Annotated in this window: 209 protein-coding genes, 3 tRNA genes and 1 pseudogene (1 of these 213 only partly in view); 94 read left to right on the top strand and 119 right to left on the bottom strand. The window is 72.1% G+C overall.

The window, feature by feature from the left end; all coding sequences use genetic code 11:
• The 4 genes in view from HGB54_RS01060 to HGB54_RS01045 are tightly spaced (at most 39 nt apart) and all read left to right on the top strand, a layout consistent with a single transcriptional unit that may run on beyond the window.
• Nucleotides 1-951, top strand: partial view of a carbohydrate ABC transporter permease gene (locus HGB54_RS01060; protein ID WP_168914804.1) — the 3' portion only. Its footprint begins 135 nt before the window's first position; 951 of the gene's 1,086 nt are visible here — the last part of the coding sequence; its start codon lies off the left edge, out of view; the stop codon is at nt 949-951.
• Nucleotides 948-1,886 (top strand): carbohydrate ABC transporter permease, encoded by a 939-nt coding sequence (locus tag HGB54_RS01055; RefSeq protein WP_168914803.1) that lies wholly within the window; start codon nt 948-950, stop codon nt 1,884-1,886. The genes HGB54_RS01060 and HGB54_RS01055 overlap by 4 nt, the downstream gene beginning before the upstream one ends.
• A complete protein-coding gene (locus HGB54_RS01050) occupies nt 1,883-3,433 on the top strand; it encodes a GH1 family beta-glucosidase (RefSeq protein WP_168914802.1) in 1,551 nt (516 codons plus the stop codon). Before HGB54_RS01055 ends, HGB54_RS01050 begins: the two co-directional genes overlap by 4 nt.
• A gap of 39 nt (nt 3,434-3,472) precedes the next feature.
• The gene (locus HGB54_RS01045; RefSeq protein WP_168914801.1) at nt 3,473-4,501 is read left to right on the top strand and encodes a LacI family DNA-binding transcriptional regulator; all 1,029 of its coding nucleotides are present in this window, start codon (nt 3,473-3,475) and stop codon (nt 4,499-4,501) included.
• Nucleotides 4,502-4,634: 133 nt separating this feature from the next.
• Here the strand turns inward: HGB54_RS01045 and HGB54_RS01040 are convergent, their stop codons facing one another.
• Genes HGB54_RS01040 through HGB54_RS01030 form a run of 3 tightly spaced genes read right to left on the bottom strand, consistent with a single transcriptional unit; the run spans nt 4,635 to nt 6,010 of the window.
• Nucleotides 4,635-5,540 carry a HipA domain-containing protein gene (locus tag HGB54_RS01040; protein ID WP_168914800.1) on the bottom strand — a complete coding sequence of 302 codons (906 nt, stop codon included), beginning with the start codon at nt 5,538-5,540 and terminating at the stop codon, nt 4,635-4,637.
• 4 nt (nt 5,541-5,544) lie between these two features.
• Nucleotides 5,545-5,790 carry a hypothetical protein gene (locus HGB54_RS01035; RefSeq protein WP_168914799.1) on the bottom strand — a complete coding sequence of 82 codons (246 nt, stop codon included), beginning with the start codon at nt 5,788-5,790 and terminating at the stop codon, nt 5,545-5,547.
• Complete coding sequence (locus HGB54_RS01030) at nt 5,774-6,010, bottom strand: helix-turn-helix domain-containing protein (protein ID WP_168914798.1); 237 nt, start codon at nt 6,008-6,010, stop codon at nt 5,774-5,776. Before HGB54_RS01030 ends, HGB54_RS01035 begins: the two co-directional genes overlap by 17 nt.
• A gap of 139 nt (nt 6,011-6,149) precedes the next feature.
• On the opposite strand from HGB54_RS01030, the gene HGB54_RS01025 reads away from it, so the two are divergent.
• Nucleotides 6,150-6,482: a DUF3024 domain-containing protein gene (locus tag HGB54_RS01025; protein WP_168914797.1), complete on the top strand. Its 333-nt coding sequence runs from the start codon at nt 6,150-6,152 to the stop codon at nt 6,480-6,482.
• A gap of 7 nt (nt 6,483-6,489) precedes the next feature.
• Here the strand turns inward: HGB54_RS01025 and HGB54_RS01020 are convergent, their stop codons facing one another.
• The gene (locus tag HGB54_RS01020) at nt 6,490-8,385 is read right to left on the bottom strand and encodes a hypothetical protein (RefSeq protein WP_168914796.1); all 1,896 of its coding nucleotides are present in this window, start codon (nt 8,383-8,385) and stop codon (nt 6,490-6,492) included.
• A 35-nt stretch (nt 8,386-8,420) separates the two neighbouring features.
• Here HGB54_RS01020 and HGB54_RS01015 point away from each other — a divergent pair, with 35 nt between their 5' ends.
• Nucleotides 8,421-8,921 carry an ROK family protein gene (locus HGB54_RS01015; protein WP_323740672.1) on the top strand — a complete coding sequence of 167 codons (501 nt, stop codon included), beginning with the start codon at nt 8,421-8,423 and terminating at the stop codon, nt 8,919-8,921.
• Between the two features lie 78 nt (nt 8,922-8,999).
• On the opposite strand, the gene HGB54_RS01010 is transcribed toward HGB54_RS01015, so the two are convergent.
• Both HGB54_RS01010 and HGB54_RS01005 read right to left on the bottom strand, forming a co-directional pair.
• Nucleotides 9,000-9,920 (bottom strand): DUF4190 domain-containing protein, encoded by a 921-nt coding sequence (locus HGB54_RS01010; RefSeq protein ID WP_168914795.1) that lies wholly within the window; start codon nt 9,918-9,920, stop codon nt 9,000-9,002.
• 106 nt (nt 9,921-10,026) lie between these two features.
• A complete protein-coding gene (locus HGB54_RS01005) occupies nt 10,027-10,371 on the bottom strand; it encodes an HNH endonuclease family protein (RefSeq protein ID WP_228545881.1) in 345 nt (114 codons plus the stop codon).
• Nucleotides 10,372-10,494: 123 nt separating this feature from the next.
• Between HGB54_RS01005 and HGB54_RS01000 the strand changes: the two are divergent.
• Together HGB54_RS01000 and HGB54_RS00995 are read left to right on the top strand one after the other, a co-directional pair.
• Nucleotides 10,495-10,803, top strand: a pseudogene (locus HGB54_RS01000) (ROK family protein); the annotation flags it as partial.
• A 58-nt stretch (nt 10,804-10,861) separates the two neighbouring features.
• Nucleotides 10,862-11,146 carry a GNAT family N-acetyltransferase gene (locus HGB54_RS00995; protein ID WP_168914794.1) on the top strand — a complete coding sequence of 95 codons (285 nt, stop codon included), beginning with the start codon at nt 10,862-10,864 and terminating at the stop codon, nt 11,144-11,146.
• Here the strand turns inward: HGB54_RS00995 and HGB54_RS00990 are convergent.
• A complete protein-coding gene (locus tag HGB54_RS00990; protein ID WP_323740671.1) occupies nt 11,097-11,642 on the bottom strand; it encodes a very short patch repair endonuclease in 546 nt (181 codons plus the stop codon). The genes HGB54_RS00995 and HGB54_RS00990 overlap by 50 nt on opposite strands.
• Before the next feature lie 116 nt (nt 11,643-11,758).
• On the opposite strand from HGB54_RS00990, the gene HGB54_RS00985 reads away from it, so the two are divergent.
• The 3 genes from HGB54_RS00985 to drmB are packed head-to-tail and all read left to right on the top strand — an operon-like array spanning nt 11,759 to nt 21,455.
• A complete protein-coding gene (locus tag HGB54_RS00985) occupies nt 11,759-16,444 on the top strand; it encodes a sacsin N-terminal ATP-binding-like domain-containing protein (RefSeq protein WP_168914793.1) in 4,686 nt (1,561 codons plus the stop codon).
• Complete coding sequence (locus HGB54_RS00980; protein WP_168914792.1) at nt 16,441-19,674, top strand: helicase-related protein; 3,234 nt, start codon at nt 16,441-16,443, stop codon at nt 19,672-19,674. Before HGB54_RS00985 ends, HGB54_RS00980 begins: the two co-directional genes overlap by 4 nt.
• Entirely contained in the window at nt 19,671-21,455 is a 1,785-nt protein-coding gene (gene drmB / locus HGB54_RS00975) for a DUF1998 domain-containing protein (protein WP_168914791.1), read from the top strand. The genes HGB54_RS00980 and drmB overlap by 4 nt, the downstream gene beginning before the upstream one ends.
• A 9-nt stretch (nt 21,456-21,464) precedes the next feature.
• On the opposite strand, the gene HGB54_RS00970 is transcribed toward drmB, so the two are convergent.
• Both HGB54_RS00970 and HGB54_RS00965 read right to left on the bottom strand, forming a co-directional pair.
• On the bottom strand, nt 21,465-22,538 hold the full coding sequence (locus tag HGB54_RS00970; RefSeq protein ID WP_168914790.1) for a DNA cytosine methyltransferase: 1,074 nt from the start codon (nt 22,536-22,538) through the stop codon (nt 21,465-21,467).
• Between the two features lie 250 nt (nt 22,539-22,788).
• Nucleotides 22,789-24,036, bottom strand: a complete 1,248-nt coding sequence (locus HGB54_RS00965; protein WP_168914789.1) for an IS256 family transposase — start codon at nt 24,034-24,036, stop codon at nt 22,789-22,791.
• 595 nt (nt 24,037-24,631) lie between these two features.
• On the opposite strand from HGB54_RS00965, the gene HGB54_RS00960 reads away from it, so the two are divergent.
• From HGB54_RS00960 to HGB54_RS00950, 3 genes are all read left to right on the top strand, one after another.
• The gene (locus tag HGB54_RS00960) at nt 24,632-26,485 is read left to right on the top strand and encodes a nuclease-related domain-containing DEAD/DEAH box helicase (protein ID WP_168914788.1); all 1,854 of its coding nucleotides are present in this window, start codon (nt 24,632-24,634) and stop codon (nt 26,483-26,485) included.
• 100 nt (nt 26,486-26,585) lie between these two features.
• Complete coding sequence (locus HGB54_RS00955) at nt 26,586-27,728, top strand: hypothetical protein (RefSeq protein WP_228545880.1); 1,143 nt, start codon at nt 26,586-26,588, stop codon at nt 27,726-27,728.
• A gap of 61 nt (nt 27,729-27,789) precedes the next feature.
• The gene (locus HGB54_RS00950) at nt 27,790-28,515 is read left to right on the top strand and encodes a DUF6994 family protein (protein ID WP_168914787.1); all 726 of its coding nucleotides are present in this window, start codon (nt 27,790-27,792) and stop codon (nt 28,513-28,515) included.
• Between the two features lie 9 nt (nt 28,516-28,524).
• Here the strand turns inward: HGB54_RS00950 and HGB54_RS00945 are convergent, their stop codons facing one another.
• Nucleotides 28,525-30,087, bottom strand: coding sequence for an SIR2 family NAD-dependent protein deacylase (locus HGB54_RS00945; protein ID WP_168914786.1), 1,563 nt, complete (start codon nt 30,085-30,087; stop codon nt 28,525-28,527).
• 221 nt (nt 30,088-30,308) lie between these two features.
• Between HGB54_RS00945 and HGB54_RS00940 the strand changes: the two genes are divergently transcribed.
• On the top strand, nt 30,309-31,199 hold the full coding sequence (locus HGB54_RS00940) for an ARPP-1 family domain-containing protein (RefSeq protein WP_168914785.1): 891 nt from the start codon (nt 30,309-30,311) through the stop codon (nt 31,197-31,199).
• Nucleotides 31,200-31,232: 33 nt separating this feature from the next.
• On the top strand, nt 31,233-32,693 hold the full coding sequence (locus HGB54_RS00935) for an ADP-ribosylglycohydrolase family protein (RefSeq protein WP_168914784.1): 1,461 nt from the start codon (nt 31,233-31,235) through the stop codon (nt 32,691-32,693).
• 6 nt (nt 32,694-32,699) lie between these two features.
• On the opposite strand, the gene HGB54_RS00930 is transcribed toward HGB54_RS00935, so the two are convergent.
• From HGB54_RS00930 to HGB54_RS00920, 3 genes are all read right to left on the bottom strand, one after another.
• Entirely contained in the window at nt 32,700-33,461 is a 762-nt protein-coding gene (locus HGB54_RS00930) for an NUDIX hydrolase (RefSeq protein WP_228545879.1), read from the bottom strand.
• Between the two features lie 73 nt (nt 33,462-33,534).
• Nucleotides 33,535-34,395, bottom strand: coding sequence for a GIY-YIG nuclease family protein (locus HGB54_RS00925; protein WP_228545878.1), 861 nt, complete (start codon nt 34,393-34,395; stop codon nt 33,535-33,537).
• A gap of 217 nt (nt 34,396-34,612) precedes the next feature.
• Nucleotides 34,613-34,912, bottom strand: a complete 300-nt coding sequence (locus tag HGB54_RS00920; RefSeq protein ID WP_168914783.1) for a hypothetical protein — start codon at nt 34,910-34,912, stop codon at nt 34,613-34,615.
• Between the two features lie 166 nt (nt 34,913-35,078).
• On the opposite strand from HGB54_RS00920, the gene HGB54_RS00915 reads away from it, so the two are divergent.
• The 4 genes from HGB54_RS00915 to HGB54_RS00900 all read left to right on the top strand — a co-directional run bounded on the left by HGB54_RS00915 (nt 35,079) and on the right by HGB54_RS00900 (nt 38,245).
• Nucleotides 35,079-35,942 carry a PhzF family phenazine biosynthesis protein gene (locus HGB54_RS00915; protein WP_168914782.1) on the top strand — a complete coding sequence of 288 codons (864 nt, stop codon included), beginning with the start codon at nt 35,079-35,081 and terminating at the stop codon, nt 35,940-35,942.
• Between the two features lie 83 nt (nt 35,943-36,025).
• Nucleotides 36,026-37,168, top strand: a complete 1,143-nt coding sequence (locus HGB54_RS00910) for a TRAFAC clade GTPase domain-containing protein (protein ID WP_168914781.1) — start codon at nt 36,026-36,028, stop codon at nt 37,166-37,168.
• Between the two features lie 71 nt (nt 37,169-37,239).
• Entirely contained in the window at nt 37,240-37,515 is a 276-nt protein-coding gene (locus HGB54_RS00905) for a hypothetical protein (RefSeq protein WP_228545877.1), read from the top strand.
• 265 nt (nt 37,516-37,780) lie between these two features.
• Nucleotides 37,781-38,245 (top strand): PPOX class F420-dependent oxidoreductase, encoded by a 465-nt coding sequence (locus tag HGB54_RS00900; RefSeq protein ID WP_168914779.1) that lies wholly within the window; start codon nt 37,781-37,783, stop codon nt 38,243-38,245.
• Here the strand turns inward: HGB54_RS00900 and HGB54_RS00895 are convergent.
• Entirely contained in the window at nt 38,242-39,480 is a 1,239-nt protein-coding gene (locus HGB54_RS00895; protein ID WP_168914778.1) for a bifunctional alpha/beta hydrolase/OsmC family protein, read from the bottom strand. The two genes, HGB54_RS00900 and HGB54_RS00895, sit on opposite strands and share 4 nt — an antisense overlap.
• On the bottom strand, nt 39,477-40,160 hold the full coding sequence (locus HGB54_RS00890) for a TetR/AcrR family transcriptional regulator (RefSeq protein ID WP_228545876.1): 684 nt from the start codon (nt 40,158-40,160) through the stop codon (nt 39,477-39,479). The genes HGB54_RS00895 and HGB54_RS00890 overlap by 4 nt, the downstream gene beginning before the upstream one ends.
• Nucleotides 40,161-40,262: 102 nt before the next feature.
• Between HGB54_RS00890 and HGB54_RS00885 the strand changes: the two genes are divergently transcribed.
• Nucleotides 40,263-40,910 (top strand): hypothetical protein, encoded by a 648-nt coding sequence (locus HGB54_RS00885; protein ID WP_168914777.1) that lies wholly within the window; start codon nt 40,263-40,265, stop codon nt 40,908-40,910.
• A 256-nt stretch (nt 40,911-41,166) separates the two neighbouring features.
• Here HGB54_RS00885 and HGB54_RS00880 read toward each other — a convergent pair whose 3' ends face one another.
• Entirely contained in the window at nt 41,167-42,216 is a 1,050-nt protein-coding gene (locus HGB54_RS00880) for a lipoate--protein ligase family protein (protein ID WP_168914776.1), read from the bottom strand.
• Nucleotides 42,217-42,274: 58 nt separating this feature from the next.
• Nucleotides 42,275-43,186 (bottom strand): sulfurtransferase, encoded by a 912-nt coding sequence (locus HGB54_RS00875; RefSeq protein WP_168914775.1) that lies wholly within the window; start codon nt 43,184-43,186, stop codon nt 42,275-42,277.
• A gap of 234 nt (nt 43,187-43,420) precedes the next feature.
• On the opposite strand from HGB54_RS00875, the gene HGB54_RS00870 reads away from it, so the two are divergent.
• Complete coding sequence (locus HGB54_RS00870; protein ID WP_168914774.1) at nt 43,421-43,807, top strand: cupin domain-containing protein; 387 nt, start codon at nt 43,421-43,423, stop codon at nt 43,805-43,807.
• Between the two features lie 423 nt (nt 43,808-44,230).
• Here the strand turns inward: HGB54_RS00870 and HGB54_RS00865 are convergent, their stop codons facing one another.
• On the bottom strand, nt 44,231-45,106 hold the full coding sequence (locus HGB54_RS00865; protein ID WP_228545875.1) for an alpha/beta hydrolase: 876 nt from the start codon (nt 45,104-45,106) through the stop codon (nt 44,231-44,233).
• Between the two features lie 109 nt (nt 45,107-45,215).
• Here HGB54_RS00865 and HGB54_RS00860 point away from each other — a divergent pair, with 109 nt between their 5' ends.
• Genes HGB54_RS00860 through HGB54_RS00850 form a run of 3 tightly spaced genes read left to right on the top strand, consistent with a single transcriptional unit; the run spans nt 45,216 to nt 47,241 of the window.
• A complete protein-coding gene (locus HGB54_RS00860) occupies nt 45,216-45,638 on the top strand; it encodes a MarR family winged helix-turn-helix transcriptional regulator (protein ID WP_168914773.1) in 423 nt (140 codons plus the stop codon).
• A 5-nt stretch (nt 45,639-45,643) separates the two neighbouring features.
• Complete coding sequence (locus tag HGB54_RS00855; protein WP_228545874.1) at nt 45,644-46,963, top strand: MFS transporter; 1,320 nt, start codon at nt 45,644-45,646, stop codon at nt 46,961-46,963.
• Nucleotides 46,964-46,992: 29 nt separating this feature from the next.
• Nucleotides 46,993-47,241, top strand: a complete 249-nt coding sequence (locus HGB54_RS00850) for a hypothetical protein (protein ID WP_168914771.1) — start codon at nt 46,993-46,995, stop codon at nt 47,239-47,241.
• A gap of 22 nt (nt 47,242-47,263) precedes the next feature.
• On the opposite strand, the gene HGB54_RS00845 is transcribed toward HGB54_RS00850, so the two are convergent.
• From HGB54_RS00845 to HGB54_RS00835, 3 genes are all read right to left on the bottom strand, one after another.
• A complete protein-coding gene (locus tag HGB54_RS00845; protein WP_168914770.1) occupies nt 47,264-47,521 on the bottom strand; it encodes a type II toxin-antitoxin system RelE family toxin in 258 nt (85 codons plus the stop codon).
• Nucleotides 47,518-47,766 (bottom strand): type II toxin-antitoxin system Phd/YefM family antitoxin, encoded by a 249-nt coding sequence (locus HGB54_RS00840; RefSeq protein ID WP_168914769.1) that lies wholly within the window; start codon nt 47,764-47,766, stop codon nt 47,518-47,520. Before HGB54_RS00840 ends, HGB54_RS00845 begins: the two co-directional genes overlap by 4 nt.
• 63 nt (nt 47,767-47,829) lie before the next feature.
• On the bottom strand, nt 47,830-49,041 hold the full coding sequence (locus HGB54_RS00835; RefSeq protein ID WP_168914768.1) for a N(5)-(carboxyethyl)ornithine synthase: 1,212 nt from the start codon (nt 49,039-49,041) through the stop codon (nt 47,830-47,832).
• Between the two features lie 405 nt (nt 49,042-49,446).
• Between HGB54_RS00835 and HGB54_RS00830 the strand changes: the two genes are divergently transcribed.
• A complete protein-coding gene (locus HGB54_RS00830) occupies nt 49,447-50,364 on the top strand; it encodes an ABC transporter ATP-binding protein (RefSeq protein WP_168914767.1) in 918 nt (305 codons plus the stop codon).
• Complete coding sequence (locus tag HGB54_RS00825) at nt 50,361-51,251, top strand: ABC transporter permease subunit (protein ID WP_168914766.1); 891 nt, start codon at nt 50,361-50,363, stop codon at nt 51,249-51,251. Before HGB54_RS00830 ends, HGB54_RS00825 begins: the two co-directional genes overlap by 4 nt.
• 310 nt (nt 51,252-51,561) lie before the next feature.
• Here the strand turns inward: HGB54_RS00825 and HGB54_RS00820 are convergent, their stop codons facing one another.
• The 3 genes from HGB54_RS00820 to HGB54_RS00810 are packed head-to-tail and all read right to left on the bottom strand — an operon-like array spanning nt 51,562 to nt 54,967.
• Nucleotides 51,562-52,407, bottom strand: a complete 846-nt coding sequence (locus tag HGB54_RS00820; RefSeq protein ID WP_168914765.1) for a transglutaminase family protein — start codon at nt 52,405-52,407, stop codon at nt 51,562-51,564.
• Nucleotides 52,404-53,339, bottom strand: coding sequence for an alpha-E domain-containing protein (locus tag HGB54_RS00815; RefSeq protein WP_168914764.1), 936 nt, complete (start codon nt 53,337-53,339; stop codon nt 52,404-52,406). The genes HGB54_RS00820 and HGB54_RS00815 overlap by 4 nt, the downstream gene beginning before the upstream one ends.
• Complete coding sequence (locus HGB54_RS00810) at nt 53,333-54,967, bottom strand: circularly permuted type 2 ATP-grasp protein (protein WP_168914763.1); 1,635 nt, start codon at nt 54,965-54,967, stop codon at nt 53,333-53,335. The genes HGB54_RS00815 and HGB54_RS00810 overlap by 7 nt, the downstream gene beginning before the upstream one ends.
• A 212-nt stretch (nt 54,968-55,179) precedes the next feature.
• Between HGB54_RS00810 and HGB54_RS00805 the strand changes: the two genes are divergently transcribed.
• The 7 genes from HGB54_RS00805 (at nt 55,180) to HGB54_RS00775 (ending at nt 58,159) form a co-directional block, all read left to right on the top strand.
• Nucleotides 55,180-55,602: an Asp23/Gls24 family envelope stress response protein gene (locus HGB54_RS00805; protein WP_168914762.1), complete on the top strand. Its 423-nt coding sequence runs from the start codon at nt 55,180-55,182 to the stop codon at nt 55,600-55,602.
• Nucleotides 55,599-55,799 (top strand): DUF2273 domain-containing protein, encoded by a 201-nt coding sequence (locus HGB54_RS00800; RefSeq protein ID WP_407663494.1) that lies wholly within the window; start codon nt 55,599-55,601, stop codon nt 55,797-55,799. Before HGB54_RS00805 ends, HGB54_RS00800 begins: the two co-directional genes overlap by 4 nt.
• On the top strand, nt 55,796-56,167 hold the full coding sequence (locus HGB54_RS00795) for a hypothetical protein (RefSeq protein WP_168914761.1): 372 nt from the start codon (nt 55,796-55,798) through the stop codon (nt 56,165-56,167). The genes HGB54_RS00800 and HGB54_RS00795 overlap by 4 nt, the downstream gene beginning before the upstream one ends.
• Complete coding sequence (locus HGB54_RS00790) at nt 56,164-56,742, top strand: Asp23/Gls24 family envelope stress response protein (RefSeq protein WP_168914760.1); 579 nt, start codon at nt 56,164-56,166, stop codon at nt 56,740-56,742. The genes HGB54_RS00795 and HGB54_RS00790 overlap by 4 nt, the downstream gene beginning before the upstream one ends.
• Entirely contained in the window at nt 56,739-57,344 is a 606-nt protein-coding gene (locus HGB54_RS00785) for a hypothetical protein (protein WP_168914759.1), read from the top strand. Before HGB54_RS00790 ends, HGB54_RS00785 begins: the two co-directional genes overlap by 4 nt.
• Nucleotides 57,345-57,620: 276 nt before the next feature.
• Nucleotides 57,621-57,929, top strand: coding sequence for a DUF7882 family protein (locus HGB54_RS00780; protein ID WP_168914758.1), 309 nt, complete (start codon nt 57,621-57,623; stop codon nt 57,927-57,929).
• On the top strand, nt 57,926-58,159 hold the full coding sequence (locus HGB54_RS00775; protein ID WP_168914757.1) for a hypothetical protein: 234 nt from the start codon (nt 57,926-57,928) through the stop codon (nt 58,157-58,159). Before HGB54_RS00780 ends, HGB54_RS00775 begins: the two co-directional genes overlap by 4 nt.
• A gap of 10 nt (nt 58,160-58,169) precedes the next feature.
• Here HGB54_RS00775 and HGB54_RS00770 read toward each other — a convergent pair whose 3' ends face one another.
• From HGB54_RS00770 to xylA, 8 genes are all read right to left on the bottom strand, one after another.
• The gene (locus tag HGB54_RS00770) at nt 58,170-58,514 is read right to left on the bottom strand and encodes a hypothetical protein (RefSeq protein ID WP_168914756.1); all 345 of its coding nucleotides are present in this window, start codon (nt 58,512-58,514) and stop codon (nt 58,170-58,172) included.
• A gap of 58 nt (nt 58,515-58,572) precedes the next feature.
• Nucleotides 58,573-58,935 (bottom strand): DUF7882 family protein, encoded by a 363-nt coding sequence (locus HGB54_RS00765; RefSeq protein WP_228545873.1) that lies wholly within the window; start codon nt 58,933-58,935, stop codon nt 58,573-58,575.
• A gap of 162 nt (nt 58,936-59,097) precedes the next feature.
• The gene (locus HGB54_RS00760; protein ID WP_168914755.1) at nt 59,098-59,859 is read right to left on the bottom strand and encodes an SDR family NAD(P)-dependent oxidoreductase; all 762 of its coding nucleotides are present in this window, start codon (nt 59,857-59,859) and stop codon (nt 59,098-59,100) included.
• 87 nt (nt 59,860-59,946) lie between these two features.
• Nucleotides 59,947-60,948, bottom strand: coding sequence for an acetamidase/formamidase family protein (locus HGB54_RS00755; protein WP_168914754.1), 1,002 nt, complete (start codon nt 60,946-60,948; stop codon nt 59,947-59,949).
• A gap of 130 nt (nt 60,949-61,078) precedes the next feature.
• On the bottom strand, nt 61,079-61,657 hold the full coding sequence (locus tag HGB54_RS00750) for a DedA family protein (RefSeq protein WP_168914753.1): 579 nt from the start codon (nt 61,655-61,657) through the stop codon (nt 61,079-61,081).
• 208 nt (nt 61,658-61,865) lie between these two features.
• The gene (locus HGB54_RS00745; protein WP_166194845.1) at nt 61,866-63,089 is read right to left on the bottom strand and encodes an IS256 family transposase; all 1,224 of its coding nucleotides are present in this window, start codon (nt 63,087-63,089) and stop codon (nt 61,866-61,868) included.
• Between the two features lie 160 nt (nt 63,090-63,249).
• Nucleotides 63,250-64,692 (bottom strand): xylulokinase, encoded by a 1,443-nt coding sequence (xylB, locus tag HGB54_RS00740; protein WP_168914752.1) that lies wholly within the window; start codon nt 64,690-64,692, stop codon nt 63,250-63,252.
• Nucleotides 64,692-65,885, bottom strand: coding sequence for a xylose isomerase (gene xylA, locus HGB54_RS00735; RefSeq protein ID WP_168914751.1), 1,194 nt, complete (start codon nt 65,883-65,885; stop codon nt 64,692-64,694). Before xylA ends, xylB begins: the two co-directional genes overlap by 1 nt.
• Nucleotides 65,886-66,006: 121 nt before the next feature.
• On the opposite strand from xylA, the gene HGB54_RS00730 reads away from it, so the two are divergent.
• Both HGB54_RS00730 and HGB54_RS00725 read left to right on the top strand, forming a co-directional pair.
• Nucleotides 66,007-67,185, top strand: coding sequence for an ROK family transcriptional regulator (locus HGB54_RS00730; protein WP_168914750.1), 1,179 nt, complete (start codon nt 66,007-66,009; stop codon nt 67,183-67,185).
• A gap of 74 nt (nt 67,186-67,259) precedes the next feature.
• Nucleotides 67,260-68,300: a LacI family DNA-binding transcriptional regulator gene (locus HGB54_RS00725; RefSeq protein ID WP_168914749.1), complete on the top strand. Its 1,041-nt coding sequence runs from the start codon at nt 67,260-67,262 to the stop codon at nt 68,298-68,300.
• A 42-nt stretch (nt 68,301-68,342) separates the two neighbouring features.
• Here the strand turns inward: HGB54_RS00725 and HGB54_RS00720 are convergent, their stop codons facing one another.
• On the bottom strand, nt 68,343-68,804 hold the full coding sequence (locus HGB54_RS00720; RefSeq protein WP_168914748.1) for a VOC family protein: 462 nt from the start codon (nt 68,802-68,804) through the stop codon (nt 68,343-68,345).
• A gap of 102 nt (nt 68,805-68,906) precedes the next feature.
• Between HGB54_RS00720 and HGB54_RS00715 the strand changes: the two genes are divergently transcribed.
• On the top strand, nt 68,907-69,881 hold the full coding sequence (locus HGB54_RS00715; protein ID WP_168914747.1) for a helix-turn-helix transcriptional regulator: 975 nt from the start codon (nt 68,907-68,909) through the stop codon (nt 69,879-69,881).
• A gap of 304 nt (nt 69,882-70,185) precedes the next feature.
• Here the strand turns inward: HGB54_RS00715 and HGB54_RS00710 are convergent, their stop codons facing one another.
• The 11 genes from HGB54_RS00710 to HGB54_RS00665 all read right to left on the bottom strand — a co-directional run bounded on the left by HGB54_RS00710 (nt 70,186) and on the right by HGB54_RS00665 (nt 83,144).
• Nucleotides 70,186-71,445, bottom strand: coding sequence for an endo-1,4-beta-xylanase (locus HGB54_RS00710; RefSeq protein ID WP_228545872.1), 1,260 nt, complete (start codon nt 71,443-71,445; stop codon nt 70,186-70,188).
• A complete protein-coding gene (locus HGB54_RS00705; RefSeq protein ID WP_168914746.1) occupies nt 71,442-73,829 on the bottom strand; it encodes a beta-xylosidase/alpha-l-arabinosidase in 2,388 nt (795 codons plus the stop codon). The genes HGB54_RS00710 and HGB54_RS00705 overlap by 4 nt, the downstream gene beginning before the upstream one ends.
• A complete protein-coding gene (locus HGB54_RS00700; protein ID WP_168914745.1) occupies nt 73,826-74,725 on the bottom strand; it encodes a carbohydrate ABC transporter permease in 900 nt (299 codons plus the stop codon). The genes HGB54_RS00705 and HGB54_RS00700 overlap by 4 nt, the downstream gene beginning before the upstream one ends.
• A 3-nt stretch (nt 74,726-74,728) precedes the next feature.
• Nucleotides 74,729-75,709 (bottom strand): carbohydrate ABC transporter permease, encoded by a 981-nt coding sequence (locus HGB54_RS00695; protein WP_168914744.1) that lies wholly within the window; start codon nt 75,707-75,709, stop codon nt 74,729-74,731.
• Between the two features lie 3 nt (nt 75,710-75,712).
• Complete coding sequence (locus tag HGB54_RS00690) at nt 75,713-77,023, bottom strand: ABC transporter substrate-binding protein (protein WP_228545871.1); 1,311 nt, start codon at nt 77,021-77,023, stop codon at nt 75,713-75,715.
• Between the two features lie 227 nt (nt 77,024-77,250).
• On the bottom strand, nt 77,251-78,699 hold the full coding sequence (locus HGB54_RS00685) for an aldehyde dehydrogenase (NADP(+)) (RefSeq protein WP_168914743.1): 1,449 nt from the start codon (nt 78,697-78,699) through the stop codon (nt 77,251-77,253).
• Nucleotides 78,696-79,805 (bottom strand): mandelate racemase/muconate lactonizing enzyme family protein, encoded by a 1,110-nt coding sequence (locus HGB54_RS00680; RefSeq protein WP_168914742.1) that lies wholly within the window; start codon nt 79,803-79,805, stop codon nt 78,696-78,698. The genes HGB54_RS00685 and HGB54_RS00680 overlap by 4 nt, the downstream gene beginning before the upstream one ends.
• Nucleotides 79,802-80,752, bottom strand: a complete 951-nt coding sequence (locus tag HGB54_RS00675) for a 5-dehydro-4-deoxyglucarate dehydratase (RefSeq protein WP_168914741.1) — start codon at nt 80,750-80,752, stop codon at nt 79,802-79,804. Before HGB54_RS00675 ends, HGB54_RS00680 begins: the two co-directional genes overlap by 4 nt.
• Nucleotides 80,749-81,144 carry an NAD-dependent epimerase/dehydratase family protein gene (locus tag HGB54_RS12555; protein ID WP_228545870.1) on the bottom strand — a complete coding sequence of 132 codons (396 nt, stop codon included), beginning with the start codon at nt 81,142-81,144 and terminating at the stop codon, nt 80,749-80,751. The genes HGB54_RS00675 and HGB54_RS12555 overlap by 4 nt, the downstream gene beginning before the upstream one ends.
• A gap of 51 nt (nt 81,145-81,195) precedes the next feature.
• Nucleotides 81,196-81,714: an NAD-dependent epimerase/dehydratase family protein gene (locus tag HGB54_RS12550; RefSeq protein WP_228545869.1), complete on the bottom strand. Its 519-nt coding sequence runs from the start codon at nt 81,712-81,714 to the stop codon at nt 81,196-81,198.
• A complete protein-coding gene (locus HGB54_RS00665; protein WP_228545868.1) occupies nt 81,711-83,144 on the bottom strand; it encodes a Gfo/Idh/MocA family protein in 1,434 nt (477 codons plus the stop codon). The genes HGB54_RS12550 and HGB54_RS00665 overlap by 4 nt, the downstream gene beginning before the upstream one ends.
• Nucleotides 83,145-83,272: 128 nt before the next feature.
• Here HGB54_RS00665 and HGB54_RS00660 point away from each other — a divergent pair, with 128 nt between their 5' ends.
• The gene (locus tag HGB54_RS00660; protein WP_168914740.1) at nt 83,273-83,734 is read left to right on the top strand and encodes a GNAT family N-acetyltransferase; all 462 of its coding nucleotides are present in this window, start codon (nt 83,273-83,275) and stop codon (nt 83,732-83,734) included.
• Between the two features lie 22 nt (nt 83,735-83,756).
• Here HGB54_RS00660 and HGB54_RS00655 read toward each other — a convergent pair whose 3' ends face one another.
• Genes HGB54_RS00655 through rhaI form a run of 5 tightly spaced genes read right to left on the bottom strand, consistent with a single transcriptional unit; the run spans nt 83,757 to nt 89,776 of the window.
• The gene (locus HGB54_RS00655; RefSeq protein WP_168914739.1) at nt 83,757-84,638 is read right to left on the bottom strand and encodes an aldo/keto reductase; all 882 of its coding nucleotides are present in this window, start codon (nt 84,636-84,638) and stop codon (nt 83,757-83,759) included.
• Nucleotides 84,639-84,692: 54 nt separating this feature from the next.
• On the bottom strand, nt 84,693-86,135 hold the full coding sequence (locus tag HGB54_RS00650; protein WP_228545867.1) for a rhamnulokinase: 1,443 nt from the start codon (nt 86,133-86,135) through the stop codon (nt 84,693-84,695).
• 2 nt (nt 86,136-86,137) lie between these two features.
• Complete coding sequence (locus tag HGB54_RS00645) at nt 86,138-88,246, bottom strand: bifunctional aldolase/short-chain dehydrogenase (protein ID WP_168914738.1); 2,109 nt, start codon at nt 88,244-88,246, stop codon at nt 86,138-86,140.
• A gap of 4 nt (nt 88,247-88,250) precedes the next feature.
• On the bottom strand, nt 88,251-88,613 hold the full coding sequence (locus tag HGB54_RS00640; protein ID WP_168914737.1) for an L-rhamnose mutarotase: 363 nt from the start codon (nt 88,611-88,613) through the stop codon (nt 88,251-88,253).
• Entirely contained in the window at nt 88,610-89,776 is a 1,167-nt protein-coding gene (gene rhaI, locus HGB54_RS00635) for an L-rhamnose isomerase (RefSeq protein WP_168914736.1), read from the bottom strand. The genes HGB54_RS00640 and rhaI overlap by 4 nt, the downstream gene beginning before the upstream one ends.
• A gap of 137 nt (nt 89,777-89,913) precedes the next feature.
• On the opposite strand from rhaI, the gene HGB54_RS00630 reads away from it, so the two are divergent.
• Entirely contained in the window at nt 89,914-90,921 is a 1,008-nt protein-coding gene (locus tag HGB54_RS00630; RefSeq protein WP_228545866.1) for a LacI family DNA-binding transcriptional regulator, read from the top strand.
• A gap of 6 nt (nt 90,922-90,927) precedes the next feature.
• Here HGB54_RS00630 and HGB54_RS00625 read toward each other — a convergent pair whose 3' ends face one another.
• On the bottom strand, nt 90,928-91,311 hold the full coding sequence (locus HGB54_RS00625; RefSeq protein ID WP_168914735.1) for a cupin domain-containing protein: 384 nt from the start codon (nt 91,309-91,311) through the stop codon (nt 90,928-90,930).
• A gap of 16 nt (nt 91,312-91,327) precedes the next feature.
• Complete coding sequence (locus HGB54_RS00620; protein ID WP_168914734.1) at nt 91,328-92,170, bottom strand: aldo/keto reductase; 843 nt, start codon at nt 92,168-92,170, stop codon at nt 91,328-91,330.
• A gap of 171 nt (nt 92,171-92,341) precedes the next feature.
• Here HGB54_RS00620 and HGB54_RS00615 point away from each other — a divergent pair, with 171 nt between their 5' ends.
• The 3 genes from HGB54_RS00615 to HGB54_RS00605 all read left to right on the top strand — a co-directional run bounded on the left by HGB54_RS00615 (nt 92,342) and on the right by HGB54_RS00605 (nt 95,704).
• Nucleotides 92,342-93,010 (top strand): GntR family transcriptional regulator, encoded by a 669-nt coding sequence (locus HGB54_RS00615; RefSeq protein WP_168914733.1) that lies wholly within the window; start codon nt 92,342-92,344, stop codon nt 93,008-93,010.
• A gap of 184 nt (nt 93,011-93,194) precedes the next feature.
• Nucleotides 93,195-94,427, top strand: a complete 1,233-nt coding sequence (locus HGB54_RS00610; protein WP_228545865.1) for an alpha-hydroxy acid oxidase — start codon at nt 93,195-93,197, stop codon at nt 94,425-94,427.
• A 161-nt stretch (nt 94,428-94,588) separates the two neighbouring features.
• Complete coding sequence (locus HGB54_RS00605) at nt 94,589-95,704, top strand: Fic family protein (RefSeq protein ID WP_168914732.1); 1,116 nt, start codon at nt 94,589-94,591, stop codon at nt 95,702-95,704.
• Nucleotides 95,705-95,709: 5 nt separating this feature from the next.
• Here the strand turns inward: HGB54_RS00605 and HGB54_RS00600 are convergent, their stop codons facing one another.
• From HGB54_RS00600 to HGB54_RS00590, 3 genes are read right to left on the bottom strand one after another with little or no spacing between them, the layout of a single operon-like run.
• Entirely contained in the window at nt 95,710-96,399 is a 690-nt protein-coding gene (locus HGB54_RS00600; protein ID WP_168914731.1) for a glycosyltransferase, read from the bottom strand.
• Nucleotides 96,396-97,694, bottom strand: a complete 1,299-nt coding sequence (locus HGB54_RS00595; protein ID WP_168914730.1) for a PIG-L family deacetylase — start codon at nt 97,692-97,694, stop codon at nt 96,396-96,398. The genes HGB54_RS00600 and HGB54_RS00595 overlap by 4 nt, the downstream gene beginning before the upstream one ends.
• Nucleotides 97,688-98,815, bottom strand: a complete 1,128-nt coding sequence (locus tag HGB54_RS00590; protein WP_228545864.1) for an acyl-CoA dehydrogenase — start codon at nt 98,813-98,815, stop codon at nt 97,688-97,690. Before HGB54_RS00590 ends, HGB54_RS00595 begins: the two co-directional genes overlap by 7 nt.
• A 272-nt stretch (nt 98,816-99,087) precedes the next feature.
• Between HGB54_RS00590 and HGB54_RS00585 the strand changes: the two genes are divergently transcribed.
• Nucleotides 99,088-100,116 (top strand): TerC family protein, encoded by a 1,029-nt coding sequence (locus HGB54_RS00585; protein WP_168914729.1) that lies wholly within the window; start codon nt 99,088-99,090, stop codon nt 100,114-100,116.
• Between the two features lie 48 nt (nt 100,117-100,164).
• Here the strand turns inward: HGB54_RS00585 and HGB54_RS00580 are convergent, their stop codons facing one another.
• Nucleotides 100,165-100,443 (bottom strand): helix-turn-helix transcriptional regulator, encoded by a 279-nt coding sequence (locus HGB54_RS00580; protein WP_228545863.1) that lies wholly within the window; start codon nt 100,441-100,443, stop codon nt 100,165-100,167.
• A 130-nt stretch (nt 100,444-100,573) separates the two neighbouring features.
• On the opposite strand from HGB54_RS00580, the gene HGB54_RS00575 reads away from it, so the two are divergent.
• From HGB54_RS00575 to HGB54_RS00555, 5 genes are read left to right on the top strand one after another with little or no spacing between them, the layout of a single operon-like run.
• Nucleotides 100,574-101,659, top strand: a complete 1,086-nt coding sequence (locus HGB54_RS00575; RefSeq protein WP_168914727.1) for a sodium-dependent bicarbonate transport family permease — start codon at nt 100,574-100,576, stop codon at nt 101,657-101,659.
• Nucleotides 101,660-101,702: 43 nt separating this feature from the next.
• Complete coding sequence (locus tag HGB54_RS00570) at nt 101,703-102,626, top strand: LLM class F420-dependent oxidoreductase (RefSeq protein WP_168914726.1); 924 nt, start codon at nt 101,703-101,705, stop codon at nt 102,624-102,626.
• A 13-nt stretch (nt 102,627-102,639) separates the two neighbouring features.
• Complete coding sequence (locus HGB54_RS00565; RefSeq protein WP_168914725.1) at nt 102,640-103,623, top strand: serine hydrolase domain-containing protein; 984 nt, start codon at nt 102,640-102,642, stop codon at nt 103,621-103,623.
• A complete protein-coding gene (locus HGB54_RS00560) occupies nt 103,620-104,339 on the top strand; it encodes an alpha/beta hydrolase (RefSeq protein ID WP_228545862.1) in 720 nt (239 codons plus the stop codon). Before HGB54_RS00565 ends, HGB54_RS00560 begins: the two co-directional genes overlap by 4 nt.
• A 1-nt stretch (nt 104,340) precedes the next feature.
• Nucleotides 104,341-104,748: a VOC family protein gene (locus HGB54_RS00555; RefSeq protein WP_168914724.1), complete on the top strand. Its 408-nt coding sequence runs from the start codon at nt 104,341-104,343 to the stop codon at nt 104,746-104,748.
• A 474-nt stretch (nt 104,749-105,222) separates the two neighbouring features.
• Here the strand turns inward: HGB54_RS00555 and HGB54_RS00550 are convergent, their stop codons facing one another.
• Nucleotides 105,223-106,095, bottom strand: coding sequence for a hypothetical protein (locus HGB54_RS00550; protein ID WP_168914723.1), 873 nt, complete (start codon nt 106,093-106,095; stop codon nt 105,223-105,225).
• Between the two features lie 150 nt (nt 106,096-106,245).
• The gene (locus HGB54_RS00545) at nt 106,246-107,469 is read right to left on the bottom strand and encodes an acyl-CoA dehydrogenase family protein (RefSeq protein ID WP_228545861.1); all 1,224 of its coding nucleotides are present in this window, start codon (nt 107,467-107,469) and stop codon (nt 106,246-106,248) included.
• An 86-nt stretch (nt 107,470-107,555) separates the two neighbouring features.
• Here HGB54_RS00545 and HGB54_RS00540 point away from each other — a divergent pair, with 86 nt between their 5' ends.
• From HGB54_RS00540 to HGB54_RS00525, 4 genes are all read left to right on the top strand, one after another.
• A complete protein-coding gene (locus HGB54_RS00540; protein ID WP_168914722.1) occupies nt 107,556-108,551 on the top strand; it encodes an ATP-binding cassette domain-containing protein in 996 nt (331 codons plus the stop codon).
• Entirely contained in the window at nt 108,548-109,441 is an 894-nt protein-coding gene (locus HGB54_RS00535; RefSeq protein WP_168914721.1) for an ABC transporter permease, read from the top strand. The genes HGB54_RS00540 and HGB54_RS00535 overlap by 4 nt, the downstream gene beginning before the upstream one ends.
• Before the next feature lie 165 nt (nt 109,442-109,606).
• Nucleotides 109,607-109,888 (top strand): hypothetical protein, encoded by a 282-nt coding sequence (locus HGB54_RS00530; RefSeq protein ID WP_228545860.1) that lies wholly within the window; start codon nt 109,607-109,609, stop codon nt 109,886-109,888.
• 62 nt (nt 109,889-109,950) lie between these two features.
• Entirely contained in the window at nt 109,951-110,217 is a 267-nt protein-coding gene (locus HGB54_RS00525) for a hypothetical protein (protein ID WP_168914720.1), read from the top strand.
• A 93-nt stretch (nt 110,218-110,310) separates the two neighbouring features.
• Here the strand turns inward: HGB54_RS00525 and HGB54_RS00520 are convergent, their stop codons facing one another.
• The 6 genes from HGB54_RS00520 to ddaH all read right to left on the bottom strand — a co-directional run bounded on the left by HGB54_RS00520 (nt 110,311) and on the right by ddaH (nt 117,769).
• On the bottom strand, nt 110,311-111,540 hold the full coding sequence (locus tag HGB54_RS00520; protein ID WP_228545859.1) for a kynureninase: 1,230 nt from the start codon (nt 111,538-111,540) through the stop codon (nt 110,311-110,313).
• A 61-nt stretch (nt 111,541-111,601) separates the two neighbouring features.
• Nucleotides 111,602-112,654 carry an ABC transporter ATP-binding protein gene (locus HGB54_RS00515; protein WP_168914719.1) on the bottom strand — a complete coding sequence of 351 codons (1,053 nt, stop codon included), beginning with the start codon at nt 112,652-112,654 and terminating at the stop codon, nt 111,602-111,604.
• Nucleotides 112,651-114,183, bottom strand: coding sequence for an ABC transporter permease (locus HGB54_RS00510; protein ID WP_228545858.1), 1,533 nt, complete (start codon nt 114,181-114,183; stop codon nt 112,651-112,653). The genes HGB54_RS00515 and HGB54_RS00510 overlap by 4 nt, the downstream gene beginning before the upstream one ends.
• Nucleotides 114,184-114,405: 222 nt before the next feature.
• A complete protein-coding gene (locus HGB54_RS00505) occupies nt 114,406-115,455 on the bottom strand; it encodes an extracellular solute-binding protein (protein ID WP_168914717.1) in 1,050 nt (349 codons plus the stop codon).
• Nucleotides 115,456-115,613: 158 nt separating this feature from the next.
• Nucleotides 115,614-116,864, bottom strand: coding sequence for an ornithine--oxo-acid transaminase (gene rocD / locus HGB54_RS00500; protein ID WP_407663507.1), 1,251 nt, complete (start codon nt 116,862-116,864; stop codon nt 115,614-115,616).
• 29 nt (nt 116,865-116,893) lie between these two features.
• The gene (gene ddaH, locus HGB54_RS00495; protein ID WP_407663493.1) at nt 116,894-117,769 is read right to left on the bottom strand and encodes a dimethylargininase; all 876 of its coding nucleotides are present in this window, start codon (nt 117,767-117,769) and stop codon (nt 116,894-116,896) included.
• A 104-nt stretch (nt 117,770-117,873) separates the two neighbouring features.
• On the opposite strand from ddaH, the gene HGB54_RS00490 reads away from it, so the two are divergent.
• Nucleotides 117,874-118,311 (top strand): Lrp/AsnC family transcriptional regulator, encoded by a 438-nt coding sequence (locus tag HGB54_RS00490; protein WP_168914714.1) that lies wholly within the window; start codon nt 117,874-117,876, stop codon nt 118,309-118,311.
• A gap of 168 nt (nt 118,312-118,479) precedes the next feature.
• On the opposite strand, the gene HGB54_RS00485 is transcribed toward HGB54_RS00490, so the two are convergent.
• The 3 genes from HGB54_RS00485 to aceA form a co-directional block, all read right to left on the bottom strand.
• Nucleotides 118,480-118,854, bottom strand: coding sequence for a hypothetical protein (locus HGB54_RS00485; protein ID WP_168914713.1), 375 nt, complete (start codon nt 118,852-118,854; stop codon nt 118,480-118,482).
• A 202-nt stretch (nt 118,855-119,056) separates the two neighbouring features.
• A complete protein-coding gene (aceB, locus tag HGB54_RS00480) occupies nt 119,057-120,700 on the bottom strand; it encodes a malate synthase A (RefSeq protein WP_168914712.1) in 1,644 nt (547 codons plus the stop codon).
• Nucleotides 120,701-120,798: 98 nt separating this feature from the next.
• Nucleotides 120,799-122,118: an isocitrate lyase gene (aceA, locus tag HGB54_RS00475; protein WP_168914711.1), complete on the bottom strand. Its 1,320-nt coding sequence runs from the start codon at nt 122,116-122,118 to the stop codon at nt 120,799-120,801.
• 136 nt (nt 122,119-122,254) lie between these two features.
• Between aceA and HGB54_RS00470 the strand changes: the two genes are divergently transcribed.
• The 3 genes from HGB54_RS00470 to HGB54_RS00460 all read left to right on the top strand — a co-directional run bounded on the left by HGB54_RS00470 (nt 122,255) and on the right by HGB54_RS00460 (nt 124,804).
• Nucleotides 122,255-123,727, top strand: a complete 1,473-nt coding sequence (locus tag HGB54_RS00470) for a helix-turn-helix domain-containing protein (RefSeq protein WP_168914710.1) — start codon at nt 122,255-122,257, stop codon at nt 123,725-123,727.
• A 241-nt stretch (nt 123,728-123,968) separates the two neighbouring features.
• Nucleotides 123,969-124,412, top strand: a complete 444-nt coding sequence (locus tag HGB54_RS00465) for a hypothetical protein (protein WP_168914709.1) — start codon at nt 123,969-123,971, stop codon at nt 124,410-124,412.
• Nucleotides 124,413-124,450: 38 nt separating this feature from the next.
• Entirely contained in the window at nt 124,451-124,804 is a 354-nt protein-coding gene (locus tag HGB54_RS00460) for a GntR family transcriptional regulator (RefSeq protein ID WP_168916722.1), read from the top strand.
• 340 nt (nt 124,805-125,144) lie between these two features.
• On the opposite strand, the gene HGB54_RS00455 is transcribed toward HGB54_RS00460, so the two are convergent.
• Complete coding sequence (locus HGB54_RS00455) at nt 125,145-128,840, bottom strand: proline dehydrogenase family protein (RefSeq protein ID WP_168914708.1); 3,696 nt, start codon at nt 128,838-128,840, stop codon at nt 125,145-125,147.
• Between the two features lie 160 nt (nt 128,841-129,000).
• Here HGB54_RS00455 and HGB54_RS00450 point away from each other — a divergent pair, with 160 nt between their 5' ends.
• Nucleotides 129,001-130,038 carry a LysR substrate-binding domain-containing protein gene (locus HGB54_RS00450; protein ID WP_168916721.1) on the top strand — a complete coding sequence of 346 codons (1,038 nt, stop codon included), beginning with the start codon at nt 129,001-129,003 and terminating at the stop codon, nt 130,036-130,038.
• A 25-nt stretch (nt 130,039-130,063) separates the two neighbouring features.
• Here the strand turns inward: HGB54_RS00450 and HGB54_RS00445 are convergent, their stop codons facing one another.
• A complete protein-coding gene (locus HGB54_RS00445; RefSeq protein ID WP_168914707.1) occupies nt 130,064-130,621 on the bottom strand; it encodes an RES family NAD+ phosphorylase in 558 nt (185 codons plus the stop codon).
• A 715-nt stretch (nt 130,622-131,336) separates the two neighbouring features.
• Here HGB54_RS00445 and HGB54_RS00440 point away from each other — a divergent pair.
• Entirely contained in the window at nt 131,337-132,974 is a 1,638-nt protein-coding gene (locus HGB54_RS00440; protein ID WP_168914706.1) for a phytoene desaturase family protein, read from the top strand.
• Between the two features lie 153 nt (nt 132,975-133,127).
• On the opposite strand, the gene HGB54_RS00435 is transcribed toward HGB54_RS00440, so the two are convergent.
• The 6 genes from HGB54_RS00435 to HGB54_RS00410 all read right to left on the bottom strand — a co-directional run bounded on the left by HGB54_RS00435 (nt 133,128) and on the right by HGB54_RS00410 (nt 136,796).
• Entirely contained in the window at nt 133,128-133,454 is a 327-nt protein-coding gene (locus HGB54_RS00435) for a hypothetical protein (RefSeq protein WP_168914705.1), read from the bottom strand.
• Nucleotides 133,451-133,858 carry a YidH family protein gene (locus HGB54_RS00430; RefSeq protein WP_168914704.1) on the bottom strand — a complete coding sequence of 136 codons (408 nt, stop codon included), beginning with the start codon at nt 133,856-133,858 and terminating at the stop codon, nt 133,451-133,453. Before HGB54_RS00430 ends, HGB54_RS00435 begins: the two co-directional genes overlap by 4 nt.
• 27 nt (nt 133,859-133,885) lie before the next feature.
• The gene (locus HGB54_RS00425) at nt 133,886-134,428 is read right to left on the bottom strand and encodes a thioesterase family protein (RefSeq protein ID WP_228546040.1); all 543 of its coding nucleotides are present in this window, start codon (nt 134,426-134,428) and stop codon (nt 133,886-133,888) included.
• 162 nt (nt 134,429-134,590) lie between these two features.
• Entirely contained in the window at nt 134,591-135,616 is a 1,026-nt protein-coding gene (locus HGB54_RS00420; RefSeq protein ID WP_228545857.1) for a DNA-3-methyladenine glycosylase family protein, read from the bottom strand.
• Nucleotides 135,613-136,017 carry a PPOX class F420-dependent oxidoreductase gene (locus tag HGB54_RS00415; protein WP_168914702.1) on the bottom strand — a complete coding sequence of 135 codons (405 nt, stop codon included), beginning with the start codon at nt 136,015-136,017 and terminating at the stop codon, nt 135,613-135,615. Before HGB54_RS00415 ends, HGB54_RS00420 begins: the two co-directional genes overlap by 4 nt.
• 386 nt (nt 136,018-136,403) lie before the next feature.
• A complete protein-coding gene (locus tag HGB54_RS00410; RefSeq protein ID WP_168914701.1) occupies nt 136,404-136,796 on the bottom strand; it encodes a DUF4190 domain-containing protein in 393 nt (130 codons plus the stop codon).
• Between the two features lie 194 nt (nt 136,797-136,990).
• Here HGB54_RS00410 and HGB54_RS00405 point away from each other — a divergent pair, with 194 nt between their 5' ends.
• Nucleotides 136,991-138,016 (top strand): 6-phosphofructokinase, encoded by a 1,026-nt coding sequence (locus tag HGB54_RS00405; protein WP_168914700.1) that lies wholly within the window; start codon nt 136,991-136,993, stop codon nt 138,014-138,016.
• 95 nt (nt 138,017-138,111) lie between these two features.
• Here the strand turns inward: HGB54_RS00405 and HGB54_RS00400 are convergent, their stop codons facing one another.
• From HGB54_RS00400 to HGB54_RS12545, 4 genes are all read right to left on the bottom strand, one after another.
• A complete protein-coding gene (locus HGB54_RS00400) occupies nt 138,112-138,942 on the bottom strand; it encodes a uroporphyrinogen-III synthase (protein WP_168914699.1) in 831 nt (276 codons plus the stop codon).
• Between the two features lie 121 nt (nt 138,943-139,063).
• Nucleotides 139,064-139,372, bottom strand: coding sequence for a DUF3618 domain-containing protein (locus HGB54_RS00395; protein ID WP_168914698.1), 309 nt, complete (start codon nt 139,370-139,372; stop codon nt 139,064-139,066).
• Nucleotides 139,373-139,381: 9 nt separating this feature from the next.
• Nucleotides 139,382-139,786, bottom strand: a complete 405-nt coding sequence (locus tag HGB54_RS00390; RefSeq protein ID WP_168914697.1) for a phage holin family protein — start codon at nt 139,784-139,786, stop codon at nt 139,382-139,384.
• A gap of 13 nt (nt 139,787-139,799) precedes the next feature.
• Nucleotides 139,800-140,159 (bottom strand): YtxH domain-containing protein, encoded by a 360-nt coding sequence (locus tag HGB54_RS12545; RefSeq protein WP_228545856.1) that lies wholly within the window; start codon nt 140,157-140,159, stop codon nt 139,800-139,802.
• Nucleotides 140,160-140,317: 158 nt separating this feature from the next.
• On the opposite strand from HGB54_RS12545, the gene HGB54_RS00380 reads away from it, so the two are divergent.
• The 5 genes from HGB54_RS00380 to HGB54_RS00360 all read left to right on the top strand — a co-directional run bounded on the left by HGB54_RS00380 (nt 140,318) and on the right by HGB54_RS00360 (nt 145,755).
• Nucleotides 140,318-141,373 (top strand): siderophore-interacting protein, encoded by a 1,056-nt coding sequence (locus HGB54_RS00380; RefSeq protein ID WP_168914696.1) that lies wholly within the window; start codon nt 140,318-140,320, stop codon nt 141,371-141,373.
• On the top strand, nt 141,370-142,434 hold the full coding sequence (locus HGB54_RS00375) for a FecCD family ABC transporter permease (protein ID WP_168914695.1): 1,065 nt from the start codon (nt 141,370-141,372) through the stop codon (nt 142,432-142,434). The genes HGB54_RS00380 and HGB54_RS00375 overlap by 4 nt, the downstream gene beginning before the upstream one ends.
• 40 nt (nt 142,435-142,474) lie before the next feature.
• Nucleotides 142,475-143,677, top strand: coding sequence for a FecCD family ABC transporter permease (locus tag HGB54_RS00370; protein ID WP_168914694.1), 1,203 nt, complete (start codon nt 142,475-142,477; stop codon nt 143,675-143,677).
• Complete coding sequence (locus HGB54_RS00365; RefSeq protein WP_168914693.1) at nt 143,674-144,594, top strand: ABC transporter ATP-binding protein; 921 nt, start codon at nt 143,674-143,676, stop codon at nt 144,592-144,594. Before HGB54_RS00370 ends, HGB54_RS00365 begins: the two co-directional genes overlap by 4 nt.
• Before the next feature lie 138 nt (nt 144,595-144,732).
• Nucleotides 144,733-145,755 (top strand): iron-siderophore ABC transporter substrate-binding protein, encoded by a 1,023-nt coding sequence (locus HGB54_RS00360; protein ID WP_168914692.1) that lies wholly within the window; start codon nt 144,733-144,735, stop codon nt 145,753-145,755.
• A 582-nt stretch (nt 145,756-146,337) separates the two neighbouring features.
• Here the strand turns inward: HGB54_RS00360 and HGB54_RS00355 are convergent.
• Genes HGB54_RS00355 through hemE form a run of 7 tightly spaced genes read right to left on the bottom strand, consistent with a single transcriptional unit; the run spans nt 146,338 to nt 153,960 of the window.
• On the bottom strand, nt 146,338-147,705 hold the full coding sequence (locus HGB54_RS00355; RefSeq protein WP_168914691.1) for a glutamate-1-semialdehyde 2,1-aminomutase: 1,368 nt from the start codon (nt 147,703-147,705) through the stop codon (nt 146,338-146,340).
• Nucleotides 147,702-148,688, bottom strand: a complete 987-nt coding sequence (gene hemB / locus HGB54_RS00350; protein WP_168914690.1) for a porphobilinogen synthase — start codon at nt 148,686-148,688, stop codon at nt 147,702-147,704. Before hemB ends, HGB54_RS00355 begins: the two co-directional genes overlap by 4 nt.
• Nucleotides 148,685-149,626 (bottom strand): hydroxymethylbilane synthase, encoded by a 942-nt coding sequence (gene hemC, locus HGB54_RS00345; protein WP_228545855.1) that lies wholly within the window; start codon nt 149,624-149,626, stop codon nt 148,685-148,687. Before hemC ends, hemB begins: the two co-directional genes overlap by 4 nt.
• Nucleotides 149,623-150,894 (bottom strand): ferrochelatase, encoded by a 1,272-nt coding sequence (locus tag HGB54_RS00340; RefSeq protein ID WP_168914689.1) that lies wholly within the window; start codon nt 150,892-150,894, stop codon nt 149,623-149,625. The genes hemC and HGB54_RS00340 overlap by 4 nt, the downstream gene beginning before the upstream one ends.
• Nucleotides 150,891-151,544 carry a hydrogen peroxide-dependent heme synthase gene (gene hemQ / locus HGB54_RS00335; RefSeq protein ID WP_323740670.1) on the bottom strand — a complete coding sequence of 218 codons (654 nt, stop codon included), beginning with the start codon at nt 151,542-151,544 and terminating at the stop codon, nt 150,891-150,893. The genes HGB54_RS00340 and hemQ overlap by 4 nt, the downstream gene beginning before the upstream one ends.
• Nucleotides 151,541-152,875 (bottom strand): protoporphyrinogen/coproporphyrinogen oxidase, encoded by a 1,335-nt coding sequence (locus HGB54_RS00330; RefSeq protein WP_168914688.1) that lies wholly within the window; start codon nt 152,873-152,875, stop codon nt 151,541-151,543. The genes hemQ and HGB54_RS00330 overlap by 4 nt, the downstream gene beginning before the upstream one ends.
• Nucleotides 152,872-153,960, bottom strand: a complete 1,089-nt coding sequence (gene hemE, locus HGB54_RS00325; protein WP_168914687.1) for a uroporphyrinogen decarboxylase — start codon at nt 153,958-153,960, stop codon at nt 152,872-152,874. Before hemE ends, HGB54_RS00330 begins: the two co-directional genes overlap by 4 nt.
• A 170-nt stretch (nt 153,961-154,130) precedes the next feature.
• On the opposite strand from hemE, the gene HGB54_RS00320 reads away from it, so the two are divergent.
• The gene (locus tag HGB54_RS00320; protein WP_168914686.1) at nt 154,131-155,438 is read left to right on the top strand and encodes a glutamyl-tRNA reductase; all 1,308 of its coding nucleotides are present in this window, start codon (nt 154,131-154,133) and stop codon (nt 155,436-155,438) included.
• Here the strand turns inward: HGB54_RS00320 and HGB54_RS00315 are convergent.
• The 7 genes from HGB54_RS00315 to HGB54_RS00285 form a co-directional block, all read right to left on the bottom strand.
• Complete coding sequence (locus tag HGB54_RS00315; RefSeq protein ID WP_168914685.1) at nt 155,435-155,872, bottom strand: pilus assembly protein CpaE; 438 nt, start codon at nt 155,870-155,872, stop codon at nt 155,435-155,437. The genes HGB54_RS00320 and HGB54_RS00315 overlap by 4 nt on opposite strands.
• Nucleotides 155,873-155,963: 91 nt before the next feature.
• The gene (locus HGB54_RS00310) at nt 155,964-156,764 is read right to left on the bottom strand and encodes a hypothetical protein (protein WP_168914684.1); all 801 of its coding nucleotides are present in this window, start codon (nt 156,762-156,764) and stop codon (nt 155,964-155,966) included.
• A 120-nt stretch (nt 156,765-156,884) separates the two neighbouring features.
• On the bottom strand, nt 156,885-158,840 hold the full coding sequence (locus tag HGB54_RS00305) for a hypothetical protein (protein WP_168914683.1): 1,956 nt from the start codon (nt 158,838-158,840) through the stop codon (nt 156,885-156,887).
• Nucleotides 158,841-159,278: 438 nt separating this feature from the next.
• Nucleotides 159,279-160,187, bottom strand: a complete 909-nt coding sequence (locus HGB54_RS00300) for a serine hydrolase (RefSeq protein WP_228545854.1) — start codon at nt 160,185-160,187, stop codon at nt 159,279-159,281.
• Complete coding sequence (locus tag HGB54_RS00295) at nt 160,184-162,145, bottom strand: M13 family metallopeptidase (protein WP_168914682.1); 1,962 nt, start codon at nt 162,143-162,145, stop codon at nt 160,184-160,186. Before HGB54_RS00295 ends, HGB54_RS00300 begins: the two co-directional genes overlap by 4 nt.
• Before the next feature lie 9 nt (nt 162,146-162,154).
• Nucleotides 162,155-163,444 carry an MFS transporter gene (locus tag HGB54_RS00290; RefSeq protein ID WP_168914681.1) on the bottom strand — a complete coding sequence of 430 codons (1,290 nt, stop codon included), beginning with the start codon at nt 163,442-163,444 and terminating at the stop codon, nt 162,155-162,157.
• Complete coding sequence (locus tag HGB54_RS00285) at nt 163,445-163,795, bottom strand: ArsR/SmtB family transcription factor (protein WP_168914680.1); 351 nt, start codon at nt 163,793-163,795, stop codon at nt 163,445-163,447.
• Nucleotides 163,796-163,851: 56 nt separating this feature from the next.
• Between HGB54_RS00285 and HGB54_RS00280 the strand changes: the two genes are divergently transcribed.
• A complete protein-coding gene (locus tag HGB54_RS00280) occupies nt 163,852-165,165 on the top strand; it encodes an MATE family efflux transporter (protein WP_228545853.1) in 1,314 nt (437 codons plus the stop codon).
• A 21-nt stretch (nt 165,166-165,186) separates the two neighbouring features.
• On the opposite strand, the gene HGB54_RS00275 is transcribed toward HGB54_RS00280, so the two are convergent.
• The 3 genes from HGB54_RS00275 to HGB54_RS00265 form a co-directional block, all read right to left on the bottom strand.
• On the bottom strand, nt 165,187-165,351 hold the full coding sequence (locus HGB54_RS00275; protein WP_168916715.1) for a CsbD family protein: 165 nt from the start codon (nt 165,349-165,351) through the stop codon (nt 165,187-165,189).
• Between the two features lie 101 nt (nt 165,352-165,452).
• Nucleotides 165,453-166,454, bottom strand: a complete 1,002-nt coding sequence (locus tag HGB54_RS00270; protein ID WP_168914679.1) for a magnesium and cobalt transport protein CorA — start codon at nt 166,452-166,454, stop codon at nt 165,453-165,455.
• A gap of 77 nt (nt 166,455-166,531) precedes the next feature.
• Nucleotides 166,532-167,608, bottom strand: a complete 1,077-nt coding sequence (locus HGB54_RS00265; RefSeq protein ID WP_168914678.1) for a LacI family DNA-binding transcriptional regulator — start codon at nt 167,606-167,608, stop codon at nt 166,532-166,534.
• Between the two features lie 133 nt (nt 167,609-167,741).
• Here HGB54_RS00265 and HGB54_RS00260 point away from each other — a divergent pair, with 133 nt between their 5' ends.
• From HGB54_RS00260 to HGB54_RS00245, 4 genes are all read left to right on the top strand, one after another.
• Nucleotides 167,742-169,019, top strand: a complete 1,278-nt coding sequence (locus HGB54_RS00260) for an MFS transporter (protein ID WP_228545852.1) — start codon at nt 167,742-167,744, stop codon at nt 169,017-169,019.
• Nucleotides 169,020-169,028: 9 nt separating this feature from the next.
• Nucleotides 169,029-169,847, top strand: coding sequence for an SDR family NAD(P)-dependent oxidoreductase (locus tag HGB54_RS00255; protein ID WP_168914677.1), 819 nt, complete (start codon nt 169,029-169,031; stop codon nt 169,845-169,847).
• Nucleotides 169,848-169,884: 37 nt separating this feature from the next.
• Nucleotides 169,885-170,580 (top strand): endonuclease NucS, encoded by a 696-nt coding sequence (gene nucS, locus HGB54_RS00250; RefSeq protein ID WP_168914676.1) that lies wholly within the window; start codon nt 169,885-169,887, stop codon nt 170,578-170,580.
• Between the two features lie 76 nt (nt 170,581-170,656).
• The gene (locus HGB54_RS00245) at nt 170,657-171,361 is read left to right on the top strand and encodes an HAD hydrolase-like protein (protein ID WP_168914675.1); all 705 of its coding nucleotides are present in this window, start codon (nt 170,657-170,659) and stop codon (nt 171,359-171,361) included.
• Between the two features lie 507 nt (nt 171,362-171,868).
• Here HGB54_RS00245 and HGB54_RS00240 read toward each other — a convergent pair.
• The 3 genes from HGB54_RS00240 to HGB54_RS00230 are packed head-to-tail and all read right to left on the bottom strand — an operon-like array spanning nt 171,869 to nt 174,533.
• A complete protein-coding gene (locus HGB54_RS00240) occupies nt 171,869-172,921 on the bottom strand; it encodes an NAD(P)/FAD-dependent oxidoreductase (RefSeq protein WP_168914674.1) in 1,053 nt (350 codons plus the stop codon).
• Nucleotides 172,918-173,463 (bottom strand): isoprenylcysteine carboxyl methyltransferase family protein, encoded by a 546-nt coding sequence (locus HGB54_RS00235; protein WP_228545851.1) that lies wholly within the window; start codon nt 173,461-173,463, stop codon nt 172,918-172,920. Before HGB54_RS00235 ends, HGB54_RS00240 begins: the two co-directional genes overlap by 4 nt.
• Complete coding sequence (locus tag HGB54_RS00230; RefSeq protein WP_168914673.1) at nt 173,460-174,533, bottom strand: type III polyketide synthase; 1,074 nt, start codon at nt 174,531-174,533, stop codon at nt 173,460-173,462. Before HGB54_RS00230 ends, HGB54_RS00235 begins: the two co-directional genes overlap by 4 nt.
• A 108-nt stretch (nt 174,534-174,641) precedes the next feature.
• Here HGB54_RS00230 and HGB54_RS00225 point away from each other — a divergent pair, with 108 nt between their 5' ends.
• The 5 genes from HGB54_RS00225 to HGB54_RS00205 all read left to right on the top strand — a co-directional run bounded on the left by HGB54_RS00225 (nt 174,642) and on the right by HGB54_RS00205 (nt 180,353).
• Nucleotides 174,642-176,363, top strand: a complete 1,722-nt coding sequence (locus tag HGB54_RS00225; RefSeq protein WP_228545850.1) for an aldehyde dehydrogenase family protein — start codon at nt 174,642-174,644, stop codon at nt 176,361-176,363.
• A 2-nt stretch (nt 176,364-176,365) separates the two neighbouring features.
• Nucleotides 176,366-178,165 carry an FAD-dependent oxidoreductase gene (locus HGB54_RS00220; protein ID WP_168914672.1) on the top strand — a complete coding sequence of 600 codons (1,800 nt, stop codon included), beginning with the start codon at nt 176,366-176,368 and terminating at the stop codon, nt 178,163-178,165.
• Between the two features lie 434 nt (nt 178,166-178,599).
• Nucleotides 178,600-179,481, top strand: coding sequence for a glycosyl hydrolase (locus HGB54_RS00215; protein ID WP_168914671.1), 882 nt, complete (start codon nt 178,600-178,602; stop codon nt 179,479-179,481).
• A 51-nt stretch (nt 179,482-179,532) separates the two neighbouring features.
• On the top strand, nt 179,533-179,799 hold the full coding sequence (locus HGB54_RS00210) for a hypothetical protein (protein WP_168914670.1): 267 nt from the start codon (nt 179,533-179,535) through the stop codon (nt 179,797-179,799).
• An 83-nt stretch (nt 179,800-179,882) separates the two neighbouring features.
• The gene (locus HGB54_RS00205; RefSeq protein ID WP_168914669.1) at nt 179,883-180,353 is read left to right on the top strand and encodes a hypothetical protein; all 471 of its coding nucleotides are present in this window, start codon (nt 179,883-179,885) and stop codon (nt 180,351-180,353) included.
• Between the two features lie 40 nt (nt 180,354-180,393).
• Here the strand turns inward: HGB54_RS00205 and HGB54_RS00200 are convergent, their stop codons facing one another.
• Together HGB54_RS00200 and HGB54_RS12540 are read right to left on the bottom strand one after the other, a co-directional pair.
• Nucleotides 180,394-182,715, bottom strand: coding sequence for a heavy metal translocating P-type ATPase (locus HGB54_RS00200; protein ID WP_168914668.1), 2,322 nt, complete (start codon nt 182,713-182,715; stop codon nt 180,394-180,396).
• Between the two features lie 5 nt (nt 182,716-182,720).
• Nucleotides 182,721-183,212 (bottom strand): heavy-metal-associated domain-containing protein, encoded by a 492-nt coding sequence (locus HGB54_RS12540; RefSeq protein ID WP_228545849.1) that lies wholly within the window; start codon nt 183,210-183,212, stop codon nt 182,721-182,723.
• A 179-nt stretch (nt 183,213-183,391) separates the two neighbouring features.
• Between HGB54_RS12540 and HGB54_RS00190 the strand changes: the two genes are divergently transcribed.
• Genes HGB54_RS00190 through HGB54_RS00170 form a run of 5 tightly spaced genes read left to right on the top strand, consistent with a single transcriptional unit; the run spans nt 183,392 to nt 187,964 of the window.
• Complete coding sequence (locus HGB54_RS00190) at nt 183,392-184,768, top strand: lycopene cyclase family protein (protein WP_168914667.1); 1,377 nt, start codon at nt 183,392-183,394, stop codon at nt 184,766-184,768.
• The gene (locus tag HGB54_RS00185) at nt 184,765-185,721 is read left to right on the top strand and encodes a Brp/Blh family beta-carotene 15,15'-dioxygenase (protein ID WP_168914666.1); all 957 of its coding nucleotides are present in this window, start codon (nt 184,765-184,767) and stop codon (nt 185,719-185,721) included. Before HGB54_RS00190 ends, HGB54_RS00185 begins: the two co-directional genes overlap by 4 nt.
• A 5-nt stretch (nt 185,722-185,726) precedes the next feature.
• Nucleotides 185,727-186,365, top strand: a complete 639-nt coding sequence (locus HGB54_RS00180; RefSeq protein WP_168914665.1) for a ribonuclease H family protein — start codon at nt 185,727-185,729, stop codon at nt 186,363-186,365.
• Nucleotides 186,366-186,423: 58 nt separating this feature from the next.
• Entirely contained in the window at nt 186,424-187,038 is a 615-nt protein-coding gene (locus HGB54_RS00175) for a helix-turn-helix domain-containing protein (RefSeq protein ID WP_168914664.1), read from the top strand.
• Between the two features lie 35 nt (nt 187,039-187,073).
• Nucleotides 187,074-187,964, top strand: coding sequence for an EamA family transporter (locus HGB54_RS00170; protein ID WP_407663506.1), 891 nt, complete (start codon nt 187,074-187,076; stop codon nt 187,962-187,964).
• Here HGB54_RS00170 and HGB54_RS00165 read toward each other — a convergent pair.
• From HGB54_RS00165 to HGB54_RS00150, 4 genes are all read right to left on the bottom strand, one after another.
• Nucleotides 187,915-188,454 (bottom strand): YaeQ family protein, encoded by a 540-nt coding sequence (locus tag HGB54_RS00165; RefSeq protein ID WP_168914663.1) that lies wholly within the window; start codon nt 188,452-188,454, stop codon nt 187,915-187,917. The genes HGB54_RS00170 and HGB54_RS00165 overlap by 50 nt on opposite strands.
• A gap of 11 nt (nt 188,455-188,465) precedes the next feature.
• Complete coding sequence (locus HGB54_RS00160) at nt 188,466-189,527, bottom strand: NAD(P)-dependent alcohol dehydrogenase (protein ID WP_168914662.1); 1,062 nt, start codon at nt 189,525-189,527, stop codon at nt 188,466-188,468.
• A gap of 126 nt (nt 189,528-189,653) precedes the next feature.
• Nucleotides 189,654-190,088, bottom strand: a complete 435-nt coding sequence (locus HGB54_RS00155; protein ID WP_168914661.1) for a hypothetical protein — start codon at nt 190,086-190,088, stop codon at nt 189,654-189,656.
• Between the two features lie 83 nt (nt 190,089-190,171).
• The gene (locus tag HGB54_RS00150) at nt 190,172-191,179 is read right to left on the bottom strand and encodes a TM2 domain-containing protein (protein WP_168914660.1); all 1,008 of its coding nucleotides are present in this window, start codon (nt 191,177-191,179) and stop codon (nt 190,172-190,174) included.
• A 196-nt stretch (nt 191,180-191,375) separates the two neighbouring features.
• Here HGB54_RS00150 and HGB54_RS00145 point away from each other — a divergent pair, with 196 nt between their 5' ends.
• The 5 genes from HGB54_RS00145 to HGB54_RS00125 all read left to right on the top strand — a co-directional run bounded on the left by HGB54_RS00145 (nt 191,376) and on the right by HGB54_RS00125 (nt 201,194).
• Nucleotides 191,376-193,406: a hypothetical protein gene (locus tag HGB54_RS00145; protein WP_168914659.1), complete on the top strand. Its 2,031-nt coding sequence runs from the start codon at nt 191,376-191,378 to the stop codon at nt 193,404-193,406.
• A complete protein-coding gene (locus HGB54_RS00140) occupies nt 193,406-195,025 on the top strand; it encodes a class I SAM-dependent DNA methyltransferase (RefSeq protein WP_168914658.1) in 1,620 nt (539 codons plus the stop codon). The genes HGB54_RS00145 and HGB54_RS00140 overlap by 1 nt, the downstream gene beginning before the upstream one ends.
• Nucleotides 195,022-196,248, top strand: coding sequence for a restriction endonuclease subunit S (locus tag HGB54_RS00135; RefSeq protein ID WP_168914657.1), 1,227 nt, complete (start codon nt 195,022-195,024; stop codon nt 196,246-196,248). Before HGB54_RS00140 ends, HGB54_RS00135 begins: the two co-directional genes overlap by 4 nt.
• On the top strand, nt 196,248-199,421 hold the full coding sequence (locus HGB54_RS00130; RefSeq protein WP_168914656.1) for a type I restriction endonuclease subunit R: 3,174 nt from the start codon (nt 196,248-196,250) through the stop codon (nt 199,419-199,421). The genes HGB54_RS00135 and HGB54_RS00130 overlap by 1 nt, the downstream gene beginning before the upstream one ends.
• Nucleotides 199,422-199,529: 108 nt before the next feature.
• Nucleotides 199,530-201,194 (top strand): RNA-binding domain-containing protein, encoded by a 1,665-nt coding sequence (locus HGB54_RS00125; protein ID WP_168914655.1) that lies wholly within the window; start codon nt 199,530-199,532, stop codon nt 201,192-201,194.
• Nucleotides 201,195-201,304: 110 nt separating this feature from the next.
• Here the strand turns inward: HGB54_RS00125 and HGB54_RS00120 are convergent.
• Nucleotides 201,305-201,391: transfer RNA gene (locus HGB54_RS00120), tRNA-Leu, on the bottom strand.
• A gap of 269 nt (nt 201,392-201,660) precedes the next feature.
• Here HGB54_RS00120 and HGB54_RS00115 point away from each other — a divergent pair.
• The 7 genes from HGB54_RS00115 to pknB all read left to right on the top strand — a co-directional run bounded on the left by HGB54_RS00115 (nt 201,661) and on the right by pknB (nt 210,620).
• Complete coding sequence (locus HGB54_RS00115) at nt 201,661-202,380, top strand: FhaA domain-containing protein (RefSeq protein ID WP_168914654.1); 720 nt, start codon at nt 201,661-201,663, stop codon at nt 202,378-202,380.
• Nucleotides 202,377-202,940, top strand: coding sequence for an FHA domain-containing protein FhaB/FipA (locus tag HGB54_RS00110; protein ID WP_168914653.1), 564 nt, complete (start codon nt 202,377-202,379; stop codon nt 202,938-202,940). Before HGB54_RS00115 ends, HGB54_RS00110 begins: the two co-directional genes overlap by 4 nt.
• A gap of 4 nt (nt 202,941-202,944) precedes the next feature.
• Nucleotides 202,945-204,183 carry a Stp1/IreP family PP2C-type Ser/Thr phosphatase gene (locus HGB54_RS00105; protein WP_168914652.1) on the top strand — a complete coding sequence of 413 codons (1,239 nt, stop codon included), beginning with the start codon at nt 202,945-202,947 and terminating at the stop codon, nt 204,181-204,183.
• 13 nt (nt 204,184-204,196) lie between these two features.
• Nucleotides 204,197-205,627 (top strand): FtsW/RodA/SpoVE family cell cycle protein, encoded by a 1,431-nt coding sequence (locus tag HGB54_RS00100; RefSeq protein WP_168916709.1) that lies wholly within the window; start codon nt 204,197-204,199, stop codon nt 205,625-205,627.
• Nucleotides 205,627-207,087, top strand: coding sequence for a peptidoglycan D,D-transpeptidase FtsI family protein (locus HGB54_RS00095; protein ID WP_168914651.1), 1,461 nt, complete (start codon nt 205,627-205,629; stop codon nt 207,085-207,087). The genes HGB54_RS00100 and HGB54_RS00095 overlap by 1 nt, the downstream gene beginning before the upstream one ends.
• On the top strand, nt 207,084-208,832 hold the full coding sequence (locus HGB54_RS00090) for a protein kinase domain-containing protein (protein WP_168914650.1): 1,749 nt from the start codon (nt 207,084-207,086) through the stop codon (nt 208,830-208,832). Before HGB54_RS00095 ends, HGB54_RS00090 begins: the two co-directional genes overlap by 4 nt.
• Nucleotides 208,833-208,910: 78 nt before the next feature.
• Entirely contained in the window at nt 208,911-210,620 is a 1,710-nt protein-coding gene (gene pknB, locus HGB54_RS00085) for a Stk1 family PASTA domain-containing Ser/Thr kinase (RefSeq protein WP_228545848.1), read from the top strand.
• A gap of 88 nt (nt 210,621-210,708) precedes the next feature.
• Here pknB and HGB54_RS00080 read toward each other — a convergent pair whose 3' ends face one another.
• From HGB54_RS00080 to HGB54_RS00070, 3 genes are read right to left on the bottom strand one after another with little or no spacing between them, the layout of a single operon-like run.
• Nucleotides 210,709-211,368: an anthranilate synthase component II gene (locus HGB54_RS00080; protein WP_168914649.1), complete on the bottom strand. Its 660-nt coding sequence runs from the start codon at nt 211,366-211,368 to the stop codon at nt 210,709-210,711.
• Nucleotides 211,358-211,519 carry a hypothetical protein gene (locus HGB54_RS00075; protein ID WP_168914648.1) on the bottom strand — a complete coding sequence of 54 codons (162 nt, stop codon included), beginning with the start codon at nt 211,517-211,519 and terminating at the stop codon, nt 211,358-211,360. Before HGB54_RS00075 ends, HGB54_RS00080 begins: the two co-directional genes overlap by 11 nt.
• Nucleotides 211,519-212,325, bottom strand: coding sequence for a class E sortase (locus HGB54_RS00070; protein ID WP_168914647.1), 807 nt, complete (start codon nt 212,323-212,325; stop codon nt 211,519-211,521). Before HGB54_RS00070 ends, HGB54_RS00075 begins: the two co-directional genes overlap by 1 nt.
• A 66-nt stretch (nt 212,326-212,391) precedes the next feature.
• Between HGB54_RS00070 and HGB54_RS00065 the strand changes: the two genes are divergently transcribed.
• Nucleotides 212,392-212,628 (top strand): cell division protein CrgA, encoded by a 237-nt coding sequence (locus HGB54_RS00065; RefSeq protein WP_168914646.1) that lies wholly within the window; start codon nt 212,392-212,394, stop codon nt 212,626-212,628.
• Between the two features lie 138 nt (nt 212,629-212,766).
• On the opposite strand, the gene HGB54_RS00060 is transcribed toward HGB54_RS00065, so the two are convergent.
• Both HGB54_RS00060 and HGB54_RS00055 read right to left on the bottom strand, forming a co-directional pair.
• On the bottom strand, nt 212,767-213,615 hold the full coding sequence (locus tag HGB54_RS00060; RefSeq protein WP_168914645.1) for a rhomboid family intramembrane serine protease: 849 nt from the start codon (nt 213,613-213,615) through the stop codon (nt 212,767-212,769).
• On the bottom strand, nt 213,615-214,154 hold the full coding sequence (locus HGB54_RS00055; RefSeq protein WP_168914644.1) for a peptidylprolyl isomerase: 540 nt from the start codon (nt 214,152-214,154) through the stop codon (nt 213,615-213,617). Before HGB54_RS00055 ends, HGB54_RS00060 begins: the two co-directional genes overlap by 1 nt.
• 124 nt (nt 214,155-214,278) lie before the next feature.
• Here HGB54_RS00055 and HGB54_RS00050 point away from each other — a divergent pair, with 124 nt between their 5' ends.
• Nucleotides 214,279-214,869, top strand: coding sequence for a hypothetical protein (locus tag HGB54_RS00050; protein ID WP_168914643.1), 591 nt, complete (start codon nt 214,279-214,281; stop codon nt 214,867-214,869).
• Nucleotides 214,870-215,099: 230 nt separating this feature from the next.
• On the opposite strand, the gene HGB54_RS00045 is transcribed toward HGB54_RS00050, so the two are convergent.
• The 9 genes from HGB54_RS00045 to dnaA form a co-directional block, all read right to left on the bottom strand.
• Nucleotides 215,100-215,172: transfer RNA gene (locus HGB54_RS00045), tRNA-Ala, on the bottom strand.
• 137 nt (nt 215,173-215,309) lie between these two features.
• Nucleotides 215,310-215,383 (bottom strand) — tRNA-Ile (locus tag HGB54_RS00040).
• Between the two features lie 61 nt (nt 215,384-215,444).
• Nucleotides 215,445-215,852, bottom strand: coding sequence for a DUF3566 domain-containing protein (locus HGB54_RS00035; protein ID WP_168914642.1), 408 nt, complete (start codon nt 215,850-215,852; stop codon nt 215,445-215,447).
• Complete coding sequence (gene gyrA, locus HGB54_RS00030; RefSeq protein ID WP_168914641.1) at nt 215,853-218,426, bottom strand: DNA gyrase subunit A; 2,574 nt, start codon at nt 218,424-218,426, stop codon at nt 215,853-215,855.
• A gap of 56 nt (nt 218,427-218,482) precedes the next feature.
• Nucleotides 218,483-220,504: a DNA topoisomerase (ATP-hydrolyzing) subunit B gene (gene gyrB / locus HGB54_RS00025; RefSeq protein ID WP_168914640.1), complete on the bottom strand. Its 2,022-nt coding sequence runs from the start codon at nt 220,502-220,504 to the stop codon at nt 218,483-218,485.
• A 218-nt stretch (nt 220,505-220,722) separates the two neighbouring features.
• Nucleotides 220,723-221,232, bottom strand: a complete 510-nt coding sequence (locus HGB54_RS00020; RefSeq protein ID WP_168914639.1) for a DUF721 domain-containing protein — start codon at nt 221,230-221,232, stop codon at nt 220,723-220,725.
• On the bottom strand, nt 221,232-222,566 hold the full coding sequence (recF, locus tag HGB54_RS00015; protein ID WP_168914638.1) for a DNA replication/repair protein RecF: 1,335 nt from the start codon (nt 222,564-222,566) through the stop codon (nt 221,232-221,234). Before recF ends, HGB54_RS00020 begins: the two co-directional genes overlap by 1 nt.
• A gap of 9 nt (nt 222,567-222,575) precedes the next feature.
• Entirely contained in the window at nt 222,576-223,718 is a 1,143-nt protein-coding gene (gene dnaN, locus HGB54_RS00010) for a DNA polymerase III subunit beta (RefSeq protein WP_168914637.1), read from the bottom strand.
• Between the two features lie 474 nt (nt 223,719-224,192).
• Nucleotides 224,193-225,608, bottom strand: a complete 1,416-nt coding sequence (dnaA, locus tag HGB54_RS00005) for a chromosomal replication initiator protein DnaA (RefSeq protein WP_168914636.1) — start codon at nt 225,606-225,608, stop codon at nt 224,193-224,195.
• Nucleotides 225,609-225,708 lie beyond the last annotated feature (100 nt).

The following is a 225,708-nucleotide window of genomic DNA, read 5'->3' as shown; positions in this document are numbered from 1 at the left end:
CGCTGGGACGTCAAGTACTCGCCGTACCTCTACATCTCGCCGTTCTTCATCCTGTTCGCGATCGTCGGGCTGTTCCCGCTGCTCTACACGGCGTGGGTCAGCGTGCACGAGTGGAACCTCATCGGCGGCCAGGGCGACTTCGTCGGCGCCGACAACTTCGCCTTCGTGCTGCAGCAGGAGCAGTTCTGGATCGCCCTGCGCAACACCTTCTCGATCTTCCTCATCTCGTCGGTGCCGCAGGTCGCCACGGCGCTGCTCATCGCCGCCGTGCTCGACCGCAACCTGCGCGGCAAGACCTTCTGGCGCATGGGCGTGCTGCTGCCGTACATCGTCGCCCCCGTCGCGGTCGCCCTGATCTTCAGCAACATGTTCGGCGACCAGTACGGGCTCATCAACAACCTGCTCGGCAACATCGGCATCGACCCGATCGGCTGGCACAGCGACGTGTTCGCCAGCCACATCGCGATCGCGACGATGGTGAACTTCCGCTGGACGGGCTACACCGCCCTCATCCTCCTCGCCGCGATGCAGGCCATCCCGCGCGACTACTACGAGGCCTCGATGATCGACGGCGCCGGCATCGTGCGCCAGTTCTTCTCCATCACCATCCCGCAACTGCGCCCGACCCTGATCTTCGTGATCGTCACCTCGACGATCGGCGGGCTGCAGATCTTCGACGAGCCGCGCCTGTACGACAGCGCGGGCCAGGGCGGAGCATCCGGTCAGTGGATGACCATCACGATCTACCTCTACAACCTCGGCTGGGGCCAGCTGAACTTCGGCCGCGCCGCCGCGGTGGCCTGGCTGCTGTTCATCATCATCGTGCTCGTCGGCCTGCTGAACCTCGCCATCACCCGCCGCATCGCCAGCGGCGACAACCCGCAGAAGGTGCTGAACCGGGCCGCTCGCCGCGCCGCCCGCACGCGCCGCGACCAGGAGGTCGACGCATGAGCGCCCCCGTCCTTCCCCCCGTGGCCGTCGTCGAGGCGGATGCTCCGCACGGGTCCTCCCCCGCCGAGCGCGCCGCGGCCCGCCGCCCGAAGCGCCGTCGTCGCCTGCAGAACGGGCAGCGACCCGGGTTCCTCGCCTACGGGTTCCTCACCGCGGTCATCCTCGGCTCGGTGTTCCCCCTCTACTGGTCGTTCCTGATCGGATCGGGCGACGCCTCGACGATCACGCGGCAGGACATCGTGTGGTGGCCGGGCGGCAACTTCATCGACAACGCCGCCGCCGTGCTCACCGACGGCAGCGTCAACTTCTGGCGCGCGATCGGCAACTCGATCATCGTCTCGACCGTCGTCGCCGCCGCCGTCGTGCTGTTCTCCACCCTCGCGGGCTTCGCCTTCGCGAAGCTGCGGTTCCGGGGGCGGAACGGGCTGCTGATCTTCGTCATCGCGACGATGGCGGTTCCGACCCAGCTCGGCGTCGTGCCCCTCTTCATCGCGATGAGCCAGCTGCAGCTCGCGGGCACCCTCAGCGCGGTCATCCTGCCGGCGGTCGTCAGCGCGTTCGGCGTGTTCTGGATGACGCAGTACCTCAGCCAGGCGCTGCCCTACGAGCTCATCGAGGCGGCCCGCGTCGACGGCGCCAGCATGATCCGCACCTTCTGGTCGATCGCGCTGCCCGCCGCGCGCCCCGCCGCCGCGATGCTCGCCCTGTTCGTCTTCATCGCCACCTGGACGAACTTCTTCTGGCCGTTCATCGTGCTCGACCGGCAGGATCCGACGCTGCCCGTCGCGCTCTCGCTGCTGCAGAGCAACTACTTCGTCGACTACTCGGTGGTGATGGCGGGCGTGCTGCTCTCGACCATCCCGCTGCTCATCCTGTTCGCCGTCGCCGGCCGCCAACTGGTCAGCGGCATCATGCAAGGAGCTGTGAAGGGATGACCCTCCTCACCCCCGCCCCGATCGTGGCCCCCCGGGCCGCCGCCCGCGCGTTCCCCGCCGACTTCCGGTTCGGGGTCGCGACCGCCGCCTTCCAGATCGAGGGCTCGACCCACGAGGAGGGCCGCACCGACTCCATCTGGGACGCCTTCGCCCGCGTGCCCGGCGCCGTCGTCAACGGCGATGACGGCGAGCCGGCCTGCGACCACTACCGCCGCTCCTCGAGCGACGTCGGCCTCATGCGCGAGCTCGGCGTGCAGACGTACCGCTTCTCGACGTCGTGGTCGCGCGTGCAGCCCGACGGCGGCGCGGTCAACGCGCAGGGCCTCGCGTTCTACTCGCGCCTGGTCGACGAGCTGCTCGAGGCGGGCATCCAACCCTGGCTGACCCTGTACCACTGGGACCTGCCGCAGGCGCTCGAGGAGGGCGGCGGATGGCGCAACCGCGACACCGCGCACCGCTTCGTCGAGTACGCGGGCCACGTGCACGACGTGCTCGGCGACCGCATCCAGGCCTGGACGACGCTCAACGAGCCCTGGTGCTCGGCGTTCCTCGGCTACCTCAGCGGCGAGCACGCGCCCGGAATCCAAGACCCGCAGGCCTCGCTCGACGCAGCGCACCACCTGCTGCTGGGTCACGGGCTCGCGACGCAGGAGCTGCGCCGACGGGATGCTTCGCTGCAGCTCGGCATCACGCTCAACCTGACCGTGCCCGACCCCGTCGACCCGCACGACCCGCTCGACCTCGACGCCGCGCGGCGCATCGACGGGCAGCACAACCGGCTGTTCCTCGACCCGATCTTCCGGGGCTCCTACCCCGCCGACGTGGTCGAGGATCTCGCCGCCCTCGGGCTCGCGCTGCCGGTGCAGCAGGGTGACCTCGAGGCCATCTCGGCGCCCATCGACGCGTTGGGCGTGAACTACTACCACGGGGACGCGGTGAGCGGGCATCCCTTCACCGGGGCCGCCCTCGCGCCCGCCGCGCCCTCGGAGCGCCCGAAGCGCTCGCCGTTCCCCGCCGATGAGGGCGTGCACTGGCACCCGCGCGGGCTGCCGGTCACCGCCATGGACTGGGAGGTGCAGCCCGAGGGGCTGACCCGCCTGCTGCAGCGCGTGCACGCCGAGTACGCCGAGCCCGCGGGCGTCGCGCTCGCGGTGACGGAGAACGGCGCCGCCTACGACGACGTCGTCGAGGCCGACGGCTCGGTCGACGACGTCGAGCGCGCGGACTTCCTCGAGGCGCACCTCGCGGCCGTGCTCGACGCGATCGACTCGGGCGTGCCCGTGCTCGGCTACTTCTACTGGTCGCTCATGGACAACTACGAGTGGGCCTGGGGCTACGACAAGCGCTTCGGGCTCGTGCGGGTCGACTACGCGACGCAGCAGCGCACGGTGAAGACGAGCGGGCTGCGGTACCGGCGCATCATCGGCGAGCGGTCGCTGCCGGCGACGGGTGCGGGCGCGGGTGCGAGCTCGGCGTCGGGCGCGGACGCGGGCTCGGCGGGCGATGGCGCGGCGGGGCCGGATGCCGCTGCCGACGCCGTCGTCTGAGCACGGCTCGCCCGGAACGCCCGGTTTAGACTGCGCAGCATGAGCATCGACACCGCCCCGGCGCGCATCACGCCCACGCTGGAGATGGTGGCGGCCGAGGCCGGCGTCTCGCGCTCGACGGTGTCGCGCGTGGTGAACGGCTCGCCGAAGGTGAGCGCCGACGTCATCGCGACGGTGCAGGAGGCGATCGACCGCCTCGGCTACCGCCCGAACCGCGCCGCGCGCTCGCTGGCGAACCGCCGCTCGATGGCGATCGCGCTCGTCGCGCCGGAGGACACGACCCGCTTCTTCGGCGACCCGTACTTCGCCGCCGTCGTGCAGGGCATCAGCCGCGTGCTCGACGACAGCGACTACGTGCTCAACCTGCACCTGGCGGGGCCCTCGGGCTCGCGCAAGTCGGTCGACTACCTGCTGGGCGGCAACGTCGACGGCGCGATCGTCGTCTCGCACCACTCGGGCGACCACGACCTGGCGACCCTCGGCGCGAGCCTGCCCGTGGTCTTCGGCGGTCGTCCGATCGACCCCGACCAGACGCCCGGCACGTACTACGTCGACGTCGACAACCGCCTCGCCGCCGCCGAGGGCACGCGGTACCTGCTCGAGCACGGTCGCACCCGGGTGGCGACGGTGCACGGCCCCGTCGACATGCCCGCCGGTCTCGACCGCCTGGCCGGCTGGCGGGATGCCCTCGCCGCGGCCTCGCTGCCCGAGGGCCCGCGCGCCGACGGCGACTTCACGATGGTCGGCGGCGCCCGCGCGGCCCGCGAGCTGCTCGCCTCGGGTGAGAACTTCGATGCGATCTTCGTCGCGAGCGACCTCATGGCGCTCGGCGCGGTGAACGTGCTGCGCGAACGGGGCTTCCGGGTTCCGGAGGACGTCGCGGTCATGGGCTTCGACGACAGCCCGGCCGCCCTCACCGGCGAGGTGCCGCTGACGACGGTGCGGCAGCCCTCCGAGCTCATGGGCGAGGCGATGGCGCGCATGATGCTCGACCTGCTCGCCGGGCGCGGGCCGAGCTCGTCGCGCGTGCTCATGCCGACCGACGTGGTGGTGCGGGCGAGCGCGTAGCGCCGGCGCGCGCTCCGGCGGGCCGGCCAGCCAGCCAGCTTGCTCGATCGGCGGCTCAGAGGCGGGATGTTCTGCCCATCGAATGTGCGCTCAAGCGCCCGAACGCCGGGCCCGCGGGGCCGAACGGACCGCCTCAGCGCTTCGGCTCGCTGATCTCGCTGCCGCTCTGCAGCCGCCGCGTGTTCCACCGCAGCGCGTCGACGAGACCGTCGGAGAGTCCGCGGGGTGCGCTCACCTCATCCACTGCTCGGGCGACCGCACCGATGATCGTCTCGACCACGGCCTCGGCGCGTGAGGGTGAGATGACGCCCCAGGACACCGCCTCTCTCACGAGTCGCTCGACCGAGATGCGACGGTGGTCGAACTGCCCGTCGATGGCGAGTGCCAGATCGTGCGAGATCAGGCCTTCCTGGAACAGTTTCGGTACCGCGTCGTAGAGCGGCGCGAGTCGCGTACCGGTCGGCAGATGGAGCAGCGCGACGTTCTTCGCGTGCGCGTCGTTGTCGCCGATGGCGACCTGGAACGTCAGTCTCGCGAGCCACGCCTCGACCGGGGTGTCGGCGGCGGGGATGGTGCCGAGCACTTCGCCGATGCGTCGAGCGGTTGCGCGCTTCGGGTCGCGGGGACGCCGCGGGTCCTGGAACTTGACGTCGCTCCTGCGCCAGTCGAGCGACAGCGCTTGAGCGAGATCCTCCTGGTGATGCAGTCGGACTTCTCCGTCGACGACCTCGCGATCGAACCGTTCGATGGCGAGATAGCGAGTGCGGCCGGCCGTTCGCAGCTCGCTCGCGTAGTCCAGCATGCCGAGGTGCCGCCCGAGCAGATGGGCGTAGTGCTCGTCGATGATGCGGGTCGGCCGCGCGGGCACCTGCGGCTTGAGGATCCAGGTCGAGTGAGCTCTGCCGTGCGGCAACGCCCACCCGTCGCCGGCTCTCGAGACGAGCAGCTTCGGCTGGTATCCGGGAAGCGTCGAACGGCTGTCGTCAGGAATGCCCTGGTCGCTGTCGTCGATCGCCTGGCGCAGACGCTGGTCCAGCATCCGGTCATCGAGGGGTTCGATGGTGGGCGGCGCGATGGTTGCCTTCGGGCACGTAGCCCCCGAGGAAGTTCGACACCGCCTCGGTCGGTGCGCGGCGTCCGGCGAGCACGGCGAACGCTTCGCTGAGCAGGATGCCCTCGCCTTCGTAGCCCGGATCGACGGCGAGCACCACCCGGGTCCGGTCGCGCGGCGCCGGCTCGACCGTGCCGACGAATCGGTCGTGCAGGAAGAGCTCAAGAGCCGGCATCATCGGCCTCGTACTCGAGGGTGACCGTGACCCCGAGCTCGTGCAGAACCCGGAACAGCCGAGTCAACTGAAGGCCCGCTCTGCCCGCCTCGAGATCGACCATGTAATCGCGCGAGAAGGCAAGGCGCTCAGCGAGTTCGGCCTGACTCAGACCGGCGTCCTCGCGGGCAGCCCGGATCACGGCGGCAAGATCGCTCGGCTTGCGGGCACGCAGTTCCGGCATGTCGCTCCTCGATAGTGGGCCCTTCCCCCCCATCAGGCGATGCGGGGATTACCCCACACTACGCTTTGTGGGAAAATACCCGCAAGCCCCCTCGAGCATCCCCCTTGCACGCGAAGTGCCGCCCGCGGGACCATCGAGTATGGCGATTCCCCCGAGCGACCTCGACCGGATCCGACAGTGGTGCCGCGAGCAGTGGCCCGAGGAGATGCGGAAGGAGGTGCGGCTCGAGGCGGATGCGACGCCGCGCCACGTCGACATCGTCGAGGTGCGCCCGCCGTGGAACGGCATCGGGGCGGAGACGCGCTCGCCGATCGCCCGCCTGCGCTACACCGGGACGACGGCGCAGTGGTCGATCTACTGGTGCGACCGCAACGGCCGGTTCCACCTCTACGAGTACACCCGCCCGACGACGCGCGTGCAGCATCTGCTCGAGTACCTCGCCGACTCGGGTGATCCGATCTTCTTCGGGTGAGCCTGCGTCAGGGCTCGACGTCGTCGTGCGGCACGACGCGTTCGAGCTCGATGCCCCCGCCCGGGATCGACCAGTAGTGCAGCCGCCGCGCCTGCGGCGTGCTCTGCTCGATGTACGCGCGCAGGCACCGCGCCCCGTCAGCCGATCGCACGACGGGCGCGTCATCCCCGCCGTCACCCGAGCGCAACGGGTGCACCTCGCGCGCGGGCAGGCGCCCGATGAAGTGCGTCACCGCCTCCATCGCGCAGCGCAGCGCCTTGGCGAGCTGACCGTCGTCGAGCGGTTCCAGCGATTCGCAGAAGCGGTCGCCGATCGCGATCTCGTCGGGCAGGGGATGCTCGGCGCGCGTCGTCGCATCGAGGCGCTCGATCCACAGCAGGTAGAGCTCGTGGCGCACCCAGTCCTCCGCCGTGGTGAAGCGATCACGGCGATCGCGCGGTCGCACGACCGCCGACTCCCCGCCCGTGCGTCGGGCCTGGCGGAGCGCGCTCTGGGCACTGCCGAGCCGCTCTCTCAGCACGGCGGCCTCATCGGAGGCGCGTCGGGCGTCGCGAGCGAGCTCCCCGATCAGGTCCTTGAGCTGCGCGACCTCCCGGCCCAGCTCGCTCGCCTCGGCGTCCGCGCGATGCGCCCTCTCAGCCCGCAGCTGAGCCTTGAGCGCGTCGACCGTGGCGAGGGCGCTCTGCAACGCACCGCGAGCAGGGAGTTCAGGGTGCGGGGCGGTCGAGGTCGCCTCGCCCGACTGGAGCGGCACGACGCGTCGAGGGCCGGCCCCGGGAACGGGTCGGGCCTGCGCGGGAGCCGGTGGCGGTGCCGGTGCCGGTGCCGGTGGCGGTGCCGCCTCGATGCGCGTCGTCGGCGCCTCAGGCACCGGGACGGGGCCGGCCGCGGCAGCAGCGCCGCGGGCTCGGGATCCGAGCATGGTGTCGATGTCGGCCGCCCTCACGTCGGCCTCGGTGGCGGGCAGGGGGCGGCCCGGCTCGAGCCAGGGCATCCCGCCCGGGGTCAGCGCCACGGCCGGCAACACGGTCTCGTCGTCGTCGAGGTCGATGGTGCGCAGCGCCGGTTCGCCGCGCGCGCCGCGCACGACCCGCACCTCGATCACGTCGCCCTCGGCGAGCAGCAGGTCGACGCGGTCGCGCGGGTTCGCCGACAGCTCGGCGCGGGTGACGGTCACGGGGTGCGCGGGATGCACGAGGAGGGTGGCTCGCTGCCGATCCACCTCGTGCACGAGGGCGAGGGTGACGCCGCCCTCGGGGAACTGCGACCACAGGTCGCCCGCGCCGGCGATGGCCGGGTCGAGTGCGAGGCGGCGTGACTCGGGATCGAGCATCCCGTGCACGGTCATGCCGGGTCGGATGACCCAGTCGAGCGGCGCCGGCGGGAAGGCGAGCTCGGCGGTGATCGTGGCGAGGCCGCCGTCGTCGAGCTGCACGATGGCGCGGGAACCGTCGGCCACGAGCCCTTGAACGGTGCCGGTCACAGCTCGGGCGCCGCTCGTCGAGGCGCGGGTGAGGCCGGCCCGGTGCGCCATGCCGAGGACGTCGTCGACGACCGAGTCGTGCATCCGGTCGCGATCGTGGTCGAAGAAGGAGAAGCGTCGGCGCGCCCGCTCGGGGCGGCGCATCCAGTCGGCGCCGCCGGGGAAGGAGCGCACGGCGCCGTTGTAGGTCTCGCAGCCCGGCGGGAGCGCCGCGGCGAAGCGGTAGGTGAGCTGGCCGGAGGAGATGAGCGCGAGATCGGCGACGTCGCCGACGTCGGATGCGAGGCGGTCGAGGTCGAGGAACGGCTCACCGGTCGCGAACGTCGTGGTGGCGACCACCAGGGGCCGTTCGCGGTTCGGGTCGGTGAGGCGGGCGACGAGGGCGTCGAGCTCAGCGTCGGTTCTCGCGATCGTCACCATGCGGCGACCCTATCGGGGCTCGATCGACGGGCGGGGTGCTGCAGCGCGGAGCCCAGGGCATCGCCGGCGACATCGGCCACGTGCGGCTCGCGCGCGGCGCGGGCGTTCCGTGCCACTGCGGCAACGAGGGCTGCCTCGAGGCTCTGGCCTCGGGCCCCGCCATCGCCGGCACCCTGCACGACGGCGACCGCCCGCTCGAGTCGGGCGCCCAGGTCGTCGAGCGGGTGAAGCGCGGCGACCGCGACGCGATCCAGGCGGTGCGCCAGGCCGGCCGCGACATCGGCGAGGTGCTCGCCGCGTGCGTCAGCCTCATGAACCCCTCGGTGATCGTCATCGGCGGCGCGATGGCGCAGGCCGGCGAGCACCTGCTCGCGGGCGTGCGCGAGGTCGTATACACGCGCTCGACCCCGCTCGCCGCGACGCACCTGGCGATCGTCGAGTCGAGCACCGGAGCCGACGCGGCCGTCATCGGCGCGAGCATGCTCGCGATCCACTACGCGCTGTCGCCCGAGAACGTGGATGCGCTGACCGCCTGACCGCTTGATCGTGAGGTCTGCGGACATGCGTCGGCCCGGATGACGCGTGCATCATCCGGGCCGACGGTCAGTGGTCGCCTATTCGGCGGCGAAGAAGAACGGGTCGCCGAAGAGGGCGCTCACCGTCCACGCGCCGCCGGCAGCACCCTCGGTGGGGATCATGATGACGATGTTGCCGGTCGCGGTGGAGCCGTTGTACATCTCGTTGATGCTCATCATCGTCGGCTCCGGGGCAACTGACGGCGAGTCGGCCTGCGTGTGGGTCGAACCCGCCGCGGACACGTACTCGACCGCGAGGTCGATCCAGGGCGTTCCGGTCTCCGAGCCCACGTAGGTGACGTTCACCGGCACGAGCGCGTACTGGAAGCCCGCCTCTGCCGGCTCGTTGAACTGGTTGGCGCCCGCGACGGCGTCGTTGGCGTTGAGGACAGGCTGACCGAGCGTGACCTCGTAGATGACCTCATCGAACGAGCTCACCTCGATCGTCGTGCCGATGGGCGCGGGGTTCTCGCGAGTGCCGACGTCGGACGCCGCGGGCTCCTCAGCCTCCTCATCCGCCGGCGCGGCCGGCTCGGCCTCGCTCTCGGCGACCGGCGTCTCGACCACGGCCGGGTCGTCGCTGGAGACCTCATCGATGGCGGCGCTGAGGCCGACGGCGTAGATCACGATGAAGATGACCGAGAGCAGAAGCGCGAGGCCGGAGACGATCGTGCCGCTGAGCGAGAGCCCGCGCGACCCGGCCTTGCGGATGAACGCGATCACGCCGAGCACGAGGCCGACCACGGCGAGCAGTGCCGAGAAGACGTTGAGAACGGGGACGGCGAATCCCAGGATGGCAACGATGCCCAAGATGAGCGACGTGATGGCGAGGCCGTTGCCGCCGGGACGCTTGGCGGGTGCACCGAAGTTGGGGTCGGTGGGAGCGGGCGCGTAGGTCGCGCCCGCCGACGGAGCGGCGGGTGAGCCGCTCGGGGGCATAGGGGTGGATGAGTCAGTCATATGTGAAATTTATTAGCAGCCGGTGTCGCCGAGGTAGCCCTCCTTCGGGGGCGGCTGCTTCATTAGCGCGACTCCTGGATCGGCATCCCCTCGCCGGATAGCGGCGTCAGCCTCGCAGCGCGGACTGACCAGGACAGGAATCGAGGATGCGTGCGATCGCGTCTCGTTCGGGCGGCGTCACCCAGAGACCGTACTTGGCCTTCACGCTGACCTGCCGTGCGACGAGGGGGCACCAGTACTCGCGGTTCGGCGGAAGCCAGGTCGCCGCGTCGGCGTCGCTCTTCTGCATGTTCGACGGCCCGTCTACGGCGAGGAGGTTGAGCGGGTCGTTCGCGAGTCGGATCCGAGACTGCTGATCGAGCTGCTGGGCCCCGGTCTGCCACGCGTTGGATAACGACACGACGTGGTCGATCTGCACGTCCTCCGACGTCTCCGACCCTCGCAGGAACATGATGCGAGGGTCGGTTCATCAAGCCACAACTGGCCGGCGAGCATTGGTCAGCGCTCGAGGGTCCCGGCACGAAAGCCACGGTGACGCAGTGTGGAGCCCAGGGCATCGCGGGTGACATAGGCCAAGCGCGGCGACCGCGACGCGATCCAGGCGGTGCGCCAGGCCGGCCGCGACATCGGCGAGGTGCTCGCCGCGTGCGTCAGCCTCATGAACCCCTCGGTGATCGTCATCGGCGGCGCGATGGCGCAGGCCGGCGAGCACCTGCTCGCGGGCGTGCGCGAGGTCGTATACACGCGCTCGACCCCGCTCGCCGCGACGCACCTGGCGATCGTCGAGTCGAGCACCGGAGCCGACGCGGCCGTCATCGGCGCGAGCATGCTCGCGATCCACTACGCGCTGTCGCCCGAGAACGTGGATGCACTGACCGCCTGAACCCGGTTCTGCTTGCGAGCTGGATGCCCGCTCGGGGTCGCTCGGTAGGGTCACGGTCATGACGCTGACGGTGACCCACGAGCCCGATTCCGAGCGCTACACGGTGCACGACGGCGAGGAGCTGCGCGGCTTCATCGCCTACGACCGCCGCGACGGCGTGGTGCAGCTCATCCACGTGGAGGTGCCGCCGTTCCTGCGCAACAAGGGCGTCGGCGGGGAGGTCGTGCAGGCTGTGCTCGATCACCTGAGGTCAGAGAGCACCGACCGCGTGCAGCCGCGCTGCCCCTTCGCCGTCATGTGGATGCGGCGGCACCCGGAGTATGCGGATCTGACCGAGCGGTGATCCGAATCGCCGCGATCGAGAGGGCGTCGACACCAGCACTGTGCTCCGGCACCTGATCCCGGAGGGCCGCGATCACGGTGGCGACGACCAGTTCGGGAGGCTCGTGCTCCCAGAATCTGAACACCGACCAGCCCGCGGCCGCGAGCGCGGCGGTCGTCTCCCGGTCCCTCTCCACGTTGCGCCGAAGTTTCGGCTCCCAATAGTCGGAGTTCGCTCTCGGACTGGTCCGGTGCAGTGGACATGAATGCCAGAAGCAGCCGTCGATGTAGATCGCGAGACGCCGCCGTGTGAAGACGATATCGGCGCGTCGGCGCTTGTTCGCAGTCGGCGCGAAGTCGACGCGGTACCTCAAGCCACTCGCGTGGAGCATGCGGCGCACAGCCAACTCGGGGGCGGTGTCCCTCCGACGATTGGACAGCATGGAGCGGCGGACGCCGGGATTCACGGCCCATGACGTGTCCGACGATCGCGGCTCGGGGGACATGGCCCCGATCATGCACGATCCTCAACGCGCGCCGTCCGCGTACCCCGAACGCGTGACATCGGGATGTCGGTGCCGCTCGGTAGGGTCGGAGAGTCCCTCACGGATGAGGGCGGACAAGGAGTCACCCCGTGTCGGTCTGGCCGGAACCCGACGCAGCTCTCGTCGCCTTCGTAGGCGAGCGCCAGCGAATCGCCATCTCCAACTACGTGAATGATCCGCTCCTGCTTCAGGAGCACCTAGGTCATGAGGAGGATCTCGCCTCGGGCGGATACGGGAAGCGGCAGATTCCCGAGCTGCTTCAGAACGCCGCCGATGCCCTTCTGACCGGAGGATCAGCCGGGCGGGTCGAGTTCCGCATAGCGGGCGGCAATCTCTACTGCGCCAACGAGGGTGCGGCGTTCGACGAACGGGGCGTGACCGCGCTCTGCTACGCCTTCATCGCCTCGAAGCGCGGCGATGAGATCGGTCGATTCGGGCTCGGCTTCAAGTCCGTGCTGGCGCTGACGGACAATCCGCAAGTCTTCAGCCGGACGGTCGCATTCCAGTTCAATGCGCCCGGGTCTCAGTCGATCTTCATCGACGCGGGCATCGAGGGCGATCGCTTCCCCGTCATGCGGGTACCCGCAGTGATCGATGCGCGCGCGGAGGCGGCGTCGGACCCGGACCTCGCCGACCTGATGACATGGGCATCCACGATCGTGAAGCTGCCTCTCGCCCGGGGTGGCGCTCGAGTGCGCGAAGAGCTGGTGAATCTGCCTCCGAACTACCTGTTGTTCTTGGATTGGGTGAACGAGCTCGGCGTCGTCCTCGCGGGCGCGGAGGGCCAGCGCGAGCCGCGGACGTACCTCCGGCAGCGGGATGCCGACGACGTCACGATCACCAATGGGGACGAGGTGCGGCGCTACGCTTACGCGTCACGCATGGTGCGACCTTCGACTCAAGCCCTCGCCGAACTCCCCTCTACGATCGCGCGTGACGAGATGCTCGTCTCCTACGCGGCGCCACTGGACGGCAAAACGGCCGAGCTGGGCCGCCTGTGGGCGTGGTTCCCCCTCGGCGACTTCACGACCGCCCGCGGTGCTTTCAATGCTCCATGGCACCTCATCGAGGACCGGACCGCGCTGGTCCCGGGCATGAGCGCCCTCAATCGGGAGCTGCTGGAAGCATCCGCGGAGCTGTTCCTCGAGGTAGCAGGGCGCGCATCCACACCTGAGGATCCGGCCGCTCACTTCGACCTCTTCCCCGCCCGCGGACGAGAGACCCGGAGCGAAGCGGACTCGTTCCTCTCCCGTCGCATCCCCGAACTCGCATCCAGACGTGCCTTCATCCCCGATGCGAACGGCGCTCTCCGGGTCGCGGAGCACTTCCACGGCGCGCTCGACACCGACGATGATCAGGTGCAACCGGAAGGAGTGCGCGACTGGCAGGCGTCAGTTCCTCGCTCCGACGTCCCGCACTGGCGCTGCTACCAGACGCCGACCCGCAGGACGAGACTGCGGGCACTGCTCCGCGCGACGGACGACGCCGGCCGCGGCCGCTCGGAGACGACGGCTACGGCGTGGCTGCGCGAGCTCGCAATGGTCCGCGATCAGAAGGCGATTCTCGCAGCACTCGACATCCTCGCCGGCGTCCCTCGTCGGGCGGGCTCCCTCCCGGAGATCTTCTCCTCCCCGGTGATTCCCCTCGAGGGCGGCGGCTGGGCACGAGCGGCCGAGAGCTCGCGCGTGCTCCTCGCAGAGCCCGGAAGTGTCGTACCGGAAGGACTTCCCATCGTGGATCGGGCCCTCAGCAGCGTGCCCGAGATCAGAGCCGTCCTCCGAGGGCTCGGCTTCCAGGGAGTCTCGATCGACCAGACCGCCACCGCGCTCACCGCAGGCATCAGATCGTCCTGGGGCGAGGCCGAGTGGGAGCGCTACTGGAGTGCCATCACCTCGGCTTCACCCGCGTCGGGCATCCGGGCGATGCGAGAGGCGGTCGACGCAGGCAGGACCATCAAGGTGCGCGACAGAACCGGGACCTGGCGGACCGCGTCATCGATTTTCGCGGATCAGCGGATCGCGGCCGAGAATGACGCCCTGCACGCGGATCCAGCAATTCACCGCGGTCGCGGAGATCTCCTCGCAGCCGCGGGATGCCTCACCGGTGCGGATTCGCGTGCCGACCTGAGCGACGACCTCGTGTACGCCCGGTGGCGGTCGCATGTGACCAGCCACCTGGAAGCTCGTCTCGCAGCCCAGAATGCGCGTCTGCTCGAGATCCATTGGCCGACTGCCGTCGGAACGGGCCCGTTGAGCCTCCTCCACGACCTGAAGGATGATCACCAGGCGCTCACGGCGTGGTCCGCCGAGATCATCCGCAACCTGGACACCCAGAAGCTCAGCATCGGGTTCACCGTGTCGACGGGCGCGAAGGGCGCCACGGACGTGGTGTCCCCGGCGCTGTGGGCGCTGACCGAGTACGGCCGGGCTCAGACCACGCTGGGCTCGTTGCCCTTCGCGGTCGCCCTCGGCCCGAGCTTGTCCGCCTACGGCGCGTTCCTCCCGGTGATGGCTGATCGCGACCTCGCTCTCGCCCTCTCTCTTCCGAAAGACCTGGCGTCAGCCCCGGATTCGGCGATCGAGTTCGCGTTCCGGCGGAGCGACTACATGCTCGAGGCCGACGGCATGGAGCGGTTGACCGAGACGCTCCTCCAGGCTGCAGATAGAAGGAAGTTCACGCGGAGTGCGAAGCTGCCCGCGGTATCGCCCGACGGGCAGATCCGTATCGTGGAGCGATCCTCCGTCGTGCTCGCGCTCAGCGCGGATGACGCGCTCGAGCTGCGCGCCGATGGCACGTCCTACCTCCCGTGCAGCAAATCCGCCGCTGCCCGGCTCGCCGACCAGTGGGGGCTCAGGACGAGCGAAGAGGTCCTCCGACGAGCACTGGAGATCATCGAGGGAGCCGAGGAGGTACCGCTGCTCGATGTCTTCCCCGCCCTCCCTCGCCTCGCGGGCGATGCGGACCTTTCCCGGTACAAGGTGCGATCCAGCCCGCGTATCGTCAGGAAGATCCAGGGCCCCAACGGCATGCGCGAGAAGGAGCTGCTGGGCATCGAGCAGGGAGATCTCCTGACGATCGACGAATCGCTCGACGAGATCGGCGTGCTGTCGCAGGTCTCCCAGCTTCTCCAGCTCCGACTGTCGGACGAGGAGATCCATCGGGTGATCGACCTCGGCCAGCAGCTCCGCGTGAACGAACTTGTCGGAAGAGTGCGCGCCGCAGGGTCCGACGTGGAGAAGATCCTCCTGCTCGCCGATGCAGAGCAGCTCGGTGGCCTGCTTCCCGATGGGCTTCTCGCATCAGTGCGGCAGCGGAAGGGCGCTCAGAACGATCGCGAGGTCGCGGAGCTCTACCTGACTGTGAGGGGTTACGACGCGCTCCTCATGCTCAAGGAGACGATGGCAGGGAAGGGGATCCAGGTCCCGCAGCAATGGGCGGGCTCGCCCGAGGCTCAACGCCTGGTCGCCTCCCTCGGCTTCGCGACGGCGTTCGCCGGGGCGAAGGCCCGCAACCCCCTCCCGGTGGAGCACGTTCTGGGAAAGGTGGAGCTCGCGCCGCTGCACGACTTCCAGGAGGAGATCGCGAAGGGCGTGCGCGAGATCGCCCTGGAGCGGAGCACCGACGGCCAGGCGGCGCGCGCTCTTCTCAACCTCCCGACCGGGGCCGGCAAGACACGCGTCGCCGTGGAGTCGATCGTGCGGCTCCTGGTGAGCGACGAGCTCAGGGGCCCGATCCTCTGGATCGCCCAGTCCGAGGAGCTCTGCGAGCAGGCGATCGCGTCCTGGATGGAGGTCTGGCGCGCAGTCGGGGATCGGCGCGTCATGGAAATATCGCGGTTCTTCGGCGGTCGGGAGCTGGACGAATCGGTCCAGGACGTCCACATCGTCGTCGCCACGGACGATCAGCTGTTGACCCGCATCAACAGCCCGCAGGCGGACATGTACAGATGGCTGTCGGAGCCGGGGATCGTCGTGATCGACGAGGCCCACACCGCAGGTTCCCGCAGCTACACCGAGATCCTCCGATGGCTCGGGCTGACCGCGTCCCGGACGGACCGCCCCCTCATCGGGCTGACCGCGACCGCGTACCGCGGCCGGAACGACGAGACGAACCGGCTCTTCGCCAATCGCTTCGGAGCCCGGCGCATCGACGCCCCCAGTCTCGGCGATGAGCCGATCGCGGAGCTGCGTCGTCGTGAGGTGCTGGCGGAGGTCGACCATCGAGTGCTCACCGGCATGAACGTCCCGCTCGACGCCACAGCTGACAAGGAGTTCTTCCGCCTGAAGGAGGTCACGAAGTCGATGCTCGACCGTATCGGGCAGGATCTCGACAGGACTCAGATGCTCGTGGACGACATCCTCAAGCAGGACCCCGAGTGGCCGATCCTCGTCTTCGCCCCGTCAGTGGTCTCCGCCCACACCGTGGCCGCGCTGCTCCGACTCGAGGGACGGGAGGACGCAGCAGCGGTCGACGGCAGCATGCGGATGCCTGAGCGCCGCCGGGTGATCGAGAAGTTCAAGGCGGGTGAGACACGGATCCTCGTCAATTGCGAATTGCTGACGCAGGGCTTCGACGCCCCGAAGACCCGCGCGCTCTACATCGCGCGTCCGACCTTCAGCCCGAACCGCTACCACCAGATGATCGGCCGCGGACTACGCGGGCCGAGGAACGGCGGCAAGGAGAGGTGTCTGATCGTGAACGTCGAGGACACGTTCGAGCAGTTCGGTGATCGTCTCGCGTTCACCGAGTTCGATCATCTCTGGAGCGCGGGATGAGCATCGACGAGAAGGACGATCGCCACCGGCTGGTCGAGCGCCTGCGTGCGGAGTGGATCGGGCCCCTCGGCGAGCCGGATGAGGTGATCGAGCAGAACCCGGTCTTCACGTACCTCGTGGGTGTCCTCTTCCCGATCGAGAGCGAGGCAGCGGATGGCTCCCCCCTGATCGGGGGACTCCTCGACGAGCCGCTGTCGGCTGACGAGGCGGACTTCGAAGGAGACGATGCGGACATCTTCGAGGATTCCGAGATGCCCGTCGAGGACGACACCGAGGAGGACCCCGGGAAGAACCTCGTCGGCTCGTTCGGCTGGGCGCCCTCCTCGATGGGCATGTCGTTCCTCCACGACTCCGACCACCTCGAGATCCGAGCGTTCGCCGGCGTCTACGAGCAGCGGGGTGGCGCGCCGGCGCCTGCAGCGGTCGAGTTCGGTTCCGACACCGTCGGCCGGGCGACGACGAGCGAGTCGGAGATGTCGGACGATCCCACGGCGTCTACTCCCCGCAGTTGGGCACGGCGCCCGATCGACGAGGCGGTCGTCATCGACGCGCGAAGGAGCGGGACCGCGGCCATCTTCGGTGGGCGTGCGCGCGTGACCTGGCGGACACGTCGCTTCGACCGCGGCTCCCTGACCACCGTCGCGCTTTCCTCTGCAGCGACCGTCGGCCGCGGCGAGGCGAAGGCCCGACCGGAGCTCTGCCTGTTCCAGGCCGGATTCGAGGTAGAGCTGAACGACGGAACCCTCCTCCCATACCCGTCGAGCAGGCCCTTCACCACTTCGGATGAGGAGCTCGAGCTCGAGCTGCGGTATCGGGACAAGCACTCCTTCGGCGTCGGGCACGGTGTCTCCGTCGACTGGGGCGCAGCAGACCATCCGACCGCGATACGCACCGCCGTGATGCCGGCGGCGGAGATCCCTGCAATCCGGGCGCGTCGAGGGGACGGGGACTTCCTGCGGCTCGACGTCCTCGGCGACGCGGAGATTGACATCGAAGCGCTCCAGAGCGGGCTGCGCTCCTTCATCCAGGACTATCGTGCGTGGTCGGAGGAGGTCGACCGGAAGGCCGAGAGCGTCGCTGAGCGGCACCGCATCGCTGCGGACGCGATCGGCTCGGAGATCGAGCGCGCGATCGTCAGAATGGAGGAGGGCGTCGAGCTCCTGGGACGAGACGCTGCGACCTTGACGTCGTTCCGGCTCGCTAACAGGGCAATGCGCGCTCAGATGCTGCGTTCGCGGTCGGACAGTGCGGAGGAGCCGCGGTGGCGGCCGTTCCAGCTCGGGTTCATCCTTCTGAGCCTCGCGTCGACGGTGGATGGTTCGCACCGCGATCGCGAGCTGGTGGACCTGATCTGGTTCCCCACGGGTGGCGGCAAGACCGAGGCCTATCTGGGACTGGCCGCCATCGAGATGATCCGACGCCGGCTGGTCCACGGCCATGCAGGCGGCGGCACAGCGGTCATTACCCGTTACACGATGCGGCTGCTGACGGCGCAGCAGTTCCAGCGCGCAGCGATCCTGATCTGCGCTCTGGAGCTGCTCCGGCGCGCCGAACCCGCGCTCCGCGGCGCACCTCCGTTCTCCATCGGGCTGTGGCTCGGCAACTCGACGACACCGGGAACGTTCGCGGAAGCGAAGGTGCAGCGCCGCAGCACGCTGAAGGAGGCGCGTCCACGGAATCGCTTCCAGGTGCGCGCCTGCCCCTGGTGCGACGAGAGCATCCTGCCGGTGCGCCGCACCGCGGACGAGGGCAGGTACGGCATCAGAGCCGACAGTGCTCGCTTCGAGTTCTTCTGCCCCCGCGCCGAATGCGAGTTCCACGCATCCCTCCCCGTGCAGGTCGTCGACGAGGCGATCTACGAGGAGCCGCCGACGATGCTCGTCGCCACCGTGGATAAGCTCGCCCGACTGGCATGGATTCCGAAGGGCGCCGAGCTGTTCGGCCTCGGCAGCTCCGCTTGCCGCCCGCCCTCACTCATCATCCAGGACGAGCTGCACCTCATCTCGGGCCCGCTCGGCACCATCGTCGGCGTCTACGAGGCCGCAGTGCGGGCGCTGCTCTCCTGGACGGGCAGCCCGGCCAAGGTCGTGGCCTCCACCGCGACGACGAGAGCGGCGTCGAGCCAGATCTCGGAGCTCATGGCATCCGATGTGGCTCTCTTCCCGCCGAGCGGGATCGACGCGGATGACAACTACTTCGCCGAACCGGATCCCGACACCCCTGGGCGGCTCTACGTCGGAGTGATGCCGCAGGCTCACACCCCGGCATGGGCCCTGGGGCAGATGGCCGCCGATCTCCTGCAGGCACCCGTCGGTCTGGACATGCAGGGCGCGACCCTGGACGCTTACTGGACACTGGTCGTATACCACAACAGCCTCAGGGAGCTGGGCCGAACAGTGACGATCCTTCGGGACGACGTCCGCACCAATCTCGACAGGATGCGCGACTCGACCGGCGCGCCGACCCGAGTCCCCGCGCGGGACGGCGTCGAAGAGCTGAACGGCAACGTCGATGCAGACGAGCTTCTCCGTGTATTAGACCAGCTCGGCGTCGGCCCTGACGACGACGGGGAGGCACTCGACGCGCTCGCGACCACGAACATCCTGTCCGTTGGCATCGACGTCGCGCGGCTCGGGCTCATGCTGGTGAACGGCCAGCCCAAGTCGACCTCCGAGTACATTCAGGCGACGAGTCGCGTGGGACGCGGGGCCGTGCCGGGACTGGTGGTGACCATGCTCCGCTCGAGCAAACCGAGGGACCGTTCGATCTTCGAGTCCTTCATCCCGCATCACACGTCCATCTACCGCTTCGTCGAACCCTCGTCGGTCTCGCCGTGGGCTCTGCAAGCGCGCCGTCGCGCGCTCCGCGCGATCCTGGTGATCCTGATGCGTCATGCGGCCGGCTTGAGCGGGAACGACGACGCACGGATGTTCCGGAAGGACTCCGTATCGACGCAGCGCGTCGTCGACGCGATCCTCGCGCATGTCGCCGAAGCCGATCCTCCGGAGAGCGCTCGGGTCGCCGAGGAGCTCCGCGCTGCGGTGGACGAGTGGGATCGGCGCGCCTCCGAGGCGCGCGAGACTGGAGCGGGCCTGAAGTACCGATCCGCGGAGGCGTCCGAGAGGCTCCTCCGGCAGTTCACGGAATCGGGGGCGGGGTGGCCCGTCATGAACTCGATGCGCTCCGTCGATCAGGTGGTTCGGATCCGAGCGGATGGGGAGAGACGATGAACGACGTCAAGCAGCGGTCGATCAGGCTCTCGGAGACGGTCTCGCCGTTCGGCCCGGGGGCCATCGTTGACATCGTCGGCGAATCGTTCATGGCGGTCACCGGGGACCACTGGCCCCCCGTCGCGCAGCGGCAGGAGATCCCCTGCGACCGTCTCGCGTCGAAACTCCGGGTGGACCGGCTCTGGGGCGCTCCTCCTCACAAGGAGGACGGTCGCGGACGGAGCGGCGGCCTGGAGTTCGTCCGCTTCCCGTCCTGGCTGGTCTGCCAGGAGTGCCAGGCGATGACGCGGTGGCGGAGAAGCCGCGAGAAGGGGACGCGCCCGCTCTGCGAGGAGTGCGAGGGCCGTCTCGTCCCGATCAGGTTCGTCGTCGTCTGCACCGAGCGCAGTCATGTCGGAGACGTGCCCTGGGTCAAGTGGGTGCACGCGAGCGCCCCTGGCGAGTGCTCGTCCACGGATCGACTCCGGTTCCGCTCCTCCAGGGGTCGCGCGGAGGGCCTGAGTGCGCTCGAGGTCGTGTGCGAGGCGTGCGGCACTTCGCGCAGTCTCGGCGAGCTCCGTCGCGACATCCTCCTCCGGGAGGGTCAGACCTGCTGGGGCGCGCAGCCGTGGGAGTCCGGCTCCCCCGGCTGCGGCAAGCCGATCGATGTCCAGCAGCGGGGCGCGACCAGCCTCCACTTCGGGGAGACGGTCAGCGCCATCGACATACCCGAGGTGGAGGGGAGGGCGCTCGAGATCGAGGACGCAGTGCGACGTCATCCGTTCTTCGGCGCTCTGCTCGCCCGACCCGATACAGACCTCGAGGTGCAGCTCGTTTCGCAGATGTCCGCAGCACTGAAGTGCCCTGCAGCGACGGTGCGCGAGGTCGTCGCGGAGGCGCGCGGGGACGCGCCGCCGCTTCGGGCGACCCGCGGATCGCTGCTCGCAGAGGAGTTCGAGGCCTTCCTCGCGGCGTCGAGGGATGCCGCCCCGACGGTCGACTTCGAGACCCGCCGGGCACCCCTCCCCGACGACGGAGGGCCGGTCGCGTCGGGACTGCGCTCTCTCGTCGACTCGGTCGTGCTCGTCGACCGGGTGCGCGAAGTTCGCGCGTCCTACGGCTTCTCGCGATACCGGCCCGATGCCGAGCTGGTGCCGTCCGTGCCCGCGAGCGACCTCGAATCCAAGTGGTTACCCGCTGTCGAGGGTTGGGGCGAGGGGATCTTCCTGAAGCTCGGCGGGGCCGCAGTGGATGCGTGGGCGTCATCTCCCGCCGTCACGGCGAGGTTCGCCCCGGTCGTCGAAGCTCAGGCTGCATCCGTGCTCGGCGGCCGACTGCATGAGGCGTCGCCGGAGTACGTCCTGCTTCACACCCTCGCGCACGTTCTGATGGCCGAGCTGGCGTTCCGCAGCGGATACTCAGCCCCGTCGCTCCGCGAGCGCATCTACTGCGAGGGCGAGGGCGACTACGGGGTGTTCATCTACACCACGTCCTCCGACGTGGAGGGGACGCTCGGCGGCCTGGTCCGGCAGGGGGAGACCGCGCATCTGGCGAACGCGGTCGTGCGCGCGGTGGAGCAGGCCGCGTGGTGCGCAAACGACCCGGTCTGCAGCGAGAGCGAGCCGCAGAGCATCGACGGGCTCAACCTGGCAGCGTGCCACGCGTGCGTGCTGTCGCCCGAGACCTCGTGCGAGTCGAGCAATCTCCTGCTCGACCGCCTCACCCTGGTGGGCGGAGAAGGCGCGCCCGGCTACTTCCAGACTCTCCTCTCGACCATGCTCGAGCAGTCGACCGGGGGGTGAGCGCCGAGGTCAGAGCAGCGGTTCGAGATGCCGGGCGATCGCAGCCGCGAGCTGCACCGGCACGGCGTTGCCGATCTGCCGGGCGATCGCCGTCCGGGAGCCCACGAAGCGGTGATCCTCACTGAAGCCCTGCAGGCGAGCCGCCTCGTAGTGGGTGATCGCCCTGTTCGCCTCGGGGTGCAGGTAGCGCCCCTTCTCCGGCTTGAAGAACTCCGTGCGGATGGTCACCGATGGTCGGTCCCAGTGCATGCGGCCCATCACGTCCGCCGAGCCGGAACGGTGCCCGCGCCAGCACGGCGCGAGCAGGTCATCCGGAAGGTCGAAGCGGTTGCCGCCCTTCGGAATCTTCTGAAAGCGATCCATCGAGACCTTGGCGTAGTCACGAGCGATGTGCAACTCGCTCGGGATGAAAGAACCGGCGAACTCCTTGCCCGCATACGTGGTGGTTCGACCGGACAACGCGCTGACCGGTCGCGGGTCCGTCGGAACGCCGGCGAACGCGTCCGCCACCGTCGCGTGGCGTCCGATGTGGGTCGCGGGCGGGGCGCCCACCAGAGGCAGCGAGCTCCGGCGGCCGATCATCACGGCCCGCTTGCGCGCCTGAGGGGCCCCGTAATCCGCCGCGTTGAGGATCCAGTGCTCGAACTGGTACCCCTCGAGCCTCCCGCCGGGCTCGGTGGACGCGAGGAACTGCTCGAATTGCGGCGACTTCGAGAAGGCCGCGACGTTCTCGACGACGAAGTACTTAGGGTCGGTGCGGAGGATCGTCTCCTCGTACTGCTCCCACAACGAGTTGCGCTCATCCTCGACGACCCGCTTGCCGAGCGTGGAGAAGCCCTGGCACGGCGGCCCTCCGACGATCACATCCACAGAGTCGGGCACGTCGCCGTTCTTCAACCATTCCTGGATCGGGACGTTGTGCATGATCCCCTCACCGAAGGTCGCCTCGTACGAGGCGGCCGCCGCGGCGTCCCATTCGACGGCTGCGATCGACCGGTACCGCGTCGACGCGGAGTGGAATCCGGCCGTGAGGCCGCCGGCGCCGGCGAAGAGATCCAGGACCGAGATCTCACCATTGCGCATCCATCGATCGTACCGAGCTGCCGGCTTGGTCCGAGGCCGACACGGCCCGGCGCGCCAGTGGAACGAACATCCGGATGCCCTCGGGCGGATGGGGCGCCTGCGGATAGGTCGCCTCACGAAAGGAGCCCTCTTTTGCGGGACTCTTCGGCGGCGGCCCCCACCTCCCTCTGGGGACAGCGATATGTGCCGAAAGCAAGCCACACGGTCAAGTCCCAGGTAGTGGTGTAGCGCGGTCCTTCGAAGTGATGGGTTAAGCGCTGAGTTCGAGGACGGTGTCGGTAGTCACCTCGTTTCCGGTGTCGGGCACGAGGCTCAGACGGGACTTGGCGAGGATGTCGAGGCCGAGGTAGCGGCGTCCTTCGGCCCATTCGTCGGTCTGCTCGGCCAGGACCGCGCCGACGAGGCGGACGATCGCGTCGCGATTGGGGAAGATGCCGACACTGTCGGTGCGGCGGCGGATCTCTCGGTTCAGGCGCTCGTTGGGGTTGTTGGACCAGATCTGCTGCCAGAGCCCCTCGGGGAACTGCGTGAACGCGAGGATGTCCGCTCTCGCGGCGTCGAGGTGCTCGTGCGCGTCGGGCAGCTTGCCGTCGACGTAGTCCAGGAGTCGGTCGAACTGGGCGTGGACGGAGGCTGCGTCGGGCTGGTCGTAGACGGAGTGCAGCATCGCCTTCACCGCCGGCCACATGCTCTTCGGGCACACGGACATCAGGTTCGCGGCGTAGTGCGTCCTGCATCGTTGCCAGCTCGCGCCGGGCAGGTTCGCGGCGATCGCCTCCACGAGGCCTTGGTGGGCGTCGGAGGTGACCAGACGAACCCCGCCCAGGCCGCGTGCGACGAGATCGGCGAAGAACGAGTTCCAGGCCGCCCCTGTTTCGGAGGTGGCGACCCGCAGGCCGAGGACTTCGCGGCGTCCGTCGGCGTTGACGCCGGTCGCGATCAGCACCACGGCGTTGATCACCCTGCCGCCTTCACGCACTTTCATGGTCAGCGCGTCAGCGGCAACGAAGGTGAACGGTCCGGCATCACCAAGAGGGCGGTGGCGGAACTGCTCGACGTGCTCGTCGAGATCGGCGGCCATGCGCGAGACCTGCGACTTGGACAGCGAGTGGATGCCGAGGGTCTTCACCAGCTTGTCCATCCGCCGGGTGGAGACCCCGGCGAGGTAGCAGTCCGCGACGACGGTGATCAGCGCAGTCTCAGCGCGCTTGCGGCGCTCCATGAGCCACTCGGGGAAGTAGGTTCCTGACCTCAACTTCGGGATCGCGACGTCGACCGTCCCGACGCGAGTGTCCAGCTCGCGGCGCCGATAGCCGTTGCGCTGCGTGAGCCGATCGGGGCTGGGTTTGCCCCATTCGGCGCCGACGACGGCGTCCGCGTCCGCGGACAGCAGTGCGTTGATCATGGTCTGCAGCAGGCTGCGCATCAAATCCGGGGACGCCTCGGCGAGAGCCTCGCCAAGAACGCCAGCAGGGTCGACAATATGTGGAGCGGTCATCGTGTGTGATGCCTTTCGAGTGGGATGTGAGAATTTCCTCGAAGGAACACCACGGTGACCGCGCCCACGTCCAAGACGACGAGCCAGCCACCGGGCTACACCACCTTATGGGGCACTACTAGCCACACGCCTCGCACACATTACGAGTGGCGCGAGCATAAAGCATGACCACATCGAGAGCCACGCGCGAGATCACTGAGGCTGATTAACCTTCACTACGAGCGAGGCGATCGGATCGATCAGGGAAGGCACTGCAACAGATACGGTCGATGCATCGAAGACGCGCGCAGACATCTTCGAATTGAGCTGCCGGCCGCCTGGCACCGCCTCGACCGCTGCGATGTGACCACCTTGTCGCCAATGCCGAGCACTCCGGGGCCGCGGCCCCCGCGGCGCGACTTGTCGCTGAGGTTGATCCAGCCGACGCGGTGCGCAGCTTCTGCCGACCGCATGCCCCGATTCGATCGAGATAGATAGCGCCGGGTCGAACAGTTGCTAGACGCGGTGCCGCGGACACCCTCGAACTGGGGGCATCATCCAATTGAGCGTCGTTCCGATCTGCACGCCACGCGGATAGCTTGAACAGATGCCTCGCATGCATCCGACCCGTCAACGCACCGACGCAAATCGGAGCGAGCAGCGCCTCTTTACCGCATTCGAGGGCATGAGCGGTCGAGACGACTGGGTCGTCATCACCGGGCTCGCCGTCGGGCAGCACGTGGCCGGCCTCAGCGGCGAGATCGACGTGATCGTCGTCGCGCCCGAGCGGGGCATCCTGCTCATCGAAGCCAAGACAGCCGAGCACGTGGAGTATCGCGACGGCGAGTGGTTCCTCGCGAAGAACCCGGCACCGACGAAGAATCCGTTCGCACAGCTCGACGGCGCACGGCGCAGCATCCGGCACTTCCTGAAGCAGCGCGAGCTGCTGCGCGGGGACGAGCCGATCGCCCGACTGGTGTGGTTCACGAACCTCGGGCGCTGGCAGTTCGACAACGGCACCCCGCACGACTTCACCTTCTTCGAGTGGGAGCTCGGGTGGAGCGATGAGCTCAGCGACCCGGGCGCTCTCGTCGAGAAGGTGCTCGCCGAGCACTGCGCCTGGTTCGGAGAGAGCGAAAACATCGACGTCGAGCCCGCCTCGCTCACCGCCGCGCACGCGACCGCGGTCGCGGATGCCCTGCTCTCGAGCTTCACGGCCACAGCCTCAGCCTCCGACCGTCGGCGCGCACGCCTCATCGACGAACGCGTGCTGCTGGAGGACCAGGAGCTGGTACTCGAGCTGCTCGAGACGAATCGCCATCTCTACTTCGACGGGCCCGCCGGCTGCGGCAAGAGCTGGCTCGTGGCCGTCGCCGCCCGTCGCGCAGCCCGGGCCGGGCGGCGCACGTTGCTGACGTGTTGGAACCTGCTCATGGCCCAGTCGTTGCGTGACCTCGTCGGCGAGAGCACCTTCGACATCGAGGTCGCCGACCTCAACGCAGTCATGCTTCGCGTCTGCGAGCTGGAGGCAAACCCCGACGGCGCCACCGACCACTGGTACCGGCACGAGCTACCCGAACTGACGCTCGCGGCCCTGCGGGAGCATCCGGAACGGGGAGGCTTCGACACGATCTGCGTCGACGAGTTCCAGGATGTCGCGGGCGTGCCGCTGATCATGGACGTGCTGCGGGCCCTGTGCCTTGGCGGCGATCCGGAGCGATCGAGCTTCGTGCTCGCGGGCGATGCCGGCCAGCAGATCATGCGCGCGACCGGAGAGCGGGCCGAGCCGCTGCCGGCCGCGCGCGAACTCGGCGCCGGGATCGTCCACGTAAGGGTGCGGCGCAATTGCCGTGTCGCTCCGCGGCTTCTGCGTGCGGTCCGAGGGCAGTTGGGGCGCCAGAACGACCATTCGGGCGACCGTATGAGCTCATCTACTCCCGGCGCACTCGAGGTCGTCAATGTGTCCGAAGGCCGCGAACTGCCTGCACTGCTGACGGCGATCAAGGCGCTGCGCGACGAGCACGACCCCGAGGAGATCGTCGTACTCAGCCCCTTCGGTGAGCAGTCGTCCCTCGTCGGTCGATTCCTCGCCCGCGAGCCGGCCAACAAGGAAGAGCGCCTGCTGCGTGACCTGCTCACCGGCGAACGCGCGATCACGTGGCGGTCCATCTTCAAGCACAAGGGCTTGGACACCGCGGCCGTCATCCTGACCGATGTCAGCCCGGCCGCCGCGGCCTGGGCCGACGAGCACGACCTCAGCTGGAACGACCTGCTCTACGTGGGCATGACGCGGGCGCAGTACCGCTGCACCGTGCTGCGGTCGGAGGGAGCGCCGTGGCGAGGCGAGCGCGATGCGGCGATCGCGGCGGTCGTTCCTCCGCGGGCCGGGGTCCGGACAGTCGGAGCGGGGTCCTCGTCGGCGGCCGCAGCGGCGATGGCGCGCATGGCGCGGCCGACACGCGGGGAATGACGGCGCCGACTCCTAGAGTGACGAGTGGGGTTCATGAAGTCAGTGGATCAGCTCGTCCGACACCCGAAGCAAGCCGCCCGAACGACCCGAGGAGCCCCTCATGTCCAAGCCCGAAGAGGCCGTCACTCCCGAAAATATCCCTACTGTCGATGAGGCGCTCGGAGCCCTCACCGATGAGGAGAAAGAAGCGGTCAAGCGCGACCGCGAGGAGATGAAGGAGTTCATCTCGGGGTTGGGTGCACGCGAGATCAGATCCGGTGATTGGTTCCCCAAGCTCGTCGCGAACGCTCTCGGCACGTACACGCGAGAGGTCGACTGGCAGTACTTCCAGGACAAGTACAAGGGTGTTCCAGCAGACGCGATCGTCGACCAGCGCATCAAAATGGCTTCTCGATTCGCAGCGCTCGAAGGTGGCCTCACGGCCGGCGCCTACACCGGTGCCGTGGCCGCCACGTTCGGGACGGCAGGCCTGGCCGCACCGGTCACGCTTACCGCCGCCGCGACCACCATCGCGGTCGACCTGGCGTTCCTCACCCGGTTGCAGTTGCGACTGGCGCATGACATCGCGGTCCTCTATCGGGTTCACCTCAACCCCGATGACCCCGAAGACATGTGGAAGCTGATTCGGGTGGCCTTCTCGATCAAGAGTGGAGAGGTGGCCGCCGAAGGGCTGCTCAGGGCCGCCCCGGCAGTCGTCCGCGCCGTCGTCAAGCGCTATTACTCACGAGGGGTCATCACGGCCGCACGATCTCTCCCCGTCGTCGGAAAATTCTTGCTCCAACGGAACGTCATCAAGATCGGCATCCCGGCCGTCGGCGTTCCTCTGGCGATCGCACTCAACTTCTACACGACGATCATCGCCGGACAGCACGCGCGGAGTGTGTTCCGAAATGAAGCGCGTGTCATCGAAATCGCGCAGAAGATGTCGCGAAGTTCCAACAATCCGCAGGCCATGCTCTGGGTCACCTGGCTGGTGATCCTCGCCGACGGGAAGAGATCCGACGATGAGGCTCTGCTCATGCGCAACCTGGTGACGTTCGCGCACGACCATCACGCGATCACCGATCAGGGTCTTGCTGACTTGATCGACATCGAGGCGCAAGACGTCTGGAACTTGTTGGATGCCATCGACGGCGACAAGACCGACCTGATCGACGCCGCCGACCGCGCTGCAACTATCGATGGCCCGGCGAATAAGCGCGAACTCGCGATCATCGAAGAGGTCCGCCTCCGATGCGTCTGACTCCGGCCGACCAAATGTCTACGACGACGCCATATCGGACTCATGACGTACGGTGCGAATCATGAGTGACGACTCCGAGTTCGACCCCTACTTCGATTCCCGCGACGACGCAGGAAAGGGTGACCCCGACTCCACGAGCAAGCGGCTTCGCCGTCAGCATCAGCTTCTGTGGAGCAAGCCGCTGCCCAACGGAGACCCGTTCGACCTGGTCACCACGCGGAAGAACTGCTACCTGTTCCACGAATCGGATCGCGGGCGGTTCTTCCTGTCGAGCGACACCGTGGTTCCCACATTCCGCAGCTGGTTGCGCATGAAGCCGATCACGGAACAACTGAGTCCCGATGAACTGGACGAGTTCCAGGTGCTCAACCACTCCATGGCCGGCGCGATGGTCTTCCCAGGCGAACGCAGGCCGGGCTCGCTCACCATCAATGGCGCGCGCGGGATGGACCTCCGCATCGCAGACAGAATGGACCTGACGCTGGAAGCGATCCGCCGGCACTATGCGGGCGAGCAGAGCCCCCTCTCGAAGACGCTGGACAACTACCGCGACTTCTTCGAGCTCTTCGAAGACTTCCACGGCTACGTCGAGCACTTCCTCCTGCAAGACCTCGTCGACGAGCGCGGAGAGACGGTGCGGCTGTTCACGCCGTTCGACGACTTCGGCGTGACATCCGCACTGCCGCAGACCGTGGATGCCTATCGCGCGTACCGGGACGAGGCCACCGCGTTTCTCCACGCTCGAAACCGCAGGATGGCCGATTGGGCTGCGGCGAATCTTCGCTGAGCGATCAGCCTACGAATCCTCGCGCCGCGGGCGACACCAGTCAGGAAGCGCCTCGGGTGCGATCCGGCCCAGCTCCTGAAGAAGCTCGCGAGTGCGCAGTTCAGACTCGGACAGCCCGTCCTCGTGCTCCGAACTCATCAGGTAGCTCCGTGAATCGGCAGCATGCGCTGCCACCGCATCGAGCAGCAGCTCGAGATTGCGCGCCGCCCGGGGCAACGCGTCCTGCGAGAAGGCGCCGTGCTCCATCGGCTCGAAGCGCAACGTACCCGCCCACAGCCCGTCGGCGAGAGGGTTCTCAAAGAGACTGAGTGCGGTGGCCATACCGGGCGAGGAGCCGACCGCGCGGCGCACGTCGTGCATGATCTCGTGGAAGTGATCATCGGCGAGGCCGAACCCGACGAAGAGCAGGTGCCGGGTGATGAGCGTCGCCTTCACGATCGCGCTGAGGGCGGACCGCTCTGCGGCGAACCCGAGATAGTCCTCGCGAGTGAGCACGATCGACCCGGGATCAGATGCGGTGCCGTGAAGCTTCAACAACCAGCGGTCAGAGTCGGCTGTGGCGACACCCGAGTCCTCCGGCGTTCGCTCGCTCAGCGCGTCGGTGCCCGAGATCACCCGGCGCGGGCGGCCGGCGTTCGTGCTCGCGCGCTCGAAGAGGGTGTCGTAGTTCAGCGTGATGGCCTGCTCACCAGCAGCGGCGGCCAGCAGAGCCGGAGCGAGCCCGTAGCGCTGGCGCTCCACGATCTCGGCCACGGTAGTGCGGAAGTCGAGACCCTCTTGCTCGAACGCCGACCGCAAGTATGAAGCCTGATCGAGCGGGCTGAGGCCGCCGTCGAGCACGGCGGCCCTCAGGTGGGGCGGGAGGTCGAGGCGATCGCAGAGCTGCTCGAGGAGCTGGCCCCAGGTCGGGGCGCCGGCGGACACGCTCACCCCAGCGCCGATGAAGGGCACTAGCCGGCCGGCACGGGCCTTGTCTGCCAGGTCACGAGCGAGCACGAGCAACCGGTCGTCGATCGCCCGCCAGCTCTCGTCGGGCACCTCGTGCCGGCGTTGCTGCGCGAGAGCGGCATCCGGCTCGGTGCGCAGCACCAAGGCGACATCGACGCCGTGCTCGCGAGCGCCGTCGCGAGCAGCTGCCAGAATGACGTCGAGCACACGGGTGCGCCGCATGCCCCCGCCCCCGCCACCCACGCCGAACAGCGGCATCGCGACGAGAGGCAGTTCGCGAGCCTGACCCGTTCCCACCCGGCTCTCTCGGTGTGACGGGATGCGCCGCGCCGCCCGCTCGATGAACGCGAGCACGCGCGGCCGCAGCGCGTCCGCATTGACGAACCCGCTGAGCGGTACAGCCGTAAGTACACGAAGCGGAGCGTGCGGGTCGCTCGTGCCCGCCTCGAGAACGTGGGCGAGCTCACCCTGGGCTCGGAACCGCTCGAGTGACGGATCGTCGCGCAGCTCCCCGTGCTCGGGGACGACTCCGTGCCAGTGCTCGCGCAGGCTCAGCCGGGCATCCGTCGGAATCATGATCGCGTCGCAGGCGAGCTCGGTCAGGTCACCGTGGACCACGAACACGTGAGGGATCGAAGCAGGCACTGCGCCTCCAGATGAGAGTCATGCGGGCCGTATCCGCGGCCTCTGAGGACTGTACTCATCGCACGCCGCGCACGCCGTCGGGTGGAATGTCGCAGGTTCGCTCTAATCTGCAGTCATGGTCAATTGAGCGGAATCGCGCTTACTGATCGACCGGGCAGCGGAACGACCGCCGCTCGTCACACCGACCGCGAGGAGCCGCCATGAACGCCACCATCCCCACCCTCCACGTCGGGCACGGCACGCACCAGGCCGGCCTGACGCTCTTCCCCGTGTGGGTCGACGCTCCTCGCATCGGCTCGCTCGACTGGGCGCCCTCCGCCCTGACCGTCACGGAATTAGATGACGCCGGCGGCCCGCGCGTCGCGGGGCTGCGAGCGCACAGCACCGCCGCGCGGCCCCTCGTCGCGCTCGAGGGCGACCTGCTCGAGGGCGGCTGGCAGAACCGCATGCTCGGCCGGAGCCTCGTGCTGCACCCCGGCGAGACCCGCGAGGTCGAAGCGGTCTGCGTCGAGGAGGGCCGCTGGGGCGGCGGGCGCGAGCACGGCGCGAGGGGGCGCCGTGGTTCGCTCGTCGTCCGCTTCGGCGACGAGCGTGCGCGCCAGGGCGCCACCGAAGATCGGCAGGGCGGCGTGTGGCGCCGCATTCGCGCGGTCGAGGATCGCCTCGGCGCGAGCGAGACCCGCTCGTTCACGCAGCAGCTCGATCGGCGGAGCATCCGCCCGCCCCGTCTTATCGAGGGTCAGCGCGGCGTCATCATCGGCGTCGGCGGCCGCGTCATCGGCCTCGAGCTGTTCTGCTCGGGCTCGGGATTGCGCTCGCGCTGGGAGGGCATCGTCGCCGCCGCCGAGGTGGATGCTCACCTCGGCGACCCCGTACCCACCCAGGCCGAGCGGGCTCGCGCCTTCGCCCGCCGACTGCAGGGCCGCCGCCTGCACGGTGGCGACGACGGCGCCTCGTGGTTCGAACTCGCGCGCACCGACGAGCGGCTCGACGTGGTCGGGCTCGGCGCCCGGACGGCGGGCACCCCGTCGCTCGGCCTCGTTCACCTCACCGCGCTCGACCGCGCTCACCCCGTGCTCGCCGCGGTCTGACCCGCTCTCCAACCTCAAGCCTCAGGAGTTCTGATGACCCACCACACCCCCACTACCGCCCAGACCGACCGCGCGGTCGGCGTACTGCTCGGCCTCGCCGCTGGCGACGCCCTCGGCGCTCACTACGAGTTCGGGCCTCCCCTGCCCGACGACGCCGAGGTCGGCATGATCGGCGGGGGCGGCTTCGGCTGGGCTCCCGGCGAATGGACCGACGACACATCCATGGCCGTGCCGATCGCCCGCGCCGCCGCACGCGGAGCCGATCTGCGCGACGAAGCAGTGCTCGACGAGATCGTCGCGGCCTGGACCGAGTGGGCGCAGACCGCCGCGGATGTCGGCATCCAGACGCGCCAGGTGCTCACCGCCGTGCGGTCCGCCGGCGTCACCGCGGCCGCCGCGCGCAAAGCCTCGCGCACCCTGCACGAGCGCACGGGCCGCAGCGCCGGCAACGGCTCGCTCATGCGCACGGCACCCGTCGCCCTGGCGTACCTGGACGATGAGCTGGGCGCCGCCGAGGCCGCCCGCACCCTCAGCGCCCTCACCCACTGGGACGACGATGCGGGCGACGCCTGCGTTCTGTGGACCCTCGCGATGCGCCACGCCGTCCTCACCGGCGAACTGGATGCCCGCGTCGGGCTCGCGACCCTCCCCGTCGAGCGGCGAGACCGCTGGGCCGCGCTGCTCGACGAGGCCGAGCAGCGCGAGCCGCGCGACTTCGACCGCAACGGCTGGGTCGTTCAGGCGCTGCAGGGCGCGTGGTCGAGCATTCACCGTGCTCAGCAGGCGGACCCCGCCACGTCGATGCCCGGCGCTGCCCTGCGCGACGGCCTCGAGCGAGCCGTGCGCGGCGGACGCGACACCGACACGGTCGCCGCGATCGCCGGCGGGCTGCTCGGCGCCGCGCACGGGGCATCGGCGGTTCCGAGCGAGTGGCGATTGATGCTGCATGGGTGGCCGGGCCTGCGGGCGGCGGACCTCGTCGAACTCGCGACGCTCGCCCTGAACGGCGGCGAGCCGGACAGCAGCGGCTGGCCCACCGGGAGGCGCATGGACTACGCGGGCTTCCCCCACCGGTCCGGGCTGGTCGCCCACCCGCACGACGACGGCGTGCTCCTTGGCGCGATCAACGATCTCGGGAGTGCCGAGGTCGATGCCGTGGTCTCGCTCTGCCGCGTCGGCACCGAGCAGCGCCGCGACGGAGACCACGTCGAGGTCTGGCTCATCGACGACCCCGACCCCGCGAAGAACGTCAATCTCGACCTCGTGCTGAGGGATGCGGCCGACGCTGTCGCCGCGTTCCGCGCCCAGGGCAAGCGGGTGCTTCTGCACTGCGTGCAGGCGCAGAGCCGCACGCCCTCGGTCGCTGCGCTGTACGCGGCGCTGCACCGGGGCGTGCCGATCGAACGGGCACTCACCGAGGTAGTCGCGGCGCTACCGGCCGCGCGTCCGCAGCGGTTCCTCGTGGAGGCGGTACGACGTCTCGCCGCGCGGTGAGCGCGATCAGGCGTCGCGCGGCTGCGTGCGGTTCGTGATCGTGCGGTCGGCGGGAATCTCGTCCAGTCGAGACCGGGACGTTCGTCGTGCGCCGCTGCGCACTGCCTGAGCGTGGCGCGCGCGACGCGCATCGAGCTCCTCCGCTGTCGGCTTGCGGAAGATCCGGGACGGCTTGCCGACCGTTCCGAGCTGGAGTCGCCCGGTCTCCACGAGGAGCGGCTCCATCATGCGGCGGAACGTGTCCCGGCGAGGTGTCGAAGGGTCGACGGCGTTGTGGAGCATCAGCAGCTCTCGCAACGTGAACTCGTCTGGCATAAGCCCCCACGGGTCGGGAACGGTCGCATAGTCGGCTCGGATGCGCTCGACCGCGACAGCGAGGATGTGCGCGTGGTCGAAGTCGAGCGGGTCGGCGCGATCGATCGGGACGAGCCGGTCGAGGGGGACGCCCTCACCTCGGAGCGCCATCGCGTGGGCGACTGACAGCACCCACCCGCGATCGTCGCGCTGCGGTGCATCGAACACGTGCAGCTGCCGCGGCCCGCCGCCGCTGATGCCTGCCTTGTCTCGGAGGCAGCGAGTCACCGCATCGGCGAGGGTCTCCCCCTCGTGCAGGAAGGTGCCGGGCAGTCGGCGGCGACCCTTCTCACCCTCGACCAGCACTACGCACAACTCGCCGCTGTCGACAGCGAACACCGCGGTGTCGACGGCGACCGATGGACGCGGGAAGTCGGTCAATGGTCGGCCGGTCGACGGCGAGCGATCAGTCACGCGTGGATTCTCGCATCATCGCGCAAAATGCGTGAATCAGAACGGGCACGGCGACCGACCGCGAACCGAGATCTCAGTTCATATTCATGCCGTGATTGCGGCTGTCCAGCGCAAGCTTCCAAAAGGACTCACGTTTGAGGATTGTCTCGCGGCTGGTCTTCGGGTCGAAGATCTCAAGGATGGAGTACTGAAAATTCTCGACGATATGCGCATCACCAAGCTCGGCCCGGAGCCTCTCCAGCTCCTGGTTTCCACCTGTCAGGTTCCGCAGGTTCGCGTAGCTAGACCACCTCTGCCAAAGACCGTTCGCTTCTCCCGAGGCGGAACCGACGTAGAGCCTCCCGGAGCTGAGATCTGTGATGACGTAGACGCCCTTGACGCTCGAGAGTGCGTCCTTCCAACTGGGTTCGTCATTCGCGATGATCCGTTGAAGGCTCTCATGCTTGACTCGGAGGTTTTGGTAGCCAGGGAACGTGCCGAGCTTCGTGTCGGGAGCGAGTTCGTAGACCTTCGGGTTGAGTTTGCTCGCCTGGATCTTGTCGTACCAGCGAAGGTAGAGGTCGCGACCCACAGGGCGGTCAAGCTTAATGATGAGCCGCTTGACGTACTCGGAATATTGTGCGAGAGGCTCTAGCTCATAGCCTGAGCCACCGATCAGGGTCGGTATCACAGGCTGCACGCGAAAGAACCCGCCGAAAATAAAGTACTGCGGCCCGTACGGGTAATACTGAGCGAAGGTAAGCACATAGCTTGCGCTGCCCATGTTGTTGTTTTGATGCAACTCGCGGTGGCGGGTCATGTTGAGCCACTCATCCGGGTCATCCGCCAGGAGAAGGTCCCAAGCGGCAGCACCGCCGGAACCAGCTCGAATGTTTAACTTCACTTTTGTACGTCCCGGATCAGGCACCGGCATGAAATCTTCGAAGCGAATCACGCTGTCTCCTCGGGATTGTCGTGCTTGTTTCTACCACCGCGGGCACCGGTCGTTCGGAGTGCATGGTGTGTGTCGTTATCGCCGACCGGTCGCGCAATGAACGGCCACGAAAATTGGGGGGAGGATGACATCCATTGCACTCGCACGCCATCTCAGGCCCAGGCTGGGTTGCCGACGCCGACTTGCGGCCGCGACGCGATCGAACGCTTTAAGAACTTCAGTCGACCTGGATGCGGAGGCGCCCGGCGTATCCGTGCTCGTCGGCGGGAGCATTCACGATGCCCAGCGGGCCGTCGCCCGGAACGGGGGCGGGCGCGGGCAGCGAGGTCTGGCGGTCGAGCTCGACCTGCGCCTCGTGGCGGGTGGGGTGGAAGACCTCGTCGCCGATGCCGAGCACTCCGGGGCCGCCGCCGCCGCGGCGCGACTTGTCGCTGAGGTCGATCCAGCCGAGGCGGTGCGCGAGCGCGACGAGGGCGAGCGCGCCCAGCGCGATCAGAGCCCACCCCCACCATTCCATGGCTGAAGCGTACCGGCCGAAGCCGCGAGACGACATGAACGCGCGATGAATCCTCGCTAATTCGTCGCGGGCCGTGCCGAGGGGCACGCGGGTAGCGGCGAGCGGTGCGGCGTCGGTGGGCGGATCTAGCATGGCGCGAGCATCCACCCCTCGAACGGAGCAGCTGATGACCCGCACCCGCCCCTTCCGCCAGGTCGACGTCTTCGGAGCGACCGCGTTCGGGGGCAACCCGGTAGCGGTCGTGCTCGACGGCGAGGGGCTCGACGAGGTTGGCATGCAGCGCATCGCCCGGTGGACGAACCTCAGCGAGACCACCTTCGTGCTGCCGCCGACGACGGGAGACGCCGACTACCGGGTGCGCATCTTCACGCCGGGCGGGGAGCTGCCGTTCGCGGGGCATCCGACGCTCGGAACCGCGCACGCGTGGCTCGAGCACGGTGGGCGCCCGCGCGACGAGGGGGTCGTGGTGCAGGAGTGCATGGCCGGGCTCATCGAGGTGCGCCGCGACGGGCAGCGCCTGGCGTTCGCCGCCCCGCCGACCCGACGCAGCGGCCCGATCGACGAGCCCGCGCTGTCGCGGTTCGTCAACGCGCTCGGCATCGACCGCGAACAGGTGATCGGGCACCAGTGGGTCGACAACGGTCCGGGATGGTCGGCACTGCGCCTGGCCGACGCGCAGCAGGTGCTCGACCTCGCGCCCGACTTCTCGGGCTTGCCCGACGTGATGCTCGGGGTGCTCGGCACCCACCCGCCGGGCTCGGAGCGGGCCCGCGCCGGCCACGCCTACGAGCTGCGCGCCTTCGCCCCCCGCATCGACGTCGCGGAGGATCCGGTCACCGGCAGCCTGCACGCCTCCGTCGCGCAGTGGCTCGTGCATAACGGGCTCGCGCCGGCCGGTGGGCTGTGGACGGCCACGCAGGGCACCCGGCTCGGCCGGTCGGGCGTCGTCACGCTTGAGGTCGATGAGGCCGGCGCGGTCTGGGTCGGCGGGGCGACGACCACCGTCATCGCGGGCACGATCGAGGCGTGACAAGAGCAGCTACCGGCTGCGCCGATGCAGGCTGGCGCTCTCGGATGATCGCGAGGGGATCAACGGTCCCTTATCGTCAAGTCATGAAGCCTTCCAAGGTTGCTCGAGAGCAGCAAATTGCCGTGTTCGGCGAATCCGGCAGCGGCAAGACAGTCCTCCTTTCATCGTTCTACGGGGCTGCCCTAGAGCCGGAATTTTTGAACGAGAGTCTTTACGGCATCGACGCCACCGACACCGCACAAGGCCGCCGTCTCCACCAAAACTTCCTCGGCATGAAGAAAACCGCCACCACTCCAGCAACGAATCGGTTTTCGGCGACGAAGTACGTGTTCTCGGTGAGGCAGCGGCCTACGGCAGTGAAAAGGGGTAAGCCTTCCGGCAAGGAGGAACTGCGTCTTGTTTGGCACGATTACCCAGGCGAGTGGCTCGAAGAGGACCCCTCCACGCCGGAGGAGCTGAAGCGGCGTGCCGACACCTTCAGCGAGCTTGTGGGCGCGGACGTGGCGATACTTCTCGTCGACGCGCAGAACTTGCTGGTCAACGCCGGAGAGGAAGAGCGTTACCTGAAGGCTCTGCTCGCGAACTACACGCGGCACGTCTCTCGCGTTCGAAGTGAATTGCTACCCGATGGTCAACGGCTTGCGCGGTTCCCTCGCGTTTGGACGTTCGGCTTGTCGAAGGCGGACCTGCTGCCGGAAATGAACGTGACGGAGTTCCGAGACCTGCTGGTCGAGAAGGTCGGCCAGGAGATCAACTTGCTCCAGAACGAGCTAGCGGCGTTCGCTGAAGAGCCCGAGGCGTTCTCCCTCGGTGAGGACTTCGTCTTGCTTTCCTCGGCGCAATTCCAACCCGGAAAAATTGATGTCGACCGACAGATTGGCGTGCGGTTGATTCTGCCTATCGCCGCGATGTTGCCCCTTTCGCGCAACGTTCGATGGGCAAAAGCGCTCCGCTCCGGCGGAAAGGTCGCCACTGAGTTGATGAAGAACGCGGGTACTGCCGTCTCGTTCCTGGGTGGACTCAACCTGTCGGGGAAGTTCAAGCTCGTTGCCGTCTTGGCGTCTTTCCTCTCTGAACCCGTGCTTGAGCACGGGACCGCCAAGGTGCAAGAAGCCTATGAAAAGGCGCTAGAGCGTCACGACTTCCTCACCGCCGTACTGCTCGGCTTTCGGCTTGACCTCGACCGCGCCGTCGAAGAGCGGGTGCTGCTAGAAAGCCCCAAGTGATCTTTATCTGGGCAACGCGCGGAAGGACATGGGGTTTCCGATTCATCTCCACTGGAGGAGTTACGAACCCCTTGGAAATCTACGAAGCGGCGTTCGCAGGGATCGAAGCCTCTCCGGTGGCCTTCAGACGGTCAGGAGGCACCATCGCTGTCCGGTTTCCCGATCCTGAAGGCCGTACGGATAGGGCCGGGCGGTTGATTCCGCACGACTTTGTCATCCTCGATTCTAAAACCTCAGATATTCGCGACCTCCAGGATGCGCGAGCGCTGCTTTGGCCGGCTGTGAGCGGTCAGTACGAAGCGATATGGGACAAGCCGGCTGGCCCGGCACCGGACGCTCTGCAGTGATGGCCCAGATGTTGCTTGACGATTCGCCAACCCGATAAAACGCCTCGGACCGGAACTCGTGCCAAGTCGGCCGCTGATCGGGGACTGCGCCAGCGGTCGGGCATCGTCGCGCTCGAGGTCGACGAAGCCGGCGCGGTCTGGGTCGGCGGCACGACGACGACCGTCATCGCGGGCACGATCGAGGCGTGAGCGTGCCGGTCGCACTCACCCCGAGCCGGCCACCCGCGGCCGCTAGGGTGACGTGCCGCCGACCCCCAGGAGCCCCGTGACCGAGCACGCCCCCACCCCCGCCGCGACCGCGCCGACCGACGCGCAGTGGAGCGCCCTCGGCGACGCCGACTTCGTGCTGCTCTCGACGTTCCGCCGCAGCGGCGTGCGCGTGCCGACGACGGTCTGGGTGGTGCGCGACGGCGACGCCCTGCTCGTCACCACTCCCCCAGCGAGCGGCAAGGTCAAGCGCCTGCGCAACGATCCGCGGGTGCAGCTCACCGTCTGCGGACGCATGGGCGCCGTCGCCCCCGACGCACCGACAGTGGATGCTCGCGCCGAGATCGCCGGAGAGGACAGCGCCTTCCCCCACGCCGTCGATGCGTTCCGCGCCAAGTACGGCACCGAGTTCGACGCCATCATCGCCATGGAGCGCCGCCACGCCGAGAGCCGCCTCGCCCCCGGCGAGACCCTCGCCGACCGGCTCATCCTGCGCATCACGCGCCCGAGCGATGCGGCCTAGGAGCCGCCGAGCCGCGTCGACACCACCACCCCGGCGTGCAGCGTGCGGTGCACCGGGCACTTGTCCGCGATGACGAGGATCGCCGCGCGCTGCTCGTCGGTGAGCTCACCGACCAGGGTGATGGTGCGGTCGATGTGCTCGAGGGCCTGCGTCGACTCGTCGCAGCGCTCGCAGTCGTTGGCGTGCGTGCGCGAGTGGCTGAGATCGACGCTCACGTGCTCGAGCGGCCACTTCTTGCGGTTCGCGTACATGCGGATCGTCATCGACGTGCACGCGCCGAGGCCGGCGAGCAGCAGCTCGTAGGGGTTCGCTCCCGAGTCGGTGCCGATCGGGTGCGGCTCGTCGGCGGCGAACAGGTGGCCCCCCGCCGTGACGGTCTGCGCGAAGCCGTCGGGGGCCACTTCGGCCACGCGGACGTGCCCTTCGGGGAGCGCGGGCGCAGCATCCCGAGCCGTGTCAGCGGGGGCGGGCAGGCCCGCGTACCGGCCCACCCACGCGCCGATGATGCCGGCCGCGTACTCGGCGTCGGCGCGGTCGGTGAGCAGGTGGTCGGCGCCGTCGAGGGCGACGAACGACTTCGGATGCCGCGCCGCCTCGAAGATGACGCGCGCGTCGTCGATTGCGACGGTGTCGTCGACGGGCGAGTGCATGACGAGCAGGGCGGCGTCGAGCGCGGCGATGCGGTCGAGCTGCGGCTGCTGCTCGAGGTCGTGCAGGAACTGCCGGCGGATGCGGAACGGCCGCCCGCCGAGGTCGACCTCGGCTTCGCCGTCGCGCTCGATGGCTGTCACGTCGTCGCCGAGCAGGTGCACGACGTGCTGCGGATCGGCCGGCGCCCCGATGGTGACGACCGCGCTCACCTCGGCGATGCGGCTGGCGGCGGCGAGCACGGCGGCTCCGCCGAGCGAATGCCCGATGAGGATGCTCGGCGCACGGTGCTCGTCGCGCAGGAAGTCGGCGGCGCTCAGCAGGTCGTCGATGTTGCTCGAGAACGTCGAGTTGGCGAAGTCGCCGCCCGACTGCCCGAGCCCGGTGAAGTCGAACCGCAGCACCGCGATGCCCTCGGTCGTGAGGGCGCGGGCGATGCGGCTGGCGGCGACGGCGTCCTTGCCGCAGGTGAAGCAGTGGGCGAAGAGGGCGTAGGCGCGGGGCGTGCCGATCGGCAGCTCGAGGCGGGCCGCGAGGCGGTCGCCCTGCGAGCCGGTGAACTCGACGCGCTCGGTCGTGAAGGTCATCGGGGGGTTCCTCTCTCGTCGCGGCCAGTCTGCCGCTCGCGCACGACCGCCGACACCGCGAGGCGCAGGGTGGTGGCCTCCGCGGCTGCGGCAGCGGCATCCATCGGCAGGGCCCGCTCGACGGAGAGGCCGTTGACGACGCTCGACAGGAAGCGCGCCTGGGCCTCGCGGTCGCCGTCGACGAGCGCGCCCTCCTCGGAGAGCGTCGCCAGCCAGCCCTCGATGCGGCGGCGGGCCGCGCTCTCGAGCGCGAGGTAGCTCTCGACCGTGCTCGCCGGCGGCGCCTCCTCGACGTAGGCGCGCAGCGTGGTGCGCCAGAGCTCGCGCGCGGATTCCGCGACCCCCGCGCGGTCGAGGATCTGACGCAGGCCCGCCATCAGCCGCTCCTGCGCGGGCAGCGTCGCGTCGTCGATGTCGCCGTCGGGCATCACGAGGCGGAACATGCCCTCGAGCACCTCGTCCAGCAGCGCCCGCTGATCGGGGAAGAAGTGGCGCAACGAGCCGACGCTCACCCCGGCGCGGGCCGCGACCGCGCGCACGCTGAGCCGCGCCGCCGGATCCTCGCCGACCATCTCCGCGGCCGCGATGAGGATGCGGTCGCGCGTGGTCAGGGTGCTCGGGGTGGTCGGGGTGCCCGGGGTGCTCGGCGCGCTCGACGCGCTCGGGGTCTCGTCGGCCATCGGTCTCCTGCCATCACGGCCGACACGCTGCGTTAGTACGGTGTGCTAGTGTCGCCCTCATTCGTTAGCACACTGTACTACTTGGACGAGAGGACCGGCCCGATGCCCACCTGGTTGCAGCGGATCAACGCCCGCCGCGCGAAGCCCGGCGACGGGAGCCCGCTGCCGCGGTTCCGCTGGTGGCAGCTGCTGAGCCGCTCGGTGTTCGAGCTGCCGCCCGACCCGGGGCGTCTCGCGCGGTACACGGTCGACGTGCGGCACGCCGGAGACCGCACCGACGGCGCCGTGCGCGCCCGCCTCTACCGCGATGGCGCGCTCGCTGCAGTGTCGACGCTGCCGACGGCGTTCCCCGTCGAGGGCGGCGCGATCGAGGTCGCGGTGAACTCGATCGGGCTGCGCCGCTGCCACTTCGTGCCGTCGGACGGGCGCACGCCCGAGCGCGTTCTCACGCCGCTGCCGGCTTCGGCCGAGGGGCGCCGGGCGCGCTTCGACCGCGCCCACCCGGCGGCGAGCCGCCTCGTCGGAGCGCTCGCGCTCGCCGCCGTGCTCATCGGCGTCGTGGTGGGAGGCTACGAGCTGCTGATGCAGTTGGCGAGCATCCCACCCGTGGTCGAGGCGATCGGAGTGGTCGAGCGGCCGGTGCGGATTCCGCTCGAGGTCGGCGTCGCGGTCGGCGCTGGCGCGGTGCTCGGCGGGCTCGAGCGCACGCTGCGGCTGCGCTCGACGTGGCTCGACGAGTTCGCGACCTGAGCGCGGGCGCCCTGGGTCGATTCGACGCGGTGTCGGCCTTATGTCGGCCTCACTGCTGCCGACCGATCGGCCGCGGATCGACGCCGCTGGGTCGCGGCGGCAGCGACGGTGAGCGCGAGGTCGGCGGAGGGGGCATTGCCGCACCCCCGCGGCGACGCAGTCGAGCAGGCGAGCGCGACCGGCGGGCGGCCGGCGGGAAGGCGGACGGCTAGACGGACGGAGCGGGCGAGCGGGCGGGCGGGCGGAGTGACCCGCGCTACGGCACCCGGTAGAGCCACTCCTCCGTGCCGAACTTCTGCTCGACGAGCTCGTCGATGCGCTGCATCTCGGCCGGCGTGATCGCGCCCTCCGTGAGACCGTTCAGCCCTCGGAACGTCGAGACCAGGGCGTCGAGGATCTGCTCGCGGGGCATCCCGGTCTGCGATTTCAGCGGGTCGACGCGCTTGTTCGCGCTCTTCACGCCCTTGTCGCTGAGCTTCTCGCGGCCGATGCGCAGCACCTCGACCATGCGGTCGCCGTCCATGTCGTAGCTCATGGTGACGTGGTGGAGGACGGCTCCGGCGCCGAGGCGCTTCTGCGCGGCGCCGCCGATCTTGCCCTTCGTCGACGTGATGTCGTTGAGCGGCTGGTAGCTGGCCTCGATGCCCAGCTTCTTCAGACCCTCGATGACCCACTCGTCGAGGAACGCGTACGACTCGGCGAAGCTCATGCCCTGCACCAGCTCGGCCGGCGCGTACAGCGAATAGGTGATGACGCTGCCGGCCTCCATGAACATGGCGCCGCCGCCCGAGATGCGGCGCACGACCTCGAAGCCGTACTTCGCCGCGTTCTCCATGTCGACCTCGTTCTTCACCGACTGGAACGAGCCGATGACGACGGCCGGGCGCTCCCACTCCCAGATGCGCAGCGTCGGGCCGCGCGTGCCGAGGCCGACCTCCTCGGCGAGCACCTGGTCGGCCGCCATCTGCTGCTGCGGCGTCAACGGCGGACCCACGACGAGCTCCCACTCGTAGTCGGTGAAGCTCGTCGCCTCCGACAGCGCGCGGCGGATCGTCGTCGCCACCGCCTCGGCGCTGAAACCGAGCAGCACCGCGCCCTCGGGGATTGCGGCCTGGATGCTCGTCCGCAGCCCGTTGCCGTCCGAGTCGGCCGACATGCCGTCGACGGCCCGCTCGATCGCGCCGATCGTCTCATCCGGCTCGACGAAGAAGTCGCCCGCCAGACGGAACTCGCGGATCAGGCCGTCGACCACCTCGAGGTCGACGACGACGAGCTTTCCACCGGGGACCTTGTACTCACCATGCATGGGAGCGAGCCTACGCGGGCGGCGTCAGCGCTCGCTGGGGCGGGATGCTCCGCTCGGGTCAGGCGCCGGTCGCGACCGGCCGGCTCGCGTCGCCCGCGTACTGCGACCAGCTGCCCGGGAACAGCCGCCCCGCCGGCAGCCCCACGTGCTCGAGCACGAGCAGCGTGTGGCAGGCGGTGACGCCCGAGCCGCAGTAGCTGATGACGGGGCGCTCGCCGGCGCCCGCGTGCTCGAGGCGGGCGCGCAGCTCGTCCACGGGCAGCAGCCGGCCCTCGCCGTCGACGTGGTCGCGCACGGAGAGGTTCGCCGCTCCGGGGATGTGGCCTGCGCGGGCGTCGACGGGTTCGGCGTCGCCCGCGAAGCGGTCGGCGGTGCGGGCGTCGAGCACTAGGGCGCTGCCGTCGGCGGCGGCCTGCTGGGTGTCGTCGATCGAGGCGAGAGCGGCATCCGGCCAGGGGCGCTCGGTGAAGGATGCCGCTGCCGCGGCCTCGCTGCCGGACGCGCCGTCGGTGGCCGTGCCGCTGGCGTCGCCGTCGGCGCCGGCAGCGCGCGCGGCCTCGACGGTGCTCGCGTCGCCGTGCTCGAGCGGGCCGTCCCACGCCGCGATGCCGCCGTCGAGCACGGCGGCCTCGAGCCCCAGGGTCCGGAGCATCCACACCAGCCGCGCCGCGATCACTCCCCCGGCGTCGTCGTAGACGACCACGGTGCTGTCGTCGCCGATGCCGAGCGCGGTCATGGCGCGGGCGAAGTCGGCGGGGGCGGGCAGCGGGTGCCGGCCCTGCGTGAGGGTCGGCGGGGCGGCGAGCGCCGCGTCCAAGTCGACGAACCGGGCGCCCGGCAGGTGCCCGTGCGCGTAGACGTCGCGGGCGCCGCGGCCGTCGAGGTACCAGCGGGAGTCGACGACGACGAGGTGGCGGGCCGTGTCGCACAGGCTGCGGAGGTCGGCGACGCTGACGAAGGGGGCGAGCATGGGGTTCAGGGTAGTGGGGCCGGTCGACCGGGTCCGCGCGGTCTGACGGCGCGGGCGCAGGGTGGGGAGCAGCGCCGGGCGCGGACGGCTCGTGCACTGGCCGGCCGCGTCTGCGGCGCGGGGGAATCTGCTGGCGTTATGTGCGCTCACGGCTCCACAACCCGAGCGGGGTGATGTCCGGCCGAGCGCTGGCCGAGTCGCGCCGATGTCGCCGGGTGGGCGTACCGTTCGCCCATGGACCCCCTCGCGCACGACCTCACGCTGCTGGCCGACTACCTCCTCGAGGAGGCGCAGGCCTCCGCCGACGGCCGGGCAATGCACCCCGTCGACCTCGGCTTCGGCACGCTGCGCCTCATGGCGATCGGCTTCGCCGCCGGCGCCGAGCTGCCCGAGCACGACAACCCCGGCGAGGCCGTCCTCCAGGTGCTGCGCGGCGCGGTGCGCGTCGTCACCATCGCGCCGCACGTCGTCGACGGCCGGGAGGTCGGTACCGGACGCGTGGTCGAGGCCCAGCCGGGCCTCCTGGTGCGCATTCCGGATGCGCGGCATCGCGTCGAAGCGCTCGAGCCGAGCGTGATCCTGCTCACCGCCGTGTCGCTGCCCGGCGGCAGCGGCCACTGACCGCCGACTCGCGCAGCCACCTCGAACGGGCCGTGATGACGCCCGTCTGCGTCGTGCCCGCGGCCTGCTCGCTCGTGCTCGCGCTCGGCTGAGCCGGCCGCTCGGAGCGCGACGCAACCCTGGATGGTTGTGGAGCCTTGAGCGCACATAGCGACGAGGGAAAGTCCCGCCGGAGAGCGAAGACGATGCCGTCGACGGGCGCTGGTTTTCGTCAGAGATGTGTAAGCGGAAGCTTCCGCAACCCGCCGCGGTTGTGGAAGCTTCCGCAACCCGCCGCGGTTGTGGAAGCTTCCGCTTACAGAGCCGGCGAGGAAACTCTCCGCCCCCGGCGGGCCGGTCGAAGGGCCGCGCGGACGGCGCGGCACACGGACAGGCGCGCGACGCGGGCGCGGTGGGCGGGCAAAGAGGGTCGAGTGGGCGCGCTCAGCCCGCCGGTGTCAGCACGCGCTGCCCCAACCAGCGCAGCAGGTCCGCGCGGACCTCCTCCTGATTGAGCTCGTTGAAGATCTCGTGCCGAGCGTCGTCGTAGACGATCAGCTCGACGTCGCTCAGGCCGCCGCGGCGCAGATACTCCTCCGCCAGGCGGGCCGCGCCGCGCTCGCCGCTCAACGAATCGTCGGCGCCGACCATGATCAGCAGCGGCAGATCCCGGGCCAGGCGACGCGGGCGGCCGTAGAGGCGCAGGCCGTCGGCAGGGCCGAACAGCTTCAGGATGTCCGCGTCGAACGTCAACGGATCCTCCGCGAACAACCGCGCCACCTCCGGGTCGCGGCTCAACCACTCCGCACCCGTCGCGCCCAAGTGAGCATGACGAGCGTTCAAGTCGCCCGCGTTCATGAAGCCCGGCATGCGGTAGCTCGTACCCGTCAGCACCGCCGCGTCGTAGTCATCCGCCGAGGAGTTCAGGATGATCTGCGCCATCAACGAACCCCACGAATGCCCCAGCAGCACCAGCGGCACCCCCGGCAGCTCGGCGCGGATCAGCCCCGAGAGCTGGCGCAGGTCGGCGATCGTCGCCCGCAGCCCGCCCGGGCCCAGACGACCCATGCGCGAGGAATCGCCGCCCGTCATCTCGACCCCGGTCGCTCCGTGGCCCCGGTGGTCGTCGGCGAAGACCGCGTAGCCCGCGTTCACCAGCTCCTGCGCGAGCACCTCGTACCGCAGAGCGTGCTCGCCCACCCCGTGGGCGAGCTGCACCGCCGCGCGGGGCTTGCCGGGCATCCACACGTAGAAATGGACGACGACGCCCTGCGCGTCGGTGAACGTGCGGTGCTGCCGCTCGACGATGAACTTGGGCATGAGAGGCCTCCTGCCCCCAGAGTACCGGCGCAGAGCATCCCGGCACCCGGGCGCACGCCCCCACCCGCACTCAGTCGTTCGCCAGGCTAATGACCTACGCTAAGCAACGATGTCCAGCGCAACCGATCCCCACGAAGAGCTGCGCGTGCTCATCCAGAAGGTGGCCCGCCGTATCCGCGCCGAGCGCGGCGGCGAGGGCGTCACCGACAGTCAGCTCGGCGTGCTCTGGCGGCTCGCGAGCGACGGTCGATGCACGCCCGGAGGCCTCGCCGACTCGGAGCGCGTGAGCCCGCCCAGCATGAACCGCACCGTCAACGCCCTCGAAGCCCTCGGCTACGTGCGCCGCGAACCGAGCGAGACCGACGCCCGCCAGGTCTGGGTCATCCTGACCCGCGAGGGCGACGAGCTCATCGCCGAGACGCGCCGACTGCGCAACGCCTGGTTCCACGAGCAGCTCGACGCGCTCGAGCCCGCCGAGCGCGACGCCCTCGAAGCGGCGATGGATGCCCTGCGCAAGCTGGCCGACTCGTGAACGCCATGTTCCGATCCCTCGCAGGTCTGAACTACCGCATCTGGTTCGCCGGGGCGATGGTCAGCAACATCGGCGCCTGGATGAACCGCACCGCGCAGGACTGGCTCATCCTCACCGAGCTCACCAACGAGGACGCCGCCGCCGTCGGCATCGCCATGGCCCTGCAGTTCGGGCCCGCCCTGCTCATCGGCCCTTACGCGGGCCTCATCGCCGACCGCGTCAACGGCCGCCGCCTGCTCGCCGTCACGCAGACCGCGCAGGGCCTCGTCGCCGCCGCGCTCGGCATCATCGTCGTGCTCGGCATCGCCGAGCTCTGGATGGTCTACGTGCTCGCCGCCCTCCTCGGCGTCGCCACCGCCGTCGACGCGCCCGTGCGGCAGACCTTCGTCGGCGAGCTCGTCGGCCCGAAACAGCTGCCCAACGCCGTCTCGCTCAACTCGGCCAGCTTCAACACCGCGCGACTCATCGGCCCCGCCGTCGCCGGCCTGCTCATCGCCACCATCGGCTCCGGCTGGGTCATCATCATCAACGCCATCACCTACGCCGCGACGCTGCTCGCCCTCGCGCTCATGCGGGGCAGCGAGCTGCACGTGATGAAGAAGGAGAAGAAGGGGCGGGGGCAGCTGCGGGCGGGCGTCATGTACGTGCGGCGCCGGCCGGACCTCATGGTGATCTTCACCATGGTGTTCCTGCTCGGAACCTTCGGCTTCAACTTCGGCATCTTCACCGCCACGATGGCGCGCGTCGAGTTCGAGCGCGGAGCCGCCGAGTTCGGCATCCTCTCCTCGGTGCTCGCCATCGGATCGGTGACCGGCGCCCTCATGTCGGCCCGCCGCGAACGGCCGCGGCTGCGCGTCGTCGTGCTCGCCACCCTCGGCTTCTCCGGCTCGACCGCGCTCGCCGCCGTCATGCCCACCTACGAGCTCTTCGCGATCTCGCTCATCCTCATCGGCTTCACCTCGCTCACGATGATCACCTCCGCCAACGCCTACGTGCAGACCACGACGCGGCCGGCCATCCGCGGCCGGGTCATGGCCCTGTACCTCACGATCTTCATGGGCGGCACCCCGATCGGCGCCCCGCTGCTCGGGTTCGTCGCCAACGAGGCCGGGCCCCGCTGGGCGCTCGGCGTCGCCGCGCTGGCCGGGCTCGCCGCCGCCGCCGTCGCCGTCGTGTGGATGCGCGGCCGCGCCAACCTCCGCCTGCGCCGGCCGCGCGGGGGATCGTGGTGGCGCCTGCGCGTGCGCTACGACGGCGACGACTACGACTGGGACACCGCGACGACCGAGATCGCCGTCGTCGAAGCGCAGGCGCGCAAGGGATGAGCCCGGCGCGCAGGTCTACAGTCGGAGGCATGGCCAAGCCCCCGTCGAACGGCATGAACCCCTTCGTGGGGCAGAAGGGCTTCTGGGCGCGCGTCAACCGCATCGCCTACACCTTCACCGGGCCGGCGGCGGTGGGCATCGGGCGGCCCGAGGAGCCCTACGTGGCTCCGGCCGACCCGACGTGCCCGCTGTGCGGGTCGCTCATGGCCGAGCACGAGATCTCGCGCGGGACGGGCACGGCGTCGACGCGGCTGCACTGCCCGAGCCGGGCATCCTGAACCGCCCCGTCGTGACGCGGGGTCAGCGGTCGTAGACGTCGCTGCGATTTCCTATCGTGACCACGACGACCAGCAGCACGTCGTCCTGGATCGTGTACGCGATGCGGTAGTCACCGACGCGCCCGCGGAAGCCGGGGCGGCCGACGAGCGCCTTCGCGCCGGGCGGCCGCGGATCCTGGCCGAGGAGCGCGATGACGCCCCGGATGCGGTCCCGGTGCTGGTGATCGACCCGCTTCAGCGCGCGAACAGCGGCGGGCCGGAGCTCGATGCGATAGGTCACGCCCAGCCCAGGTCGGCCTTCGCCTGCGCCCACGGGATGCTCGCACCCTCCTCGGCCATGGCCTCATCGAACGCCGCGGCGTCCTCGGCGTCTTCGAGGGCTTCGAGCAGCTGCTCGTAGCGCTGCGGGCTGATGACCACCGCGGTGCGCTGACCCCGGCGCTGGATGAAGACGGCCTCGCTCTGCGATCGGTCGATCAGCTCGGAGAACCTCTTGCGGGCGTCGGCGACGCTGACATCGGACATGCGTCGACTGTACATCTCGTCGCATCTCATGTACATGCTTAGCGTCGTCCTGACGCGCGGGCGTCAGCGCGCCGCGCCCTCCACCGGGTAGGGGTACTCGGCCGAGCGGCCCTGGAAGGCGAGGATCGCCGGGTTCTGCACTCGGCCGGCCTCGATCTCGATCGAGCGGCGGATCGTCTCCGACTCGGCCCACGACTCGGGGCCCTCCATGACGGGGCGCAGGAACGGCATGAGCGCCTCGCTGATCTCCCACGTCGTCGAATTCCACAGCAACGACGGGCTGTGATCGACGGCGTAGTAGTTCGTCGACTCGCCGACGGTGATCATCGGCTCGGCGAACGACGTCGCCCGCGCCCACTCGAAACCCATGCCCTCGTCGACCGAGACGTCGACGATGAGGCTGCCCGGGCGGAACGCCGCGAGGTCCTCGGTGAGCAGGTAGGTGAGCGGCTCCGTCGGATCCTGCAGGGTGCAGTTGACGACGATGTCGTTCTGCGCCAGGTACGCGGCGAGCGCCTGCGGGCCGTCCGGGGTGTGCACGATGCTCTCGCCGGGGGCGTCCGGGCGGTGCTCGAGCTGCACGATGTCGACCGAGGGGATGGGTGAGCCGACCGCCGCGATGTCGCGGTTGGTCAGCACGCGCACATCGTGGATGCCGAAGGCGTTGAGCGCGGTGACGGCGCCGCGGGCGGTCGCGCCGAAGCCGATGACGACGGCGCTGAGCCGTCGGCCGTAGTCGCCCGTCGACCCGCACAGCTGCAGGGAGTGCAGCACCGAGCAGTAGCCGGCGAGCTCGTTGTTCTTGTGGAACACGTGCAGCCCGAAGCCTCCGTCGGGCCGCCAGTGGTTCATCGCCTCCCAGGCGATCAGGGTGAGGCCCTTGTCGATGGCGAGCTGCGTGATCGCGCGATCCTGCACGCAGTGCGGCCAGCCCCATAGCGTCTGGCCGTCGCGCAACTGCTCGAGGTCGGCGACCTGCGGCTTCGGCAGCAGCACGACGTCGGCCCGGGCGATGACCTCGGCGCGGTCGGCCATGGCGCCGACGAGCGGCTCGATCTCCTCGTCTCCCACACCGAAGCGGGCGCCGTAGCCGCGCTCGACGACCATGCGCGCGCGCAGGTCGGCGTCGATGCGCTCCAGGTGCGCCGGGTGGATCGGCAGGCGCCGCTCGTCGGCCTTGCGCGCGGTCGCGATGACGCCGAGGGTGAGGAGGGCGGGCGGCGGGGCGGTCGCGGGGTCGGGTGCCGGGTGGGTCGCGGGTACGGTTTCGGTCATGGTGCAGGGTACGCGGCGCGGGTGCGCGGGGGTCGAGGGGCCGCAGGGCTGCGCCGGGCATCCCGTCACTGGCCGCGGTGTGCGCAAATGCAGGAGTCTCGCGACCGACCCCGGCGTGTCGCCGCATGAGCCGTGTCGACGCGCCGCGCGGCTCCTGCACTTGTGCACGGGATCAGGACCGCAGCCTCCGGGTTCGGCGTGTCGCCGCATGGTTCGGGTCGCCGCGCCGACCGGCTCCTGATCGCGGGCAGCAGCGCGGCCGGCCGGGGTGCGGCGCGGTCCGCGCGGCGGCGGCAGGGCATCCCGCCGCCGCCCGCTCGCCCTCGCCGACGCCCCCCGCTCGGCGACCCAACCTCATCCGCTGGGGGGAGGCCGCCGACCCCGAGCGTTCCTAGGCTTGAGCGCATGATCGAGATACGCGAGCTCACCAAGCGCTTCGGCGACAAGACCGCCGTCGACCGCATCACCGCGACCGTGCGGCCGGGGGTCGTGACCGGGTTCCTCGGGCCGAACGGCGCCGGCAAGTCGACCACCATGCGCGCCATCGTCGGGCTCGACCGCCCCACCTCCGGCAGCGTGCTCGTCAACGGCAAGCGGTACGCCGAGCACGCCGCGCCCCTGCGCGAGGTCGGCGCGCTGCTCGACGCGAAGGCCATCCACACCGGCCGCACCGCCTACAACCACCTCCTCGCCATGGCCGCCACGCACGGCATCGGAAAGGCCCGCGTGCACGAGGTCATCGCCATGACCGGCCTCGAGTCGGTCGCGACGAAGCGCGTCGGCGGCTTCTCGCTCGGCATGGGGCAGCGCCTCGGCATCGCCGCAGCCCTGCTCGGCGACCCGCAGACGCTCATCCTCGACGAGCCCGTCAACGGCCTCGACCCCGAGGGCGTCATGTGGGTGCGCCGGCTCACCCAGCACCTCGCCTCGCAGGGGCGCACCGTGTTCCTCTCCTCGCACCTCATGAGCGAGATGGCGCAGACCGCCGACCACCTCATCGTGCTCGGCCGGGGCCGCATCATCGCGGATGCCCCGGTGAGCGAGGTGCTCGCCCTGGCGACCGGCTCGGCAGTGCGGGTGCGCACCCCCCTCGCCGCCGACCTCGCCCCACGGCTCACCGCCGAGGGCGGAGGCGTCACCGCCTCGCCCGTCGAACCCGACCTGCTCAGCGTCACCGGCATCCTGCCCGCGCGCATCGGCGAGCTGGCGATGCACGCCGGCATCGTGCTGCACGAGCTCACCCCCGTCTCCGCCTCGCTGGAGGACGCCTACCTCGAACTGACGCAGGACGAGGTCGAATACCACTCGGAGGTCTCCCGATGACCGGCACCCGCACGACCGACGCCCCCACGGGCATCCCGAACCCCGACCGCGGCAGCGGCGTCACCTTCGCCCGCGTCGTGCGCTCGGAGTGGATCAAGCTGCGCACCCTGCGCTCGACCGTGTGGTCGTTCGCGATCATCGTCGTGATGACGGTGCTCATCGGCCTGCTGTTCGCCTCCGTCTACGACGTCTCGTTCGGCCCCGCGCAGGATCAGGCCGGGCAGAACACGATCGCGCTCGCGGCCGTCACGGGCGGCGTCAGCCTGACGCAGCTGGTCGCGGCCGTGCTCGGCGTGCTCATCATCAGCGGCGAGTACACGACCGGGATGATCCGCTCGACCCTCGCCGCGGTGCCGCGACGGCTGCCGGCCCTGTGGGCCAAGGCGCTCGTGCTCGCCGTGTGCACCTTCGTGATCGGGCTCGTCGCGTCGGCCGTGACGCTGCTCATCACCGTGCCGATCCTCGCCGGCAAGGGCATCGAGCCGCAGCTGCTCGACGGCGACTTCGTGCGCAGCGTGCTCGGCACCGCCGCGTACCTCGCGCTCATCGCCCTGCTCGCCTACGGCCTCGGCGTGATCCTGCGCCGCAGCGCCGGCGGCATCGCCGCGGCCGCGGGGCTCATCTTCCTCGTGCCGACGGTGCTGTCGATCGTCGCCGCGGTCTCCGGCACCGCCTGGCTCAGCAACGCCTCGGCGTTCCTGCCCTCGAACGCCGGAGCCCGCATGTACGCCTACAACGCCGGCGAGCCCGACCCCTTCGCCGCCGCGGGAGCCGACCTCTCGGAGGTCATCACCCTCGACGCCGGCCAGGGAGCCCTCGTGCTCGTCGCCTGGGTCGTCGTGCTGCTGGCCGTCGGAGCCGTGCTGCTGAAGCGCCGCGACGCGTAACGGCCGGAGCCGCACCGGCTCGACCCGACGCCGCCCGCCGCCCCGCCCGGGGTGCGGGCGGCGTCGTCGCGTGCGGGCTCCGGCGGCCGCGCGGCTCCTGATCGCGGGCAGGGCCGCGGGCGCGTGCGCAAATGCAGGAGTCGAGCATCCCGAGTCGGCGTGTCGCCGCATGACTCGACCCGACACGCCGACCGGGTCCTGCATTTGTGCACACCACAGCGCGACGGCGAGCGGCGACGGGAGACGGGATGCTCGGCGCGAGCACCGCGCCAACCCGAGCCGCGCGGCCCCGGCCAGCGCAACCCCCGGCTCAGGCCTCGCGCGTGATCTCGACCGTGACGAACAGGCGCGAGGAGCTCGGGCCGGCGTAGACGCCGCGCACCGGCGGCACGTCGGTGTAGTCGCGACCGCGGCCGACGATGACGTGGCGGTCGCCGATCGGCACGGCGTTGGTGGGGTCGTAGCCGCGCCAGCTGCCGTCGAACCACTCGACCCAGGCGTGCGACTCGCCCGCCACGGTCTCGCCGATGGGGGCGGCCGGGTTCGGGTGCAGGTAGCCGCTGACGTAGCGGGCCGGGATGCCCACCGAGCGCAGCGCGCCGATGGCGAGGTGCGCCATGTCCTGGCAGACCCCCTTGCGGTGCTCCCAGGCCTCGGCGGCCGTTGAGTGCACCGTCGTCGCGCCGGGCACGTACTCGACCTCGGCGTGCAGGAACGCGCAGAGCCGCTCGGCGGCCTCCGTCGGGTCGGCGGAGGACGCCGCGACCTCGCGGGCGCGCTCGGCGACCTCGGCCGGCGGGCGGGTGAGCCGGGTGACGGCCGTCTGCTCGACGATCGACACGGCGGTGGCGGCGAGCTGCGGCAGAGCATCCCACGATGCCCGCTCGAGGGTCGATTCGGTGCGCCGCAGCTCGACGACGCTGTCGGCGGTGATCGCCAGCTCGCGGTGGGCGTGCAGCTGCTCGAAGGAGGTGACGCGGGTGCCCCAGTAGTCCTCGTAGTGGTGCTGGTGCGAGCTGGGCGTGATGCCGAGGTGGCTGTAGACGACGAGCTGGCCGTCGGAGGAGGCGGGCAGCATGCGCGCCTCGTTGTACGAGGCCGAGACGTCGCCCTGGTACTGGAAGCCGGTCGAGTGGCGGATCCGCAGGCGCATCACGAGTTCTCCGCCACCCAGTTCGGGGCGGCGTTCGTCGGGAAGTAGCGCTGGCGCACGCCCTCGCTCGTCGCGCTCGTGGCGGCCTGCACGGCATCCATGTGCCGCGGCAGCTCTTCGAGGATGTCGGCGATGGCGCGGTACTCGAGCTCGCTGCGGATCTGGCCGAGCTGGCGCAGCGCGATGTCGGCGACGCCCGCGCGCTCGAGGCCGGCGCGCGGCTCGATGTCGCGCAGGCACTGCTCGGCGCGGCTCACCGCGAAGAGGATGGAGCGCGGGAACAGGCGGTCGACGAGCAGGAACTCGGCCGCGTTGCGCGCGCTCGGCATGCCGCGGTACGTGCGCAGGTAGGCCTCGTAGGCGCCGACGCTGCGCAGGATGGTCGTCCACGAGGGGCCGCTCGCCTCCGTGAGCGAGCGGGTCGCGAGCAGGCGCGCGGTCATGTCGGCGCGCTCGAGCGAGCGCCCGAGGGTGAAGAAGGCGTAGGCCTCGTCGCGGCTCGTCGACGACTCGACGATGCCCACGGCGAGCGCCGAGCGCTCGCGCACCCAGCTGAAGAAGTCGGCCACCTTCTCGTTCGCGACCTTGCGGGGCATGCGCGCGCGGGTGGTGTTGAGCACCTCCCACAGCTCGGTGCTGACGACCTCGCGCGCCCGGCGGGCGTTCTCGCGGGCGGCGCCGAGCGAGTACGCGATCGAGGCGGGGTGCGAGCGGTCGAGCGCCAGGATGCCCAGCACGTCGCCGCGCGTGATCTCCGACTCGAGCGGCACCTCGCTGCCCATGACCCCGAGCAGCGAGCGGCAGGCGGTGTCCTCGTCGATCCACGGATCCTCGAGCAGCAGCTGCAGGTGCACGTCGAGGATGCGCGAGGTGCCGTCGGCCCGCTCGACGTAGCGGCCGATCCAGAAGAGGCTCTCGGCGATGCGGCTCAGCATGACGCGTCCTCCCCCTGATCGTGAGCTTGTTGCTGCTGCTGCTGCTGGTCGCGGCGCGGGTCGTCCTGCGCGTTGAACTGCAGGCGGTGGGCCTCGGTGATGATCGGGATGCTCGACGTCACGGTCGCCTGCTCGGCCACGATGCCCTGCACGTCGTGCCCGTCGGCGACCATCGCCTGCCGGCCCACCACCCACGTGTCTTTCGAGCCGCCGCCCTGCGAGCTGTTGACGACGAGCTGGCCCTCGGGCAGCGCCACCCGGGTGAGTCCGCCGGGCAGCACCCACACGTCGCGGCCGTCGTTGACGGCGAAGGGGCGCAGGTCGGCGTGGCGCGGCCGCAGGCCGTCGTCGACGAGGGTGGGGATGGTGGAGAGCTGCACCACGGGCTGCGCGATCCACCCGCGCGGATCGGCGATGAGGCGCTTGCGCAGCTGGTCGAGCTCCGACCGGCTGGCGGCGGGGCCGACGACGAGGCCCTTGCCGCCCGAGCCGTCGACGGGCTTCACCACGAGCTCGTCGAGGCGGTCGAGCACCTCGGCGAGAGCATCCGGCTCTTCCAGCCGCCAGGTGTCGACGTTGGGGATGATCGGGTCCTCACCGAGGTAGTAGCGGGTCAGCTCGGGCAGGTACGTGTAGACGAGCTTGTCGTCGGCGACGCCGTTGCCGACCGCGTTCGCGATGGTGACGGCGCCGAGGCGCGCGGCGAGCATGAGGCCCGGGGTGCCGAGCATCGAGTCGGCGCGGAACTGCAGCGGGTCGAGGAACTCGTCGTCGACCCGGCGGTAGATGACGTCGACCCGCTCGGGGCCCGAGGTGGTGCGCATGAACACGCGGCCGCCCGAGCAGAACAGGTCGCGGCCCTCGACGAGCTCGACGCCCATGAGACGGGCGAGCAGCGTGTGCTCGAAGTAGGCGGAGTTGTAGACGCCGGGCGTGAGCACGACCACGGTCGGCTCGTCGACGCCGCTCGGGGCGGCCGCGCGCAGCGCCTGCAGCAGCTTGTTCGGGTAGTCGCCGACCGGCCGCACCCGCATGCTGACGAACAGCTCGGGCAGGGTCTGCGCCATGACGCGGCGGTTCGAGATGACGTAGCTGACGCCGCTCGGCACCCGCACGTTGTCCTCGAGCACGCGCCAGGCGCCGAGCTCGTCGCGGATGAGGTCGATGCCCGAGACCTGGATGCGCACGCCGTTGGCGCTCTGGATGCCGTGGGCCTGACGGTGGAAGTGCGCGGAGGAGGAGATGAGGGATGCCGGCAGCAGGCCGTCGGCGATGGCGCGCTGCGGGCCGTAGACGTCGGCGAGGAAGGCCTCGAGCACGCGCACGCGCTGGGCGACGCCCTTCTCGAGCCCGGACCACTCGGCGCGGTCGATGACGCGGGGCACGGCATCCAGCGGGAAGGGTCGCTCCTCGCCCGCGAAGTCGAACGTCACGCCCTGCGCGAGGTACGAGTTGGCGAGATCCTCGGTGCGGCCGCGCAGCTCGTCGGTGCTGAGCGTCGCGAGCGCGGCGTGCAGCTGCCGGTACGGCAGGCGCACCTCCGAGTCGGCGGCGAACATCTCGTCGAAGGCCGCGGGCGCGATGGAGGCGGAGCCGCGGGCTGCGTAGCCGTCGAAGAGGTCCGCCATGGTGCGAGCGTAGTGCGGCCGTGTTGCGCGGGTGTTTCGGGATGCGCCCGCCCAGGCCGCACTCAGGGCCGGGCTCCCCAACCTGACCGTCAGCTGGGTGCCCGTGACGATCCGCGGTGCCGCCGCGTCTGGTTGATGTGCGCGACACCTCCCGTCGCCACCCCGCAGACCGGAGGCGATCCACCCGGGATCGCACGAGTAAGGAGAGAACGATGAGCACCACGACCCCCACCACGGCCGGCACCCCCGCCAGCGGCGTCGCCGGCAAGAACACCATCGCCGAGGGCGTCGTCGCGAAGGTCGCCGGCATCGCGGCCCGCGAGGTGCACGGCGTGCACGACCTCGGCACCGCGGCCGCCCGCGCCGTCGGCGCCATCCGCACCGCGATCAACGCGCAGGACCGCTCGCAGGGCGTCTCCGTCGAGGTCGGCGAGACGCAGGCCGCCGCCGACATCGTCATCGTCGCCGACTACCCCGTCGACCTGCAGAAGGTCGCCGACGACGTGCGCACCGCGGTGACGCGCGCCATCACCCAGGTCGTGGGCCTCGAGGTCACCGAGGTCAACGTGACCGTCAGCGACGTGCACATCCCCTCGGACGACACCGAGGCCGAGACCGAGAGCCGCGTCCAGTGAGCCGCGAGCTGAGCCCCGCGACCATCGGCCTCCTCATCGGCGCCGCCCTCGGCGTCGTCGCCGTGGCCTTCGGCTTCTGGGCGATGATCCTCGTCGCGCTGCTCGCCGCGATCGGCTACGGCATCGGCCGCGCCATCGAGGGCAAGCTCGACGTCCGCGGCGTCGCGGACGCGATCCGCGGCCGGCGGTCGTCGTGACCGCGGCGGTGACGGCCGACCGCGTGCGGCCCGACGGCACCGTGCACGGGCGCACCACGATCGCCTCCCGCGCCGTGCGCTCGGTCGTCTCGGCCGTCACCGCGGAGGCGCTCGAGGTGCGCGCCTCGACCGTCTCGGTCGAGTTGCACGACGACGACGGCCGCCTCGTGGTCGTCGCCCGCACGGCCATCCGCGTGAGCCCGCTCGGGGTCGCGTCCGCCGACTCCGGCGGCACCCTGCTCGAGCGGCTCTCCGCCGCGCAGACGACGATCCGCGAGCGCGTGCTGCGCATCACCGGGTCGACCATCGCGCGCGTCGACCTCAGGATCACCTCCGCCGACCTTCGTGAGACGAGAAGAGTGGCATGAGCACCGCATCCCTGTACCGCCGGATCGGCCGGCGCGAGACGCACTCCTCACGCGCGGGTCTGGCCATCACCCTCGCCCTGCTGCTCAGCCTCGCGCTGCTGTGGGTGGGCGTCGAGGCCGTGCTCGCCGCGATCGGGCAGCAGCCGCTGCTGCTCGCGCCCGCCGACATCGTCGCCGCGGCGCTCGAGGCCACCGCGGCTCCCGCGGGCATCCTCACCGCCATCGGCGTCGTCATCGCCCTGCTCGGGCTCGGCGTCGTCATCGCGGCGCTCGCCCCCGGTCGACGCGGACGCCGCACGGCGACCGCCGACCGCACCGCGGCCGTCGTCGACGACCGCGTGATCGCGCGCTCGCTCGCCCGCACGGCGAGCTACGCCGGTGACGTGGACCCCGATCAGGTCAGCGTCAGCGTCGGACGGCGCAGCGCCCTCATCGAGGTCACCCCGACCTCGGGCCGCACCGCCGACCTGGGCGAGATCGAGGCCGCCGTGCGCGCCGAGATCGACCGCTACGACTACCGCCCCGCACTGCGACCCCGCGTGCGCCTGACGAAGAACGGACGGACCGGATCATGACGAGCACGAACCGCTTCCTCAACCGCCTGTTCGCCCTCCTCGTCGGCGTCATCCTGCTCGCCGCCGGAGCCGCGCTCGCCATGGGCGCGCTGTGGCCCGACGTGCAGCAGACCGTGTCGCAGGCGGCGACGGATGCCGTCGCTCCCGCGACGGACGCCCTCTCGGGCGGCGCGCCCTGGATCCTCTGGGTCGTCGCCGCCGGCGCGCTGCTGCTCATCGCGCTGCTCGCGGTCTTCATGCTGCGGCAGGGCCGCGGTCGCACCGGCACCCTGCTCGACGTGCGCGAGGGCGCGGAGCGCGGTCGCCCCACCGGCGGCCGCGTGATCATCGACGCGGGCGTCGCCTCCACCGTGATCGGCGAGGCCCTCTCGGCCGAGCCGGGCATCGTCTCGACCGACGTCAGCGCGTTCCGCGTGCGCCGGCAGACCGTGCTGCGCATCACCGCGAACGCCCGCCGCGGGGCCTCCCCCGTCGAGCTGCGCCGCACGATCGACCGCGTGGTCGAGCAGTGGGACGCGCTGCTCGGCGAGCCCGTGCCGGTCGTCATCCAGATCGTCGGCGGGGTGCGCTCGCGCCTCTCGGCCGAGACCCGGCTGGACTGAGCCGCGCGGCGGGGCTGCCGCTGCCGCCGAGTTGCGCCTTCCGCGCGAGATGCGCCGACCGACCGCGCAACTCGGTGTGGAACGCGCAACTCGGCGGAGTGCCGCGCATCGCGCCCGACCCTGAACCCCCGGCCCGTCGCGCGACCCGAACGCTCGGCGGGCCGGGCCCTTCTCCGTCGCGCGCCCGGCCGGGCGGGCGGTTCCGCGCGCGCACCGCGCGGGTGCGCCCGCGCACGGCCGCCGATACCCTGGGATCCCCGGAAAGAGAGGTCTCTCATGGGCAAGCTCATCTACGACGGCGACGTCTCCGTCACCTTCGACGACCGCCTCCTGGCGCATCTCGCGATCGTCATCGGCGCCAAGCTGCGCCGCAACGAGCCGTTCTACTTCACCTGGAAGGACGACGTGCGCTCGGGCGACGGGCGCACGACGGTGTGGCTGCACCCCGCCGTCGCCCTGCGCTTCAAGTACGCCGGCAGCGTGAACGTGCAGCTGAACCGGGCCTGGATCGAGGCGCTCACCCGCAGCGCGAACTCCACCGGCGGGCTCGTCATCGTGCCCGAGCCGGAGGAGGTCACCGCATGACGCGGGTCGAGATCGACTACGACGGGCAGTCGTACTCGGTGAGCGTCGACGACCCCGGCGAGTTCCACGAGCGGGTGCGGTTGATGGCCTCGGACGGCGAGCATCACTGGCTGGAGGTGGACAAGGGCGAGGGGGCGCTCGAGGTCACGAGCATCCTCATCGGCCCGAGCACCCGCATCGCCCTCACCGTCGTGCTGCCGAGCGAGGGCGCGGGGCTCGCGACCGCCTGAGCCGCCCCGCTCAGATGCCGTAGTCGAAGTCGAACTCGACGGTGTCGACGTCGGTCATCTCCTCCGGCCACGCGGGCCGAGTCGGGTGCAGCTCGGCCGTGCGCCGCTCGAGCTCGCGCACGACCGAGAGGTCGAAGGGCTCCTCCGAGGCGTTCTCGACCGGCGTCGAGAACAGCTGGCTCGCCGGGCCGATGAGCAGGTGCGTCGAGGCGCGACTGCCGCCCTCGGTGATCGTCGGCACCATCACGACGTCCGACTCCCCCGACTGCGCGAGCGCGCGGGCGTAGCGGAGCAGGGCCTTGCAGGTCTGGTCGGCGAGCAGCAGGTAGCCGCTCGCGTAGTGCAGTTTTCTCATGGCGACGAGGGTGCCGTCTCGCGCGACGGGCGTCGAGGCCCTTGCGCCGAGCAGCGATTCATCGTAGGGAGCCCTGCTCGTGGTCGGCGGCGGCCGACTGCGGCGTCGACTCGTGCACGAGGTGCAGCGGCTCGGCGCTGATGTCGAGATCGCCGGTCGCGTTGGCGGTGCGCATGAGCTCCTCGAGCCACGCCTTGTTGCGCTCGATGCGCTCGGCCGTCTCGAACTCGAACTGCAGCGGGATGGAGGGGTGCAGCCACAGCGACATGCGCCGCGGCACCCCCTCCTCCTCGCGCACCCAGGTGAGCAGGAACGACTCGTTGCGCCGCAGCTTCATGACCACGACGGTCTTGACGTGCGCGAGCGTGCGGTCGTCGACCTCGATCAGCCGATCGCCGCTGCCGTAGATGATGTGCCCCATGCGTCGTGCTCGCTCCGGTGGTCTCGCAGGCCTGCCGCACCGTCCCCGCGACGGGCGCAGGACGAGAGCGGCGCCGGGCTCATGCCGGCATACGAGACCGTAGCGACCGCAGCGATTCCGTGCCCACCGTTGATCTGGACGGCCCGACTGCGCTAGGGGCGATCAGAACTGGATGCCCCGCGTGAGCGCCCCGTCGATGAGCAGGTTCGCCCCGCTCACCCGGCCGGCCCACGGGCTGGAGAGGAAGACGACGCCCGCGGCGATCTGCTCGGGCGTTCCCATCTCACCGGTGGGGTTGAGTCCCATGGCCATGTCGAACAGTTCGCGATTGCCGCCCTCGATGCTCTGCCACACCCCGCCGGGGAAGTACGTGTTGCCGGGCGAGACGGTGTTGGCGCGGATGCCCTTCTCCGCCACCTGCAGGGCGACGCCGGCCATGTAGCCGATGATCGCCGTCTTCACGGTGCCGTAGGGGCCCGAGGCGAAGTCGGCCTCGCGGCCCGAGACGCTCGAGATGGCGACGGCCGACTTGACGTCGCTCTTCTCGAGGTGCGGCAGGGCCGCCTTGACGAGGTTGACGGTGCCCATGAGGTCGACGCGGAACGACGTCTCCCAGTTCTCGTCGGTATCGGGGATCGCGAGCGCGCTGACGTTCGCCACGACCATGTCGATGCCGCCGAAGGCCTCCGCCGTCGACTCCACCCACGCGCGCAGCCCCTCGGCGTCGCCCACGTCGAGCACGGTGCCGATCGCCCGCACGCCCATCGCCTCGATCGCCGCCTGCGTGCTCGCCACCTCGGCCGCGTCGCGCGCGCAGAAGGCGACGTTGGCGCCCTCGGCCGCGAAGCCCTCCGCGATCGCGCGGCCGATGCCCTTCGTGCCGCCGGTGACGAGCGCGGTCTTGCCGGTGATTCCGAGGTCCATGAGGGTCTCCTTCGAGGGGGTCGGTCGGGATTCGAGGTGCTGCGGGGTTCGGGACGAAGCGCGGGGTTCGGGATGCTGCGCGCGGGCTCAGCGCAGGGTCGCCGCGGTGCGGCGCAGCTCCTCGTGCAGCCCGTCGTACGCGGTCGCGCGCGGCATGAGCGACTTGGCGACCTTCACGACGACGCTGTAGTTGGCGTCGACCGCGTTGGCGATCGGGGCGAGCGAGGTCTGGGTGAGCAGCTGGTACGCGTCCATGGCGTGCAGCCCGAACATCTCGGTGAACCACGTCACCATCTCGAGCTGCGCGATGCGCCAGGAGTCCTCCATCGGCCGCGAGGAGCCGACGACCATCCAGTAGTCGTCGTTCTCGAGCCGCGGCCAGAGCGGCGCCGCGCCCTTGATGAGCTCGACGATGATGACCGAGTTCATGGCGCCCTCGACCGCCGTGCCGCAGGCCTCGCCCTCGCCCTGGCGGTAGTGCCCGTCGCCGATCGAGAACAGGGCGCCCTCCACGTTGACGCCGAGGTACGCGGTCGTGCCGACCTTCATCTCGGGGGTGTCCATGTTGCCGCCGAAGCGCTCGGGCACGAGGCTCGAGCGCACCTCGCTCGCGCCGGGCGCGAGACCCACGGTGCCGAGCATGGGCTCGAGGGGCAGGGCCACCTCGAAGTCGCCGAAGCGCGCCTGGAAGCCGACCATCCGACGCGCGGTGTCGACCTCGTAGATCCAGGTGGCCTCGGGCAGGGCATCCTGCAGCAGCGCCGTGCGGTCGGTGCTCGTGAGCCCGCCGAAGAACGGGATGGTCGAGGAGGCGCCGAAGCTGCGCGCGGGCGTGAGGTCGACGATGTGCAGGGCGAGGGTGTCGCCGGGCTCGGCGCCCTCGACGTAGAAGGGGCCGGTCTGCGGGTTCACGTAGCGCAGGTCGACGTGCTTGCTCGGCAGGTGGTCGACGGAGGTGAGGGCGAAGTTGAAGGCGTCCTCCGACCAGAGGCGCAGCGCCGTGCCGGGCTGGATGCGCATCGCGGGCTCGGCCCCGCCGAACGTGTAGACGTACTGGGAGCGCTCGGGGGTGAACTCGATCTCGCGCATGCCTGCCCTCCGGTCGGGTGCCGTGCGGGCGTCAGCGCCCTCCTTCTGCACAGTAGGCGGAGGGTGCGGGTTTGTCTAACAATTCACGGCGAGCGGGGGCGGATGCTCGGCCGGCGGTTCGACGAGCGGATCAGCTCCGCGTGCGCGAGGCGGAGGAGTCGGGCGTCTCGGCCGGGTCGGGCGCCTCGGCGGGGTCGGGCGCCTCGGCGGGGGCGAGCGCCGCGAGCGCGTCCCGCCGCCGGGCCCGGCGCACGGTGATCACCTCGATGGCGACGAGCGCCCCGACGAGCACGGTGACGAACAGCGCCGCCTCGAGCGGACTGCGCGCGGCGAGCGTCGCGACCGCCTCGTAGGTGGCGACGCCGACCACTCCCCAGATGAGCGCCCACGCGAAGCCGCCGACCGCGAGCGCGGGCAGGTATGCGGGAAGGGGCATCCGCAGGGCGCCCGCGGCGAGGTTCGCCAGCGTCTGGAACCCGACCGTCAGGAACGAGACCGCGACGACGGGGGCGCCGTAGCGCTCGACGATGCGCTCGGCCCGGCGGAACCGCGGCGTCTCGAGCCGCGCCTTGACGCGCGTGCGGCCGGCGCCGCTGCGAGCCCCGCGCCCAAGCGCGTACGTCGCCCCGCCGCGCAGCAGCACGACGAGGTAGAACAGGCCGACCGCGAGCGGCAGCGGCAGTCCGAAGGCGGCGGGCGAGAGGTCCATGGGCTCCTGGCGAGTGGGGGCGCATCCCAGCCTAGGACGGCGCGGGATGCCCGGCACGGGCCGAAGGTCCCAACTCGGCAGTGCTGCTCTCACGAGAAGGGGTCACCCGCCCCGCGGACGAACGGTGCCGCGGGGCGGGGACGATGAGGGGGGTGACGTCCCGCTGAGTGGTGGAGTTTCTCAACACCGTGCGGGTCAGCTGTTGTGATTATGCCGCAGCGAGTTCCGGGATCGCGACCTCCTCTTCGGTGACGTTCAGGAGCTTCATGGAGTGCTCGCTGAAGTAGCGGCGGTCAGCGCCGTCCCATTCGTCGTGTTGCTCGATCAGGACGTGTCCGGCCAGGCGCAGCAACGCGGCGGGGTTGGGGAATGTGCCGACGACGTCGGTGCGGCGTTTGATCTCCTTGTTGACCCGCTCGAGCGGGTTCGTGGACCAGATCTGCCGCCAGTGTGTGGCGGGAAACTGACAGAACGCGAGGATGTCGTTCTGCGCGTCCTCGAGCATGCCGGCGATCTTCGGGTGCGACCTCGAGAGCATGCGGACGACTTCGTGGAATTGGGTGAACACGTGCTCGGTGTCTGGCTGGGCGAAGATCGTGCGGATGATCGACGCGACCATCGGCCCAGCGGTCTTGGGGACGTTGGCAAGCACGTTGCGCATGAAGTGGACCCGACACCGCTGCCATGACGAGCCTTGGAAGACGGTGTCGATCGCCGCGATCAGCCCGGTGTGCGCGTCGGAGATCACCAGCTTCACTCCGCCCAGCCCGCGGGCCTTCAGCGAGCGAAGGAACGCGGTCCAGAACGGTTGCGATTCGGTGTCCCCGACCTCGAAGCCGAGGACTTCCCTGCGCCCGTCGGCGGCGACACCGACCGCGACGACGACGGCTTGGGAGACGACCCGCCGGCCGACGCGGGCTTTGCAGTAGGTCGCGTCGAGGAACACGTACGGGTACGTGCTGTCCGCGAGCGGCCGATCGCGGAACGCCGCGACGTCCTCGTCGAGGTTGCTGCAGATCCGCGACACCTCCGACTTGCTGATCCCGGTGTCGGCACCGAGCGCCTTCACCAGGTCGTCGACCTTGCGGGTGGAGACGCCGTGGACGTACGCCTCCATCACGACCGCGAACAGGGCCTGATCGACCCGGCGGCGGCGTTCCAGCAGCGACGGGAAAAACGATCCCTGCCGCAGCTTCGGGATCCGCAACTCCAGCTCCCCCGCGGTGGTGGTGAGGGTCCGCAGCCGGGTCCCGTTGCGCTGCGTCGTACGGTCCGGGGAGCGTTCGAACGGGGCAGCGCCGATGAACGCAGCTGCTTCCGCGTCGATCAGCTCCTGGTAGAGCGTCTCGGTCGCGACCCGGATCCGGTCGTTCACATCGGTGAGTTTCAGTTCCCCGAGTAGCTCGAGGAGGGCAGACTGGTCAAGAGCCATCGTGCGTTTGTGTCCTTCCGTGAGATTCCTAGACAGTTCTCACTGACCATCGCACGATGGCTCACCACGTCCACGACGTGACACCCGAGCCGGGAAACTACACCAACCCAGGGGACGCCACCATGAGGGGCGGTCGGGCGACCGCGGGCGGGGCTCCGGCTCAGGCGCGGCGGGCCGCGTACTGCTCGCGCACGATCGGCTGCGGGTCGGCGGGCACCTCGATGGCGGTGGCGAGATCCCAGTGGGGCCGCGTGCCGCTCAGGGCCCACGCGGCCTGGAGGGCCGCGCCGCGGGCGACGTACTGCCCCGGCTCCGGCACGGTGACGGGCAGGCCGAAGACGGTGGCCGCGATGCCCGCGACGGCCCGCGAGCGGGCCGCACCGCCGATGAGGCTGAGCCGCTCGACCGGCACGCCGAGCCGGGTGACGGCGTCGAGTCCGTCGGCGAGGGCGCAGAGCATCCCCTCGATGGCGGCCCGGGCGAGGCGCTCGCGCGTGGTGGAGGCGAGCGTCATGCCGAAGAGCGTCGCCGTGGCGTCGGGCAGGTTGGGCGTGCGCTCGCCCTCGAAGTAGGGCTGCAGCACGAGCCCGCCGGCGCCGGGCTCGGCGTCGAGGGCGAGTCGGGCGAGCTCGTCGTGGTCGACGCCGAGCAGCCGCGCGGTCGCGTCGAGCACGCGCGCGGCGTTGAGCGTCGCCACGAGGGGCAGGCTCGCGCCGCCGGCGTCGGCGAATCCGGCGACGGTGCCGCCGGCATCGGCGACGGGATGCTCGCTCACCGCGAAGACGGTGCCGCTCGTGCCGATCGACACGACCACGTCGCCGGGCTCGGCGCCGAGGCCGAGCGCGGCCGCGGCGTTGTCGCCCGCGCCCGCGGCGACGTAGGTGTCCGTGCCGTACACCGCACCCGCCGTGTCGGCGGGCCCCAGCACGTGGGGCAGGACGACGCGGACGTCCTCCGTGAGCGAGCCGGCCACGCGCCCCGGCCGCCCGAGCGCGCGCTCGAACAGCTCGAGGTCGTACTCGCCGGTGGCGGTCGAGAAGTAGGCGGTGCCGCTCGCGTCGGAGCGGTCGGTCGTGAGCTGCTCGAGGTCGGGGCCGAGCGGGGCGTCGACGGCGTCGGCCGGCCCGTAGCCGCGCAGGCGCCACGTCAGCCAGTCGTGCGGCAGGCAGACCGCCGCGACCCGCTCGACGTGGTGCGGCTCGTGGTCGCGCACCCAGCGCAGCTTCGTCGCGGTGAACGAGGCCACCGGCACGACGCCGGTGCGGGCGGCGTACTGCTCGGCGCCGACCTCCGACACCAGCTGCGCGGCCGCCTCGGCCGAGCGGGTGTCGTTCCAGAGAAGGGCCTCGCGGATGACCCGGCCTTCGGCGTCGAGCAGCACCATGCCGTGCTGCTGCCCGCCGATCGACACGGCGGCGACGTCGGCGAGGCCGCCCGCGCCCGCGAGGGCCTCGCGCAGGGCATCCCACCAGAAATCAGGATGCACGGCGGTGCCGTCGGGGTGGCCGGCGCGCCCCTCGCGCACGACCGCGCCCGACTCGGCATCGACCACGACCACCTTGCAGCTCTGCGTCGACGAGTCGACGCCGGCCACGAGGGTCATCAGCCGCGGGCTCCCATGAGGTGCTCGGTGGCGAGCTGCTGCAGGCGCACGAAGCCGAAGCCCTTGCCGTCGTAGTAGGCGTTCGCGTCGAAGGCCTCGTACGCGCTCTCGTCGCCGAGAAGATCGGCGATCGACTCGCCCTCGGCGAGCGTCGGGGTCGACAGCTCGGCGACGCGCGCGTCGGCGAGCGCCTGCTGCACCTCGGGGTCGGCGCGGAAGGCCGCGGCGCGCTCCTTGAGCAGCAGGTAGGTGCGCATGTTGGCCTTCGCCGACTCCCACACGCCCGTCTCGTCCTCGGTGCGGCTGGGCTTGTAGTCGAAGTGGCGGGGGCCGTCGTAGGCGGGACCGCCATTGGGGCCGCCGTTCTCGAGCAGGTCGACGAGCGAGAAGGCGTTGTGCAGGTCGCCGTGGCCGAAGACCAGATCCTGGTCGTACTTGATGCCGCGCTGGCCGTTGAGGTCGATGTGGAACAGCTTGCCCGCCTCGAGCGCCTGCGCGATGCCGGCGGTGAAGTTGAGGCCGGCCATCTGCTCGTGCCCGGTCTCGGGGTTGAGGCCCACGAGGTCGGGGCGGTCGAGCGTCTCGATGAACGCCATGGCGTGGCCGAGCGTCGGCAGCAGGATGTCGCCGCGGGGCTCGTTGGGCTTCGGCTCGATGGCGAAGCGGATGCCGTACCCCTGCTCGGTGACGTACTGCGTCAGCACGTTGACGGCCTCGCGGTAGCGCTGGATGGCGGCGCCGACGTTCTTGGCCGAGTCGTACTCGGCGCCCTCGCGGCCGCCCCACATGACGAAGGTGTGCGCGCCGAGCTCGGCGGCGAGGTCGACGTTGCGCAGCACCTTGCGCAGCGCGAAGCGGCGCACGTCGCGGTCGTTCGAGGTGAAGCCGCCGTCCTTGAAGACGGGCGCGCTGAAGAGGTTGGTGGTGATCATCGGCACCGTGAGGCCGGTCGACTGCGTCGCGGCGATGAGGCGGTCGATCTGCGTGCGGCGCTCGGCGTCGGTCGAGCCGAAGGCGAAGAGGTCGTCGTCGTGCAGCGTGAGGCCGTACGCCCCGAGCTCGGTCAGCTTCTCGACCACGTGCACGACGTCGAGGGGGGCGCGCGTGGGCCCGCCGAAGGGGTCGGCCCCGTTGTAGCCGACGGTCCAGAGACCGAAGGTGAAGTGGTCGGCGGGGGTGGGCGTCGTTGCCATGGGATGACTCCTGATCGGGGTGCTGCGGTTATTCGTTGGTTGAGGCAACATATCACGATGACGGGATGCTCGCGAGGGGCATCCCGCGGCTGCGCCGGTGTTTCGTGGGAGGGTGGGCGACGTGATCGATTCCTCCACGCAGCGTCGGCGCAACCTGTCGCGCGTGCTGCGCGCCGTGCACGTCAGCGGCGGCTCCACCCGCGCCGAGCTCACCCGCTCACTCGGGCTCAACCGCTCGACCATCGGCGATCTGGTCGCCGCGCTCGCCGACGCCGGCTGGGTCGAGGAGCGCGATGACGCCCCCCGCGAGGGCGTCGGCCGGCCGAGTCCGCTCGTCGTGCCGACGCGGCGCCTGCTCGTCGCCGCCGTGAACCCCGAGCTCGACGCCGTCACCGTCGCCCTCGTGGCACTGGGCGGGCACGTCGTCGCGCGCACGCGCATCCCGGCCTCGCGCCCCCGCCCCGATGAGGCCGTCGAGATCGCCGCGGCGGCGCTGGAGGAGCTGGCGGCGAGCCAGCCCGAGTCGACGGTCGTCGGCGTGGGCGTCGCGGTGCCCGGCCTCGTGCGCACGGGCGACGGGCTCGTGCGCCTCGCCCCCGACCTGCACTGGACGGACGAGCCGCTCGGCGAGCCCCTCGCGCAGCGCCTCGGCCTGCCGGTCGCCGTCGGCAACGACGCCGACCTGGGCGGCCGGGCCGAGGTGGCCTTCGGCGCCGGCGCCGGCGCGCGCGACCTGCTCTACGTCAACGGCGGACCCAGCGGCATCGGCGGCGGTCTCGTGATCAACGGCGCCGCGGCGGAGGGCGCCGCCGGCTACGCGGGCGAGATCGGCCACATCGGGCTCGACCCGCGCGGCCCCGTCTGCGCGTGCGGCGCGGTCGGCTGCTTCGAGGCGATCGCCGGGCGGGCCTCGCTGCTCGCCGCGCTCGACCTGACGACCGCCGACGACGACGAGCTCGAGCGCGCGATCGCGGCCGCCGCGACCGACCCCGAGCACCCCGTGCACGCCGTGCTCGAGACCCACTTCACGGCCCTCGCCGCCGCACTGCGCACGAGCGTCAACCTGCTGAACCCCGAGCTCGTCGTGCTCGGCGGCCACCTCGCCGCCGTGTGGGACGCCGTCGGCGCCGTGCGCCGCGGCTCGGTGCTGCGGGATGCTCTTCCCGTCAGCGCCGCGGGCACCGGGGTCGTCTCGGCCGCCCTCGGCAGCTCGCGCCTGCTCATCGGCGCCGCCGAGATCGCCTGGGAGCCGCACCTCGAGAACCCGCTCGCCGTGCGCGAGAGCGTGCACTCGGCCTGAGCGGCCGGGCCGGCTCGAGCCCGCGCGGGCAGGGTTTCGCACGCCCCGACAGTTTCGGGTCTAGCATGCGAAACATGAACGCTGCCGCTGCCGCCGCCGCTTCCGCCACGGGGGAGCGCACGACGCTCGCCCAGATCGCGGAGGAGGCGGGCGTCTCGCTCGCCACCATCTCGAAGGTGCTCAACGGGCGCTCCGACGTCGCCGCTTCGACCCGGGAGAAGGTCGAGCTGCTGCTGAGCAGCCACGGCTACCAGCGCCGCGGCTCGGCGTCGAGCTCGCGCAGCGCGCTCATCGAGCTGGTGTTCCACGAGCTGGACCGCATCTGGTCGATGGAGCTCATCGACGGCGTCGAGTCAGTGGCGAAGCAGCACGGCCTGAGCGTCGTGCTGACCGTGACCGGGGATCGCCACTCGCCCGGGCGGGAGTGGATCGAGGGCGTGCTCCGGCGCCGGCCGGCGGGCGTCGTGCTCGTGTTCAGCGAGCTCGCGCCGGAGCTGCGCGAGCGCCTGCGCTCGCGCGCCATCCCCTTCGTCATCGTCGACCCCGCCGGCGACCCCTCCCCCGACGCGCCCTCGGTGGGCTCGGCCAACTGGTCGGGCGGGCTCGCGGCGACCCGGCACCTCATCGAGCTCGGGCACCGGCGCATCGCCGCGATCACCGGGCCCAGCGACATGATGTGCTCGCTCGCGCGACTGGACGGCTACCGCTCGGCGATGAACTCGGCCGGGCTGCCCATCGATCCGAGCTGGGAGCGCTACGGCGACTTCCACGTCGGCGGCGGCCGCGACCGCATGGCGGAGCTGCTCGCGCTGCCGGAGCGGCCGACCGCGGTCTTCGCCGGCAGCGACCTGCAGGCGCTCGGCGCCCTCGAGGCGGCGCGCGCGGTCGGCTTGAGCGTGCCGGACGACCTGTCGATCGTCGGCTACGACGACATCCCCGTGGCGCAGTGGGTCAGCCCGCGGCTCACGACCGTGCACCAGCCGCTGCGGCGCATGGGCGAGGAGGCCGCGAAGCTCGTGCTCGAGCTCGGGCGCTCGACCCCGGCGTCGACGCCGCGCATGGATCTGGCGACGAGCCTGGTCGTGCGCGACTCGACGGCGCCGCCGCGGGGGTAGGGCGCGGGCGGGCCGGCACCGTCGAGTCGACTCGGCGCCGGGCTACGACGTCGGCTGCACGTCGATCACCCAGGTGACGCCGAAGCGGTCGGTGAGCATCCCGAAGCCGGGCGTCCACGCCGAGGCCGCGAGCGGCTCGATGATGGTCGCCCCGTCGGAGAGCCCGTTCCAGTAGCCGCTGATCTCGTCGAGCGTCTCGCCGCGCAGCGACTGGAAGAAGGTGCGGTCGGTGATCGTCGCGCCGTTCTCGCGGTGCGTCGACCCCGCGACGATCGCAGCATCCTCATCATCGGCACCCGGGATGTCGTACGCCATGACGCGGAAGCCGTCGGGGCTCTGCACCTGGCCGAACACGACCTTGTCGGCACCGGGCAGTTCCGCCGGCATGCCGAACTCGGCGTAGGTCGCCATGAATGCATGCCCGCCGAAGACGGTCGCGTAGAAGTCGAGCGCGGCGCGGGCCGTGCCGCGGAAGTTGAGGTGGGTGGTGGTCGTGATGGTCATGATGCGGTCCTCTGCTGGTCGGGGCGGCGATCGTGCCGCCTGCATCGACCCTTTCGGGAGAAGCGGCCAAATCCGGTCCTCTACTTCCCGCACACTGGATGCATGTCCGGAAGCTCCTCGCGCATGCTCGCGCTCCTCTCCCTGCTGCAGACGCCGCGCGACTGGCCGGGTGCGCAGCTCGCCGAGCGGCTCGGCGTGAGCGCCCGGACGGTGCGGCGCGACGTCGACCGGCTGCGCGAGCTCGGATACCGCATCGGCGCGATCAAGGGCCCCGACGGGGGCTATCGCCTCGCCGCGGGCTCGGAACTGCCGCCGCTGCTCTTCGACGACGAGCAGGCGGTCGCGATCGCGGTCGCACTGCAGAGCGCCCCCGCCTCGGGAGTGGATCTCACGGACGCGGCGGCGCGCGCCCTCGCCACCGTGCGGCAGGTCATGCCCTCGCGCCTGCGGCACCGCATCGACGGGATCCGGTTCACGAGTGCCCCGGGCAGTGCCGGCACGGGCGCGCGGGGAGCCGTCGAGCCGGCGGTGCTCGAAGCGGTGAGCGCCGCCGTGCGAGACCGGCGCACCCTCCGATTCGACTACGCGGGAACGGCCGGAGGCTCCCCGGGTCGCCCGGACGACACCGCGCCCCGGCGCACGGAGCCGCACGCGGTCGTCGCGCGCGACGGGCGCTGGTACCTGCTCGCCTGGGATCAGGAGCGGGAGGACTGGCGCATCTTCCGTCTCGATCGGGTGACCCCGCGCATCCCGACCGGGCCGGTCTTCGAGCGGCGCCCGCTGCCGATGGGCGACGCGGCGACCTACCTCGCGGCGTCCTTCCGCGGCTCGGAGCGCCCCGTCGGATGGCCCTGCGTCGGAACGGTCGAGCTCGCCCGCGTCGCACCGTGGGTGGGAGACGGAGAGGTGCTGCCGATCGGCGAGGACGCCTGCCGGCTGACGATCGGATCGTGGTCGTGGATGGGCGTGCTCGCCCAGGCGGCGCGGTTCGATGCACCCTTCGCGGTCGTCGGGCCGGACGTGCTTCGGGATGCCGCGGCGACGCTCGCGGATCGACTCACCGCGGGCGGGCGCTGACGCGCGCGACTTGCGACGACCTGCGCGTGCGCGCGACGGATTCGTCTCCGGCTCTGTGCGCTCAAGGCTCCGGAGCCTTCAGGGCACATACCACAGGAGGGATGTCGGGCGCCGGCCGCGGCGCGACGGTGCCGAGACGCTCTGGAAGCGGACGCTTCCGGATGGGTCCGCTTCCACAGCGCTGATGGAAACCTGCGCCCCGCGTCGAGGATCGGGAACACCACCGTCGTGATCGACGCGCCGAAGGCGCTGGGCGTCGCCGACGCCGAGCACGGTCATCGGGCGACGGCAGGCCGGGCGGGGCTCAGGCGCCGGGCAGCTCCACCGTGGGGCGGGACGGCCCGAGCGGCAGGGCGAACTCGGCGCGGGCATCCCCCGCCGTGATCGCGTAGTCGCCGGCGAAGCCCACCACCGTCACGCGGCCGTCCGCGTCGGTGCGCAGCGTCGTCGGGGCGTGCCACCACTCCTCGCGGAAGAGCGCGCGCAGCCGATCGAACGAGGGCTTGCGGGTGCCGTCGGCGCGGACGAGGCCGATCGGCGCGCCCAGCCAGGCGCCGCGGTCGGTGATGCCCCAGTAGGTGACCGACTCGACCGCCGGATGCCCGACCAGCATGCGGAAGTGCTGCTCGAGCTCGTCCGCCTGGCGCGCCTCGCCCTCGGGCGTCGACGGCCAGACGGAAGGCTGGAAGTCGTTCAGGTCCACGATGTCGGCCGGCATCAGGTCGCCCGACACCAGCGAGGCCTCGGTGAAGTGCACCGGCAGTCCGAAGCGCCCGAAGCGGTCGGCGAGCTCGAGCAGCTGCCCCCCGCGGAAGCCCTGGTGCATGTGCGTCTGCACGCCGATCGCGTCGAGCCGCACGCCCGCGTCGAGCACCTGCTCGATGAGGCGCTCGTAGTCGACCGAGAGATCGAAGTCGTTGAGCAGCAGCTTCACGCCCGGCACGACCGAGCGCGCCTCGTCCACGGCCATGCGCACCATGTCGACGCGGCCCAGCGTGCGGGCCAGCCGCGAGATCGCGTTCGGCACGCCGTCGGGCTCGTTGACGAAGTCGGGCATGATGACGACCTCGTTGATCGCATCCCACTCGTCGATGAGCCCCGCGAAATCGCCGACCTCGCGGCGCACGCGCTCGCGCACCAGGCGCTCCACCTCGTCGATCGGCAGCGCATCCAGCCACGCCGCCTTCACCGTGTGCCAGACCAGCGGGTGGCCCTTGACGCGCACGCCCCGCTCGCGGAACCAGCGCGCCGCCTGCTGCAGCCGCGCCGTATCGGGATGCCCTCGCTCGGGCTCGAACAGCCCCCAGTAGAACGGCAGCACCGCCAGGGTGAACAGCTCGAGCCAGTCGTCGGCGAGCGCCGACTCGTCCTCCTCGCCGTTGGCGTGATCGATGAGGTCGAAGCCGATGCAGCCGAACGAGAAGGCGTGCCGCACCTGCTCGACGACGACCTCGCGGTCGGCGAGCGGGCGGCCCGCGGCGTCGACCAGGGTCGCCACCGCGGAGCCGCGCCGGTGGTCGAGCCCGGCCGGGCCGCCGGCCAGGCCGCCGGTCGCGCCGCTCACGCCTCGGCGACCGAGAACGCCGCGTGCAGGGCGCGCTCGCGCCCCACGACGCGGGTCGCCCCGGTGACGGTGACGCGATGGCGCAGCGGCAGGTCGGCGCTCGAGCGGCCGAAGCTCAGCTCGAGCTCGCCCGGCTCGACGATGCGGCGCCCGTCGCGACCGGTGAAGGCCGCGAGGTCGAGCGGCGCGCTCGCCGACACCCGCACTCTCGTGCCCGCGGGCACGACGACGCGCTGGTAGCCGAGCAGCCGCTGCACGGGGCGCACGACCGAGGCGACCGGATCGTGCACGTACAGCTGCACGACCTCGACGGCGTCGCGGTCGCTCGTGTTCGTCAGGCGCAGCGACATCGTCACCGCGCCGTCGATCGGCACCTCCGCCTCACCCGTCGACAGGTCGTCCCACTCGACGGTCGCGTAGCCAAGGCCGTGGCCGAAGGGGAACGCCGCCGTCGGGTCGATGTTCGACACCCCCGAGGCGCGCGCGAGCGGTGCGGCCAGGTACGTCGACGGCTGCACGCCGCGGTGCACCGGGATGCTCACCGGCAGTCGCCCGCCGGGCTCCACCCGCCCGCTGATCACGCCGGCGATCGCCGCCGCGCCCTCCTCGCCGGGGAAGAACGCCTGCACGATCGCGGCCGCGCGGTCGACCGCGGAGCCGAGCGCGTACGGGCGCCCCGAGAGCATGAGCAGCACGGTCGGAGTTCCGGTGTCGAGCACCGCGTCGAGCAGCTGCTGCTGCGCGCCGGGGAGCGCGAGATCGTCGGCGTCGCAGCCCTCGCCGCTGGTGCCGCGGCCGAACAGCCCGGCCCGGTCGCCGAGGACGACGACGGCGAGCTCCGAACCGCGGGCGGCGGCCACGGCCTGCTCGATGCCGTCGAGCGCGCCGTCGTCGATGCCCGTGCCGTGCGCGTGCGACACCGTCGCCGAGGCGAACTCGGTGCGCAGGGCATCCAGCACGCTGTCGATGCGGATGCCGATCTCGACGCCCGGGTGCTGCGAGACGACGTGCGTCGGGAAGGAGTAGCAGCCGAGCATCGCGTAGGGCTCGTCGGCGTTGGGGCCGATGACCGCCACCGAGGCCGGGGCGCGCAGGGGCAGAAGCCCCGTGTTGCGCACGAGCACGACCGACTGCTCGGCGAGCTCGCGGGCGAGCGCCCGGTTCTCGTCCGAGTCGAGGTCGATCGAGCCGCGCAGGGCGTCGGCGCTCGTGAGCTCGTCGTCGCTGCGGCCGAGCAGGGCGGAGGGCACCGGCTCGTAGTCGGCCTCGAGAAGACCGAGCTCGAGCTTCTGCGCGAGCACGCGGCGCAGCGCGGTGTCGATGAGGCCCGCGTCGATGACGCCCTCCTCGACCGCGCGGCGCAGGGGCTCGCCGAAGGTCTTCACCGTCGGCAGCTCGACGTCGATGCCGGCCTCGAGCGCGGCGCCCGCGGCCTCGGCCCAGCTGCCGGCGGTGCCGTGCAGCAGGTGCAGGAAGGCGATCGCGAAGTAGTCGGCGACGACCGTGCCGGTGAAGCCCCACTCCTCGCGCAGCAGCTCGGTGAGCAGGCTGCGGTCGGCGGCGGAGGGCACCCCGTCGAGGTCGGTGTACGAGTTCATGACGCTGCGCGCGCCGCCCTCGCGGATGGCCATCTCGAACGGGGGCAGCAGCACGTCGGCGAGCTCGCGCGGGCCCACCGAGACGGGGGCCAGGTTGCGGCCGGCGCGGGAGGCCGAGTAGCCGACGAAGTGCTTGAGCGTCGCGACGATGCCGCTCGACTCGAGCCCGCGCACGTAGGCGCTGCCGACGGAGGCGACGAGGTACGGGTCCTCGCCGATGGTCTCCTCCACCCGCCCCCAGCGGGCGTCGCGCACGACGTCGAGCACGGGGGCGAGGCCCTGATGGATGCCCACCGAGCGCATGTCGTCGCCGATGCGCCGCGCCATCCGCTGCACGAGCTCCGGGTTGAAGCTCGCGCCCCAGGAGAGGGGAACGGGGTAGGCGGTCGCGCCCCAGGCGGCGAAGCCCGCGAGGCACTCCTCGTGCGCGAGCGCGGGGATGCCGAAGCGGTTCTCCTCGACGATGCGGCGCTGGGTGGTGAGCAGCGAGAGCGCGCCGACCCCGGCATCCACCGGAGCGGAGCCGAAGGGACGGGTGAGCTGCCCGAGGCCGTGCGGCAGCAGCTCGTCGAGGTCGATCGCGTCGTCGAGGTCGTGCTGGTGCGGGGCGACGTCGCCGCCGTCCGCGCCCGCGCCGACCCAGACGCCGTAGAGCTGGGCGATCTTCTCCTCGAGCGTCATCGCGGCGACGAGGGCGTCGACGCGCTGCTCGGGGGCGAGCTCGCGATCGTGCCAGGGGGCGGTGCCGTCGGTGGTGGCGGCGCCGTGAACGGTGTGGATGGTCATCCCTTGACGGCTCCTGTCAGGCCGCCGACGATGCGTCGCTGGGCCAGCGTGAAGAACAGCAGCGCCGGGATCATCGCCACCGAGGTGAAGGCGAGCACCCCCGCCGTGTCCTGCGAGTAGGCGGTCGAGAAGTACTGCACGCCGACGGGCAGGGTCGCCGTCGCCGGGTTGCCGAGCAGCAGCAGCGGCAGCAGGTAGGCGTTCCAGCTCGCGACGAAGGCGAGCACGCCGACGGTGACGAGGCCGGGCCACGACAGCGGCAGCAGGATGCGCCAGAAGAAGCCGATGCGGCTGGCGCCGTCGATCGTCGCCGCCTCTTCCAGCTCGGCCGGGATGGCGCGGAGGAACGGCACGAGGATGATGATCGTCGTCGGCAGCGCGAACGCCACCTGCGGGCCGATCACCGCGAACAGATTGCCGAGCAGCCCGAAGGTGCGCAGCATCGTGAACAGCGGCAGCACCGCGACGGTCAGCGGGAACAGCAGGCCGGCGACGAAGAGCGAGAACAGGAAGCCCCGCCCGACGAACTCGTACCGGGCGATGACGAACGCCGCCATGACGCCGAGGATGATGACGCCCGTCGTGGTGGCGACGGCGACGATCGCGCTGTTGCCGAACTGGGTCCAGAAGTTCGGGTCGGCGAAGACCGCCCCGTACTTGTCGAAGACCCACGGGTTCGGGAACCCGCTCGGGTCGCGGTTGATCTGCGCCGTCGTGCGGAACCCGCCGAGGATGACGTAGACCACCGGCGCGATCGTGATCGTGCAGATGATGATCGCGATGAGGTACGCGATCGGCGTGCCGACGTCGCGGCCGCGGCGCTTGCGGACCATCGGCTGCTTCGGCGCGGTCGAGCGGCTGGGGGCCGCGGGCGGTGGGGTGAGTGTCGCGGTCATGTCTCAGCCGCCCTTCGTGATGGCGCCGGCGAGATCGCGACGGAGGATGAAGCGCTGGTAGAGGAGGGCGACGACGAGCGACACGACGAAGAGGATCACCGCGACGGCGCTGCCGTAGCCGATCTGCGAGCGCCCGTTGCCGTACTCGACCATGTAGGTCGCCATGGTCTCGGTCGAGTTGAGCGGCCCGCCCCCGGTGAGGATGAAGACCATGTCGAACAGCTGCAGCGAGCCGATGATCGACAGGAACGCCCAGATGCGGATGGTCGGTCCGAGCAGGGGCAGCGTGATGTGGCGCTGGATCTGCCACCAGCTGGCGCCGTCGATGGATGCTGCTTCCGACAGCTCCTCGGGCACGCCCTGCAGCCCGGCCAGCATGAGGATGATGGCGAAGCCGAGGTACTTCCACGTGATCACCGCGAACAGCGTCCAGAAGGCGATGTCGGGATCGGCGAGCCAGAGGGGCTTCTCGCCCACCCAGCCGAGGGCGGTGAGCATCCCGTCGAAGGGGCCGTCCGGCGGCAGGAGGAGCTTGAAGGCGAGGCCGGCGACGACCTCGCTGAGCACGTAGGGCACGAAGATCAGGGTGCGGATCATCGTGCGGCCGCGGATGGGGCGGTTGAGCAGCAGCGCGATGCCGATGGCGAGGGGGCCCTGGATGAGCAGGGAGAGCACGACGATGAGCGCGTTGTTGCGCATGGCCCCGAGGAACACGGGGTCGGCCAGCGCGCGGGCGTAGTTGTCGATTCCGATGAAGCGGTCGAGGTCGCCGAGGCCGTTCCAGTTGAAGAAGCTGTAGACGGCGGCGAGGCCGACGGGGACGAGCACGAAGGTCGCGTAGACGACCAGGGCCGGGGCGGCGAAGCCCCAGGTGAGGAGCAGGCCACGGCTGCGCTTGCGAGCGCGGCGGGCGGGGGACGGGGGCGCGAGGGGCGCCGGCCCCGCGGAGACCGCGGGGCCGGCGCCGACAGTGGAGATCGACATGAGCTAGAGGGTCGCCGCAGCGTCCTTCATGTTCTGCACGATGCTCGCGGGCTCGCCCTGACCGCCGAAGAGCGAGACGATGCCCTCGTTCATGGCGCCGCCGACGGTGGCGCCGAAGGCGGTGTCGAGCCAGAGCTGCACGTAGCTGGCCGACTGCAGGCCGTCGAAGACGAGCTGCAGGTTCGGGTCGGCGATGCCGGCCTCGGAGCCCGGGGTCACGGGCACGCCGGCGCCGATCTCACCGAAGCGGGTCTGCACCTCCACGCTCGTGATGTACTCCAGCAGGTCGGAGCACTCGGGCGGCGACCAGGCGCTGCACGAGAAGCCGTCGCCGCCGCCGAGGGCCGCGGTCGGGTCGCCCTGGGCTCCCTCGATGGCCGGGAAGTTGAACCAGCCGAGGAACTCCGGCGGGGTGGCCTCGGCGTCGCCGGTCTCCTCCTGGAGGATGCCGCCCATGACGCCGGGGTTCCACTGGCCCATGAGCTCCATGGCCGCGCCGCCCGTGGCGAGGATGCCGGCGGAGCTGCCCGCGCCCTGCTGGGCGCCGGTGCCGAGGAAGCCGTCCTGGAAGGGCTCGGTGGCGATGAACTCCTCGAGGAGCTCACCGGCCTCGATGAAGCAGGGGTCGTCGAAGGTCAGGTCGGCCTGGGCCGTCTGCAGCACCTCGGGCGAGCAGCTCTTCAGCGCGAAGTTGTACCAGTAGTGCGCGGCCGGCCAGCCGTCGCCCGCGCCGACGGCGATGGGCACGATGTCGGCGGCCTTGAGCGCGTCGATGGCCTCGTAGAGCTCGTCGAGGGTGGTCGGCGTCTCGGTGATGCCGGCCTCGGCGAAGAGCTCGGTGTTGTACCAGAAGCCCTCGATGCCGAAGTTGAAGGGCAGACCGTAGGTCGCACCGTCGACCTGCCACGGGGCGACGACGCCGCCGAGGGCATCCACCTGACCCGCGACGTCCTCGCTGATGTCCTTGACGTAGCCGGCCTCGACCTGGGCGGCGAGCTCGCCGGCGCCCCACTGCTGGTAGAGGTCGAGTCCGCTGCCCGTGCGCAGCTGGTTGGGGATGAGGGTGCGCTGCAGCTCCTCGTTCTGGTACGCGGTGACCTCGACGGTGACGCCGGGGTTGGCCTCCTCGAACTCGGACGCGACGTCCTCCCAGAAGCCCAGCAGGGGCTCACCGGTTCCGTTGTGCCACCAGGTGAGGGTGACATCGCCGTCGGCGCTGCCCTCCCCCGCCGGCGCGCACGCCGTGAGGCCGATCGCGAGAACGGTGGTCGCTGCAACCGCCGCCCGACGCGTGATCGATCGTCTGTTCATCATTGAACCTCTCGAAAGTTTCGGCTACTCCGCCGAAAGTGATGTGGACATGGCGAATATACGTCGGGCCTGGTTTGCAGTCAAGCCCAACATATTGCGAAGGGGTAACGGGCGCGGGATGCCCGCTCTCGGCCCGTAGATGCGCGAGTTCGCGCGGCTCGCCCCGCGAGTCTCGCCGCCGAGGCTGAAAGTTGCGAAAGGTGCGCGGCTAGGCCGGGTCGGTGCGCCGCTCAGGCCGGGCGCGGCACGCCGTCGACGCGGCGCGGCAGGCCGAGCGGGTTCGCCTCGCGCAGCTCGAGCGGCAGGCGCGACTCGGGCGCCTGCTGGTAGGCGACGGGCCGCAGCCAGCGCCGCAGCGCGGTGGCCCCGACCGAGGTGAAGAGCGAGGTCGTCGCGGGCCAGGGCCCGCCGTGGTGCTGGGCCCACGACACGGCGACGCCCGTCGGCCAGCCGGCGAAGAGCACGCGGCCGGCGACGGCCTCGAGCAGCGCGATCGTGGTCGCGGCGTCGTCCGACTCCTCGGCGTGCAGGGTGGCGGTCAGCCCTCCGGGCAGAGCGCGCAGCACGGCGTGCAGCTCGGCCTCGTCGGCGTACTCCACGAGCAGCACGGCCGGGCCGAAGCACTCCTCGAGCAGAGCATCCGGGGCCGCGAGAACGGAACGGGCGGGGGCGGCCAGCACGAGCGGGGTCGCGCCGCCCTGCTCGACGGCGCTCGGCAGCGAGGGGCTGAGCGTGCGCACGCCCTCGACGGCGGCGAGCTGCGCGGCGATGGTCTCGAAGCCCTCGGCGATGCGCGGCATGAGCATGGGCTGCGCGGCGACGGCCTCGGCCCCCGACGCGACCTTCTCGGCGAAGCCCGACCCGGCCGGCACGAGCACGACGCCCGGCTTCGTGCAGAACTGGCCGGCGCCGAGCGTGAACGAGCCGACGAGGCCCTCGGCGAGCGAGGATCCGCGCGCGGCGATCGCCGCCGGGGTGATGACGACGGGGTTGAGGCTGCCGAGCTCGCCGTAGAAGGGGATGGGGTCGGGCCGCGACACGGCGAGGTCGAACAGCGCGCGCCCGCCCGGGATCGATCCGGTGAAGCCGACCGCCGTGATCGCGGGGTGCTGCACGAGCGCGGTGCCCTCCTCGCGCCCCGCCGCGGTCTCGAGCACGCCCTCGGGGGCGCCGGCCGCGACGAGCGCGTCACGCAGCACGGTCGCGACGCGGTCGCTGAGACGGGGATGCCCGGGGTGCACCTTCACGACGACCGGGTTGCCCGCGGCGAGCGCCGACGCCGTGTCGCCCCCCGCCACCGAGAACGCGAAGGGGAAGTTGCTCGCCGCGAAGACGGCCACCGGCCCGAGGGGCACGAGCATGCGCCGCAGGTCGGGCGTCGGCGGCACCGTGGTCGCGTCGTCGTGGTCGATGGTCAGCTCGAGCCACGAGCCCTCGCGGATGACCACGGCGAAGAGGCGCAGCTGGTTCGTGGTGCGGGCGAGCTCGCCGGTGAGACGACCGGCGGGCAGGTGCGACTCCTCCCCCGCGAGCGCGACGAGCTCGTCGGCGTGCGCGTCGAGCGCGTCGGCGCCGGCCTCGAGCCAGGCGGCGCGCTCGGCGATGGTCGAGCGGCGCATCGCGGCGGCCGCGGCGAGGGAGCGGGCGAGGCGGGCGTCGAGGGTGTCGCGGTGCGTCATGGCTGCTCCTGGGATGTCGTGTCGTCGATGAAGCGGATGCCCAGGCCGGGCTCGCTGCCGGCCGGGTGCGACTCCGCCCCGTCGAGGGTCATGGGGCTCGGGCCGGCGAGCACGCCGGTGTCGGCGAGCGCGCCCTCCTCCACCCGCTCCACGGCCTCGATGGCCGGGAGGGCGAGGGCGAGCTGGGCGCTGAGCTCGGGCTGCAGGTGCGGGGCGAGGCGGGCGCCGCGAGCGACGACCTCGGCGGCGATGGCGAGGAAGGGCGTGACGCCGCCGACCCGCACGACGTTCGGCTGCGCCACCTGCAGGGCGCCGGCGTCGAGCAGGTCGCGGAACCGGTGGATGGTGTGCAGGTTCTCGCCCGCCGCGATCGGGATGCTCGTGCTCGCCGCGAGCGCGCGGTAGCCGGCGGTGTCGTCGGCGCGGAGGGGCTCCTCGAGCCAGTCGATGCCGAGCGGCTCGAGGGCGGCGGCGGCCGTGCGGGCCGCGTCGAGATCCCACCGCTGGTTCGCATCGACCCGCAGGGCCCGGTCGGGGCCGATGATCGAGCGCACCAGGGCGATGCGCCGCAGATCGTCGTCGAGCTCGGGGCGGCCGATCTTCATCTTGACGGCCGAGTAGCCCGCCGCGACCCAGCGGCGGGCCTGCGCCGCGAGCTCGTCGTCGGAGTAGTGCAGGTTGATGCCGGAGCCGTACAGCGGCACGGCATCCCGCCGCCGGCCGAGCAGATCGGCGAGGGCGACGCCGCGCGACCGCGCGCGGGCATCCCACAGGGCGAGGTCGAGCCCGGCGAGCGCGATCGTCGTGATGCCGCCGCCGCCCGCCTCGTGCACGAGCGTCCACAGCTCCATCCACAGGGTTTCCGGATCGGCGGGCCGCCCCAGCGCTCGGGGCACGAGCTCGTCGTCGATCATCGCGTGCACCGCGCTCGCGCCGATCGAGGGGGTCCAGGTGAAGCCGTGGCCGAGACTGCCGTCGGAGAGCGCGACGTCGACGACGATCACGTGGTTGACGGTGACGTCGGCCGCCCACGGGCGCGTCAGCGGCGCGACGAGGCGGCGCGTGCGCACGCGCGCGATGGTGGGGGTGCTCGGGATGCCCGTCACGAGCCCGCGGTCACCGGAGCCGTCGCGCTCGCCGCACCCGTCGCCAGCTCGCGCCCGTGCGCGAGCAGCCGGGCCAGCTCGTCCTCGTGCGCGGGGCTCGGATCGACGAGCGGCGCCCGCACCGAGCCGACCGCGGCGCCGCCCAGCCGCAGCCCCGCCTTGATGAGCGAGACGGCGTAGCCCGGCGTGGTGTCGCGCAGCCGCACGAGGGGGCCGTAGAACTCGCGCAGCCAGCGCGCCTGCCCGGCCTCGTCGTGCGCGGCGTAGGCGGAGTAGTAGGCGAGCGCGATCTCGGGCGCCATGGCGAAGACGGCCGAGCTGTACCGCTCGACGCCGATGGCGCGGTAGGCGGCCTGGCTCATCTCGGCGGTGAGCAGCCCGTTGAAGAAGGTGACGTCGTCGCGGCCGAGCTCGCGGGCGCGCAGCACGAACTGCTGCATGAGGGCGACGTCGCCGACGCCGTCCTTGATGCCGACGACGCGCGGGTCGGCGAGCAGCTCGGTGATCGACTCGAGCGTGAACTGCGCCGAGCCGCGGTGGTACAGGATCACGGGCAGCTCGGCGGCGTCGAGGATCGCGCGCACGTAGGCGACGAGCCCGGCCTGCGTGCCGCCGACGAGGTACGGCGGCAGCACGAGCAGCGCCTCGGCGCCGTGCTCGGCCGCGAGGCGCGCGCAGGCGCGGGCGTGGCCGAGCGGCCCGCCGACGCCGCCGACGAGCGGCACCCGCCCGGCGACCGCGTCGCGCGCGACGGCGAGCACGGCGCCGTACTCCTCGGTGCCGAGGGCGTGGAACTCTCCCGTGCCGCAGGCCGCGAAGACCCCGGCGGCCCCGGCCTCGACGCCCGCCGCGATGTGGGCGGCGGTCGTCGTGGCGTCGACCTCGCCGGCCGCGTCGAAGGCCGTGACGGGGAAGAACAGCACGCCGGCGGGGAAGGCGAAGGTCATGAGGGGTGCTTCTCTCCGTGAGATGACGAGGGGGATCCTGCGAGAGCGGGCTCGGGCGCGACTGCGGGATGCTCCGCCTCGCCCAGCTCGCTGCGCCACGAGCGCCGCGGCCGCCAGCCGAGCAGCTCGCGCGCGCGGGCGCTCGAGAAGACCGGATCGGTGGGCCCGAGTCGGAGGGCGTGCGCGGCCGCTCCGGGCACGAGCCGCGCCAGGGCCTCGGGCACGGGCTCGCGCACGAGCGAGTCCTCCGCCCCGACGAAGAGCACCTCGCCGTTCGGCACGTCCGACGCGCGCTCGCCCCACTCGTGCACGAAGTCGGCCGCGTCGCGAGCATCCAGGTAGTTGAAGAGGGCGACGGCCGAGAGCGCAGGGTTCGCGAGGCGCTGCAGCACGGTGTGGCCCTGCTGGGTGGGGGCGCCGGCCCACTCCTCGGGCGCGATGACTTAGCAGGGGCGGAAGGCGCCGATGCGCAGCCGGTCGCCGTGCGCGCGGGCGGCCATCGCGACGAGCTGCTCGAGGGCGACCTTCGAGAGGGCGTAGCCGTTCCAGGGGGCGGTCGGGTGGCGCTCGTCGATGGGCAGGCTCGTCGGCGACCAGCCGCCCGGGGCGCCGTAGCCGATCACGGTGGGGCTGCTCGCGACGAGCATCGACTCGGCCTCGCAGGCGAGCGCGGCCTCGAGCACCGAGAAGGCGAGGCCCGTGTTGACGGCCATCATCGTGGCGTCGGGTGCGCTGAAGGGCACGGCGATGGCGGCGAGGTGCACGATGCGCTCGGGCCGGATGCTCGAGAGCAGCGCGGCGGTGGCCGGGGCATCCGACAGATCGTGCTCGAGCTGCTCGACCTCGAGGCCGGCGGCGCGGCCGCGGTCGATCGACACGACCTCGTGGCCGTGCTCGGCGAGGCCGCGCACGACGCTGCGGCCGAGGCGGCCGGCGCCGCCGGTGACGACGATGCGGCTCATGCGCGGTGCGCTTCCCGCGCTCCGTGCGTCTCCCGCGCCCCGCGCGCTCCCGGCGCGACGCAGCGGGCCGCGGCGCCGAACGCCAGCTCGCCGATGACGACGGGGCCGCCCGAGGCCAGGGAGGCGTTGCCCGCGATGCCGACCGACACCGCCCGCACGCCGTCCTCCCACGTCGAGACGAGGCCGAGCGGATCCTCGCCCGGTCCGTCGAAGAGGTCGCGCAGCAGCGGGGCGTCGCCGCCGCCGTGGCTGCCCTCGGGCTCGTCGATGGGCACCTCGCGGGCCGCCTCGAAGTGCCGCTGCACGACGAGCGTCTCGCTCATCGGCCGCGACTCGTCGTCGACGACGCCGTCGGGGCGGGCGCTCGGGTCGGTGACGGCGCGGCCGTCCTCGTCCAGCAGCACGGCGCCGCGCTCGACGACGGTGAGCTCGGCCCGGCCCTCGGTGCCGTTGACGGCGACCGTGTAGCCCTCCCACGGGGCGTGCGCGTTGAGCGAGTACGTCATGGTGGGGCCGCCGCAGTAGTCGACGATGAGCGCCAGGTTGTCCTCGATGGTGATGCCCTCGTCGAAGACGTCGCGGTCGCGCAGGTAGCCGTCGAGGTGCTCGTTCTCGAGGTACAGCTCGCGCATCTTGTCGTCCGCGCGCAGGTCGAGGCTGAAGGCATCGCGCAGCGGCGAGTCGGTACTGCCCCGCTCGGGGCGCTCGCCGAGGCCGCGCGCACGGGCGTTGTCGGCGCCGTAGAAGCGCAGCCCCCCGCTGGCGTAGACGCGGCGCGGCACGTCGTCGATCCACCAGCCGGCGAGGTCGAAGTGGTGCGAGGACTTGTGGATGAGCAGCCCGCCCGAGTTCGCCTTCTGCCGGTGCCACCGCCGGAAGTAGTCGGCTCCGTGCGCCGTGTCGAGCACCCACTCGAAGTGCACGCTCGTCACGGTGCCGATCTCGCCGGAGGTGATGAGCTGCTTGAGCGCCTTGTTGCGCGGCGAGTACCGGTAGTTGAACGTGACGATGACCTGCCGCCCCGTGCGCTCGACCGCGTCGGCGATCGCCGCGACGCCCGCCTCGTCGATCGTCAGCGGCTTCTCGACGATGACGTCGGCCCCGGCCTCGAGGGCCGTGACGATGTGAGCGGCGTGCGTGTGGTCGGGGCTCGTGACGATGACCCGCTCGACCCGGTGCTCGGCGATCGCCTCGGCGAGGGCATCCGGAGCGAATCGAGCGGGGGCGGGATGCCCGGCGCCGGTCATGGTGCGCTCGGCGTAGTCCAGCCGGCCGTCGTTGGTGTCGCTCCAGGCGACGAGCTCGCCGCGGCCGGCGTGCAGCCCGGCGAGGGCGCCGATGTACATCTGCGCGCGCGAGCCGGCGCCGAGCAGCGCGTAGCGGGGGCGGGGGGCGTCGGGGGTGGTTCGGCGCGGGCTGCTGTCGGTCACGAGCGTGCTCCTCCTCGAGCGATCGGACTGCCAGCCTAGGCCAGAAAGCGCTTTCCCGCAGGTCCGGGTCCGGCCGCTCCCGCGCTTCCCGGTCCGGCCGACCCCGAAGAACGGAGGACAATGCCGGGATGACCGTGCGCTACTCCACCGACCCCGCCGACGTCGACCTCGCGCTCGCCCACCACTGGCTCTCGGAGGACGCGTACTGGGCCCTCGGCCGCAGCCGCGAGCTGCAGGATCGCGCCTTCGCGAACTCGATCCCGCTCGTCGCGGTCGAGGAGCCCGACGGGGCCGGCTCGGACGGGACAGCCGACGGCGACGGCGAGGCCGGCGGCATGGTCGCGATCGCGCGGCTCGTCACCGACCGGGCCACCTTCGCCTGGCTCTGCGACGTCTACGTGCGACCGGATGCCCGCGGCCGCGGCATCGGCTCGGGACTCGCCCGCTTCGCGGCCGAGCAGGTGCGCGCGCTCGGCGTGAAGCGCACGATGCTCGCGACCGCCGACGCGCACGGCGTCTACGCCGGGGTCGGATTCGAGCCGCTGCACACGCCCGGCCGCTGGATGATCCTGCCCGGCCCGGGCGCCTGAGCGCGACGGGCCGCGGCGCCCGCTAGTCGTTCGGGCTCGCCGGCGGCTCGCCCATCGCCTCGACCGCGTCGAAGAACTCCTCCGGCACCTCGGCCGCGACGAGCTCGGCGAGCTGGTCGAGTCGACTCCGCGAGCTGATGCCGACGACGGTCGAGTCGACGAGCGACGACCGCAGCGAGAAGTGCAGGGCCGCGGCGGCGACGTCGACGCCGTGCTCCCGCGCGAGGGCGCGCAGCGCGTCGATGTGCGCGCGGAACTCGGGGCTCGGCGAGCGGTAGCCGTACGTCTCGGCCGTGCCGTTGGCGAGGATGCCGCCGCCGAAGGGCGCCGCGTTGAAGACGGTCATGCCGCGCTCCCGCGCATCCCGGATCAGGGGCAGCGCCTGCCGGTCGACGAGCGTGAAGCGGTTGTGGGTGAGCACGGCGTCGAAGGCGCCGGTGAGCACGTAGTCGTGCACGAGCTGCGTCCGGCCGGCCGCGATGCCGATCGCGTCGATGACGCCCTCGTCGCGCAGCTGCAGCAGCGCGGCGACGGGGCCGTCGGCGGCCATGCCCTCCTGGAGGGTGATCGTGTACGGGTCGTGCAGGTGGTAGATCGGCAGATGGTCGAGGCCGAGGCGACCGAGCGACTCCTCGATCGAGCGGCGCACGCGGTCGCCGTCGAAGCGGCCCTCGGCGTCGGCGTCGGCCTTCGAGTAGAGCCGGCCGCCCGGGCGGAGGCCGCCGCGGCGGGCGAGCGCCAGCCCGAGCTCGGCCTCGCTGCGCCCGCCGGCGTAGTTGTTCGAGGTGTCGACGTCGCCGAGCTCGCTCGCGAGCAGCGCGTCGGCGAGCGCCGCGATCTCATCGGCGTCGCCCCGCGTGCCGAGCGATGAGCTGCCGAGGGTGATCGGGGTGGGGCTGAGCATGCGGGGCCTTCCGGTCGGGGGTGCGGGATGCGCGGCGCGGCGCCCGGGGCGACTCTAGCCGCGCGGCGCGAACCGCTGCGGCGGGTGCGACCGCGCGACGAGGGCCCGCAGGCTCTCGAGCGTGCCGCCGAGCCCGTACGCCCGGGCCTGCACGAGCACGGTGCCGAGGGCGGTGGCCTCGACGGGGCCGGCGAGCACGGGCATCCCGGCGCGGTCGGCGGTGAGCTGGCACAGCAGGTGGTTGAGCGAGCCGCCGCCGACGAGGTGGATGACCTCGACCGGGCGGTCGGCGAGCTCCGAGGCCGTGCGCACCGCCGCTGCGAACGCGACGGCGAGGCTCTCGACGATGCAGCGGGCGAAGGCCGCACGCGTGGCGGGAACCTCGGCGCCCTGCTCCGCGAGCGCCGCGGCGATGCGTGACGGCATGTCGCCCGGCGGCAGGAACCGCGGGTCGTTCGCGTCGAACACCGGCACCGGCCCGGTCACGGCGGCCGCCTCGGCCAGCAGCGCGCCGAGGTCGATGCGCTCGCCGGCGGCCTCCCACACCCGCACCGACTCGCTCAGCAGCCACAGCCCCATGACGTTGTGCAGGAAGCGCGTGCGCCCGTCGACGCCGCCCTCGTTCGTGAAGTTCGCCGCGTAGGCCGCGTCGGTCATGACGGGATGCTCCGTCTCGAGCCCGACGAGCCCCCAGGTGCCGCAGCTGATGTAGGCGGCCTCGCGCCGCGCGAACGGCACGGCCGCGACGGCCGAGGCCGTGTCGTGGGATCCGACGGCCGTGACCACGAGCCCCTCGGGCGCCCCCAGGGCCTCCGCAGCCGCGGGCGTGAGCGGCCCGATCGTCTCCCCCGGGTGCACGAGCGCGGGCAGCAGGCGGCGCGGCAGGCCGAGGCGCTCGACGAGCGCCTCGTTCCACGCGCGGGTGCGGGGGTCGAGCAGCCCCGTGGTCGAGGCGTTGGTGACCTCGGCGACCGCGCGGCCCGTGAGCCAGAACGCCACGAGGTCGGGGATGAGCAGCAGGTGCTCGGCTTCGGCGAGCCGCTCCGGGATCTCGGCGGCGAGCTGGAAGACCGTGGTGAAGGGCAGGTGCTGCAGGCCCGTCTGGGCGAAGAGCTCGCGGGGCGGCACGACGGCGTGCACCGCATCCACCCCGGCGGCGCAGCGATCATCGCGGTAGTGGAACGGCTCGCCCAGCAGCGCCCCCTCGGCGACCAGGCCGTAGTCGACGGCCCACGAGTCGATGCCGACCGAGGTGATGAGCGGGTCGTCGGCGAAGGCCTGCCGCAGCCCGGCCATGATGTGCCCGCGCAGCGCCTCGATGTCCCAGTGCAGTCCGTCGGCGCGCTCGATCGGTCCGTTCGGGAACCGCGCGACCTCGACCATCTCGACGCGCTCGGCCGTCACGATCGCGCGCATGACGCGGCCGCTCGTCGCGCCGAGGTCGACGGCGGCGACGTGGATGGCCCCGCTTTCGGCCCCGCCGTGGATGCCCGCCACGACTACCGCAGGAACGCGGCCGCGACGCCCGCGTCGACCGGGATGTGCAGGCCCGTGGTGTGCGAGAGGTCGGGACCGGTCAGCACGGCGACCGCGTTTGCGACGTGCTCGGGCAGCACCTCGCGCTTGAGGATGGTGCGCTGCGCGTAGAACTTTCCGAGGTCCTGCTCGTCGACGCCGTAGGTCGCGGCGCGGTTCGCGCCCCAGCCGCTCGCGAAGATGCCGGAGCCCCGCACGACCCCGTCGGGGTTGATGCCGTTGACCTTGACGCCGTGCTCGCCGAGCTCGACGGCGAGCAGCCGCACCTGGTGCGCCTGGTCGGCCTTCGTCGCCGAGTAGGCGATGTTGTTGGGGCCGGCGAAGACCGAGTTCTTGCTCGAGATGTAGATGACGTCGCCGCCCATACCCTGATCGATGAGCACGCGCGCGGCGGCCTTCGAGACGAGGAAGGAGCCCTTGGCCATGACGTCGTGCTGCAGATCCCAGTCGGCCTCGGTGGTGTCGAGCAGCGGCTTCGAGAGCGACAGCCCGGCGTTGTTCACGACGATGTCGATGCCGCCGAACGCGAGCACGGCATCCTGGATCGCCCGATCGATGGCGGCGGCGTCGGTGACGTTCGCCTGCACGCCGATCGCGACGTCGCTCGAGCCGAGCTCGGCCGCCGCGGCCTGGGCCTTCTCCAGGTCGAGGTCGGCGATGACGACGCACGCTCCCTCGGCCGCGAGGCGCGTCGCGATGGCCTTGCCGATGCCGCTCGCGGCGCCCGTGACGAGCGCCACGCGGGTGGCGTGGCTCTTCGGCGTGGGCATGCGCTGCAGCTTGGCCTCCTCGAGCGCCCAGTACTCGATGCGGAACTTCTCGGCGTCGCTGATCGGCGCGTAGGTGCTGAGCGCCTCGGCGCCGCGCATGACGTTGATGGCGTTGAGGTAGAACTCGCCGGCCACGCGCGCGGTCTGCTTGTTCGCGCCGAAGCTGAACATGCCGACGCCCGGCACGAGCACGATGAGCGGGTCGGCGCCGCGGATCGCCGGGCACGAGTTGCGAACCTCGCTCGCAGGCTCGCTCGGCGCTGGCGTCGCGGAATCGCTATCGCGATTCTCTGAGCTCCAGCGCGCGTAGTACGCCGTGTAATCGGCGCGGTACTGCTCGTGCAGCTCCGTGAGGCGCTGGATGCTCTCCTCCACCCCCGCGTCGGCGGGCAGGTCGAGCAGCATCGGCTTGACCTTCGTGCGCAGGAAGTGATCCGGGCAGCTCGTGCCCAGCTCGGCGAGCGCCGGGGCCTTCTCGCTGGCGAGGAAGTGCAGCACCCGATCGTCATCGCTGAAGTGGCCCACCATGGGGCGGTCGTGGCTGGCCAGCCCTCGGATCGTGGGTGCGAGCGCCGCGGCCTTCGCCCGGCGCTCGTCGGCGCTCAGCGGCCCGAAGCCCGCGCGCTCCCCGCCGAACGGCGCGGCGTCGCCGTGCGCGTCGATGTGCGCCTGCGCGGTGTCGATGATCCAGCGGCTGTTCCGCTCGCTCTCCTCGCTCGTCTCCCCCCAGGCGGTGATCCCGTGGCCGCCGAGGATGCAGCCGATCGCGTCGGGGTTCGCCTCCTTGACGGCGGCGATGTCGAGGCCGAGCTGGAATCCGGGCCGGCGCCACGGAACCCAGACGACCCTCCCACCGAAGATCTCGGCCGTGAGCTGCTCGCCGTCGGCCGCGGTCGCGATCGCGATGCCCGCGTCGGGGTGCAGGTGGTCGACGTGGGGCGCATCCACCAGACCGTGCATCGCCGTGTCGATGCTGGGGGCCGCCCCGCCCTTGCCGTGCAGGCAGAAGTCGAAGGCCGCGACCATCTCGTCCTCGCGCTCGAGGCCGGGGTAGACGTCGACGAGGGCGCGCATGCGGTCGAGGCGCAGCACCGCGAGGCCCTGCTCGGTGAGGGTGCCGAGGTCGCCGCCGGATCCCTTCACCCACAGCAGCTCGACGGGCTCGCCCGTGACGGGGTCGGTCTCGACGCCCTTGGCGCTGGTGTTGCCGCCGGCGTAGTTGGTGATGTGGGGCTCGGCGCCGAGGCGGTTCGAGCGGGCGATGAGGTCGTGCTTCGCGGAATTCGGGCTATCGGAGGTCATGGCGTCAGGCGCTTTCGAGTTGGTCGGCGAGGTGGAAGACCTCGGTGAGGCGGCAGGCGGCCTGGTCGGCGCGGCCGGGGGCTGAGTCGTCGGGCGCGGCGCCGTCGACGGGCAGGAAGAAGCGGCTCATCTCGGCCTCCCAGGCCGAGGCGACGGGGCTCTCGGCGAGCGAGGCCTGCGCGGCCGCGTCATCGTCGACCTCGTAGTAGCCGAAGAGCGTGCCGTCAGACTCGTCGAGGAAGAGCGAGTAGTTGCGCCGACCGCTCGCGGCGATCGTCTCGAGCATCTCGCGGCGCACGGGCGAGTGCACGGCGCGGTACTCGTCGAGCAGCTCGGGGCGCACGCGCAGGCGGAACGCGACTCTCACGCGCCCCACCCCGCCTGCGTCCCGCCCACGCGCTCGGCGACGATGCGGTCGTAGTAGCCGCTCGCGGCGTAGGCGGCCATGGGGTCGGCGGGCAGGCCGCGCGACGCGCGCCACTCGGCGAGCATCGGCCGGACATCCGTGTAGAAGGCGTCCATGAGGATGCCGTTCGCGCCGAGCACGTCGTTCGCGCGCTGCGCCGCGTCGAGCGCCTCGCGGTCGATGAGCAGCGCGCGGGCGGTCATCTCCTGCACGTTGAGCACGCTGCGGATCTGGCCGGGGATCTTCTCCTCGACGTTGTGGCACTGGTCGAGCATGAAGGCGACGCCGGAGTCGGCGTCGAGCCCGCCGCCGCGCACCACCTCGACCATGATGCGGAACAACTGGAAGGGGTCGGCCGAGCCGACGATGAGGTCGTCGTCGGCGTAGTAGCGCGAGTTGAAGTCGAACGAGCCGAGCTTGCCGAGGCGCAGCAGCTGCATGACGATGAACTCGATGTTGGTGCCGGGCGCGTGGTGGCCGGTGTCGAGGCACACCATCGCCTTGTCGCCGAGGGCCGCCACCTGCGCGTAGCTCGTCCCCCAGTCGGGAACATCGGTGTGGTAGAACGCCGGCTCGAAGAACTTGTACTCGAGCACGAGGCGGTGCTCGTCGCCGAGGCGGGCGTAGATCGTGGCGAGGCTCTCGGCGAGGTTGTCCTGTCGGCGCCGCATGTCGTCCTGCCCTGCGTAGTTCGTGCCGTCGGCGAGCCAGATCTTCAGGTCGCGCGAGCCCGTGGCGTGCATGACGTCGATGCAGTCGAAGTGGTGATCGATGGCGCGCTGACGGGCCGTCGGGTCGCTCGCGGCGAGCGAGCCGAACTTGTACTCCTCGTCCTGGAAGGTGTTCGAGTTGATGGTGCCGAGCGCGACGCCGTGCTCCTCGGCGTGGGCGCGCAGCACCCCGTAGTCGTCCACCTCGTCCCACGGGATGTGCAGCGCGACGCTCGGGGCGAGGCCGGTGTGCGCGTGCACCTGGGCGGCGTCGGCGATCTTCTCGAAGGGGTCGCGCGGCGTGCCGGGCGTGCCGAAGACGCGGAACCGGGTGCCCGAGTTGCCGAAGGCCCAGGAGGGGAGCTCGATCGCCTGGGCGGCGAGACGGTCGGTGATCTGGTCGAAGGTCGTCATTGACGCTGCTGCTCTCGGTGCGGTGGTGCAAACGGACGGGGCGGCGCCGTGCGGCGCAGAGTGAATCGTTTCATTTATGGCAGATGAAACGATCCACGTCAAGGGCGGGCGGGCCTCGCGAGCGCTACGGTGGGGGCATGGTCGCCCCCGGCATCCGAGACGTCGCGCAGCGCGCGGGCGTCTCCGTCGGCACCGTCTCCAACGTGCTCAACCGCCCCGAGCGCGTCACCCCCGCCACCGTCGAGCGCGTGCACGCCGCCATCGCCGAGCTCGGCTTCGTGCGCAACGACGCCGCCCGCCAGCTGCGCGCCGGCCGCAGCGGCACCGTCGGCCTCGTCGTGCTCGACGTGCGCAACCCCTTCTTCACCGAGCTCGCCCGCGGGGCTGAGGACGCCGCCGCCGAGCACGGCCTCGCCGTCATCCTCGGCAACAGCGACGAGAGCCCCGAACGCGAGGCCGCCTACCTCGACCTCTTCGACGAGCAGCGGGTGCGCGGCGTGCTCATCTCGCCGCTGGGCGACGTGAGCGAGCGCCTCGCGCGGCTGCGGTCGCGCGGCACCCCCACCGTGGTGGTCGACCGCTCGGTCGCCGGATCCGGGCTGTCGTCGGTCTCGGTCGACGACGTCGCGGGCGGCGAGCTCGCGGTGCGGCACCTGCTCGAGCAGGGTCGGCGGCGCATCGCCGTGCTCGTGGGCCGGCCGGGCATCCGGCAGGTCGCCGATCGCCTCGCCGGGGCCCGCCGCGCCGCCGCCGGCGTGAGCGACGCGACCATCGAGGTCGTCGAGGCCGACGGGCTCACCGTGCTCGACGGCCGCCGCGCCGGCGAGCAGCTGCTGTCGCGATCGGTGGATGCCCGTCCCGACGCCGTCTTCGCCGTCAACGACCTGCTCGCCGTCGGCGTGCTGCAGGCCCTCGTCATGACCGGCTCGGTGCGCGTGCCCGGCGAGATCGCCCTCGTCGGCTACGACGACATCGACTTCGCCGCCGCGGCCGTCGTGCCGCTCACCTCGGTGCGCCAGCCCAGCCACCTCATCGGCGCGACCGCGCTGCGCATGCTGCTCGAGGAGTCGGACGACTCCGGGCTCGAGCCGCGCACCGTGGTGTTCCAGCCGGAGCTCGTCGTGCGGGCGAGCAGCGGAGGCTGACGCGCCTCAGCGGAGGTCGCCGAGTTGCCGCTCAATCGACACCGTGGCGTCGACGACGACATCGCCCGTGTGGGCGGTCGTGACCGTCTCGATGAGGACGATCTCGACCTCATCGTCGGCGACCGGATTGTGCTGCACGCCGCGCGGCACGACGGTGAACTGACCGGGGGTGAGCATGACCTCATCCCGGTCGCGGAACTGGATGCGCAAGCGCCCGGAGACCACGAGGAACATCTCGTCCTCGGCCTCGTGCGCATGCCAGACCAGCTCGCCCTTGAGTCTCGCCACCTTCACGTACTGATCGTTGACGCGCCCGACGACGCGGGGCGTCCAGTACTCCGTCATCTGGCGCAGCTCGGCCGCGATATCGATCCCGTGCAGAGCGCTCATCCGCCCGACCCCGCCCCTACAGCCCGACCCCGCGCGACCGCAGGTCGTCGCGGAACGCCGTGCGCAGCTCGTCGTCGACGACCTCGTGCCTCGCGGCGATCGAGTCGCGCACCGTCTCGACCCGGGTCGAGCCGATGACCGGCCAGAGGCCGGGCAGCGCGTCGATCATGGCGGCGAGCGCGAGGCGGTGGATGGAGGCGCCGCGGCCCATCGCGAGGGCGGCGACGTGCGGGATGCGCGTCGCGAGCGGCGCGGCGCGGGGCCCGCCGAAGGGCGCGTAGGCGAGGAAGTCGATGCCGTGCTCGTGGCAGAAGCGGTACTCGGCGATCGGGTCGACGCCGAGGCCGAGGCGGTTCTGCACGGCGTCGATGGTCGTGACGCCGGCGGCGGCCTCGAGCAGCTCGACGGAGGCGTTCGACAGCCCGATCGCCTCGACGACGCCCTCGTCGCGCAGCTCGGCGAGCACCCGCAACGAGGCGAGCACGTCGTCGACGCGGTCGGCGCGGTGCAGCAGCAGCAGCGAGGGCGGGGCGCCGAAGACCTCGCGGCTGCGCTCGGCGTCGCGGCGCAGGCGCTCGGCGCTGCCGTCCGCGTCCCAGGCGGCGGTGCCCAGTCGGAAGTGCCCGGCCTTGGTGATGAGCGGGATGCCCGGCTCGACCTCGCGCGCCGTCGCGGCCAGGCGCTCGCCCGCGGCGTCGTCGTCGACCGTGGCGTAGGCCCGGGCGGTGTCGATGGCCGCGGCGCCCGCCTCGACGGCGGCCCGCACGACCTCGCGCCCGATCTCGGGGGTCATGCCCTCGCCCAGCACGAGCGAGGCGACGCCCAGCACGACGCCGGAGCGGGGCAGCACCGCGCTCACGCGCGCACCGCCGCGCGGATCGTCGCGGTGCGGCGGGCGGCGCGGGGCATCATGCTCCGACCGTAGCGGTCGCGGCCCCCGCCGCGCGCCCGCGCGCGCAGGCGATTCCCGGCCGTCCGACCGCGCACGGCCCTCTCGTGCACTTGTATAACAATCTGCTACTGTCGCGGCATGAGCAGTGAGGCCCTGGCCGTGACCACCGTGCCCGATGCGGTGTACGAGGCGCTGCGCGAGAGCATCCTCACGCAGCGCGAAGCGCCCGGCAGCGCCGTCACCGAGCAGGCCATCGCCGACCGCTTCGGCGTCGCGCGCCCCACCGCGAAGGTCGCCCTCGAGCGGCTCGTCGCCGAGGGGCTGCTGCGGCGCGCGGCGCATAAGACCGCGCGGGTTCCCGAGCTCACCCGCGACGACATCGTCGACCTCTACGCCACCCGCTCGGTCGTCGAGGCCGAGGCCCTACGCACCCTCGCGGCCGACGGGGTCGTGCCCGCCGCCGCGCTCGCCGCCCAGCGCGCGCTCGAGCAGGCCGCCGGCGGCGACGACACCGCCCCGCTCGCGCGCGCCGACATCGCGTTCCACCGCGCGCTCGTGGAGGCCCAGCGCTCGCCGCGCCTCGTCAAGCTGCACGCCCTGCTCATGGGCGAGATCGAGCTCTGCACGGGCCAGGTGCAGTCGCACCGCCTGCTCGGCATCGACGACGTCATCGCCCAGCACCGGGGGATCCTGGATGCCGTCGCCGCCGGCGACGCCGAGCTCGCCGCCGAGCTCACCCGCGCCCACATCGCCGGAGCCCGCGACCGCCTGCTCGGCCACTACGACGCCACCCGGCCCGCCCCGTGACCGCCCCCGCCCTGTTCCGTCCCGCCCCGGCCGTGCACGAATGCAGGAGATCCGCGCGCGACACGACGAGCTCCTGCGGCGACACGCCGACGATCGTCGCCGATCTCCTGCATTTGCGCACGCACAGCGCGCCCTGACCCCGCCGACAGCCCTAACCCCGCCGCCCTCGACCGAGAGACCGATCATGCAGAGACGCTTCCCGAACCCGCGCGACCTCGCGCCGCTCATGAACTTCAAGAAGCCCGACCTCAACGCCAAGCGGCGCCGGCTGACCGAGGCGCTGACGATCGCCGACCTGCGCGCGATCGCGCAGCGGCGCACCCCGAAGGCGGCCTTCGACTACACCGAGGGCGCCGCCGAGGCCGAGATCAGCATCACCCGCGCCCGGCAGGCCTTCGAGGACATCGAGTTCCACCCGGCGATCCTGCGCGACGTCAGCCACGTCGACACCGGCTGGGACGTGCTCGGCAAGCGCGTCGAGCTGCCCTTCGGCATCGCGCCGACCGGGTTCACGCGCATGATGCACGCGGAGGGCGAGGTGGCCGGAGCCTCCGCGGCGGCCGCGGCGGGCATCCCCTTCTCGCTGTCGACGATGGGCACGACGAGCGTCGAGGACGTCGCGGCGGCGGGCGGGCCGAACGGTCGCAACTGGTTCCAGCTGTACATGTGGAAGGACCGCGAGCGCTCGATGGCCCTCGTCGACCGGGCCGCGGCGGCCGGCTTCGACACCCTGCTCGTCACCGTCGACGTGCCCGTCGCCGGCGCGCGCCTGCGCGACAAGCGCAACGGCTTCTCGATCCCCCCGCAGCTCACCGCGGGCACCGTCATCAACGCCATCCCGCGCCCGGAGTGGTGGATCAACTTCCTCACCACCGAGCCGCTCGCCTTCGCGAGCCTCTCGAAGTGGTCGGGCACCGTCGGCGAGCTGCTCGACACCATGTTCGACCCCACCGTCACCTACGACGACCTGCGCTGGATCAAGCAGCAGTGGCCCGGCAAGCTCGTCGTCAAGGGCGTGCAGACGGTCGACGACGCGAAGCGCCTCGCCGCCCTCGGCGTCGACGGCATCACGCTCTCGAACCACGGCGGCCGCCAGCTCGACCGCGCGCCCATCCCCTTCCACCTGCTGCCCGAGGTCGTGCGCGAGGTCGGCAAGGACACCGAGGTGCACCTCGACACGGGCATCATGTCCGGCGCCGACATCGTGGCGAGCGTCGCCCTCGGCGCGCGCTTCACGCTCATCGGCCGCGCCTACCTCTACGGCCTCATGGCGGGCGGGCGCGACGGCGTCGACCGCGCCATCGGCATCCTCGGCGAGCAGATCGCGCGCACCATGCGTCTGCTCGGCGTGACCTCGCTCGACGAGCTCGAGCCCGCCCACGTCACGCAGCTGCAGCGGCTCGTCCCGCGCGGCTGATCCCGCGGCCGCGCCTCCGCGCGCGGCCGGCGACGGCCCCGACGCATCCCTGTGGTGGTGGATGCGCCGGGGCCGTCGTGCCGCGGCGAACGTGAGCGCGTCATGTAAAACTTAGGGAGTATTTTTTACACGTCGGCCGCATGTGTGCATACACTTTCACCATGACATGGAACGCGGGTGAGCCCTTCAACGACCTGCCCGACCTCCCGCCTGCCAAGGATGTCGAGTCGAAACGTGTTCTCAAGCTCGTCGCCGAGGCTCGGGCCGCACTCGCGGGCCTCGACCAAGCAGCTCAGCGAATTCCGAATCCCACCGTTCTCCTGAACGCGATCCCCCTTCTCGAAGCACAAGCGAGCTCGGAGATCGAGAACATCGTTACGACGGCGGACGAGCTGTTCGCCGCGGAGAACTTCGGCGCAGATTCAGCACGGCCCGAGGCGAAGGAAGCTCTGCGATACCGGCAGGCTCTGTTCGAGGGGGTGGAGAGCGTGCGCCGACGCCCCCTGTCCACTCAGACGCTCATCGATGTCTGCTCCACGATTCACGGGCGCGACATGCGAGTCCGCGATCTCCCCGGCACGTTCGTCGGCAACCCCGTGACGAAAGCGGCCATCTACACTCCGCCGGAAGGACAGGCGCTCCTGCACGAGCGCCTCGGTGAGATGACGCGCTTTCTCCACACAGCCCAGTCCTTCGACCCTCTCGTCGCCATGGCGCTGACGCACTACCAGTTCGAAGCGATTCACCCCTTCGCGGACGGGAATGGGCGAACCGGGAGGATCGCCAACATCCTCGTGCTCGTCGAGCGGGGTCTCCTCCGCGAACCCGTGCTCTACATGTCCCGGTTCATCATTCAGAACAAGGCCGAGTATTACCGGCTGCTTCTCGCGGTAACGGCGGAGCAGGCGTGGGAGGACTGGACGTCCTTCATGCTGGATGCCGTCCGGGAGACGGCGCTCTCGACCATCGAGAAGATCGATGACATTCAGACGGTGCATCGTGAGATGCAGGGCGAACTGCGCTCGATCCTGCCCAGTAGAGCGAACGCCGACCTGCTCGACGTGCTGTTCGAACAGCCTTACTGCCGTATTTCCACGGTCATGGATCGCTGCGGCGTCTCTCGACCGACCGCCACGAAATGGCTTCGACTCCTGAGCGACGCGAATATTCTCCTGGCTCTGCGCGTCGGTAAGCACATGCTCTTCGTGAACCATCGTTTTTTCGACCTTCTCACCCGCGCAGAACGTGCGCCGGCGACGGCCCCAACACTCTTCTAGCCGGGCTAGACGACCGCCGGATCCATGTCGCCGAGCATCGCGGCGACCCGCCGCAGGTGCCCGGCGTAGCCGCCGACCGTGCGGCCCTCGCGGCGACCCGAGGTCGTCACCTCGACCTCGTCCGAGTCGATCAGCCAGGCGCCCGAGGCGCGCAGGCGCTCGACCAGGTCGACGTCCTCGTGCTCGGCGAGCGCGCGGAACCCGCCGACGCGCACGAACGAGGCCGTGCGCACGCCGAGGTTGGCGCCGTGCACGTGGCCGTTCGGGTGCCCCTGGTGGTGGGTCGCCAGCCAGTGCTCCTGCTCGACCTCGCTGAGGTCGGCGACGTCGGGGCGCACCGTGCCGATCATGCCGTCCCAGCCGAGCGACTCGAGGCGCAGCTGCTCGACGAGCCACGCGGCAGGCACCTCCGAGTCGGCGTCGGTGCAGGCGATCCACGAGCAGCCCCGCGCGATGGCGCGGCGGGCGCCGAGCTCGCGGGCGGCGCCGACGCCCGCGGCCCGTACGACCATGACCTCGACGCCGGGGATCGTGCGGGCGATCGCGGCGGTGCGGTCGGTGCATCCATCGGCCACGAGCACCACGACCACCTCGGCGCCCACGACGGCCTCGGCCGCCGTGACGACCGAGCGCAGGCAGCGCTCGACCAGGTCCTCCTCGTCGCGCGCGGGCACGACCACTCCGATGCGTCTCATAGCAGTCCCGTCCGCACCGCGACCGAGCGGTCGTCGGGCGAGTAGATGTCGATCAGGAGGTCGTCCTCGGCGTGCTGGACGATGAGCGGCAGGTCGCGCATCGCCAGGGCGGCGTGCACGCGGTCGCCGGTGAGCGGGCCGTCGTCGAGGGGGTGCCGCCAGTGGCAGGCGAGGATCGAGCCGCCGGGGGCGAGGGCGGCGAGCATGCTGTCGAGCAGCTGCTCGAGGTCGCCCTCGCTGCAGTAGTAGCCCATCTCGGACAGCACGATGAGGTCGAACGCCCCCTCGGGGAAGTCGACGACGGCGTTGCGGTGCTCGATGCGCGCGGCGCCGGCGACGCGCAGGCGCGCGCGGTCGACCGCGCGGCCCGAGATGTCGACGGCGAGCAGGTCGTCGCAGCGCGCGGCGAGGTCGGCGGTGAGCACCCCGATCGAGCAGCCGATCTCGAGGGCCGAGCCGTAGCGCTCGTCGGGCAGCGAGGCGAGCGTGAGCGCGCGCTTGCGCCGCTCGTACCAGCGCGACTCGAACCCCCACGGATCGTCGCGGCGCTGCAGCATGTCGTCGAAGTAGCTCTCGCCGATGATCGGCGTCTCGACGACGAACAGCTCGCGCTCGCGGGCGAAGCGCGTGAGCACGTGCGGGCCGAGCTGCGGCTCCGCGCCCTGCGTCTGCGAGGGGTAGCGCGCCACGGCGCGGGCCTTCGCCTCGACGTCGACCGCGAGCGAGACCATGCGCGGCCAGGGCACGACCGCGTCGTCGGGGCTCGCCCAGTGCCACATCCAGATGGGGTACTCGAGCAGCACCGCTCCGTCGGCGAGCCCGGCCACGACCTCGCCGACGACCCGGTGGTCGCGGTGGCCGTCGCCGCGCCAGGGGGCGGCGACGGCGGTGCGCGGGCCCGCGTCGGCGAGCAGCGGGCGCAGGGCATCCCGGATCGCCTCGCGATCCTCGAGCGTGCCGCCGTCGGCGAAGCCGAGCTCGTCGATCACGGCGTCGGGGGCGAGCTCGGCGATCGCCGCGGCCAGCTCGGCCGAGCGACGGGCCACGAGACCGGCATCGGGATGCGCGCTCGCGGCGGCCCCGTCGGTGACGACGACGACGCGCACCGGCAGGCCCCGCGCGGCGCAGGCCGCGATGAGTCCGCCGGCGCCGAGCGTCTCGTCGTCGGGGTGCGCCGCGAAGACGATCAGCGCGTCGATCTCGTCGAGCGACAGGAGCGGGCGGGTGGCGAGGCGGCCGTCGGCCGCCCAGCGCTGCTCGCTCGTGCCCGGCTCGCGGTGGTCGAAGCTCACCATGATCCGCCGCCGTCCGCGATCGAGCGGCCGAGCGACGCGAGGTCGCGCTCCGCGTGGTGCTGGCGCACGTAGATCTGCAGGTCGGCGACCCGCTTGGCGTGCGCCGCGTCGAGGGCGAGCGGCGCGGGGCCGAGGGCGCGGCCGGCGCGGTGCAGCACCTCGTCGACGGCGCGGGCGACGGTGGCGCGCACGCGCTTCGCGAGCAGGCGCACCTGGTCGCGGTCGAGGGGGCGGGCGGCCTCGCCGTCGCGCGGCGGCTCGGCGAGCGCCGCGGCCTCGTCGAGCGCCCGGCGGGCCGACTGCAGCGCCTCGTCGACGGCGCCCAGGTGCGCCTCGGCGTGCGGCTCGTGCCGCTCGCGCACGGCGGCGCGCAGGGTGCGGGCGACGCCGAGGGCTCCGCCGTACCAGCAGGCGGCGACGCCGATGCCGCCCCAGGCGAAGCCGGGGCGCGCGGTGTACCAGTCGGGGTCGCCGACCGCGGTGGCGGGAGTGCCGGCGAATCGCACAGGCCCGCTCGGGATCTCCACGAGCCCGCGCGCGACCCAGCCGCCGGGCGCGGCGTGCGCGGTGCCGGCCGCGCGGGCCGCGCCGAGCGCGACGGCGAAGAGGCGGCGGTCGCCGGCGGCAGCGGGCGCGTCGGCCGCCGGCGCGGTCCCCGACGCAGTCGCCGGCGCGACCCGCGCCGTCACGAGCGCCCCGTCGAGCCGGTCAGCGAGCGAGCACCACGGCTTCGTTCCGGTGAGCACCCAGCCGCCATCGACGTGCTCGGCGGTCAGCGGATCGTCGCCGCCCTCGGCCGCGAAGACGCCCCAGGCGCCGACGATGACGGCCGCGGGGTCGGCGTCGTCGAGGATCGCGACCGCGTCGAGGTGCGGCTCGACGGCGCGGGCGAGGGCGAGGTCGTCAGCCGCGAGGGTCGCGAGCGCCTCCCACAGGTCGCGCGTGCCGGGGCGACCCGGGGCGGGACGGGCGGCGCCGAGGCGCTGCGCGAGCGCGAGCGCCGCATCCACCCCGCTGGTCGGGTCGCCGCCGGTCGTGGCGGCGCTCGGCGGGTCGGCGAGGAGGAGCGAGAGGAGGGGGCCGGGCGGGGCGGGCGCCGCGGCGAGTCGGGAGGGGTGCACCGTACGACACTGGCGCGCGCGGCGCGGGCGCGGCAGTGGGTTGACAGTGGGGAAGATCTGTGGCGTGCGGGCTCGGGTCTCCATCCGGAACCGGGCCGCTTGCGCAGGACAGGTGAAGTGTGCTTCACTCTTTCTCGGAGGGGAGTATCCCCGATCCGCGGGGCGTCGTCACTCCGATCCGTACGTACGGATCCGGCGCCACGGGCCGAGATCCCGCAGTCCGGCCGGGAAAGACCTCCTGAATCGCCTCATCGACTTTTCAGGAGCTCCTCATGGACATCCCCCTCTGGCTGTGGTTCGCCGTCCTCGGCGTCATCCTCGCCATGCTCGCCCTCGACCTCGTCGCCCATCGCAAGGCCCATGTGATCAGCGTGCGGGAGGCGGCCGCGTGGTCGATCGTCTGGGTCACCCTCGGGGTCGCGTTCGGCGGGTACATCTGGTGGGAGTTCGGGGCCGAGTTCGGTCAGCAGTACTACGCCGGATACCTGATCGAGAAGTCGCTCGCGGTCGACAACGTCTTCGTCTGGGCGATCATCTTCGCCTTCTTCGGCGTGCCGCGGGAGTACCAGCACCGGGTGCTCTTCCTCGGAGTGCTCGGCGCCCTCGTCTTCCGCGCCATCTTCATCGCGCTCGGCGCGGTGCTGATCGACCAGTTCTCCTGGATCCTCTACGTCTTCGCGGCCTTCCTGCTCTACACGGGCTACGTCATGATCCGTCAGCGCAACCAGCACATGGATGTCGAGAACTCCAGGATCCTGCGGGCGTTCCGGCGCTTCGTCCCGATGACCGACGCGTACCACGGGCAGAGGTTCCTCATCCGGAAGGCCGGCGTCATCGTCGCGACCCCGCTGCTCGCCGTGCTCGTGCTCGTCGAGGTGACCGACATCATCTTCGCCGTCGACTCCATCCCCGCGATCTTCGGCGTGACGAGCGAGCCCTTCATCGTGTTCACCGCGAACGCCTTCGCCATCCTCGGCCTGCGGGCGATGTACTTCCTGCTCGCCGACCTCATCCACCGCTTCATCTACCTCAAGCTCGGACTCGCCTTCGTGCTCATCTGGGTGGGGATCAAGATGCTGCTGCTCGACGTGTACAAGATCCCCACGAGCGTCTCCCTCGCCGTCGTGGCCGTCATCATCACGGTGTCGATCGTCGCGAGCCTTCGGGCGACGCGCGGCCAGGCGGCGCACGCCGTCGAAGTGCCCGGCGCTCCTCCCTTCCGCATCGCCACCGAGGACGAGCTCGCAGAGGCGGAGCCGGTATTCCGGCGTCGACGTCGCACGCCGGCGGTCGGGCGCTGAGCCCGGCTCGGAGCGCCGGCGCGTCGACGCGGGTCGGTCCGCGCCGGCTCAGCGAAGGTCGGTCAACGCGTCGATGAGCTCGCCGACCGTGTGGGCCGCATTGGTCGGATGCCGCAGCGCGGCCGAGCGGTGCACGACGTAGTGGTTGCGGCGCCCACGCCGTTCGCGCTCGACGCAGCCGTAGGCCTCGAGGTCGTTGAGGATCGACACGGCGGCGCGGGTGGAGATGCCGACGGCATCGGCGAGCTCCTGCACGAGGGCGTCGGGGTTCTTCGCCACCTCGAGCAGCAGGTGCGCGTGATGGGTGAGGAAGGTCCAGGCGGCCACACCCCATCCTCCCGCACCCGGCACCGCTTTACACATGAAGTGCAGTTCATGTAATGTCGCCCGACAGGTGAAGACTGCTTCATCTGTCGTCGATGAGGCCGACGCCCGCCCCCTCCCCCAGGAGCCCGCCGTGCCGATCGATCTGCTCACCGCCACCCTGCTCTCCCCCGCCGTACTGGCCTTCCTCCTCGGCATGGCCGCCGTCGCCGTGCGCTCCGATCTCGCCGTGCCCGAGACGATGGTCAAGGGGCTCTCGCTCTACCTGCTGCTCGCGATCGGCATCAAGGGCGGCGTCGCCCTGCGCGCCGAGGAGCCGGCGACCATCGCAGGGCCGCTCGTGCTCGCGGCCGCGCTCGGGGTGGTCATCCCGGTGCTCGCCTTCGGCGCCCTGCGCCTGCTGACGCGGCTGGATCGCGCCGAGCGCGGGGCGATCGCCGCCCACTACGGCTCGACCTCGCTCGTCACCTTCACCGCCGCGCTGGCCGTGATCGCCGCCGCGGGCGTCGCCGTTCCGGGATACGCACCCGCGCTGCTCGCCGTGCTCGAGGTGCCCGGCATCATCGTCGGCATCCTGCTCGCCCGCCGGGCCCCCCGCACGACGGCGGCCGTCGCGCGCCGCAGCCCCGTCCTCGTCGGCGCGGGTCGGAGCGATGCGGGTCGGAGCGACGCGGACCGGAGCGATGCGGGCCGCCACGACGGGGACCACCGCGACGCACCCGCGCCCGCCCCGCTGCGCCGCACCCTGCACGAGGTCTTCACCGGCACCTCGGTCGTCCTCCTCGTCGGCGGCATCGCCATCGGCACCGTGCTCGGGCCCGAGGGCATGGCGCCCATCGCCCCGCTCGTCGTCGACGCCTTCCCCGGCGTGCTCGTGCTGTTCCTGCTCGCCATGGGCCTCGCCGCGGGGGCGCAGCTGCGCGCGGCCCGCCGCGGCGGCCTCGGCCTACTCGTGTTCGCCCTCGCCTTCCCCCTGCTCGCGGGGGCGATCGGCGTCGTCGCCGCCACGGCCATCGGCATGGGCGTCGGCGGGGCCGCGGTGCTCGGCGTGCTGTGCGCGAGCGCCTCCTACATCGCGGCGCCGGCGGCGGTGCGGGTCGCGCTGCCCGAGGTGCCGCTCGCTCTGCCGCTCGCCGCGAGCCTCGGCGTGACGTTCCCGTTCAATCTGGTGGCGGGCATCCCGATCATGCTGCTGCTCGCCCGGGCGCTCGGCGGCTGAGGGGTCCGCCCGGTTTAGGCTCGTCCCCGGAAAGGGGTCTGGCGTGCAGATCTGCATCTTCACCGAGCCGCAGCAGGGCGCGAGCTACGACACCCAGCTCGCCCACGCGCAGCGCACCGAGGCGCTCGGCTTCGACGGCTGGTTCCGCTCGGACCACTACATGGTCATGGGCGACGGCGACGGGATGCCCGGCCCGACCGACGCGTGGACGACCCTCGCCGGGCTCGCCCGCGAGACCTCGCGCATCCGCCTCGGCACCCTCGTCTCCTCCGCCACGTACCGCGTGCCGGGCCTGCTCGCCATCCAGGTCGCGCAGGTCGACGCCATGTCGGGCGGCCGCGCCGAGCTCGGCCTCGGCACCGGCTGGTACGCCGCCGAGCACGCCGCCTACGGCATCCCCTTCCCCGAGAAGCGGTTCGGGATGCTCGAGGAGCAGCTCGCGATCGTGACGGGCCTCTGGGCCACCCCCGCCGGGGCGACCTTCGGCTTCGAGGGCGAGCACTACCAGCTCGTCGACTCCCCCGCCCTGCCCAAGCCGGTGCAGAGCCCGCTGCCCGTCATCGTCGGCGGGGGCGGCGCCCGCCGGACGCCGCAGCTCGCCGCGCGCTACGCCGCCGAGTTCAACATCGGCTTCGTCGACCCGGCCACGGTCGCGGAGAAGTTCGCGAACGTGCGCGCGATCTGCGTCGAGGAGGAGCGCGACCCGGCGACCCTGCGCATGTCGGTCGCCTGGCCGACGGTCGTCGGTGCCGACGAGGCCGACGTGCGCCGCCGCTGCGCGGCCGCGGGCATCGACCCCGACTCGGACCACGGCGGCCGCCTCGTCGGCACGCCCGCGCAGGTCGTCGAGAAGGCGGCGGGCCTCGTCGGCCTCGGCGCGGACCGGCTGTACCTGCAGACGATGGACATGACCGATCTCGACCACCTCGACCTCATCGCGGCCGAGGTTCTGCCGCACCTCGCCTGAGCGGAGCATCCCCATGACGACCACCCCCTTCTCGCACGCCCTCGACTGGGTGCGCACCCACGTCGACGCCGGCCGCCTGCCCGTCGCCGTCCTCGGCATCGCGAGCGCCGACGAGGTGCTCGCCCTCGAGGCCTTCGGCACCGACGGCGGTCGCACCGCGCACGTCGACGACCGCTTCTCGCTGTACTCGGTGACGAAGCCGCTGAGCGCCCTGACGGCGATGCGCCAGGTCGAGCGCGGACTGCTGACGACCGACACCCCGCTCGGGATGGCGCTGCCGGGCATCCCCGCCGCCCACGCCACCCTGCAGAACCTGCTGAGCCACACGTCGGGCATCAGCGACGTCGTGCTCGGCGAGCCGCAGTCGCTGCGCGAGGCGCTGCGCCGCGCCCCGCTCGAGTTCGTCACGGGCACCGCCCGCCGGTACAACAACCTCGCGTGGGACGGCGTGGCGGCGCTCGTCGAGCACGCGAGCGGGCGGTCGTTCCACGACGAGTTCGCCGCGATGCTCGCCGACGCCGGCGCGACCTCCATGACCTTCGACATCGCGGGCGCGCACGCGGTGCACGACGCCGAGCTGTTCGACCACGACCACGACGCGCTCATGACGCTGCGCCACCCGGCCGCCGGCGCCGTCGGCAGCGTCGGCGACCTCCTCGCGATCGGCCGCTCGCTGCTGCGCGGCGACGGAGCGGTCGTGGCCCCCGCCACGCTCGAGGCGATGCGCCGCCCGCGCACCGAGGGCCTCTACGTCATCGACCCGAACCCGGTGAAGGTGCACGAGCACTTCGGGCTCGGGTTCAACCTGCCGCGCCGGCCCGGGCTCATCGACCACTCGGTGTTCGGCCACGAGGGCTGGACGAGCACGCAGTTCTGGATCTCGCCCGACCGCGGCCTCGTGCTCGCGCTCGGCACGAACCGCATCAACAGCTGGCGCCCCGAGGTCGGCATCGACTTCGACGAGCTGTTCAACGCGGTCTTCGCGGGCGCCCGGTGACGCCGGGCCGAGGCGCGGGGCCGGTCGCCGGGGGAATCGCCGAAGGCGCTCCTGCCGACGGCGCCCGCCCGCCGCACGTCATCGTGCTGCCCGGCGGCGGCTACCACCGCCTCGCCGACCACGAGGGCGAGCCGGTGGCCGAGTGGCTGCGCTCGCTCGGGCTCGAGGCGAGCGTGCACCGCTACCCGGTGCTGACGCGCCACCCCGGTCCGCTGCACTCGGTGCGGGCGCGCGTCGGCGAGCTGCGGGTGGAGGGGGTGCAGCGGCTGGGCGTCCTCGGGTTCTCGGCCGGCGGCCACCTCGCCGGCCACGCCGCCGCTTCGGGTCTCGTCGACGCGGCCATCCTCGGCTACCCGGTCGTCTCGATGCAGCTGCCGACGCACGCCGGCTCGCGCCACGCCCTCATCGGCGCGCGCGCCATGCCCTGGACGCGCCGCGCCCTCTCCGTCGACCGGCTCGTGACGCACGCGATGCCGCCGACCTTCGTCTGGCACACGGCCGACGATGCGGTGGTCCCGGTGCAGCACGCGTACCGATTGGTGGATGCTCTCGCCGACCACGACGTGCCCCACGCGCTGCACGTGTACCCGCGGGGACGCCACGGGCTCGGGCTCGTCGACGGCGTCGACGGCGGCTCCGAGGCAGGCATCGCGCGCCACTGGACCCGCGACTGCGCCGAGTGGCTGCGGTCGATCGGGTGGGTGGAGGAGGGCTGACATGAGCGTTCTCAGCACCACGACCACGCTGTTCGTCGACGATCAGCAGCGCGCGCTCGAGTTCTACACGACCCACTTCGACTACGTCGTGCACCAGCACGTGCCGATGGGCGACGTGGCCTGGATCACGCTCGTCATGCCCGGCGTGGGCCCGGGTTTCACGCTGTCGCTCGAGCCCTCCGACCATGAGCACGTGCGGGCGCTGCGCGCGTCGCTCGTGGAGGAGGGCATCCCCTTCTTCAGCATCGGCGTCGCCGACGCGACCGCCGAGGTGGAGCGCCTGCGCGGCGAGGGAGTGACCATCGTGCAGGAGGCGACCGAACTCGGGCCGGTCGTCGTCGCCGTCATCGACGACGGGGTCGGCAACCTCGTGCAGGTGGCGAGCATGACGGAGCAGTCTGCCGGCTGAGGCCTCGGCGACGCGGTGGCAGCAAGGCGGCCGCGGCGCGGCTGTATCGGCGCCGCCGTAGAGGTCCCGCGGGCGACAGCGCGAGCACGGCGAGGGCCGTGCTCGTGCCCGGCACCGCGTTCGACGTCTCGTGCCGTCTCGGATGTCGGCGGATCTCCCGCACGCGATATCGCCCTCCAACGCTTCCACGACTGCGGATGGGGTGAACGAGGCTCACGCGATCCGCAGTTGTGGACGGCGTAGACGGGGGTGATGGAACTCCTGCAGAACGGTGCACGCGCGCGAGCGCTGCCGCAGGTACGCGCGGGCTGCGCGCCGGATTGCAGGAGTTGGCGCACGCCCTCGCGAGCGCGGGCCCGGTCGGGCGCTCCGGCGGGCACGGTCGGGCGCCGCCGGATCTCGGGCGACGGCGGCCGCGGACGCGAGTGGGCGTGGTGGGCGCGGGTCGGCGCGGCGGGGTAGAGCGACCCCCGACTACCGCCGCAGGGCCTGCGGCAGCGGCCGGGCGTCGGCCCGGGCATCCAGGATGCGCAGCACGATGAGGGCGCCCCAGACGATCGTGACGCCCGCGATGCAGGTGACCTGCAGGGCGGTGAGGCCGGCCTCGCCCGTGCTGATGCCGACGCCGACGAGCGCGTAGGTGACGGTGAGCGCGTAGACGATCGAGCCGCGCGTGCCGTAGACGAAGCCGGCGGCGGTGCCGGTCGCGGCGGCGAGCACGAGCGCCTGCCAGACGATGCCCCACGCGGTGTCGACGGGCGCGCCGAGCCCCTGCGTCACGGTCGCGATCTGCACGAAGAACGCCATGGACGTCCAGCCGGCGTAGACGCCCATCATCAGGTACAGGATGCCCCGCTCGAGCGGGTTCCAGGCGGCGACCTCGTCGCGCGCACGCACCAGGCGCGTCCACGCCACGACGTGCCCGCTGTTGATCATGACGAACACGAGGAGCCCGAGCGGGTTGTCCTGCCCGAGGCTCGCCGTCGCCAGCCACAGCGCGAAACCCGCGAAGACGACGGCCAGCGGGCCGGCGAGGCGGTCGCGGATGCCCGGGTTCGGCGTGATCGTCGACGGCCGCACCTGCAGCAGCGCCCACAGGATGCTCGTCACGATGATGAGGCCCCAGATGGCGAACCAGGCGCCCGGCGGCACGATGGGCGAGAACTCGGCGCCCGACTGCAGCGTCGTCGGCGAGTGCCAGTCGAAGACGAGCGACGAGACCGGCTGGCCGATCGCGAGCACGACGAGCAGGCGGCGCAGGCGTCGGCGTCGCACCTCGTCGGGGCTCGGCCCGCGAGCCGGGATGGAGTACGAGCCGGTGTCGGCGAGCGGTTCGGTGCGCATCACGCGCCCCCTCTCGGCCGCGCGGCGCGGGGGCGGGTGCGCCCCGCTGGCCTCGAGCGCCGGCGGCTCGCCCCCAGGGTAGAGCGGCGCGCGCCGCGCACGGTGGCGGGCGCACCGCGAACGCTCAGAGTCGCATCGGCCCCCGTCCGGGGCTCAGGGCGCGGGAACCGGCCCCAGCAGGTCGGCCGCGATCGTCGCCGCGACGCTCTCCGGATCGCTCGGGTGGTAGATGCCGGCGAGCACGTCGCGCTGCAGCCGGCTCAGCTCGCTCGCCGCCGTGTAGCCCCCGCCGCCGGCGATGTGCATGCACTGGTCGACGACGTCGCGTGCGGTCTGCACGCAGCGCTGCTTGAGCCCCGTCAGGTCGCGGAACCACCGCAGCCCCCGGTCGACCTGCGCGTCGCGGTCGCGCGCGACGGCCTCGAGCTGCGGGGCCAGCGCGTCGAGCGCGAGAGCGGCATCCGCGGCCCGTCGACGGAGGTCGGGATCGTGCGCCATCGGCGCCCCGCCCGCCCGCAGGCTCGTGCGGCGGTGCGCCGACTCGACGGCGAGCTCGAGCGCGCGGTCGGCGATGCCGGCGTAGACCGCCCCGATGAGGGTGAGGAAGTTGGCGAAGATCGCGAGCGAGTACGCGTCGCCGCCGCCACCGACCGGCAGGATGCGCGCCACGCGCTCATCGCTCACCACGGCCCCCTCGAGCACCGTGGTGTGACTCTGGGTCGCGCGCATGCCGAGCGTGTTCCAATCGGGCTCGATGCGGAACCCGCCGCCGTCGCGCGTCAGGAACCCGTGCACGATGCTCGGCTCGCCGCCGTGCCCGTCGCCCTCGGGATCGTGCCGCCCGATGACGCCCAGCCGAGTCCACGCCGGGCTCAGGGTCGTGAAGATCTTCGTGCCCGTGTAGGCCCAGCCGCCGCCCGACCCACCGCCCGCCGGCTCGACGCGGTCGACCCGCGTGAGCGAGTCGCTCATCACGCGGTCGTTGCCGCGCTCGCTGATCGCGAAGGCGAAGACCTCGCCGGCCTCGGCCTCGTCGAGCACCCAGCGCAGCGAGTCGTCGCCCGCGGCGGCGAGGTCGCGCGCGACGCCCATCCACACCAGGTGCATGGTGAGGCCGAGCGCGGTGGCGGGGGCGTGGGCGGCGAGCAGCCGCTGATCGCGCACGGCCGCGGTGAGCGACCGGGGGCGCAGGTAGCCGGCGGCGCGCAGCTCGTGCAGGTCCTCGGTGAAGAAGGCGTTGCGGGTGTCGTAGTCGGCGGCGCGGCCGCGGATGCCCTGCAGGAGCCCGGGCGACAGCACGGTCTCGGCCAGCACCGTCTCGGGCAGCACCGTCTCGGGCAGGCGTGCGCCGGGCATCCCGTTCGCGGTGTCGATCACGGCGCCCACGGTACCCGCGAGGGCTGACACCGCCCCAGAAACCGGCGCGATACCGCGATGTCGCTCGTGAGGAGTACCGTGCGCGCATGGCATTCATCGAGGCGACCGATCTGGTCAAGACCTACACCCCGAAGGGCGCCCCCGTCGTGCGCGCCCTCGACGGGCTGTCGCTCGAGGTGCCGCAGGGCACCGTCACCGCCCTGCTCGGCCCGAACGGCGCCGGCAAGACCACCACGGTCAAGGTGCTGACCACCCTCATCCGGCCGGATTCGGGCTCGGCCGTCATCGACGGCGTCGACGTGCTCGGCGAGCCCGACCGGGTACGGCGCATGATCGGCGCGAGCGGGCAGTACGCCGCCGTCGACGAGAACCTCACCGGCTTCGAGAACCTCGAGATGGTCGGCCGGCTGTACCACCTGGGCGCGAAGCAGGCGAAGGCCCGGGCGCGCGAGCTCATCGAGCTGTTCGACCTCGTCGAGGCGCAGAACCGCATCGTCAAGGGCTTCTCGGGCGGCATGCGGCGGCGCATCGACCTCGCCGGCGCCCTCGTCATCAACCCTCCCGTGCTCTTCCTCGACGAGCCGACGACGGGCCTCGACCCGCGCAGTCGCCTCGCGCTGTGGGGCATCATCGAGCGCCTCGTCGGCGACGGCACGACCGTGCTGCTCACCACCCAGTACCTGGAGGAGGCCGATCGGCTCGCCGACTCCATCTCGGTGATCGACGACGGCAGGGTCATCGCGCAGGGCACGGCCGACGAGCTCAAGGCCTCCGTCGGCGGTCAGCGAGTCGCGCTCACCCTCGTCGACGACGGGCGGGCGGATGCCGTGCGCGAGATCCTGCACCGCCACGGCACCGGCGAGCCGGTCGCCTCCAACGAGGGCAAGACCTGGATCGTGCCGGTCGCCGACGGGCCCGCCGCCCTCAGCGCCATCGTCGGCGCGGTCACGGCCGCGGGCATCCCGCTGCACGACGCCGGCATGCGGCGCCCCACCCTCGACGACGTGTTCCTGCAGCTGACCGGCCACGCGGCCGAGGCGGCGGAGGGCGACGACGCCACCCCGAAGGAGGTCGCGGCATGAGCGGTACGAGTAGCCCGACGACCCGCACGACCTGTACCGGCGCGGCGCCGTCGCCCGGCGCCTCGCGAACGCTGCAGCCCCTGCCGGGCAGCGCGGCCGGCCGTTTCCTCAGCGACGGCTGGATCACCACGCGCCGCAACCTCATGAAGATCATCCGGGTGCCCGACATCCTCGTCTTCACCCTGCTGCAGCCGATCATGTTCGTGCTGCTGTTCACCTACGTCTTCGGCGCCGCCATCGACATCCCCGGCGGCGACTACACGTCCTTCCTCATGGCCGGCATCTTCGCCCAGACCGTGGTCTTCGGCTCGACCTACTCGGGCTCGGCCATGGCGCAGGATCTGAAGGACGGCATCATCGACCGGTTCCGCACGCTGCCGATGAGCGGCGCCGCCGTGCTCGTCGGCCGCACGAACGGCGACCTCGTCATCAACGGCCTCTCGATGCTCGTCATGATGGGCACGGCGTTCATCGTCGGCTGGCGCGTCGAGTCCTCGCCGCTCGAGTTCCTCGCCGGGGTCGCCCTGCTGCTGCTCTTCGCCTACGCGTTCTCGTGGCTCATGGCGTTCCTCGGCATGAGCGTGCGCAGCCCCGAGATCATCAACAACGTCTCGTTCCTCGTGCTCTTCCCCATCACGTTCATCTCCAGCGCGTTCGTCCCCGCCGAGAGCCTGCCCGGCCCGCTGCGCACCTTCGCGGAGTGGAACCCCGTCACCTCGCTCGTGCAGGCCTGCCGCGACCTCTTCGGCAACACCCCCGACGGCTTCGTGCCCGGCGACGCCTGGACGGTGCAGAACCCCATCCTCACCGTCCTCATCGGCATCGTGGTGCTGCTCGTCGTCTTCGTGCCCGTCTCGATCGCGAAGTTCGCCGCGCTCGGCAAGAAGTAGCCGCCGATCGGCCTCGACCGCGCCCCGATGCCGTTTTTTGCGGCACCGGGGCGCGTCTGTGAGCGGCCTGTGCATGCACGGAATCTCGTGACGGACGCCCCCCTCACCGCGTCTAGCCTCTGACACGCGGCGGATCCGATATCCGCCGGAGAAACCGGAGGCATCATGCGCAACCCCGTCCTGCTCGTCGGAGGAGCGGTCTTCCTGGCCTACGTGCTCGGCAGTCGCGCCAACCGCCCCACGAGCGCACCCCGCGCCGAGACCCTGCGCCACCAGGCCGAGCGGCTCTGGAACGACCCGAAGGCCCGCAAGGAGCGCGCGAAGCACCGCGCCGCGCGTCGCAAGGAGGCAGAGAAGCTCGCCACGAAGCTGAAGAAGTCGGCCGGCTCGACGGCCAAGAAGGCCGAGAAGACGATCAAGAAGACGGCCGACCGCCTCGGCCGCTGAGCATCACCGCATCACCCCGCGACACCACCACCCCTGAACCGCACCCCCGAGAGGACAGCACCATGACCGATCAGAACAACCCCATGGACGACATCGCCCGCGGTACCGAGAGCCTGCTGGAGAAGGGCCGCACGGCCGTCGACGACGCGAAGGTCGAGGCCGGCGACACGCTCGACCTCGCGCGCGAGGAGGACGACCTCAAGCGCCAGCTCAACAAGGTCACCCGCCGCGTCGACCGGTTCCGCGAGGAGCAGCCCGTCGGCTTCGCGATCGCCCTCGCCGCCGGCGCCATCCTGCTCGGCGCGCTCATCGGGCGCGCCAAGCGCTAGCCGCCCTCGACTGCCCGCCGCTCCCGCGCCCACACGCCGGAGCGGCGGGCTTCGTCATGCGCGGGGGCATCGCTCACCGGTCGGCGAGCGACCTCAGTCGGCCAGCGCCGCCGCGAGCGCCCGGATGCCCCGCTCCACCTCGGCGAACGAGGTGCTCAGCGGCGAGAGCCCAATGCGCACCCCGCTCGGATGCCGGAAGTCGGGGATCACGCCCTCGGCCCAGAGCCGCTGCACCGCGCGCGCGGCGTTCGGATGGTCGACCGTGAGGTGGCCGCCGCGGCGCTCGTCGTCGCGCGGGGACGCGAGAGCGGCATCCGGGATCAGGGCGTCGACGAGCTCGATCGCGTAGGCCGTCAGCGCGACCGACTTCGCCCGCACCCCCGTCATGCCGGCCTGCTCGATCTCGTCGAGCATGTCGGCGAGCGGCACCATCGCGGTGATCGGCGGGGTGCCGCTCACCAGCCGGCGGATGCCCGGGGCCGGCTCGAAGCCCTCGGTCATGCTGAAGGGCTGCGCCGCTCCGAGCCAGCCGGGGATGGGGTTGCGCAGCTCGGGCAGGTGCCGGGTCGCGACGTAGGCCCAGGCCGGGGCGCCGGGGCCGCCGTTCAAGTACTTGTACGAGCATCCGACCGCCATGTCGACGCCCCAGGCGTCGAGCTCGAGCGGCACCGAGCCGACGGCGTGCGAGCAGTCCCAGATGACGAGGGCGCCGTGCGCCTGCACGACGGCGGTGATCTCGCGCATCGGCGCGAACCAGGCCGAGCGGTAGGCGACGCCGCCGAGCAGCGCCGCGATCGTGCGCTCGCTCACCGCCTCGGCCAGCAGCTCGGGCGTCGCGCCGCCGTCGTGCGCGGTGTCGAGCCAGCGCACGGTGAGCCCGTGGTCCTCGGCGAGGCGCTCGACGATGAACCGGTCGGTCGGGAACTCGTCGCGCGCGATCACCAGCTCGTCGCGCCCGGGCCGCGCGGCGATCGCGGCGCGCAGCAGCTTGAAGATGAGCACCGTCGTCGAGTCGGCGACGATCGTCTGGCCGGATGCCGCTCCGAGGCAGGCCGCCCCGATGCGGTCGCCCAGCTCCTCCGCGCGGCCGAGCCACCCCTCGTCCCAGCCGCGGATCAGTCGCCCGCCCCACTGCTCGCGCACGAATGCGGGGTAGTGGTCGAGCGTGCGCGCGAGCGGGCGCCCGAGCGAGTTGCCGTCGAGGTAGGCGACGAGCCCCTCGCCCGAGAGGAATCTCCCGCGGTGCACGGCGAGCGGGTCGGCCGCGTCGCGCGGCGCCGGGTCGAGGTGCTCGGGGGTCGGGGGCACGGCGGTGGTCGTCACGCGGCCAGCCTAGAGCGGGGCATCCCGCCGTCGCCCGGGAGCGACCGCGACCCCCGTTCCGCTAGGCGGCGGGGAACGCCAGCCCCGGCCGCTGCACCGCGAGCCGCAGCGTCTCGCCCACCTCGGGCAGGTCGACCGCGGCCATGCGCATGCGCACGGTCGAGCCGGCCGTCAGGTCGCACGTCAGCATGGCGTCGTGCCCGGCGTACGAGATGCTCGCCACCCGGGCATCGGCGCCGGCCGCGGCCGTCGCGAGCAGGTCGGGGCGCGGCACGATCCACTCGGGGCGCAGCATGAGCCGCACGGCGTCGCCGTCGGCGGGCGCGAAGCCCATCGCCGTCGCCTCCACATTGCCGAAGGTGCACGAGACGCGGCCGTGGCGCCAGCGGCCCTCGACCTCGACGACGTCGCCGACGAAGCCGGCCACCCAGTCGTTCGCGGGCTGCTGGTAGATCTGCTCGGGTGTTCCGTACTGCTCGAGCCGGCCATCCCGCATCACGGCGACGCGGTCGGCGAGCGTGAGCGCCTCCTCCTGGTCGTGCGTGACGAGCACCGAGGTGGTTCCGGCGGCGCGCAGCAGCTCGGCGACCTCGCGCCGCAGGGCGGTGCGCAGCTGGGTGTCGAGCGCGGCGAAGGGCTCGTCGAGCAGCAGCACGTCGGGCTTCGAGGCGAGGGCGCGCGCGAGGGCGACGCGCTGCGCCTGCCCTCCCGAGAGCTGGTTGGGCGCGCGGCCCGTGAGGGCGCCGAGGCCGACGAGCTCGGCCAGTTCGGCGATGCGGGATGCCCGGCCGCGGCCGCGCGGCAGCGCGAAGCCGATGTTCTCGCCCACCGTGAGGTGCGGGAACAGCGAGGCCTCCTGCGGCACCCAGCCGACGCTGCGCTTCTCGGGCGGCGTCGTGCGGCTGCCGCTCGAGAGCTCGCGAGCGCCGACGGCGATGGTGCCCGAGCGCAGTGGCAGCAGGCCGGCGAGGGCGAGCAGCAGCGAGGTCTTGCCGCAGCCGGAGGGGCCGAGCACGGCGACGAGCTCGCCGCTACCGATGGTGAGCGTGACGTCGTCGACGGCGAGCGTCGACCCGTGGGTCACGCTCGCGGCCTGCACGACGACGTCGCTCACAACTCCTCCTTGGCAGTGCTGCGGATGCCCGAGAGCACCATCGCGGGAACGGCGGCCACGAGCACGAGCACGGCGGCGTAGGGCGCGGCCGCTCCGAACTCGAACGCCACGGTGCGGTTCCACAGCTCGGTGGCGAGGGTCTCGACGCCGGTGGGACGCAGCAGCAGCGTCGCGGGCAATTCTTTCATGGTGGCGATGGCCACCAGCAGGGCGCCGACGCCGACGCTCGGCAGGGCGAGCGGCACGGTCACGCGCATCCACGCCCGCAGCGGGCTGTCGCCGAGCGTGCGGGCGACGGAGACGAGCGAGGCGGGCACGTCGCCGAGGCCGGCGCGCACCGTGCCGATCGCCTTCGGCATGAACAGCACGGCGTAGGCGAAGACGAGCACGGCGGTGGTCTGGTAGAGCGCGGGCACGACGGCGAGCGAGAAGAACACGAGCGAGAGCCCGACGACGATGCCGGGCAGGGCATGGCCGAGGTAGCCGACCGACTCGATCGCGCTGACGAGGCGGCCGCGGTAGCGCGCGGCGAGCGCCGCGATGGGCAGGGCGAGCAGCACGGCGAGCAGGGCGGCGGCGAGCGCGACGCCGAGGGTCGCGGCGACGGCGGCGAGCAGGCGCGGGCCGTCGATCGAGCGCAAGGTCTCGGCCTGCACCAGCCGCTGGGCGAGGCCGAGCAGCGGCACGGCGACGCCGATGATCGGGGCGACGGCGACGACGGGCAGCAGCGCGAGCAGCACGCCGCGGCGCACCGGGCGCGGCGCCACCGCGCGGGCGGGGCGGCGGGCGAGACGGCCGCGGGCCGAGCGCTCCCCCGCCACGACGGCGAGGGCGAGCACGACGAGCAGCAGGGCGAGGATCGCGGCCTGCGCGCGGTCGAAGCTCGCCGAGTAGGCGGCGTTGATGCCCCAGGTCAGCGTCGGGAACCGCATGAGCGCCACGAGCCCGAAGTCGCTGAGCGAGTACAGCGCCACGAGCAGCGCGCCCGCGATCGCGGCCGGGCGCACCTGCGGCCAGGTCGCGACCAGGAAGGCGCGCAGCGGCGGTCGCCCCAGCGTGCGGGCGACGCCCTCCAGATCGCCGGATGCTCCGCGCAGGGCGGCGGCCACCGGCAGCGTCACGTACGGCACCGTCACGGCCGAGAGCAGCAGCCAGCTGGGCAGGAAGCCCTGGATGCCCGGCACCGAGACGAGCCAGCCGTAGCCCGCGATGAACGAGGGCACGGCGAGCGGCAGCGACGACACCAGCAGCCACAGCCGCGGGAACGGCACGCGCACCCGCGTGAGCACGACCGCCACCGCGGTGCCCAGCACGAGCGCGGTGAGGGTGGTCGCGACGGCGAGGCCGAGCGAGTTCGCGGCGTACTCCAGCACGCGGCCGCGACCGAGGGTCTCGACGATGCGCGGCAGCCCGGCCTCGAGCGAGCGCACGAGCAGGTAGACGAGGGGGATGCTCGCGGCAGCCGCGGCGAGGGCGGCGGCGATGAGCAGAGCGAGAGGGGGGCGGCGGGGCCCGCGCCGGGCATCCACCCCTCGCCCGCCGGTTCTGAAGCCGGATCCCGTCGGGTCGCCCGCCGAGCCCCGGCCGCCCCGAGAACCCCTGCCCGCGCCGCCCGCCGGGCGCGCCGATACCGCGGGGCCCCTGCGGGCCGCCGCGGCATCGGGCGCGAGCGTCATGCGTCTATTCGATCACTGCGAGGTGGGAGCGGGCAGGGCCGCGGGGCCCGCCCGCTCCCGATCGGAGCGTGGTGACTAGATGAGGCCGACGCGGGCGAGGAGATCCTGCGTGTCGCTCAGGGTGTCGAGGTCGCTGAGGTCGAGCTCGGGGTTGACGAGGCTCTCGAGGCTCGGCAGGCCCTCGGGGGCGTCGATGCCGGCCACCAGCGGGTACTCGTAGGTCTCCTCGACGAAGTACGTCTGGCCGGCCTCCGAGACGAGGTACTCGATGAAGGCGAGCGCGTCGGCGTTCTCGGCGGCGCCGCTGAGCAGGCCCGCACCGGTGACGTTGACGATCGAGCCCGGATCGCCGGCCTCGAGGAACTTCAGCTGGGCGCGCATGTTCTCGGCCCCGACCTCGCCGGCCTGCTGGTACCAGTAGTAGTGGTTGATGAGACCGGCATCGAGCACGCCCTCGTCGACGGCGGTGAGGATCGCGCCGTTGCCGTCGAAGATCTGCGGGTCGTTGGCGGTGAGCTCGGTGAGGAACTCCTCGGCGTCGTCCTCGCCCTCGAGCACGCGGTACGCGGTGACGAACGACTGGAAGCTGGCGTTGGTCGGCGCGACGCCCACGAGGCCGCGCCACTCCTCCTCCGTGTAGTCGTCGATGTCGTCGGGCAGCTGGTCCTCGGTGTACTTCTCGCCGTCGAAAACGACGACGCGGGCGCGGCCGGTGACGCCGACCCAGCTGCCGTCGGTGGAGGTGAAGCCGGCGTCGACCGCTCCGGCGATGTCATCGGGCAGCGTCTCGAAGAGGTCGGCGTTGGCGAGGGCGCCGAGGGCGCCCGCATCCTGCGAGAGGAACACGTCGGCGGGGGTCGCCTCGCCCTCCTCGAGCAGCAGCGCGCCGAGCTCGGCGGTGTTGCCGTAGCGCACCTCGACCTCGATGCCGGTCTCGTCGGTGAACTGGTCGATGAGCGGCTGCACGAGCGCCTCGTCGCGGCCCGAGTACAGGGTGAACGAGCCGGCGTCGTCGGCGGGGTCGACCGGCGCGGCCGGGGTCGTCTCGCCGCCGGCGCAGCCGCCGAGCACGAGGGCGGAGGCGGCGCCGAGGGCGATGAGGGAGAGCGGGCGGGAAGTGCGCATGACGGAATGGCTCCAGCGGAGTCGAGGGACGGGGGAGGGCGGGCGACGAGTGCGCCGGGGTAAGGCTAGCCTTACCTGCACTTGTGTGCCAATTCTCGTCCGCGTCTCCCGGCGTTCTCCCGGTATCGGCGGCCTTGCTGCGGGGCGGGATGCGCGGCTCAGCCCGCGCGCATCTCCTCCAGCACGGCCTCGAGCTGGTCGAGCCCGAAGTCGAGATCGTCGCGCTCCACGACGAGGGGCGGGGCCAGTCGGATCGTCGACCCGTGCGTGTCCTTCGCGAGCACCCCGCGCAGGGCCAGGGCCTCGCACACCTGCCGGCCCGTGCCGAGCGCCGGGTCGATGTCGATGCCGGCCCACAGCCCGAGCCCGCGCACGGCGAGCACCCCGCGGCCGACGAGCGCCTCGAGGCGCGCGTGCAGGTGCTCGCCGAGCACGCGCGAGCGCTCCTGCATCTCGCCCGTCTCGAGCAGCGCGACGACGGCGTGGCCGACGGCGGCGGCGAGCGGGTTGCCGCCGAAGGTCGAGCCGTGCTCGCCGGGGCGGATGACGCCGATGACGTCGCCGCGCCCGATGACCGCGCTCACCGGCACGATGCCGCCGCCGAGCGCCTTGCCGAGGATGTAGAGGTCGGGGATGACGCCGACGTTGTCGCACTGGAAGGTCGCGCCGGTGCGACCGAGCCCCGACTGGATCTCGTCGGCGATCATGAGCACGTTCTGCTCGGCGGTGATCCGGCGCACCGCGGGCAGGAACTCCGCCGGCGGCACGATGATGCCCGCCTCGCCCTGGATGGGCTCGAGCAGCACCGCGACCGTGTTCGGCGTGATCGCGGCCTCGACCGCCGCGGCGTCGCCGTACGGCACCATCCGGAACCCGGGCGTGAACGGCCCGAAACCGGCGCGCGAGTGCTCGTCGTCGCTGAAGCTCACGATCGAGATCGTGCGGCCGTGGAAGTTGTCGCTCATGACGATGATCTCGGCCTGCCCCTCGGGCACGCCCTTCACCCGGTAGCCCCAGGCCCGCGCGACCTTGATCGCCGTCTCGACCGCCTCGGCGCCCGTGTTCATCGGCAGCACCATGTCGACCCCGGCGAGGCGGGCGAGGGCGTCGGCGAACTGGCCGAGCCGGTCGTTGTGGAAGGCGCGGCTCGTGAGCGTCACCTTGTCGAGCTGGTCGCGCGCCGCCGCGACGAGGGCGGGATGCCCGTGGCCGAAGTTGACCGCCGAGTACGCGGCCAGGCAGTCGAGGTACCGGCGCCCGGCGACGTCGGTGACCCAGGCGCCCTCGGCGCGCTCCACCACCACGGGCAGAGGGTGGTAGTTGTGGGCGAGACGACGATCCTCGAGCGCGATGGCGGCCCGCGCCGCGTCATCGGTGTGGATGCCCGCGGCCCCGGCAGCGGCATCCATCGCGGCCATCAGGTCGGCATGCGCATCGGTCATCGGCGCAGCTCCAGGGTGCAGCACTTCACGCCGCCGCCGCCGAGCAGCAGCTCGCTGAGGTCGACGCCGATGGGGTTGTAGCCGCGCTCGCGCAGCTGGCGCTCGAAGTCCTTCGCACGGGAGGCGATGACGATGTTGCAGCCGTCGCTGTAGGAGTTGAGGCCGAGCACGGCGGCGTCCTCCTCGGTGGCGAGGATCGCGTCGGGGAAGCGCTCGCGCAGGATCGTCAGCGAGGCCTCGTCGAAGGCGCTCTCGAGGTAGGCGATGTTCTGCCGGCCGTGCGCGTCGGGCTCGGGGTCGAGCACGGCGATCGCGGTGTCGAGGTGGTAGAAGGACGGGTTGATGAGGGTCAGGGTGAGCACCTCGCGCCCGAAGACCTCGGTGAGCTCGCGGTGGCTGCCCGAGTCGCTGCGGAACCCCGTGCCGGCGAGGATGACGTCGCCGACGAGCAGGAAGTCGCCCTCGCCCTCGTTCGTCTCGACCGGGTCGGCGACGCGGAACCCGTTCGCACCGAACCAGTCCATGTACGCGGGGCCCTCGGGCTGGCGCTCGGGAAAGGTGAACTTCGCGCCGTAGGCGATGCCGTCGAGGGTGAAGCCGCCGTTGGCCGCGTAGACCATGTCGGGCAGGCCGGCGATGGGGTCGATGAGCTCGACGGTGAAGCCGAGGTCGACGTACACGTCGTAGAGGCGCTGCCACTGCTGCACGGCGAGGCTCGTGTCGGTCGGGTTCTCGGGATGCATCCACGGGTTGATGCGGTAGCTCACCGTGAAGTGGTCGGGGCGGCACATGAGCACGGTGCGCTTCGTGGGCGTGCGCTCGCTCGCGTCGGGGCGGATCTCGGTCTCGGCGGTCGTGCTGGTGGAGGTCACGCCCCCAGTCTCACACGCATCCATTCGGCGGTGTCGGCCGTGACGCGCATCGATTCCGCGTCGGGATGCTCGCTCACGCTCGAAAAGTGCCATAGCCTCCCGCCATGGACGCCATCGACTACCGCATCATCGACCAGCTGCGCCAGAACGCGCGCACCGGGTACGGCGACATCGGCGACGTCGTCGGCCTGTCGGCCTCGGCCGTCAAGCGCCGCGTCGACAAGCTCGTCGCCGACGGCACCATCCGCGCCTTCACGGTGCAGGTCGACCCGGCGGTCGACGGCATGGCGGTCGAGGCGTACGTCGAGCTGTTCTGCCGCGGCACCGTCGCGCCCGACGAGCTGCGGCGCATCCTCTCGGCCGTGCCCGAGGTCGTCGACGCCGGCACCGTCACGGGCGACGCCGACGCCATCGTGCACCTGCGCTCGCGCGATATCCCGGCGCTGGAGGACGCGCTCGAGCGCGTGCGCATCGCCCCGAACGTCGACCACACGCGCAGTGCGATCGTGCTGACGCGGCTGATCCACCGGCACTACGACTGAGCGGCGGCAGGCGGCGAATCGCCGGCGGGCCCGCGAGCCCGCCGGCGCGCCGAGACGACGGTTTGCGTCGAGACGACGCTCCCGAATCGTCGTTTCGACGGATTGCGTCGTCTCGAGGATCGAGCCGCGTCCTGCGTCCTGCGACCTGCGACCTGCGACCTGAAGGGATCAGCCGAGCGAGGTTCCTGGATCGATGACGCGGAGGTCGGTCTGCAGAGCGTCCGCGCCCACCAACCCGGCGACCGCGATCGCCACGACCAGCGCCACGAGGGCGACGGGGCGCCGCGCGCCGCGCATCGTGTGGTTGACGATCCACCCGAACAGCGAGAGGAGGCCGATCACGGTGACCGTGAGCGCTGCAGTGCGATCGCGCGCAGCCAGGTCGCACTCGGGCGATGGCGGCATCGCCGCCGGGCAGATCTCGGGTCCCGGCACACTCAGCACGATCGCGATGAGTGCTGCCGCCAGTCCGAGCAGGGCGACGTCGACGAGGAGGTGCCCGACCCGGCGGGTGGACGGCTGCTCGACCGTAGCCATGCTCATGTTCCAACGGTAGGTCGGCGAATCGAGCCCGTCAAGGTGCCGAGAGGGGGTCGGGGCCGAGTTGCGTGTTCGGGAGGCGCAACTCGGCGAGAACGCGCAACTCGATGACGCCCCGGGCGGCTCGGCGCGGCATCGCACCACCCGCGCCAAGGCGCACAGCGCGAGGGGGACAGACCTTCCGGCCTGTCCCCCTCGGCGTCGCTCACATGGCGACCGACTCCCCGACCCGCTCCGGGATGCCCTCCGGCCGCTCGACCAGGTACCGCGTGTACGCGGGCACCGTCAGGAACGTCGGGAACTCGTCCTGCAGGCAGACCGTGCGGAACACGTCCTCCGCCTCGAGCAGGCGGTGGCCCTCCGGCTGCGGCAGCTCGGCCACGACCTCGCGCAGCAGCCGCTCGACGAGGCTGCGGGTGATCGGCTCGCCCTCGACGGTGACCGTGTCCTGGTGCATCCACTGCCACAGCTGGCTGCGGCTGATCTCGGCCGTCGCCGCGTCCTCCATGAGTCCGTCGATGGCGGCGGCGCCGATGCCGCGCAGCCACGAGTCGAGGTAGCGCACGGTGATCGAGATGTTGGCGCGCACCCCGGCGAGGCTGACCTCGCCGCCCGCCGAGCGGATGTCGAGCAGGTCGCGCGCCGTGACGTGCACGTCGTCGCGCTGCTTCTCGAGCTGGTTCGGGCGCTCGCCGAGCACGGCGTCGAACTCGGCGCGCGCAGTGGGGATGAGGTCGGGATGCGCGACCCACGACCCGTCGAAGCCGTCGGCGGCCTCGCGGCGCTTGTCGGCGGCCACGCGCTCGAGCGCCCGCTCCGTCGCTTCGGGGTCGCGCCGGTTGGGGATGAACGCGCTCATGCCGCCGATGGCGTGCGCGCCGCGCTTGTGGCAGGTCTGCACGAGCAGCTCGGTGTAGGCCCGCATGAACGGCAGCGTCATGAGGATGCGGTCGCGGTCGGGCAGCACGAACCACTGGCCGCGGCCGCGGTAGTTCTTGATGATCGAGAACACGTAGTCCCAGCGGCCGGCGTTGAGGCCCGCGCAGTGGTCCCGCAGCTCGTAGAGGATCTCGTCCATCTCGAACGCCGCCGGGAAGGTCTCGATGAGCACGGTCGCGCGGATCGTGCCGTGCTCGAGCCCCAGCGCCTGCTCGGTGTAGGTGAAGATCTCGTCCCACAGCCGCGCCTCGCGGGCGCTCTCGAGCTTCGGCAGGTAGAAGTACGGGCCGCGGCCGCGGGCGACGAGCTCGCGGGCGTTGTGGAAGGCGTAGAGGCCGAAGTCGACGAGGCTCGCGCTCGCGGCGAGGCGCAGGCCCGCGCGGTCGACGTGCTCGATGTGCTTCTCGACCAGGTGCCAGCCGCGCGGCCGCATCACGATCGTGGGGGTGCGCTCGGCGGTGACGCGGTAGTGCTTGCCCTCGGCACTGGTGAACTCCAGCTGCTCGCGGATGGCGTCGTAGAGGCTCAGCTGCCCCTCGACGATGTTCGCCCAGGTGGGGCTCGTGGCGTCCTCCAGGTCGGCGAGCCACACGTTCGCTCCCGAGTTCAGGGCGTTGATCGTCATCTTCGGGTCGGTCGGGCCCGTGATCTCGATGCGGCGGTCCTCGAGACCGGGGCCGGCGCCGGCGACCCGCCACTCGGCATCCTCGCGGATCGATGCCGTCTCGGGCAGGAACGCGAGGTCGCGCCCGTTGCCGAGGTCGTAGCGGCGGCGCATCCGGTCGGCCAGGCGGTCGTGCCGGGCGCCGGCGAAGCGGTGGTGCAGCTCGGCCACGAAGGCCAGCGCCTCGGGGCTGAGGATCGTGTCGTACCGGGGCCGCATCGGCCCGGTGATGGTGAGGGTGGTCATGAGGGTCTCGTTTCCGTGGTGTCGCTGAAGCGGTGAGGGGATGCCCGGCGCGGGTCGCGCGCCGGGTTCCGTGCTGCCGAGCGGAGTGCCGCCCGGGCCTAGTGGAACTGCGCCGACTCGGTCGAGCCGACGAGCGCGAGCGTGGAGCTCGCCGGGTTGAGCGCGGTCGCGATGCGGTCGAAGTAGCCGGTGCCGACCTCGCGCTGGTGCTTGGTCGCCGTGTACCCGTGAACCTCGGAGGCGAACTCGGCCTCCTGCAGCTCGACGTAGGCGCTCATCTGGCGCTCCTTGTAGCCGCGCGCGAGCTCGAACATCGAGTGGTTGAGCGAGTGGAACCCGGCGAGGGTGATGAACTGGAACGCGTAGCCCATCGCCCCGAGCTCGTTCTGGAACCTCGCGATGGTGTCGTCGTCGAGGTGCCGCTTCCAGTTGAAGGAGGGCGAGCAGTTGTAGGCGAGCTTCTTGCCGGGGAACTCCTTGTGGATGCTCTCGGCGAAGGTGCGCGCCAGCTCGAGGTCGGGCTCGCTCGACTCGACCCAGAGCAGGTCGGCGTAGGGGGCGTAGGCGTGTCCGCGGGCCAGCACGGTGTCGATGCCCGGTGTCGTGCGGAAGAAGCCCTCCTCGGTGCGGTCGCCCGTGAGGAACCGGCGGTCGCGCTCGTCGATGTCGCTCGTGACGAGGTCGGCGGCGAGCGAGTCGGTGCGGGCGACGATGATGCTCGGCACCCCGGCGACGTCGGCCGCGAGACGCGCGGCGTTGAGGGTGCGGATGTGCTGCTGCGTCGGCACGAGCACCTTGCCGCCCATGTGGCCGCACTTCTTCTCGCTGGCGAGCTGGTCCTCCCAGTGCACGCCGGCGGCTCCGGCCTCGATCATGGCGGTCATGAGCTCGTAGGCGTTGAGAGGACCGCCGAAGCCGGCCTCGGCATCCGCGACGATGGGGGCGAGCCAGTCGATGCGAGCATCCGCGCCCATCGCCTCGCCGCCCTCGCTCGTGGCGATCTGATCGGCGCGCAGCAGGGCGTTGTTGATGCGCTTCACGACCGCCGGCACCGAGTTGGCGGGGTACAGGCTCTGGTCGGGGTAGGTCTGGCCGCTGAGGTTGGCGTCGGCGGCGACCTGCCAGCCGGAGAGGTAGATGGCCTTGAGGCCGGCGCGGATCTGCTGCACGGCCTGGTTGCCGGTGAGGGCGCCGAGCGCGTTGACGTAGGGCTCGTCGTGGATGAGGCTCCACAGGTTCTCGGCGCCGCGGCGGGCGATCGTGTGGTCGACGCGCACCGATCCGCGCAGGGCGACGACGTCCTCGGCGGAGTAGTCGCGCTGCACGCCGGCCCAGCGGGCCTCGGTCTTCCACGCGGTCTCGAGCTCGGCGGCGGTCTGCGTCTCGTCGCCGGTGCGGCGGGTGCGGTCGGTGCTCATGGTGTCCTCCTGAGTGGGGCTGGTGCGTCGTGAGACCCACCCTCGGCGAAGAACGCGACGGCTCACCCGGCGAGATTGACTGAAATATTCGTGTTCTTCGCTTCCGCCGAAAGGCGGGCGGTGGGATGCTCGGCGCATGGTTCCCGACGACGCGCGCCCCGCCCAGGCTGATGACATGCTCGACACCCTGACCCTCGGCCGTCGCGTGCGCACCCTGCGCGGCGAGGCCGGCATGACCCTCGCGGCGCTCGCCGAGGCGATCGGCATCGCCCCCTCGCACCTCTCCGTGCTGGAGAACGGCAAGCGCGAGGCGCGGCTGAGCGAGCTGCAGTCGCTCGCCCGCGCCCTCGGCGTGAGCCTCGATCGGCTGCTGAGCGCGGAGGCACCGACGGGGCGCGCGGCGCTCGAGATCGCGTGGGAGCGGGCGCAGTCGGGGGCGCTGTACTCGAGCCTGGGCATCCCCTCGCTGCCGACGCGCAAGAGCCTCAGCGACGAGGCCCTGCGCACCCTGCTCGCCCTGCATGGCGAGCTCGACCGCGTGCACCGCGAGCGCGCGGCGACGCCCGAGGAGGCGCGGCGCGCGAACGCCGAGCTGCGCGGCGAGATGCGGGCGCGCGGCAACTACTTCGGCGAGCTCGAGGCGCAGGCGGCCGAGCTGCTGCGGGCGGTCGGGCACGAGGGCGGGCCGCTCTCGCAGCGCCTCGCGGCCGAGCTCGCCGCGCACCTCGGCTTCACGCTGCACCACGTGAGCGACCTGCCGCCCTCGGCCCGCTCGGTCACCGACCTCGAGCACGGCCGCATCTACCTGCCCGCGCAGCACGCGCCGGGGCGCGACCCGCGCACGACCCTGCTGCAGGCGCTCGCCGGGCACGTGCTGCAGCGGCCCGAGCCGCGGTCGTACGCCGAGTTCCTGACGCAGCGCGTCGAGTCGAACTACCTCGCGGCCGCGCTGCTCGTGCCCGAGGCCGACGCCGTCGGATTCCTGCAGCAGGCGAAGGCCGAGCGCGCCCTCGCCGTCGAGGATCTGCGCGACCGCTTCGCCGTCTCGTACGAGACCGCCGCGCACCGCTTCACGAACCTCGCCACCGAGCACCTCGGCATCCCGGTGCACTTCCTCAAGGTCTCGGCCGCCGGCGTGCTGTCGAAGGCGTACGAGAACGACGCCGTGCGGTTCCCGACCGATGCCCTCGGCGCCGTGGAGGGGCAGACCGTGTGCCGCCGCTGGTCGGCGCGGCAGGTCTTCGAGGAGCCGGACCGCTTCAGCCCGTACCACCAGTACACCGACAAGCCCACGGGCACGTACTGGTGCACCTCGCGCATCGAGTCGGGCTCGGCGGGCGACTTCTCGATCTCGGTGGGCACGCCCTTCGCGCACGTCAAGTGGTTCCGCGGGCGCGAGACCCCGCGGCGGGGTACGTCGACCTGCCCCGACCCCTCCTGCTGCCAGGATGCTCCGCCGGAGCTCGCCGCCCGCTGGGCCGCCGCCGCCCGCCCGCAGGCGCGCATCCACTCGTCGCTGCTGGCGGCGCTGCCCCGCGAGAGCTTCCCCGGCGTGGATCGCACCGAGGTGTACGCGTTCCTCGAGCGCCACGCGCCGGCCGCCGGGTAGGAGGCGCGGCGGGCGGGGCGGCGCCTCGGCGAGCGGCTCGCGGCGTCGAGTTGCGGGTTCGTGTCGAGTTGAGGGTTCCGAAGGCTCAAGTCGGCGTCGAGACCGCAACTCGACGTGCGCGGTGGGGCGCGCGCGGTGGGGCGGCAGGGGTCGCAGGGCTGAGGAGGAACGGTCCTCGCGGGCCGACCCGGCAGTCCTCGCGGGCGAGGACGGGCGGCGTGCACGCGGGCTGAATGGACTCATGACCCCTTCGCGCAGTCTCGCCCTCGCCCTCCTCGCCCCCGTCGTCGCCCTCTCGTCCGTCAGCCTCGTCGGCTGCGCGATCGGCGACGCCCTCCAGAACGAGCGGGCGGCCGAGTTCGCGACGACCGCCGAGTTCGTCGCCGACGGGGAGCGCACGGCGACGTGGCTGCCCGCGGACGCGACGGGGATCCGCCTGCGGGAGACCCCCGACGCCGACCCCGCGGTGCTGCTCGCGACGACGTCGACCGCGCTCGATCCCGCGCGGTGCGTCGAGGTGGAGCGGCTCTCCGGGCCGGCGTTCTCGGTCGAGGGCGCGCCGGACCCCTTCGTCGAGTCGGTCTTCGTCTGCGGCGACTGGGGCGTGATCCCGGCCGACGACGGGTGGTACGGCTGGACGCCGATCCACCCCGACGAGGAGGCGGCGGCCGAGAAGGGCGACTGACCCGAACGCACTCCTGCCCCGGGTATCCTCCGACCGTGATCATCACCGTCGATCCGACGTCGGGAACGCCCCCCTACGAGCAGCTGCGCGTGCAGGTGCGCGACGCCGTCACCGCCGGCGCGATCGCCGCCGGGGCGAAGCTGCCGACCGTGCGCGCCCTCGCCGAGGAGCTCGGCCTCGCCGTCAACACCGTCGCCCGCGCCTACCGCGAGCTCGAGGCCGACGGCGTCATCGAGACCCGCGGCCGCAACGGCACCTTCATCGCCCAGCACGGCGACCCCACGCAGCAGCAGGCGCAGGATGCCGCACGCCAGTTCGCCGACCGGGTGCGCCGCCTGGGCCTGCCCGAGGACGCGGCGCTCGCGCTCGTCCGGGCCGCGCTGCGCACCTGAGCCGCGCACCACGCCACGCCCCCGCCCACTCGGCCGCCGGTCGCGCGGTCACGCGGTCACGCGGTCACGCGGTCACGCGGTCACCCTCGCAGCACCCGCGACCGCAGGGTTGCTCGCACGCAGGGCGCGGTCTCCGGCGGAGGACTCGACCTCGCGCTCCTTCCACAACTGCGGATCGTGTGAAACGGATTCGGGCGATCCGAAGTTGTGGAAGGGCGTTGGGCGGGCGACCCGGACCCCGGTGCAGCGTCGGCCGTCACCGTCGCGGTGCCGTACTCGCGGTGGCGGAGCGATGCAGATCGAGGGCGGCGCGGGACGAGCAGGCAGCCGGCCGCGACCCCTACAGCGGCAGCTCCCCCAGCGCCGGGAACGGATTGCCGAAGCGGTGGGCGGTGAGCGACACGGCCTGCTCGCGCAGGAACGGGAGCAGCTCCACGCGGCCGGCCGCGGTCACCGGGCCCGCGTAGATCGCCACGTCGGGGTCTCCGCCGAGGGCGGCGTGCAGCTCGCGCGCGACGACGGCGCCGAGGCGGGCATCCGGCGATGACGACACGAAGGGCGCGATCGCGCCATCGGCGCCGACGATGCGGATGCGCGCCGGGCGCCGCTCGACGACGCGGGCGGTGAAGGCGGCGTCCGATTCGATGACGACGGCCGTCGCGGCCCGGTCGACCGCGAACGGGTCGTCGGAGGCCACCGACTCGAGCAGGGCCACGAGCGGCGCCGCGAGCGGGATGGCCGAGCTCACGGCGACGGCGGCTCCCACGCGGGCGGCCCCGGCGAGCAGGCGCACGAGCCCCGCCATCGGCGCTCCCTCCGCGAGGCGCAGCTGCACCTCGGTGGGGCGGTAGCGCAGCACGTTGCGCTCGACGCCGAGCCCGCTCACGTCGCGGGCCAGCCCGAACTCGTCCTGCCAGGCCTTCTCGTCGCTGAGCGCCCCGGCGCGCGCGGCGTCGAAGCCGGCGAAGTCGAGGCCCGGCTGCGCCGCCTGCAGCAGACGCTGCACCCCGGGCGAGAGGTGGCGCAGGCTGAGGTTCTTCTTCGGCTCGCGCGCCACCGGCTGCCACGAGCCGAAGCCCATGACGTAGGAGGGGCCGCCGGCCTTCGTCGAACCGCCGACGCTCGAGCGCTTCCAGCCGCCGAAGGGCTGCCGGCGCACGATCGCGCCCGTGATGCCGCGGTTCACGTAGAGGTTACCGGCCTCGACCTCGTCGAGCCACTGCGCGACCTCGTCGCGGTCGAGCGAGTGCAGTCCGGCGGTGAGGCCGAAGCTCGTCGCGTTCTGCAGGTCGAGCGCCTCGTCGAGGTCGCGGGCGCGCATGATGCCGAGCACGGGGCCGAAGTACTCGGTCGTGTGGAACTCGCTGCCCTCGCGCACGCCGAGACGCACCCCCGGGCTCCAGAGCCGGCCCTCGTCGTCGAGGCGGCGCGGCTCGACGAGCCACTCCTCGCCCTCGCCGAGCGTCGTGAGCGCGCGCAGCAGTTTGCCCTGCGCGGGCTCGACGAGCGGGCCCACGATCGTCGTCGGGTCGGTCGCCCAGCCCACCTTCATGGTGCTCACCGCATCCACCAGCTGGCGGCGGAACCGCGCGCTGTCGGCCACCGAGCCGACCAGGATGGCGAGCGAGGCCGCCGAGCACTTCTGGCCCGCGTGCCCGAACGCCGACTTCGCGATATCGGCGACGGCGAGGTCGTAGTCGGCCGAGGGCGTCACGACGATCGCGTTCTTGCCGCTCGTCTCGGCGAGGATCGGCAGATCCGAGCGCCACGAGCGGAACAGCGCCGCCGTCTCGAACGCGCCCGTCAGCACGACGCGGTCGACCGCCGGGTGCGCGATGAGGGCGCGGCCGAGCTCGTTCTCGGGCACGTCGACGAAGCGCAGCACCTCGCGGGGGACGCCCGCCGCCCACAGCGCCTCGACCATGATCGCCGCGCAGCGCTTCACCTGCGGCGCGGGCTTGATGATGACGGCGCTGCCCGCGGCGAGCGCCGCGAGAACGCTGCCCGCCGGGATCGCGACGGGGAAGTTCCAGGGCGGGGCGACGACCGTCAGCCGCGCCGGCACGAAGCGGGCGTCGTCGACGAGCGCCAGATCGCGCGCGCTCTCGGCGTAGTAGTGCGCGAAGTCGATGGCCTCGCTGATCTCGGGGTCGCCCTCGGCGAGCGTCTTGCCCGCCTCGGCGACCATGACCTCGAGCAGCTCCGCCCGGCGCGCGGCGAGCGCTCGGCCCGCGGCGTGCAGCACGGACGCCCGATCGGGTGCCGAGCGGGCGGCCCAGCCGGCGGCCGCCGCACGGGCGTCGGCGACGGTGCGCTCGAGCGACCCCGCGTCCGCCACGGCGGCGCGCGCCACCGTCTCGGCGCCGAGCGGCGACGACTCCTCGGCGTGCGCCGCGGCGGCGGCGAGCACGGCGCGCCCCCACTGCCGGTTGGCCGGCAGGGCGGGGTCGGTGTCGGGCTCGTTGTCGAAGGCCTCGCGCACGCCCGACAGCGAACCCGGGTCGCTGAGGCGGGCGGCCGCGGGGAGGGCGCGCGGAGCATCCCCCTCGGTCAGCCGGTTCTGCACCCGATGCGGGGCGGGGGCCGCCGGGGACGCGGCGAGATCGGCGAGCGAGGCGCGGAACCGGCCCTCCTCGCGGGCGAAGATGCGCGCGTCGCCCGAGAGCTCGAAGACGCCGGAGAGGAAGTTCTCGGTGCTCGCGTTCTCCTCCAGACGGCGGATGAGGTAGCTGATCGCCGACTCGAAATCCTCGGGATGCACGACCGGCGTGTAGAGCAGCAGGTGCCCGACCGTGCGGCGCACCGCGTCGGCCTGCGCCGAGGCCATGCCGAGCAGCATCTCGAACTCGACCCGGTCGGCGACGCCGCGGGAGGTCGCGAGCAGGTGCGTCCACGCGATGTCGAAGAGGTTGTGGCCGGCGACGCCGATGCGCACGGCATCCACCCGATCGGGGTTCAGCGCGTACTCGATGACGCGCTTGTAGTTCGCATCGCTCGCCTGCTTGCTCGGCAGCACCGCGACGGGCCAGTGGTGCAGAGCCGCGTCGACGCGCTCCATGGCGAGGTTGGCGCCCTTCACGACGCGCACCTTGATGCCCGCACCGCCCTCGGCTCGGCGCCGCTGCGCCCACGCGGTGAGACGCTCCAGGGCGGGCAGCGCCTCGGGCAGGTACGCCTGCAGCACGATGCCGGCCTCGTAGCTCTTCAGGCTCGGCCGGGCCAGCAGCTTCTCGAACACCGCGATGGTGAGGTCCAGGTCGCGGAACTCCTCCATGTCGAGGTTGAGGAAGGTCGGCGAGACGCCGAGCGCGGCCGTGTCGTAGAGGGGCGCGAGGCGGGCGACGACGCGCTCGACGGTCTCGTCGAACGACCACATCGACAGCTGGCTGACGATCGCCGAGACCTTCACCGACACGTAGTCGACGTCGTCGCGGCGCACGAGCTCGGTGATGCCCTCGAGGCGGCGGTCGGCCTCCGCGTCGCCGAGCACGGCCTCGCCGAGCAGGTTGATGTTGAGCTTGTCGCCCTGCTCGCGCAGGCCTGCGAGGGTTCCGCCGAGCTTCGAGGGGGTCGCGTCGACGATGAGGTGGCCGACCAGGCCGCGCAGCACGCGCCGGGCGATGGGGATGATCGGGCGCGGCAGCAGGGGCGCGAAGCCGCCGCCGAGCGCGATGAGTCCGCGCAGCGGGGCGGGCAGGAACGACGGGATGCTCCTGCTGAGCTCCTCCAGATTGCGACCCGCGACGCGCAGGTCGTCGGGCCGGGCCACCCGGTCGACGAAGCCGATCGCGAAGTCGAGCCCCCGAGGATCCTGCAGCAGCCCCGCGAGCCGCGCCGCTCCCGCGTCGGGCTTCACGCCCTCCGTCTGCGCGAGCCAGTCGCGCACGAGCTGCACGGCGGCGTCGGCGGCCGCGTCGGTCGTGGCAGCGGTCGTCGCTGCCGTCGTCGCGTCGTTCGTCGCGGGGGCGGCGGTGGCCGCGGCATCGCCCGAACCCGGGATGCTCGTGGCACCCGTTCGGGGGGTGGTCTCGCTCATGGTCATCAGACTGCCAGCCTTCGCCGCTCGTCGCCGCGCCGCGCGCGTCCGCGCCCGACATCCACAGTGTGCGCCCGGCCGGCCCATCGGCGGAAGCGATGAATAGCGCACGGTACTGTTCGATTCGACCGAACAATTGATGATCGATGAGGGGATGCCCGTGCTCGACCTGCGCCGCCTGAGCCTGCTGCGCGAGGTGCAGCGCCGCGGCACCCTGCACGCCGTCGCCCGCGCGCTCTCCTACAGCCCCTCGACCATCTCGCAGCAGCTCTCCCTGCTCGAGCAGGAGGCCGGAACGCCGCTCCTCGAGCGCGCCGGCCGGCGCGTGCAGCTCACGCCGGAGGGCGCCCTGCTCGTCGCCGGCGCCGACCGCCTGCTCGACGAGATGGAAGCGCTCGAGAGCCGCCTCGCCGCGAGCGCCTCGACCGTCGGCGGCACCGTGCGGCTCGCCGTCTTCCAGTCGGCGGCGCTCGGCATCGTCCCGCGCGCGCTGGGCCTGCTCGCCGAGCGCCACCCGCAGCTGCGCGTCGAGATCACCCAGCGCGAACCCGAGAGCGCCCTCGACGAGGTGTGGGCGCGCGAGTTCGACCTCGTCATCGCCGAGGAGTACCCGGCGCACGCCGCTCCGCGGCGGGCGGAGCTCGACCGGGTGCCCCTGCTGCGGGATGCGCTGCGGCTGGGCGTGCCGCCGGGGCCCGGCGCTGACGGGATGCTCGCGCCGAGCATCCCCTCGATCGCGGACGCCGCCGGCGCCGCCTGGGTCATGGAGCCCCGCGGCACCGCCTCGCGCCACTGGGCGGAGCAGCAGTGCCGGCTCGCGGGCTTCGAGCCCGACGTGCGGTTCGAGACGGCCGACCTGCAAGCGCACATCCGGCTCGTGGAGGCCGGGCACGCGGTGGCGCTGCTGCCCGACCTCGTCTGGGGCGGGGCGGAGCCGCGGGTGCCGCTGCTCGCGCTGGAGGGCGATCCGCAGCGCACGGTGTTCACGGCGGCGCGCACGACCTCGGCGGCGCGGCCGGCGATCGTGGCGGTGCGGGCGATCCTCGCGGAGGCGGTCGACTTCGGTCGACGGCCGCCCGGACCAAACAATCCGCAGTCGTCCGGCTCACGAAGCAATTCTGCGTTTCCGGCTTGCGCTCTTCAGGGGCCCCGCTTCGACCCCCGAGGTGGTTCCGAATTCCAGCAACTAGACATTTGATTAGCCCAGGACATCCCAATCAACATCATCTGATCTGCTTTGCCAGAGATTCGCGAGCGCTGATGAGTGCCCGATGGCTGAGTTCAAGACGCTCCACGTCTACGAGAGTCATGGGGGCCGGAGCAGCGGTCGTTCCCCAAATAAGACGATTCGACCAGATCGGGCGGTGGTACGACCACCACCCAATCCCCGCCCAGCGCCCGTCACTGAAAATCTCTCTCGCTTTCTCTTGTGTATACGGCAGATTCCGCTTCACAACTTCGCTTGCCCTCATGCCGTAGTGGTCCAAATTGCGGGGATTGTCCAAATCACAGACAGCGAGGTCGTCAGGAATTTCGAAAACTCCTAAAGCCATGCGTCCCGACGGCATATACGGACGAGTGAACATGTCCTTAGTCCAGTAGTCGAGGTTGCCAAAAGTCTCACCGATGGCGCCTTCGGGCGACGTGGAGAGGTACCAGCTCTCGTAGAGCGAAGGGTTATCCCATCTGCCCTTTGTCTGAGGACGGTGCAAATACTGCGCATGGCCTGGTTTACCCGGTGCGGCGCCAGCGTCATGAATGAAAACTCGATAGAACAGCATCAGCTAGGCGTATGCCCCCGACATTTCTGCGTCGAGCGCGTCCACAACTTCAGACGAGCCTCGCGACCGCAGAACATCGATGGGCTTTGCGCCTTCAAGAAATGCGTTGGACCCGTTCAGCCAGGAATACGTCATTTTTGGGCCCAACCATGACACAACTCGCGCGACGACATGGTCAAGATCAATTAGTTCACGAGCATGCTGCGGGCTCGGCGACTCTTCACCCTTGCTCCACCTGCCGGGTTGACTGCGTGAAACCTCTAGGAGCTCGGCGACGCGTGCCTGATTTCCCAAAGCATGGATCAAGAACCCGGCCCGCTGTTGAGGGACAGCCAGTTCTCGGAGCGCAACTAAGCCGCTCGCGGGGGAACTCTGCTTCACCGTCGTCTGCGGGCGCCGGAAGTTTTCGTTGGTCTGCGCCTTCTTACCGGCCACTCGAACATGGCCCGCTTTGACGGTCCTGGTGCCCCGAGTCCGTGTCGACTTGCCAGTGGATGATGTGCGGGCTTTTTCAGTCACCGTCACACTGTACATCGCCCTACATTTGTGTAGGGCGGGAATGTAGCGAGGCTCTGCGACACAACCGACCTGCTGCACCGTGATGGTTAGTCGTCGTACGCACTTTGGTGCTTCCGAGTGAGCTCAGCACGAGAAGCACCCCCGACGTAGGCTGGCTAAGGCGGCGACGCCCGCCGCACTCGAGGAGGAGCATCCCGTGACCGAACGGCGCGACGTCGTCATCATCGGCGGCGGCCACAACGGCCTCGCCGCGGCCGCCTACCTCGCCAGGGCGGGGCTCGACGTCGAGGTGCTCGAGCGGCTCGACGTGCTGGGCGGGGCCGCGGTCTCGGCGCAGGCGTTCCCGGGGGTGGATGCCCGGCTCAGCCGCTACTCGTACCTGGTCAGCCTCCTGCCGCAGAAGGTCATCGACGACCTCGGGCTCTCGATCGCCCTCGCCCCGCGCCGCTACAGCTCGTACACGCCCAACCCGCACGGAGCCGGCGGCCTGCTCGTCGACGACCACGACCCCGAGGCGACGGCCGCGAGCTTCGCCTCGCTCGGCGCGGTTGCCGACGCCGAGGCCTGGCAGCGCTTCTACGCGGGCACGGGCCGCCTCGCCCGCGCGCTGTTCCCGACGGTGACCGACCCGCTGCTGACCCGCTCCGAGGCGCGCGCGGCGGTCGGTGACGACGCCCTGTGGGATGCCCTCATCGAGCGCCCCGTCGGCACCACGATCGCCGACACCTTCGCCGACGACCTCGTGCGCGGCGTCGTCTACACCGATGCGCTCATCGGCACCTTCGCCCCCAACGACGACGCCTCGCTGCTCGCCAACCGCTGCTTCCTCTACCACGTGATCGGCGGCGGGACGGGGGCGTGGAACGTGCCGGTCGGCGGCATGGGCGCCGTGAGCGGCGAGCTCGCGCGGGCCGCCCGGCTGGCCGGCGCGCGGCTCACGACGGGCGCCGAGGTCGTGGCGCTCGACGGGGATCGCGTCGTCACCGTGCGGCAGGGCCACGGGCGCGGCGGCGAGCGCGGCGGCGAGCGCAGCGCCGACGGCGAGCGCCGCATCGCCGCCGACCAGGTGCTGGTGAACTGCTCGCCGGCCGAGCTGGCCCGACTGCTCGCCGCGGGCTCGCGCGACAGCGCCGGCGGCGCGAGCGAGGGCGCAGCATCCCCCGCCGCGGAGGGATCGCAGGTCAAGGTGAACCTGCTGCTCAGCCGCCTGCCCCGATTGCGGGATGCCGCGCTCGCCCCCGCGGCGGCCTTCGGCGGCACCTTCCACATCAACGAGACCTTCCGCCAGCTGCAGTCCGCCTACGACGCGGCAGCCTCGGGCCGGGTGCCGGAGCCGATCCCGGCCGAGATCTACTGCCACTCGCTGACCGACCCGAGCATCCTCGGTCCCGAGCTGCGGGCGAGCGGTGCCCAGACGCTCACCGTCTTCGCGCTGCACGCCCCCGACCGGCTCGTCACCGAGGCCACGAACGACGCCATGCGCGCGACCCTGCAGGCGGCGGTGCTGGCGTCGCTCGACTCGGTGCTCGCCGAGCCCGTGGAGTCGCTGCTGTTGACCGACGCGAACGGCGATCCCTGCATCGAGACGAAGACCACCCGCGACCTCGAGCACGCGCTGCGCCTGCCCGGGGGCAGCATCTTCCACGGCGACCTGTCGTGGCCGTGGCTGGAGGACGATGCGCCCACCGGCACGCCGGCGGAGCGCTGGGGCGTCGGCACGGGTCTCGCGGGCATCCACTTCTGCGGATCGGCGGCGCAGCGCGGCGGCGCCGTCAGCGCGATCGGCGGCCACAACGCGGCGATGGCGGTGCTCGAGGAGCGCGCGGGACTCTAGCGATCGCGGGATGCCCGGCCCGCGCCGCCCGAACCCTCGCGCGCGGGTGCCGCCGTCGCCGAGTTGCGGGTTCGTGTCGAGATGAGCCTTCCGAAAGCGCAAGTCGACGCAGAAGGCGCAACTCGCGCGCGAACCGCCGTCGCGAGCGTCCCCCTACCCACCGACGAGCGCCGCGACGGCGAGCATCACGCCGACCGCGGCGCTCAGCACGAGCACGACGGCGGCGCGCACCACCACCGGCCAGGCGTCGCGGTGCTCGGCCGTCGAGCGGCGGACGCGCGGCGTCGACGCGCCGACGACGAGCCCGACCACCGAGAGCGCCGTGGCAGCGATGCCGACTTCGGGCTCTCCGAGTCGGAGTGCGGTGACGGCGGCGAAGAGCGCGACGAGAGCCGCGGTCGCCGAGGTGCGCTGCCAGGCGAGGCTCGTGCGGTCGACGGGCGAGCGCCCGACCCGCCCCGCGGCGCCCCCTCGGCTCATGGCACCGCCTGCAGCGCCTCGAAGCCCGAGAACACCGCGAGGAACAGGGCGACCGCGACGACCCCGGCGACCAGCCACGGCAGGGCCGAGGGCGAGGGCAGGTGCTCGCGGCGGCGCAGCGCCCGCTCGACCCGGCGCCACGAGACGAGCGCCCAGACGGCGAGCACGCCGCCGCCGAGGCTCGCGAGACCGGCGATCGCGATGATGACGACGGGCAGGTCGCCGAAGCTCGCGAGGGTGGCCAGGGCGATGCCGCCGGCGACGAGGGCCATGCCCGTGCGGATCCAGCTCAGCGCCGTGCGCTCGTTGGCGAGCGAGGCCTGCACCTCGGGCTCCTCGCCGACCCCGTAGACGGAGCGCGGGCGGCGGGCGGGTTCGGCGGAGGGGCGGGCGGCGTCGGGCATGGTCGAAACGCTAGCGGCGCATCCCGCTCAGTTCCACACGCTCGGCGTCGGCTCCCGGCGCGGCGGCAGGGCCGTCTCGGCGCTCCACCGGGCCAGCCACTCGGGCATGGGGTGGTCGTCGGGGTCGAGGCCGAACAGCGCCGCGAGCTCGTCCATGGGCACGCTGCCGCCCGACCTCTTGAGGAACCGCGCCTTCACGACCCCGCGCGCGCAGACCTCGCCGTCGCGCACGAAGCGCTGCTCGACGTAGCCGGAGTTCTCGTCGAGCCCGATGATGCGGCTCTCGACCTCGAAGCGCTGCCACGGCTCGAGCGAGCGGCGGTACGTGATGGTCGAGGCGACGACGACGGGGTAGTAGCCGCGGCTCTTGAGCGCCGGCCAGACGCCCGAGCGGGCCATGAGGTCGATGCGCCCGAGATCCATGATCGACAGGTACACGCCGTTGTTCATGTGGTTGAGCACGTCGAGGTCGGTCGGCAGCACGCGGAAGCTCGTGCGGGCGACGTCGGTGGGCGCGATGCGCTCGCCGAAGCGGGCGCGGATGCTGAGCAGCAGCAGGCGGAAGAGCATGTTCACCCGCGCGACCCTATGCCCCTGGGCGGCCGCGAGCACGCCGGCTGTGGCGGCCCGACAGCGGGAGCCGGGCATCCCGCGCGGCGACCGGCGGGATCGCACGACCGCCGCCCGCGCCGCCCCGCGCGCCCAGTCAGTGCGCCCGGTCAGTGCGCCCGGTCAGTGCGCCCGGTGGTCCTGGATCGTCATCTTCGGCCCGCGGCGCTCCTCCGCGACGCCGCTCGCGGTGATGAGCCGCACGACGCGCTGGCGGTGCCCGGCGAAGGGGGTCATGAGCCGCAGCATGTCGGCGTCCTCGCCGCGCTCGCCGGTGAACCAGTGGCAGACGACGTGCGCCAGGTGGTAGTCGCCCACGCTGATCGCGTCGGCGTCGCCGTGGGCGCGCTGGGTGATCTCGGCGGCCGTCCACTCCCCCACGCCGGGGATGGAGCAGAGCGCCCGGGCGACCGCCTCGCCGCCGCGACCGAGGGCGAGCGTGCGCTCGAGGGCGGGGGCGACGGCCGCCATGCGCCGGATGGTGCGCATGCGCTGCGGGCCGACCCCCGCACGGTGCCAATCGTGGTCCGGGATGCTGCGCCACCCCTCGGCGTCGGGCATCACCCGCATGCCTTCCGGCGCGGGGCCGGGCGGCGCCTCGCCGTGCTGCCGGATGAGCCCGCGCCACGCCCGCCGGGCCTCCACGCCCGTGACCTTCTGCTCGAGCACGGCCGCGACGGCCGACTCGAGCACGATGCCCGTGCGCAGCAGCCGCAGGCCGCGGCGGCGCCGGCGCACCGCGGCGAGCGCGGATGCCGCCGGCGCCGCCGGGTCGTCGGGCTCGCCGGCGAGCCGGCCGAGCAGCCCGTCGAACCCGGCCCAGTCGTCGCCCTGCCCGAGCAGCTCGCCGGCCTGGCCCGCGCTCCATGCCGCGCCCGGGCCCCACGCCCGCACCCGCACGCACGACGCCACCTGCGTCGACTCCTCGACGGTGAGGCGCAGCGTCGCGGGCCCCTCGGGGGTGCGTTGCGTGCGCCACAGGTCACCCCACGGTCCGCCGTCGAGGGGGCGCTGCAGCGTGGGGTCGCCGTGCCCGCGCCGCAGCGGGAACAGCGTGCCCATCAGGTCGGCGGGGCCGTCGAGGCGCACCTCGGTCTCGGCGTCGGGCGTCGCCGCGCGCGGGTCGAGGGGCGGGGGCGGCGGCGTCACGGCTCCATGATGCGCAGCACCACCGACGACGACCGGCTGCGGCCGCGCAGCTTCCCCATCGCGCGGATGGCCGCGTAGGTCGCGCCGTACTTGCGGCGGAAGAGCGCGTCGAGCCGGTCGCGCGCGGCGTCGGAGTCGTCGACGACGGCGCGGCCCTCGACGATCGGGGCACCCGCGGTCGGGTTCCCCGCCCGGTCGCAGGCCTGCAGGGTGACGCGCGGCGTGTGCCGGATGCGCTTCGTCTTGCCGGCATCGGCGGCGGTCGTCACGACGAGCGCGTCGCCGTCGCGGCCGACCCAGACGGCGGTGGGCACGGCGACGCCCGAGCGCCGCGTCGTCGTCAGCAGCACGTAGGTCTCGTCGCCGAGGGCGAGCAGCGGCGAGGGCGAGGGGGTGCTCATGCCGAGAAAGCTAGGGGCGACGGCTGAGCGCGCGGTGCGGGCGAACGACGACGGGATGCTCGGCTCGAGCTCGCACCGGCTCGCGGCGAGCATCCCACCCCGCGCACCGGCCCTGCCGCCCCGGGATCTGCGGCGAGGTCGCGCTCCCCCGCCCGCACAGGCCGAGCGCCGGTGTCCGCCTCGCGCGGACTCTTGCACGACACGCCGGTCGCGAGACCCGCTCTCACCGCGCGGCGGATGGCGAACCCGGCGAGGCGGACACCGACCGGACACGAAGGGGACCGACGTGGAGCGGACCGACGTGGTGCCCGTGCGACGCCGTCGACGCGAACGGGGCGGCTGGATGCGCGATGCGCACCCTGCCGCCCCGTCGGGTCGAGCGAGGACTACGGGCAGGTGATGAGCTCGCCCGTGGTGGTCTCGTAGGTACCGGAGTCGTAGCCGGCGCAGAGGTCGGCGACGGCGCCGCCGAACAGGGCGGCCCCGCTCGCGAGGAGCGCGACGAGCACGATCGCGAGGATGACGCCGAGCACCATGAACACGATCGAGAGGATGATGCCCCACTTGGCGAAGCCGTTGTCGAAACCGGCCTCCTTCGACTTCTTGCGAGCGATGATGCCGGTGATCAGCCCCCCGAGCGCGAAGACGAACGCGAGGACGAGGGAGACGATGCCGAGCACCCGGCCCGGGTCCTCGCCGGTCGCGGCGCCGGTGCCGCCGCTGTACGACGCGGGCTGCTGGTTGTAGGCGGGCTGGGCGGGAGGGGGTGCGTCGGTCATGATCGGCTCCTGGTGGTGGGATGGCGGTCGGACGAGCAGGTCTCGTGCGCCCCGCCCGCGACGACTGTATCGCCGACGCATCCTCAGGGCGACGGGCAGCGGTACCCGTCGCTCAGGCGGCGTGCAGGATCGATCGGGGGCGAACGATCCTCCCCCGTTTCGCGGCATCGCCCCGCACGCACTTAGATAGGGCTATGCGCATTGGAATGCTGACGTCGGGCGGCGACGCCCCGGGCCTGAACGCCGTCATCCGCGGAGCCGTGCTGACCGGAGAGACCGTCCACGGCCACGAGTTCCTCGGGCTCAAGGACGGCTGGAAGGGCCTCGTCGAGAACGACACGATGCCGCTCGGCCGGCACGAGGTGAAGGGCGTCAGCAAGCAGGGCGGCACCATCCTCGGCACGAGCCGCACGAACCCCTTCGAGGGCCGCGGCGGGGTCGACCGCATCAACGAGGTCATGGCCGAGAACCGCCTCGACGCGATCATCGCGATCGGCGGCGAGGGCACCCTCGCGGCCGCCAAGCGCCTCACCGACGCGGGCGTGCGCATCGTCGGCGTGCCGAAGACGGTCGACAACGACCTCGACGCCACCGACTACACCTTCGGCTTCGACACCGCCGTCGGCATCGCGACCGAGGCCATGGACCGCCTGCGCACCACCGGCGACGCGCACAACCGCTGCATGGTCGCCGAGGTCATGGGCCGCCACGTCGGCTGGATCGCCCTGCACTCGGGCATGGCCGCCGGCGCCCACGCCATCCTCATCCCCGAGCAGCGCACGAGCCTCGACCAGCTCGTCGAGTGGGTCACGAGCGCCTACGACCGCGGTCGCGCGCCGCTCGTCGTCGTCGCCGAGGGCTTCACGCTCGACTCGATGGACGACCCGCACTCCGAGCGCGGCCTCGACGCCTTCGGCCGCCCCCGGCTCGGCGGCATCGGCGAGCAGATCGCCCCGCTCATCGAGCAGCGCACGGGCATCGAGACCCGCGCGACGACGCTCGGCCACATCCAGCGCGGCGGCACCCCGAGCGCGTTCGACCGCGTGCTCGCCACCCGCCTCGGCATGGCCGCGGTGCGCAGCGTCAACGACGGCCACTGGGGTCAGATGGTCGCCCTCAAGGGCACCGAGATCGTGCACGTGCCCTTCGCCGACGCCCTCGGCAAGCTCAAGACCGTGCCGCAGGAGCGCTACGACGAGGCCGCACTGCTCTTCGGCTGAGCGACGACCGGCGAGGGGCACGACCGGCTCCTGCTGCTGCGGGATGCCCCGGCCGGGGCATCCCGAACCGGATCGGGCCGCCCCGCGCGCGTCGCCTACCGGGCCGCGGGAGGGCGCACGTCGCCCGACTCGATGACGTAGTCGGAGAGCGCGCGCACGAGCGCCGCGCTCGAGCGCTCCTCGGCGATGCCCTGCACCGTGAGGCCGGCGGCCCGCGCGTCGAAGGCGGTGCGGGGGCCGATGCAGATGCAGACGGTCGTGCTCGGCAGCGGGGAGAACTGCTCGGCGATCTGCCGGGCGACGCTGCCCGAGCTGACGAGCAGGGCGTTGATGCGGCCGGCGGCGACGTCGTGCACGACGGCGGCCGGGGCGGCGGTGCCGATCGTGCGGTAGGCGCTGACGAAGCGGGCGTCGATGCCCGCGGCGGAGAGTCCGCTGACGAGGGTGGGCTCGGCGATCTCGCTCTGCGGGATGAGCACGGGGCCGTCGGCCTCGGTGCCGGGCCACTCCTTGACGAGGCCGCGCGCCGAGTGGTCGCCGGGCACGAAGTCGACGCGGTAGCCGGCGAGCTGCAGGGCGTGCGCGGTGGTCTCGCCGACGGCGGCGACGCGGGTGCGCTGGGGCAGCCGCACGCCCTGGCTCATGAGCACGTCGACGGTGGTGGCGCTCGTCACGACGAGCCAGCCGTACTCGCCGGCCTGCAGGCGCTCGAGCTCGGCGGCCAGCTGCTCGGGGTTCTCGGTGCCGGCGAAGTTGATGAGGGGCGCGACGACGGGCACGGCGCCGAGGGTGCGCAGCGCGGCGGAAATGCCGTCGCCCCACTTGCCGCCGCGTGGAACGAGCACGCGCCAGCCGAGAAGGGGCTTGATCACGGGGAGCGCCCCGGTGGGGGCGCTGTCGACGATCGCATCGCTCGGGAGGGCCATCCGTTCCATCATCGCCCTGCGCGGCCGGGAACCCTAATCGAGAGGGTCACGATCCGGTTAACCGCCGCGCCGCCCACCCGCCGAAAAGGCGAGGGGCGGCGCGGTGCGGCCGGAGGGGCGCTCAGTCGTCGCTGAAGATCGCCCAGGCGATGAGCCCGACGACGCCGACGGCGACGGCGGTCGCGCCGACGATCCACGGCACGGGGTTCTCGTCGTACGAGCGCTGCGCCTTGGCGTAGAGCTCCTCGCTGCGCTTCTTGACGTCGAGGCGCTCCTCGATGGCGTCGAGCGTGTGCTCGAGCTGCGCGCGGGTCGCCTCGACGGAGTCGGTGACGGCCTCCTTCGCGTTCTCGACGGCGCTGGCGATGGACTTCTCGGTGCTCGTCGCGGCGGAGCTGCTCGCGGCGGCGGGGGTCTGGGCGTCGGTCATGTCTGGCCTCTACTTCCTGAGTCCGCGCACGGCGCGGACGTCTTCCTTGACACTGTCCATCGTGTCGGTGGGCATGGGCGGCACCCCGCGCTTCAGTGCGGAGACGCCGATGAGGGCGATGATGACGGCGATGAGCAGCAGCGCACCGCCCACGATGAGCGCGGCCGCCCAGGCGGGCAGCACGGTGGCGAGGCCGAGCACGGCGGCGGCCAGCAGCACCATGAGCGCGAACAGCGCGAACAGGCCGGCGCCGACGAGCAGCCCGACGCCGATGCCGGCGGCCTTGAGCTTGCCGGCGATCTCGTCCTTGGCCGCCTGGATCTCCGCGCGCACGAGGTCTCCGATCAGTCGGGGCACGTCGGCGATGAGCGCGAAGAGTCCTTTGCGCTCACTGCTCTGACGGGGGTCGGTCATCGTCGCGCCCCGCTCAGGAGGAGCTCGAGCTGCTCGAGCCCTTCGCGGTGGAGCTCTTGGCGGTGGAGCTCTTCGCGGCCGAGCTGCGCGTGCTGCGGGTGCTCTTCGCGGTCGAGCCGGAGCCCGAGGTCGACGAGCCGCGGCCGGTGACCTGCGAGGCGAGCTTCTTGGCGTTGTCGCCCACGAACTCGGCGACCTCCGGGCCCTTCTCCTTCACGAAGTCCTCGACCTGGTCGACGCGCTGCTGCACCCGCGGGTCGCTCCAGAGCGTGGAGGCGGTGCGCTTGATCTGGTTGTAGCGCTCGCGGCCGGCCTTGGTGCCGAGCACGTAGCCCACGCCCATACCGGTCAGGAACAGGATCTTTCCACGCATAGTCGTCTCCTCGTATCGTCTGCCGCGCCTCCGGGATCGGCTGGGGGGCGCAGAATTCCAGCGTAGTCGCGGGCACGGACGGCACGAAGGTTTCGTGGAGACTATTCCCAGGGCATCCCGACTCGCGCCCACGGCCGGGGTTCCTGCATACTTAGGTAATGCTTACCTCACCCTCGACCGCGATCGACGGCGCTGCGACGCCCGTCGACGGGGCCGTCGTCGAGCCGGCCGTCGAGGCTGCCGTCGAGTACCCGGCCTACCGCCCCTTCGCCGCGGTCGTCGAGCGGGTGCTGCCGCTCAGCCCCCACCTCGTGCGGGTGACGTTCTCGAGCTCCGACTTCGCGGTGTTCGCGCCGACGGGCCTCGACCAGCGCATCAAGCTCGTGCTGCCCCTCGAGGGCGGCGGGATGCCCGATCTGGGCCAGCACGACGAGCAGTGCATCCGCGACGGCAGCTGGTACGCCCGCTGGCGCGCGCTGCCCGAGGGCGAGCGGCCCGCGTTCCGCACGTACACGGTGCGCAGCATCCGCCCCGAGCGCGGGCAGCTCGACGTCGACATGGTGCTGCACCCGCCGGCAGTCGGAGCCGTGGACGGGCCCGCCGCCGCCTGGCTGCGCCGGGCATCCGTCGGCGACGCCGTCGTCATCGTCGGCCCCGACGCCCGCACCGCCGACCCGACCGTCGGCTGCGACTGGCGCCCCGGCGCCGCGCGCCACCTGCTGCTCGTCGGCGACGAGACCGCCCTGCCCGCCATCTGCTCGATCATGGAGTCGCTCGAGCCGGGCGTCACCGCGCAGTCCTTCATCGAGGTGCCGTCGAGCGCCGACATCCAGAACGTGGTTCCGAAGGGCGCCTCGCGCATCGCCTGGCTCGCCCGCGATGCGGGCTGCGAGACCGCGCGCGGCTTCGAGGCCGTCGCCCCGCGCGGCGAGCTGCTCATGCAGGCCGTGCGCGGCTGGCTGCCGCGGCACACCGCCGAGCTCGCGAGCGTCGTGCGCTCGACCCCGGACGCGCTCGACGACGTCGACGTCGACTCCGAGCTGCTCTGGGACAGCCCCGTCGACCCGACCACGGGCGACTTCTACGCGTGGATCGCGGGCGAGGCGGGCAGCGTCAAGCTGCTGCGCCGCCACCTCGTCAGCGAGGTCGGCGTCGCCCGCACCAACGTCGCCTTCATGGGCTACTGGCGGCACGGCCGCAGCGAAGGGCAGTGAGCGGGGGCAGCCCCGCGCTCGCCCCGCCCGCTCCGGCGCTGCGGCGACCGGGGGGAGGTGCGCGCCGCCTGCTCGGCGTCGGCGCGCTCGTCGGCGGCCTGCTCATCGCCGTCGCGCTGAGCCTCGCGGTGGGGGCGCGGGCGACCGACCCGATCGTCGCCGTGCTCGCGCTCGTCGACCCCGCGGCGCTCGGCCCCGACTCCGTCGACGCCGTCGTGGTGCGCGAGCTGCGCATCCCCCGCACCGTCATCGGCCTGCTCGCGGGCGCCGCCCTCGGCGTCGCCGGCATCGTCATGCAGGGCGTCACCCGCAACCCCATCGCCGACCCGGGCCTGCTCGGCGTCACGGCGGGCGCCTCGTTCGCCGTCGTGCTCGGCATCGCCGTCGCGGGCGTCACCTCGGTGCTCGCGCTCGCCGGCTTCAGCCTGCTCGGGGCGCTCGGCGCGGCCTCGCTCATCGCCGCGATCGCCGCGACCTCGCGCGTCGGCAGCGATCCGGCGCTGCTCGTCGTCGCGGGCGCCGCCGTGACCGCCGGCCTCACCTCGCTCACGACCCTCGTGCTGCTGAGCGATCCCGAGACCCTCGACCGCTACCGCTTCTGGACGGTCGGCTCGCTCACCGGGCGCAGCCTCGACGGCGCGCTCGCGCTCTCGCCGCTCATCGTCGTCGGCATCGTCGGCGCCGCCCTGCTCGCCCGCGCGCTCGACGCGCTCGCACTCGGCGACGACGTGGCCCGCGGGCTCGGGTTCCGCCTCGCGCCCACCCGCGCCGCCGCGATCGCGACGATCGTCGTGCTCGCCGGCGCCGCGACCGCCATCGCCGGGCCCATCGTGTTCGTCGGCCTCGTCGGGGCGCACGCCGCCCGCGTCGCCGTCGGCGGCTCGCACCTCGCGCGCATACCGGTCGCCGCCCTCGCCGGCGCCGCCCTCGTGCTCGTCGCCGACATCATCGGCCGCCTCGTCGTGCCGCCCGGCGAGCTCGAGGCCGGCATCGTCGTCGCCGCGCTCGGAGCCCCGCTGCTCATCCTGCTCGTGCGCTCGCGCGAGGGGCTGCGCGCATGACGCCCGCGCGCATCGTCCCCTCCGCTCCGGCGGTGCTCCCGTGACCGGCGTGCTCGCGCGCGGCGCCGCCCACCCGCCCGCGCTCGACCCGCGGCCGCCCGCCGCCGTCGACCGGGCGCACCTGCCCGCCGCCTGCCTCGCCACCATCGCCGCCATCGAGCACGGGCGCCGCCGCGACGGCCGCCGCCGCGCGCTCGTCGCGGGCGCGCTCGGCCTCGTCATCCTGCTGAGCGGGATGCTCGCGCTCGCGCTCGGCGCCGTGCCCCTCCCCCCTGACGAGGTCGTCGCCGGGCTGCTCGGACTCGACGGCGCGGGCGGCGCGCAGTTCATCGTGCAGGGCGTGCGGCTGCCGCGCCTGGCCCTCGCCCTCGTCGTGGGGGCCGCGCTCGGCCTCGCCGGAGCCCTGCTGCAGTCGGTCGTGCGCAACCCCCTCGCGAGCCCCGATATCGTGGGCGTCACCGGCGGCGCCTCCGCCGCGGCCGTGCTCGCCCTCGGCGCCGGCCTCGTCGGCACGGCCGTGACGGGCGCCGCCCTCGTCGGAGCGCTCCTCGCCACCGCGCTCGTGCTGCTCGCGAGCGGCCGCGGCGTCAGCGGCGCGCGCTTCGTCGTGATCGGCATCGCCGTCGCCTTCCTCGCCAACGGCATCGTCGGCTACGCGCTCACCCGCGCCACCCTCACCCAGGCCGAGAGCGCCTACTTCTGGCTCGTCGGATCGGTCGGATCGCCGTCGTGGGAGAAGGTCGCCATCGTCGGGGGCACCCTCGCGGTCTCCGGCCTCGTGCTCGTCGCCGCGCGGCGCCCGCTCGCCGCGCAGGCGCTCGACGACGGCTCGGCGCGCGCCCTCGGCGCGCGGCCCGTCAGCACCCGGGTGGGCGCGATGGTGCTGTCGAGCATCCTGGCCGCCGCCGCGGTCTCGGTCGCCGGGCCGATCGCCTTCGTCGCCTTCGCCGCCGGCCCGATCGCGCGCGGGCTGCGCGGCCGCGGCCCCGCCCTCGGCACCGCCGCGCTCGTCGGGGCGGCCGTCGTCGTCGTCGCCGACCTCGTCGCGCAGCACCTCGTGCCGGGGGTGTTCCAGCCGCCGGTCGGCCTCATCACCGGGGCCGCGGGCTCGATCGTGCTGCTCGTGCTGCTCGTGCGCGGCGGGCGCGGATCCGGCGGCGACTCCGTGCGCTCGGCCGGCCGCGCCCGGACGCGCCCGACCGGTTCGCGCCCCATCTCCTCCGGGAAGGACCCCCGCTCATGAGCCCCACCGCCCGTCGCGCCGCCGCGAGCCCGACCGCCTCCCCCGCCGCGCCCGCCGCCGGCGGCGCCGTGCCCGTCTCCGCGCTCGACCTGCTGCACGCCGCCGCGGGCGAGGACGCCGCCGCGCCCGTGCTGCGCGCCGAGGCGCTGCAGCTCGCCTACGGCGCGCGCACCGTCGTCGGCGCCGGCGAGGGCGTCGACCTCGAGATCGCTCCGGGCCGGCTGACGGCGCTCGTCGGGGCGAACGGCAGCGGCAAGTCGACCCTGCTGCGCGGCCTCGCCCGCCTGCTCGCGCCGCAGGCCGGCCGCGTGACGCTCGACGGCGTCGACGTGGCCCGCATCCCGAGCCGGCGCATCGCGCGCGCGATCGGGGTGCTGCCGCAGTCGCCGATCGCTCCCGAGGGCATCCGCGTCGCCGAGCTCGTCGCGCGCGGACGCTACCCGCACCAGGGGATCTTCCGCGGGCGCCGCAGCGACGACGACCTCATCGTCGCCGCCGCGCTCGAGGCGACCGACGCCATGGAGCTCGTCGACCGGCGCGTCGACGAGCTGAGCGGCGGCCAGCGGCAGCGGGTCTGGATCGCGATGGCGCTCGCGCAGCAGCCGCGCATCCTGCTGCTCGACGAGCCGACGAGCGCGCTCGACATCGCTCACCAGGTCGAGGTGCTCGACGTGCTGCGGGCCGAGGTCGCCCGCGGGATGACCGTCGTGCTCGTCATCCACGACCTCACCCTCGCCGCCCGCTACGCCGACGACCTCGTCGTCATGGCCGACGGCGCGATCATCGCGCGCGGGGCGCCCGGCGCGGTGCTCACGGGCGAGGTCGTGCAGCGGGCCTTCGGGGTCGAGGCGCGGGTGCTCGAGGATCCGGACACGGGTCGGCCGGTCATCCTGCCGCGATCGCAGCCGGCGGAGTAGCGGCGCGGGCGGGCGGGCGGCCGACGAGCGGCGCCGCCTGAGCGGTCGCCCGGTTGTCCGGCGCTGATCGCGTGGTAAGGTAAGGCTATCCTTATCACTCGCCGGCGCCCCGCCTGCCCGCCTTCCAGGAGTCACCCCGTGCTCACCCCCGTCCGCCGCACCGCGGCAGCCCTCGTCGCGGTCGCCGCGCTCGCCCTCGCCGGCTGCTCCCCCGCCGCCGACACCGACGCCGGATCGACCGGCGCCGACGACGCCGCGTTCCCCGTCACCATCAGCCACGCCTTCGGCGAGACCGAGATCACCGAGGCGCCCGAGCGGGTCGTCACCTGGGGCTGGGCCACGGCCGACGCCGCCATCGCCCTCGGCGTGACCCCCGTGGCGATGCCGTTCCAGGCCTACGGCGGCGACGAGGAGGGCATCCTCCCCTGGGTCGCCGAGGCGCTCGAGGAGTCGGGCGACGCGACGCCGACCATCCTGACCAACACCGGCAGCGACGTGCCCTTCGAGGAGATCGCGGCCGCCGACCCCGACATCATCCTCGCCCACTACTCAGGGCTGACCGAGGAGCAGTACGACACCCTGAGCGAGATCGCCCCCGTCGTGGCCTACCCCGACGAGCCGTGGTCGACGCCGTGGAAGGACATCGTCACCATCACCGGCGAGGCCCTCGGCCTGCAGGACGAGGCCGCGACCGTGCTCGACGACATCGAGCAGCAGATCGCCGACGCCGCCGCCGCGCACCCCGAGTTCGAAGGCCTGACCCTCGCGACCGCCTGGGACAGCGCCGCCGGCACCTTCTACGTCTACGCGGATGAGGACCCGCGCGTCGAGTTCATGCTCGACCTCGGCTTCGTCAACGCCCCGGCCGTCGACGAGCTCGACACCGACGAGTCGCCGTTCTACTTCACCCTCTCGTACGAGCGCGTGAGCGAGCTCGTCTCGGACGTGCTCGTCGTCTACGGCACCGACGAGGCCGAGGCCGATCTCGTGACCGAGGGCGCCTACGCCGCCTCGCTGCCCGCCGTGCAGGAGGGCGCCATCGCCCGCCTGATCGGCGAGGACTTCATCTCCTCCGTCTCGCCCCCCACCGCGCTCTCGCTGTCGTGGGGTCTCGACGAGGTCGTCGACCAGCTGGCCGCGGCGGTCGCCGCCCGCGGCTAGCCACCGACCGGGCCGGCGTGTCAGCGCCGAGCCCACCACCAGGCCGAGGGGCCCGCGGATCGCCGTCCTGCGGGCCCCTCACGGCGTCCGCGTCCGCACGCGGGCGGCAGAGACAGTGCGCGGTGCGCGTTCTCCGGTCTGCGGTCTGCGGTCTGCGCCACGGCGGCATCGCCGCTCCCGTCGCACCGCTCCCCCCGCACTGTGCGCGAACTCCTGCATTCCTGCTGGTGAGGGGCGGGATGCTCCCGCCCGCGTGCGGCGCAGCCCCCGTTCGGCAGGAGCACGCGCACACCAGCTCGTCCGCCGCCGCGTCCCCGCGGCGCCAGTAACTCGTCCGCCGCCGCGCTCTCGTTCAAGCCGGTGCGCCGCGACTCACACGCGCGAGCCGGCCGGCTGACGTGGGTAAGCGTGCGGCAACTCCTGCATTCCTGCCGCTCACGGGCGGAATGCTCCCGCCGGCGCGCGGCGCAGCCCCCGATCTGCAGGAGTTGCGGCACACCCCGGGCCGGTTGGTGCCGGGCGTCGCCCTGCGACGGGCGCCGAGCCGGCGCGACAACCCGCGGCGCGCGACGACCCGCGGCGCTACAGCGCCGGCGTCGCCGCCGCGGCGGCCTTCGCCGCCGGGCCGGCCGCGGCGAGCACGCGCTCGATGGCGGCGTCGTCGTGGGCGGCCGAGACGAACCAGGCCTCGTAGACGCTCGGGGGCAGCGAGACGCCGTGCTCGAGCATCGCGTGGAAGTACGGGCCGAAGCGCCAGGTGTGCTGATCCTGAGCCTGCGCGTAGTTCTGCGGAGCATCCGGCCGGAAGAAGATCGAGAACTGCGAGCCCGCCCACGCGACGGTGTGCTCGACGCCCTCGGCGCTCAGCGCGGCGGAGAGGCCGTCGGCGATCGCGTGCGCGGTCTGCGGCAGGCGCTCGTAGACATCGGGGCCGGCGCCGCGCAGCATGGCGGCGCCCGTCGCGACGGCGACCGGATTGCCGCTCAGCGTGCCCGCCTGGTAGACCGGGCCGAGCGGGGCGAGCAGGTCGAGGATCTCGGCGCGACCGCCGAGCCCCGCGAGCGGCAGGCCGCCGCCGATGATCTTGCCGAAGGTCGTGAGGTCGGCGTCGTAGCCGGAGCCCGCGGCCTCCTCGAGACCCCACCAGCCGGCCGCGGTCGAGCGGAAGCCCGTCATGACCTCGTCGACGATGAGCAGCGCGCCGTGCGCCCGCGCGGTCTCGCCGAGCAGGCGGTTGAAGCCCGGCTTCGGCGGCACGACGCCCATGTTGGCGGCGGCGGCCTCGGTGATGATCGCGGCGATCCGGTCGCCGTGGAGGGCGAAGACCTCCGCGAGGGCATCCTCATCGTTGTAGGGGATGACGATCGTCTGGGCGGCCGTCTCGGGCGTGATGCCCGCCGACCCGGGGATGCCGAGCGTCGCGATTCCCGAGCCCGCCTCCGACAGCAGCGAGTCGGAGTGGCCGTGGTAGTGCCCGGCGAACTTCACCAGCAGCGGCCGGCCGGTGGCGCCGCGCGCGAGGCGGATCGCCGTCATGGTCGCCTCGGTGCCGGTCGAGACGAGGCGCAGCTTCTCGATGCCGCGGCGCTCCGCCGGTCCGTCCCCGCCGAGGGTCAGCCGGTCGAGCACGAGCTCGGCGAGCTCGACCTCGCCGGTGGACGAGGCGCCGAAGCCGAGCCCGCGGGCGACGGCCTCGTGGGCGGCGGCGATGACGTCGGGATGCGCGTGCCCGAGCAGCGCCGGACCCCACTGGCCCACCAGGTCGACGTACTCGGTGCCCTCGACGTCGACGACGTACGGCCCGTGGCCGCTCGCGAGGAAGACGGGCGTGCCGCCGACGGAGCGGAAGGCGCGCACGGGCGAGTTGACGCCGCCGGGCGTGACGACGAGCGCGCGCTCGAAGGCCTCGGCGTTCGTCGTGGGGGTGCGGCCGGAGATGAAGCGGGTCATGTGACGAGTCCCTTGGTGACGAGGTCGAGGGCCGCGTAGCTCAGCACGGCGTCGGCGCCCGCGCGGCGGATGGAGGTGAGGGCCTCGAGCTGGGCGCGGTCGCCGTCGATCCAGCCGTTCTGCGCCGCGGCGGCGATCATCGCGTACTCGCCCGAGACCATGTAGGCCCACACGGGTACGGGCGAGATGTCGGCGACCTGCCGCAGCACGTCGAGGTACCCGAGCGCGGGCTTCACCATGACGACGTCGGCGCCCTCGTCGAGATCGAGCATCGCCTCGCGCACGCCCTCGCGCCCGTTGCCGGGGTCGAGCTGGTAGGTGCGGCGGTCGCCGACGAGGGCCGACTCGACCGCGTCCCGGAAGGGGCCGTAGAAGGCGGAGGCGTACTTCGCCGAGTAGGCGAGCAGGGCGACGTCGGTGAAGCCGGCCGCGTCGAGGGCGGCGCGGGCGACCGCGGTCTGGCCGTCCATCATGCCGCTGAGCCCGAGCAGCTGACTGCCGGCCTCGGCCTGCGCGACGGCCATGTCGGCGTAGCGCTCGAGGGTGGCGTCGTTGTCGACCCGGCCCTGAGCATCCAGCACGCCGCAGTGGCCGTGGTCGGTGAACTCGTCGAGGCAGAGGTCGGTCTGCACCACGAGGGCGTCGCCGACCTCGGCCGCGATCGCGCGGGTGGCGGCGTTGAGGATGCCCTCGGGGTCGGTCGCGCCCGAGCCGATCGCGTCGCGCACGGCGGGAACGCCGAAGAGCATGAGCCCGCCGAGCCCGGCCTCAGCCGCCTGGACGCTGAGCGCCTTCAGGCTGTCGAGCGAGTGCTGGTCGACGCCCGGCATCGAGGCGATGGGCTGCGCGGCGTCGAGCCCCTCGCGCACGAAGACCGGCAGCACGAGGTGCCGCGGCCGCAGATCGGTCTCGCTCACGAGGCGCCGCATGGCGGGCGTCGCGCGCAGACGGCGGGGGCGGATGCTCGGCCCGAGATCGTTCATCGTGCGCCTTCCTTCGGCATGAGGTCGGCGGCGCCGTTCTGCAGCAGCTCGTCGACGACGCGGTTCGCAAGATCCTCGGCGGGAGTGCGCGAGTCGTCGACGTACTGGGCGTGCGCGCTCGAGACCTGCTCGCCCTCGGGCGAGTAGACCCGCGCGGCGAGGAACATCATGCCGTCGTCGATGAAGGCGTGGGCGCCGAGCGGCGCCGAGCAGCCGGCCTCGAGCTTGCGCAGCACGGCGCGCTCGGCCTCGACGGCCGTGCGGGTCGAGGCGTGGTCGATGCCGACGAGCGCGCGCTTGAGAGCGCCCGAGACGTCGGCGCGGGTCTCGACGGCGAGCGCGCCCTGCCCGGGCGCGGTCGGCCAGCCGTCGATGCCGAGATGCTCGGTCACGACGCCTTCGCGCCCGATGCGCTCGAGCCCGGCGGCGGCGAGGATGACGGCGTCGAGGTCGTGCTCGACGCCCTCCTTGTCGCCCAGCACGCGCGCGAGCCGGGTGTCGACATTGCCGCGCATCTCGACGACCTCGAGCTCGGGGAACCGGCGGCGCAGCTGCGCCTGCCGCCGCGGCGAGCCCGTGCCGACGCGCGAGCCCGCGGGCAGGTCCTTCAGCGCCACTCCCCCGGCGACTACGCCCGCATCGCGGGCGTCGGCGCGCTTCGGCACCGCCCCGATGACGAGGTCGGGATGCGGCGCGGTCGGCAGGTCCTTGAGCGAGTGCACGACCACGTCGCACTCCTTCGCCAGCAGCGCCTCGCGCACGGCGACGACGAAGACGCCCGCGCCGCCCATGCTGGCGAGCGGGGCGGTCGAGACGTCGCCCTGCGTCGTGATGGTGACGAGCTCGACCTCCTCGCCCGTGCGGGCCGCGATCGAGTCGGCGACGCGCTGCGACTGCGCGAGAGCGAGCGCACTGCCGCGCGTGCCAAGACGGATCACGGCTGCAGGCCCGAGATGGCGGGCTTGAAGCCCGCGCGCACGTTCTCGCAGCAGCCGGGGCGGCACACGTCGTACCAGGGGCCGAGCTCGGTCTCGCGCGGGCGCTCGCTCTTCGCGGCACCGCGCAGGCGCTCCTCGACGAGGTCGATGAGGCCGCTGACGTAGACGGGGTCGACGCCCGGGGTCGGCACGCGCAGGCCGATGACGCCGTGCTCCTCGCACGTCTCCATCGCCTCCGTGTCGAGATCCCACATGACCTCCATGTGGTCGCTCACGAAGCCGACCGGCACCATGACGATCGCGGTCGCGCCGTCCTTCGCGTGGTCGGCGATGGCGTCGTTGATGTCGGGCTCGAGCCACGGCTGCGTGGGGGGCCCGGAGCGGCTCTGGTAGACGAGCTGCCAGGCGACCTCCGGGATGTCGCCGAGGGTCTCATCGGCCCGCAGCTCGGCGAGCGCCTTGGCCATGATGACCTCGGAGACGGCGGTGTGCTGCGCGGCGTAGGCGCCGCCCTCGCCCCAGTCGACATCCCGCGGACCGCTGCGCTCGGCGTCGGAGGTCGGGATCGAGTGGGTGGCGAAGAGCACCCGCGTGGTGGCGAGGTCGGTGCCGCGTGAGAGCAGGTCGCGCAGAGCATCCACGACGCCCGTCACGAAGGGCGCGACGAAGCCGGGGCTGTCGAAGAACTGGCCCACCTTGTCGATGCGCATCTCGCCCCACAGGCCGGTCGCGTCGAGGGCCTTGGCGAAGTCCTCGCGGTACTGGCGGCAGCTCGAGAAGCTCGAGTAGGCGCTCGTGGCGAGGCCGAGCACGGTGCGGTGGCCGTCGTCGTAGGCCTGCTGCACGGCCTCGGGCAGGTAGGGATCCCAGTTGCGGTTGCCCCAGTAGATCGGCAGGCCCAGCCCGCGGCGGTCGGCCTCGGCCTGCAGGGCCGCCCTAAGCCGGCGGTTCTGCTCGTTGATCGGGCTCACGCCGCCGAAGTGGCGGTAGTGGTGCGCGACCTCCTCGAGGCGCTCGTCGGGGATGCCGCGGCCGCGCGTGACGTTGCGCAGGAAGGGGATGACGTCGTCCTGCCCCTCCGGCCCGCCGAAGCCGGCGAGGATGACCGCGTCGTAGGCGACGGGCTGCTCGACGTGGCCCGGCACGGCGTACTGCTGCGCCGTGTCGGTGGCGGCGCGGGCGAACTGCTCGCCGGGGTATTTGCCGTCGACCAGGTCGACGACGACGGCCTTGCCGTCCTCGCCGAGCGCGTTGTTCGTGATCGTCATCGGATGACCTCCTCGATCTCGTCGACGCCGATGCGCCGACCGGTGTAGAACGGAACCTCTTCGCGCACGTGGCGCCGCGCCTCGGTCGAGCGCAGGTCGCGCATCATGTCGACCAGGTCGAGCAGCTCGTCGCTCTCGAGCCCCAGCAGCCACTCGTAGTCGTTGAGCGCGAAGCTGGCGACGGTGTTGGCGAGCACGCCGGTGAAGGCGCTGCCCTGCTTGCCGTGCTCGGCGAGCATGCCGCGCCGCTCGTCCTCGGGCAGCAGGTACCACTCGTACGAGCGCACGAAGGGGTAGACGCAGAGCCAGCCCCTCGGCTCCTTGCCGAGCATGAAGGCGGGGGCGTGGCTGCGGCTGAACTCGGCCTGCACGTGCACGCCCGTGGCGATCCAGCTCGGCAGCAGGGCGGCGAGCAGGTCGGCGCGGCGGATGGTGCGCACGGCCTGCTGCAGCGCCTGCGGGTCGGGGCCGTGCATCCACACCATGAGGTCGGCGTCGTCGCGCATGCCGCTGACGTCGTAGAAGCCGCGGATGGTGACGCCCGAGGCCTCGACCTCCTTGACGGCGCGCTCGACGCCGCCGCCCATCGCCGGCCGGCGCGGGTCGCGCCGCAGCACGAGATAGGTGGTGTACTCGGTCTGATCGCTCACGATGTCTCCTGCTCCCGGGCGCGGGCGCCCAGTTCTTCGGCGGTGCGATGGGCGTGGTCGATGACGGCGGCGAGGCCGGTTCCGCTGATCTGCTCGCCGACGAGGGGGATGCTCTCGGGCGCCGCGATGCGCCCGGCGCGCTGCCACGTCGTGACGGCGCCCTCGACGAGCTGCGCCCGGGTCAGCCGCACCCCCAGCAGGGCGGAGGCGTCGGCGAGCGCCTCGTCGACGTCGGGCGCGGACTCGTAGCTGAGCCGCAGCACCTCGCGGCCCTGCGCGGCCGCGCGCACCCAGGCCCACTTGGCGCTGAGGTGCGTGAGCGCGCGGGCCCGCACAGCGGTGCCGCGGGCGACGAGCACGCCGGTGCCGCGCGGGGAGTCGGCGAGGGCCGCGGCGTCGCCGGTGGCGTCGACGACGAGCGTGACGAGGTGCGTCGCGGTCGTGACGGCGGATCGGCCGTCGGCCGGGTCGACGAGGCCGGGCGCGGCGACGACGACCTCGCCGTGGCGCAGCTCGGGGATCGGCTCGCCGTCCTCCCCGTACCGCAGCGACGCGGGATCGGCATCCGGGTCCGCCGCGAGCACGACGTGGTCGGGGTGCACCTCGGCGACCCGCACGCCGTACTCGACGGGCACGCCGTAGCGGTCGAGCTCGGCGAGCAGCGCGTCGACGAGCGTCGCCATGCCGCCCTCGAGCCCGGCGACGAGCGCGCCGGCCGGGGCGTCGACGCGCAGGCGCGTCACGGCGCGGGCGAGCGAGTTCTCCTGCAGCAGGGCGTGCACGAGGCCCGGGGCGGCAGAGACGGGCAGGTCGTCGGGGTGCTTCGAGTGGATCCCCTCGACGACGGGGGCGACGAGGCGCTCGAGGATTCCGTCGCCCATGCGCGTGCGCACGAGCTCACCGAGGGTCGCGGCGTTCGCGCCGCGGGGTCCGGGGAGGACGGCGTCGAGCATCCCGCGCCAGGCGGCCCGTCGCCCGACGACGCGCACGACGTCCTCGGCGAGCGGGGCGGAGGGGATGCCCATGAGGCTCACGCGCGGCAGCGGCACGGTGAGGCCGTCGCGGGCGTGCAGCCACGCGGGGGCGTCGAGCGGCGCGACGATGCGGTCGGCGAGGCCGAGGCGCTCGAGGTAGGCGCGCACGGTGCCGCCGCGGGTCGCGAAGGCCTCGGCCCCCGAATCGAGCGGGATGCCCGCCACATGGTGACGCGCGACCTGGCCGCCCGCGCGGGCGGAGGCCTCGAGCACCCGCACGGTGCGCCCCTGCAGCACGAGCTCGCGCGCGAGCACGAGGCCCGCGACGCCCGCTCCCACCACGAGAGTCTCGGTCATGACCAGCCGTGCTCCGGGGTCGGCGAGGGCTCCTCGCCGTGGATGAGGCGCACGAGGCGGCTGAGCACGTCGGGATCGGTCTCGGGCGGTACGCCGTGGCCGAGGTTGGCCACGTGCGCGGGGGCCTTCTTCCCGGCCTTCAGCACGCCCTCGGCGTGCGCGGCGAGCGCGGGCCACGGCGCGGTCAGCAGCGCCGGGTCGATGTTGCCCTGCAGCGGGATCGCATCGTCGAGCACCGCCGAGGCCTCGTCGAGCGGGGTGCGCCAGTCGATGCCGATCGCGTCGACGCCGAGGCCGGCGATCTCGCGCAGGATGGGCGCGGTGCCGAGCCCGAAGTGGATGCGCGGCACGTCGAACCCGCGCAGGTGATCGAGGGCGCGCTTGGAGTGCGGGGCGACGCGGCGCACGTAGTCGTTCTTCGACACCGAGCCGATCCACGAGTCGAACAGCTGGGCCGCGCTCGCGCCCGACTCGACCTGCGCGCGCAGGAACTCGCCCGTGACGTCGGCGCACCAGTTGAGCAGCCCCGCCCAGGCGTGCGGGTCGGCGTGCATCATGGCCCGGGCGCGCATCTGATCCTTCGACGGCCCGCCCTCGACGAGGTAGGCGGCGAGGGTGAAGGGCGCGCCGGCGAAGCCGATGAGGGGCGTCGTGCCGAGCTGCTCGACCGTGAGGCGCACGGCCTCGCGCACGGGGTCGAGCGCGTCGGGCTCGAGCGGGCGCAGGCGCAGCACGTCGGAGGCGGAGCGGACGGGCGAGTCGATGACGGGGCCGCGCCCGGCGACGATGCGCACGTCGACGCCGGCGAGCAGCACCGGCACGACGATGTCGCTGAAGAAGATGCCCGCGTCGACGCCGTGCCGGCGGACGGGCTGCAGCGTGATCTCGCTCGCCATCTCGGGCGTGAGGCAGGCCTGCAGCATGTCGCCGCCGGCCCGCAGCTCGCGGTACTCGGGCAGCGAGCGGCCCGCCTGGCGCATGAACCACACCGGGGTGCGCTCGGGGCGGTCGCCGCGGAGCGCCCGGACGAGGGCGGAGTCGGCGGTGCGACCGTCGGAGAGGGGGTGTGAGGGCTCGAGCGGCACCCGATAAGGATAGGTGCGCCCGGATGGGAGCCGGATGGGCGCGGGCCGACCGCGCCCGGTGCGCGCGCCGGACGCCCGATCGGCGCGGGAGACCCGCTCATCCGCGCGGTGCGATACCCCGACCCCCTATCGCGAGCGGGCATTCAGCCGGGACCGAATAAACTCTCTCCGTGCTCCTCTGCGTGACGGCGAACCATCGCAACACCCCGTTCGAGATCCTCGAACGGCTCGCCGTCGACGCCGACGCCCTCTCCGCCGCCATCCGGGCCGGCTCGCCCGCCGTGCGCGGGGCCGTCACCGTCGCCACCTGCAACCGCCTCGAGGTCTACCTCGACGCCGACACGCAGCCCGCCGACGCCCACCGCTTCGCCCGCGAGGCCGTCGCCGGCGCTCTGCGCGGGCTCGGCGACGAGCAGGGCGTCGACGTCGCCGGCAGCGCCGACGTGCTCGACGCCAGCGAGGTCGTGCACCACCTGTTCGCCGTCTCGGCCGGCCTCGAGTCGGTCGCCGTCGGCGAGGAGGAGATCGCGGGGCAGGTGCGCCGGGCCGCGCAGGCGGCGCGCGAGAGCGGAGCATCCACCGGTCGACTCGACCGCGTCTTCCAGGAGGCGATCCGCACCGCCCGCGCCGCGCGCGCCCAGGGCGATGCGAGCCGCACCGGCCGCAGCCTCGCCCGCCTCGCGCTCGACCTCGTCGGCAGCCGCCTCGCCGACTGGAGCTCGACCCGCGTCGCCCTCATCGGCACCGGCCGCTACGCCGCCACCACCGTCGCCGCCCTGCGCGACCGGGGCGTCGCCAGCATCGTCGTCTACTCCCCCACCGGCCGCGCCCAGGTCTTCGGCACGCGGCACGGCCTCGAGTGGACGAACGACGTGCGCGAGGCCATGAGCGGCGCCGACGTGGTCGTCACCTGCACGACCCGCTTGAGCGTCGAGGCCGGCGACGTGCCGGTGGATGCTCCGCCGCGCTTCGTCGTCGACCTGGGCCTGCCCCGCAACGTCGACCCCGCCGTCGGCGAGGTCGACGGCGTCACGCTCATCGACCTCGAGACCGTGCGGGTGCACGCGCCGCTCGTGCACTGGTCGGCGGAGGAGGACGCGCGCAGCGTCGTCGATGAGGCCGCGCACTCGTTCGTCACAGCCGCCTCGGTGGAGCCCTCGATCATCGCCCTTCGCCGCCACGTGCTCGACCTCGTCGACGAGGAGATCGCCCGGGCGAAGCGCCGCGGCGACGACGACGGCCGCATCGAGGAGGCCCTGCGCCACCTCACGAGCGTGTTCCTGCACACCCCCTCGACCCTCGCCCGCCAGCACGCCGCCGCGGGCCGCGGGCTCGAGGTCGCCGCCGCGGTCGAGACGCTGTTCGGCATCGACGCCCCGGCGCTGCCGACCTCGACGCGCACGCTGCGGCGCGGACCGGACGGCGTCATCGGCGCCGCAGCCGGCGGCTCCGCGGCCGGCGATGCCGCCTCCGCCTAGGCGCTGACCTTCTCGAGCACGGCGAGCAGCGCGAGACCGTAGGCCTCGGGCGCGGAGACGCTCTCGTAGACGCGTTCGGCGCCCCCGGCGTCTTCCGAGTCGTCGTCAGCCGCCTCGGGGGCGAGCACGACGCGGTAGAGCTCCTGCTCCCGCTCGAGCCGCACGAAGGCGGTGCGCAGCAGGTCGCGCAGCTGGTCCTCGCGCGGCAGCCAGAGCGCGTCGGTGACGTCGACCGAGTCGAGCGCCCACTCGGTGGTGCCGTTGAAGCCGAGCACGGTGCCGGTGGAGTACTCGTGCGGCTCGATCATGAGGTCGCTGATGGTGAAGACGTCGGCGTCGAGCTCGGGGCGGTCGATCTGGAACCGGTCGCCCGAGAGCGGCTTCCATCGCAGACCGGCGTCGCGCAGCTGACGGGCGAGCGAGGTCGAGATCATGCCCGCCAGCGTGTCAGCACGACCCGGGCGGCACCTGTGCGGCGCGGGCCGTGGCCGGCCGGCATCGCCGGGCTCGTGCCGATCGGGCGGATCAGCGCTGACCGGCGCGACGGGCGCGTCCGGCGCCGACGGCGACGAGGAGGGCGGCGCCGCTCAGCAGCAGCACCGCGAGCGGCACGACCGGTGCGGAGCCGGTGCCGTCGGCCGTCTCGCTCGCGAGCGCGAGGGCGGCGGGCTCGATGGCCGTCGAGCCCTCCTCATCCGGGGCGGTGCCGGCGGTCGACGGTGCGGACTCGGTCGGCAGCGCGAGCGTCGGCAGCTCGACGGCGGAGGGCGCGACGGGGGGCGTGGGGGCGCCGTCGGTGGGCGCCGCCGCTGACGGGGCTGCACCGGCGCGCGTCGGCGCGGCAGGATTGTGCGCGGTCGGTGCCGGTGCGGGCGCGACCGGCGCCGCGGCGTCGACGGGCGGCGGGGCGGCCGCCGTGTCGTCGGTCTCGCAGGCGGGGGCGGCGGCGATCGCGATCGTCCACTCGGTGCGGATTCCGGGGGCGAAGCCGCCGAGGTACGGTGCCGCTTCCACGCGCATCGTGCGCGCGTCGGCGATGGGATGCGCGCCCGCGGGCGTCTCGGTGCCGTCGACGAGCCAGATGATCTCGGGGTCGGCGCTGAGCGTGAGGAAGGCGGGCCTGTCGCAGGTCGCCGGCGACGCCGATGCCGATGGCTGGACGGTGACGGTCGGGGGCAGCTCGATGAGGACGTCCTGCGTCTCGTCGATCGGCGCGGCATCGGCGGTGGGGACCGGCCCGAGGCCGACGGAGAGCGTCAGAGCGAGCCCGAGCGCGAGCGTGATGCCGACCGCGGCGGGCGGGGCGACGATGCGGGGCTGCGACACGGGCCGGCTCCTCGAGTAGGGGGTCGATGGCGCCGGGGCGGCGCGGAGGGGGTGGGGCGCTCCCGGCCCCGACGCCCACGAGGGGTGCCGGAGCCGGGAGCGGGTGGTGCGATGGTGCTGCTAGTCCTCGACGGAGGCCGTCTGCGGCCGGCGCAGCAGCACCAGGCCGAGGCCCGCCATCAGGGTGACCAGTCCGGCGATGCCGAGTCCGCCCAGCGCGTCGCTCGGGCCGGTGAGGGCGAGCGTCGGCGGGTCGGTCAGGGCGAGGGTCTGCAGGTCGCCGAGCGGCGTCACGGGGGTCACCGGCGTGACCGGCACCTCCGGGCAGAGCTCGGTGCGCTCGGCGTCGGTCATGGCACGAACACGGTCCTCCGTGGTCTCGACGGTGGCGCCGGCGACCCACTGGCGGTCGACGAGCACGTACGGCGTGGTGCTGACCGTGCGGGTCTCGGTGACCGTCGTGGTGTCGCAGTCGCTGTGGCTGACCGTCCACTCGCCGAGCACCTCGACGGCGGCGGGCTCGAGCTCGACCGGGCAGTACTCGTCGAGCTCAGCATCCGTCATCGGGCGCGTCCGCTCCTCGGAGCTGACGACGGGCTCGCCGAGCACCCAGGCGCGGTCGACGAGCACGTAGGGCGTCGTCGTCGTGGTCTGCGTCTCGGTGACCGTCTCGGTGTCGCAGTCGGTCTCGCTGACGACCCACTCGTCGACGACCTCGAGGGCCTGCGGCTCCAGCTCGACGGGGCAGTACAGGTCGAGCTCGACGTCGGTCATCGGGCGATCCCGCGTCTCGACGGTCTCGACCGGCTCACCGGCGACCCACTCGCGATCGACGAGCTCGTACGACGTCGTAGTGATCGTCCGCGTCTCGGTGACCGTCTCGGTGTCGCAGTCGATGACCGAGACGACCCAGTCGCTGGTCTCGACATCGTCGGCCGGCTGCTCGTCGACCGGGCACTCCTCGATCGTCGCCGCGCGCTCGCTGCTCGGAACCTCGTCGCCGACCTGCGCCTCCGTGCCCAGCACCCAGACGTCGCCATCGAGCACGTACGGCGTCTCGTAGCGGGTCGTCATGACGGTCACGGTGAGCGTCTCGCAGTCCACGACCTCGCGGTCGGCCAGACGCACCTCGGCGGCGGGCTGCTCCGGGATGACCGGTGAGCAGTCGTTGTTCTCCGAGTAGCTCCAGCCGATGCCGAAGCCGTCCAGGTAGAACAGTCCGTCGTGCGGAGCGGTGTCCTTCGGGGCGCCCTTGTACAGGTCGGCCTGCCAGTTGCAGGTCAGGTCGGCCATCAGCGTGTACGAACCGGGGCCGTAGAGGTTGCCCTCACCGGCACCGTCCCGCGGCGCGTGTTCGATGAGGACCTGCTCGTCGTACGGGAGGACCTCACCGCCCGGGAGGTCGTAGGTCGAGAAGTTCACGGGGATCGGGAGGCAGTTCTCCAGACCCGAGATGGTGAACGACGCGGTGCCGACCCCGACGGAGCTCGTGACCGTGGAGGCCGTCATCGTGCAGTCGACCGGGTCGACCACCGGCTCCTCGTCGGTCGGCGGGCAGACGACCGCGGGGTGCTCGATGTCGGGCACGTCCTCGGTGTAGGCGGGCACGTAGTCGGGGTTGTCGACGGTGATCGTCGGCTCGCCGACCGCGGGCTTGGCGGCCTGGCGGTAGAACCAGTTGCCGCCCTTTGCGTCGTTGCCGTTCGAGTACACGCCGTCGGGGCCGGCCTGGCCAGGCGGGATCTCCTTGTCCTGATGGTTCCAGGTGCCGCGGTCGTCGACCGGGTGCGACGGGGCGCCGATGAACGTGCCCTGCTCCTTGTTCGGCGAGAAGTTCTGCCAGATCGAGGGCGTCGCGGCCACGTAGTCCGGGTTCGCGACGGTGATGGTCGGCTCGCCGACCGCCGGGTACTCGATGTCGGGGGTGACCTCGGTGTACGCGTCGGCGGCGATGCAGACGGGGGTCGACGGCCCGGTGGCCGTGGCGGCCGTCGTCGTGACGATCGCACCGCCTAGACCGAGTGCGAGGGCGACCGCGGCAGCTGCCGGGGCCGTGAAGAAACGCTTGCGCAGCATGATGTGCTCCTGGGGTGTGGAGCCGAGCGCGGCCGGGGGGGGCGGGCGCGCCAGGGTTCGGGTGGGTGGTGCTCCGGCGCAGGGGTGCTGCGTCGGCTCTCGCGCATCGCCGCGCGGGAAACGCGAAGGTGCATCGATGGGGTGATCCCGATGATCATCGGGGGACGACGATCATCAGGCGGTGAGCGCGGTGGTTCGGGTAGCGCGGTGGTGCCGGGTGGTGACGGATGGGGGTCCGTCCGATTCCGCGTCTCGGCGAACGTCGGGTGTGCGCGAGCCGGAATCGCTGTCAGGTTAGGCCTCCCCCGCATGGGGGGCAACCTGGACTGACTTGTCTAGCCCCGCACTGGGGCGACCGGGTCAGCGATCTCGGTGCATTCTCGGTACGAATTCTCATACTTCTTCGGGAGCTGACCGCGCGCCGTGAAGTCGTCGGGGCTAGTGCACCTGCTCCAGCAGGTCGACGCCGAACGTGCGGAGGGCATCCATCACGCGCAGTCGCGTCGCAAGATCGCGGTCGTCGAAGTGCACCGAGACCGCGTACGCCAGCCCGCCGCGCGGGCCGCGCAGCACGCCGGCCTCGCTGCGCACACCGGCGTCGCTGCCCGTCTTGTTGACCATCCACGTGCTGTGGTCGACGCCGCGGTGCGTGAGCGGGTCGCGGCCGAAGGCGCTCGCCACCATCGAGAGGTCGGTGTTGAGCGAGAGCCAGCCGAGCACGCGCTGGCTCGTCGCGGGGTCGATGACGTGGCCGTGCGCGAGGGCGTAGAACAGCCAGGCGAGCTCGGCGGTCGACCCGACCGAGAGCTGCGGGGCGTCGTCGGGCCCGCGGGAGTCGCGCACCACGTCGAGGAGCGCCGTGCGCACGAGCCCGAGCGACTCGGTGCGGCGGCGCACGGCGGCGAGGCCGATGTGGCGCAGCAGCGCGTTGGTCGCGAGGTTGTCGCTCGTCGCGCCGACGAGCGCCGCGAGGTCGGCCACCGGCAGCGCCGGCGCCTGCATGTGCTGCCACAGCCCCGAGTCGGCGACCGCGTCGGAGAGCTCGCGGTCGACGATGACGTAGTCGCTGAGGCTGCGCTCGGTGAGCCGCGCGCTCACCTCGATGAGCAGCAGGATCTTGCCGACCGAGGCCGTCGGCAGCACGATGCGCTCGTCGACGGCGAAGACGCTCTGCCCCGACTGCAGGTCGACGGCGGTGACTGAAACCTTCGCCCCCTCGTAGGCGAGGGCACCGAGGGCGCGGAAGGAGGGCTTGAACGAGGGCGACCGCTCGGGCGACCGATGGCGCGCGAGAACCGGGGCGGCGGATCGCGCGCCCCGATCGCGCTTCATCGGCGTGGTGGTCACCAGATCGTCACGCGCTCCTTCGGCTCGAGCCACAGAGCGTCGTCGGAGGTCACGGAGAACGCTTCGTAGAACGCGTCGATGTTACGCACGATCTGGTTGCACCGGAACTCGTTCGGCGAATGCGGGTCGATCGAGAGCAGGCGCAGCGCCTCCTCCGGGCGGATCGCGATCTGCCAGGCCTGCGCCCAGGAGAGGAAGAACCGCTGGGCTCCGGTGAGCCCGTCGATCACGGGCGGCTCGGCGCCGTCGAGCGAGATCAGGTAGGCCCGCCAGGCGATGCCGAGACCGCCGAGGTCGCCGATGTTCTCGCCGATGGTGAGCGCGCCGTTGACGCGGTGGCCGGGCGCCTCGGTCGGTTCGAGGGCGTCGTACTGGGCGATGAGGGATGCCGTGCGCTCCTCGAACGCGGCGCGATCCTCCTCGGTCCACCAGTCCTGCAGCCGCCCGTCGCCGTCGTAGCGCGAACCCTGGTCGTCGAACCCGTGCCCGATCTCGTGGCCGATGACCGCGCCGATGGCGCCGTAGTTGGCCGCAGCATCCCGACCCGCGTCGAAGAAGGGGAGCTGCAGGATCGCCGCGGGGAACACGATCTCGTTGAAACCGGGGTTGTAGTAGGCGTTGACGGTCTGCGGGGTCATGAACCACTCGTCGCGGTCGATCGGCTGGCCGATCTTGCCGAGCTCGCGCTGGAACTCGAACTCGCCGGCCGCGCGCACGTTGCCGAGCAGGTCGTCCTCGTCGACCTCGAGGGTCGAGTAGTCGCGCCAGCGCACCGGGTAGCCGATCTTCGGCGTGAACTTCCGCAGCTTGTCGAGGGCGCGCTCGCGCGTCTCGGCGGTCATCCACTCGAGCTCGGTGATCGAGCGGCGGTAGGCCTCGACGAGGGTGGCGACGAGCTCGTCCATCGCCGTCTTCGCCTCGGGGGCGAAGTGGCGCTCGACGTAGACGGCGCCGACGGCCTCGCCCATGGCGCCCTCGACGATCGAAACGCCGCGCTTCCACCGGGCGCGCAGCTCGGGGGTGCCGGTGAGGGTGCGGCCGTAGAAGGCGAAGTTCTCCTCCACGAAGGCGCTCGAGAGGTACGGCGCGGTCGAGCGGATGACCGACCAGCGCAGCCAGTCCTGCCAGTCGGCGAGCTCCCGCCCGGCCAGCAGGCCCGCGACGCCCTCGTGGAACGAGGGCTGCCGCAGCACGACCTCGGCGAGCGCCGACGCCGGGATGCCGTGGCCGTCGCGCCACAGCGCGAGGTCGACGTCGCCGGTCGCGGCCTGCCACTCGTCCCAGCTGCGCAGGTTGTAGGTGGCCTTGCTGTCGCGGCTGTGCACCTTGTCCCAGTGCACGGCGGCGATCGCCGTCTCGAGGGCGACGATGCGCTCGGCGCGGTCGGCGGCGGCGTCGAAGCCGGCGAGCGCCAGCATGCGCTCGACGTGGGCGCGGTAGGCGACGAGCGTCTCGGCGTGGGCCGGCTCGCGGTAGTACGACTCGTCGGGCAGGCCGAGGCCGGCCTGCTCCACGATCACGAGGTAGCGCTCGGGGTCGCCCGGGTCGTTGTCGACGTAGAGGGCGGTGAACCCGCGGGCGCCGCGGCGCTCGAGGCGGCCGAGGGTCGTGAGCAGGGCATCCCGATCGGCGATGTCGTCGATCTCGCCGAACATCGGCTCGAGCGGGGCCGCGCCGAGCGCCTCGATGCGGTCCTCGTCCATGAAGCTCGCGTAGAGGTCGCCGACCTTGCGCTCGAGGGTGCCGGGCTGGGCGCCCTGGGCCTCCTCGATGATGGTGCGCACGGCCTTCTCGGCCTCCTCGGCCAGCACCATGAAGGAGCCGTAGCGCGCCTTGTCGGCGGGTACGGGCGTGCGGGCCATCCACCGGCCGTTGACGTGCCGGAACAGGTCGTCCTGCGGGCGGATGGCGGGGTCGAGTTCGTCGGCGGAGATGCCGCTCGTCAGCGCGTCGGTCACCGGGCGAGCCTAGCCCTCGACCTTGGGGGCGGCCGGGGACGGGCGGCCGCGCTCGACCCCGGCCGCAGGATCGGCGGCCGGATCGTCGGCCGCGCGCGCGGGCCGCCCGAGCGCGAGCGCCGCGGCGAGGGCGAGCAGGCAGAGCGCGGCGAGTGCGGCGGTGGCGGCGCCCGGGCCGGCAGCCGCCCCGACGAGCCCCGCGGTCGGGTACATCAGCAGGTACCAGGCGTGCGAGGTCGAGAAGCGCGCGGCGAAGACCGCCGGCCGGTCGGCCTCGACCGCATCCCGGCGGATGAGCCGCGCGCTCGGCGTGCTGATCGCCGAGGTGGCGGCGCCGAGCAGGATCCACAGCGCGCCCAGCGCGAGGAGGGAGAGCGCATCGGCGATCGCGAGCGCGGCCGTCGCGGCGAGGGCGGCCGCGGCGAGCGCCGCACCGGCCGCCATGAGCGCGCGGTCGGCGATGCGGGTGAGGATGCGCGGCAGCAGCAGGGCGACGACGATCGAGCCCGCCCCGAACAGCACGAGCGCCACCGCGAGCGGCGCCGACGGATCCGACGCGTCGGCGACGCCCGCGTCGAGCAGCAGCACGACGGTGGAGACGAGCACGGTGGCGTACACCGCCGCGGTGGCCGCGTCGAGCACGGCGAGGAACCGCAGCGCGGGCGTGCGGGCGAGCAGCCGCAGCCCGCGGGTGAGGCGCCCGCGGAACGGCTCGGCGCTGCCGCCCGCGGTGATGTCGATGCGGGAGAGCAGCACGCCGACGCCCGACAGCAGGAACCCCGCCGCGGTGACCGCGAAGAGCGCCTGCGCCGGCAGCACGAGCACGAGCAGGGCGGCGATGACGGGGCTCAGCAGCGACTCGAGGTCGTACGCGAGCCGTGAGAGCGACTGCGCGGCGGTGTAGTCGCGCTCGTCGGCCAGCACCTCGGGGATGACGGCCTGGTACGTGGGCGTGAAGACCGCCGAGGCCGACTGCAGCAGCACGATGGCGAGGTAGATGTGCCAGGCCTCGGTGGCGAGGACGAGACCGCCGGCGACGAGCAGGCGCGCGGCGTCGGCGGCGAGCAGGATGCCCCGGCTCGAGCGGCCCGCGAGCAGCGCGCTCGCGATCGGCGAGACGAGCACGTAGGCCGCGATGCGGATCGTCAGGGCGATGCCGAGGATGCGCCCGGCCTCGTCGCCCTCGAGCCGCACCGCGAGCAGGGCGAGCGCGACCGTGAGCACGCCCGTGCCGACGAGGGAGGAGACCTGCGAGCCGAAGAGGGCGGCGAAGCGGCGGTCGCGGAGCACGGACAGCATCTAGCGCGCTCCGTGGTGGCCGGGGACGTCGGTGACGGCGTGCTCGGCCTCGCGGATCGCCTCGGCGACGAGCCGGGCCGCGTGCTCATCGCGGAGGCGGTACACGGCGCGCGTGCCCTCCTGGCGGGCCACCACGAGCCGAGCGAGCCGCAGCTTCGCGAGGTGCTGGGAGACCGCCGCGGGAGCGCGGTCGACGGCATCGGCGAGCGCGCCGACAGAGAGCTCGCCCTGCGTGAGAGCGAGGATGATGCGGACGCGCGTCGGGTCGGCGAGCAGGCCGAACAGCTCCGCGACGACGTCGACGAGCTCGGACCCGGGGTCGTGCTGATGGTTGTGCGCATCTGCGTGCATACGTAGATACTAAGGCTGCGCAGGTGAGCACCGCGTCGCGGTCGTAGCGTGGTGCCGTGCCCCTCGCCCTCCGTACCCTCGATCGCGAGATCGCCGCGCTCGCGGTGCCCTCGCTCGGGGCGCTCGTCGCCGAGCCGCTCTTCGTGCTCACCGACACGGCCATGGTCGGGCACCTCGGCGCGGCCCCGCTCGCCGGGCTCGGCCTCGCGGCGACGGTGCTGCAGACGGCGATCGGGCTGCTCGTGTTCCTCGCCTACGCGACGACCCCCCTCGTCGCGCGGCGGCTCGGGGCCGACGATCGGCGCGGCGCGCTGTCAGCCGGCGTCGACGGGCTGTGGCTCGGACTCGGTCTGGGCGCGCTGCTGCTCGCGGTGATGCTGCCGCTCTCGACGCCGGTCATCGCGGCGTTCGGGGCGAGCGGGCCGGTCGAGGCCGAGGCGCTCACCTACCTCACGATCTCGTGGTGGGGCGTGCCGGGCATGCTGCTCGTGCTCGCGGCGACCGGGGTGCTGCGCGGCCTGCAGGACGTGCGCACGCCGTTGCTCGTCGCGGTCGTCGGCTTCGGCGCGAACATCCTGCTCAACGCCGTCCTCATCTACGGGGCGAGCCTCGGCGTGGCCGGCTCGGCGCTCGGCACCGTCATCGCGCAGTGGGGCATGGCGATCGCTCTCGTCTCCGTCGTCGTGAAGGCCGCCCGGCGCGAGGAAGCGGCGCTGCGCCCGGGCCTCGCCGGACTGCGCGCGGCCGCGACCGCCGGCTCCTGGCTCTTCGTGCGCACGCTCTCGCTGCGCATCGCGCTCGTCGTCACCGTCGCCGTCGCGACGGGCCTCGGCACGGTCGAGCTCGCCGCCGCCCACGTCTGGTTCGCCGTCTACAGCCTGCTCGCGCTCGTGCTCGACGCCCTCGCGATCGCGGGGCAGACGCTCGTCGGGCACGCGCTGGGGGCGGCCGAGGTGCCGCGGGTGCGTGCGACGACCCGGCGGCTCGTGGGGTGGGGCGTCGTGGTCGGCGCGGGCCTCGCGCTCGTGCTGCTGGCGCTCGCGGTGCCGCTCAGCGTCGTCATGACCTCCGATGCGGCGGTGCGGGATGCCCTGCCCGCCGCCCTCGTCGTGCTCGCGCTCGGCCTGCCGCTCGCCGCGCTGGTCTTCGTGCTCGACGGCGTGCTCATCGGGGCGGGCGACGGGCGCTACCTCGCGGTGACGGGCATCCTGAACCTGTTCGTGTACCTGGCGGTGCTCGCGCTCGTGCCGGGCTTCGGGCTGCTCGGCCTGCTGGCGGCCTTCGCGCTCGTCTACCTCGGAGCCCGGGCGGCGACCCTGAGCGCACGAGCGCGCGGCACCGCGTGGATGATCACGGGTGCCGCGCGCTGATGGTGCGGGGTGGCGCGGGGACTACTTGAAGGCGTCCTTCACGTCGTCGCCGGCCTGCTTGACGTTGGCCTTCGACTGGTCGGCGTGACCCTCGGCCTCGAGGCGCTCGTTGCCGGTGACCTTGCCGAGGCCCTCCTTGGCCTTGCCGACGAGCTCCTCGCCCTTGTGCTGAGCCTTGTCGTTCATCTCGTGCTCCTTCCATCGGGGGTCTTCCACGGTGGCAGGGTGCGCGCGCGGCCGCCAGGCTCAGAGCGCCGGCGTGGAGGCGCCGTTCAGGCTGGCAGGATTCACAGCCAGCGCTTGGCCGTGAAGGCGACGTAGAGGCCGACCCCCATGAGCAGCATCAGCAGCAGGGCGAGGGGGTAGCCGAGCGGCCAGTCGAGCTCGGGCATGAAGCGGAAGTTCATGCCGTAGACGGTGCCGATGAGGGTCGGGGCGAACAGGATGGCCGCCCACGAGGTGATGCGCTTGATCTGCTCGTTCTGCTCGACGCTCACCACGGTCATGCGCCGGGTGACGAGCGTCGACTGCACCTGCAGCGCGTTGTCGAGGAGCGCGCGGAACGAGTCGGCGCGCTCGGAGGCCCGGTGCACGTGGTCGAGCACGTCGCGCAGCCGGCGCTGCAGCTGCACGTCGACGCCGGAGCGCTCGCCGCCCTTGAGCAGCGCGTCGATGATGCCGGCGAGCGGCTGCACAGCGCGCTGGAAGGCAATGACCTCGCTCGAGAGGTCGTAGATGCGGCGGGTGAGCGCGTCGTCGTCGCTCGCCCCGAAGAGCTGATCCTCGATCTCGTCGATGTCGTTCTCGAGGCCGGCCACGACCGGCTCGTACTCGTCGACGACCTCGTCGAGCAGCGCGTAGAGGATGGCCTCGGGGCCGAGGGCGAGCAGCGCGGGCTCGGCCTCGAGGCGCTCGCGCACGCGGCGCAGGTCGGGCGACTCGGCGTGGCGCACGGTGACGACGAAGTCGGGGCCGACGAAGACCAGCAGCTCTCCGAACTCGACCGTCTCGGTGGCATCGATGTAGCGGGCTGGGCGCAGCGCGAGGAAGAGAGTCGTGCCGAAGCGCTCGAGCTTCGACCGCTGACGGCCCTTGAGGGCATCCTCGACGGCCAGCTCGTGCAGGTCGAACTCGGCGGCCACCGACTGCAGCTCGTCGAGGGTCGGGCGGTAGAGGCCGATCCAGGCGATGCCGCCGTGGGCGCGGGTGAGCTCGTAGGTCTCGTCGAGGTCGGCGGTCATGCTGACGCGCTTGCCGTCGACGTAGACGGCGCTGTCGATGAGGGTCATGAGTGGTCCGATCCGCGGGAGCAAGGGCGGGGCGAGTGTATGCCCGGGATGCTCCGCCCCGACCGCGCCGGGCGGGTTCAGGCGCGGTCGGCGGGCGGCGCCGTCGTGTCGCCGAGCCGCAGCTCGACCGCGAACACGACGTCCTCGACGGGCTCCCCGGCGAGCGCCGCGAGCGCCATGCGCGCCGCCGTGCGCCCCTTCTCCTGGCTGGGCTGCACGATCGTCGTGAGCCGCCGCTCGGTGAGGCCGTCGATGCGGGCGCCGTCGAAGCCGAGCACGCTCAGGTCGCCGGGAACGCTCATGCCGCGCTCCTCCGCCGCCTGGATCGCGCCGAGCGCGATGAGGTCGCTCTGCCCGACGATCGCCGTGAGGTCGGGGTGCGCGTCGAGCAGGGCGCGCGCCGCGAGCGCCCCCTCCTCGGGCAGGCTGCCCGCGGCGACGACGGCGGGGGCGTCGGGGAACACGTCGCGCACGCCGGCGAGCCGCTCGCGCCCCGTGTAGGCGACGCTCGACGTCTCCCAGTCGGCGGTGAGGGCGCCGCGGGTGTGCGGGCGGTCCATCGGCAGGGTCAGGATGCCCACGCGCCGGTGACCCAGATCGTGCAGGTGCTGCGCTCCCGCGCGCATGCCCGCACGGTTCTCGACATCGACGAGGTGCATCCCCTCGCGCGCCTGCGCCTCGACGCCGATGAGCGGCACCTGGCGGCGGCTCAGCACGGCGACGGCGGGGTCGAGGTCGGTGCTGCAGCCGAGCAGGAGAGCGGCATCCATCGGGGCGTCGCGGAGGCCGCCCTGCTGGCGCTCGAGGCTGTCGGTGAGCAGGAGGAGGCTGTATCCGGCGGCGCCGATCTCGTCGGCGATGCCGTCGAGCATGGTGACGACCATGGGGTCGCGGAAGGCGTCGCGGATGCGGTCCTCCATGACGACGGCGATGATGCCGCTGCGGCCGGTGCGCAGGCTGCGGGCGCGCGGGTCGGGGCCGCCGTAGTCGAGCTCGCGGGCGGCGGCGAGCACGCGCTGCTTGGTCTCCTCGGCGACGGGGCCGGCGCCGCTGAAGGCGAGCGACGCGGTCGAGGCGCTCACGCCGGCGCGCGCGGCGACCTGGGCGAGGGTCGGTCGAGCGCCCTCGTCTGCACTGTTTGCCGGGGTCGCCATGGGCTGTTAGCGTAGTCGAACCGCGGCATCGAATCGATTCGATCGGGATGCTCACCGCATCCTCCTCGTCGCTTCCCCGCCTTCTCCCCGCTCCGCCCCGCCCGTCCCGGGCGCATTCCCGAAAGGGCCCGACGTGACCGCCGCCCCCGCCACTCTCCCCGCCCTCGCCCCGTGGCGCGCGGCGGTGTTCGTCGTCTTCGCGCTCAACGGCATGACGATGGCGACCTGGGTGGCGCGCACGCCGGCGATCCGCGACGCGCTCGAGGTGCGCACCGACCAGTTCGGGCTGCTCATCCTCGGCATGGCGATCGGCTCGATCCTCGGCCTGCTGTCGAGCAGCCACGTCATCGCGCGCATCGGCACGCGGCGGGTCATCCTCATCGGCCTCATCACGACCTCGATCGGCCTCGCGCTCATCGGCATCGGCGCGCAGACCGTCGGCTCGTTCGCGATGGTCTTCGTCACCCTGATGTTCTTCGGCGCCGCCACGGGCATCACCGACGTCGCCATGAACCTCGAGGGCGCGGGCGTCGAGCAGCGCCAGGGCCGCTCGATCATGCCCTGGTTCCACGCCTCCTGGAGCTTCGGCACCATCATCGGCGCCTCCATCGCGGCGGGCGTCGCCGACCTCGGTGTCGGCATCGACGTGCACGCCGCGGCGATGGCCGTGCTGCTGCTCGTCGCGACGCTCGTCGTCGTGCGGTTCCTGCCGCGCGAGGCGGTGCTCGCAGGGCTCGAGACCGAGAACGCCTCGGGCTCGACGTCGACGTTCCGCGACCGGCTGGCGATCTGGCGCGAGCCGCGCATCCTGCTCATCGGCCTCATCGTGCTCGGCATGGCCTTCGCTGAGGGCTCGGCCAACGACTGGCTCGCCCTCGCCGTCGTCGACGGCCGCGGCGTCGACGAGGCCACCGGCGCCCTCGCCTTCGGCATCTTCGCCACCGCCATGACGATCGGCCGCATCGCCGGCGTCTGGATCCTCGACCGCTTCGGCCGCGTGCCGGTGCTGCGCGGCTCGGCGATCCTCGCCGCCGCCGGCCTCGCCGTGCTCATCACCGTCGACCAGCCGATCATCGCGGCGATCGGCATCTTCGCCTGGGGCCTCGGCTCCTCGCTCGGCTTCCCCGTCGGCATGTCGGCCGCGGCCGACGACCCCGCGAAGGCCGCCGCCTCCGTCGCCGCCGTCGCGACCGTCGGCTACTTCGCCTTCCTCGTCGGCCCGCCCGTCATCGGGTTCCTCGGCGAGCAGATCGGCCTGCTCAACGCCCTCTGGATCGTGCTGGTGCTCATCCTCGTCGCCGCCATCGCCTCCGGGGCGGCGCGCGAGCGGGGTGCGGCGGCGGGGGCGGGCGCTCGGGCGTCCGAGCCGGCTCCGGCACGGGCATCCATCGATGAGGATGCCCGCCCGTAGCCTGAGCGCATGACCGCGCTCCCCGCCCCGCCGCCCCTGCCGGCCGATCTCGACCTCACGGGCCGCACGGCCCTCGTCACCGGGTGCGGATCGGCCGACGGAATCGGCTTCGCCACGGCCCGCGCGCTGGCCCGCCGGGGTGCCCGCGTCGCGATGACGGCGACGACCGACCGCATCGACGCGCGGGTCGACGAGCTGCGCGCGCTCGGCTTCGACGCGGTGGGCGTGGTCGCGCGCCTCGAGACCGAGGCCGCGGCGAGCGCCGCCCTGGCCGCGGTGCACGAGGCGGTCGGCCCGATCGACGTGCTCGTCAACAACGCGGGCATGGTCTCCGTCGGCGAGCAGATGCCGCGCGGCGACATCGGCATGACGGTCGCGGAGTGGCGCAGCGCGGTCGACGTGAACCTGACGAGCGTGTTCCTCGTGACGCGCGGGGTCGTGGCCGGCATGCGCGAGCGCGGCGGGGGCCGCATCGTCTCGGTGGCGTCGACGACGGGCGCGGTGCAGGCGGCCCGCGACGACCTCGGCTACGCGACGGCGAAGGCGGGGATGCTCGGCTTCACCCGCGCGCTCGCCGTCGACGAGGCGCGGCACGGCATCACCGTCAACGCGGTCGCCCCCGGGTGGATCGCCACGGCCTCGCAGTTGGAGCAGGAGGCGGTCGAGGGCGCGCTCACCCCGCTCGGCCGCAGCGGCACGCCCGACGAGGTGGCGAGTGCGATCGCGTGGCTGGCCTCGCCCGGCGCCGCCTACGTGACGGGGCAGCTCATCGTCGTCGACGGCGGCGGCAGCGTCGCGGAGGAGCACCGGCCGGGGCTCTGGGCCTGATCGCCGGCCGCGACGCCCGCGCTTAGACTCGACCCTCGTGCGCCTCGTCATAGCCAAGTGTTCCGTCGATTACGCCGGGCGGCTGAGTGCGCACCTGCCGCTCGCGACGCGCCTGCTCATCCACAAGAACGACGGCAGCCTGCTCGTGCACAGCGACGGCGGCTCGTACAAGCCGCTGAACTGGATGAGCCCGCCGTGCACACTCACGGTGCACGAGCCCGATGACGATCAGCGCGCGGCCGGCGTCACCGAGCTGTGGCGGGTGACGCACGCGAAGACCGCCGACCTGCTCGTGGTGTCGATCCACGAGGTCGTGCACGAGACGGCGCACGAGCTGGGGCTCGATCCGGGTCTGCAGAAGGACGGCGTCGAGGCGCACCTGCAGAAGCTGCTGGCCGAGCAGATCGCGCTGCTCGGCGAGGGCACGACGCTCGTGCGCCGCGAGTACTTCACGGCGATCGGGCCGGTCGACATCCTCGCCCGCGACGCGCGCGGAGCATCCCTCGCCGTCGAGATCAAGCGCCGCGGCGGCATCGACGGCGTGGAGCAGCTGACGCGCTACCTCGAGCTCATGAACCGCGACCCGCTGCTCGCCCCCGTCTCGGGCGTGTTCGCCGCGCAGGAGATCACGCCGCAGGCGCGCACCCTGGCCGAGGATCGCGGCATCCGCTGCCTGCTGCTCGACTACGACGCGATGCGCGGGCTCGACGACGGGGTGCCCCGGCTCTTCTGAGCGGGACTGCGCCGTCGTCCGTCGTGCCGGCGGCGGCGTCAGGATGCTCGGCGCGCGCGCCCGTAGGCTTCGAGCGATGACTTCCGACACCGCGGCCGTGCCCGCCGCCGCCCTGCCCGCTCCGCGCCCGCCGTTCTCGGCGATCCTGCTCGACCTCGACGGCACGATCCTCGACTCCGCTCCGGGCATCACGGCGACCCTCGCGCACACGTACCGCAAGCTCGGCATGCCCGTGCCGCCGCAGGAGTCGCTCATGCGCTGGGTGGGCCCGCCCATCATGGAGTCCTTCGCGCTCCTGGCGGGGCTCGACGCCGAGACCTCCGAGCGCGCGCTGGCGATCTACCGCGAGAAGTACCTCGACGAGGGGGCCTACGACGCGACGATCTACGAGGGCATGGGTCCGCTCGTGCAGCGCATCGCCGCGGCGGGCATCCCGCTGTCGCTCGCGACGTCGAAGCCGGAGGTGCCGGCGACGCTCATGCTCGAGCACGTCAGCCTGGCGACGTCCTTCACCGTCATCACGGGAGCCTCGGCCGACGAGACCCGCAGCGCGAAGGCCGACGTCGTGGAGGAGGCGCTGCGCCGCCTCGACGCGCTCGGCGTCGACCTGTCGAACGTCGTCATGGTCGGCGACCGCGTGCACGACATCGAGGGCGCGGCCGCGCACGGTGTGCCGACGATCGCCGTCACCTGGGGCTACGGAACGCCCGAGGAGCACGCGCACGCCGCGGCCGTCGCGCACTCCGTCGACGAACTGGCGGGGATGCTCGGCCTCGAGTAGTCCGCGGGCGGCTCGCGCCGTCCGCCGCTCTGCGCGGGCTCTCGGCACCCGCCGCGAGACCCGCACCCGCCGCGCGGTCTGCGCCGGCCGTCTCCCTGCTCCCCTCCTTCCCGCAACTCCGTCCCCGGCATCTCGCGTCCACCGCAGCTCGCGTCCTCCGCAGCTCGCGGCGACACCGCATCCCGGTCGAACCCGCCGTCCGCGCGGGATCCGTGTTCTCCGTCCGCGGCCCTTCCACTCTGCAGGCACTATGCGAGCAATGCGCGTCTTCTTCCTGCAGAGTGGAAGGAGCGCAGAGGAGATTGCCGATCCCCTCAGGGCGGGGTGATCGGGCGGGCGGGCCAGCGGACGGGCGGGCCAGCGGATGGGCGGGCCAGCGGACGAGCGTGCCGGCGCGCGGGCGGGGCGGCGCGGTGCGGGCGGGGACGCGCGAGGGCCGGGAGCCGGCGGGGTCAGGCGCGCGGACGCGAGCGGACGGGGCGGACGCGGGCGGGAGCGTTGGCGCGCTCAGCGCGCCAAGCGGTCCACGACCGCGCCGAAGACGCGCGGCATCGCGGCAGCCGCCGGAACGATGAGGCCGCGGGCCGGGGAGGTCGCGGCGGCGAGGAGGCCCGCGGTGAGCATCCGGAAGTCGCGGGTGGACCGCGACCACGCGCGCTCGTAGGCGGGCAGGGCTCCCGCGGCGAGCGCGGCGACCAGCTGCTCGGACTGCGCGAGCCCCACGCGCAGACCCTCGCCGGTGAGCGCGTCGACGTAGCCGGAGGCGTCGCCGACGAGCGCCACGCGCCCCGCGGTGCGCACGCGCGAGCGCTGGCGCAGCGCGCCCGCCGCCCGCGGCTCCGACGCCGGCGCGGCACCCTCGAGCCGCTCCGCGAGCGCCGGCACCCGCGCGATCGCGTCCGCGAGCACGAGCGGACGCCGACCGAGCACCGCGACGCCCACCGTTCCCTCGTCGACCGGGGTGACGTAGAGCTCGACATCGTCGAGATAGGTGACCTCGACGAGATCCGACCACGGAGCGACCGCGAAGTGCTGGCGCAGGCCGAAGCGGCGCCCGTCCGCGCCGAGCGCGCGATCCTCCGCGTCGGCAGCGGACGCCCGGTCGAGCCCGGCGGCCGCTCGCACGCGCGAGTGCAGCCCGTCCGCTCCGACCAGGGCGTCGAAGCGTTCGCCCGCAACCACGACACCCGAGGCATCCGACGTGAACCCGTCGACGCGCACCGCGCGCCGCGGCACCCCGAGCTCGGCCGCGCGATCGAGCAGCGCCGCGTGCAGCACGAGCCGACGCACCCCCCGGCCCTCGACGCCGGGCCCGTAGCGGTGCTCGACCGCGCGGCGGGCATCCTGATACCGGATGCCCCGGATGGGGCTGCCCGCAGGCTCCACGCCCAACCGCCGCAGCGCCGCCATCGCCCCCGGCATGAGGCCCTCGCCGCACGCCTTGTCGATGGGGCCGGAGCGCGCCTCGAAGATCACCGGCGAGAGCCCCGCCAGCCGCGCCCCGATCGCCGTCGCGAGCCCCACCGGCCCGCCGCCCACGATCGCGACGCGCACGGTCACGCCCCCGCGCTGCCGGAGGCCTGCAGCGCCCGCAGCGCCCGATTCTCGATCGGGATGCGGAACCCGAGCAGCAGCACGGCGTTGAGCACGGTGAAGACGAGAGCCGTGATCCACGCCGAGTGCACGAGCGGCAGGGCGATGCCCTCGATCGCGACGATCCAGTAGTTGGGGTGCCGCAGCCAGGCGAAGCGGTACGGCCCGCGGGTGACGCGGCCGGCGCCCGGCACGACGATGACGCGGGTGTTCCACTGCTCGCCGAGCGAGGCGATCACCCAGTAGCGGCCCGCCTGGCAGAACAGCGCGACGACGAGCATCGGCCAGCCGAGCGCGCCGATGAACGGGCGGTCGAGCAGCACCACCTCGGCGACGCACGCCACGAGCAGGCCCGTGTGCAGCACCACCATGAACGGGAAGTGCGCCCGACCGTGCTCGACCCCGCCGCGCGCGAAGGCGAGCGCCGCGTGCCGCTTCGAGATGACGAGCTCGACGAGCCGCTCGACCCCCGTCGCGAGCACGAAGAGGCCGTACAGCAGTGCGCTCACGACCACTCCAGCAGCACGAGCTCGGCGGTCACGCCCGGGCCGAGCGCGAACAGCAGCGCGCGCGTGCCGGTCGGCCGGTCGCCGACAGCGGCGAGCACGTGCAGCACGGCGGCGGAGGAGAGGTTGCCCACGCGGTCCATGGTCTCCCACGCGGCGGCGAGGGCGCCGGGCGCGAGGTCGAGCGCGGCGGAGAACGATTCGAGGATGCGGGGGCCGCCGGGGTGCGCGATCCACTCGTCGACGTCCGCCCGCTCGAGGCCCTGCGAGGCCAGCAGCGCATCCACCCCGCCGGCGAAGTTGCCGTCGATGAGCGCCGGAACCCCGGCCGCGAGCATGAGCGAGAACCCGTGGCTGCCGACCCGCCAGCCGATCATCTCGGCGCTGTCGGGGTACAGGGCGCTGCGGCTCGCGACGACGCGCGGCACCGCTCGGCCGGCCGCGCGTGCGCCGATGGCGAGGGGATGCTCCTCCCCCACCATCACGACCGCCGCGGCCCCGTCGCCGAAGATGCCGGTGCCGACGACGTTCGCCATCGAGCGGTCGTCCCACTGCAGGGTGAGGGAGCACAGCTCGACGCTCACGAGCAGGGCGACGCCGGTGGGATGCCCGGCGAGGTAGTCGTGGACGCGGGCGAGCCCGGCGGCTCCGGCGACGCAGCCGAGCCCGAAGCTCGGAATGCGCCGCAGGTCGTCGCGGAAGCCCATGCTCGTCGCCAGCAGCGCGTCGAGCGAGGGCGCCTGCACGCCCGTGACGGTGGTGAAGAAGAGGTGGTCGACGTCGTCGACCGCGAGCCCGGCCTCGGCGAGCGCCGCGGTCACCGCCCGCTCGGCGAGCGGCAGCGCGTGCTCGACGAAGAGCGCGTTCGTCTCGCCGAAGCCGTCGAGGCCCGCGTACTGCTCCAGGGGCAGGGCGAGGTGCCGGGTACTGATGCCGCTCGCGGCATGAACCCGCTGCAGCACCGCCCGCGCGGCCGGTTCGTCGGCGAGGCGGTCGGCGAGCATCCCCGTGATCTCGGCCTGCGCGTGCGCGTGATCCGGCAGCGCGGGGGCGACGGCGAGGATGCGGGACATGCGTGGATCCTGGCACAGCACGCTGGTTCGGAACCCGGGCGCGTGCGGCGTACAGTCAGACTGCCGGAGCCCCCGCGCCCGGCCCGCCGACCGCTCGAGGAGGAGCCCGTGCCCGCGACGCCCGCGTCCGCGACCGACCGCGCCGCCCACCTCGGCGCCGACCTCGTCGCCCTGCGCTCCGGCGCCGAGCGCTGGCGGCGCATGCCCCTCGCGGCGAAGCGCGCCCTGCTCGCCGAGGTGCGCGCGACGACCCTCGCGGCCGCCCCCGACTGGGTCGCCGCCGCCTGCGCGGTGAAGGGCATCCCGACCGATGCCCCCGCGGCGGGCGAGGAGTGGACGAGCGGCCCCTACGCCGTCATCGGCGCGACCGCGGCCCTCGAGGCGACGCTCGCCGCGCTCGAGCGGGGCGAGCAGCCGCTGCCCGACCGGCGGGTTCGGCGCGCGCCGGGCGACCGGCTGGCCGTGCGCGCGTTCCCGCTGCTGCCGAAGGACGCCGTGCTCGCCGGCTACCGCGCCGAGGTCTGGCTGCGGCCGGGGGTGAGCATCGAGGATGCCCGTGCCGGGGTCGCCCGCGCCCTGCGCGACCCCGACCGCGCGCCCCGGGTGACCCTCGTGCTCGGCGCCGGCAACATCACGGGCATCCCGGCCCTCGACGTGCTCACCGCGCTGTACCAGGAGGCGAGTGCGGCGATCGTCAAGCTCAACCCCGTCAACGCCGCCGTCGGCGACGCCATGCGCCGGGCCTTCGCCCCCTTCATCGACGCCGACGTGCTGCGCATCATCGAGGGCGACGACGAGGTCGGCGCCGCGCTCATCGCCGCGGCCGAGGTCGACCACGTGCACATCACCGGCTCGCGCGCCACGCACGACGCGATCGTCTGGGGTCCGGGCGAGCAGGGCGATGCCCGCCGAGCCGCCGGCACCCCGCTGCTCGAGAAGCCCATCACGAGCGAACTCGGCGGCGTCGGCCCCGCGATCGTCGTGCCCGACGCGCGGCCGTGGTCGAGCGCCGAGCTCACCGAGGTGGCGCGGGCGCTCGCCACGCAGCGGCTGCACAACTCCGGCTTCAACTGCATCGCCACCCAGCTCGTCGTGCTGCCGGCCGCCTGGCCCCAGGCCGACGCGCTCGTCGCGGCGCTGCGCGGGCAGCTCGCGCTCGCGCCCGCGCGGCCCGCCTACTACCCGGGCGCGGCCGAGCGGCGACGGGCGGCGGTGGAGGGGCATCCCGATGCCCTCGCGCTCGGCGGCGACCCCGCCGCGCCGCGCGCCCTCGTCGACCACCTCGTCAGCGCCGACGCCGACGAGCCGCTGTTCACGACCGAGGTCTTCGGCCCCGTGCTCGGCGTCGTGCGCCTGCCGGGCTCGGCCGAGCCGGCGGCGTTCCTCGACGCCGCGGTCGCCTTCGCCAACGACCGCCTCGCCGGAACGCTCAGCGCCGGCGTCGTCGTGCACCCGCGCACGCAGCGCGCCCTCGGCCCCGCGCTCGAGACCGCGATCGCCGCGCTGCGCTACGGCACGGTCGGCGTCAACAGCTGGGTCGGGCCGATCTTCGGCATGCCGGCCGGCACCTGGGGCGCATTCCCCGGCCACGCCCTCGACGACGTCGGCAGCGGCATCGGCATCGTGCACAACGCGCTGCTGCTCGACCCCGCCCACGTCGAGCGCACGGTCGGCCACGGCCCGTGGCGCGCCCGCCCGACGCCGCTGTGGGACGTGCGCAACGCCACCGCCCACCGCACCGCTGAGGCCCTCACGCGCTTCGCGGGCCGGGACGACCTCACCGCGCTGCCCGCCGGGCTCGCCACGATCGCCCGCTACCTGAGGGGGTAGGGATGCTCCGCGCACGCACCCCGGACGCCGCCGCCGCACCGGTCGGCGCCACCCCGACCGCCGCCGGCCCGCGCCACCACGACGTGCTCGTCATCGGCTCGGGCTTCGGCGGCTCGGTGGCCGCACTGCGCCTCGCCGAGAAGGGCTACCGCGTCGCGGTGCTCGAGGCGGGCCGCCGCTTCGCGGACGCCGAGCACGCCCGCACCAGCTGGAACCTGCGCAGCTTCCTCTGGGCGCCGCGCCTCGGCCTCACGGGCATCCAGCGCATCCACCTGCTCGACGACGTGCTCGTGCTCGCCGGCGCGGGCGTCGGGGGCGGCTCGCTCGTCTACGCCAACACGCTCTACCGCCCGGCCTCGGACGCCTTCTACCGCGACCCGCAGTGGGCCGGCATCGCCGACTGGAAGGCCGAGCTCGACCCGTACTACGACCAGGCGAGCCGCATGCTCGGCGTGGTCGAGAACCCGACGGAGACGCCCGCCGACGCGATCATGCGGGCGGTCGCGCGCGACCTCGGGGTCTCCGACAGTTTTCGGCTGACGCCGGTGGGCGTGCACTTCGGCGCCGGGCCGGGCGTCGTCGCTCCCGACCCGTACTTCGGCGGCGCGGGGCCCGACCGTGCCGGCTGCCTGCAGTGCGGCGAGTGCATGACGGGCTGCCGGCACAACGCGAAGAACACCCTCGTGAAGAACTACCTGCCCCTCGCCGAGCGGGCCGGCGCCACCGTGCACGCCCTGACGACGGTGGTGCGGCTCGAGCCGCGATCCGATGGCGGGTACGTCGTGACCACGCGGGCGACGGGGCGCGGGCGCCGCACCGAGCAGACCTGGACGGCCGACGAGGTCGTCCTCGCCGCCGGCGCCTGGGGCACCCAGCAGCTGCTGCACCGGATGCGCCTCGATGGGCATCTGCCGGGGCTGTCGCCGAGGCTGGGGGAGCTGACCCGCACCAATTCGGAGTCGCTCGGCGGAGCATCCACCGCCCTGTCGCACGCGCGCGGCGTCGACTTCACGCGCGGCGTCGCGATCACGAGCTCGGTGCACCTCGACGAGCACACCCACCTCGAGCCCTGCCGCTACGGGCACGGCTCGAACGCGATGGCGCTGCTCGCGACCCTGATGGTCGACGGCGACGGGCGCGGTCCGCGCTGGCTGCGCTGGATCGGGCAGCTCGTGCGGCACCCCGGCCGGGTCGCCTCGCTGCTCGTCGGCATCGGCAGCTGGTCCCGCCGCACCGTCGTCGGCCTCGTCATGCAGAGCCGCGACAACTCGATCACGGTGCGCGGCGAGCGCGGCGCGTTCGGGCGGTTCCGGCTGCGGTCGTCGCAGGGTCATGGCGAGCCGAACCCGAGCTGGATCCCGCTCGCGAACCGCGCCTACGCCCTCATGGCGACGCACATGCGCGGGTTCCCGCAGTCGGGCCTCAGCGAGGTCGTGAACGTGCCGATGACGGCGCACTTCCTCGGCGGGTGCCCGATCGGCGCCTCGCCGTCGACGGGGGTGATCGACGCCTACCACCGCGTCTTCGGGCACCCCGGGCTGCACGTGCTCGACGGCGCGGCCGTCTCGGCGAACCTCGGCGTGAACCCCTCGCTGACGATCACCGCCCAGGCGGAGCGCGCGGTCGCGATGTGGCCGAACCGCGGCGACGTGGATGCTCGTCCCGCGCTCGGCGCCGCCTACGCGCCCGTGCCGGCCGTCGCCCCGCTGTCGCCCGTGGTGCCGGCCTCGGCGAGCGGAGCCCTGCGCCTCCCCGGCGCCCCGGTCGCCCTGCCGACGCCGCGCGTACGGGCGCGGCCGTAGCCGGCCGCGGCGTCGCCCGCCCGTCCCGCCCGCGCGACGCTCCTCGAGAGCCGGGCGTGCGCGAACTCCTGCATCTCCGCGCCGCGACCGCGCGGGGCCGCAGTGCCGAACGCCGGCAGCGCGCGTTCTGCAGGAGAAACGACACCACACCTGCCGCCTTCCACAATCGCGGAACGAGTGAAGGCTGCTCACCCGCTCCGTGATTGTGGAAGCGTCACGGCCACCGTTCGCGTGGGCGACGCTCGCGGCGGCACGGCACATCACGGCAGGGCACGGCACGGCACGGCACGGCAGGACGCGGCAGGACGCGGCACCGCACAGCACCGCACGGCACCGCACGGCACCGCACGCGCCGCATCGCGGGCGGGCGCGGCAGTACCCCCCCGCTATCGGGGGTCTATCCGCACCCCGCGATCGCCCCGTAGCCTCGCCCGGTGTCACTCCGCCCCGGCTTCCGGACCCGTGCGCTCGCCGCGCTCGCGGTCGGCGCCCTCGTGACGGCGCTCGGCGCGTGCAGTACCTCCGAGGGCTCGGGAGCGGCGACCGCCGAGGCGCGCTGCCCCGCCGACGCGGCATCGCTCGTCCCCGCCGAGGGCGTGCTGTTCGGCGTCAACCTCGACTGGGGCACCGAGACCCTGGCCGAGCTGTCGGGGGTGCTCGGCGAGACGCCGGCGGTCGCCGTGGTGTTCGCCGAGCTGCCGCTCACCGAGGAGAACCGCACGAACCTCGTGCTCGCGGCGCAGCAGGCCCGGGGCGAGCACTCGTCCCTGCTGCTGACGCTCGAGCCGCACGACGGCCTGGCCGCGGTGACCCCCGTCGTCGCCGACGACCTGGCCGCGCTGCTGCACGAGATCTCGGCGACCGGTGTGCCCATCACCGTGCGGTACGCGCACGAGATGAACGGCTCGTGGTACCCCTGGGGGCAGCAGCCCACCGCCTACGTGGCCTCGTTCCGCATGCTCGCCGCCGCGCTCGACGAGGGCGCCCCCGGCACCACCATGATGTGGGCGCCGAACTACGGCGGCGGCTACCCCTTCGCGGGCGGCAAGTTCGAGACCACGCTCACCGAGCTGCCGTTCCGCCTCCTCGACACCGACGACGACGGACTGCTGTCGATGGGCGACGACCCCTACGCGCCGTACTACCCGGGCGATGACGTCGTCGACTGGGTCGGCATGTCGCTCTACCACTGGGGATCGGTGCATCCCTGGGGCGAGAACGAGATCGCCGAGCCGACGAAGTTCGCCGAGCAGCTGGTCGGCGAGTACGACGGCCTCGGCGGTGACGACAGCGCCCTGCCCGACTTCTACGCGTAGTACGCGGAGCAGGCGGGCAAGCCGCTGGCGATCCCCGAGACGGCGGCCTTCGTGACGGCGGATGCTCCGCCCGAGCTCGCCCTGCAGGTCAAGCGCTCCTGGTGGAGCCAGGTGCTGAGCGCCGAGACTGCGAGCCGCTTCCCCGCGCTGGCGATGATCAACTGGTTCGAGTGGAACAAGTTCGAGGTCGAGGTCGGCGCCGACGTCGACTGGACGATCGCCCGCGACGACGACACGCTCGCCGCCTTCACGCGCGAGCTGCCGGGCTGGTTGCGCTTCGCGCCCGAGGCCGACCCCTGCGCCTCCCCCACGGCCTGAGCTCCGGCATCACGGGCCCCGCCCCGCGCGACGTCGCGCCGGCATGCGAAACGACCCGACGGATCCTCGACTAGAGTCGCCGCATGATCATCCGGGTCCTCCGCGCGCTCGCACTGCTTGCGCTGGTCGCACCCCTCGCCGCGATCGCCGTCACGGCGGCGCTCTGGCTGCCCCGGCTGCCGACGAGCATCGCCGTGCAGTGGTCGGCGAACGGCGTCAGCGCGACGGCGCCCGCGCTCGTGCTCGCCGCGGGCAGCGGGATCGTCGCCGCCGTGGCCGCGATCATCGGTGTCGCCACCGTGCTCGGCGCGCGCTCGGCCCCCGAGCTCGGCAACGCGCGCGGCCCCGTCGCGGGGTGCGCCGCCGTCGCGGGCGCCGCGAGCGCGCTCTGGATCGCCTGCGCGGCGCTCTCGCTCGGCGACGCGCCGATGCGCGCCGCCGACATCGGCGGCTGGCCGCTGCTCGCGCTCGCCCTCGGCCTCGTGTGGGCCGCCGCTCCCGCGCTGCTGCTCACCGCCGCGGGCGCCCTCGTACGTCGGACCGCGCCGGCGTAGCCGACTCCTCGCCTCGCCTCGCTGACCAGCGCTCCGAGCCCTACGGCCGCGGCAGCGCCCGGAACCCGCGCAGCCGCAGCGAGTTCGTCACCACGAAGACGCTCGACAGCGCCATCGCGAGCCCCGCGAGCAGCGGGTTGAGCAGGCCGAGCATCGCCACCGGGATCGCCGCGACGTTGTAACCGAAGGCCCAGAACAGGTTGCCGACGATCGTGCGCAGCGTGCGGCGGGCGAGGCGGATGCCGTCGGCGACGACGAGCAGGTCGCCCGAGACGATCGTCAGATCGCTCGCCGCCATGGCCGCGTCGGTGCCGCCGCCCATGGCGATGCCGAGGTCGGCCGCGGCGAGCGCCGCCGCGTCGTTGACGCCGTCGCCGACCATCGCGACGACGCGGCCCTCGGCCTGCAGGGCGCGGATCACGTCGAGCTTGCCGCTGGGGGTGACGGATGCGCGCACGGCGTCGGCCGAGATCCCGACCTCGGCGGCCACGGCCGCGGCCGCTCCGGCGTTGTCGCCCGTCACGATCATCGGCGTGAGGCCCAGGGCCCGGAACCGCTCCATCGCGAGCGCCGCCGAGGCCTTCACGGTGTCGGCGAGCACGACGAGCCCGGCGAAGGAGCCGTCGACGGCCACGGCGATGGGCGTCGCGCCGCGCGACTCGTGCGCGGCGAGGTCGGCGGCAGCGGCATCCGGAACCGCGATCGCCCACTGCTCGGCCAGCCAGGCCGGGCGTCCGATCGCCACGGCGTGCCCGTCGACCTCGGCCGAGACGCCCGCGCCGGCGTGCGCGGTGAAGCCCGATACGGGCGGCAGGGCGAGACCCTGCGCGGCGGCGTGCTCGACGACCGCGCGGCCCAGCGGGTGCTCGCTGCCGTGCTCGGCGGCCGCGGCGAGCGCGAGCAGGGCATCCGCGTCGAGATCGGAGCCCGCCGCGGGCGAGACGGCCGTGACCGACATCGCCCCGCTCGTGATCGTGCCCGTCTTGTCGAGCACGATGGTGTCGATGCGGCGGGTCTGCTCGAGCACCTGCGGGCCCTTGATGAGGATGCCCAGCTGCGAGCCGCGCCCCGTGCCGACGAGCAGCGCGGTCGGCGTCGCGAGGCCGAGCGCGCAGGGGCAGGCGATGATGAGCGTCGCGACGGCGGCGGTGAAGGCCTGCTCGGCCGTTCCGCCGAGCAGCAGCCAGCCGACGAGGGTGCCGAGCGAGAGCAGGATGACGACGGGCACGAAGACGCCCGAGACCCGGTCGGCGAGCCGCTGCACGCGGGCCTTGCCGGTCTGCGCCTCCTCGACGAGCCGCGCGAGGCGGGCGAGCTCGGTGTCGGCGCCGACGCGCGAGGCCTCGACGACGAGCCGTCCGCCGCCGACGTTGACGGTGCCGCCGGTGACGCGCGAATCCATCTCGACATCGACGGGCAGCGACTCGCCCGTCAGCAGCGAGGCGTCGAGCGAGGTCTCCCCCTCGATGACGACGCCGTCGGTGGCGACGGTCGAGCCGGGGCGCACGATGAAGCGGTCGTTGACCTGCAGCTGCTCGACGGGCACCGAGATCTCGACGCCGTCCCGCAGCACGATCGCATCGCGCGCCGCGAGGTCGAGCAGCGCGTTCATCGCCGCACCCGACTCGCGCTTCGCCCGCGCCTCGAGGTAGCGCCCGGCGAGGATGAACACCGTCACCGCCGCGGCGACCTCGAGGTAGATCTCGTGCGCGCCCGAGCCGGGCGTGCCGAAGAGCTGCAGCGTCATCGTCATGCCGGCCGTGCCGGCCCCGCCGAGGAACAGCGCGTACAGCGACCAGAGGAACGCCGCTGCGACGCCCACCGAGATGAGCGTGTCCATCGTCGCGTTGCCGTGCCGTGCGTTCACGGCCGCCGCCCGGTGGAACGGCCACGCCCCCCACACCGCGACCGGCGCGGCGAGGGTCAGCACGAGCCACTGCCAGTAGGTGAACTGCAGCGCCGGGATCATCGACAGCGCCACTACGGGCACGGTCAGCACGAGCGAGATGAGCAGACGCCGGCGCAGCGGGGCGAGCTCGTCGCGCTCCGGCACGGTGGCATCGGCAGAGCGGGGGGATGCTGCGCTCGCCTCGCGCGGGACGACGAGGCTCGCCGAGTACCCGGCCTTCTGCACGGCGGCGAGCAGGGCATCCACGTCGACCGGCTCACCGTCGGCCACGGATCGCACCGTCGCCTTCTCGGTCGCGTAGTTCACGCTCGCCTCGACCCCGGGCACCTTGTTGAGCCCGCGTTCGATGCGGTTGGCGCACGAGGCGCAGGTCATGCCCGTCAGCTCGAGCTGCACGGGTACGGCGGGGGCGGGGGCGGGGGCGGGGGCGGGGGCGGAGAGCGTGTCGGTCATGGTGCTCAGGCCAGCTGGTAGCCGGCCTCCTCGACGGCGGCGCGCACGGCGCTCTCGTCGACGGGGGCCTGGGCGGTGACGGTGACGCGCGAGGCGCCGCCCTTCTTGAGCACGACCTCGACGGCGGCGATGCCGTCGACGGCGCCGACCTCCTCCGTGACGCTCGCGACGCAGTGGCCGCAGGTCATGCCGGTGACGAGGAACTCCTGCGTGATCGTCGCCGTCGCGGTGCCGTTGCCGATGCCGGAAACGCCGGACGGCTGCGCGCCCGCGTTCGAGAGCCGCACGGTGTCGGGGTCGGGAGCGCCCGTGATGGTATCGGCGAGCGGGGCGGCCTCGCGGTAGGTGCCGGTGCTCGAGTCGGTCGCGGTCGCATCGGTGCCGCGGGTGTCGGCGCCGGCCGCGCCGTCGCCGCAGCCGCCACCGCCGCAGCATCCGCCGCTGGAGGCCGAGGTGTCGCCGAGCAGGTTGAGGGGAGGGTTCTGCTGAGTGTCCATGCCTCCATCATGACATACCCCCCTGGGGTACGCTAGTCGGGCGTCGGATGTGCGGAGATCCGCAGGCAACGCACGGCTGGCGAGCAGGCGACGCGCGGCCGTCTCCCTCGCGGGCACCAGGCGGCCGGGTCAGGGTGACGAGGCGCGAGACGCGCCGCGAACCGAGGACGGAGCCGCCCGTGACCGCATCGCCGCGCGCCGCGCACGACGGCGACGGCCGCGCGATCAGCGACGGGCACGACGTCGACCTCGCCATCCTCGGCGGCGGCGCCGCGGGCCTCGCGCTCGCCCGGCGCCTCGCGGCCGCCGGCACCGCCCTGCGCGTCGTCGTCATCGAGCCGCGCGAGCGCTACACCGACGATCGCAGCTGGGGCTTCTGGAGCTCGGGCGAGCACGACCACACGCCGCTCGTCGCCGCGCGGTGGGATTCCTGGAGCTGGCACCGAGACGGCGCTCCGGCCTCCGACGCCGTCGCGCATCGCAGCGCCGGCACGCGGTACGAGCTGCTGCGCGCGGCCGACGTCGCCGCGCACGCGCTCGCCGCCATCGAGGCGAGCCCGGCCGTCGAGCTGCGGCTCGGCGTGCACGCGCACGAGGTCGTCGCGCGGTCGGGCAGCGGCCTGCGCATCCGCACCGATGACGGCACGAGCACGGCCCGCTGGGTCGTCGACACGCGCCCGCGCGCCGCCGACGCCCTGCTCTACCAGTGCTTCGCGGGCAGCGAGGTGCAGCACGGCGGCCGCCTCGACCTCGCCGCGCTCGGCATGACGACCGGCACCGCGGGCCTCATGACGGGCATGACCACCGACGCCGACGGCTTCGGCTTCACCTACGTGCTGCCGCTCGAGGCCACGACGGCGCTCGTCGAGTGGACCCGCTTCAGCCCCCACCCGCTGCCCGCGGCCCGCCTCGCCGCCGAACGGGATGCCCGGCTCGCCGAGCTCGGCATCGCCCCCGCCGACGGGGGCGTCGTCGTGCGCGAGGAGGCCGGAACCCTGCGCATGGGCCGGGTCGACCCGGCGGGCGCCGCCGAGCCCGTCGTCGCCGACCCGCCCGGCCTCGTCCGCGCCGGGGCCGCCGGCGGGGCGCTGCGCGACGCCACCGGCTACGGGTTCCAGCGCATCGAGCGCTGGGCTGAGGCCTGCGCCGCGGCGCTGCTGCGCGGCGAGCCGCCCCTCCCGCACCCGCCCGAGCCCTGGGCGCGCCGCCAGATGGACCGCATCTTCCTCCAGGCGCTGCGCGCGCGCCCCGAGCGCACGCCCGAGTACTTCGCCGCGCTCGCGGCGGGCGTGCCGGCCGCGAGCCTCATGCGGTTCCTCACCGACGCGGCACGGCCCGGCGACCTCGCGCGCATCATCCTCGCGCTGCCGAAGCTGCCGTTCCTCGCCGAGATCCCCGACCGCCGCCGCGCGCTCGTCGCGCAGGCCGCCGAGGAGCGGGCGGCCGTGCGTGCGGCGGCCCGGCTGGCGCGGCGCCGTCCGGCCGAATCCCCGCGGGTGAGCGCCGCTCCGACGACGTCGACTCGCGCGCGGCACCCGGAATCGGCCCGCGCATGACGCTCGCGGCACCCCGCGCGAGCGCGGCGACCCGGCCGACCGGTGCGACCCCGGCCGCAGCATCCCGTCGCCCGCCCGAGACGCTCTTCTTCCTGCTCGCCGCCCTCGCGACCGCGCTCGCCTTCCTGCTCGCGGCGCCCGAGCCCCCGATCGCCCTGCAGATCGCCGTCATCGCGATCCTCGCGGCGGTGCTCGGCCTGCCGCACGGCGCGCTCGACCCGCTCATCGCCCGACGCCTCGGCTACTGGCGCGGGCCGGTCGGCTTCGCCGTCTTCAACCTCGGGTACGCGGCGGTCGCGGCGGCCGTCCTCGGCCTGTGGATGCTCGCGCCGGTGCCGAGCCTCGCCCTCTTCCTGCTCATCTCGGCCGTGCACTTCGGCGGCGACTGGCTCGGGGGCAGCGGCCGGGTCGCCCGGCCCGTCATGCGCACCCTCGCCGGAGCCGCCCTGCTGAGCATGCCCGCCCTGCGCGACGAGCGGGGCGTGGCCGACCTCTACACGGTGCTCGCGGGCGAGGGCGCGCGCCAGATCGCCGCCGTGCAGGCCGTGCTCGGGCCGGTGCTGCTCGTCGCCGTCGTCGTCGTGGCCGCGATCGCCGCCCGCCGCGCCCCGCACGAGGGCCTCGAGCTCGTCGCGGCCATCGCGCTCGGGCTGCTCGCGCCGCCGCTCATGTTCTTCATCGTCTACTTCTGCACCCTGCACAGCGCGCGCCACCTGCGCGAGGGCTTCGCCGAGGAGGCGGCGACCCCGCGCCGCACCCTCGCGCTCGTCGTGGTCGCGTACACGGTCGTGCCCGTGCTCGGGGCGCTCGCGTTCCTCACGGCGACCGGCGGCGGGGCATCCCTCGACGACCGCCTGCTGCAGGTCGTGTTCATCGGCCTCGCCGCCCTCACGATGCCGCACATGGTGCTCGTCGCCCTCGGCGACCGTGCCGCCGCTCGATCACTACGCTGAACCGGGTGACGATCACAGCAGCGGCCGACGGTTCAGCACTCGGAAACCCCGGCCCCGCGGGCTGGGCCTGGTACGTCGACGACGACCGGTGGGCGGCCGGCGGCTGGCCCCACGCCACCAACAATCAGGGCGAGCTCATGGCCGTGCTCGACCTGTTCCGCGCGACCGAGCACGTCGACGACGACCTGCACATCCTGTGCGACAGCCAGTACGTCATCAACTGCATCACGCAGTGGATGCCCGGCTGGAAGCGCAAGGGGTGGCGCAAGGGCGACGGCAAGCCGGTGCTCAACCTCGACCTGCTGAAGGAGCTCGACGCCGCGATCGTGGGCCGCCGCTACCGCTTCGAGTGGGTCAAGGGCCACATGGGGCACACCCTCAACGAGGCGGCGGATGCTCGCGCGCGGGCCGCGGCGGAGGCCTACCAGCGCCGCACCGCCGTGCCGACCGGCCCCGGCTTCCCCGGGGGCGCCCACGCCGGCTCCCCCGCCCTCGTCGTGCCGGAGCGCGCCCCCACCCTCTTCGACGCGCCCGCCGCGCCCGCCGCACCCCTCACCCTCTCCCCCGCGCAACGCCTGCGGCTCGAGCAGCGCGCTCGCGAGCAGGGCGTCTCGCTCGAGCAGGCGCTTCGCGACCTGATCTGACCCGGCGGTCCACCCGCGCGCCCGTACGGTGCACCGATAGTGCAGTAGAGTGCACTCCATGCCCGCCCCCGACGACCTCGCCCTCGCCATCGGCGCCCGCGTGCGCGAGGAGCGCCGCCGTCGCGACTGGACCCTCGACCAGCTCGCCGAGGCCTCGACCGTCAGCCGTCGGATGCTCGTCACCGTCGAGCAGGGCGCGGCCAACCCCAGCATCGCCACCCTGCTGCGGCTCAGCGACGCGCTCGGCATCGGGCTGCCCGAGCTCGTCGCCCCGCCCCGCAGCGCCGCCGCCGAGATCACCCGCGCCGGCACCGGAGCGCTGCTCTGGCAGGGCGAGCACGGCGGCCGCGGCGTCCTCGTCGCCACCTCGCCGGGTCCGCTCGTCCACGAGCTCTGGCACTGGACGATGCAGCCCGGCGACCAGCTCGCGAGCGACCCGCACCGCCCCGGCTGCCGCGAGCTGCTGCAGGTGCTCGAGGGCGCGGTCGTCCTCGCCGTCGGCGACGAGCGCCACGAGCTCGCCGCGGGGGACGCGATCGCCTTCGCCGGCGACGAGCCGCACGTCTACTCCTGCGCCGGCGACGCGCCCGCGGCCTTCTCGATGACGGTGCTCGAACCGGCGGGGCCCGCCGCCGAGCCCGGCACCCCGACGACGCACGTCGCCCGCTCGTGACCGCGCCCCGCCCGCGCCCGCGCATCCCCGCCTGGATGCTCGCCGTCACCGCGATGATGTCGGTGCAGCTCGGCTCCGCCCTCTCCACGGGCCTCATCGACGACGTCGGTCCTGCCGGTGCGGCGTGGCTGCGGCTCACCGCCGGAGCGCTCATCCTCCTCGCGATCGCCCGCCCCCCGCTGCGGCGGGTCCGCCGCAGCGACGTCGCCCCGCTCCTCGGCCTCGGCGTCGCGACGGGCCTCTTCACCGTCTTCTTCCTCGCCGCCCTCGACCGCATCCCGCTCGGCACCGCCGTCGCGATCGAGTTCCTCGGGCCGCTCGCGGTCGCCGCGATCCGCAGCCCGTCGCGCGCCGCGCTCGCCTGGCCCGCGCTGGCCCTCGGCGGGGTCGTGCTCATGACCGAGCCGTGGACGGGGGCGACCGATCCCCTCGGCGTGCTCTTCGCCGCCCTCGCCGGCGTCGGCTGGGGCTGCTACATCCTGCTGACGCAGAAGGTCGGCGACCGCTTCGACGGCATCGGAGCCCTCACCCTCACCATCCCCGTCGCCGCCGTCACCGCCGCGATCGTCGGCGTGCCGCAGGCGCTGCCCCACCTGCGCCTCGAGCACCTGCCGCTCGCGATCGGCCTCGCCCTGCTGCTGCCGGTGCTGCCCTTCGCGCTCGAGATGCTGGCCCTGCGCCGCATGACGGCGACCGCCTTCGGCACCCTCCTGGCGCTCGAGCCCGCCTTCGGTCTGCTGCTCGGCCTGATCGTGCTGCAGCAGCAGCCGGGCATCCTGCAGCTCGTCGGCATCGCCCTCGTCATCACGGCCGGCGCGGCCGCCCAGCGCGGAGGCCTGCGGGTCGACGCCGTCGGCCCGGCGGAGGGGGCGCCGCTCAGCCCACCGGCTGCTCGTGCAGCGCCGAGCTCAGGGCCGCCCCGTTGAGGTCGAGGTAGAGCTGGCCCTCGGTGACCGAGAGCGTCATCGCGCTGCGGCGCTCGAGCGCAGCGACGGCGCCGTCGATGAAGCCGGGGTCGAAGCTGCGCAGCACGATGCGCTCGGCCTGGTGGATCTTCTTGCCCGCCCAGACGCTCGCCACCCGGACGGGGTCGCGGTGCGTGTAGACGACGGTGCGGTCGGCGAGCTTGCTGCCGTGGTGCAGCCGCGCCGCGTCGGGGGCGCCGATCTCGATCCAGTCGGTGAGGCGCCCGGTCGCGTCGCGCACGAGCACGGCCGGCTCATCGGTCGAGGAGACGCCCTCGCTGAACCGGATGCCCTCGACGTACTCGAGGCAGTACGCGAGCACGCGCGTCACCATGTAGGCGTCCGTCTCGGAGGGGTGCCGCGCGGCGCGCAGCGACAGCTCCTCGTACACGCCGCGGTCGACGTCGGCCAGGTTCACGGTGAACGTGTAGACCACTGCGCCGGCTGCCATGGTGCCCGAGCCTACGCGGGGGTCGGCTCCGAGAAGGTCGCAGCGTCGATGACGAAGCGGTAGCGCACGTCCGAGCGCAGCACGCGCTCGTAGGCCTCGTTGATCTGCTCGGCCGGGATGAGCTCGGTCTCGGGCAGGATGCCGTGCTCGGCGCAGAAGTCCAACATCTCCTGCGTCTCGCGGATGCCGCCGATGGCCGAGCCGGCCCAGCTGCGGCGCGCGGGGATGAGCGCGAAGGCCGGAACCTCGAGGGGCTCGGAGGGGGCGCCGACGTTGACGAGGGTGCCGTCGACGGCGAGCAGGCCGAGGTAGGCGCCCATGTCGACCTTCGCCGAGACGGTGTTGATGATGAGGTCGAAGGAGTTCGCGAGCTCCGTGAAGGTCTCGGGGTCGCTCGTCGCGTAGTGGGCCTTCGCGCCGAAGCGGATCGAGTCGTCCTTCTTCGAGGTCGTCTGCGAGAGCACGGTCACCTCGGCGCCGAGCGCGGCGGCGATCTTCACGCCCATGTGCCCGAGCCCGCCGAGGCCGACGATCGCGACCCGCATGCCCGGACCCGCCTTCCAGTGGTGCAGCGGCGAGTAGAGGGTGATGCCGGCGCACAGCAGCGGGGCGACCTTCGCGACGTCGAGGTTCTCGGGCACCCGCAGCACGAAGTCCTCGGTGACGACGATGGCCTGGGAGTAGCCCCCCTGCGTGATGGTGCCGTCGGCGGGGTCGACGCCCGTGTAGGTGCCGATGTTGCCCTCGGCGCAGTACTGCTCCTCGCCGCGCAGGCAGTACTCGCACTCGCGGCACGAGTTGACCATGCAGCCGACGCCGACGAGGTCGCCGACCTGGTGCTTCGTGACCTCCGAGCCGACCTCGGTGACGGTGCCGACGATCTCGTGCCCGACGACCTGCGGGTACTGGATCTCGCCCCACTCGCCGCGCACGGTGTGGATGTCGGAGTGGCAGATCCCCGCGTACGCGATGTCGATCATGACGTCCTTCGGCCCGACGTCGCGGCGCTCGATGGTGGTCTCGACGAGGGGCTCGGTGGCGGACGGGGCGGCGTAGGCGGTGACGGTGCGCATGGTTCTCCTCGGGATGCTCGGTGTGGGGTGCGCGGTGAGCGCGGGAGAGGGGCTCCGCCGGCTCCCCCGAGTTGACCAGCAGCGCCTGGGAGTCGGCCCGACCTTCGCATGAACGCGCCCCTGTGGTCACCGTTCGGTCAGGATGAGATCGAGCCCGTTATCCGGATGGTACGTCCAGCTCGCGTCCACACCGCCCCAACTGGCCGACTGCCGTCCTTGAAGCGAAGTGGTCCCCTCGATCTGCGCCATCGCCGCGGTGGAGACCTCAGTGGCGTCGAGCAGGCAGAACGTGTCGGAGATCGATGCTCCGTCCGGGTCCTCGTCCCCGCGACCGTCGACAGTGACCGTCATTCCCTCGTCGCCCACGACGACCGAGTCGGTGGTCGAGAGAGCGCACGAGCGCACGGCCTGTTCGAGCACGGTCAGCGAGGGAGCCGTCTCGGCGGCAGGCCCAGCGGCTTCACCTTCGTCACCTTTCGATCCTCCGCTCATGACCGCGATCGCCACAACGATGATGCCGACGAGCGCGGCAGCCGCGAGGGCACTGGCGACCATAATCATGGTCCGCTGCGACGCAGCCGCCCTCCGGCCGGCCGGGATGGACGGACTCTCGGGCGAGGAGCCGGCCGGGTGCTGTTCGCCGCTCACGGGGTGACCGCCGTCCAGGCGCCGTCAGCGGTGATCGTGATCACCGACGGGCCGCTCATCATCGGCACCGTGCCGGTGTACGGCCCGATGTCGTTGACGAGCAGACCGAACTCGAAGTCCCGGGCCGAATCCTGGATCACGACGAAGTTGCGCTCGCCGGCGTGCGTGAGCGCCAGGGCACCCGCCGGGCCCTCGTACAGGAACACCCCGTCCCCGCTGCCGGCTGCCGGGATCGGCGCTGCGGCCGACATCGGAGCGATCGTGATCGACCACGATCCGTCCGCCGTGATCTGGATGCTGGTGCCCTCGCCGAACGAGGCGAGCCCGTAGGCCGTGGTGCCGGTGTACGCGCCGATCGTGTTGACGAGCAGATCGCCCGTCGACTGATTGCCGGCATCGAGCACGGAGAGGACGAAGTTGCGCGCGCCGTCATGGCTGGCAGTGACGACGCCCGCGGTGACTCCGGCGGGAAGGGCGATGATGCTGTCGCCGGCGCCGCTCTGGGTGATGGGATCGAATACGCCGAAGTTGTCGTCCGCCCAGTCCTGCACTGTCGGTTCCGCCGGCTCGGGGGCCGGGTCGGGCTCGGGCTCGCTCACCTCCGGCTCCTCGACCGGCTCCGCCTCCGCGGTCGCAGGTGCCGCGGCCGGCACGGGATCGGTGTCTCTGCCGCCGCCCGTGGTAGCGCCGATGATGATGGCGATCAGCAGGAAGGCCCCGGTCACCGCCCAGGCCAGTGTCCGCCGCTCGCGGTAGCCCTCGAGGGGCCGGTTCTGCTTGTCGCGCTGGTTGCCGGTGAGCACCAGGATGAGGTCGACGAGAGCCCAGATGCCGAGGCCGCCGAACGTGAGCAGTTTCAGAAGCCCGGTACCGATCTTGCCGAGGTAGAAGCGATCAGCCCCGACCGCGCCGAGCAGCAGCGCGAGCAGCCACGTGATGACGAACGATCGGGCGGCAGGTCGACCGGTATCGGTCGCCGTCGCTTGCGGGGCGGGGTGGGTCATGGGGTCCTCCAGGTGGGGAATGCGAGTGAGTGACTGCGGAATGGTGCAGAGGCCGACGCTAGAAGAGCCGCCGGTGTCATCAGCAACATCAAGGTGATTAGCCCCCTTATCGCGTGATTGCTGGCGAATGCCTCACCCACGCGATACCGTGCACTCACCCGCACCAGCAAGCCGCAACAAGGAGAGGAGCCCGCCCGTGTCATCCGCGCTCCTCTCCATGAGTCAGATCGCGCAGCTCGCCCGCGTGGAGCGCCCCGTCGTGACCGTGTGGAGGACGCGATCCGAGGGTTCGGCGTTCCCGTTCCCGGCGCCGGTCGATGCCGACGGCGGCACGATGCGCTTCTCGGCGGACGACGTCGTGCAGTGGCTCGAGTCGACGGGCCGCGGCAACAATCGTTCTGCGTCCGCCGACCTCGGCGCCCATCGCGACGTTCCGGCACAGGCGAGCGCCGACAGTGTGACGGCGCTCATCGCACTGCGGGCAGCGGTGGGCCGGCCCCTCGCGGGTCTCTCCCGTGACGCCCTGCTCGACGCGGCGGACGCCGCCGACCCGGATGACGACTTCCTGTTCACCGAGACCGAGGCGATCAGCGCGCACGCTGATCTCGCGCGCTACGTCGACGGGCTCGTCGACGCGTCTTTCGGGGAGAGTGCCGCGATGGAGCGGGCGGTCGCGACTCGCGAGGGTCCGGGCACGAAGGGCCTCTCTCCCGCAGCGGCCGCGATCGGGGCCGCGATCGTCCGCGCGGTCTCGTCGCGCCTCCGGGTCGATCACGCGGATTCCCCGCCGCTGCTGGTCGACCAGTCGGGAGCAGCCGCCGACATCCTCGTCCGCGCGGCGGCCGTCGCCGAAGCCGACGACCAGGTCGCCCTCATCGGCCACGCCGGGTCGACGACCGAGCAGCTCGCTACCGCGCGCCTGGCTCGCCGTCGACTGCGGGTGCATGGCGTTCACGTCGTCCCCGACAGCCGTGCGGCGCTCCACGCCGATCGACCTGAACTACTGGTTCTCGTCCTGGGCGCTCCCCGCGGCAGGCCAGGCCTCACCGATCAGCTGGCGCTGCTCGACGACGCGGTGATGCGACTTTCACCGACCGGTACGGCCGTCGTCGTCGGCCCTGCGTCGGTGCTCTGCGACGGCGCGCTCCCGCGGGAACCCGATGGCATCCGTGCGGGGCTGCTGCGCACCGGGCGGGTCCGGGCGATCGTGCGCCTGCCCCGCGGCCTTCGCCCGACGGCCCCTCGACAACATCTCGCCCTCTGGGTGATCGGTGCAGCCCCGACCGGGGTCGAGCTCGCCGACCGCTGGATCATGACCGCCGACCTCTCGACCGGCCTGACGCAGCCGGCGGCCGAGGCCGACCTCTCGAACGACCTGGCCTTCGCACTCGGTGGCCTCGCCGAACTGCGGGCACACGCCTTCCGGTTCGTGCGACCGACCCCTACCCGTCGACTTCTCGCGAGCACCGAGTCGCTCGTCGCGGGCTCCGACAACGGCTCGCCCCTGCGCCCCATTCGCCGCACGCCGGCAGAGCTCGCCGTGAGAGTGGAGGAGCTCGCGGGTGCGCTCGACCTGCCCCTGCCGCATCGACCGGTCCCGCGATCCGCCGACCGCGCCGCCCCCGTGCGCCTGTCGACGGTGGGCGAGCGCATCGCGGCCCGCCACCTGCGCCGCCTGCCGGGCACGCGGCTCGGCTCGATCGTCGAGGCTCGCGCGGCCGACTCCGGTCGCATGCCCGTGATCGGCACCGACGAGGTGCTCGATGCGAGCCGCCTCGGCACGCGATCGGTCGACCGCCTCCGGGTCGCGGCCGAGTTCCCCTCCGCCCGGTTCACGGAGCCGGGCGACGTGGTCTTCATCACCTCGCCGCGGCCCGCGGCCCTGATCGACCGCGAGGGCTTCGCGGTGGTGCTGGCTCCGGCCCGCGTGCTGCGCATCACCGGCGAGGGCGACGCCGAGCTCGTGCCCGAGGCGCTCGTCGCCGACATCGGCGCGCGCGCAGCATCCGATATCGAGTGGCGGGCCTGGCCGCTGCGATCGGTGGATGCCCGGCAGAAGCCCGCCCTCACCCCCGTGCTGCACGCGATCGAGGCCGAGCGGGCCGAGGCGCAGCAGCGCCTCGCCCGTCTCGACGACCTCGAGCGCACCCTCGTCGACGGCCTCGCCCGCGACGCCCTTCAGCTCATCACCCCCGACGCACCGCCCCCCACGAGAGGAACCCCCTGATGCCCCCGAGAATGAAGTCGCCCGCCGCGCCGTCGACGATGAAGGAGCTGAAGGACACGCTCTGGAAGGCGGCCGACAAGCTGCGCGGGTCGATGGACGCCTCGCAGTACAAGGACGTGATCCTCGGCCTGGTGTTCCTCAAGTACGTCTCCGACGCGTTCGAGGAGCGGCGCGAGCGCATCCGCACCGAGCTGCTCGCCGACGGGCTCGACGACGAGCAGGTTGCCCAGCTGGTCGACGACGTCGACGAGTACACCGGCTCGGGCGTCTTCTGGGTGCCCGAGCGCGCGCGCTGGGGCTACCTCGCCGAGAACGCGAAGGGCCTGCCGGCCGTGGGGGCCGAACCGCCGAAGCAGATCGGTCTGCTGATCGATGAGGCGATGGGGCAGGTGATGGATTCGAACCCGGGTCTGGCTTCGACCCTGCCGCGCATCTACAACCGCGACAACGTCGACCAGCGCCGGCTCGGCGAGCTCATGGATCTGTTCAACTCGGCGCGCTTCACCGGCCAGGGCGCGGGCCGAGCGCGCGACCTGCTGGGCGAGGTGTACGAGTACTTCCTCGAGAAGTTCGCCGCCGCCGAGGGCAAGCGCGGCGGCGAGTTCTACACGCCGGCCGGAGTGGTGCGGGTGCTGGTCGAGATGCTGCAGCCCACCCACGGTCGCGTCTACGACCCCTGCTGCGGCTCGGGCGGCATGTTCGTGCAGGCCGAGAAGTTCCTCGAGGGCCACCAGCGCGAGGGCAGCGACATCTCGGTCTACGGGCAGGAGCTCAACGAGCGCACCTGGCGCATGGCGAAGATGAACCTCGCCATCCACGGCCTCGGCAGCAACCTCGGCGGGGTGTGGGGTGACACCTTCGCGCGCGATCTGCACGCCGATCTGCAGGCCGACTTCGTCATGGCGAACCCTCCGTTCAACATCAAGGACTGGGCACGCAACGAGGCCGACCCGCGCTGGCGCTTCGGAGTACCGCCTGCCGGCAACGCGAACTACGCGTGGATCCAGCACATCCTCGCGAAGCTCGCCCCGGGTGGGCAGGCCGGCGTCGTCATGGCCAATGGTTCGATGTCGTCGAATTCGAGCGGCGAGGGCCAGATCCGCGCCGAGATCGTCGAGGCGGACCTCGTCTCGTGCATGGTGGCGCTGCCGACGCAGCTGTTCCGCTCGACGGGCATCCCGGTCTGCGTGTGGTTCTTCGCGAAGGACAAGACGGCGGGTCGCGGCGGCGCGATCGACCGCACCGGCCAGGTGCTCTTCCTCGACGCCCGCAACCTTGGCCACATGGTCGACCGTGCGGAGCGCGCGCTCTCCGACGACGACATCGCGCTGATCGCCGACACCTTCCACGCGTGGCGCGGTACGCCGACGATCGATGAGGATGCTCCGCGCGAGTACTCCGACGTGCCGGGCTTCGCCTACTCGGCGACCCTCGCCGAGATCAAGGCGGCCGACTACGCGCTCACCCCGGGCCGCTACGTCGGAGCCGCCGAGGTCGAAGACGATGGCGAGCCCCTCGAGCAGAAGCTCGAGCGCCTCACCGCCGAGCTCTACGCCCAGTTCGAGGAGTCCGACCGCTTGGCGCGAGTCGTGCGCGAGCAGCTAGGGCGCGTGTCGTGAATAACGAGCCCTGGCAGATGAAGAGCGTTTCCGAGCTATGTCGAAAAGTCACAAGCGGCGGAACGCCAAGTCGCGCTCGGCCGGAATTCTTTCGGAACGGAACAATTCCGTGGATCAAAACTGGCGAGCTAAAAGACGGCATCGTGACCGAGTATGAGGAGCGTATAACCGCTGCAGCCGTTCAAGAATCGGCCGCACGAGTTTTGCCAGCCAACACCGTCCTCATGGCCATGTATGGGGCGACGGTAGGTGCCCTGGGCATTCTGTCCGAACCGTCTGCATGCAACCAAGCCTCTTGCGCACTCATCGCAAACGAAGAAGTCTGTGATTATCGATGGCTTTTTTATGCACTTCTGAATGATCGCCCTCGCGCAGTTGGACTTGCTACGGGAGCCGCGCAGCAAAATTTGAGCGGCCGCACAATCGGAGCATTTTCCTACCTCACTCCGTCGCTGGTTGAGCAACGTGCGATTGCAGATGTGTTGGACGCACTGGACAAAAAGATCGCCGCGAACGTTGCAATTCAGAAGAACCTTTTGCGTTTCGCTCGAGCCAACTGGGCCCTAAAGCTGGCCGGAAATGCGCAGGTGCCGCTGCGGAAGGTCGTTGCACCTGGCCTTTCAGGCGTGTGGGGCGAAGCGGACTATTCTGCCAAACTGTCCGAAAAAGTGCACATCTTCCGAGGTAGAGATCTGCAAGATTACGTGGCCGGCACTCAGTTGGACCTTCCCGAGCGTTTCGTCTCCCTCGCCCAAGCTGGGAAAAGAATTGCAAGTGTGACAACCGAAATCTGGACGGCGGGCTCTGGCTCACTTGGGCCAAGTTTGCTCGTGACGCCCGAGGTCAGAAGGGGCTTCGATTTGCCAATTATGTATAGCAATTTCGTTCGGCGGTTGGTCGCTCTTCCCGGCCAAGAAAGACACCTAACGTCTGCGTGGTTCGCCATGTTGGCCGCCTGGGATGCCGGGGATTTCCAAAGCTTCCGTACTGGCACCGCAATGCCTAACCTGGACGTTCCCGCACTGCTCTCTGGAGTGAAGGTGCCATTGCTGCGAGAAGCGGAACGCCGAGAGGTCAGCAAATGGGCCGAGTTGGCCACTTCCCTCGAACGAATGAGGGAGAACCACGCACTCGCCGCCCTCCGCGACACCCTCCTCCCGCAACTTATGTCCGGCAAGCTCCGCGTCCGCGACGCCGAGCGCGCCGTGAGCGAGGTGCTCTGATGGCGGGCATCAGCGAGGCCGATTGGGAGAACCTGACGCTCGAGGCGCTCGGCGAGCTCGGCTGGCGGGTCGCGACGGGTGAGCAGATCGCGCCCGGCTCCGGGCAGCGCGAGTCGTGGGCCGATCCGCTGATCCCCTCCCGGCTGCTCGAGGCGCTCCGGCGTCTCAACCCGGCCGTGCCGGCGCAGTACCTCAAGCAGGCGCTGGCCGAGATCGCGAGCCCGGCATCCGCCGACGCGATCACCGAGAATCACCGCGTGCACGGCATCCTCACCGATGGATACCGGTTCAGCTACCTCGACGCCGACGGGCAGGAGGTCAATGCGACCGTGCGCGTGCTCAGCGCCCTGCCCGAGGAGAACGACTGGCTCGCCGTCAACCAGGTGACCGTGCGCGACCGCGAGCACAGCCGCCGCTTCGACGTCGTGCTCTACGTCAACGGCATGCCGCTGAGCATCATCGAGCTGAAGAAGGCCGGCTCCGAGCGCACCAGCGCCGCCGCCGCGCACGCGCAGCTGCAGACGTACCTGCGCGAGTTCCCCACCGCGTTCCGCTTCTGCGCCTTCACCCTCGCGAGCGACGGCACGGAGGACACGCTCTACGGCACCCCCTTCACCCCGCTGAACCACTTCGCCCCGTGGAACGTCGACGACGACGGCGCCCCCGTCGAGCGCGGCCGTATCGAGGACGGCGACGTCGTCACCGCGCTCGAAGACAGCCTCTACGGCCTCTACAACCAGGAGCGCATGCTGCAGCTGGTGCGCAACTTCGTCGCCTTCGATGCGGATGCCGGTGCCCTCGCCAAGCGCATCGCCAAGCCGCACCAGTACTTCGCCGTGAGCCGCGCGGTCGGCAGCACCGTGCAGGCGGTCGCCTCGAACGGCAAGGCCGGAGTCGTCTGGCACACCCAGGGCTCCGGCAAGTCGATGGAGATGGAGCTCTACACCAACCTCGTCGCCCGCCACCCGGCGCTGCGCAACCCGACCATCGTCGTCATCACCGACCGCACCGAGCTCGACGGCCAGCTCTACCAGGGCTTCGAACGCAGCCTGCTGCTGCCCGAGAAGCCGCAGCAGGTGCGGCGCCGCAGCGAGCTGCGCGACGAGCTCGGTAACCGCACCACCGGAGGCATCTACTTCAGCACCCTGCAGAAGTTCGGCCTCACCGACGCCGAGAAGGCGGCTGGCACCGCCCACCCCCTGCTCAGCGACCGGCGCAACATCATCGTCATCGTCGACGAGGCGCATCGCAGCCACTACGACGACCTCGACGGCTACGCGCGGCACCTGCGCGACGCCCTGCCGCGCGCCACCCTCATCGCCTTCACCGGCACGCCGGTGTCGTTCGACGAGCGCAACACCCGCGAGGTCTTCGGTGACTACATCGACATCTACGACCTCACCCGCGCGGTCGAGGACGGCGCCACCGTGCCCGTCTACTTCGAACCGCGGCTCGTCACCGTCGCCCTCGCCGACGGCGTCACCGTCGACGACATCGACACGGCGGCCGACGAGGCCACCCTCGGGCTCGACGAGGCCGAGCGCACCCGCATCGAGGCCTCCGTCGCCGTCGTCAACGCCGTGTACGGCGCCCCCGAGCGCATCGCCGCCCTCGCCCGCGACATCGTCGACCACTGGAACGAGCGGCGCACCCGCATGCGCCCCTTCATCGAGGGGCCGGGCAAGGCGCTCATCGTCGGCGCCACCCGCGAGATCTGCGCGCGCCTCTACGACGCGATCGTCGAGCTCGAACCCAGCTGGCACTCCGACGACCTCGCCCGTGGCCGCATCAAGGTCGTCTACTCCGGCACCCCCTCCGACGTCTCCCCCGTCGTCGAGCACGTGCGCCGGCCCAGCGAGAACGAGACCGTCAAGAGCCGACTGCGCGACGTGGACGACGAGCTCGAGCTCGTCATCGTGAAAGACATGATGCTCACCGGCTTCGACGCACCGCCGCTGCACACGCTCTACCTCGACCGCCCGCTCAAGGGCGCCCTGCTCATGCAGACCCTCGCCCGCGTCAACCGCACCTTCCGCGGCAAGGCCGACGGGCTGCTGGTGGCCTTCGCCCCGCTCGTCGACAACCTCGCCAAGGCGCTCGCGGAGTACACCGTGCGCGACCAGCACGAGAAGCCCGTCGGCAAGCGCACCGAGGAGGCCGTCGTGCTCACCCTCGAGCTCATCGACCGGCTGCGCGAACTGCTGATCGGCTACGACTGGAAGGCCGTCATGAACGCCGGCGGCGCGAAGGCCTACCTCAACGCCGCCTCGGGAGCCACCAACCACCTGCGCGCCCCCGGCCCCGCCAACGACCCCGCTCTCGGGCCCGAGACCCTCGCAGCGCGCTACCGCCGCCTGTCGAGCCAGCTCGCACGGGCCTGGGCGCTCACCTCGCGGGCGCCGGAGGTCGAGGCGCTGCGCCCCGAGATCGCCTTCTACGAGGAGGTGCGGGTATGGATGGCCAAGTACGACGCACGCGATCGGCAGGCGCGCGGCGAACCCGTGCCCGAAGAGGTGCAGCGCCTGCTGGTGGCGCTCATCGACACGTCGACCGAGGCGCGCGACGTGGTCGACATCTACACCGCGGCCGGGATGCCCAAGCCCTCGCTCGCCGACCTGACCCCGTCGTTCGTGGCCACCGCGCAGCAGTCGCCCAACCCGCAGCTCGCGATCGAGGCGCTGCGCGCCCTGCTCCTCGAGGAGTCGGCCACCGCGGCGCGCAACAACGTCGTTCGCCAGCGGGCGTTCAGCGAGCGCATCGGGGAGCTGATGCTGAAGTACACGAACCAGCAGCTCACCTCGGCCGAGGTCATCGCCCAGCTCGTCGAACTCGCGCACGAGGTCAGCACCGAGGCCTCGCGGGGCGAGTCGTTCACCCCGCCGCTGAACTCCGACGAGCTCGCCTTCTACGACGCGGTCGCGCAGAACGAATCGGCCGTGCAGGTGCAGGGCGAGGGCGTGCTCGCCCAGATCGCGCGCGACCTCGTCGAGGTGATGCGCCGCGACGTGCGCACCGATTGGACGGTGCGCGACGACGTGCGGGCGAAGCTGCGGGCATCCATCAAGCGGCTGCTCGTCAAGAACGGCTATCCGCCGGACAAGCAGCCGGAGGCGATCCGCCTCGTCATGGACCAGATGGAGTCGATGGCGCCCCGGTACGCGGAGGAGCGGTGACCCCTGTACGGCGGGATCCGAGCTCGCAGCACGTCATATGTATGAGCATTTATGAACATGATGCCACTGGCAACTCCCATAACCATACTTATGAATTAGAATGAGACGATGACTCCGGAAGAGCTCCAGTCCATCGTCGACGGCGGTGAGACCTTCACCGTCGAATTCAAGCGCGCCCAGAGGGGCCAGCTCGACGACTCGGCGATCTTCGAAGCCGTCGTTTGCCTCGCCAACGCAGACGGAGGATTCCTCCTCCTGGGGGTCGACGACGATGGCACGGTCAGCGGAGCCGAGTCGCCTTCAGGGTCCCCCATCGATGCCGCATCCTTGAGCGCGTACATCCTCAACAAGACGGAACCCCCCGTCGCCACCCTCGTCGAGGTCGTGCGCCTCAACGAGATGGACGTCATCGTCATCGATGTGCCGAAGGCGGTGAGTCCGACGAGCACCAAGGGCGGTGTGTTCAAGCGTCGGTCGATCAGGAGTGACGGCGCGCCGGAATGCGTGCCCTACCTTCCGCACGAGATCATCTCCGCCGGTCTCAGTGCGCAAGGACGCGACTACGCCGAGGCTCCTGCACGCGGCGCTTCGATGGCCGCCCTGGACCCTCGCGAATTCGATCGGTTTCGCCGACTGTGCGCCGCAGGCAAGGGAGACCGCGGCCTCGCGGAGTCCAGCGACCAGGAGATTCTCCGCGCACTGCGACTGTTGCGCGCAGAGACCGGCGAGCTGACGCTGGGCGCGATCCTCCTCTTCGGCACTGCTGACGCCCTGCACCAGTACGTACCGACGGCAGAGATCCTCTTTCAGGAGGAGCGAGCAGGCGCCCTCTCCTTCAACGAGCAGATGCTGTCTCCCCTGCTCGCATCGGTCCAGCGGATAGCGGAGCTTCTCGATGTCCGTAACTCCGAGCAGGAGGTGATGGTCGGACTTCACCGCGTCGGTATTCCGCGACTGCCCGTCGGCGTCGTCCGCGAGGCCGTATCCAACGCCGTCATCCACCGGGACTACTCCGAGCTCGGCCCGATCCGGGTGCAGTTGAGTGAGACTGCGCTCAGAGTGTCCAGCCCTGGCGGCTTTCCTCCCGGCATCACGCTGGCGAACATCCTCGACGAGTCGCGACCGAGAAGCGTCATCCTCGCCGAGGCGTTCAAGCGCGCAGGTCTTGTCGACCGATACGGGCGTGGTGTGCCCGACATCTATGGTCAACTGCTTCGGCTCGGCAGGGACGGGCCCGATTACTCGGCCTCCAACGAGAAGATCGTGTCCGTCACCATCCCGACGAGTGCGGCCGATATCGAGATGGTGCGGTTCGTCGTCGAGCACGATGACGCTGACGGCGCGCCGTTGTCGGTCACCCACCTTCGGATACTCCACGAACTCAAAGCCGTGCATGATGCGACCGTCACCGAGATCCATAGCGCCCTGGCCCTGCCGGAAGGACGGATTCGGGAGGAACTCACCCGCTTGTCCGAGGCCGGCATCGTGGAACCGCGCGGGAACGGCCGCAGCCGGCGATACCACCTGACAGCGGCGTTCTACCGATCCAGTCGAGCGAGTGAGTACGTGCGCCTTCGCGACACCGATCCTCTGCAGCAGGACCGGATGGTGATCTCGTACGTGGAGCAGTTCGGCGCCATCACGCGCTCGAAGGCAGCAGAGCTGTGCCGACTCAGCCCCCCGCAAGCGCGGGCGGTCCTTCGCCGGCTGGTCGATGCCGGCGAGCTCGAGCTGCGGGGAGAGCGCCGAGGCGCGCACTACGTTCGACCGTGAAGCGCAACCTGCTCGCGGGCCCGACGCGGAACGACGGAACCGCCCCGACCGAGTCACTCGATCGAAGCGGTTCCGCCCTGCTGAAGCTGAGGCACCGAGGTCATGAGACCTGGTGCGCGAGGGGGGACTTGAACCCCCACGTCCTTTCGAACACTGGCACCTGAAGCCAGCGCGTCTGCCAATTCCGCCACTCGCGCGCATCGGGCGCAGAACGCCCGACAACTCAGCGAGATTAGCACAGCGGCACCGTCCCGCCGCACCCGGCAGGGCCCGCCCGCCGCACCCCGCCGGCCCCGCCCGGACCGGCGCCGCGACCCCTCGCGAGCGCCCCCGAACGCCGCCGCTCGACCCCTGGAGAGCCCTGCGAATCGGCGCATCCCGACCCCCATGAGCCCTCGGTGCACCCCGACCGGCCAGCGCATCCGACTATCCTCTCAAGCAGTCCATCGCTGAAGGAGGTCGCGACATGGGGCTTCTCGACAGCTTCGAGCGCGGGCTCGAGCGCGCCGTCGGCGGCGCCTTCGCCAGGACGTTCAAGAGCGGCGTGCAGCCCGTCGAGCTCTCGGCCGCGCTGCGGCGCGAGCTCGATACGAAGGCCGCCGTGGTCTCGCGCGACCGCATCCTGGCGCCGAACGATCTGACCCTGCGCCTCTCCTCTCCCGACTTCCAGCGCATGTCCTCGCTCGGCGAGACGCTCATCGACGAGCTCACCGAGCTGGTGCAGAAGCACGCGGCCGCGCAGCGCTACACCTTCCCCGGCGGCATCCGCATCTCGCTCGTCGACGACTCCTCGCTCTCCGAGGGCGTCGTGCGCGTCGAGTCGGCGAGCGTCAAGGGCTCCGTGGTGTGGATGCCCGTGCTCGACATCGACGGCACCCGCCACCCGATCACCCGATCGCGCACGGTCATCGGGCGCGGCTCCGACGCCGACATCACGCTCGACGACTCGGGCACGAGCCGCAAGCACATCGAGATCCTGTGGAACGGCGAGCGCGGCCAGGTCAACGACCTCGGCTCGACGAACGGCTCGCTGTTGAACGGTGAGCGCTTCACCCAGGCGGCGCTCCCGCCCGATAGCGTCATCGAGATCGGTCGTACGCGCATCCTCTTCCGGGTGCTCGCCCGCGCCGAGAAGGGCCGGCCCGCGTCGGGCGGCCGCGACGACGGCAGAGGGGGCGCACGATGAGCGGGCTGACCCTCCTCCTCCTCCAGATCGGGTTCCTCATCCTGATGTGGGCCTTCGTCTTCTCCATCGTCTACGCCCTGCGCAGCGATCTCTTCGGCCAGAAGGTGCGCCGGATGCCCGAGAAGGGCTCCCCCTCGACCCCGGCCCCCGTCCCGGTCGCCGCCCCGGCGGCCGCGCCCGCCCCCGTGCCGGCGAGCGCCTCCGCCCCCACCGAGGCCATGAGCGCCGCACCGCGCGCGTCGGCGGCGGCCGCGGAGGCGGCAGGTCCGCCCGCCCGCCGCCTCGTCATCACCTCCGGCGCGAAGGAGGGCATCGAGCTCGAGCTCGGCGACGAGCAGCTCACGATCGGCCGCTCGGCCGACTCGGGCCTCGTCATCCGCGACGACTACACCTCGACCCATCACGCGCGGCTCATGCTGTGGGGCGACAAGTGGATGATCCAGGATCTGGATTCCACGAACGGCACCTTCCTCGACGGCAAGCGCGTGAGCATCCCGACCCCCGTCCCCACCGGCACCCCCGTCAGCATCGGCACGACGACGTTCGAGCTGCGACGGTAGGCCTATGACGACGCGTACCGCGGCCGCCTCGCACGTCGGCAAGATCCGGGCCAACAACCAGGATTCCGGCTACGCCGGCGACCACCTCTTCGTCGTCGCCGACGGGATGGGCGGCCACGCGGGCGGCGACGTCGCGAGCGCCCTCGCCATCCAGGCCATCGCGCACACCGACCACGCCTTCGAGAGCCCCGAGGCCGCCGAGAGCGAGCTCGCGCAAGCGCTGCTCGAGGCCAACCAGGAGCTCGCCGAGGCCGTGTTCGAGCACCCCGAGCTCACCGGCATGGGCACGACGGTCAGCGGCATGGTGCGCGTCGGCGACCGCATGGTCATCGCGCACATCGGCGACTCGCGCATCTACCGCTGGCGCGACGGCTCGCTCGAGCAGATCACCAAGGACCACACCTTCGTGCAGCGCCTCGTCGACTCCGGCCGCATCACGCCGGAGGAGGCCGCGGTGCACCCGCGCCGCTCGGTGCTCATGCGCGTGCTCGGCGACGTCGACATCACGCCCGAGATCGACACGATGGTCGTCGACACCCGGCCCGGCGACCGCTGGCTGCTCTGCTCCGACGGCCTCAGCGGGTACGTCACCGAGGAGAAGATCGCCGAGGTGCTCGGCAGCGTTCCGAGCGCCGAGGACGCGGTGCAGACGCTCATCGACGACAGCCTCGACCACGGGGCGCCCGACAACGTCACGGTCGTGGTGGTGGGGGTCGACGAGGACGACTCGAGCGCGGCATCCCGCCCCCTCATGGTGGGCTCGGCCAGCAAGCCGCCCGCCTACGAGACGAGCGCAGCGGTACGCCGCCGCAGCCTGCCCGACCTGCTGCTGCACCCGCTCAAGTCGGCCTCGCCCGCCGAGAACGAGCACTTCGAGCCCGAGTCCGAGGAGTTCCTGCGCGAGCTCATCGCCGAGGACCGCCGCCGCCGCATCCGCCGCCGCATCACCTGGTCGGTCGGCATCACGCTCATCGTCGCGATCATCGTGGGCGCGCTCGTCGCGGGCTACCAGTGGACGCAGACGCGCTACTACGTCGGCGTCTCCGACGGCAACGTCGCCGTGTTCCGCGGCGTGCAGCAGGGCATCGGCCCCATCCCGCTGTCGAGCGTCGAGTTCGAGAGCGACGTGCCCGTCTCGAGCCTGCCCCCGTTCAGCCGGCAGAGCGTCGAGGCGACGATCAACGCCGACGACCGCGCCGCCGCGTTCTCCATCGTCGAGAGGCTGCAGGGTGTCGCCGACTGATCCCACCGCGCCCATGACGGCGCCCGTCACCGCCGGCGCCCCCGGCGACGCTCGCAGCGCGCCCGCCGAGGATCCGCGTCTGAGCTTCACGCAGTCGATCGTGCTGACCATCAAGCAGCCCGCGCGCCTGCGCAACCTCGAGCTGCTGCTGCTCGCGCTCGCGACCGTCATCAACGCCGGCGCGATCGCGCTCGTGCAGCTCGGCGCGCTCGGCGAGATCGACGCCACCGTGCTCGGCTTCGGCGCCGGGCTCGCGGGCCTCGCGCTCGTCATGCACATCGCGCTGCGCTTCGTGGCGCGGGATGCCGACCCCTTCATCCTGCCGATCATCACGACCCTCAACGGGCTGGGCATCGCGATGATCTACCGCATCGACATCGCGCGCGGCTACGAGGGCTGGGACGGCCTGGGGCTGCGCCAGATGATGTGGATGGCCATCGCCATGGTGCTCGCGCTCGTCGTGCTGCTCGTCGTGCGCAACCACCGCGCCCTCGCCCGCTACCGCTACGTCGCGATGGCCGTCGGTATCGCCCTGCTGCTGCTGCCCTTCGTGCCGGGGCTCGGCACCGTCATCAACGGCGCCCGCCTCTGGATCGCCGTCGCGGGCTTCACCTTCCAGCCCGGCGAGATCGCGAAGATCGCCCTCGCGATCTTCTTCGCCGGCTACCTCGTCACGGCGCGCGACTCGCTGTCGATGGTGGGCCGGCGCGTGCTCGGGGTGCAGCTGCCGCGCGCGCGCGACCTCGGCCCCATCCTCATCATCTGGGTGGCCTCGCTCGGCGTGCTCATCTTCCAGCGCGACCTCGGCACCTCGCTGCTCTACTTCGGCCTCTTCGTCGTGATGATCTACATCGCGACGGGCCGGCTCAGCTGGGTGCTGCTCGGCCTCGGGCTGTTCCTCGGCGGCGCGGCGATCGCCAGCCGCACCCTCACCTACGTCGAGGGCCGCTTCGCCGCCTGGCTCGACTCGTTCAACCCCGAGATCTACGAGGCCATCGGCGGCAGCTACCAGCTCGTGCAGGGCATGTTCGGCATGGCCAACGGCGGCTTGATCGGCACGGGCCTCGGCCAGGGTCGCCCCGACCTCACCCCCCTCGCCGAGAGCGACTACATCATCACGGCCCTCGGTGAGGAGCTCGGGCTCGTCGGCCTCTTCGCCATCCTCGGCCTCTACCTGCTGCTCGTCGCCCGCGGGTTCCGCATCGGCTTCAACGGCCCCGACGACTTCGGCCGGCTGCTCGCGGTCGGCCTCTCCTTCGTGATCGTGCTGCAGGTGTTCATCGTCATCGGCGGCGTCACCCGCGTCATCCCCCTCACCGGGCTCACGACGCCCTTCCTCGCGGCGGGCGGCTCCTCCCTCGTCGCCAACTGGATCATCGCCGCGCTCCTGCTGCGACTCTCCGACACGGTGCACCACCAGCCGCGATTGGTGGTCGACGACTGATGAACAAAGAACTGCGCCGCGTGAGCGTCGTCGCCCTGACGATGTTCCTCGCCCTCTTCATCTCCACGAGCGTCATCCAGGTCTTCGCGGTCGAGTCGCTCGACGCGAACCCCAACAACCGCCGGGCCGTGCTCGACAGCTACTCCGCCCAGCGCGGGCAGATCCTGGTCGACGGCGTCGCGATCGCCGAGTCGACCCCGGTCGACGACGAGTACCGGTTCCTGCGGGTCTACCCGCAGCCCGAGCTGTACTCGGCCGTCACCGGCTACTTCACCCTCAACCAGGGCAGCACGGGCGTCGAGGGCGCGCTCAACGAGTTCCTCGCCGGCCAGGCCGACGAGCAGTTCCTCGATCAGCTCAACGCGCTCGTCACGGGCCAGCCCCCGCGCGGCGCATCCGTCGAGCTGACGATCGACGCGACCGTGCAGCAGGCGGCGCGGGATGCCCTCGGCGACCGCTCCGGATCCGTCGTGGCCCTCGACCCCGCCACCGGCGAGATCCTCGCCATGGTGTCGACGCCGGGCTACGACCCGAACCTGCTCGCTTCGCACGACACCGCGAGCGTGCTGCAGTCGTACGACGCCCTCATCGCCGACCCCGCGGCCCCCTTGCAGAACCGCGCCATCGGAGGGGACCTCTACTTCCCCGGCTCCGTGTTCAAGGTGCTCGTCACGGCGGCCGCGATCGACAGCGGCGAGTTCGAACCGGACGACGCGTTCCCGAACCCGGCCTCGCTGCAGCTGCCGCAGTCGACCAACGTCATCTCCAACGCCAGCCGCGGCACCTGCGGCCCGGGCGAGACGGTGACGATCGCCGACGCCCTACGGCTCAGCTGCAACATCCCCTTCGCCGAGCTCGGGCTCGAGCTGGGCGAGGAGACCCTCGCGGAGTACGCCGAGGCCTTCGGCTTCGGCGAGTCGTACGACATCCCGATGGCGACCACCCCGTCGAGCTTCCCCTCCGGCCTCGACGACGCGCAGCTGATGCTCTCGTCCTTCGGCCAGTTCGACGTGCGCGTCACACCGCTGCAGGTGGCGATGATGGCCGGGGCGGTGGCGAACGGGGGCAACCTGATGCAGCCGACGCTCGTGGAGAGCATCCTGGCCCCCGATTTCTCGACCATCGAGCAGTCGCAGCCGACGCTGCTCGGGCAGCCGATCAGCGGGGGCACCGCGGCGACGCTCACGAGCCTGCTCGTGGACGGGGTCTCGGGGCCGAACGGCGCCGCGAGTAATGCCAGAATAGACGGCGTCGAGGTGGCCGGTAAGACGGGCACCGCCGAGAACGGCGCCGATGAGCCCTTCACGCTCTGGTTCACCGGATTCGCCCCGGCGGACGACCCGCAGGTCGCCATCGCCGTCGTGGTGGAGGACGGCGGTGGGCAAGGACAATCCGGATCCGGCAATTCGCTCGCGGCTCCGATCGCGAAGCAGGTACTTGAGGCGGTGCTGAACAGATGAGACCCACGAGCGGACTCACCTTCGGTGGGCGGTACCAGCTGCTCTCCCGGATCGCCATCGGCGGCATGGGCGAGGTCTGGCAGGCGACCGATCTGGTGATCGGGCGCACCGTCGCCATCAAGATCCTCAAGGACGAGTACCTGGGCGACCCGGGCTTCCTCGAGCGGTTCCGCGCCGAGGCCCGGCACGCCGCTCTCGTCAACCACGAGGGCATCGCCAACGTCTACGACTACGGCGAGGAGGAGGGCAGCGCCTTCCTCGTGATGGAGCTCGTCCCCGGCGAGGCCCTGTCGACCGTGCTCGAGCGCGAGCGCGTGCTCTCCACCGATCAGGTGCTCGACATCGTCGCCCAGACCGCGAGCGCCCTGCACGCCGCCCACCAGGCCGGCCTCGTGCACCGCGACATCAAGCCGGGCAACCTGCTGCTCACGCCCGACGGCCGCGTCAAGATCACCGACTTCGGCATCGCGCGCATCGCCGATCAGGTGCCGCTGACCGCGACCGGTCAGGTGATGGGCACGGTGCAGTACCTGTCTCCCGAGCAGGCGAGCGGGCATCCCGCATCGCCCTCGACCGACATCTACTCGCTCGGCATCGTCGCCTACGAGGCCCTCGCCGGCCGCCGCCCCTTCACGGGCGAGTCGCAGGTGGCCATCGCCATGGCTCAGATCAACGAGGCCCCGCCCGAGCTGCCCGTGACGGTGGCCGAGCCGGTGCGCAACCTCGTCTTCTCGGCGATCGCGAAGAAGCCGGATGCCCGGCCTGCCTCGGCGCAGCACTTCGCCCGCGCGGCGCAGGCCCTGCGCCGCGGCGACGTCGCCGGCGCCGTCGCGATCGTGCCCGCCATCGCCGGAGCAGCCGCGGCCCTTGACGCCACCCGCGTCATGCCCACAGCCGGCAACGACGACGCCACCCGGGTGATGACCGCCGCGGGGGCCGTCGCCGGGGGTGCCGGTGCCGCAGCCGCCGCGACGGCGGTCGACGAGCAGCCCGAGCGCAAGCGCTCCCCGTGGACGTGGCCGCTCATCGCGCTCATCGGTCTGCTCGTCGTGCTCGTCGTCGGCGCGCTCATCGCGATCTTCTTCCCGCCGAACGACTCCGAGCCCGCGCCGACCAGCGCGGCGCCCACGGTGTCCTCGACGCCCAGCAGCACCCCCAGCCCCGAGGTCACCACGGTCGAGATCGTGCAGGAGGAGTGGCTCAACCTCACGCGCGAGCAGGCGCAGGCCAAGGCCACCGAGCTCGGGCTCGGCTTCGAGGCCGTCGACGGCAACGCGGCACCCGAGGCGGGCCAGGTCGGCCTCTCGTACCGGGTCAGCCCGCAGGCCGGCAACGTGCCCGAGGGCACGGTCATGACGCTGACCTTCTACACCGAGGTGCCGACACCGTCCGCGCCGCAGGATCTCGCGATCACGCCGGGCAGCGAGCCCTACCCTGGCGGCACCGAGGTGGTGCTGAGCTGGCCCGCCTACAACGGCTGCCCCGCCGGCTTCACGCTCAGCGGCTACAACTTCACGACGACGGGCGGCACGCCCGCGCAGGGCAACCCCGTTCCCGCGGGGACGACGTCGATGACGGTGCGCCTCGCCGACAGCGGCACGCTCGCCGTCAGCTACGTGGCCATCTGCGGCGACCTGCAGTCCGAGCGCTCGTCCGAGCTGTCGCGGCCCATCACCGCGGCGCCGGCCGAGCCCGCCCCGACCCCGTCGCCGAGCACTCCGCCCGCGGAGGGCACCGCGCCGTAACCGACGGGCCTTCACCCCGAACACCTACACTGACCGCAGCCGAACCCGACCTGTCGGCGGCAGAACACGAGGAGCACAGTGGACGGAGTCGCGCACAGCGAGCGACTGCTGGCCGGCCGGTACCAGCTCGGCGAGCTGATCGGCCGCGGCGGCATGTCCGACGTGCACGCCGCCACCGACTCCCGGCTCGGCCGCCGCGTCGCCGTCAAGCTGCTGAAGTCGAGCCTCGCGAGCGACCCCGTGTTCCGCACCCGGTTCCGCCAGGAGGCCCAGGCCGCGGCGCGCATGGCGCATCCCACGATCGTGCGCGTCTTCGACGCGGGCGAGGAGACCGGCACCGACGGCGCGGGCGACGAGACCGTCGTGCCCTACATCGTCATGGAGTACGTCGACGGCCGCATGCTCAAGGACCTCATCGCCGAGGGCCCACTGCCCGTCGCCGAGGCCTGCCGCATCATCGAGAGCGTGCTCACCGCGCTCGAGTACTCGCACCGGGCCGGCGTCGTGCACCGCGACATCAAGCCGGGCAACATCATGATCACGCCCGCGGGGCAGGTCAAGGTGATGGACTTCGGCATCGCCCGGGCGATCTCCGACTCCTCCGCCACCGTCGCGCAGACCAGCACCATCCTCGGCACGGCCCAGTACTTCTCGCCCGAGCAGGCCCGCGGCGAGACGGTCGACGCCCGCAGCGACCTCTACTCCACCGGCGTCGTGCTGTTCGAGATGCTCACCGGGCGGGCCCCGTTCCGCGGCGAGTCCCCCGTCGCCGTCGCCTACCAGCACGTGAGCGAGGCGCCCGTCGCGCCGAGCGCGCTGAACCCGCAGGTCTCCCCCTCGCTCGACTCGGTCGTGCTGCACGCCCTGGCGAAGGACCGCTTCTCGCGCTTCCAGACCGCGGCCGACTTCCGCGCCGACGTCGCGACCGCCGCCGACGGCCAGGTGCCGCCGCAGCGCGGCGACCTGTCCTCCCCCGACCCCACGGCCAGCCTGTTCGGCGTCAACCCGCAGGCCACCGCGGGCACCGAGGCCGCGATCCGCCAGCTGAGCGTCGACGAGGACGAGCGCCGCACCCGCACGCAGCCGCGGCCGCCCGTCGCCTGGGTCTGGGCGGGCATCACCGTCCTCGCCGTCGTCGTCGCCGCCGTGCTCTTCTGGGCCTTCACCCTCGAGCGCAACAACCTCGAGAACGCCCTCTCCGTCGTCGTGCCCGACATCGTGGGCGAGCAGTACGAGGCGGCCGAGCAGCAGCTCATCGAGGCGAACCTCGAGGCCTCGCCGACGCGCGAGCCGAACGCCGACGTCCCCGAGGGGGAGGTTCTGCGCACCGATCCGAGCGGCGGCATCACCGTCTCGCCGGGGCAGGACGTCATCGTCGTCATCTCCTCCGGCGCCCCCGTCACCGATGTGCCGAGCGTCAACAACATCACGCTCGACGCGGCGCGCGCCGCCCTCGAGAGCCGCGGCCTCGTCCTCGGCACGGTGACGTCCGAGAACTCCCCCACCGTGCCGCAGGACGTCGTCGTGCGCAGCGACCCGGCCGGCGGCACCTCGCTGCGGCAGGGCAGCACCATCAACCTCATCGTCTCCAGCGGCCTCGTCACCGTGCCCGACGTGCGCGGGCTCGCCGTCGGCGAGGCCATCACGCAGCTGAGCACCCAGCTGCAGCTCACGGTCACCCCCGAGGGCGACTTCTCCTGCTCGGGCGGCGGGGTCACGGGGCAGTCGCTGCCGCCGGGCGACCAGCCGCAGGGCTCCTCGGTGACGCTGCGCTACTGCGCCAACTAGGCGCGGCGGGCGGCGCTCGACCGGGAGGTCGCGCCGGCCGGCTCGCCGAGGGCGGGGTGGATGCGCGCGGCGCGCGGGCGCTCCGGCCTCAGGGGCGGCGTGCGCCGAGCGAGACCAGCGGGCTCAGGCCCTCGGCCGCGACGCGGGCCTCGGACAGGCCGGCCTCCGCGAGCCAGTTGCCGAGCATCCGGTAGCCGCCCTCGGTGAGCACCGACTCGGGGTGGAACTGCACGCCGTGCACGGGGGCCTCGCGGTGCCGCACGCCCATGATGACGCCGCCCTCGGTGCGCGCGGTGACCTCGAGCTCATCGGGAACGGTGCCGTCGACGACGGCGAGCGAGTGGTAGCGCGTCGCGCGGAAGTGCTCGGGCACGCCCGCGAACAGCATGCTGCCGTCGTGGTGCACCTGCGAGGTCTTGCCGTGCATGAGCTCCTCGGCGTGGGTGACCGTCGCACCGAGCGCCTCGGCGATCGCCTGGTGCCCGAGGCAGACGCCGAGCAGCGGGGTGCGGGTCGCGATGGCGGAGTGCACGACGGGGATAGAGACGCCCGCCTCGGCAGGGGCGCCGGGGCCGGGCGAGACGAGCACCGCGTCGTACTCGGCGATGAGCTCGGCCGATGCGGACCCCTCGACGACGTCGTTGCGCACCACCGTGGTCTCCGCCCCGAGCTGCTGCAGGTAGCCGTCGAGGGTGTAGACGAAGCTGTCGTAGTTGTCGATGACGAGAACGCGCACGCTAGAGGTCACCCACGGTGACGTCCTGCGGGAGCAGGGTGTCGGCCGCCCACGGGAACACCCAGGTCACCAGGGCCGCGAGCGCGGCCGCCGCGAGCACGATCAGCAGGATCACCCGCACCCACGCCGGGCCGGGTAGCACCCGCCAGAGCGCCGCGTACATCAGGCGCCCACCGAGCCGTTGTCGATGACCTCGGCGGGGGCGCCGCCCTCGCGCGGGTACCAGGCCGTCATGACGGCGTATCCGATGGCGCGCTCGGCGGCCGAGAAGAGCGGGTGGCAGGTGGTCATGGTGAGGATGCGCTCCGTGGGTTCGGCGCCGGGCTGGCGGGGTACCGGCTCGAGCACGTCGACCGCGCTCGGGGCCACGATCTCCGAGCTGCGGACCGCGTACTGATACCAGCCGGCCTCGGTCTCGATGTAGATGCTGTCGTCGGCCCGCAGTTCGAGGATGCGGTTGAAGGGCGCGCCGTAGGTCGTCCGGTGCGCGGCGACGGCGAAGTTGCCGACCGCCCCGGGCATCGCCGTGCCGGGGTAGTGGCCGATGCCGGTCTCGACGTCGTTGAGCACCGCGCGCAGTTCGACACCCTGCGCGATCGTGCGCACGTAGTCGGCGCCGAATCGGGGGATCAGCATGGTGCCGAAGCGATCAGCGACGGCCCCGGGCTCCTCGAGCACCGGCGCGATCGCGAGATCCTGCGGCGTTCCGGCGACCGGCCCGCCGTCCGTCGAGGGCGGTTCGTCGACCTGCCACTGCTCCCGCAGCTCCTGCCCCGCCTCGTTCTGCGCCGAGCCGGCGATGACGTCGCCGAGCCACAGGTACCAGCCGAGGAAGAGCAGCACGATCACCCCGGCGGTCATGATCAGCTCGCCCAGCACCCCCAGCACGGAGGCGCGGCGATGCGCCACGGGACGCCGCCGCCGGGCGCGGACCTGCGCGCGACGGGGGGCGGTCGTCGGGGCGGTCATGGCCACAGTGTAATGGCCGCACCCGAGCGCATTCCGGCTCAGCGGCACCGCGGGTACAATGGCGCCATGGCCCGAGGAACGAGCACCCTAGACAGCGCCGGCACGCCCAGCGGCAAGGACGCCCTCAACCCGGTCTGGTTCAAGCCGGTGATGTTCGGCTTCATGCTCGTCGGGCTGCTGTGGATCATCGTCTACTACCTCAGCGGCACCTCGTGGCCCGTGCCGCAGTTCGGCGCCTGGAACATCATGGTCGGCTTCGGCATCATGTTCATCGGCTTCCTCATGACGACCCGCTGGCGCTGACCCACCCCTCGTCACTCCTGCCGCCATCCCGGCCGCACCCCCCGAAGAGGGGGTCGAATAACACCGGTGTGATTATCCCCAGTGTGGAATCACCTGTGGATAACTCCTCGTCCCATGCCGGAGAGCTCTCGCAGCGCGCTACAGCAGCGCGAATCGCAGCACTGTCATCGCGATGAGCAGCGCGCCCGCGGCGGCGATGAGGCCGACCTGCAGCCGCTGCTGCGCCGGCCGCCGCATGCGCACCATGATGAGCGCGAGGAGAGCGCCGACGGCGAGCCCGCCCACGTGCGCCTGCCACGAGACGTTCGGCACGATGAAGCCGAGCCCGAGGTTGAGGCCGATGAGCACGATGAACTGGATGCTGCTGCCGCCCAGCCGCCGCTGGATGACGAAGAACGCTCCGAACAGGCCGAAGATCGCGCCCGAAGCGCCGATCACGAAGGTGGCCGGCGCCAGGTAGAGCACGGCGACCGAGCCGCCGAGCGCCGACAGCAAGTAGACGGCCAGCAGTCGTGCTCGCCCGATGAAGGATTCCACCAGCGGCCCCAGGACGAACAGGGCGTACATGTTGAACAGCAGGTGGAAGATCGAGCCGGGGCTGTGCACGAGGGCCGCGGTGAGCATCCGCCACGGCTGATCGAGCGTCAGCACCGGTGCGTAGCCGAGCGCGTTGGTGACGACGCCGCCGCTGATGAGCTGCAGCACGTACACCGCGAGGGTCACCGCGATGATCGAGTAGGTGACGACGGGCGTGCTCGAGCCGCGGCGGAAGGCCCGGGCCATCGGCGAGGCGGTGCGGGGGGCGGATGCTCGTGCCGCGGCCGTGCACTCGGGGCAGTGCACCCCCACCGCCGCCGGGGTCTGGCACTCGCCGCAGATCGTGCGGCCGCAGCGCTGGCACCGCGCGAAGGAGGGGCGGTCGGCGTGCCGGTAGCAGACCGAGGGGCCTGCCGCGGCGGCCGCGCCGCCCTCCTCCGGGTGGGTCATCAGACCTCGACGACGTCGATGCTCGTGATGGTGACGTCGGTCAGCGGCTTGTCGCGCCCGTCGGTCGGGGTCGCCTCGATGGCGTCGACGACCTTGCGCGACTCGTCGTCGGCGACGACGCCGAAGATCGTGTGGTTGCCGTTCAGCCACGGGGTGGGGATGGTCGAGATGAAGAACTGCGAGCCGTTGGTGCCCTTGCCGCCGCGCTTGCCGGCGTTGGCCATGGCGAGCAGGTAGGGCTCGGAGAACTGCAGCTCGGGGTGGATCTCGTCGTCGAACTCGTAGCCCGGCCCGCCGATGCCCTGACCGAGGGGGTCGCCGCCCTGGATCATGAACTCCTTGATGATGCGGTGGAAGATCACGCCGTCGTAGAGCGGCTTCGTGCTCTTCTCCCCGGTGGAGGGGTGGGTCCACTCGATGGTGCCCGTGGCGAGGCCGACGAAGTTCTTGACGGTCTTGGGCGCGTGGTTCCCGAACAGGTTGATGCGGATGTCGCCGAGGGTCGTGTGGACGGTCGCGACTGCAGTGTGGATCGACATGGCTACCATTCTCCCACGGGGCCTCGTTGGCGCTTCCTGAGCATCTGATCCTCGCGGGTTGGGTGCGAGCAGGGACAGTGCCAGGATGGGGGCGACACCGATCGCCACCCTTTGGAGGACCGTCATGGGACTGTCACGCAAGCGCCGCCGCGAATTGAAGAAGCTGCGGGGAGCCGCCGAGAACGTCTGGGGTGAGCAGCGCGAGGTTCTGGATCACGCCGCGAAGGTTCTCCGCTCCGCGGGCGTCACCGTCGGCGACGTCGCCCGCCGGGACGTCGCACCCCGGGTCCGCGACTCGTACGACCGCCGCCTCGCCCCCGCCGTCGACTCGACCGTAGGCGCCGTGCGCCACGCCGGCCACGTCACGAAGCACACCCTCACCGACGACGTCGTGCCGGCCGTGACCGGGGCCGTCGGCTCCGCGCTCGCCGCGCTCGAGGTCGCCCGCGACAAGCACCTGCGCGAGGCCATCAAGACGGCATCCCGCGCGAGCCAGGAGGTCGCCACGAAGGCCGGCCAGCGCCTGGGCCTCGTCGAGGTGAAGCCGAAGCACGGGCCCGGCACGTTCATCCTCATCGGTCTCGGCGTCGTCGCGGTCGCCGGCATCGCCTACGCGGCCTGGCAGACGCTGCGCCCCGACGACGACCTCTGGGTCGAGGACGAGCCCGAGCCGGGCGAGGCCCCCACGACGGCGCGCCCCACGCCCGCCGTCTGAGCCCCTCGCACCACCGAACGGCGCCCTCCGGGGCGCCGTTCCTCGTTAACGAGAAACCGGCGCGAACGCGGCGCAGGGATCAGCCCGACCCGCCCGCACGAGAAGCTTCCCGACTCACCGACGAGCCGGATGCGAGCATCCCGGCCCCGGCGGAGCGGAGCGTCGTGACCGCGCTCATGACGCGAAGCGAACGTCACGCCGCAGAAGCGGCGGCGTGGCAGAAAACACCGTGGAGCCTAGGAGAATCGAACTCCTGACCTCCTGCTTGCAAAGCAGGCGCTCTACCAATTGAGCTAAGGCCCCGTGCATCCCACCCTACAGAGGCTGCTGCGCCGGTGCAGGTGCTCGCACACTCACGTCGGACGCGGAGCGTCGCGACCGCGCTCGTGACGCGAAGCGAGCGTCACGCCGCAGTAGCGGCGGCGGGACAATAAATGCAGTGGGGATACGAGGACTTGAACCTCGGACCTCTTCGTTATCAGCGAAGCGCTCTAACCGCCTGAGCTATATCCCCGTGGACCGAGGACGACTGTACACGACCCGGCCACCTCACCCGTAATCGGGCGAGGGTGCGATCAGTTGTTGGTGAAGCCGACGAGCAGGCCGCCGGTGAAGCGCACGCTGAGGTTGTACAGCAGCGCGCCGATGGCGCCGAGCGCGGTGCCGCCGACGACGTTGAGCACGGCGACGACGCCGGCGAAGAGCATCACCTGGGGCAGGGCGAGGAACGAGGTGAGGCTGGCGGCGCTCTCGCCGAGGATGCTCGTCAGCAGTTCCTGCGCCTCGCCGATGACGCCCACGCTCGAGATGACGACCCAGACGAAGAACGTGGCGACGAGCAGCACGACCGCACCGCAGACGGCGAGGAGGAACGAGAGCTTCACCGCCGACCAGAAGTCGACGTACACGAGCTTGAGGCGCACCTGCTTGGTGGGCACGGAGCGCTGCGACTTGCGCTGCAGCTTCTCGGCGACGGTACTCACTTAGGCGTCCTTCCCGGCCTCGTCGACCGCGTCGGTCGCCGGGGCGTCAACGGCGGACGGGTCGTCCACCGGTTCAGTGTCGGATTCTTCCAGGTTCCGCTCGCTGTTGCGCGCGATCGCGATGATGCGGTCGTCCTCGGCGAGTCGCGCGAAGACGACGCCCATGGTGTCGCGGCCCTTGGCGGGCACCTCGGAGACGGCGGAGCGGACGACCTTGCCGCTGGCGAGCACGACGAGCACCTCGTCGTCGTCGCCGACGATGATGCCGCCGGCGAGACCGCCGCGGTCGTCGTTCAGCTTGGCCACCTTGATGCCGAGGCCGCCGCGGCCCTGCACGCGGTACTGGTCGACGGCGGTGCGCTTGGCGTAGCCGCCCTCGGTGACGACGAAGACCGATCCGCCGTCGTGCACGACGGAGGCGGAGAGCAGGTGGTCGTCGCCGCGGAAGGTCATGCCCATGACGCCGGAGGTGGAGCGGCCCATGGGGCGCAGGGCCGAGTCGCCGGCGGTGAAGCGCACCGACATGCCGCCGCGCGAGATGAGGAGGATGTCGCTGTCGTCCTCGACGAGCATCGCCGAGACGAGCTCGTCGCCCTCGCGCAGGTTGATGGCGATGATGCCGCCCGTGCGGTTGGTGTCGTACTCGGTGAGCGCGGTCTTCTTGACGAGGCCGCGGCGGGTGGCGAGCACGAGGTACGGCGCGGCGGAGTAGTCGCGGATGTCGAGGATCTGCGCGATCTCCTCCCCCGGCTGCAGGGCGAGCAGGTTGGCGACGTGCTGGCCGCGGGCGTCGCGCCCGGCCTCCTGCACCTCGTAGGCCTTGAGCCGGTAGACCCGGCCGGTGGTGGTGAGGAACAGCAGCCAGTGGTGGGTGGTCGTCACGAAGAAGTGCTCGACGACGTCGTCGGCCCGCAGCTGCGCGCCCTTGACGCCCTTGCCGCCGCGGTGCTGCGAGCGGTAGTTGTCGCTGCGCGTGCGCTTGATGTACCCGCCGCGGGTGACGGTGACGACCATCTCCTCCTCGGGGATGAGGTCCTCGACGCTCATGTCGCCGTCGAAGCCGAACATGATCTCGGTGCGGCGGTCGTCGCCGTACTTGGCGACGATCTCGCCGAGCTCGTCGGAGACGATGGTGCGCTGGCGCTCGGGGCTGGCGAGGATCTCCTTGTAGTCGGCGATGAGCCGCTCGAGCTCCTCCGCCTGCTCCTGGATCTTCTGCCGCTCGAGGGCGGCGAGGCGGCGCAGCTGGAGGCTGAGGATGGCGTTGGCCTGCAGCTCGTCGACGTCGAGCAGCTCCTGCAGGCCGTCGCGGGCCTCCTCGACGGTGGGCGAGCGGCGGATCAGGGCGATGACCTCGTCGAGAGCATCCAGCGCCTTGAGGTAGCCGCGCAGGATGTGGGCGTCCGCCTCGGCCTTGTCGAGCCTGTACTGGGTGCGCCGGACGATGACCTCGATCTGGTGCGCCGTCCACAGCGTGATGAAGCCGTCGATCGGCAGAGTGCGGGGCACGCCGTCGACGATCGCGAGCATGTTGGCGCCGAAGTTGTCCTGCAGCGGGGTGTGCTTGTAGAGGTTGTTGAGCACGACCTTCGCGATGGCGTCGCGCTTGAGCACGATGACGAGGCGCTGACCGGTGCGGCCCGAGGACTCGTCGCGGATGTCGGCGATGCCGGTGAGGCGGCCCTCCTTGACGAGGTCGGCGATCTTGATCGCGAGGTTGTCGGGGTTCACCTGGTACGGCAGCTCGGTGATGACGAGGCAGGTGCGGTTCTGGATCTCCTCGACCGTCACCACCGCGCGCATCGTGATCGAGCCGCGGCCGGTGCGGTAGGCGTCCTGGATGCCCTTGATGCCGAGGATCTGCGCGCCGGTCGGGAAGTCGGGCCCCTTGATGCGCTGCAGGGTCGCGTCGAGCAGCTCCTCGCGCGAGGCGTCGGGGTTCTCGAGGTGCCAGAGCGCGGCCGAGGCCACTTCGCGCAGGTTGTGCGGCGGGATGTTCGTGGCCATGCCGACGGCGATGCCCACGGAGCCGTTGACGAGCAGGTTGGGGAACCGGGAGGGCAGGATGCTCGGCTCGCGCGTGCGGCCGTCGTAGTTGTCCTGGAAATCGACCGTGTTCTCCTCGATGTCCCGCACCATCTCCATGGCGAGCGGAGCCATCTTGGTCTCGGTGTACCGGGGGGCGGCCGCGCCGTCGTTGCCCGGCGAGCCGAAGTTGCCCTGGCCCGAGGCGAGCGGGTACCGCATGCTCCACGGCTGCACGAGGCGCACGAGGGCGTCGTAGATCGCCGAGTCGCCGTGCGGGTGGAACTGGCCCATGACGTCGCCGACGACGCGCGAGCACTTCGAGAAGGCCTTATCGGGCCGGTAGCCGCCGTCGAACATCGCGTAGAGCACGCGGCGGTGCACGGGCTTGAGCCCGTCGCGCACGTCGGGCAGCGCGCGCCCGACGATGACGCTCATCGCGTAGTCGAGGTACGAGCGCTGCATCTCGAGCTGCAGGTCGACCTGGTTGACCTTGCCGCCGGGGCCGGGGCTGGTGCTGTCGTCGACGTCGGTGATGTCGTCGGCCATGTGTCACGTCCTCAATCGGGAGGGGGAGAAATGGGGGGTGGGGGCGGGATGCTCGACTAGATGTCGAGGAACCGCACATCCTTCGCGTTCTGCTGGATGAAGGTGCGGCGCGACTCGACGTCCTCGCCCATCAGGGTCGAGAAGACCGAGTCGGCGATCGCGGCGTCGTCGAGCGTCACCTGCAGCAGCGTGCGGGTGTCGGGGTTCATCGTGGTCTCCCACAGCTCCTGGTGGTTCATCTCGCCGAGACCCTTGTATCGCTGCACGCCGTTGTCCTTCGGGATGCGCCGGCCCGCGGCGAGGCCGGCCTCGAGCAGGGCATCCCGCTCGCGGTCGCTGAAGACGTACTCGTGGTCGGCGTTCGTCCACTTCAGGCGGTACAGCGGCGGCTGCGCGAGGTAGACGTAGCCGTTCTCGATGAGCGGCCGCATGTAGCGGAAGAGCAGGGTGAGCAGCAGCGTGGTGATGTGCTGGCCGTCGACATCGGCATCGGCCATGAGCACGATCTTGTGGTACCGCACCTTCGCCGCGTCGAACTCCTCGCCGATGCTCGCGCCGAAGGCGGTGACCATCGCCTGGATCTCGGCGTTGCCGAGCGCGCGATCGAGGCGCGCCTTCTCGACGTTGAGGATCTTGCCGCGCAGGGGCAGGATCGCCTGCGTCTCGGGGTTGCGGCCCTGGACGGCCGAGCCGCCGGCCGAATCGCCCTCGACGATGAAGATCTCGCTGAGCGAGGGATCCTTCGACTGGCAGTCCTTGAGCTTGCCGGGCATGCCGCCCGACTCGAGCAGGCCCTTGCGGCGGGTCTGCTCGCGCGCCTTGCGCGCCGCGAGGCGGGCCGAGGCGGCGAATTGCGCCTTGCGGATGACGTCCTTCGCCTGGCCGGGGTTGCGCTCGAACCAGTCGCCGAGGAACTCGCCGGTGACCTTCTGCACGAAGGACTTCGCCTCGGTGTTGCCGAGCTTCGTCTTGGTCTGGCCCTCGAACTGCGGCTCGCCGAGCTTGATGGAGACGACGGCGGTCAATCCCTCGCGCACGTCGTCGCCGGAGAGGTTCTCCTCCTTCTCCTTCAGCAGGCCCTTCTCGCGCGCGTAGCGGTTGACGAGCGTCGTCAGCGCCGCCCGGAACCCCTCCTCGTGCGTGCCGCCCTCGTGGGTGTTGATCGTGTTCGCGTAGGTGTGCACGCTCTCGCTGTAGGCGGTCGTCCACTGCATCGCGACCTCGAGGGCGATGCGGCGCTCGGTGTCCTCCGACTCGAAGGAGATGATCTCGGGGTGCACGACCTCGATCTTCTTCGAGGAGTTCAGGAACTGCACGTAGTCGACGAGGCCCTGCTCGTAGAGGAACTCCTCGCGGCGCGGGCCGGCCTCGGTCGCCGCCGCATCGAGGGCGGGGGTGCCCTCGAGCTCCTCCGGGTCGGCGTCGTGCGCGCGCTCGTCGGTGATCGCGATGCGCAGGCCCTTGTTGAGGAAGGCCATCTGCTGGAAGCGGTTGCGCAGCGTCTCGTAGTCGAAGTGGACGGTCTCGAAGATCTCGTCGTTCGGCCAGAACGTGATGGTGGTGCCGTTCTCGGTCGAGGCCTCGCCCTTCTCGAGCGGGGCATCCGGCACGCCGTGCTGATAGCTCTGGCGGTAGACCGCCCCCTGACGGCGCACCTCGACCTCGAGCTTCTGCGAGAGGGCGTTGACGACCGAGCTGCCGACGCCGTGCAGGCCGCCGGAGACGGCGTAGCCGCCGCCGCCGAACTTGCCGCCCGCGTGGAGGATCGTGAGCACGACCTCGACGGTCGACTTCTTCTCGACGGGGTGGATGTCGACGGGGATGCCGCGGCCGTTGTCGACGACGCGCACGGCGCCGTCGGCGAGGATCGTCACCTCGATGGAGTCGCAGAAGCCGGCGAGCGCCTCGTCGACCGAGTTGTCGACGATCTCGTAGACGAGGTGGTGAAGGCCGCGCGGGCCGGTGGAGCCGATGTACATGCCCGGGCGCTTGCGCACCGCCTCGAGCCCTTCGAGCACCTGGATCTGGTTCGCGCCGTACGCCTCATCCGACTCGGGGGTGGAGGGGGTGGTGGTCATATGGAATTGCGCTCCCGACGGTTGATCTCGCCCGATCGGGCACGCGGATCGACCATGAGGGTCGAGCGTGCGAGTCGATCAGGGACTCTGCGGCCGACCGTCGACCCCGAACGGGGGTCGTCGACGACCGTTCGATCCTACCAAGAAACGGGCCCTCACCGGCGTCAGAACGGCTCTCTGGGGAGATTTCGTCACCCGCCCGGGGTGATTCGCCGTCGTCAGCCGTACGTGTCTCTGGGGCCGCGACCGGGAATCGATCGGGGGCCCCGCTTCCAGCTCGGTGCGCCCGGTCCGTCGAAGCGGATGCTCGTCACCTGCGCATCCGGATAGCGGCGCAGGATCGTCGTGAGGATCTCGGCCCGCATGAGCCGCAGCTGCGTCGCCCACGCCGTCGAATCGCACTGCACCGTGAGCACCTCGTCCTCGATGCCGACGGGCTGGGAGTGCGCGGCGACGTCGGGGCCGACGAGGTCGGGCCAGTCGAGCAGCAGCTCGCCCTTCGCCAGCGGCGATAACCAGCCCATGCGCCGGGTCATCCCCTCGAGCACGTCGCCGAGTCCCGACGCATCACGCCCGACGCCGAACGGGGCGGAATCGGTGCGGTCGCGCTTCGCGGCCGCGCGCTTGCGCCCGTCGCGCGAGCGCAGCGCCGGATCGCCGAAGATGCCGCGCAGGCGCTGGTACACCGCCGAGGCCTCCGAGTCCTCGCCGTCCGGACGCCGCGCCATCACTCCCGGCCCTCCGGGTCGCCCGCCACGGTCACCGGTGTCGAATCCGCCTCGCTATCCGCAGCGCCGGGAAGCTGATCGTCGGATGTGTTTATCGCACTCTTCTCCCCAGGGTTATCCACACCTGTGGGAACGGTGGCGGCGAGCGGCGTCGCGGGCTCCGGCACGGTGGCGGCCGACGGGGCGGCATCCGGCTCGACGATGGCGCCCGCCGCGATCGTCACGGTCGTCGCGCGCAGCCGGGCCGGCACATCGCCGCCGACCGCCGCGGTGATGAGCACCTGCTCGAAGTCGCCGACCGCGTCCGCGAGCCGCTCGCGCCGGCCCTCGTCGAGCTCGGCGAAGACGTCGTCGAGCACGAGCACCGGATCGCCGGCCACGGCCTCGGCCCGCAGCACCTGGGCGGAGGCGAGCTTGAGGGCGAGCGCGAACGACCAGCTCTCGCCGTGGCTGGCGTAGCCGCGGGCGGGCAGACCGTTGAGCTCCAGCACGAGGTCGTCGCGGTGCGGGCCGACGAGGGTGACCGCGCGATCCAGCTCGGCGCGCCGGCGGGCGGCGACCGCGGCGCGGAACCGCTCGCGCACCACATCGACCTCGAGCGGGGCATCCTCATCGAACGAGGGGACGCCGCTCTCGCCGTCGATCGACACCTGCAGCCCGACGCGCACCGCGTGATCATCGCCCGCGACCGCGCGGTAGGCCTGCCCGATGAAGGGTCGCAGCGCGGAGACGAGCTCGTGCCGCGCGATCATGAGCTCGGTGCCGAGCTCGACGAGCCGGTCGTCCCACACGTCGAGCGTGGTGAGCGCGTCGGCCGGGATGCGCGATGCCCGCGCCGACTTCAGCAGCGAGTTGCGCTGCCGCAGCACGCGGTCGTAATCGGCCATGACGCCGGCGAAGCGCGGGGTGCGCTGCACGACGAGGGTGTCGAGGAACGCGCGGCGACCCGAGGGCTCGCCGCGCACGAGCGCGAGATCCTCGGGGGCGAAGAGCACGCTCGAGAAGTACCGGGGCAGCTCGCGCACGCGGATGGCACCGCGGTTCACCTGCGCCTTGTTGGCACCGGTGCGGTTGATCTGCACCTCGACGACGAGCGCGCGGTCCTCGTGCTGCACCCGCATGCGCACGATCGCGGCCTCGGCGCCGAAGCGCACGAGCGCCTGGTCGGTCGAAACGCGGTGCGAGGAGACGGTGCTCGCGTAGCCGATCGCCTCGACGAGGTTGGTCTTGCCCTGCCCGTTGCGCCCGACGAACAGGACGGTTCCGGGGGCGAGCTCGACTTCGGCCCGCCCGTAGTTGCGGAAGTCGACGAGCGAGAGGTGGGTGACGTGCACGCGGGGGCGCTACCGCAGCAGCAGGTTCGGCTGCAGCAGGTAGCGGTAGTTGTCGGCGCCGGGCTGGTCCTTCGACGACTGGCTCGTGATGAGCACGGGCCCGGGCTTGTTCGGGTTGTCGGTCTTCGTGAACGAGATGCGCACGAACTCGCTGTGCACGGCGGCGAGTCCGTCGATGAGGAACTGCGGCTTGAGGGAGACGACCGTGTCGACGCCGACGAGATGCGCGTCGATCGTCTCGGAGGCCTGCGCGTTCTCGCTGCCGAGGGCCTCGAGGGTCAGGCCGTCGACCGAGAAGCTGTAGCGCAGAGCGGCGTCGCGCTCGAGCACGAGGGAGACGCGGCGGGTGGCCTCGATGAGCTCGGCGGTGCTCATGACCGCGTAGTTGTCGACCGTCTCGGGGAAGAGCCGCTTCACGGGCGGGAAGTTGCCCTTGATGAGCAGCGAGGTGACGGTCTTCTCGGCCGAGGAGAACGCGATGAGCTCGCGGTCGCCGCCGGAGACGATCGTGACGGTCACCTGCGTCGTGTGGGAGAAGATCTTGCCGATCTCGGACAGGGTGCGCGAGGGCACGAGAGCCGTGACGCCCTCGGCCACGGCCGAGGACTCCCAGTCGATCTCGCGGACGGCGACGCGATAGCGGTCGGTCGCGACGAGCGACAGGCGGTTGTCGGCGATCTCGAGCTGCACGCCGGTGATGACTGGGGTCACGTCGTCGCGCGAGGCGGCCACGGCCACCTGGCCGACCGCGTCGGCGAAGGAGTCGCCGGGCAGCACGCCGCTCGGGCCGTCCACGACAGGAAGGCTGGGGTACTCCTCGACCGGCATCATCGAGAGCGTGAAGCGCGCGGTGCCGCAGCGCACGACGATCTTGCTCTCCTCACGGGTGAACTCCACCGGGGCGTTCGGCAGGCGAGAGGCGATGTCGCTGAGCAGCCGGCCGGAGACGAGCACCGTGCCGCCCTCCTCGATGTCGGCCGTGACCTGGGTCTGCGCCGAGACCTCGTAGTCGAAGCTCGAGAGCGTGAGGGTGTCGCCCTCGGCGCGCAGCAGCACGCCGCTCAGGATCGGCAGGGTGGTGCGCTGGGGAAGCAGCTTGACGGCGAACGACACGGCATCGGCGAACACATCGCGATTGACCTGGAACTTCACGCGGCTGCCTCTCGGTATGACAAGAAAATCCGCACGGTGGAGCGCGGGTTCCCATAGTGGCACACTGCGGCCACGGGGGAACGTGTCGTTCGCCGACCCCGTCAGGGTTATCCCCTCGAGCTTGAATGAAGAACGAAGAGCAACAGCATTAACGGTTGTGCACAGTGTGGATAACTCGGTGGAAAGCCGGGAAAACCGGGAAACCACACGCGTGTGATTTGTGGACAGGTCTCGGGAAGGGTCACGAGGTTAAGGGGATGGTCGGCGGCCGATCGGGATGCTCCCCCACAGGCCGAGGCCCTGAATCCACAATCCGTCACCACCGTCATCCCCAGTTATCCACAGGCTGTCAACAGTGTGCGAAACCACCCCTGAACCTGGCAGGAACCTGTGGGAGAGCGACGAAACGGCCCGGGCGTGAGCCCGGGCCGCATCCCGGATCGCGCCAGGAGAAGGGGATGTGGAGCCGCTGAATCAGCTGTAGCGGTGGTTCTGCTTGATGCGGCTGGTGAGCTCCGTCACCTGGTTGTAGATGGAGCGGCGCTCCTTCATGAGCTCGCTGATCTTCTTGTTCGCGTACATCACCGTCGTGTGATCGCGGTTGCCGAACAGCTGGCCGATCTTCGGCAGCGACAGGTTCGTCAGCTCCCGGCAGAGGTACATCGCGATCTGCCGGGCCGTGGCGACCGCCTGCGAGCGGGAGGACCCGTAGAGGTCGTCGACCGTGAGCTTGAAGTAGGCCGCGGTGTGATTGATGATGTCGACCGGCGCGATGACGTTGTCCTCGTCGAGTGTGATGAGGTCTTTCAGCACGGTCTGCACGAGCTGCATGTCGACGGGCGTGCGGTTGAGGTTCGCGAAGGCCGTCACCCGGATGAGGGTGCCCTCGAGCTCGCGGATGTTGCTCGACACCTTCGAGGCGATGTACTCGAGCACGTCGTCCCGCACCTGCAGCTTGTCGTTCTGCGCCTTCTTGCGCAGGATCGCGATGCGGGTCTCGAGGTCGGGCGCCTGCACGTCGGTGATGAGGCCCCACTCGAAGCGGCTGCGCATCCTGTCCTCGAAGCCCGTGAGGTGCTTCGGCGGCAGGTCGCTCGTGATCACGACCTGCTTGTTGTGGTCGTGCAGCGTGTTGAAGGTGTGGAAGAAGGCCTCCTGCGTGGAGTCCTTGCCCTGCAGGAACTGGATGTCGTCGATCAGCAGGATGTCGATCTCGCGGTACCGCGACTGGAACAGGCTCGCCCGGTTGTTCGCGATCGAGTTGATGAAGTCGTTGGTGAACTCCTCCGAGCTCACGTAGCGCACGCGGATGCCCGGGTACAGGCTCTCGGCGTAGTGGCCGATCGCGTGCAGCAGGTGGGTCTTGCCCAAGCCGGACTCGCCGTAGACGAAGAGCGGGTTGTACGCCTTGGCCGGCGCCTCCGCCACGGCGACCGCGGCGGCGTGGGCGAAGCGGTTCGAGCCGCCGATGACGAAGTTGTCGAAGCTGTACTTCGGGTTCAGGCGGCTGTCGCTGCGCCGATCGTTGACGTTCGCGGGCGTCGGGGAGGAGGCCTGGTCGATGTAGGGGGCCTGCTGCGGCTCGACCGCCTCGGGCGCGCTCTCGAAGCCGTCGTGCTGGATCTCGGGGTTGACGACGATCGCGAAGCTCGACACGGTCTCGCCGGCGACGGTCGAGAGCGCCGAGAGCAGGGGCAGCCGGATGCGCTGCTCGAGCATGCCGCGGGTGAGCTCGTTCGGCACCTCGAGGTAGAGGGTGCCCGCCATGACGCCGCGCGGTTCGACGAGGGCGATGAAGCCGTGCAGCTGCGGAGTGATGCGCTCATCGGCGGTGAGCGTCGACTTCACCGATCGCCAGAGCAGCTCGGTGGAATCGGCGTCATCGGACATCGATGGTCTCCTCGCTGCGGGGATGGGGACGGGCGGATCTGCGGTGGTGCCGGAACGGTCATGCGCTCGGCGGCAGCACGGTTCACCGCGGCTCGTCGGT

The organism is Microcella flavibacter, assembly GCF_012530535.1.
Taxonomy (GTDB): Bacteria; Actinomycetota; Actinomycetes; order Actinomycetales; family Microbacteriaceae; genus Microcella; species Microcella flavibacter.
The sequence above is the reverse complement of the archived record's forward strand: the minus strand, read 5'-3'. Positions and strand labels throughout refer to the sequence as shown.

Coding starts and splice junctions, on each gene's coding strand:
- HGB54_RS01055 (WP_168914803.1), top strand. CDS start 948: ATGAGCGCCCCCGTCCTTCCCCCCGTGGCCGTCGTCGAGGCGGATGCT.
- HGB54_RS01050 (WP_168914802.1), top strand. CDS start 1,883: ATGACCCTCCTCACCCCCGCCCCGATCGTGGCCCCCCGGGCCGCCGCC.
- HGB54_RS01045 (WP_168914801.1), top strand. CDS start 3,473: ATGAGCATCGACACCGCCCCGGCGCGCATCACGCCCACGCTGGAGATG.
- HGB54_RS01040 (WP_168914800.1), bottom strand. CDS start 5,540: ATGCTGGACCAGCGTCTGCGCCAGGCGATCGACGACAGCGACCAGGGC.
- HGB54_RS01035 (WP_168914799.1), bottom strand. CDS start 5,790: ATGATGCCGGCTCTTGAGCTCTTCCTGCACGACCGATTCGTCGGCACG.
- HGB54_RS01030 (WP_168914798.1), bottom strand. CDS start 6,010: ATGCCGGAACTGCGTGCCCGCAAGCCGAGCGATCTTGCCGCCGTGATC.
- HGB54_RS01025 (WP_168914797.1), top strand. CDS start 6,150: ATGGCGATTCCCCCGAGCGACCTCGACCGGATCCGACAGTGGTGCCGC.
- HGB54_RS01020 (WP_168914796.1), bottom strand. CDS start 8,385: ATGGTGACGATCGCGAGAACCGACGCTGAGCTCGACGCCCTCGTCGCC.
- HGB54_RS01010 (WP_168914795.1), bottom strand. CDS start 9,920: ATGACTGACTCATCCACCCCTATGCCCCCGAGCGGCTCACCCGCCGCT.
- HGB54_RS01005 (WP_228545881.1), bottom strand. CDS start 10,371: ATGTTCCTGCGAGGGTCGGAGACGTCGGAGGACGTGCAGATCGACCAC.
- HGB54_RS00995 (WP_168914794.1), top strand. CDS start 10,862: ATGACGCTGACGGTGACCCACGAGCCCGATTCCGAGCGCTACACGGTG.
- HGB54_RS00990 (WP_323740671.1), bottom strand. CDS start 11,642: ATGATCGGGGCCATGTCCCCCGAGCCGCGATCGTCGGACACGTCATGG.
- HGB54_RS00980 (WP_168914792.1), top strand. CDS start 16,441: ATGAGCATCGACGAGAAGGACGATCGCCACCGGCTGGTCGAGCGCCTG.
- drmB (WP_168914791.1), top strand. CDS start 19,671: ATGAACGACGTCAAGCAGCGGTCGATCAGGCTCTCGGAGACGGTCTCG.
- HGB54_RS00970 (WP_168914790.1), bottom strand. CDS start 22,538: ATGCGCAATGGTGAGATCTCGGTCCTGGATCTCTTCGCCGGCGCCGGC.
- HGB54_RS00965 (WP_168914789.1), bottom strand. CDS start 24,036: ATGACCGCTCCACATATTGTCGACCCTGCTGGCGTTCTTGGCGAGGCT.
- HGB54_RS00960 (WP_168914788.1), top strand. CDS start 24,632: ATGCATCCGACCCGTCAACGCACCGACGCAAATCGGAGCGAGCAGCGC.
- HGB54_RS00955 (WP_228545880.1), top strand. CDS start 26,586: ATGTCCAAGCCCGAAGAGGCCGTCACTCCCGAAAATATCCCTACTGTC.
- HGB54_RS00950 (WP_168914787.1), top strand. CDS start 27,790: ATGAGTGACGACTCCGAGTTCGACCCCTACTTCGATTCCCGCGACGAC.
- HGB54_RS00940 (WP_168914785.1), top strand. CDS start 30,309: ATGAACGCCACCATCCCCACCCTCCACGTCGGGCACGGCACGCACCAG.
- HGB54_RS00935 (WP_168914784.1), top strand. CDS start 31,233: ATGACCCACCACACCCCCACTACCGCCCAGACCGACCGCGCGGTCGGC.
- HGB54_RS00920 (WP_168914783.1), bottom strand. CDS start 34,912: ATGGAATGGTGGGGGTGGGCTCTGATCGCGCTGGGCGCGCTCGCCCTC.
- HGB54_RS00915 (WP_168914782.1), top strand. CDS start 35,079: ATGACCCGCACCCGCCCCTTCCGCCAGGTCGACGTCTTCGGAGCGACC.
- HGB54_RS00910 (WP_168914781.1), top strand. CDS start 36,026: ATGAAGCCTTCCAAGGTTGCTCGAGAGCAGCAAATTGCCGTGTTCGGC.
- HGB54_RS00895 (WP_168914778.1), bottom strand. CDS start 39,480: ATGACCTTCACGACCGAGCGCGTCGAGTTCACCGGCTCGCAGGGCGAC.
- HGB54_RS00890 (WP_228545876.1), bottom strand. CDS start 40,160: ATGGCCGACGAGACCCCGAGCGCGTCGAGCGCGCCGAGCACCCCGGGC.
- HGB54_RS00885 (WP_168914777.1), top strand. CDS start 40,263: ATGCCCACCTGGTTGCAGCGGATCAACGCCCGCCGCGCGAAGCCCGGC.
- HGB54_RS00880 (WP_168914776.1), bottom strand. CDS start 42,216: ATGCATGGTGAGTACAAGGTCCCCGGTGGAAAGCTCGTCGTCGTCGAC.
- HGB54_RS00875 (WP_168914775.1), bottom strand. CDS start 43,186: ATGCTCGCCCCCTTCGTCAGCGTCGCCGACCTCCGCAGCCTGTGCGAC.
- HGB54_RS00870 (WP_168914774.1), top strand. CDS start 43,421: ATGGACCCCCTCGCGCACGACCTCACGCTGCTGGCCGACTACCTCCTC.
- HGB54_RS00865 (WP_228545875.1), bottom strand. CDS start 45,106: ATGCCCAAGTTCATCGTCGAGCGGCAGCACCGCACGTTCACCGACGCG.
- HGB54_RS00860 (WP_168914773.1), top strand. CDS start 45,216: ATGTCCAGCGCAACCGATCCCCACGAAGAGCTGCGCGTGCTCATCCAG.
- HGB54_RS00855 (WP_228545874.1), top strand. CDS start 45,644: ATGTTCCGATCCCTCGCAGGTCTGAACTACCGCATCTGGTTCGCCGGG.
- HGB54_RS00850 (WP_168914771.1), top strand. CDS start 46,993: ATGGCCAAGCCCCCGTCGAACGGCATGAACCCCTTCGTGGGGCAGAAG.
- HGB54_RS00840 (WP_168914769.1), bottom strand. CDS start 47,766: ATGTCCGATGTCAGCGTCGCCGACGCCCGCAAGAGGTTCTCCGAGCTG.
- HGB54_RS00835 (WP_168914768.1), bottom strand. CDS start 49,041: ATGACCGAAACCGTACCCGCGACCCACCCGGCACCCGACCCCGCGACC.
- HGB54_RS00830 (WP_168914767.1), top strand. CDS start 49,447: ATGATCGAGATACGCGAGCTCACCAAGCGCTTCGGCGACAAGACCGCC.
- HGB54_RS00825 (WP_168914766.1), top strand. CDS start 50,361: ATGACCGGCACCCGCACGACCGACGCCCCCACGGGCATCCCGAACCCC.
- HGB54_RS00815 (WP_168914764.1), bottom strand. CDS start 53,339: ATGCTGAGCCGCATCGCCGAGAGCCTCTTCTGGATCGGCCGCTACGTC.
- HGB54_RS00810 (WP_168914763.1), bottom strand. CDS start 54,967: ATGGCGGACCTCTTCGACGGCTACGCAGCCCGCGGCTCCGCCTCCATC.
- HGB54_RS00805 (WP_168914762.1), top strand. CDS start 55,180: ATGAGCACCACGACCCCCACCACGGCCGGCACCCCCGCCAGCGGCGTC.
- HGB54_RS00790 (WP_168914760.1), top strand. CDS start 56,164: ATGAGCACCGCATCCCTGTACCGCCGGATCGGCCGGCGCGAGACGCAC.
- HGB54_RS00785 (WP_168914759.1), top strand. CDS start 56,739: ATGACGAGCACGAACCGCTTCCTCAACCGCCTGTTCGCCCTCCTCGTC.
- HGB54_RS00780 (WP_168914758.1), top strand. CDS start 57,621: ATGGGCAAGCTCATCTACGACGGCGACGTCTCCGTCACCTTCGACGAC.
- HGB54_RS00775 (WP_168914757.1), top strand. CDS start 57,926: ATGACGCGGGTCGAGATCGACTACGACGGGCAGTCGTACTCGGTGAGC.
- HGB54_RS00770 (WP_168914756.1), bottom strand. CDS start 58,514: ATGAGAAAACTGCACTACGCGAGCGGCTACCTGCTGCTCGCCGACCAG.
- HGB54_RS00765 (WP_228545873.1), bottom strand. CDS start 58,935: ATGGGGCACATCATCTACGGCAGCGGCGATCGGCTGATCGAGGTCGAC.
- HGB54_RS00760 (WP_168914755.1), bottom strand. CDS start 59,859: ATGGACCTCGGAATCACCGGCAAGACCGCGCTCGTCACCGGCGGCACG.
- HGB54_RS00755 (WP_168914754.1), bottom strand. CDS start 60,948: ATGCGCGAGATCGAGTTCACCCCCGAGCGCTCCCAGTACGTCTACACG.
- HGB54_RS00750 (WP_168914753.1), bottom strand. CDS start 61,657: ATGGACCTCTCGCCCGCCGCCTTCGGACTGCCGCTGCCGCTCGCGGTC.
- HGB54_RS00745 (WP_166194845.1), bottom strand. CDS start 63,089: ATGGCTCTTGACCAGTCTGCCCTCCTCGAGCTACTCGGGGAACTGAAA.
- xylB (WP_168914752.1), bottom strand. CDS start 64,692: ATGACCCTCGTGGCCGGCGTCGACTCGTCGACGCAGAGCTGCAAGGTG.
- xylA (WP_168914751.1), bottom strand. CDS start 65,885: ATGGCAACGACGCCCACCCCCGCCGACCACTTCACCTTCGGTCTCTGG.
- HGB54_RS00725 (WP_168914749.1), top strand. CDS start 67,260: ATGAACGCTGCCGCTGCCGCCGCCGCTTCCGCCACGGGGGAGCGCACG.
- HGB54_RS00720 (WP_168914748.1), bottom strand. CDS start 68,804: ATGACCATCACGACCACCACCCACCTCAACTTCCGCGGCACGGCCCGC.
- HGB54_RS00715 (WP_168914747.1), top strand. CDS start 68,907: ATGTCCGGAAGCTCCTCGCGCATGCTCGCGCTCCTCTCCCTGCTGCAG.
- HGB54_RS00705 (WP_168914746.1), bottom strand. CDS start 73,829: ATGACCATCCACACCGTTCACGGCGCCGCCACCACCGACGGCACCGCC.
- HGB54_RS00700 (WP_168914745.1), bottom strand. CDS start 74,725: ATGACCGCGACACTCACCCCACCGCCCGCGGCCCCCAGCCGCTCGACC.
- HGB54_RS00695 (WP_168914744.1), bottom strand. CDS start 75,709: ATGTCGATCTCCACTGTCGGCGCCGGCCCCGCGGTCTCCGCGGGGCCG.
- HGB54_RS00690 (WP_228545871.1), bottom strand. CDS start 77,023: ATGATGAACAGACGATCGATCACGCGTCGGGCGGCGGTTGCAGCGACC.
- HGB54_RS00685 (WP_168914743.1), bottom strand. CDS start 78,699: ATGACGCACCGCGACACCCTCGACGCCCGCCTCGCCCGCTCCCTCGCC.
- HGB54_RS00675 (WP_168914741.1), bottom strand. CDS start 80,752: ATGACCTTCGCCTTCCCCGCCGGCGTGCTGTTCTTCCCCGTCACGGCC.
- HGB54_RS12550 (WP_228545869.1), bottom strand. CDS start 81,714: ATGAGCCGCATCGTCGTCACCGGCGGCGCCGGCCGCCTCGGCCGCAGC.
- HGB54_RS00660 (WP_168914740.1), top strand. CDS start 83,273: ATGACCGTGCGCTACTCCACCGACCCCGCCGACGTCGACCTCGCGCTC.
- HGB54_RS00655 (WP_168914739.1), bottom strand. CDS start 84,638: ATGCTCAGCCCCACCCCGATCACCCTCGGCAGCTCATCGCTCGGCACG.
- HGB54_RS00645 (WP_168914738.1), bottom strand. CDS start 88,246: ATGACCTCCGATAGCCCGAATTCCGCGAAGCACGACCTCATCGCCCGC.
- rhaI (WP_168914736.1), bottom strand. CDS start 89,776: ATGACGACCTTCGACCAGATCACCGACCGTCTCGCCGCCCAGGCGATC.
- HGB54_RS00630 (WP_228545866.1), top strand. CDS start 89,914: ATGGTCGCCCCCGGCATCCGAGACGTCGCGCAGCGCGCGGGCGTCTCC.
- HGB54_RS00625 (WP_168914735.1), bottom strand. CDS start 91,311: ATGAGCGCTCTGCACGGGATCGATATCGCGGCCGAGCTGCGCCAGATG.
- HGB54_RS00615 (WP_168914733.1), top strand. CDS start 92,342: ATGAGCAGTGAGGCCCTGGCCGTGACCACCGTGCCCGATGCGGTGTAC.
- HGB54_RS00610 (WP_228545865.1), top strand. CDS start 93,195: ATGCAGAGACGCTTCCCGAACCCGCGCGACCTCGCGCCGCTCATGAAC.
- HGB54_RS00605 (WP_168914732.1), top strand. CDS start 94,589: ATGACATGGAACGCGGGTGAGCCCTTCAACGACCTGCCCGACCTCCCG.
- HGB54_RS00600 (WP_168914731.1), bottom strand. CDS start 96,399: ATGAGACGCATCGGAGTGGTCGTGCCCGCGCGCGACGAGGAGGACCTG.
- HGB54_RS00595 (WP_168914730.1), bottom strand. CDS start 97,694: ATGGTGAGCTTCGACCACCGCGAGCCGGGCACGAGCGAGCAGCGCTGG.
- HGB54_RS00585 (WP_168914729.1), top strand. CDS start 99,088: ATGGACATCCCCCTCTGGCTGTGGTTCGCCGTCCTCGGCGTCATCCTC.
- HGB54_RS00565 (WP_168914725.1), top strand. CDS start 102,640: ATGACGACCACCCCCTTCTCGCACGCCCTCGACTGGGTGCGCACCCAC.
- HGB54_RS00555 (WP_168914724.1), top strand. CDS start 104,341: ATGAGCGTTCTCAGCACCACGACCACGCTGTTCGTCGACGATCAGCAG.
- HGB54_RS00540 (WP_168914722.1), top strand. CDS start 107,556: ATGGCATTCATCGAGGCGACCGATCTGGTCAAGACCTACACCCCGAAG.
- HGB54_RS00535 (WP_168914721.1), top strand. CDS start 108,548: ATGAGCGGTACGAGTAGCCCGACGACCCGCACGACCTGTACCGGCGCG.
- HGB54_RS00530 (WP_228545860.1), top strand. CDS start 109,607: ATGCGCAACCCCGTCCTGCTCGTCGGAGGAGCGGTCTTCCTGGCCTAC.
- HGB54_RS00525 (WP_168914720.1), top strand. CDS start 109,951: ATGACCGATCAGAACAACCCCATGGACGACATCGCCCGCGGTACCGAG.
- HGB54_RS00505 (WP_168914717.1), bottom strand. CDS start 115,455: ATGCGCACTTCCCGCCCGCTCTCCCTCATCGCCCTCGGCGCCGCCTCC.
- rocD (WP_407663507.1), bottom strand. CDS start 116,864: ATGGATGCCGCTGCCGGGGCCGCGGGCATCCACACCGATGACGCGGCG.
- HGB54_RS00490 (WP_168914714.1), top strand. CDS start 117,874: ATGGACGCCATCGACTACCGCATCATCGACCAGCTGCGCCAGAACGCG.
- HGB54_RS00485 (WP_168914713.1), bottom strand. CDS start 118,854: ATGAGCATGGCTACGGTCGAGCAGCCGTCCACCCGCCGGGTCGGGCAC.
- aceB (WP_168914712.1), bottom strand. CDS start 120,700: ATGACCACCCTCACCATCACCGGGCCGATGCGGCCCCGGTACGACACG.
- aceA (WP_168914711.1), bottom strand. CDS start 122,118: ATGAGCACCGACCGCACCCGCCGCACCGGCGACGAGACGCAGACCGCC.
- HGB54_RS00470 (WP_168914710.1), top strand. CDS start 122,255: ATGGTTCCCGACGACGCGCGCCCCGCCCAGGCTGATGACATGCTCGAC.
- HGB54_RS00465 (WP_168914709.1), top strand. CDS start 123,969: ATGACCCCTTCGCGCAGTCTCGCCCTCGCCCTCCTCGCCCCCGTCGTC.
- HGB54_RS00455 (WP_168914708.1), bottom strand. CDS start 128,840: ATGAGCGAGACCACCCCCCGAACGGGTGCCACGAGCATCCCGGGTTCG.
- HGB54_RS00445 (WP_168914707.1), bottom strand. CDS start 130,621: ATGCTGTTCTATCGAGTTTTCATTCATGACGCTGGCGCCGCACCGGGT.
- HGB54_RS00435 (WP_168914705.1), bottom strand. CDS start 133,454: ATGAGCCGAGGGGGCGCCGCGGGGCGGGTCGGGCGCTCGCCCGTCGAC.
- HGB54_RS00430 (WP_168914704.1), bottom strand. CDS start 133,858: ATGCCCGACGCCGCCCGCCCCTCCGCCGAACCCGCCCGCCGCCCGCGC.
- HGB54_RS00425 (WP_228546040.1), bottom strand. CDS start 134,428: ATGCTCTTCCGCCTGCTGCTGCTCAGCATCCGCGCCCGCTTCGGCGAG.
- HGB54_RS00415 (WP_168914702.1), bottom strand. CDS start 136,017: ATGAGCACCCCCTCGCCCTCGCCGCTGCTCGCCCTCGGCGACGAGACC.
- HGB54_RS00410 (WP_168914701.1), bottom strand. CDS start 136,796: ATGACCGACGCACCCCCTCCCGCCCAGCCCGCCTACAACCAGCAGCCC.
- HGB54_RS00405 (WP_168914700.1), top strand. CDS start 136,991: ATGCGCATTGGAATGCTGACGTCGGGCGGCGACGCCCCGGGCCTGAAC.
- HGB54_RS00400 (WP_168914699.1), bottom strand. CDS start 138,942: ATGGCCCTCCCGAGCGATGCGATCGTCGACAGCGCCCCCACCGGGGCG.
- HGB54_RS00395 (WP_168914698.1), bottom strand. CDS start 139,372: ATGACCGACGCCCAGACCCCCGCCGCCGCGAGCAGCTCCGCCGCGACG.
- HGB54_RS00390 (WP_168914697.1), bottom strand. CDS start 139,786: ATGACCGACCCCCGTCAGAGCAGTGAGCGCAAAGGACTCTTCGCGCTC.
- HGB54_RS12545 (WP_228545856.1), bottom strand. CDS start 140,159: ATGCGTGGAAAGATCCTGTTCCTGACCGGTATGGGCGTGGGCTACGTG.
- HGB54_RS00380 (WP_168914696.1), top strand. CDS start 140,318: ATGCTTACCTCACCCTCGACCGCGATCGACGGCGCTGCGACGCCCGTC.
- HGB54_RS00365 (WP_168914693.1), top strand. CDS start 143,674: ATGAGCCCCACCGCCCGTCGCGCCGCCGCGAGCCCGACCGCCTCCCCC.
- HGB54_RS00355 (WP_168914691.1), bottom strand. CDS start 147,705: ATGACCCGCTTCATCTCCGGCCGCACCCCCACGACGAACGCCGAGGCC.
- hemB (WP_168914690.1), bottom strand. CDS start 148,688: ATGAACGATCTCGGGCCGAGCATCCGCCCCCGCCGTCTGCGCGCGACG.
- HGB54_RS00340 (WP_168914689.1), bottom strand. CDS start 150,894: ATGACGATCACGAACAACGCGCTCGGCGAGGACGGCAAGGCCGTCGTC.
- HGB54_RS00330 (WP_168914688.1), bottom strand. CDS start 152,875: ATGACCGAGACTCTCGTGGTGGGAGCGGGCGTCGCGGGCCTCGTGCTC.
- HGB54_RS00315 (WP_168914685.1), bottom strand. CDS start 155,872: ATGATCTCGACCTCGCTCGCCCGTCAGCTGCGCGACGCCGGTCTGCGA.
- HGB54_RS00305 (WP_168914683.1), bottom strand. CDS start 158,840: ATGCTGCGCAAGCGTTTCTTCACGGCCCCGGCAGCTGCCGCGGTCGCC.
- HGB54_RS00290 (WP_168914681.1), bottom strand. CDS start 163,444: ATGCTGTCCGTGCTCCGCGACCGCCGCTTCGCCGCCCTCTTCGGCTCG.
- HGB54_RS00285 (WP_168914680.1), bottom strand. CDS start 163,795: ATGCACGCAGATGCGCACAACCATCAGCACGACCCCGGGTCCGAGCTC.
- HGB54_RS00275 (WP_168916715.1), bottom strand. CDS start 165,351: ATGAACGACAAGGCTCAGCACAAGGGCGAGGAGCTCGTCGGCAAGGCC.
- HGB54_RS00270 (WP_168914679.1), bottom strand. CDS start 166,454: ATGACCCTCATCGACAGCGCCGTCTACGTCGACGGCAAGCGCGTCAGC.
- HGB54_RS00265 (WP_168914678.1), bottom strand. CDS start 167,608: ATGGCGACCCCGGCAAACAGTGCAGACGAGGGCGCTCGACCGACCCTC.
- HGB54_RS00255 (WP_168914677.1), top strand. CDS start 169,029: ATGACCGCGCTCCCCGCCCCGCCGCCCCTGCCGGCCGATCTCGACCTC.
- HGB54_RS00245 (WP_168914675.1), top strand. CDS start 170,657: ATGACTTCCGACACCGCGGCCGTGCCCGCCGCCGCCCTGCCCGCTCCG.
- HGB54_RS00230 (WP_168914673.1), bottom strand. CDS start 174,533: ATGTCCCGCATCCTCGCCGTCGCCCCCGCGCTGCCGGATCACGCGCAC.
- HGB54_RS00220 (WP_168914672.1), top strand. CDS start 176,366: ATGCTCCGCGCACGCACCCCGGACGCCGCCGCCGCACCGGTCGGCGCC.
- HGB54_RS00205 (WP_168914669.1), top strand. CDS start 179,883: ATGATCATCCGGGTCCTCCGCGCGCTCGCACTGCTTGCGCTGGTCGCA.
- HGB54_RS00200 (WP_168914668.1), bottom strand. CDS start 182,715: ATGACCGACACGCTCTCCGCCCCCGCCCCCGCCCCCGCCCCCGCCCCC.
- HGB54_RS12540 (WP_228545849.1), bottom strand. CDS start 183,212: ATGGACACTCAGCAGAACCCTCCCCTCAACCTGCTCGGCGACACCTCG.
- HGB54_RS00185 (WP_168914666.1), top strand. CDS start 184,765: ATGACGCTCGCGGCACCCCGCGCGAGCGCGGCGACCCGGCCGACCGGT.
- HGB54_RS00175 (WP_168914664.1), top strand. CDS start 186,424: ATGCCCGCCCCCGACGACCTCGCCCTCGCCATCGGCGCCCGCGTGCGC.
- HGB54_RS00170 (WP_407663506.1), top strand. CDS start 187,074: ATGCTCGCCGTCACCGCGATGATGTCGGTGCAGCTCGGCTCCGCCCTC.
- HGB54_RS00165 (WP_168914663.1), bottom strand. CDS start 188,454: ATGGCAGCCGGCGCAGTGGTCTACACGTTCACCGTGAACCTGGCCGAC.
- HGB54_RS00160 (WP_168914662.1), bottom strand. CDS start 189,527: ATGCGCACCGTCACCGCCTACGCCGCCCCGTCCGCCACCGAGCCCCTC.
- HGB54_RS00155 (WP_168914661.1), bottom strand. CDS start 190,088: ATGATTATGGTCGCCAGTGCCCTCGCGGCTGCCGCGCTCGTCGGCATC.
- HGB54_RS00150 (WP_168914660.1), bottom strand. CDS start 191,179: ATGACCCACCCCGCCCCGCAAGCGACGGCGACCGATACCGGTCGACCT.
- HGB54_RS00140 (WP_168914658.1), top strand. CDS start 193,406: ATGCCCCCGAGAATGAAGTCGCCCGCCGCGCCGTCGACGATGAAGGAG.
- HGB54_RS00130 (WP_168914656.1), top strand. CDS start 196,248: ATGGCGGGCATCAGCGAGGCCGATTGGGAGAACCTGACGCTCGAGGCG.
- HGB54_RS00125 (WP_168914655.1), top strand. CDS start 199,530: ATGACTCCGGAAGAGCTCCAGTCCATCGTCGACGGCGGTGAGACCTTC.
- HGB54_RS00115 (WP_168914654.1), top strand. CDS start 201,661: ATGGGGCTTCTCGACAGCTTCGAGCGCGGGCTCGAGCGCGCCGTCGGC.
- HGB54_RS00110 (WP_168914653.1), top strand. CDS start 202,377: ATGAGCGGGCTGACCCTCCTCCTCCTCCAGATCGGGTTCCTCATCCTG.
- HGB54_RS00105 (WP_168914652.1), top strand. CDS start 202,945: ATGACGACGCGTACCGCGGCCGCCTCGCACGTCGGCAAGATCCGGGCC.
- HGB54_RS00100 (WP_168916709.1), top strand. CDS start 204,197: ATGACGGCGCCCGTCACCGCCGGCGCCCCCGGCGACGCTCGCAGCGCG.
- HGB54_RS00095 (WP_168914651.1), top strand. CDS start 205,627: ATGAACAAAGAACTGCGCCGCGTGAGCGTCGTCGCCCTGACGATGTTC.
- HGB54_RS00090 (WP_168914650.1), top strand. CDS start 207,084: ATGAGACCCACGAGCGGACTCACCTTCGGTGGGCGGTACCAGCTGCTC.
- HGB54_RS00075 (WP_168914648.1), bottom strand. CDS start 211,519: ATGTACGCGGCGCTCTGGCGGGTGCTACCCGGCCCGGCGTGGGTGCGG.
- HGB54_RS00070 (WP_168914647.1), bottom strand. CDS start 212,325: ATGACCGCCCCGACGACCGCCCCCCGTCGCGCGCAGGTCCGCGCCCGG.
- HGB54_RS00065 (WP_168914646.1), top strand. CDS start 212,392: ATGGCCCGAGGAACGAGCACCCTAGACAGCGCCGGCACGCCCAGCGGC.
- HGB54_RS00060 (WP_168914645.1), bottom strand. CDS start 213,615: ATGACCCACCCGGAGGAGGGCGGCGCGGCCGCCGCGGCAGGCCCCTCG.
- HGB54_RS00055 (WP_168914644.1), bottom strand. CDS start 214,154: ATGTCGATCCACACTGCAGTCGCGACCGTCCACACGACCCTCGGCGAC.
- HGB54_RS00050 (WP_168914643.1), top strand. CDS start 214,279: ATGGGACTGTCACGCAAGCGCCGCCGCGAATTGAAGAAGCTGCGGGGA.
- gyrA (WP_168914641.1), bottom strand. CDS start 218,426: ATGGCCGACGACATCACCGACGTCGACGACAGCACCAGCCCCGGCCCC.
- gyrB (WP_168914640.1), bottom strand. CDS start 220,504: ATGACCACCACCCCCTCCACCCCCGAGTCGGATGAGGCGTACGGCGCG.
- HGB54_RS00020 (WP_168914639.1), bottom strand. CDS start 221,232: ATGGCGCGGCGTCCGGACGGCGAGGACTCGGAGGCCTCGGCGGTGTAC.
- dnaA (WP_168914636.1), bottom strand. CDS start 225,608: ATGTCCGATGACGCCGATTCCACCGAGCTGCTCTGGCGATCGGTGAAG.